This window comes from Pseudomonas sp. EA_105y_Pfl2_R69 (genome assembly GCF_963970915.1).
GTDB lineage: Bacteria > Pseudomonadota > Gammaproteobacteria > Pseudomonadales > Pseudomonadaceae > Aquipseudomonas.
The window spans coordinates 1-220,164 of sequence record NZ_CAXAOO010000009.1 but is presented as its reverse complement, the minus strand read 5'-3'; the positions used below and the strand labels follow the sequence as shown (position 1 = coordinate 220,164).

The window sequence follows — 220,164 nt, the reverse complement described above, 5'->3', positions numbered from 1 at the left end:
GCAGCGAACCTGCCCTGCGCGACGCCTGTGCAACCAGGTCGATCAACGCCGCCGAGGCGGTTTCAGGCCGCCTTTATCGTCACGCACGGGAACAGGTTGCAGCGTCGGCCGGTCAAGCAGGCCGAGCGCAACCAGCAGGTCATGCAAGACACTTTGCAACTTGGCGATCATGGGACACCCTCCTGCCAAGGACTACGATAAAGCGCATGTGCGCCTGATCTGAGCCTAGCTCAATCTGCAAGAAATGCCGCCCAGGCAGGCATCCTATTTGAGCCTTGCAACGCTGCCCGCAGGCGGCTCAATACTCCTTGTCGGCCTGTTCGGCCTTGCGCCTGTAAGGGAAAACGTCGATCACCTTGCCGGCACGGATCGCCTCCTGCAGGCTTCTCCAGTAGTCGGCGTCATACAGTTCGCCATGCAACTGGCTGAACAGCTTGCGCTGCTTTATATCGGCGAACAGGAAGGGCGGAAACTCTTCGGGGAACACATCCAGCGGAGCCACCGAATACCAGGGTTCGCAAGCCATTTCGTCCTCGGGATAACGCGGCGGCGGAATACGCCGGAAATTGGCCTCGGTGAGAAAGCAGATCTCGTCGTAGTCGTAGAACACCACCCGACCGTGGCGGGTCACGCCGAAGTTCTTCAGCAGCATATCGCCGGGGAAGATATTCGCCGCCGCCAGCTGCTTGATTGCCAGGCCGTAATCGTCCAGCGCCTCACGCACCTGAGCCTCGCTGGCGCTTTCGACATACATGTTCAGCGGGGTCATGCGTCGCTCGGTCCAGCAGTGGCGCACCAGCACCGTATCGCCCTCCACCACCACGGTGGAGGGTGCCACCTCCAGCAGCTCGGCCAGACACTCGGGCTCGAACTTGGACAAGGGAAAGCGAAAATCGGCGAACTCCTGGGTATCGGCCATGCGCCCGACCCGGTCAACGGTTTTCACCAGGCGGTACTTCTCGATCACCGTGCCGCGGTCGACGTTTTTCGACGGCGAGAAGCGGTCCTTGATGATCTTGAACACGGTATTGAAACCCGGCAGGGTGAACACGCTCATCACCATGCCGCGCACCCCGGGGGCCATGATGAACTTGTCGTCGGTGGTGGCCAGGTGGTTGATCAGGGCGCGGTAGAACTCCGACTTGCCATGTTTGTAGAAGCCGATCGAGGTGTACAGCTCGGCGATATGCTTGCCCGGCAGAATGCGCTTGAGAAAGCTGACGAACTCCGCCGGATAGCCGACCCGCACCATGAAATAGGAGCGGGTGAAGGAGAAGATGATCGACACCTCAGCCTCGTCGGTGATCAGCGCATCGATCTGGATACCCTGGCCTTCGCGGTGCAGCAGTGGAATCACCAGCGGCCATTGCTCGTCGCGAGTGTAGATGCGCCCGACCAGATAGGCCCCCTTGTTGCGATACAGCCGCGAGGCGAACAGCTCGATACGCAGCTCCGGGTCCTTGCATACCCAGTCCGGCAGGCTGGCGTGCAGCTGTTTGAGCAAACGCCGCAGATCGCGCTCCAGGTCCTCATAGCCCACCTCGAAGCTGAAATCCTCGAACACCTGACGCAGGGCCTGCTCCATATTGCCCAGGGGCTCGTAGACCCGGGTCTGTGGAGCTCGCACGTTACCGCGCAGGGATGGCCGCGTGGTGTGGATAAACATGCAACCGTCATTGATCTGGTCATGGCTGAACAGGCTGCAGAAGATCGAGTTGAACCAGGTTTCCGCCAGTTCGTCGTCGTAGCGCGGGTCGATCAGGGCGATATAGGCCGACTTGACCAGGGGCCACTGCACCACATCCAGCAGCACCTCGACGGTATAGGCCTGGCGCAGGCCTGCGCTGACCGCGCCGACGCACTCTTCATAGAGGGCGATACGGGCCGCCGAGGCCTGCTGGATCTCCTGCCACTGCGCCTGCTCGAAACGCACCCGCGCACCATTGGTGATCTGGCGGAACTGCTCACGATAATCGTCAAAACCATCGAGGATAAGCTGGGCGATAGCACCAGCGGGCCATTGCTGCGGCATGAACGAACCTCTGCGCGAAGAAAGACGGAGCACCCAGCGAGCTTAGCCAGTGGCGGCGGCAAGTAAAAGCCGGTAAAGACCGTAACGGGCCTTATCTGCGGCGAAATATTGGCCAACCGCTTTTTGAAAGCGTTATTCGAATTGCCTTGATGCCCCGGCCAGGCAACACTGCGCGGCCTTCTCAATCGCTATGGAGTCTGTCGTGCGCCTTGCCGACCTGCTGCGTCTGCTCTTGCTGGCTGCCATCTGGGGCGCAAGCTTTCTGTTTATGCGCATTGTCGCGCCGGTGCTTGGCAGCATGCCGACGGCCTTCTTCCGCGCCAGCTTCGGCATGCTCGGCCTGCTCGCGATTTTGCTGCTGATGCGGGTCAGCTGGGATTTTCGCGGCAAGCTCAAACAGTGCCTGGTGCTGGGCGTGATCAATGCCGGCCTGCCCTCGGCCATGTACTGCATGGCCGCCCTGGTGCTGCCGGCGGGCTACTCGTCGATTCTGAACGCCACGACCCCGATGATGGGAGTGCTGATCGGCATGCTGTTCTTCGCCGAGGCGCTGACCCTGAGCAAGGCCGCCGGCGTGGCCATCGGTCTGTTTGGTGTGGCAGTACTGACCCGCACCGGGCCGGTCGAATTTGACCTGGAGCTGCTGCTGGGTGCGGCAGCCTGCCTGGTGGCGACCACCTGCTATGGCTTTGCCGGCTTCCTCACCCGCCGCTGGATCGGCCAACAGGGCGGTCTGGACAACCGCCTGACCGCCTTCGCCAGCCTCTGTGGTGCCAGCCTGTTCCTGCTGCCCTTGTTCGCCGGCGCGCTGACCCTGCAGCCACCGGCCAGTTGGGGCGGCCTGGATGTGTGGCTGTCCCTGGCGAGCCTGGGGCTTATCTGCACCGCCTTCGCCTATGTCCTGTATTTCCGTCTGCTCAGCGATATCGGCCCGATCAAGGCCTCGACCACCACCTTTCTGATCCCACCCTTTGGCGTGCTCTGGGGCTGGTTGCTGCTCGACGAACCGCTGTCCTGGGCCTACCTGTATGGCGGCGTATTGATCATGATCGCGCTGTGGCTGGTGGTGCGGCCCACAGCGACCCCAGCGACAATTAAAACCAGTTGAACCTACAGGTTCGGCACAGGCTTCTGTAGCCCGGATGAAATCCGGGAAACGCCTTTGGCCGCACAAGCTTTCCCCGGATTACATCCGGGCTACGGACTGCGTGCCCCAACACATGCTGAGCCGCGGTGCGCACAGCGCACCCTACGAAAAAGCCGCCCGAAGGCGGCTCGTTCACAGACGCTGCGTGACGCTTACTGCTGCAGTTCCTGCTCGGTAAACATATCGCTGAACAGCATGCTCGACAGGTAGCGCTCGCCGGAATCCGGCAGGATCACCACGATGGTCTTGCCCTGCATGCCCGGCTCGACGGCGATACGCAGGGCCGCGGCCATGGCCGCACCGCAGGAAATACCGCAGAGAATCCCTTCCTCGCGCATCAGGCGCTGGGCGACGGCCTTGGCGTCCTCGTCGGTCACCAGCTCGACCCGATCGACCATGGCCAGATCCAGATTACTCGGTACAAAGCCTGCGCCAATGCCCTGAATCTTGTGCGGGCTGGGCTTGACCTCGTCGCCGGCCAGGGTCTGGCTGATCACCGGCGAGCCCAGTGGCTCGACCGCCACCGAGAGAATCGGCTTGCCCTGGGTCTGCTTGATATAACGTGACACCCCAGTGATGGTGCCGCCGGTACCGACGCCCGCCACCAGTACATCGACTGCACCGTCGGTATCGTTCCAGATTTCCGGGCCGGTGGTCTTTTCATGGATCGCCGGGTTGGCCGGGTTATCGAACTGCTGCGGCATAAAGTAGGTGTTGCTGTCGGAGGCGGCGATTTCCGCAGCTTTCTCGATAGCGCCCTTCATGCCCTTGGCCGGTTCGGTCAGCACCAGCTCGGCACCCAGGGCCTTGAGCACCTTGCGCCGCTCCAGGCTCATGGAAGCCGGCATGGTCAGCAGCAACTTGTAGCCACGGGCCGCGGCGACGAAAGCCAGGCCGATACCGGTGTTGCCCGAGGTCGGTTCGACTATGGTCATGCCGGGCTTGAGCACGCCGCGCTCTTCCGCATCCCAGACCATGCTCGCGCCAATACGGCACTTCACCGAATAAGCCGGGTTGCGCCCTTCGATCTTGGCCAGAATAGTGACGCCTTTGGGGCCCAGGCGGTTGATCATCACCAGCGGCGTATTACCAATGGATTGCGCGTTATCTGCATAGATGCGGCTCATGGCGGTGTCCTTATGCAAAGTGGCCGAATAGGCTGCCAAGCCTAAGACTGATGTGCCTGGCCGTCCAGTCCGCTTGTTGCATTGTCGGAACCCCTCCCCTCCATACGAGTCTGTCTCTTATGAAGAAACGCTACAGCATTCCTCAATGGGTACTTCTGGGCATAGCCATCGCCCTGGTGGCGCTGCATTTCGCCCTGCCTGTGCTGGTGCGCGACTACCTGAACGACAAGCTCGCCAGGATGGGCGACTACCGCGGGCATATCGCCGATATCGATCTGGCCTGGTGGCGCGGTGCCTACAAGATCAACGACCTGCGCATCGTCAAGGTCGACGGCAAGGTGCCGCTGCCCTTTGTCGAAGCGCCGCTCGTCGACCTTTCCGTCAGTTGGAAAGCACTCTGGAATGAGCGCGCGGTGGTGGCCGAGGTAGTGTTCGAGGAGCCGGTGGTCAACTTCGTCGACGGTACAAACCCGCAGAGTTCGCAAACCGGCCAGGGCACCAACTGGCGCGAGCAGCTGACCAGGCTGCTGCCCATCACCCTCAATGAAGTGCGGGTGGTCGAGGGGGTGGTACATTTTCACAACCTGACCTCCACGCCCCCAGTGGATCTGCGAGCCACTCAGGTCAATGCCAGCATTTACAACCTGACCAATGTCAGCGACGAACAGGGTGAGCGCGTCGCCCGCTTCGAAGGCATCGCCCGGTTGCTCGACCATGCGCCGCTGGAAAGCAGTGCGAATTTCGACCCGTTTCAGGATTTCCAGGAATTCGAGCTGAAGCTGCGCGCCACCGATATCGACCTGACCCGGTTCAACGATTTTTCCGCGGCCTATGGCAAGTTCGATTTCAAGACCGGCAGCGGCGACCTGGTTATAGAGGCGAGCGCCGATGACGGCCAGCTCAGCGGCTATATCAAACCCCTGCTGCGCAATGTGGAGGTGTTCGACTGGCAGCAGGATATGGCCAATCAGGACAAGGGCCTGTTGCGCGGCCTCTGGGAAGCCCTGGTTAGTGGCGGTGAAACCCTGCTGAAGAATCAGCGCAAGGATCAGTTCGCCACCCGCGTGGAACTCAGCGGCAACGTGCGCCAGCAGGATGTCAGTGCGGTTCAGGCGTTCCTCGCCATCCTGCGCAATGCTTTTGTCGAAGCCTTCACCACCCAGTTCGAAAATCCGCCCAGCCGGCGCGAACCGGTCAAGGAGTGACGGACCATTCAGTGACTGAATGAGCCGTCTACGTTCACAGTGGCCCGGCTCGCGCGTTATAGTCGAACTTTTCAAATACTGAACCCGCGGGTATGGCCCTGCGCGTTACCGTTCGAGGATTTACCGATGAAGTTCGAAGGCACCCAGTCGTACGTCGCCACCGACGACCTCAAGCTCGCGGTCAATGCCGCCATCACTCTGGAGCGTCCGTTGCTGGTCAAGGGCGAGCCGGGCACCGGTAAGACCATGCTCGCCGAGCAGCTGGCCGAATCCTTTGGCGCGCGCCTGATCACCTGGCATATCAAGTCCACCACCAAGGCCCACCAGGGTCTCTACGAGTACGACGCGGTCAGCCGCCTGCGCGATTCGCAGCTGGATTCGGACAAGGTTCACGACGTGCGCAACTACATCAAGAAGGGCAAGCTGTGGGAAGCCTTCGAATCGGACGAGCGGGTAATCCTGCTGATCGACGAGATCGACAAGGCCGATATCGAGTTCCCCAACGACCTGCTGCAAGAACTCGACAAGATGGAGTTCTACGTTTACGAGACCGACGAAACCATCAAGGCGAAAAAGCGCCCGATCATCATCATCACCTCGAACAACGAAAAAGAACTGCCGGACGCCTTCCTGCGCCGCTGCTTCTTCCACTACATCGCCTTCCCGGATCGCAGCACCCTGCAGAAGATCGTCGATGTGCACTACCCCAACATCAAGAAGGACCTGGTCGCCGAGGCGCTGGACGTGTTCTTCGACGTGCGCAAGGTGCCGGGCCTGAAGAAGAAGCCGTCCACCAGCGAGCTGGTCGACTGGCTCAAGCTGCTGATGGCCGACAATATCGGCGAAGCCGTGCTGCGCGAACGCGACCCGACCAAGGCCATCCCGCCGCTGGCCGGTGCCCTGGTGAAGAACGAGCAGGATGTGCAGCTGCTCGAACGCCTGGCGTTTATGAGCCGCCGCGCCAGCCGCTAAGGCTGCACAGATCTCGACCTGTAGGAGCCAGCTTGCTGGCGATCAATGGCATCCGTAGCGCGCCGGATCGCCAGCGAGCTGACTCCTACACAGAGCGCCCCGACCGGGGAATGATTCTGCAAGTGAGGATGCAGCCATGCTGCTTAACCTGTTCAACGAAATGCGCGCAGCCAAGGTGCCGGTGTCGGTACGCGAGCTGCTCGACCTGATCAACGCGTTGAAACACAACGTGGTGTTCGCCGACATGGACGAGTTCTATTTCCTCGCCCGGGCCATCCTGGTCAAGGACGAGCGGCATTTCGACAAGTTCGACCGCGCGTTCGGGGCCTATTTCAAGGGCCTGGAAAACCTTAACCAGCATATCGAGGCGCTGATCCCCGATGAGTGGCTGCGCAAGGAATTCGAGCGCTCGCTGACCGATGAGGAACGCGCCAAGATCGAATCCCTCGGCGGCCTCGACAAGCTGATCGAAGAGTTCAAGAAACGCCTGGAAGAACAGAAAGAACGCCACGAGGGCGGCAACAAGTGGATCGGCACTGGTGGCACCAGCCCGTTCGGTTCCGGCGGTTTTAACCCGGAAGGCATCCGCGTCGGTGACGCCGGCAAGCGTCAGGGCAAGGCGGTCAAGGTCTGGGACCAGCGCGAGTACAAAAACCTCGACGACCAGGTCGAACTGGGCACGCGCAATATCAAGGTGGCCCTGCGCCGCCTGCGCAAATTCGCCCGCCAGGGTGCCCAGGACGAACTGGACCTGGGCGGCACCATCGACCACACCGCCAAGGACGGCGGCCTGCTGAATATCCAGATGCGCCCGGAACGCCGCAACGCGGTCAAGCTACTGATTCTGTTCGACATCGGCGGCTCGATGGACGCCCACGTCAAGGTCTGCGAAGAGCTGTTCAGCGCCTGCAAGACCGAGTTCAAGCATATGGAGTATTTCTACTTCCATAACTGCGTGTACGAGTCAGTGTGGAAGAACAACCTGCGCCGCACCTCCGAGCGCTTCTCCACCCAGGACCTGCTGCACAAATACGGTGCGGACTACAAGGTGGTGTTCGTCGGCGATGCGGCCATGGCACCCTACGAAATCACCCAGGCCGGCGGCAGCGTCGAGCACTGGAACGAGGAGCCGGGTTACGTCTGGATCAAGCGCTTTATGGAGAAGTACAAGAAGCTTATCTGGATCAACCCCTACCCCAAGGACAGCTGGGGCTACACCGCCTCGACCAATATCATGCGCGAACTGCTGGAAGACCAGATGTACCCGCTGACCCTGCAGGGCCTGGAAGATGGGATGAAGTTTCTCTCCAAGTAAAAACAACGGGCCCAGCAGGGCCCGTTGTTCTTTTTGCCATGTAGCCGTTAGCTGTTGCACACAGTTTTTGCCGCCGCCCTGACTTGCGGATGACGCTGCAAAAAGGTCAAGAGGCTGTCGGGCAGATAGGTATGGGGCTACTACGGGGCCAACATCTTCTATTTTATTGGCCTGCAGTACATCTCGGCGGTGCTGGAACGCTTGATTCTGTTTATCTACCCGAGCATGACCGTGCTGATCGGCGTTCAGTTTATGGGTAAGCGTCTGGAGAAGCGCCAGGTTGCGGCGCTGCTGCTGTCCTACGCGGGCATCGGACTGGCGTTCGCCCACGACCTACAGGTGGCGGAGGACCTGCATACGGTGCTGATCGGTGCCGCCTTTATCTTCGGCTCGGCGTTGTCCTACGCCCTGTACAGCTCGGGGGCCGAAGTCGCGATTCACCGGCTGGGCACCATCCGCTTTGCCGCCCTGGCGATTATCGTATCCACCTTCGCCACGCAAGTGCACTTCCTCGCCACGCAACCGTTTTCCGCACTGCAGCAGCCCGTGGCGGTGTATGCATACGGTGCGGCGATGGCGATTTTCTCCACGCTGCTGCCGATATTCTGGCAATCCGCTGCGCCTGATCGGTTCGGCGCGTCCCGTGCTGATTGGCACGCTGGGGCCGGTCCTGACGATTGTCTTCGCCTGGATGCTGCTGTCTGAGCCGGTGTCATTCGCCCAGTTTGCAGGGGCCGGATTGGTTTTGGCGGGGGTGTTGCTGGTTTCGCGACGCAAAAGCTCGCCCGTTCAGCCGGGGCCTGCCGCTGCGCCACGCGCTCAAGATGCCAAACCGGCATAGGCAATGGCTAGCAGGCCGACGCTACGCCTAATCAGGGCAGCGTTGATTCGCGCACACAAGCAAACGCCCCGAACCGCTCGGGGCGTTTGTTGTGAGCCGGCCTCAAGTCCAAGCCTTGTCACAGGCTCCGGCTGCAGGCCTTGTCGTTTCGGCCACGACTCTGCGGAGGAGGTATCGAACTAGCCCTGCACCAACGCCTTGGCCGCCAGCTCGCCGGTCTCCACCGCGCCATTGAGGAAGCCCCAGTACTCCTGCGAGCAGTGTTCACCGCAGAAGTGGATGCGGTTGCCGGCATCCTTCTGCCACTGCGCGCCCCAGAAGCGGGTGTAGTCGCCCAGGGCCGGCGCGCTGTAACTGCCCTGGCTCCAGGGATTGGCCGACCATTTGGACACCAACGCTTTGCCTTGATAGGCCGCCGTGGTACCCGGAAAGACCGGCTCGATCTGCGTCAGCAGCTTGTTCACATCCTTGGCCGCGGCCTGAGCGAACGGCTGGCTGGTGCTTAGCGCCAGCCCCTGCTGCCCGCCCAGATAGTCGCACAGCACGCTGCCGGTGGTGGGTTTGCCCACCTGGGTGTCCCACACGGTGACGAAGCCGCTGGCACCGGAATAGCTCACCCCGTTCATCTGTACCGGGTGACCGTCCACATAGCGTAACGCCCCCCAGGGACGCGAGCCGCACTGGATATGCAGCTTGCCATTGCTGCCCATGCGCAGCTCGTTGATCGCCAACTGCTTGGCCGGGGAGAAAGTCGCCCGCACCTGAGGTGACAGCTCCACCTCACGCAGCTTGCTAAAGGGCAAGGCCAGCACCAGTTGATCGCAGATGTCGCTGGAGCCATCGCTGAAGGTGCAGACATACGGCCCCATGGCGCTGCCGGAAATGGCGGTCAACGCCTTGCCGGTGACCACGCTGCCCGCGGGCAACTGGCTGGCCATGCCGTAGGCCACCGCATCGTTGCCGCCGGCTATGTGGTAACGCTCGTCGGTACCGGCCAGGGGAAATGGCTGGTTGATCGAGTTAAAGCCCATCAGATAGACCATATTGAGACAGCCCTGCTGCTCCGGCGGCAGGCCGTACTCGGAGATCAGGTTGGCCTGCATCAACTGACCGAAGTGGCTGTTGGCACCGATGCCGGTCTGGTTCAGCCAGTCGATCGCGCCGATCTGGTCGAGGCGCACGTGCTCGGCGTTATGACTGTTGTGCATCGGCTGCCAGGGCGCGGCCTGCTGGGTACGCTTGAACAGGTCATAGACTTCGCGCCAGTCATCGCCCAGTTGCTCCTCGCGGTAGAACTGGTTGTTCAGGTAGTACAGCTCCTCGCCGCCGGGCAAGGCACCACTGTTGACATCTTCCAGACTCAGGCCCAGCTGATGCACCAGATTGCGCAGCGCGCTGTGCTCGGTGGATACAAGCTCACCACCGCGCTCCACGGCCATACCCTGATCGAAGAAACCGCGGGTGGTGAAGGCGCGGCCGCCGATGCGCGTGCTCGCCTCATAGACAGTGCTGGGATAACCATACTGCTGCAATCGATGGGCGCAGCGCAGGCCGGCCAGACCGGCACCGATGACGATAACCCGCCCTGGATTGCTGCCCTGTCCGCCCATCGCGGCCAGCGCCGGGCCCATAGCGCCGAGCAGGCTGGCACCGGCCACACCGGCGCCCAGGGTTTTGAGGAAATCACGCCGCTGCTGACGTTGCAGCTGCGCCAGGCGGGTCTGCTCGCGCTGGATGTCGAGCAGCTCGTCGACCGGGATGCCGGTGCGCTCGGATTGCTGATGCGCCCATTGCAAACGGCGGAACAGGCGGGCTAAAGGGGAATTGCTACGACTGGACTTGCGACTCATGAGGTACCTCTACTGGTTGAACCACGATGAATACGAACCGCACCCCTTACGGGTGCGGCTACTGCCGCAGATAAAAATCAGAAAGTCTTGCTTACACCGAGCACCAGGTTGGCACCGCAGACGTCGTCGAAGCCGTTGTAGCTGGCGCACTCCTCGTCCGACAGGTCGGAGTCGACATAGGCCAGCGACCAGTCGAGGCTGAGCAGGGTCTTGCTCAGAGTCAGCTGCCACTCGTTGTAGCTGTCGCTGGCACTACCGTCATCGTCGAAGAAGGTGTCGTCCTTGAAGTCGACCCAGCCATAACGCAGGTCCAGGCCGACATCCATCGGCAGGCTGGTCTCGTAGCCGACGAAGCTGTACAGGTAGCTCTGGTCGCCGCCCAGGTCGTCGGAGTAGTAGCCGCCGACATAGCCGCCATAGGCAGAGAGTTTGGCGTAGCTCTCGCTGTAGTTCAGCCCCCCTTCCTTCGGATACTCGTACTCGTAGTAGGTGACATCCAGGACGATGTCATCGCTGGCCTGCCAGTAGTAGCCAAGGTAATAGTCGATCTCCTGGCGGGTCTTGCTGCCGAAGCCGAAATCGACGCTGGAGCTCCATACCCCGGCGTACAGACCGCTGGAGTGGGACAGGGTCGCGGATCCCTGGATAGCGGGGTCGTTCTGAGTTTGCGACATACCCCGCGAGTGGTAGTCGCTATAGGCACCAATGTTCAGATCCAGGCTGAAATCGTCGTTCAGGGTGATGGCCTGGGAGGCCGACCAGGGTGCCAGCAGCATGCCGGCCATGCAGAGTTTCAGTGCGTGTTTCATGGTTGCTCCATAGTTTTTTTCGATTGTTATAGGCTGGCGCTCGCCGAAAAATGCAAAATCACGCCCGCGTTTTTCTCTGATGCCTGAGCAAAGAGAAACCCATGCAGAATTGCGCTCACCGCCCTGCCCATGGCCTTTTCCGGCATGCACGGGCCCTCGAGCGGCAACGCAATCGACTGATTGGTTGGCCCGTACCGCGACCTTGTTTGGTTAAAGCGCCGGCACCCCGTTCAGGACGCCGGCGCGCGACCTACTTGATGTACCAGCCCCAGGCTTGGGCGCTGTCGTAACGGGTGATCTGCTTCACCTCGCGGTAGCTGTCGAAGCCCCACTGGCCCAGTTCGCGGCCGATGCCGCTCTGCTTGTAGCCACCCCAGGGTGCCTCGCTGAACGTCGGTTGCGAGCAATTGATCCACACGATGCCGGCGCGCAGCCTGCGGGCCACCCGTTCGGCACGGGCGAGGTCCTGCGACATCACCGCCGCGGCCAGGCCGTAGACCGAGTCATTGGCCAGGCACAGCGCCTCCTCCTCGCTGTCGAAGGCGCGCAGGCAGACCACCGGACCGAAGATCTCCTCGCACCACAGCGCGCTGTCCACCGGCACCTCGGCGAAGATCGCTGGGGTAAGGAAATAGCCCTTGTCCAGATCAGCCGGCACCTCGCCGCCGTAGGCCAGGCGCGCACCACTCTGCTGCCCGTCGGCGATGGCGCTGAGCACCTTGTCGCGCTGCCCGGCGCTGACCAGCGGGCCGAGCAGCACGCCCTCGTCCAGGCCGTGGCCGATGCGGATCTTGCGGGTCTGCTCGACCAGGCGTTCGAGTAGCACCGGGTACAGGGCACGCTCGACCAGCACCCGCGAGGTGGCGGAACACACCTGGCCCTGGTTCCAGAAGATGCCGAACATGATCCACTCCACCGCCGCCTCCAGATCGCTGTCGGCGAAGACGATAAAGGGCGACTTGCCGCCCAGCTCCAGGCTGAGGTTTTTGATCTCCCGCGAAGCCGCCTGCATGATCCGCCGCCCGGTCGGCACGCTGCCGGTAAAGGCCAGCTTGTCCACCAGCGGGTGCTCGGCCAGCGGCGCGCCGGCGTCCGCGCCGAGGCCTGTGACCAGATTGAACACCCCAGCCGGCAGCCCCACCGCATGCACGATGGCCGCCAGTTCCAGCGCCGTCAGCGGGGTCAGCTCGGAAGGTTTCAGCACGATGCAGCAACCGGCAGCTAGGGCCGGAGCGACCTTCCAGGCAGCCATCAGCAGCGGGAAGTTCCACGGGATGATGGCACCCACCACCCCCACCGGCTCGCGTTCCACCCAGCAGCTAAAATGCGGGTCGGACACCTCGATGTTCTGCTGCGGCACAACATCGGCGGCTTCGGCCAGGCCCGCGTAGTAGTCGAAGCAACCGGCGGCATCGGCAATATCCCACTGCGCCTCGGGTAGTGGCTTGCCGTTGTCGCGCACCTCCAGCTCGGCGAGCTGCGGCAGGCGCTGGCGAATCCCGGCGGCGATGGCGCGCAGCAAGGTTGCCCGCTCGGCACCGGACAGCCGCGGCCAGGGGCCCTCGTCGAAGGCCCGGCGCGCGGCCTGCACCGCCAGCTCGATATCCTCGGCGCTGGCCGCCGGCACCTGGGCCAGCACGCTCTCGTCACTCGGATCAAAACTGGCGAAGCTCTGCTGGCGAACCGGGAGTCGCCATTGTCCATCGATATACAGGTGCTGATAGATATCCATCTGCGCAGGTTCCACTGAATAGGTTGAGAGTTAACCGGCCGGTTGCGCGGAGATGCGCACGTGCTGCAGATGGCTGAACGCGGCGACGCACGCGCCCTGCTCCACCTGCACGCCGGGGCCGAACACCACACAGGGCTCGACGCGGACATCCACGCCCAGCTCGGTGTCGGCGCTGAAATACACGGTGTCGGCGGCGGCCAGGGTTACCCCTGCATGCATGGCCTGCTGGCGGCGGCGACGCTGAAAGATCTGCTCCGCGGCATGCAGCTGCTCGCGGTCGTTAACCCCGAGGATTTCCTCCTCGGCCACTTCCACGGCGACCACCGGCAAGCCGGCAGCATTGGCCAGCTCGACCGCATCGGTGAGGTAGAACTCGCCCTGGGCATTGCTCTTGCCGATGCGCTCCAGCAACCACAGGCAGTGATCGGCGCGAAAGCCCATTACCCCGCCGTTGCACAGGTTGATCGCCAGCTCCTGCGGGCTGGCGTCTTTGGCCTCGCGGATCGCCAGCAGGTGCCCGTCCTCCACCAGCAAGCGACCATAGGGTCCCGGCTGCGCGCTGGTGAAACCGGCCACGGCCACCGCAGCACCGTCGATCAGCGCCTGACGCAGGCGCTCAAGAGTCTGCGCAGTGATCAGCGGCGAGTCGCCGAACAGCACCAGCACGCAGCCCTGCTCATGCCCGAGCAGGTCCGGACGCGCGGCCAGCACGGCATGGGCGGTGCCCAGACGCTGCTGCTGGATAAACTGCCGGGCAGTCGGTGCCGTCTTCCGCACGTACTCGGCCACGACTGGCGTATCCGGGCCGACCACCACGGCCAGCTGCTCGATACCCGCCGCCTCGGTGACGGCCAGCACATGGCCAAGCAGCGGGCGATTGCCCACCTGGTGCATCACCTTGGGCAGGCTGGAACGCATCCGCGTGCCCTGACCGGCGGCGAGAATCACCGCCAGGGTGGGAAACAAAGCGTGTTCGCTCATGTTCGGCTGTCCTCAGGCGCGGTAGAACTGATCGTCGGCGTAGGGGTACCACCACGACTGGATCTGTGGCTGGTGGTCGATGATCACCATCTTCGAGCGGCGGAACGCATCCAGGCCCTGGCGGCCCAGCTCGCGGCCCATGCCGGACATCTTCCAACCGCCGAAGGGCAGCGCGTCGTTGTCGATCAGCGGATTGTTGACCCAGACCATGCCGGCCTCCAGGCGGTCGGCGGCCTCCATGGCCTCGGCCAGATCCGTGGAAAACAGCGAAGCACCGAGGCCGAATGGCGAGTCATTGGCCAGGCGCACGGCCTCGTCGAAGTCGGCGACGCGGCAGATCGCCGCCACCGGGCCGAAGCACTCCTCGTGGAAGATCTTCATGCTGGCGTTGACCCCGGTGAGGATGGTTGGCTCATAGAACCAGCCACAGTCCTGCGCCAGCGGAATACGCCCGCCGCACACCACAGTCGCGCCCTTCTCGACCGCATCCTCGACCAGGCGCATGACCTTGTCGCGGGCGGCCTGGCTGACCAGCGGACCGATCTCGCTGTGCTCCAGGCCATGGCCGATGCGTAGCTGGCGAGTCTTTGCGGCGAAACGGGCGACGAACTCGTCGTGCACCTCATCCACCACGAAGAAGCGCTCGGCCGAGGTGCATATCTGCCCGCTGAGGTGGAAGGCCGCGGTCACCGCGCCGGCGACGGCGACTTCCAGCGGCGCATGCTTGCTGATGATCATCGGGTCGCTGCCGCCGGCCTCGATCACCGCCGGTTTCATCCGTTCGGCGCAGGCCACCGCCACCGCCTTGCCGGCGGCGACGCTGCCGGTGAAAGCCACCGCGTGTGTGCGCTCGGACTGCACCAGCAGCTGCGCGGTCTGCGCGTCGCCCGGCACGCAGGACACCAGCCCGGCCGGCAGGGCGCGGAAGTGCTGCATAAATTTGAGGGTGCACAGGCTGGTGCTTTCCGCCGGTTTGATGATGCAGGCGTTACCGGCGGCGAGCGACGCTGCCACGGTCCAGCACATCAGCAGGATCGGGAAGTTGAACGGCATGATATGCACGCTGACGCCGTAGGGCTCGTAGCGCACATGCTGGAAGGACCCGATCTGCGTGGTGCCGGCGACCTTGCCGGCCTCGTCGCGAGCCATCTCGGCGTAGTAGCGGAAGATCGGCGCGCAGTTGGCCAGCTCACCCATAGCCTCGGGAAACGGCTTGCCCATCTCCAGGGTCATCAGCCGCGCGGCTTCACGGTTGCACTCCACATCGCTCTCGATGGCATTGGCCAGGCGGTGTAGCAGCGCCGCCCGGCTCTTGGCATCGACCTGCCGCCAGAGCTGCTGGGCCGCATTGGCCGCGTCGACGGCGGCCTGCACATCGGCCGCATCGCCGAGGCCAATGCGGCCGACCTGCTGCAGGGTCGCCGGGTCGAAGATGTCGCGTAGGCGCTGAGTGGCCGGTGTCTGGTAGTCGGGGCTGATAAAACGCAGCGGCTTGTCGCAGGTGAAGGTGCTCATGGCTTTTCCTTGGGCAGTCGAGGGTGGCCTGCGCGCAGCGCGGCGATGGTGCTGGCCGGCAGAGCGTCGCGCCAGGGCGCGAGCTGCTGATCGAGAAAATCGCGTAGCGGCTGCAGCGCGGGATGATCGAGGGCCTGACAAAACAGGCCGAGGGTGCGTGGCAAATGGTCGAGGTAACCGAGCTTGCCGTCGCGCTGGGCCAGGCGCACGAAGATGCCGAGCACCTTGGCATGACGCTGGGCGGCCAGCACCGCGTAGTCGGCCATAAAACGTTCGGCGTCCAGTTGCGGCCGTTGCGCCAGGTAGCGCTGCAGCAGACTGGCGCGCAGCGCGGCCGGCACATCGCGGCGGGCGTCTTCCAGCAGCGACATCAGGTCATAGGCCGCCGCGCCCTGCAGGGCATCCTGGAAGTCCAGCAGGCCGCAGGCGGCAACACCTTCGCGGCCTTCCAGCAGCATCAGGTTGTCGACATGGAAGTCGCGCAGCACCACGGCCTCGCGGCGCTCGGCCACCGCCGCGCAAAGCCCGCCGAACAGCAGCAGATAGTCCTCACGCAACGCCATGGCTCGCTCGCCGCCGACCAGCAGCGGCGCGTACCAGTCGATAAACAGGCCGAACTCCGCCGCCAGCCGCTCGCCGTCGTAACCCGGCAACGTTACGCCATGGCTGACCGGTGCCCGGTGCAGCTGCACCAGGCAATCCACTGCCAGTTCGTACAGCGGCTGCTCGGCCTGCCCGGCCGCCAGCAAACGGGTGTAGGTGGCGCGACCGAAGTCCTCGACCAGCGCCAGCCCCGCCGCCGCATCGGCCGCCAGCACCCGCGGTGCCGACAGGCCCAGCCAGCGCAGCAGCTCGGCCACGTGCAGGTAAGGGCCGAGCGGCTCGCTGGCCGGTGGTGAATCCATCAGCAGCAGGCCGGCACCATCCAGGCGGAAGTAGCGGCGCGCCGAGGCGTCCGCCGGCAACGCCAGCACTGGCGTGGCGGCGTGGCCGTGCTGGGCGAGAAAGACGGTGCGCTGGGCGGCGCGCGCGTCGCCGGTTGCGGCTTGAGTAGACAGGGCTTGGTTCATGTCATCACCGGATCATGTAGACCTTTTTCACCGTCTCATGGACGGTGCACACGCCTTTCCAGTCCTTGGGGAAGAAGGCGGCGGTGTCCGGGGTGACCTCGATCACCTCGCCCGACTCGTGCACGTAGGTGCAGCGGCCTTCGAGGAAGTGGCAGAACTCGTCGCTGGTCACGTGGCAGAACCACTTGCCCGGCGTGCAGTGCCAGATGCCGCATTCCGACTGGCCTTCCGGGCCCTTGTGCAACACCACACCACTGATGTGCGACTGGCCTTCAAGCATGGTCGGGATCACGCCCCAGTCCTTCAGTTCGGTAACGCTCAGGGGGCGGTGGATAACGGGGGTTTTCATGGTCGAACTCTCACTTAGCAGTAGGGCCGCACCTGCACAGGTGCGGCGCAGCAGACCGGCCTAGGCCAGCATATAAAGGTTGCGCAAGGTCTCGATGACCTCGCATTCGCCGGTCCAACCGGCGGGGAATAACACCAGGGTCTCGGCACCGACCTCGATCACCTCGCCGTTGTCGCGGCGATAGATGGCCTGGCCAGCGACGAAGTGGCACAGCTCGTCACGCGGGATCGACAAGCGCCAGGTGCCGGGGGTGCACACCCACAGGCCGCACTCGGGGCTGTTGTTCGGCCCCTTGAACAGCAGGCGGCCGCTGGAGCGCGATTGCCCTTTGAGCGCATCGGCTTGCACGCCCCAGTCCACCAGGTCGTTGTAGTCGCAGGCACCCGTGATATGCGGCGCGCTGGAGTCGAGTCGGACCTCAGCCATTGTTGAGTACTCCATCGAGGATCTTGGCCGCGTCTTCCGGGCCCTTGTGTGAGGTCATGTAGGCGCTGGTGCGCTTGAGGCGCGCGGCCATGTCGGCGTCGCTGACACACAGCGCCAGCTTCTCGGCCAGCTCCGCGTGCTGCCAGTTGCTGCGGTGCATGCGGAAGCCATGGCCGCTCTCCTCGGCACGCATGGCGTTGTCGTGGCCGTCCCAGACGTAGGGCATGACGATGGCTGGTTTGCCGAAGTACAGGCACTCGGTGAAGCTGTTGTTGCCGCCGTGGTGGATAACCGCGTCGACCTGGGCGATCACCGAGGGCTGCGGATACCAGTTGGAGACGATGACGTTGTCCGGCAGCTCGGGGTACTCCTCCAGGTGCTCGCCGACGTTGAACAGCGCGCGGTACGGCAGCTGGCCGATGCTGTCGATCAGGCGCTTAAGCAGCCCCACGTCACCACTGCCCAGGCTGCCGAAGCTGACATAGAGCAGCGGCTTGTCGTTATTGGCGCGGAACTCGGGGATCTGGTAGGCCTTGTCCTGGCGCACGCAACCCTGCAGGTAGTGGAAACGCCGGGCCGGCAGCGGATAGCGGCGCTCGAACTTGACCGGGTCCGGGTACAGCAGCAGGTTCATCCAGGGCGACTCCTCGAAGAAGGTGCCCAGCGGATACGGCCGCTCGCCACACTCGGCGAGGAACTGGTTGAAGTCGGCGTGGATCGGCGCAATCACTTCCTCGAACTTGGCGCGGAAACGCGCATGCCCGGCCTTGTCGTCGATGCTCATGCCCGACAGGTACGGCGGGATATCCGGATCTTCCACCTCGTTCTCCGAGCAGGAGATGATCCGCACCCAGGGCTTGCCGTACTGCTTGATGGCCGGAAAGAGGATGACGTTGTCGACGCAGATCAGGTCCGGCTTGATCCTGTCGAGGATCGCCGGCAGCTCTTTCTGCGCCCACTTGCTGGTCTCGACTATGGCTGCCCAGCACTCGCTGACGTAGTTGTCGAGCTGGTCGATCGGCTCCTTGCCGAAGTTGGGAATGTGGCCGTTGATGAAGTCGCTCCAGTAGCGCGCCATCTCCTCGGCCGGCATCGGCTCGGACATGTTCACTGGGTGCTCTTCGAAGCCATAGGCGGCATACACCCCGGTCATCCCCGGGTCGGTGAGAAACACCGCCTTGTGCCCCAGCGCCTCGCAGGCCTGGGCGATGCCAACGGAATTGAGCGCCGGGCCGTAGGCGGCCTCAGGGAAGAAGGCGATGACTTTGCGTTCACTCATGGTCTGGACTCCCGATGTTGTTGTTCTGATTCAGCAAGCCAGCACGCGCGCGTGCTGGGCATTCCAGCCCAGACGGATCGGCATGCCGCTGGTGAAGCTGGTGAATTCGTGCTGCGAGGACGGCACCCGCACGATCAGCGGCTTGCTGGAGACCGACGTGTGCACGTGCAGGTTGGTATCCAGGCCGTGGTAGGCGACCTCGACCACCCGGCCGTCGACCTCGTTGTCGCAGCGTGGCGACTCGCCGCCGAGCACCTGAAGGCGCTCCGGGCGCAGGGCCAGGGCGACGTTGCCGCTAATGATTTGTGCGGTCGGCTCGATCTTCAGCAAGCGCCCGCCGGCATCGACCTGGTCGCCGCCGATGCGCTGGCCTTCGATCAGGTTGCTGACGCCGATAAAGTCGGCGACGAAGCGGTTGCTCGGGTTCTCATAGATGTCGTTGGGGCTGCCGCACTGGCTGACTTCGCCGTCCTTGAGCACGGCCATGCGGTCGGCCATGACCAGCGCCTCTTCCTGGTCGTGGGTGACCACGATGAAGGTGATGCCGCTCTCGTGCTGCAGGCGCTTGAGCTCCAGCTGCATCTTGCCGCGCAGCTTCTTGTCCAGCGCGCCCAGCGGCTCGTCCAGCAGCAGCACCCGCGGGCGCTTGATCAGCGCCCGGGCCAGGGCCACGCGCTGGCGCTGGCCGCCGGACAGCTGATCCGGCCGGCGACGGGCGAAGTCGCGTAGCTGAGCGGTCTCCAGCATGGCGTCGACGCGCTGGGCGATCTCGTCCTTGGGCCGGCGCTCCATCTCCAGGCCGTAGGCGATGTTGTCCCGTACGTTCATATTGGGAAACAGCGCATAGGACTGGAACATCAGGTTGAGCGGGCGCTGGTTGGCCGGCATCGGCGAGATGTCGCGGCCATCCAGGTAGATGCTGCCGGAAGTGGGCGTCTCGAACCCGGCGAGCATGCGCAGCAAGGTGCTCTTGCCGCAGCCTGAGGGACCGAGCAAGGCAAAGAATTCGTTCTCGCGGATACTCAGTGACACGTCTTTGACGGCCATGCCCTGACCGTAGGACTTGCTGATCTTGTCCAGGACCAGCACCGGGGCGTTGTTAGTCTTCATGTTTGCTGTGCACCTTGTTGAGCCGCTGGGAAGCGAACAGCGCGGTGAAGCTGACCAGCATCACCAGGGTCGCCAACGCGTTGATTTCGGGGGTGACGCCGAAGCGGATCATCGAGTAGACCTGCATCGGCAAGGTGGTCGAAGCGCTGCCCGAACCTGAGTTGAAGAAGGCGATGATGAATTCGTCCACCGACAGGGTGAACGCCAGCAACCCTCCGGCCAGCACGCCGGGGAAGATGCTCGGCAACAGCACCCGGCGCAGGGTGGTCGGCCAGCTGGCACCGAGGTCGATGGAGGCCTCGAGGATCGAGTAGTCGAAGTGTTTGAGGCGGGTACGCACCACCGCGCAGACGAAGGCGATGTTGAACACCACGTGGCTCAAGATGATCGAGTGCAGGCCCAGGCTCATCTTCAGCAGGTTGAAGAAGCTCAACAGGGCGATGGCCAGGACGATGTCCGGAATGATCATCGGTGCCATCAGCAGGGTGTCGGCCAGATTGCCTGTCTTCGCCGCATTGCCGCTGGCGTGGCTGCGCATCTCCACCCCGAGCGCCAGCAGGGTGCCGAGCACGCAGGCCAGGCTGGTGGAGATCAAAGCGACGATCAGGGTATTGAGCGCCGCATGCTGGATCGCCTGGTTGGCGAAGAGCGCACCGTACCATTTGAGCGACGCGCCGCCCCAGGCAGTGGGCAGGCCGCTGGCGTTGAACGACAGCAGGATCAACACCAGGATCGGTACATAAAGGAAGGCATACACCAGCCACAGGTGGCTGCCCAGCAGCAGACCAGATGCATTACGCATGGCGAGCCCCCTGGGCGCGGCGTGCCAGCATGGCCTGGATAAACAGCAACAGCAGCATGATGGCGATCAGGAAGAAGCTCAGCGCCGAGCCGAACGGCCAGTCGCGGGCGGTGAGGAACTGCGAATAGATCAGATTGCCGACCATCAGCACCTGCTTGCCACCGAGTAGGTCGGCGGTGATGAAGTTGCCGATGCTGAGGACGAAGACGAACACTGCGCCGGCGGCGACGCCGGGCACGCTGAGCGGCAGGATGATGCGGCGGAAGGTGGTCCAGCCGGATGCGCCGAGGTCGCTGGAGGCTTCCCACAGCTCGCCGTTGATCCGCGACAGCGAGGCGAAGATCGCCAGGATAACGAAGGGGATGTAGTTGTAGACCAGCCCCAGGATCACCGCCGACTCGGTGTAGAGAATGTTCAGCAGATCGCCGTACAGGCCCATGGGTTCGAGCACACCGGCGATCAAGCCCTTGCGGTTGAGCAGGACGATCCAGGCATAGGTGCGGATCAGGTAGTTGCTCCAGAACGGCAGCATCACCAGGAACAGGTACACTGCCTGGCGCTGGCGCGGCGCGCGGGCAATGGCGTAGGCCGCCGGGTAACCTATCAGCACCGCATACAGGGTGGCTAAGCCGGCGATCTTCGCCGAGCGCAGGAGAATCTCCAGGTACAGCGGGTCGAGCGCACGCTGATAGTTGTCCCAGGTGAAGACGTAGTCGATGCCTCCGTAGGCACCGCGTTCGAGAAAGCTGTAGACCAGTATCAGCAGGCACGGCAGTAGTAGAAACAGGGCCAGCCAGCCCAGTGCGGGCAGCAACAACCAGGCCGACAGCCGCCTGTCAGCGTGCAAAACACTCATGCGTAGTTCCCCCAACCCCAGCGTGCGGGGCGGTATCGAGCGTGGATCGGGAAAGGGAGCGGCGGGCACCGCTCCATTGGTAGAGCCGTAGAACCGGTTGCGGATCTCGCGAGCTAGAGCCAGACAAGGAAAAAGTGGCCGAGGGAGCGGAGTTTGCGAACTGTAAATGAGCAGTACTCATTTCACTCGCCCTCCGGGTCGCGCTAAAGCGCGTTAGCCGCAAGCGGCTTTCCGAGGCCAGTTTTAACGCGGTATGGCCGACGCGCAGCAGATCCGTGCTTACTGGGCGGCCATGATCTCGGTCACGGCGCGGGTATAGGCCTTCTGCGTGGTGCCGCCGACATCACGTAGCAGCTCCTGCTTGACCAGCTCCGCCGGTGGCGTGTTGAGGTTCGGATACTGGCTCAGCAGCTCCTTGCCCAGCCCGTCCATGGCCGCCTGGTTGGGCACCTTGTAGAGGATGTTCTCGGCAACCCAGGCGTGGTTTTCCTTGGCCAGCATAAAGTTGACGAACTGGTAGGCCGCATCGAGGTTCTGCGAGTTCTTCAGCACCACCATGGTGTCGACCCACAGGTCGGAGCCTTCCTTGGGCACCATAAACTTGATGTCCGCGTTGGCCTGGGTGCCGTAGTTGCACCAGCCGTCCCAGGCGTGGGCCATCAGCGTCTCGCCGGAGGCAAGCTTGGAGTAGAAGGTGGTGTCGTCGAAAGAGAGGATGCGCTTCTTGGTCTCGATCAGCTGATCACGCACCAACTTGATGTGCTCCGGCTGGGCCTCGTTGACCGTCCAACCGTTGGCCAGGAAGCCGGCACCAAGCAGCCAGCGGTCGGTGGCCAGCAGGGTGACCTTGCCCTTGAGCGCATCGCTTGGCTTGAGCAGGTCATTCCAGCTCTGCGGCACCTGGCTGAGTTTGTCCGCACGGTAGCAGATGCCAGTGGTACCCCAGGTGTAGGGCACGGAGTAGTGGTTGCCGGCGTCGTACGCCAGGACCTGAGCCTCGGGATAGAGGTTCTGCAGGTTGGGCACCTTGGCCGCATCGATATCAGCCAGTAGCCCCTGCTGGTGCAGGACTTCGGCGAAGGGTGAGGAGACGAACAGCACGTCATAGCCTGCGCCACCGGACGCCATGACCTTGCCCATGATTTCTTCGTTGGTGGCATGCAGCGACTTGTCAGCCTCGATGCCGGTGGCTTGCTGGAACTTCTCCAGGGCATCCGGGGCCATGTAGCCGTCCCAGATGGAGATCACCATGTCCTTGGCACTGGCCAATGGCGCGGCCATGGCAGCGGACAGGGAAAGACTTGCGCACAACAGGGTTGTAGTTTTTTTCATGAGGCACACCTAGCGAACGATTGATTGTTGTTGTTTCGAAGGCAGATGAAGCGGTACTGCATGTCTTTTTTTTCGAATAAATACCACATGAAACACCAAGTCAACAATTTTCTGTTTCTTGTTGGGGGTTCGCCGCTGTGGCATAAGGGGATTCACGCGCTACAACAGCCCAACTAGAGAGCAACCGGATTGAGCACTACCCGCGAAAAGAAGCCCCGCACCAACCACCTGGAACTGGCCCGACGGATCATCGAGCACGCCCAGGAAAACGACATGGAAGCCGGTGACGCCCTCTCCGAACAGCAACTGGCGCGCACCTTCCAGGTATCGCGCACATTGATCCGCGCCGGTCTCAACGTATTACTCGAACAGCAACTGGCCGATCACCAGGCCGGTCGTGGCTATTACCTGCGTGCCGCCCCGGCCAACCAGGCACTCAGCCCGGCACTGCCGCAGGCTGCCGAAGAGGAAATGGCCGCCGCGGTGCTGCGCGACCGCATGGCCGGCCGCCTGGGTAGCAGCATCAACGCCAGCGAGATCATGCGTCGCTACGACATTGGCCGACCGGCCGCACAGAAGGTGCTGAGCCAACTGAGCGAAGACCAGGTGCTCGAGCGCGGCCCCGGCCAGTCCTGGCTGTTCCGCCCGCTACTGAACAACCTCAGCGCCCTCGAAGACAGCCTGCGCTACCGCATGCTGCTGGAGCCAGAAGCCCTGCTTTCGCCAGGCTTCGAAGCCGACCGCCAGCGCCTGTCACTACTGCGTAGCGGCACCCAGAGCCTGCTCAACCAGCCCATCGAAGCCTTCAATGTCGAGCAGTTCCGCGAGCTGGACATCGGCTTCCATGAACTGATCGCACAAAGCTGTGGCAACCGTTTTATCTGCGACGCCCTGCTCCATCACCAGCGCCTCAGACGCCTGCCCAACCTGCTGCCGATGGTCAGCGTGCACCGCCTGCAGGAAGCAATGCGCGAGCACCTGCGAATCATCGAAGCGATCGAGCGCGGCCAGATGGAAATTGCCGCCGACCTGATGCGCCTGCACCTGCGCCTCTCTGCTGCGCAGCGCCCGCAGACCGCCAACCGCGGTATTCCCCGGGCCTGAATCCAGCCCTAGTACTAATTTGTTCAAAAAAACAGTGTATTTTTTTACCAAAAAATACATGATCTAAAAACACCAGCCAGGCCGGGGCCACCCCCTGGTCACGGAAACGACCCGCCATGCCCAAAGAAAAACTGATCGCCCTGTTTCCCGAAGCCAGCTTCGGTGCCGCGCTGAACTGCATCGGCATCGCCCAGGCGCTACGCGAGCAGGGTGCACGCCCGGTATTTATCTGCCACGAGCACTTTCAGGGCCTGTTCGCCGAATACGGTTTCGCCGAGTACCCGATCCTGGTCGGCAGTGCGCTCTCCGCCGAGGAACACCAGCATTACTGGGAGCGCTTTATCGAGCGCAGCATCCCCTACTTCGACCAGACGCCGCTGGAGCAGATCGACAGCTACGTGGTGCCGGCCTGGGAAGCCATCATCGATACCGCCATCGAGGCGGAAAAACCGCTGCAGCAGCTGCTGGCCCGACTCAAGCCGAATGCCATCGTGCTGGACAACGTGGTGATGTTCCCCGCTATCGCCAAGGCAGGCTGCCCCTGGGTGCGGGTCATTTCCTGCGCCGAGACCGAGCTGCCCGACGCCGCCGTGCCGCCCTATCTGTCCGGTGCCAGCGCCAGCGCTCCGACGGCCTGCGAACACTACTGGCAGCGCTATGCGCAGGCCGTCGCCCCGGCCCACGAGCGCTTTTCCCGCTTCCTGGAAAGTTGCGGGCACAAGCCCTGCGCCCCCGGCCTGTTCCTCGAAGAGTCGCCCTGGCTCAACCTGCTGCTGTCGCCCACGCCGGTGCGCTACGCGCGCCAGCACCCCCTCGACCCGGCGCGCTTCGTCTACCTGGATGGCTGCGTGCGCCGCGAGGCCCCCTACGTGGCACCGCAATTTCCGCGCAACAATGCCGCGCCACTGGTCTACCTCAGCTTCGGCAGCCTCGGTGCCGCCGACGTCGGCATGATGAAGCGTCTAATCGAGGTCGCCGCGACCTTGCCCTACCGCTTCCTGATCAACGTCGGTGCCTACCGCGAGCAGTACGACAGCGTGCCGGACAACGTCTACCTGGACAGCTGGTTCCCGCAGCCGGCGGTGCTGCGCGAATGCCAGCTGTTTATCCATCACGGTGGCAACAACAGCTTCTGCGAGGCCCTGTATTTCGGCCTACCGTCGCTGATCATCCCCTACTGCTGGGACGGCCACGACAATGCCCGACGTGCCGAGGAAGTCGGTGTCGGCCGCTACCTGCCGCGCTTTGAAGACCCGCTCGCGGCGCTACCCGCGGCCATCGCCCAACTGCTCGGCGACAGCGCCATGCAGCAGCACCTGCAGCAGGCCAGTGAGCAGATGCAGGCCTCGCGCGGCACCGAGATGGCCGCCCGGGCGATTCTCCAGCTACCCAGCCCCTAACCAACCAGCCACTAGCGAGCCACCCCATGAGCGATCGCGCCCTGCACAGCCTTGAGCAAGCCACTCCCCTGCCTTACTGGCTGGACGCCGCGGGCCCCGCCCCCGGTTTCAACCGCCTGGTGGGTGAACGGCACTGCGAGCTGGCGGTAGTCGGCGGCGGTTTCTGCGGGCTATGGACGGCCTTGCTGGCGCGCCAGCGTCATCCTCAGGCGCGCATCGTGCTGGTCGAGGCGCAGGCCTGTGGTGGCGCGGCCAGCGGGCGCAACGGCGGTTTCTGCGCACCAAGCATTTCCCATGGTGTATCCAACGCCCTGAAACGCTGGCCCGCCGAGGCCGAAACGCTGATACGCCTGGGCCAACAGAACCTCGACGAGCTGGAGCAGGACGTGCACCGCCTGGGCCTGGCCGTGGAGTTCCAGCGCCAGGGCAAGCTGAGCGTGGCCAGCAGCCCCTGGCAGGTGGCCGGACTGCGCAGCCTGGAGGAGAAATACCGGCGCTTCGGCATCGCCTGCGAATACCTGGAAGGCAGCGCGCTGAAGGAACGCCTCGACTCGCCGCTGTACAGCGCCGGCCTGTTCGAAGCCAACTACGCCCTGCTCAATCCGGTCAAGATGGTCCGGGAACTGCGCCGCGCCTGCCTGCAGCAGGGTATCGAGATCTACGAGCACAGCCCGGTGCGGGCCCTGCTGCAGCACCCCGGACACCTGCTGCTGCAAACCGACTACGGCAGCATCCAGGCCGAGCGGGTGGCGCTGGCCACCAACGTGTTTACCGATCTATTGCCGCGGCACAAATCCGCGGTCATCCCGATCTACGACTACGCGCTGACCACCGAGCCGCTGAGCGACGAGCAGCTGCGCAGCATCGCCTGGCGCGGCCACTACGGCATCGCCGACTCCGGCAACCAGTTTCATTACCTGCGCAAGACCGCCGACCAACGCATCCTATGGGGCGGCTACGATGCCGTGTACCCCTTCGCCAGTCGTCTGGACGAAGGCCTGACCCAGCGCCCACAGACCTTCGTGCGCCTCGCCGAGCAGTTCCAGCAGACCTTTCCGCAGCTCGCCGACGTGCATTTCAGCCACGCCTGGGGCGGCATTATTGACTCCTCCGCGCGCACCACGATGTTCACCGGTAGCCATGCCGGCGGGCGCATCGCCTATGCCCTGGGTTTCACCGGCCAGGGTGTGTCCGCCAGCCGCTTCGCCGCCGCCACAGTGCTCGACCTGCTCGACGGCCTGCACACTGAACGCACTGCGCTGCGCATGCTCAACCGCAGGCCGGTGCCCTTCCCGCCCGAGCCGCTGCGCTACGCCAGCATCAGCCTGGCGCAACGCGGCCTGGCCGAGGAAGACCGCAGCGGTCGGCGCAACCTGCTGCTGAAGACCCTGGACGCCTTCGGCGTCGGCTTCGACTCCTGATCAACAACAAGGAAAACCCTTATGCCGAGCACAACGCCCAAGCACGTTATCGACTTTGCCAGCAGCGCGGCCCAGGCCCTGCAGAGCGAAATCAACGATCCCGCCCTAGTCGATGCGCCCTATCAGAGCAGCACCTGGCGACACTTCAGCCATGCCGGCAAGGGCCTCAGCGCCGGCATCTGGGAAGCAGGCCCGCACAAGGAGCGCTGCAGCTGCGACTACGACGAGCTGTGCCATATCCTCGAAGGTGAAGTACGCCTGACCGACAGCGCGGGCAACAGCCAGACCTTCGGCCCGGGCAGCTCCTTCGTGGTTGCCGCCGGGTTTGAAGGTACCTGGGAAAACCTCAGCCCGGTGCGCAAGGTCTACCTGATCAGCGGAGTGCCCGCCCAGTAGGGCGCGGCGCACGGAAGATTCAGACAGGGCCTAACGCCAGTGGCGCTGCTCGTGGGTAATGACCTTGTGCTTGCGGCCAAAACCCAGGGTCCAGCTGACACCGAGCCCAAACAGCTCCAGCAGCCAGGCCAGCAGCAGCGCACAGGCGATGCCCCAGGCTATCGCTTCGGGGGCCAGCAGCACCTGGTAGCGGTAGGCGGTGAAGGTTTCCTCGACCAGTTCCGGGTCCGCCGCGCTGGCCAGGTGCCAGACCTGGCCATACCAGGGACCCTGCATGGCCAGGGCTTCGCGCTCGAGAAAGGTCGAACGCTCGACCAGGGTGGCGACGCTTTGCGCATCGCTGCGCATCACCGGATCGCTACTGGCCTGGTAATGCCCCACCAGCGCCGCCAGATCGCCCTTGAAAAAGCGCCTCGCGGTCTCCTGAAAGCCTTTCAGGCCCTGCTGCGACTCCAGGCGATGGGCCTCGACCCGCTTGCCGTAGTCATCGATAAAACCCGGCACCTGCACCCCGACCAGCAAGCCCAGGGCAAACAGGGCCAACCGCAGATAGCTTCTAAACATCCCGTTCTCCACTTGCCATACCTTGGGCTATGCACTCGCCACCGCGCCACAAACGCCACTCGCCAGGCTGGTAGAGCGTCCAGCGCTCGTTATCGGTCAGCGCTTCGGTGGCCAGCACCGTCACCACGTCATTGGGCGTGGTTTCCGCCTGGAAATCCACCTGCATATCGGCATCTTTCAGGTGCGCCGGGCCAAACGGCGCGCGCCGGGTGATATGCGCCAGCTTGCTGGAGCAGAAGCTGAACAGCCAGTCGCCATCGCTGAGCAGGCAATTGAATACGCCCTGCTGCCGGTAGGCTGCGCAGGCGGCGACCAGGGTCGGCAGCAGCGCCTCGATCGCCGCCGGTTCGGCAAAGGCCTGGCGCAGGCGATTGAGCAGGTCGCAGAAGGCCGCCTCGCTGTCGGTGTCGCCGACCGGCCGATAGAAACCCGGGACCGGCGCAAAGTCGGCGAGCTGACCGTTATGGGCGAAACACCAGTTGCGCCCCCACAGCTCGCGGACGAAGGGATGGGTATTGGCCAGACAGACGCGGCCGACATTGGCCTGGCGAATATGGCCGATCACTACCTCGCTCTTGATCGGGTAACGCTGCACCAGCTGCGCCACTTCCGACTCGCTGCTGGCCCGCGGGTCCTGGAACAGGCGCAGGCCGCGCCCCTCATAAAAGCCGATGCCCCAGCCATCGCGATGGGGCCCGGTGCGGCCACCGCGCTGCATCAGGCCGGTAAAGCTGAAGACGATATCGGTGGGCACATTGGCGCTCATGCCAAGCAGTTCACACATGACGCAGCGCCTGGCACAACTGCTGCGCTTCACTGGCCAGACGCGCCTCGATACGTTTGCGCGCCAACGGCAAAAAACGCGTCAGGGCCCGCCACAGCAACGGCATGACATCGCCACTACGCCGTGGAATCAGGTGCAGATGCAGGTGTGCTACATGCTGATTGGAGGTAGGACCGTCATTGACCAGGAAATTGATGCCCTGCTCGCCATAACCGGCCGCGCGCAAGGCGGCGGCAATACGCTGCGCCAACGGCAGCAACTGCTCACAGGCCGCAGTGGAGAGGTCTTTGAGCAAGGGCGCGTGTTCATGACTGACGATCAGGATATGGGCCGGGCGCAGGGGAAAGATATCCAGCAGGACGAGGAAATGCGCGTCCTCATAGATACGCTGTGCAGGTAGCTGGTTGCCGGCAATTGCACAAAATACACAGTCCATAAGCCCTCCTTGTAGGCGAAGGGCCATGCTGAACGGCCGCGCAGCCGGGTGCAAGGTTTACAACATGATGCGCACCTCAGTCAGAGACGCGGCTCCAACCGGCCGCCGTGGTCGCGCCGGTTGTCGTAGGGTTCGGCAGGATAATCGTCCTGCTCCAGCATCTCGCGCAAGGTCGGTTCATTCTCACTGCCTGCGGCCTCGCCCGCCCGGTCTTTCCACCAGCGCACCACAGGCCAGCGGATCGCCACGAACAGCAGATAAAGTGCCAGGGCAAGCAGGCTGTACATGGCCAGGTCGGCCACCGCCCGCCAGACGTTGTTGCCGACATCCAGCAGCAGGTCCATGGCGCTGATCGCCACAGCCGGGGCGAACTGTTCCTTGGCCGGATCGACAATGGTCGGGCTGAACAGCAACACGGTCATCAGCACCTGCAACGGTTCGCGCAGGTAGCGCCACATCCAGCCGGTCAGGCGAAACCACACCAACAGGCAGCCGAATGCCGCGATCAGGTAGGCACCCCAGGCAAGTAAATAGTCGTTTTCGCTCATAGCGCGGTGGTTCTCTAGACATGACGGGCCAAACAGGCCTGGAAAAGCGCTCGGGCTGCATTTTTCATGCGGCCGGCTGACAAACTGGCGCTTATGATAACGGCTTTTGCCTGCTGCGGCGTCCCCGCCGTCAGCCGTCCGCCTCTGGAGTTGCCCTATGTCGCATGCCCCCATCGCTCGCGCCGAGAACACCGACGACCCCTATCGCTGGCTGGAAAATCGCGACAGCGACGAGGTGCTCGGCTACCTCAAGGCGGAAAACGCCTACCTGGAAAACCAGCTGCGCGAGCAACGTCAATTGCGCGAAACGCTGTTTGAGGAAATCAAAGGCCGGATCCGCGAGACCGACCTGAGCCTGCCCTCGCCCTGGGGACCCTACCTGTACTACCAGCGCACCACCGCCGGCGACGAGTACCCGCGGCATTACCGCTGCCTGCGCCCGACCGATGGCTCGCTCCAGGTCGATGAGGCCAGCGAACACCTGCTGCTGGACCCCAATGCCCTGGCCGACGGCGGCTTTATTGCCCTCGGCGCGTTCAGCATCAGCCCCGACCACCAGCGCCTGGCCTACAGCCTGGACACCAGCGGCGAAGAAACCTACCAGCTGTTCGTCAAGGAGCTGAACGACGACAGCCTCAGCGAGCTGCCCTTCACCGACTGCGACGGCAGCATGACCTGGGCCAACGACAGCCAGACCCTGTTCTTCGGCGAACTGGACGAGACCCATCGCCCGCACAAGCTCTACCGCCATCGCCTCGGCAGCGCGAGCGCCGAGCTGGTGTTCCATGAGGCCGACGGGCGCTTCTTTCTCAGTTGCTACCGCAGCAGTTCCGAACGCCAGCTGGTGCTGCTGCTCGGCAGCAAGACCACCAGCGAAGCCTGGGTGCTGGATGCCGCCACACCACAAGCCGATTTCAGCTGCGTGGCCCCGCGCGAGGAAGGCCACGAGTACGACCTCGACCATGGCAAGCTGGGCGACGACTGGGCCTGGCTGATCCGCAGCAACCAGAGCGGGATCAACTTCGCCCTGTACCAGGCCTGCGAGCAGTCGCCCCAGCGCGAACACTGGCAGCAACTGCGCGGCCATGATCCCCAGGTCATGCTCGAAGGCATCAGCCTGAACCAGGATGCACTGGTGCTCAGCCTGCGCGAGGGCGGTCTGCCGATCCTCGAAGTGCAGCCCCAGGGCCAGCCGGCCTATCGTGTGCAGTTGCCGGATGCGGCTTACAGCCTCTATGTACAGGACACCCTGGAGTTCGCCAGCCCGGTGATCCGCCTGCGTTACGAGGCGCTCAACCGCCCCGCGCAGATCCGCCACCTGCAACTGGGCACCGGCGAACAGCAGGTGCTCAAGGAAACCCCGGTGCTGGGCCCATTCGACGCCGACGATTATGTCAGCCAACGCCTGTGGGCCACCGCCAAGGACGGCAGCCAGGTGCCGATCAGCCTGGTGGCCAAGCGCGAGGTGCTCAGCGGCGCAACACCCGCCCCGCTCTATCTGTACGGCTACGGGGCCTACGGCGAAAGCCTCGATCCCTGGTTTTCCCATGCCCGCCTGTCCCTGCTGGAGCGCGGTTTCGTCTTCGCCATCGCCCATGTGCGCGGCGGCGGCGAACTGGGCGAAGCCTGGTACCGCGCCGGCAAACTGGAACACAAGCACAACAGCTTCGACGACTTTATTGCCTGCGCCGAACAACTGATCGACAGCGGCTACACCAGCAGCGATCGGCTGTGCATCAGCGGTGGCAGTGCCGGCGGCCTGCTGATCGGCGCTGTGCTCAACCAGCGCCCGGAGCTGTTCGCCGCCGCCGTCGCCGAAGTGCCCTTCGTCGATGTGCTCAACACCATGCAGAACCCCGACCTGCCGCTGACCGTGACCGAATACGACGAATGGGGCGATCCCCACGAGCCCGAGGTGTTCGAGCGGATCAAAAGCTATGCGCCCTACGAGAACGTCAGCGCCCAGGCCTACCCGGCGATCCTCGCCGTGGCCGGCTATAACGACAGCCGGGTGCAGTATTGGGAGGCGGCCAAATGGGTGGCCCGGCTGCGTGCGCGCAAGAGCGACAGCAACCTGCTGCTGCTGAAAACCGAGCTGGATGCCGGCCATGGTGGCATGAGCGGCCGCTACCAGGCGTTCAAGGACGTGGCCATGGAGTACGCCTTCGTTCTCAAGGTGCTGAAACTGGACTGAAACACCCAAAGGATTTGCTCATGCACACGCTTCTCTACCGCTGGCTATTGCTAGTCGGGGTCGGCCATGTCGCGCTCGGTCTGCTGCTGGCTTTCATCGCCCATGCCGAATTGCTGCAGCCCTACTTCGACTACCTGCTTACCAGCGTGTCGACGGCACTGCCGGCAGCGCAATTCCAAACCCTGCTGAAAAGCATGGTGCAGTTGTTCGGCCCCACCGTGGCCAGTTGGGGCGCGCTCTTCACCCTGCTGATCGTGCTTTATCGCCAGCACGGGCATAGCTGGATCAAATACGGCCTGTACGCCGCGCTGCTGATCTGGTGCGTGCTCGATAGCCTGATTTCCGCCGGCCATGGCATGGCAATCCACGTTTACCTGAATGCCAGCTCCGCTCTGGCGATTGCCGTGCCGCTGTTCTTCCTGCGCCCCCAACGCGCTGCACCCTCGCCCAGCGCGCCGCTGCGTTATATGCCCACGTCACGTCAGACCATACTGGTTACCGGAGGCTCCGGTTTTATCGGCCGCCCCCTGGTCAAAGCCCTGAGCCAGGCCGGCCACCGCGTGCTGCTGCTGACCCGCTCCATTGAAAGCGCCGCACGCGGGTTGGATGGGCGCGTTACCCTGCTCACCAGCCTCGACCAGGTCGGCGACGACGAGATCATCGACTGCATCGTCAATCTTGCCGGCGAACCCCTGGCCGCAGGTCGCTGGAACACCGCCCGCAAAGCGGCATTCAGCGCCAGCCGGGAGCGCATGACCGAACAACTGCTGCAGTTGGCGCAACGCCTGCAGCATAAGCCCAAGACCCTGCTGAACGGCTCGGCGGTCGGCTACTACGGCCACCATCAGGATGCCTATCTGGATGAACGATCCTCCGCCCATGAGGGCTTCTCCCACCAGCTGTGCAAGCGCTGGGAGGATCGGGCACTGGAGCTGGAAAACCTGGGCGTGCGCGTATGCCTGCTGCGCATCGGTATCGTGTTCGGTCGGAACGGTGGTCCGTTGCAAACGCTGCGCCTGCCGTTCGACTTCGGCATCGCAACGCAACTTGGCGACGGGCGGCAATGGATACCCTGGATACACCTGGACGACGTGCTCGACAGTTGCGCCTTCCTGATGGGCCGCCCCGATATCCGCGGCGCGGTGAATCTTTGCGCACCCGAGCCCGTCACCCAAGCCGAACTCGCCCTGCAGTTGCGACGGCGTATTCGCCAAGCGCTGTTCAGAGTGCGCGTACCGGCCGCAGTGCTGCGCCTGCTGGTGGGTGAAATGGCCGACGAAGTGCTGCTCAACGGCCAGCGGACGGTCCCGGCAAAACTGCTCGAGAACGGCTATGTCTTTCAGCATGCAGATCTGTCCGGCACGCTCGACGATCTGTTCGCACACCCGCATTGATGACCAAGGGTTGGCAGTTTTCGCACGCTGCAGTTGGCAAGCTCTTGCCGCCCCGTTAACGTCGCTAGCTGCGCGTCACCTTCCTCTGAGCCAACGATTGAAAACCATGTCCGACGGTAGCTCCTCCCTAATCAATGAAATTCACGACATGCTGCTCGATTGCGGCCTGTTCATAAGTTTGCAGGCAAGCGATTTACTGTGCGCTGCGGGCTATTTCAGCATCAGCCGCTATGAGCAGAACGAAGTGATTTGCAACGAGGGTGATGCTGGTACCTTTATGTGCATCATTCATTTCGGCGCGGTATCGGTGCTGAAAACCAACTCCAGCGGTGACGCCGTGGAAATCGCCAAACTGCGCAAAGGCCGGGCATTCGGGGAAATGGCCGTACTCGACGGCGAGCAACGCTCAGCCAGTTGCGTGGCCATCAGCGAATGCACCTTGCTGATTCTGGCCAAGGACTCGCTGGAAAAAATGCTTAAGGACTCACCCAAGGCAGCCGCTCAAGTGATCCGCGCCATCGCCGTGGCCATGTCCAAACGTCTGCGCATGGCCGACGGGCAATTGGTCGAGCAGCAGCTTTAGCGGGCTGTCGAAAAAACACCTGCTGGGCGCTTAGTCGTAGCTGCGAATGTTCGGCTTCTGCTGATTGCGTTGGCGCTGCTGTTCGAGCAGCGGTAACTCGCCATCTGGCGGAGCCAGGGAACCTCCAGGTGGCTTGACCTTGTAACCCGTACCATCGTTGAGCAGAGGTAGGCTACGCGGTGCCGGAGTCGGCATATGGCGCGACTGCGGCTGGGTGAAGGGCTGTGGCGTGGCGGTGCCGGGCGAGCCAGCAGGCCGTTCCCGCGGAGTCGACACGGAATAGTCCCGCGCCTGAAGCGCCGCATCGCACAGGAACGTCAGGCACAGCAGTAGCATGCTGATCAGGCGCATCATCCACCTCTGTTTAGCGAGACTCTTGGGCATTGGGCTGCGCGCACCGCCGATAAGTGCCCGCCTGGCTGTTTTCGCCGACCACCGGCAGGGCTACACTGTCGGCATCAGCATACCGCCACGAGACAAGCCATGAGCAGCGACAAATCCCCCTCGCCCACCGCCAAGCTTGACCGCATCCTCGCCGAGGCCCAGCGCGGCCGTGAAGAAGGCTATCGCGACAAGGCCCTGAAGATGTATCCGCATGTCTGCGGCCGCTGCGCCCGGGAGTTTTCCGGCAAGCGTCTGAGCGAACTGACCGTGCACCACCGCGACCACAACCACGACAACAACCCTCAGGATGGCTCCAACTGGGAGCTGCTGTGCCTGTTCTGTCACGACAACGAACACGCGCGCTATACCGACCAGCAGTATTTCAGCGAAGGCTCCACTTCCAGCCAGCAAGGGCCGAAGGTAACCCACAAGGCCTTTGCCGACCTGGCCGCCCTGTTGAAAAGCAAAGAGTAGGCCAGTGGTGTCGCCAGGGTGCGCCGCACGTACCCAGAACGCCTGACCTTCGCTGGCGCGCACGGCGCACCCTACACCCCGGGCTGTAAATCACTTTATCCGATAGCCCTGGCCACAACGCCGCCAGGCCTTATACTGCGGCCCCTTTATCTGAAGGCCCCAGTTCGTGGCGAACAAAAGATACAGCTGCATCGGCCTGTTCAACCCCAAATCCCCGGAAAACGTCGGCGCGGTGATGCGCGCGGCGGGCTGCTATGGGGCGGCTTCGGTGTTCTATACCGGTAAACGCTACGAGCGCGCCCGCGACTTCGTCACCGACACCCAGCGCATCTATATGGATATTCCGCTGATCGGCGTTGAAGACCTGCAGAAAATCATCCCCCTGGGCTGCACCCCGGTCGCCGTGGAACTGGTCGAGGGCGCGCGCTCGCTGCCGGAATATACCCACCCGGATCGCGCCCTGTATATCTTCGGCCCGGAAGACGGCTCGCTGAATCCGGAGATCCGCGCCTGGTGCGAGGACGTGATCTATATCCCCACCCAGGGCTGCATGAACCTGGCGGCCACGGTCAACGTGGTGCTCTACGACCGCATGGCCAAGGGTAATAACACCAAGTCCGGGCCCAAGTTCAAATAAGCCTTCGGGACGGCATCCCCGAAATACAGCACCGCGCTGGGGGTGGCGACGGTTCCGTGGGTGCGCCGTGCGCACCGGGGTTAAACGCCGATCTTCCAGCCCCGCGGCCGATCAAACTGCTGTCGCTGGACGGCGGGGATATGTCGCGAGGAACCACAAAGGCCGCGGTGCGCGCAGCGCAGCCTACATCCCCGACTTAAGCCGGCTAAAGGCCCGGGTCAGGGCGCGGTTGAAGGCCTTGGCATTGTCGTTCTTGGTATAGAGGCCGGCGCGCACCTCCTGTGGCGGATAGGTGCCGGGATCGTTGAGGATGGCCGGATCGACGCTGGCATTGGCCGCCGGCACCGCATTGGCGTAGTAGGTGCTGTTGGTGATGGCAGCGATGATCTCGGGCTGCATCAGATGGTCCATCAGTGCGTGGGCCGCCTGCGGGTTGGGCGCGTCCCTGGGGATGACCATGGCATCGAACCAGAGCAGGGTGCCCTCCTTGGGAATGCGGTAGTGCAGGCTGTATGCCTTGCCCGCCTCGGCGGCCTGGGCCGCGGCGATCGACACGTTGCCGTTCCAGGACATCGCCAGGCAGGTGTCGCCATTGGCCAGGTCGTTGATATTGCGGTCGTTGTCGAAGTAGCGAATAAACGGGCGCACCTTGGCCAGGTGCGCCTCGACCAGCTTCAGGTCATCCAGGCTCTGTTTGTTGATATCCAGCCCCAGGTAGCGGAAAGCCGCGGCGAACACCTCGTTGGGGTCGTTGAGGTAACTCACCCCGCAATCGGCGAAGCGCGACACCACCTGGGGATCGAGCAGCATCGCCCAGCTGTCGGTCGGCGCATCCGCCATGCGCGCCTCGATGGCCTGCTGCTGGTAGCCGATACCGGTGGTCCCCCAGACATAGACACCGGCATAGCGGTTGCCCGGATCGAAGGTGGCCATATGGCCGACGAACTCGGCATCCAGCCCGGCAAACTGCGTCAGCCGGGTTTTATCCAGCGGCTGCAGGGCCCCGCTGGCAATGGCCCGGCTGAGATGCTGGCCGGCGGTCAGCACCAGATCGTAGCCGCTGCCCCCGGTCAGCAGCTTGGTTTCGACGGTTTCCAGCGAGTCGAAGTGATCGACCACCACGCGCACACCGCTCTGCTCCTCGAAGCGGCTGAGGGTATCGGGAGCCATATATTCGCTCCAGATATACAGGTTGACCCGGGGTTTATCGGTGTCGGCCTCGGCGGCCAGGCTGGCGAGCCCAAGGCCCATGGCGACAAGCAGAGGATGCACGGTCATGGCGAATCTCCTTAGGCGCGTGGCGCGGCGTATTGCGGCATGGTGATGCAGGCGACGTTGCCGCCGCCGAGGAGGATTTCCCGCGAGTTTTCGATGCCGATAATGCGCTGCCTGGGGAACAGCTCGGCCAGGGTGGCCTGGGCCACGCGGTCATTGGGGTCGTCGAACAGCGGCACGACTATGGCCGAGTTGCCGGCGTAGTAATTGATATAGGAGGCGCAGATCTGCGTGCCGGCCTGGCGCAGGTGGGTGGCGTCGTTCTGGTCTAGGCCCTCGGCTTCTTCGGCCGTCCACTCCAGCACCCGCGGTTGCGGCAGCTTGTGCACTTCCAGCGCGCGGCCACGGGCGTCACGGCTGCTGCGCAGGATGTCATAGGCCTCCTGGTAGATTTCCCACTGTGGGTCCGAGCGGTCGTCGGTCCACTGCTGCACCACCACGCCGGGACGCACGAAACAGGCCAGATCGTCGATATGGCCGTCGGTTTCGTCGAACTTGCACCCACGCGGCAGCCAGATCACCTGCTCGGCACCCAGGTAATCGCTGAGCCGGCGGGTCATCTCGTCCTTGCCCAAGTGGGCGTTGCGGTTGCGGTTGAGCAGGCATTGCTCGGTGGTCAGTAAGGTGCGCTGACCATCGCTCTGGATACCGCCCATCTCGGCGATAAAGGGCGCGCGGTAGCGATCGAAACCTTCGATTTCGAGGATCTTCTGCGCAATCTGGTCGTCCTTGTCCCAGGGATAGTAGAGACCGCCATCGAGGCCGCCATAGGCGTTGAACTCGAAGTCCACGCCGCGCACCTCGCCGCTGTCGTCATTGACCAGGAAGGCCGGGCCGCTGTCGCGGAACCAGGTGTCGTTGCAGGTCATTTCCACCACCCGCACCTGGGCCGGCAGTTGACGCCGGGCAGTGGCGTACTGGCTGGCCGAGGCACACACGGTGACCGGTTCGCTGCTGGCGATGGCCGTGACGATATCGACCCAGACCTTCTGCGCCGGCTTGGCACCATTGCGCCAGACGTCCGTGCGCTCCGGCCAGCCGAGCCAGCAGCCGGCCTTGGCCTCGAACTCGCCGGGCAGGCGAAAGCCGTCGGTCTTGGGGGTGGAAGTCAGGGAACGCGCCATGGGTACACCTCGTTTATGCGGGGGAGATGTGCGCACAGTACGTGGCGTTTACGCCGGCCCGCCAACGAGGTTTTTTACGGAATCAATGAATTGAATTCACTAATCAACCAAGTGATCACTCAACCAATCTAAGAAGTCCAACACCGCGGGTTTGTCCAGACGCAGCCGTTCGCAGACCAGGGCGTACTGCCCTAGGGACGCCACGCTGGCGCTGAAGGGCCGCACCAGGCGGCCGGCGGCGAGGTCCGCGGCGGCGGTCAGGTTGTCGCCCATGGCCACCCCCTGGCCTTGCGCCGCCGCCTCCAGAGTCAGGCCCGCATGGCCCAGATAGAGGTGGCGCGCCGGCTGGATATCGCCGGCATGGCTGGTCAGCCAGGCGGTCCAGGTCTTGCCGTCCTGGTCATCGTGCAGCAGGCAGTGACGGGCCAGATCCCGGGGATGCTTGAGCCCGCCCAGGTTGAACAGCCTGGGGCTGCACACCGGGAAGAACTGCAGGGTCGGCAGCGGCCGCACGAAATAGGCGCTGGCGTCCTCGGGGCCGGTGCCGTAGGTAATCGCCAGGTCGATCTCCGGGCCCGGCACGCAGGCTTCCAGCGGCTGCTCGTACAGGTGCAGGGTGATCTGCGGGTGGCGCGCGCTGAAGTCGGCCAGGCGGCTAACCAGCCATTTCTGCGCCAGTTCGGCGGTAACCGCGACCCGCACCACGGCCTGCGAGCCAGGGTCGCGCAGCTCGTCGCAGGCATCGAGGATCAACTCGAAAGCTTGCTGCACACGCTGTAACAGGCGCTGCGCCGCCGGCGTGGGGCTGACCTGACGCCCTTCACGGACGAACAAGGGCGTGCCCATCTGCTCTTCCAGCTGGCGAATCTGGTGGCTGACGGCGCTGTCGGTGACGCACAGCTCGGCGGCCGCGCGGCCAAAATGGGCGTGGCGGGCGGCGCACTCGAAGGTGCGCAACGCGGTCAGGGAGGGTAGTCGGCGCATGCGGGCATCCTGATTCGGGCAACTGCGCGCATGCTTACCGAGGGCCGGGTTTAACGCAACAGCTTGCTGTCCAACACCTTGGACGGGCCGCCCATGACGTTCTCGCTGATTTCGATAAAGTCCTGGGTGCTGGCCTTATCCAGGCGCATCAGGCCGCGGGTCACGTCGTCCAGCGAACGTGGCTGGGTGCTGCCCTTGGTCTTCTGGCGAAGCTCGCGATCGAGCTCCTGCAACAGCAATACCGCCCGGGCAGTAACCGGACCGCTGGCATGGGCGGTGCGCAGGCTCTTGACCGGTTTGCTCCACTTGAGCAGATGCTCGCGCACCTTCTGGTAACGGTCCTCGCTCAGACCGCCGGCACGCCGCACCAGTTCGATCGCGTAGTACTCGGCCAGCCCTTCGGTGATCCAGTCGCTGCGCTCGCGTGCCTGGATGCGGCCGAACACGTGAACCAGTTCATGCACCAGGGAGCTGGTGCCGTTTTCGCTGACCAGCGGCCGGGCGCTGTGCATGTAGTAGGAGTTGGTGGCCGACAGCCCGCCGCGCCACATGGGCTCGCCGGCACCGACTATCAGCAGCTTGCCTGGATCGCGGGGAAACACCGCCTGGGCCTCGGGCCAGACGAAAGTCAGCAGGGTGAGGATATCCATACGGCGCATGCCCTCGCCGACCGGCGCGGCGATGGTCACCTCGGTATCCCCCAGCCTGGCCCGACGGGTGCCTATCTTGCCGGCAATGATCCAGCCGGTCGGACGGTCGAACTTGCGCTGCGGGTTGTCGATGCGGAACTGATGGGTACCGATGCGCGGCCAGCCGGTTTCCACGCTTTTCCAGCCCTTGGGCAAGTCGAACTTCAGGCGCGCCACCAGCTCGGTATTGCTCTGCTGGCGCAACTGCACGGCCGGCACCAGATCGTCGCCGCGCAACAGCGCCCAATCCTCGGTCATGCGCGCGTCATAGCGACCGGCACTGCGCTCATGGTTGATACGCACCCGGTAGGTCAGCCTGGCCTTGCCCTTGGCGGGTTGCCAAACCCCGCGTTGCGGGCTTTCCTGGGTCCACTGGCCGTCGCCGGCGAAGTCCGTGTAGAGGTTCTCGTCGCCCAGGTTGAAGTCCAGACTCAGCACCCGCTCGCCCTGCCCCAGGCTCAGGCTGACTTCGGCCTGGTCAGTGTCCGGTAAGAACTTGACGCGATAATCCAGATCGACTTTCTGCGCGGCCCACAGCGGGGCACTCAGGCAGAGCAGGACTGCAGGTAACAGGGCGGAGTAAATCGACATGCGCAACGCTCCAGAATGGGACGGATCAATCCATAGACCTCAGGGCCCCTTGTCGTTTCATCCTGGCGGAGAATAAAACGGCAACAGCCCAACCGGCCGCTGAAAAACGTTGGCGAGGCAGCCAGCGCAAGGCAAAAACAGGCGAAAAAGCGGAGTGTACGAGTTGTACATGAGCATTTTGAGCCTGTTTTTAACGCCGCGATGGCAACGCAGGTAGTTTTTCAACGGCCGGTTAACCGGCACGAAAAATCAGGTGCTCTTCCCAGTCATCTTCGGCCACGCCGTTCTCGCTGAGCATGCGCCCGGCCTGGGAAATGCGCTGAGTATGCACCTGTTGCGGATCGCCGCAGACCAGATGATGCCAGAGCAGCAGGTCCTTGCCCTCGCTGACCAGACGATAGGCGCAGGTCGGCGGCAGCCACTGGAACTGATCGGCCTGGGCCGGGGTGAGCTGGATACAGTCGGGGACGGACTGCCGGCGGTTGGCGTAGTCGCTGCAGCGGCAGGTGTCCATATCCAGCAGCTTGCAGGCGATGCGGGTGTAATAGACGCTGCCGTCGTCCTCGTCCTCGAGCTTTTGCAGGCAGCACAGGCCGCAACCGTCGCACAGCGACTCCCACTCGTCCTGATCGAGCTGGGCGAGGGTCTTGCGTTTCCAGAAGGGTTCGACTTTGGCGGCCATGGCGAGGGTACGGTGACTGGCGAAAAGGCCGGCAGTCTAGCGGCTAGGCCAGCAACGGCCAAGGGCGGCGAGCCGAATGGTCAATTAATAACCACGGGCAAAATCCACCTGGCCGCGCAACTCGCCACCACTGCGCCAGCGGGTCAGATTGTCGAGAAACAACTGCACCAGCAAACGCGGCTCGCTGGGGGCAGAGCTGTGCCCGGTCAGCAGCAGACGCGGCGCGCTCCAGAAGCCATGATCGGCGGGCAACGGTTCCTGGCGGCAGACATCGATCACCGCGCCGGCCAGGCGATCCTGCTCCAGCGCCGTGATCAAGTCGGCATCGACCACCGCGACGCCGCGCCCGGCATTGATAAACAGTGCGCTGGGCTTGCAGCAGGCAAACAGCGCCGCGTCATAGATATCGCGGGTGGCCGGGGTATCTGGCAGCAGGTTGATCAGGTAATCCGCCTCCCCTGCCAGCCGCGGCAAGGCATCGAGCCCGACTACTTGGTTAAACGGCGGCTGTGACCGAGCACTGCTGGCCACCCCCAGCAGCTCGAGGCCGAAAGGCGCGAGAAACTGCGCCAGGCTCAGGCCGATATCGCCCGTGCCGACGATCAGCGCCGTGCGCCCGGCCAGGCTGTGCGGCAGGCGCTGTTCCCAGCGCCGCTCGACCTGGGCGGCCAGGCGGGCGAACAGTTGTCGCTCATGGGCGAGCAGATGGCACAGCACATACTCGGCCATTACCTGGCCGAAGACGCCCACCGCGCGGCACAGTTGATAGTCCCTGGGCAGATCGGCGGCCAGCAGCGGCGTGATACCGGCCCAGGTCGACTGCAGCCAGCGCGGCTTGTGGCCCTGGCGCAGCAAGCCGGCGAGCAGATCCGGCTGGCCCAGCCAGAGCGGGCAACTGGCGGCCTGCTCAAGCAATTCGTCCGGCTGGGCACTGGCCACCAGGTCGAACTCGGGAGCCTGCTGACGCAGCAACTCGGCATAGCGGGCGTGATCGTTATCGGCAATCAGCAGGCGCATGGGCCCTCCACAGAACGGTGCATGCGCCTACATGGGATCGTTGCGACGCAGCAACTCGTCCGGCAGGTGCTCGATATATTCGTCTTCCGGTGGCGGCATCTGCAGGTGGTAACCCTGCTCATCGAGATTGGCCAACACCTTGTGGATGTCTTCCTGGGCCAGGGTGCGCTGCGGCGTCAGCACCATCTCGAACGCCAGGGCCGGCGGACCGAAGGCGGCCAGCAGGCTTTCCGGCACGCGCTGGAGGGCGTCGCTGCGCAGCACATAGAGGTACATGCCGCTTCTACGCGGGCTCTTGTAGATCGAACAGATGCGTTTCACGCCGACTCTCCACTTGCGGCCAGGCAATCGAGCAGCGCCTGGCCCATCAATTCACGCCGCCAGCCCCGCAGGGAATCCGGCAGCTGGTAAGGCCCCTTGGGGTAACCCGTCTTCAGCAGGGCCTCGAGGGTTTTCTTGCGCAGCATCAACTCGGGGGCGATGTTCAAGCGCTCGCCCTCGCGCTGGCCAATGGCGCGCAGCTTCTTCAGTAGCGACGACGCCTCGAGCGGCAGAGGCTCGGCCAGGGCCGGTGGCCAATCCGCCGACGGGATGGTCGCCGCCTGCCTGATCATCTGCAGAATCAGCTCGCCATCCTGGCGTACGGTTTTCGGGTGCATGTCCTCGATCCGCGCCAGGGCCACCAGGTTGTCCGGCTGGGTGCGGGCCAGGGGCCACAGCGAATGCTCGCGAATGATCCGGTTGCGCGGCTGGTTGCGCGCCCGCGCCTCGCGCTCGCGCCAGGCGCACAGGACCTTGAGCACCGCCAGCTGTTGCGGCGACAGCTTCCACGCCAGCTTGGCTTCGCGGTAGGCCAGCTCGGGGTCGAGCTCACGGCCCTGGTTGGCCACCAGCTCGGCACCGTCCTCCAGGACCCAGCGGTATTTATCCGCGCCCAGTTGCGCCTGCAACTGCAGGTAGACCTCGGCCAGGTGCAGCACATCTTCCGCCGCGTAACTGACCTGGGTTTCGGACAGCGGCCGCTGCAACCAGTCGGAGCGGGTTTCGCCCTTGGGCAGTTCGATATTCAGCACCGCCTGCACCAGTCGCGAATAACCCATGGAGAAGCCGAGGTTGAGGTAACCGGCGGCCAGTTGGGTGTCGAACAGCGGGGCCGGCAGGCTGCCGGTCAGGCGCAGAAAGACTTCCAGGTCCTCGCTGCAGGCATGCAGCACCTTGACCACCGCCTGGTCCTGTAGCAGGTTGGCGAACGGCGTCCAGTCATCGATCGACAGTGGATCGATCAGATAAGCCCGCTCGCCCTCGCTGACCTGCAACAGGCCGGCAATCGGATAAAAGGTGTCGACCCGCATAAATTCGGTATCGACCGCCACAAAGGGCAAGCTGCGCCAGCTGGCGCAGTGTTGAGCCAGGCTGGCGTTGTCGGTGATCCAGTGAATATCGATAGTCACGCGGCGCTCCCCCTCAAGAATGCCGCGCAGTATATATCGCCAGCGACCTCGCTACCCGAATGGCGTCATACCCAGGCCGCCTGATCGACCGCCAGCAGCTCGCGCAGCCGCACGACCAGCTCGGCGGAGCTGCGCTGCATGGGCGCGCGCAACTCGTCGTCGATCAGCCCTTGCAACGCCAGCAGGCTCTTTACCGGTGCCGGATTGGCTTCGGCGAACGACAGCTGAATCAATGGCAGCAGGCGCTGGAAGATTGCCTGCGCGGCCGCGATATCGCCGACCGCGATGCATTCGGCCAGGCGCACGAACTGCTGCGGCTGGTTGTGCGCCGAGGCCGCTATCGCCCCACTGCCGCCCAGGCACAGGGTGCTGAACAGTTGCGCGTCCTCGCCGGCGAGTACGTCGAGCACGCCGTCGGCAAGCAACGCCTGGGTGGTTTCGGGATTGCCGCCGCAGTCCTTGATCGCCACCACCCTTGGGTGCCGGGCGATCTCGCGCAGGGTCGCCAAGTCGATACGCGAGCCGGTGCGGTACGGAATGTCGTAGAGGATCAGCGGCACTTCGGCGGCGTCGGCGATGGCGTCGAACCAGGCCAGCAAGCCCGCCTGGGACGGCCGGATATAGTAAGGCGCAGGCACCAGCAAACCGGCCACGGGCCGGCGCTGCACTTCGTGCTGCATGCTCAGCACATCGTCCAGGTTGCAGCCGGCCAGGCCCATCACCAGTTGGCGGCCGGGCACCACCTCGAGCAACGCATCGAGCACCGCGAGCTGCTCGGCCTTGCTCAGCGCCGCCGCTTCGCCGGTCGAGCCACAGACCACCAACCCGGCCACCCCGGCGTCGAGCAGATGCGCGGCGAGGCGACGTAAGGCGACAAAATCGATGCTGCCGGCATCGAACGGCGTGACCAGCGGAACCCAGATTCCAGAAAACACAGACATGGCAAATCTCCTTGAGGTGACCGTAAATGTCGCCGTCAAAAAGGCTGCTGGGAACTGTTCTGCTGGAAAGGTTTCGACCTTCGCGCCCGCTGTATCCCGTCAACCCATCTGACGGGACAGCGCGCCCCGGTCAAATGAGCGACTGTTTCTTCGATTTACCCGCGGCGAACGCCTGCGCCTGGACGCGAAGTTCCAGGGCGTAAGCAGAAGCGTTGACGATGGCGGGCATGAAAAACTCGGTGCAAGCGAACAAGGCCTCGATACTGCGAAAGCGCAGCCGTGTTTGTCAACTACAGCTGCGCAAATCCCTGCATTCCTGGCACTGGTTACCTGCACCTGCTAAAAAGCCCGCACGAATAAAAAATGGCTTCGAACCGGAGCCTGCACTTTCAGGGAACCAAGGACATGAAGAAACTGCTCGGCCTGCTGCTGGCCCTGGTCGCCGCCGTGGCCATCTACCTCGCCGTCACCCCCAGCCCCATCGACCCGCTGGCCTGGGATGCGCCGCAAGCGCCGCTGATGACCGGTGTGCTGGAGCCCAACGACACTCTGATGAAGGCCGAACTGCTCGGCCGTGGCCAGGTGCATGGCCCGGAAGACACCGCCGTGGACAGCCAGGGCCGGGTCTACGCCGGCCTGCATGACGGACGCATCGTGCGCATTGGTTCCGATGGCAAGGTCGAGACCTTCGTCGACACCCAAGGCCGGCCGCTGGGCATGGATTTCGCGGCCGACGGCGCGCTGATCGTCGCCGATGCCTACAGGGGCCTGCTGCGCATCGCCCCCCAAGGCAAGATCGAGGTGCTGACGACCGAGGCCGAAGGTGTGCCGTTCAAGTTCACCGACGATCTGGATATCGCCCGCGACGGCACCATCTATTTCAGCGATGCCTCCTCACGCTTCGAACAACCGGACTACCTGCTCGACCTGCTCGAAGCCCGCCCCCATGGCCGCCTGCTCAGCTACGACCCGGCGACCAAACAAACCAAGGTACTGCTCAAGGACCTGTATTTCGCCAACGGCGTGGCGCTGTCGGCGGCCGAGGACTTCGTGCTGGTCAACGAAACCTACCGCTACCGCATCACCCGCTACTGGCTGAGCGGCGAGAAAGCCGGCACGCACGATGTGTTTATCGACAACCTGCCGGGCCTGCCGGACAACCTGCAGGGCGACGGCAACGGCACCTTCTGGGTCGCCCTGCCGACCCCGCGCAAGGCCGACGCCGACCTGCTGCACCGCTCCCCCTGGGCGAAGGCGCAGCTGGCCAAGCTGCCACGGGCGTTCTGGCCCAAGGCGGAGCGCTACGGCTTCGCCATCGCTCTCAATGAGCAAGGCCAGATCACCCAGAGCCTGCACGACAGCAGCGGCGAGCATCTGCGCATGATCACCTCGGTCAAGCCGGTGGGCGATTACCTGTATTTCGGCACTCTGGATAACGACCGTATCGGCAAGCTGAAGATTCGCTAACGGCAGCCGAGTCCGCATGCATTGAGGCTTTGGTGGCTAAGTAGGGTGGATCGGGGCGCGTAGCTGACGCTTCCCCCATCCACCCACTGCGATGGTGGATGAAAAAAGCGTCATCCACCCTACGAGGTCGCAGCCCTACTGCTCGCCAAGCAGATCCACCGCGCGCACATGCTCGGCTCCCCATAGCCGGGCGATCTGTACGGCGCGGCCCAGCGGCAGCGGCTGGTTTTCGAAATCCACCACCACACAGAAATCGGCATGCCGCGGGCGCGCGGGCAGTTGGCTGAAGCGGCCGTCGCTAAGCAGCCACAAGCCGATCTGCTTGCCCGGTGCGGATTTGCGTACCTTGGCCAGGGTCTGCTCGGCCAACTGCACCGCGCTGACCGCCGGTGAACCGCCGCCACCGCCTATCGAGGCTATCCAGGTGTCGTTGTAGGGCACGGCCTTTTGCGGGGATTGCAGCAGCCGCGCCTGGTTGCCGGCGAAGGCGATCACCGCCAGCTCGCCGCGCTGCCGGTAGATCTGCTCGGTCCAGCGCAGCAGCAGGCCCTTGGCCAATGCCAGGTTGCTGCGCTTGAGCATGGAGCCGGAGCAGTCGAGCAACAGACAATGCAGCAGACCGCTCTCGCTCGCTTGTCGATAGAAGCTCAGATGCTCTGCCAGCAGCGGCGCGGCCTTCTTGTTCAGCAAGGTGCGCGGCCAGTGAATGCGTTGGCTCTCTGCCGTGCCCGTCGTCCGCACTCGTCCCGCCCGCTCCCCCTTCCCCGCCAGCGGCCCGCTCGCAGGCCGTTGGCTCAGGGCTTTTTTAGCGGCAGCGGCCTCGCCCCGGCGAGGATCTTGGTCGGCACGGCCTGCGGCGGCATCTCGCCCCAAGCGCTGCCGCCATCGGACGGAGGCTGATCATTTGCGGCAGCGCCGCCCGAATTATCCTGGGCGGATGACTGCGGCGCATCTGGCGGATTCTTGCGTCTATGCGCCAGCACCAGCTCGGCCACCGCCTCGACATCCGCCGCGCCTATCTCATCGCGCTGTTGCCAGGCGGCGTGGGCGCAGGCGGCGCGCAGCAACACCAGATCGGCGCGCACCCCTTCCACCCCGGCGGCGTAGCACAGCGCGCTGACCTGACGGTGCAGCGCATCGCTGAATTCCAGGCGTGCGACCGTCGCCCGCGCCTGCTCCAGACGCTCGCTCAATCGCTGCTGCTCGTCGCGTTGCGCCTCGACAAAGCCCAGCGGGTCGCGGTCGAACTGCAGGCGACTGCGGACGATGCGCTCGCGGGTGGTGGCGTCGATCTGCGGGTCGAGGCGCACGAACAGGCCGAAGCGATCCAGCAGCTGCGGGCGCAACTCGCCCTCCTCCGGGTTCATGGTGCCGACCAGGGTGATGCGCGCGTCGTGCTGATGGGAAATGCCGTCGCGTTCGATGCGATTGATCCCGCTGGCACATACGTCGAGCAGCAGGTCGACCAGCCCATCGGCGAGCAGGTTGACCTCGTCGACATAGAGCACGCCGCCATCGGCGCGGGCCAGCAGGCCGGGCTTGAACTGCACACTGCCCTCCTGCAAGGCGGCCTGGATATCCAGCGAGCCGACCAGTTGCTCCTCGCTGCTACCCAGCGGCAGATTGATGAAACGCCCACTCGGCAACAGATCGGCCAAGGCGCGCGCGCTGGTGGATTTGGCGGTGCCGCGCGGGCCCTCGATCAGCACCCCGCCGATCTGCGGGTCGATGGCCGCGAGCAGCAGCGCCAGTTGCAACTGCGGCTGGCCATGCACGGCGGAGAACGGGAAATGCGGGCGATTGCTGGTGGTCATCGGCTTATTCCAAGTGCTGTTCGGCGGCCAGAAGGTGCTGTTCGATCTGCTCGCGGTAGTCGCCCGGTGACTGCCACAGGCCGCGCTGGATCGCTTCGAGCAGACGCTCGCTGATTTCCAGCAAGGCGTCGGGGTTGTGTTGCTGGAGAAACTCGCGGGTCGCCGGGTCGCCCAGGTAGGCATCGGTGACGCTGGCGTACTGATCGTCGCGCACTACGCCGGTGGTGGCGTCGAAGGCGAACAGATAATCCACGGTCGCGGCCATCTCGAACGCGCCCTTGTAGCCGTGGCGTTTGACCCCGTCGATCCATTTGGGATTGCTCACCCGCGCGCGCATCACCCGGCTGATTTCCTCGGCCAGGGAACGGATGCGCGGTGCCTGCGGGTTGCTGTGATCACCGAACAGCAGGCTCGGCTGCTGGCCGCTGTAGTGCCGCACTGCGGCGCTCATGCCGCCCTGAAACTGGTAATAGTCGTCGGAGTCGAGCAGGTCGTGTTCGCGGTTGTCCTGGTTCTGCACCACGGCCTGGATCTGCGTCAGGCGCTGGGCGAAGGTATCGCGGCGGTCCTCGCCGTAGACCTTCTGCCCGTACGCGTAGCCGCCCCAGTTGAGGTAGGCGCGGGCCAGGTCGCTGTCGTCCTGCCAGTCGCGCGAATCGATCAGGCCCTGCAGGCCGGCACCATAGGCACCCGGTTTGGCACCGAACACGCGAAAACCGGCCTGCTGCCGCGCGCTCTGCGCGTCCAGGCCCTGGGCCTGCAGCTCGGCGCTTTCGCGCAGGATGCGCGCGCGGATCGGGTTGACCTCTTCCGGCTCGTCCAGCTCGGCGACCCGCTGCACCGCGGCATCGAACATCTGCATGACATTGGCGAAGGCATCGCGAAAGAAACCCGAGACGCGCAGGGTCACGTCGACCCGCGGGCGGTCCAGGCGCTTGGCCGGCAGCACCTCGAAATCACTGACCCTGTGGCTGCCGTCGGCCCACTTCGGCCGCACGCCGAGCAGGGCGAAGGCCTGGGCGATATCGTCGCCGCCGGTGCGCATGGTCGCCGTGCCCCACACCGACAGGCCGATGCTGCGCGGGTAGTCGCCGTTGTCCTGAACGAAACGTTCGACCAGCAGCGCCGCGGATTTCTGCCCCAGAGCCCAGGCGGTCGGCGTGGGGATCATCCGCGTGTCCACCGAGAAGAAGTTGCGCCCGGTCGGCAGCACGTCCGGTCGCCCGCGCGACGGCGCGCCACTCGGCCCCGGCGGCACGAAACGCCCGGCCAGGCCGCGACACAGCTGGTACAGCTCCTGCTCGCCACAGGCGATCAGGCGTGGTCGCAGATCACCCTCGACCCGTTGCAGCACCCGGCGCGTGCGCGGCCAGTCGGCATCCGCCATGCCCTGCTCCAGCAGCTGCAAGGCCAGCAGTTCGAGTCGCTCGCGGCAGTCGCCGAGGGTGCGCCAGGGCCTTTCACTTACCGCCGCCAGCGCTGCGGGTCGCGCGCCCTGCCAGGGCAGCGCCCAATCGGCGTCCAGCGGATCGAAGCTGGCATCCGCCAGCAGATCCTGCGCCAGCGCGCGCACCAGGCTGGCATTGCTGCCCAGACCGTCGCCGACGCCATGACGGGCCAGGGCCAGCAGGGTGTCGCGTTGCAGGCGCCCCTGCGGCGACCGGCCGAACACATGCAGACCGTCGCGGATCTGGCTTTCCTTGAGTTCACAGAGGTAGCTGTCGGTGCGGTTAAGCAGCAGTTGCTCCTGCTCCTCGTCGGCGGGCGCTTCCAGGCCCAGGTCGGCGTGCAGGTTGTGCTGCACGATCAACGCGAGTATCTGCTTGCGCAACAAGGCGGCGCGGCGCGGGTCGAGGCTTAGCGCCTCGTAGAATTCGTCGACCAGGCGTTCCAGATCGCGGGTTGGCCCGTAGCTTTCGGCGCGGGTCAGCGGCGGCATCAGGTGGTCGATGATCACCGCCTGGGCGCGGCGCTTGGCCTGGGTGCCCTCGCCCGGGTCGTTGACGATAAAGGGATACAGATGGGGCATGGGGCCGAAGATCAGCTCCGGCCAGCACTGCTCGCTGAGCGCCACGCTCTTGCCCGGCAGCCATTCCAGGTTGCCGTGCTTGCCGACGTGAACGATGGCGTCGCTGGCCCAGCTCTGGCGCAACCACAGGTAGAAGGCCAGGTAGAAATGCGGCGGCACCAGGTCCGGGTCGTGGTAGTTGGCCTTCTGGTCAAGCTGGTAGCCGCGCGCCGGCTGGATACCGACAAACACCTGGCCCAAGCGCACGCCGGCGATCATAAAACGGCCCTGGCGCAGCATCGGGTCCTGCTCAGGAGCGCCCCAACGTTCGCTGATGGCCTCGCGGTTGGCCTGGGGCAGCGTGGCGAAAAATGCCAGGTAGTCGGCCAACGCCAGGCTCTGCCGCGCCGGGCGTAGCGCCCATTGTTCGGGGTCGTTGGTCACGCCCTCCTTGAGCAGACGCATCAGCGCATCGCCATCGGCGGGAATGTCGTCGACGCCGTAGCCCTGCTGATGCAGGCGGCGGAGAATCTCGATCACCGAGGCCGGGGTATCCAGACCGACGCCATTGCCCAGGCGGCCCTCGCGGGTCGGATAGTTGGCCAGCACCAGGGCCAGACGCTTGTCCGGATTGGCCAGACTGCGCAGCCGGCACCAACGCCGCGCCAGTTGGCTGACGAAGGCGATACGGTCGGCCAACGCCTGGTACTGCACCACATCGCTCTGGGTCAGTTCGCAGCGCTGGCCGAGGCCCTTGAAGCTGATCGCCCGGCTGATAATGCGCCCGTCCACTTCCGGCAGCGCCACATGCATGGCCATATCCCGCGGTTGCAGGCCCTGGGGATCGGCGCGCCAGCTCTGCTCGTTACCGCCGGAGAGGATCAGTTGCAGCACCGGAATATCGCCGGCCAGAGCGTGATCGCCGGGATCGTCCATCGCCGACTGGGAAAACGCCGTGGTGTTGAGAATCAGCGCGACTTCATGCTCAGCACACAGCTCGCGCAGGGTCTGCAGACACAAGCCGTCCTTCAGCGAGAGCAGCGCGACGGGCAACGGATTCAGGCCCTCGGCCAGTAACCCCGTACACAGCTCGGCGAACACCTGGGTGTTGCCCGCCTGCAGATGCGCCCGATAGAACAGCACCAGCACGCAGGGCGCGCCTGCTACCCACTGCTCGCGCCAGCTGTCGGCCGAGGCATCGGCCTGCTGCGGATGGAACACCGCTACCGGCGGCAAGGGCCGCGGTGGCCGCGCGGGCATGGGCAGGTCGAAGAAGCGCGCACCGATAAAGCGGTACAACTCGCCGGCATTGGCCGCGCCGCCCTCGCGCAGGTAGCGCCAAAGCGTATGGCAGCAGTCCGCTTCCACCGTACTCTGGCCGATCAGGTTGGGATCCTCCTGCATGTCGCCGGAGAACATCGCCAGGGCGATACCCTTGCGCCGACACAGCGCCACCACCTGCTCGGTGCCGTAGGGCCAGTAACTTTCACCGCCCAGGTGGTCGATGACTACGACTTTGGCGTGTTGCAGCACCTGATCCAGATACAGGTCGATGGACGCGTTCTGCCGCAAGTGCAGCAGGTTGGTCAGCCGTACCGAGGGGTAGGCGACCGCTTCGCAGCCGGGCTGCGCCTGCGGGTAGGCGGCGGCCAGCAACGCCAGGGTGGTGTCGGCGGCGCTGAGGATGACGATATCCGCCGGGTCCTGCTCGACCACGGTGATGGTCGCCCCGCTTTCGTCGATATACCCACCGGGCAGCGCCGACAACATGTGCATGGGTCAGGCCTCGATCGCGGCGGCTTGCAGGGCGCGGGTCAGCACCTCGGCATCCAGCTCCTGACCGATCAACACCAGGTGAGTGCTCGGCGTTTCCTCGGCCTGCCAGCGGCGGTCGAAGTAGCTGTCGAAACGCTGGCCAACGCCATGCACCACCAGGCGCATCGGCTTGTCCGCCAGGGCGACGAAGCCCTTGATGCGGAAGATTCTGTGCTGTTCGACCAGCTCTTGCAGGCAGGCCAGCAGGCGCTCTCGATCGACCCGAGGCAGCTTGACCACCACCGACTCGAACTGGTCATGGTCGTGATCGTGTTCCTCATCGTCGCCATGGTCATGATGGCTTTCGCGCAGGTGGATGCTCTCTTCCGAGGCATGGGACAGACCGAGGATCAGATCGAGATCGAGGCGGCCACGGTCGCTGGCCAGTACCTTGACCTGGGCCGGCAACTCCTCGCGTACCAGGGCGATAACCTGCTCGACAGCTGCCGGCTCGACCAGATCGGTCTTGCTCAGCACCACCAGGTCGGCGGCCAACAGCTGGTCTTCGAACAGCTCGTGCAGCGGCGATTCGTGGTCCAGATTGGGATCGGCGCGGCGCTGGTCGTCGACCGCCTGGGGGTTGGCGGCGAACAGACCGGCGGCTGTAGCAGGCACGTCGACCAGGGTCACCACCGCATCGACGGTGCAGGCATTCTTGATTTCCGGCCAGTTGAAGGCCTGCACCAGCGGCTTGGGCAGCGCCAGGCCGGAGGTTTCGATAAGGATATGGTCGAGCTCGCCGCGGCGCTCGATCAGCTCGCGCATCACCGGATAGAACTCCTCCTGCACGGTGCAGCACAGGCAACCGTTGGACAGCTCATAGAGCTGGCCGGCCGCCTCCTGGCCGTCCTCGTCGCAGCCGATGCCGCAACCGCGGAGGATTTCGCCGTCGATGCCCAGCTCGCCGAACTCGTTGACGATCACCGCGATACGCCGGCCGTTGGCGTTCTCGAGAATATGCCGCAGCAGCGTGGTCTTACCGCTTCCGAGAAAGCCGGTGACGATAGTGACGGGGATTTTGGCCAACATGGGACTGCTCCAATTGATATGAAATGAGCCGCGCGTAGAGGGTGTTTACAAACGTAGCGAGCGATGGTCAGGCAAGGCGAAATCAGCCGAAAAAGCGGAGTGTACGAGTTGTACATGAGCATTTTGAGGCTGAGTTCAACGCCGCATGACCGAGCGTAGTAGTTTGTAAACATCCTCTTATTCGAGCGGCGGAATGCGTGCGACAAACTTGCCTTTGATGCCGGCCGGCCAGGTACGAAACGGCACCTGACCGGTGTCCGACTGCTGATACTTGCGGCTGTAATCGAGCAGCGCCTCGGCCGCCTCGCGCTCGGGCTGAAAGTCGCCGAGCACATAGGCGATCTTGCCGGGCGCTTGCAGCACGGCGGTGCAGTGCCGCTGGCAGGCCATCAGGCAGCGCGTGCGCTTGATCGTCAGGGGCGGCGCGCCGGCGGCCAATTGCGCCTGCAACAGCCCCTCGACCTCGGCGGCGAACAATTCGCCCTTGCGCGTGGCGCTGGGCATGTCGGCATCCTGGCCGCAGGTTTCGCAGAGCAGCAGCGTGGTGGTCATGGTTGCTCCTGAAATTTGAAGTCTTGAGGTTGCGCGCCCTGAGATTGCGGGGTTTGCGGGCGGCAGGCCCAGGGCAGTACGAAGCGCTGCTCCTGGTGCTCGCCGAGCATCGCCTGGACTTGGTAGACCTGCTGCAGGTTCTTTGGCGTCAGCACCTGGCGGGTGGTGCCGCACTCGACCACCCGGCCCTGGTCGAGCAGCAGGATGCGGTCGCAGAAGCGGCTGGCCAGCGTCAGGTCATGCAGCACTACCAGCGCCGCCTTGCCCTGGGCGCATTGCTCGCGCAGCAGTTGCATCACGTTCAATTGGTGGAAGGGATCGAGCGCCGCCACCGGTTCGTCCGCCAGCAACAGCGGGCTGCCGACCGCCAGGGCGCGGGCCAGCCGCGCGCGGGCGCGCTCGCCGCCGGACAGCTGATCGAAACGCCGCTGCGCCAGTTCGCCCAGACGCATCTGCGCCAGGGCCTGATCGATAGCCGCCTGGTCGTCGCTGCGCAGGCGCTGCGTAAGGCCCCAGTTGCCGCGGTGCGGCAGGCGGCCGAGGGCGACATAGTCGCGCAGGTGCAGCGGCCAACTGCTCTGGTCGCCCTGACCCAGGTACGCGCAGCGCAGGGCGCGCTCGCGCGGCGACAGGCTGCTCAGCAGCTCGCCATCCAGGCGAATCTCGCCCTGATACGGCAGCAAGTGAGCCAGGGCCTTGAGCAAGCTGCTCTTGCCGGCACCGTTGGGCCCGATCAGGCCGAGCAGTTCGCCGGCGCGCAGGTCCAGCGAGACCCGCTCGACCAGACGGCGGCCGTCGATTTCGACGCAGACTTCATTCAGGCTCAGCATGGCGATGCCAGTCGCTGGCGCAGCACCAGCAGCAGAAAGAACGGCGCGCCGATCATCGCCGTGACCACGCCGAGCATCAGCTCCTGCTCGCCGCTGACCAGGCGCAGCAGGATATCCGCCGCCAGCAGCAACACCGCGCCGCCGAGGGCGCTGCTCAGCAGCAGGCGCGAGGGATGGTAGGCGACCCACTTGCGCAGCAGGTGCGGCACCACCAGGCCGATAAAGCCGATAGCCCCGGTCACCGCGACGCTGGCACCGACGCACAAGGCGGTGCCGACGATGATCTGCACGCGCAGGCGCGGCAGGTTGACGCCGAGGCTGCTGGCCTCGTCTTCGCCGAGGGTCAGGGCATCGAGTTGCGGGCCGCAGGCGAACAGCAACAACAGGCCGGCGGCGATAAACGGCAGGCACAGGCGGATATCGGCGAAGCTGCGGTCGCTCAGCGAGCCCATCAGCCACAGCACGATGTCCTGCACGTCGGTGGGATTGGGTGCCAGGTTGATCGCCAGCGAGGTCAGCGCCGCGGCCAGCGACGACAGCGCAACGCCGCAGAGAATCAGGGTCAGGTTGCTCGCGCTGCGCCGGGCGATGGCATAGAGCACCAGGGTGGTCAGGGCCGCGCAGCCCATCGCCGACAGCGGCACCAGCCAGGCGCTCAACCCGCTCAGGCCGTAATACAGGCAGAGCACCGCGCCCAGGCTGGCGCTGGAGCTGACCCCGAGCAATCCCGGTTCGGCCAGCGGGTTGCGCAGCAAGCCTTGCAGCGCCGCGCCAGCCGCGCCGAGCGACATGCCGACAAGGATCGCCAGCAACACCCGCGGCAAACGGATCTCGTTGACGATGACCTGCTGCTGCACCCGCACATCGGCCAGGTCCGCACCGGTCGCCGCCGAGGACAGCAGCGCGCGGCCGATATCGCCGAGGGCCAGCGGCACCGAACCGATGCTTAGCGACAGCAGCAACAGCGTTAGCAAGGCCAGCATCAGCAGCAGATTGAGCAGGCTCGGGGCAATCCGACTCATGGCTGCGCCTCGCTAGCAGGCTGTTGAAAAACTACCTGCATTGCCGATGCGTCGTTAAAAACAGGCTCGGAATGCTCATTTACAACCCGTAAACTCCGCTTCCTCGCCTGTTTTTGCCTAGCCTCGGCTGCCTCGCCTACGTTTTTCAACGGCCTGCTGGCCAGGCTCAGGGCATCCAGCTGCGCGGCCAGCTCTTCGGCGGCGTGGATCAACTGCCAGTCGCTGCAGCCCCAACGGTTACCGCTGATGCTCAGCACCGGACGCGTGGCCATCAGCTGTTGCAGGCGCTGATGGCGTGAATAGGCGGATTTAGCGTAGCCGTTGTCGATCAGCATATCGGCGCTGACGAAGACGTCCGGCGGGCTGTCGACCAGGTCTTCGAGGGCATAGCGGCTCCAGCCGGAACGGCCGAGGCTGGCCAGGTGATTGCGCAAGCCCACCGCCTGGAACACCGTATCGACATAGGTATTGGCCCCGGCGCTGCCGCCGTTGGCGCGCAGATAAAGCGCGCTGAGCGGCCGCGGGCGCTGCTGCAAACGCGCCAGGCGGGCCTGCACATCGGCAACCAGTTCGTTGCCGGCGGCCTCACGGCCGATCTGCCCGGCGACCCAATTGGTGCTGTCGAATATCTGCGGCCAGGTGGTCGGGTAAGGCACCACCAGCGTCTTGATGCCGTGACGCTTGAGCAATTCGGCCTGGTTATGCGCCTGCCAGCGCCGCGAGGCGAGGACGATATCCGGGTGCAGGGCGATGATTTCTTCCGCCGTGGCGTCGTTGGCTGGAAACTCCCGGGCCTGTTCGGCCATCGAGGAAATCCGCGGGTCCTGGCTCTTGCGCGACACCGAGAGCAGCTGCGCGGGCGCGGCCAGGCTCAACGCCAGCATATCGGCGCAGAGATTGGTCGAGACCACGGTCGGCAAGGCCGCGGCCCCGGCCCCGGCCAGCGGGGCACACAGCAGCAACAGCAGCGGCAGGACGCGCACGCGGGGCATCAAAAATCGATGCCGGCCTGGGCTTTGACGCCGGCGTTGTAGGCGTGTTTGACGTCGCGAATTTCGCTGACCGTATCGGCCAGTTCGATCAGCTCGGGCTTGGCCGCACGGCCGGTGACGATCACGCTCTGGCCGGCCGGCCGGGCGCGGATCGTCTCGATCACCATGTCCGCATCCAGGTAGTTGTACTTGAGCATGTAGGTCAGCTCATCGAGCAGCACCAGGTTCAGACTGGGGTCCGCGAGCATGCGTGCGGCATGCACCCAGGCCTCGTCCGCGGCGGCCTTGTCGGCGTCCCAGTTCTGCGTGTCCCAGGTAAAACCGGTGGCCATGGCGTGGTAGGCGACCTGCGCGGCGTTCTGCCGCAGATAGGTGACCTCGCCGGAGGCCTGGGTGCCCTTGATAAATTGCACCACGCCGACCTGATGGCCATAGCCCAGGGCGCGATACAGGGTGCCGAAGGCCGAGGTGGTCTTGCCTTTGCCGTTGCCGGTGATCAGCACGACTATGCCGCGCTCTTCCTGGGCTCTTTCGATCCCGGCATCGACCACGGCTTTCTTGCGCTGCATGCGCTCGGCATGGCGCTGTTTTTTCTCATCATCGATCATGGGTCGCACTCCGCAGCCGCATAAAAACCATCGCGCAGGGCGACGGATCGAGCGCAACCGCGGGGAGCTGGCGCGATGCACAGGCATCGAACCCTTGATGACGACTACTGAGGGAAGACCGCCCGAAACGCGGGCATGCAACAGCACCGGCAACCACCCACACCCCGGGGTACGCACCTTGTTTCGATCAGGCCGGTCTTCTGGCTCACCTTCATCCGAAGTCCGCGCCTTCCCGGGCGGTTGGCCCAGTGGCGTGTGGCGGCTTCGTCAGGTTCTACAGCAGCGGGGGCTGCGCCGGAATACTCAAGGGATTACTCCCAGAGGTCACCGGACTTCCCGTTTCAGCCCGTAGCGCGATTGCGCACGGGGCACCTGTTCGTTGGCCGGCAGGGTAGCGCAGTCGGCACCTTCCGGCAATTCGCCGCGGTTGACGGACTTCGCGCATCATGGTCAGCTAGCGGGCTGTTTCAGGTGTCTCGCGTCATGGCGCGAGGTGAAACGGGAAGCCGGTGGGTTCGATCCGCAAGGTCGAGCGAGTCCGGCGCTGCCCCCGCAACGGTAAGCGTACGCAAGGTCGTCATCGCCACTGTGTCCTAGGACATGGGAAGGCCGACCTCCACTGTCCAACCGACAGTCGTCGCAAGCCCGGAGACCGGCCTGAAACCTGTTTGGCAACCCGCGGTGGGCGGGGCGCGCCGAAATCGGGTTCGTTCCGCTGTCCGCGCTCGCCCGCTTTTGTGCTGCTTCCCTTCCTCGCGTGGCCGTTTTTCGACTCCCAGGAAGGTTCAAACATGTCCACCAGCACGCTGTCCGCCAGCCCCGCGCTTGCCCTGCCCCTGTCCCAACGCCTGATCCTCGCCATCGGCAGCTGCCTGCTCGGTGCCGCGCTGATCTTCTGCGCCGGCTTCGCGCCGATGGAAGTCCTGCATAACGCTGCCCACGACGCCCGCCACAGCGCCGCTTTCCCCTGCCACTGAGGATTCGACAATGATCAAGCGAATCGCTCAAACCGCAGGTTTTGCGGGGCTGCTGGCCGCGCTACTGCTGACCCTGATGCAGAGCCTATGGGTCACACCGTTGATTCTCGAGGCGGAAACCTATGAAAGCGCCGAGCCGGTAGCCGAACACAGCCATGCCGCCAATGCGGCCCATGATCATCATCATGACGCGGACGCCTGGGCACCCCAGGATGGCGCACAGCGCACCCTGTTCACCGGACTGAGCAATCTGGTGGTGGCGGTAGGCTTCGCCCTGATGCTCGCCGGCCTCTACAGCCTGCGCGCGCCGGGCCGTACCTGGCAGGGACTGCTCTGGGGCCTGGCAGGTTTTGCCACCTTCAGCCTGGCACCGGCTATCGGCCTGCCGCCGGAACTGCCGGGCACCGCCGCAGCCGAGCTGACGTTGCGCCAATACTGGTGGGTCGGCACGGCCGCCAGCACCGCCGCAGGTCTGGCCCTGCTGGCGTTCGGCGGGCAGTGGTGGCTGCGCGTCCTCGGCCTGCTGTTGCTGCCCCTGCCCTACCTGGTCGGTGCACCGCAGCCCGAAGTGCATGAAAGCCTGGTCCCGACAGCCCTGAGCCAGCACTTTATCTTTACCTCGCTGCTGGTCAATGCGCTGTTCTGGGCCGCTCTCGGCCTGATCAGCGCCTGGCTGTTCAGCCGTGGGCAACAGGCGAGCTGAACAGGCCGGTGAGCGCTTTCTGTAGCACGGATGCAATACGGGAAGATGTAAAGCCCCGCACATCACCGCCGGATTTCATCCGGGCTACGGGGTTCAGCGCACGGTAACCGACGCAGGCCATACAGGCTTGCGTCGACCTTGCCGCGGTTGTCGACTATGGCGATTTCGCCGCCCAGTTCACGCAGGCGCGTGTTGATATCGCTGGCGTACAACTGCTTGAGCCACAGCCGATAAGCCATGCCCTGCCCCGCATCCAAATAACGGTGCAGTTCGGCCAGGCCGAACGTCCAATGGCCCGGCTCACAGCTGAAGCCTTGGGCGCGCAGTTGTTCCAGCACCTGCGCATCGCCGCGCAGCACCGCTTGGCAACAATCGAGAAACCTCTGCAACAGATCGCTCATGGACCTTTACTTGATCTTCTCGGCGATCCAGATGGTATGCCGGGTGCCTTTGTTGCCGTGGGCGTAGACCTGCACTTCCTCGACCTTGAAACCGGCCTTGCGCACCTTGTCGGAGAACTGCCGGTCGGCGCTGGCCGACCATACCGCGAGCACGCCTTTGGGCCGTAGCGCCTGGTGGCAATGCTGCAACCCCTGCGCCGAATACAGCCAGCTATTGCGCTTCTGGGTCAGCCCCTCGGGGCCGTTGTCGACATCCAGCATAATCGCGTCGTAGCGCTGCCCGGCGTTCTTCAGGCAGTTGGCCACATCGTCCTGAATTACCCGGGTACGCGGGTCGAGCAGCGGATAACCGGCCTTCGCGCCCAGCGGGCCGCGATTCCACTCCACCACCCCGGGCACCAGTTCGGCGACCTCGACCTCGGCGGTCTTGCCGAGGTTCTGCAAGGCCGCCGCCAGGGTGAAACCCATGCCCAGACCGCCGATCAGCACCCGTGAATCCGGCCGCCCGGCGACCTTCTTGCAGGGAATCGCCGCCAGGGCGTCTTCCGAGCCGTGCATGCGGGTGTTCATCAACTGACCGCCATCGCCGCCGGCGATCTTGATCACAAAATCCTCGCCATATTCGAACAGGCAAAGCGCTCCCGAACCATCGGGAATCGGGGCGGTGTCGAGCAATACAAAGCGCTTCATGGCGGTCTCGTCGGGCAGTGGAGGCGATCGGGTAGCGCACGATACAGCAGTCGCGCCTCAGCCCCCAGTCAGCATATGCCCGACGATACCGAGCATGAAGCCCAGCAACGCACCGAGCGACGGTGCCCAATGCTTGTTCAGCTTGGCCTGCGGGGCGATATCCTGGAACACCGAATAGAGAATGCCGCCAGCGGCGAACAGCATCACCGCGGCAACCACTTGTGGCGAATCATCCAACCATAAATAACCGGATACGCCCGCGAGCGGTCCAAGCAATGCCGCTGCCGCGAACAGCATCAGGAGACGTTTGCGGCTGTAGCTGCTGGCGCGATGTATCTCGCGGTAGGCATTGAAGCCCTCCGGCAGGTTCTGCAGCGCCATCAGAATGGCCAACAACATCGCGCCCTTGCCGCCATGGGCAAACGCCGCGCCCAGGGCCAGGGACTCGGGAATAAAGTCGCTCAACATCGCGGCCATCTGGCTGGCGGCGGTTCTGCTCCGAGCCAGAAGGATATCCAGCCCCATAAAGGCCACGCCGCCAGCACAGAACCACAGAGCGGCCGCCGTCGGCTCGAAGCGCACGATCGCTTGCGGCACCAGCACCAGTGCCACGGCGGCCAACAGCGCACCTCCACCGAAAGCGACCACCCCGTGGCGCAGCTCATTCTCCAACCAGCGCGGACGGATACGTTCGACGCTGGCAAAAGCCGCGCCGAGGGGCATGGCCATACCGGCCAACAGGGTATACGCCACCACCATCCATAGAGAATCCACGGTCACCTCACCTGCCAGTCGGGGGCTATCAATATCCCCCATTGCGCCGCCAACTCAAGCGCAGGTTCCATCGATGCAGATTGATAACGACATCGAGTGCCAAGCCATGGCAACTTCGGGCCAATGCCGATTATGCTCTGAGCCTTGCAAACCTAGGCGGGTCAAGGCAAGCACCGCCCACGTAGAACCTTTTTCAAAGGACGCACGCCATGCCCCTCGCCCAACTGATCACCGCCGCGCAGCTACAGCAACGCTTGCAGCGGCCCGACCTGCTGATTCTCGATTGCCGCTTCGCCCTCGATGACCCGGCCTATGGCCAGCGCAGCTACGGCGAAGGGCATATCCCCGGCGCGCAGTTCGCCGATCTGGAACGCGACCTCTCCGGCCCCATCCATAAGGGTGTAACCGGCCGCCATCCCCTGCCGGATGCCGCGCAACTGCTGCAGCGCCTGCGCGACTGGGGCCTCAATGAAACTAGCGAGGTGGTGCTGTACGACGACGGCCCCGGTGCCTTTGCTGCCCGCGCCTGGTGGCTGCTGGCCTGGCTGGGCAAGCGCGAAGGCGTGTACCTGCTCGACGGCGGCTTGAAGGCCTGGCGCGAAGCCGGTGGTGAGCTGAGCCAGGAGCTGACAACACCGGCACCCGGCGATTTTGCCGGCAAGTCCGACGCCAGCTTACTGATCGATGCGCACCAGCTGCTGCAAGGTTTACCCGACCCGCGCTTGACCCTGCTCGACGCCCGCGCCCTGCCTCGGTTCAAGGGCGAGGTGGAACCCCTCGACCCGGTCGCCGGGCATATTCCCGGAGCCCAGTGCGCGGTGTTTACCGACAACCTGGACAGCGACGGCTATTTCCTCGGCAGCGCGAAACTGCGCCAGCGCTTTGCCGCGCAACTGGGCGAGCGCCCGGCCAGTGGCCTGGTGGCCTACTGCGGTTCGGGCGTGACCGCCTGCCACAACCTGTTCGCCCTGTGCCTGGCCGGCTATCCCCTGGCGACGCTGTATGCCGGCTCCTGGAGCGAATGGATCACCGACCCCGACCGCCCGGTGGCCACCGGCGACTGAAGCCAGGCCGGGGGGCTAAGCACCAATTGGAATATCGGTCATAACCGAAAGCTGAAAACAATTTAAAAACAGCCCTTTACAGCGCAAAGGTCGCACTAAACTTCAACACAAGCGGCTAACCCCGCTTCCGGTGGGGCCTTTATCAAAACAAGCAGACGCTGCCAGCGCCCCGGCCCCATCGGCGACCTGTCGCGAGGGCTATATGGGAATTGCCGCCTGCGAGTTCAGTCAGTACGTCATTCGGCCCACCTTGATCTACCTGGGCCGCCACTCCGCCACCGCCGAAGCCCTGCTCCTGGGAGCCGCCGCCAGCCAATCCGGGCTGGGCGCGGGACTCGATGACAAGCACGGCCACGGCCTCTACCGCATCGCCGCCCTGCGCCACCAGCAGCTCTGGGACCAGCACCTGGCCCGCGACCCGGACCTGGCCAGCAAGATCAGGGGGCTGGCCAGCCAGCATGCCTTTCTCGCCGCCCCGCACCTGGAACTGACCGTCAACCTGCGCTATGCCACGGCAATTGCCTGGATGCTGATCGAGACGGACGCCTGCGAGCTGCCCGCCGCCGACGATCTGCTCGGCATGGCCCAGATCTGGCAACGGGTATTCAGACCCCAGGGCCGGCCGCGGGACTTTATCGCCGCCTGGCAGCGCTATATCGGCCGCGTCAGCCAGGTGGCCTGAGGTCGAGGCAACGAGCATTATTGTCCGACAATTTCACTGCATTTAGCAGAAAATGGCCGCACTTTAAAGGCTTTTAACCGCTCTATCCCGGGAACTCAAAGGCTTGGCAAGGGTCATGGAAGGTTGCTAGTTTCCGCCCCCCGCTAAACCCTAGGAGTCCTCCGTGACCAGAAGAGTCGTCAAGACCTGCCTGTCCCTTGCCCTTGCCTCTGCCGCCAGCCATGGCCTTGCCAGTGGTTTTGCCATCAACGAACAAAGCGTCAGCAGCATGGGCACCGCCTTCGCCGGCCGCTCCTCCTCGGCCGATGACGCCAGCACCGTATTCGGCAACCCGGCCGGCATGGCGCGCATCAAGCGCGAACAGATCAGCGGCGGCATTGCCCTGATCCACGCGAAAACCGATATCGACAACGCCAGCGGCTCCACCCCTGGCAGCAATGACGGCGACATGGTGCCGTTTATCGGCGCGCCCATGGGTTATTACGTCAAACCGCTGGACGACAACTGGAGCTTCGGCCTGGGTCTGTATGTGCCGTTTGGCCTGGTGACCGATTACGAACGCAACTTCCAGGGCCGCTATCACGGCGACCGCAGTGAAGTGCGGGTGATTACCCTGCAGCCGACCCTGAGCTATCGCGTCAACGAGCACCTGTCGATCGGCTTCGGCCCGACCCTCAACCGCATCGACGGCGAGTTGACCTCGGCCGTCAACAACCCGATTCCCGGCGCGGGTGACGGCAAGGTCGAAATCAAGGGCGATGACACGGCGCTGGGCTACAACCTCGGCGTGCTGTTTGAAATCACCCCACAGACGCGTTTCGGCCTGACCTACCACTCCAAGGTGGATTACCGCCTCAAGGGCGACACCACAGTGTCCGGCCCGGGCTTCGTGTTCGGTTCATCGGCCGGCAGCTACGACGCTTCGCTGGAGCTGACCACCCCGGAATCGGTGGATTTGTCCGTGACCCACGAGTTGAATGCCGACTGGACCCTGTACGCCGGCAGCACCTGGACCCGCTGGAGCCGCCTGGAAGAAATCCGCGCCGACAACAAAGGCGTAGGGGGCTTGCTGGGCGGGGCCCTGACCAGCATCAGCGAGCCGCAGAACTGGCACGACACCTGGGCCCACGCCGTGGGTGCGGCCTATAAACTGAACCGCCAATGGACCCTGCGTGCGGGCCTTGCCGTGGACCAGTCGCCAACCAATAACGCCGACCGTTCGCCACGCATCCCCAGCGGCGACCGCACCATCCTCAGCCTGGGCGCGGCCTGGAGCCCGAATGAGGACATGACCGTCGATCTGGCCTATTCCTATCTGATGGAAGACGACGCCGATATCGAGAGGGACGACTACCGCTCAACCTACAAAAACACCGCCCATGGTCTGGGCACACAAGTGACGTACCGCTTCTAATTCGGCACGAACTTTGGGGTACACTCGCGCAGCGATGACAATTATAAAAATGCCGCGTGAGACGACCATGACTGCACTCTGTACTGCCCTGCCGGAGCGGCTCTGCCTACTGCTGGTGGATGACCACAGGATCTTTCTCGATGGCCTCAGCCTGGCCCTCGCCCCTCTTTGCGCCGACCTGCAGATCCATACTGCCGAAACCGCTGCCGCCGCCGAAGCCTGCCTGCAGCACGCCGATTTCGACCTGATCCTGCTGGACCTGCGCCTGCCCGACATGCCCGGCCTGGAGCTGCTGCAACGCTGGCAACAACAGGGCCGCATGACCCCGGTGGCGATTCTCAGCGCCAGCGACTCCAACCTGGATGCCCAGGCCGCACTGGCCGCCGGAGCACTGGGTTTTATCCCGAAAAGCGCCAACAGCAACGAGCTGCGTCAGGCCGTGACCCGCGTGCTGCTGGGCGAAACCCTGCCCGCTCCCGCCGGGGCCGAAAAGGCCCAGCTGACGCCGCGGCAGATGGAAATTCTGCGGTTACTGGCCGACGGCCTGCCGAACAAGTCGATCGGCCGGCAACTGGGGGTGGCCGAGGACACGGTCAAGACCCATCTCAAGACCCTGTTTCAGGAACTCGACGTGCACACCCGCACCGCCTGCGTCAGTGCGGCGCGTCAGCGCGGCTGGCTATAGGGTCCGTTGCGGTTTCGCCGCGAGCCGCCTGGCGCGCCGGCAGCAGCACCGCCAGGGCCTGACGCAGGCGGGCCGGCAGCACGGGTTTGCCCAGCAGGGTGATATGCGCCGGCAGGCAGCGCTCCTGCAACTGACTGCTGATATCGGCGGTGATCAACAACGCCGGCAGCATCAGCCCCGCCTCTTCACGCAGACGCTCGATGGCGGACAGGCCATCCGCCTTCGCCGCCAGGCGGAAATCGCTGATCAATAGCTGCGGCTGGGCCTCGTCCAGGCACAGCAGGGCGGCCTCGAGGTCGGCGCAGGCCCAGACCTCGCAGCCCCAGCGCCGCAATAACCCGGCCAGCGCTTCGCGCCCGGCACCGTCGTCCTCCAGCAGCAGTATCCGCCCGCTCGGGGCCGCCACCGCCACCTGCGTTGCCAGCCGCTCGCCCGCCTCGGCGCGCGGCAGTTGCAGCACGAAGCGCGCGCCTTGCCCGGGGCTGGAATGCAGCCGCAGCGGGTGCTCGAGCAGCTCGGCCAGCTGTTTGACGATGGCCAGCCCCAGGCCCAGGCCGCGCTCGGCATTGCGCCCGGGGTTATCCAGCTGCTGAAACTCCTCGAACACCCTATCCTGCTGTTCCGCGCTCAGGCCGCGGCCATCGTCGCCCACCTCGAGCAGCACTTCGTCCCGCTCGGCCCGTGCGCGCAGCCAGACCTGGCCTGCCTGGGCGTGGCGTAGGGCGTTGGCCAGCAGGTTGCGCAACACCCGCTCCAGCAGCAGCGGATCGCTGCGCACCCAGAGTTCCTCGCACTGCAGTTGCAGGGTAACGCCCTGGGCTTGGGCCTCGGCCCGGCTCTCCTCGCTCAGCCGGGCCAGCAGCGGTGCCAGGGCGACTACCTCGAGCTTGACCTGCACACCACCTGGCAGGGTCATGCGGCTGTAGTCGAACAACGACTGCAGCAGGCGACTGAGCTGCTCCACCGAGGTTGCCAGGCGACTGCTGATGCGCTGCGTGCCGGCCTCCTGGCTCTGCTCCAGCAGGTGCTGGGCATACAGGCCCATGGCATTCAGCGGCTGACGCAGGTCGTGGCTGGCGGCAGCAAGCAGACGCAGCTTGCGTGCATCGTCGGCCTCGGCACGCTGGCGGGCCAGGTCGAGCAGGCGCAGGTTGAGCCAGGCACCACGCTGGCCATGCTCCTGCAGGTAGGCACCGATACTGCCGATCAGGTTGGCGCAGACCAGAAACAGGCCCTGATAGGCCAACTCCGAGCCGGCCTCGGTCAGCAGCAGGCCCAGGCCAAGAAACAGCGCGCAGATGCCCCAGGCCGCGGCGCTGACGGCCCGAAACGACACCCCCAGCAGCACATAGCCGAACATCAGCACGAGGAACAGGCCGTCGTAAGGCATGGCCACGCCCAGCCCCCAGCAGACATAGATGATCGCCACCACACAGGCCCCGTTGAGCCCGTAGGCGGCGACATAGGCCAGCAGGCTGAGGTGCGGGTCGCTCTGGGCACGCCGACAGTAAAAGAAGCTCAGCGTCACCCCGAGCATCGCCAGCAGACGCAGGGGCACGCTGGTCAGGCCCACCGCCAGGGGCAGGAACAGCAGATCGAGGATGCAGTAGATCAGCTGAAAGATCAGCGCGGTGCTGACGATCAGCAGCAGGCGGCGGCGAATGCGCTGCACTCTATGGCCAACGAAGCCCTCTTCCAGCTCCGGCACGAAGCATAGACGGCTGTAGCCGCGGCGCTGCTGCGCCAGCAGCAGACGCTCTTCCTGCTCCGGGGTCATGCCCATGGGGCTCCGGGATTACAAACCCGAGGTCTCGCTGTCCTGCTGTTTGCCGGCAATGGCGTCATAGGTTTCCACCCGGTGCTGGTCTTCGGCGCTGAATAGTCGCTGGCGCAAACGCTGCTGCTCGCGCTGCCGATCCGCCGGGCTCAGGCCATTGCCCTGCAGGCTGGCCAGTTCCTCTTGGTACTGGCCATAGCGTTGTTGCCAGGCCCGCTCGTTGCGCTGCTCGGTGAGCAAGCGCTCGACCGTAGGTGGATCATAGGTCAAGGCGAGGAACTGGCGCACCTGCTCCTCGCTCGCGCCCTCTTGCCACAGCTGCTCGCTGCGCGCCTGTTGCGCCTGCGCCTGGCTGTGGCGCTCCTCGCTGGCACGCATGGCCGCCGGCAGCTGCTCGCGCAGGCGCAACTGGGCCTGGGCCTTGCCTTCGTCGCCAAGATCGTCGCGGGTGAGCAGCGCCAGGTTATCCAGGGTGTAGCGGGCATAGGCTTCTTCGGCACCGAACAGGGCCTCCACCGCGGCCGTGGAAAAATGCCCACGGCGCAGCTCGGCCAGCTTGTCGAATGCCTGCTGCAGGGCGGCCAGCTGCGACTGCGGTTGCGCCTGCTGGGCAGCGCTCAGCGGCTGTTCGAGCAGCGCCAGACTGGCGCGTTTGTAATCCATATAGTCGCCCAGCAGGCCGATAAACTGCCCCAGGGCCGGCTCCGCCAGGCGTTGGCCAGCATCGGCCAGCATGGCTTCGACGGCCGCATCCAGCCCGGCGCTGTCGGCGGCGCTGAGGAAGTAATCGAAATAGTCGCGCACCCCGAGGTTCAGGCGCAGATTACCGGCACTGTCGCTGGCCAGTTCGCCGTCCACATCGGTGCCCTGCAATCCGGGCAGTTGTGCGGCGATGGGCACAAGCGCAGCGGCCGGCGCGGCGGATGCCAGCAAGGGGCTGGGCAGGCTGTCGGCACTGGCTGCGGGGGTGGGCTGGGGCACGGCAAGTTGGGCCACCGGGGCAGGCTCCGGCCATTGCCAGTAGAGGGTCAGGCCGCCGACACAGAGTGCGGCGACCAACAGTAAAAGGATATGACGCGAGGGAAAGGGCATGGCAGCTCCAAGGCGGGCCGCACAAGGCGGCCCGCAACAACAGGTCAGACGCCTTTGTTCTTCAAGCGGTTGGCATGCTGGCGATACAGCGAGACCGGCTCGGTCCAGCCGCGGATGCCGAACAGGTGGTTGATCGCATCGACGTGGTTCATGTTGTAGCTGTCACCCAGCACCTGGCCCAGGTAGGTGGAGCAGACGCCGACCAGGCCGTCGTTCTTCTCGCTGCCGAACGCCAGGCCGGTGATGGCCAGGAACGGATCGACCGCATCGAAGATGTTGGTGTAGGAGGTGTTACCGGTCCAGGAGAAGTAGCGGATATTGTGCCCACGCACGTTATGCACTTCGGTGGACTTGGCGCAGTAGCTGCTGTTGTTCACGCCCCAGGGGTGGCGGCTGTTAAGCGCGGCGGTGCCGGCGGTGGTCAGGGTTTTCAGCGCGTCGATGCCGCTCTGCGGGTTGCTGCTGCCGGACAGCAGATTGATCACCGCGCCCAGGGCGTTGGCCAGAGCATTGGCACCGCCTTCGATGGCGCTGTTGGGTGGAATCGCGCCGCGCAATACGTCGGCCACCTTGGAGCCCTTGTTGACGCCGTTGATCGAGGTCACCGATGCCACCAGATCGGGCCGCAAAGAAGCCGCGACCCGCGAGGTCGGCGAGCCCTGGCTGTGACCGATCAGGTTGACCTTGCCGCCGTTGGCACCGGCCCAGGGCACGATCTGCTGGGCCAGCGCGGCACCGCGCTGCTCGCTGTCGTTGAGCGCCGAAACGCTGGCGACATAAACCTTGGCCCCATCGCGCTCGAGGTTCCAGGGAATGGTATGGAAGTAGTTGATCAGACCGCCGATGGTGTCGAAGCCGGTCACCCCGTGCACCAGCACGATGGGGTATTTGGTCTGGGTGTAGCCGGCCTGGGCTTCGACCGCGCCGAGCAGGGCGCAGGCGGCGAGAGCAGTTGAAATAACGCGACGCATGGGTGCCTCCTTGTTTTTCTTGTGGGCACGCCGGGTAACTGCGTCCGGCGTAGCAACACTCTAAGGAGGTGTACGGGGCCCAACCATCGCCCAGATGGGTGAGTCAGGGTTGCGCAGCGATGGCCTGCTCGAGCGCGGCAATCAGCTTGGGATCGTCCGGCAGGGTGCTGCTGGGGAAACTGGCGATCACCCTGCCCTGGGCATCGACCACATACTTGCTGAAGTTCCAGCGCGGGGCCTGGCTCTGCGCGGCCAGTTCCTTGAACAACGGGATGGCCTGCTCGCCGCTCACCGGCTGGGTTTCAGTCATGCTGAAGGTCACACCGTAATTGACATAACAGACCTTGGCGGTCTCCTCGCTGCTGTCGGCTTCCTGGCGGAAGTCATCCGAGGGCACGCCCAGCACCTCCAGGCCCTGCCCCTTGTAGCGCTGATACAGCGCCTCCAGGCCTTTGAACTGCGGGGTAAAGCCGCAGAAGCTGGCGGTATTGACCACCAGCAGCGGCTTGCCGGCAAACCGGCCGCAGAGGTCGATCCGCTCCTGGCTGCGCAGCTTCGGCAGCTCGCCTTGCAGCAGCGCCGGGCAGTCGGCCGCCAGAGCAGACGCGGACAAGGCCAGGAGCATGGTGCTCAGAACAAGGGAACGCAGCATGGCAGACGCCTCGAGAGTTGAAGAGATTCAGGCTACTCGCCGGACAGGCAGGCGGCAATTTTCGCCTGGTAACAAAATTCTATGGCCTGACCGCACAGCTGCCGGCTCAGCACACCCCCATGCCCAGCTGCAAAAAGGCCAGTCCACTCTGTCGCCAGGCCCACCACAGCAGCCCCAGGCCCAGCAGGCCGGCCAGCGCCGCCAGGGCGCTCAGGTAATGCTTGCGCATCATACCGCCACCTCCTGAATGCGCAGGCGAGCCACCGGCTGTTCGCGCACCGGCCAGTTCAGCGCCGCCGCCAGCAGGCTGAGGACAACGGCGATCTGCCAGACCAGGTCATAGCTGCCGGTGCGGTCGAACAGGTAACCGCCCAGCCAGCCACCGAGAAAGGCCCCGAGCTGGTGGAACAGAAACACGATGCCGCCGAGCATCGACAGGTTGCGCACCCCGAACATCGTCGCCACCGTGCCATTGGTCAGGGGCACGGTGGACAGCCACAGCAGGCCCATGGCGATGCCGAAGGCATAGGCGCTCCACACCGTCAGCGGCGTCAGGATAAACGCCACGATCACCACCGCCCGGGCCAGGTACAGGGCGCTGAGCAGGCGCGGTTTGGACATCCGCCCACCCAGCCAGCCGGCGCTATAGGTGCCGAAGATATTGAACAGACCGACCAGGGCCAGCACCGTGGTGCCCACCAGCGCCGGCAGATGCTGATCGACCAGATAGGCCGGCAAATGCACACCGATAAAGACCACCTGAAAACCGCAGACGAAAAAGCCCAGGGCCAGCAGCCAGAAGCCCGAATGGCTGCAGGCCTCGCGCAAGGCCTCTGCGAGGGTCTGCTCGTGGCCGGTCAGCGGTAGCGGTGTGTCCTTGAGCATTGCCGCCAGCGGTATGATCAGCGCCACCAGCAGGCCCAGGGCCATCAGCGCCGCCGACCAGCCGAGCCAGCCGATCAGCCCCAGGGTACCGGGGAGCATGGCGAACTGGCCGAAGGAGCCGGCCGCGGCGGCGATGCCCATGGCCATGCTGCGTTTTTCCATCGGCACGGCGCGGCCCACCGCACCGAGAATCACCGAAAACGAGGTGCCGGACAGGCCGATGCCGATCAGCACCCCAGCGCTTAGCGACAGACTCACAGGCGAGTCGGCCAGGCCCATGCAGCCCAGACCAATGGCATACAGCACGCCGCCGACAATCACCGTACGTTTGGCACCGTAGCGGTCGGCCAGGGCCCCGGTAAAGGGCTGGGTCAGGCCCCAGATCAGGTTCTGCAGGGCGATGGCGAAGGCAAACACCTCGCGCCCCCAACCGAACTCGGCGCTCATGGGCGGCAGAAACAGGCCAAAGCCGTGACGAATACCCAGCGACAGCGCCAATACCAGGGATGCGCCCAGCAATAGCCAGCCACTGGTGCGCCATACAGAAGTCATACGTGGTCCTCAACGGGTAGCGACCCGCTTAACGAAAAATCGGCAATAGGGCGCAGGTATATACCGCTACCCGCCAAGGTAACAGCTACAGCTGTCCGGCAATGCAGCACTACAGATTGCACCCTGAGTCGGGCATATCGGCAAGCCGACCATCGGCTAACAGGCCGTTGAAAAACCACCGGCTAATCGAACAGCAGCGGCGCGGCACTGGCGCGCTGGGCCAAGAACTGCAGCAATTGCTCGCGGTAATGGGCGTACACCTCAGGCGGCAGCCAGCGCTGGTAGATCGCCATCGAGCTGTCAGGCTCAGCGGAAACTTCACGTACAGCCTGGTCGAGTCGCCTGGCCATCCGCGCGCCCCACTGCGTGCGTGCGCAATAGATGCCCACGGTCACCAGTTCAGCGTTTTCCCGCAACGGCACGCTGATCAGCGCATCACTGAGGCTGAAATGGCGCATCACCTCGGTGTAGATGACGGGGTAATCGAAGACATAATCCAGGCGCTGATGGCTGACCATCAGCAGCAGGTTTTCCCCCGCCAGGCTGCCGCCCAGTTCGGGGATGCGCCCTTCGGCATGGGCCTGGCGCAGGCGCTCGCGAATTGGCGCAGGATAGACCCGGCTCCTGGCCAGGGCACCGCGCAGGTAGGGGTTGCCGAACAACCAGTCGAGGCTGACCTGGCCGTCCTCGATCAACAGTTGATCCAGGGTCTGCGCACGCACCAGTACATGGATCGGCGTGCTCGCCACATAGGGCACGAAGTAACCCACCCGGTCGCGCTCGGGACTTTGCAACTGGCCGCTGCTGCACATCTCGCCCTGCTCGCCCATACGCTGTTCGACGCGGGTCATGGGCAATACTTCGTAGTGCATCTGCAACTCGGCCAGGCGCGCGGCCAGCAGCTGCATGGCCTCGAACAGCACGCCATCGACCACTTCGCCATCGCGCACATTGAAGGCACCGGGAATCGGCACTATGCCCCAGACCAGCTCCTCGGCCTGCGCCGCGCCCGCCCCGGGCAAGCCGCAGAGCAACGTCGCCACCACCAGCGAGTAGAACGACCTGCACACCATAAACATCCCTGCTCCGCCTGGCTGTCCCTACACGCTAGGCGATAGCTCGGGGCCGTGCCGAGAAAATCCGCGCGCAGACAACCGCGCCGGCCCCCTGCTCAACAGGCCAAGGCCACCAGCACCGCGCATTCCGCTAGTTCCAGCAACGCCCCGGCGGTATCGCCGGTGGTACCGCCCAGGCGCTTGAGCATCAGGCTGCGCAGCCCGAGGAAAACCATCCCGGCCACCAGCAAGGCAAGCAACGCCGGCCAGCCGAACAGCAGCATGAGCCCGGCGTTGGCGGCCAGCACCCAGGGCAGCTGCCGGCGCGGCAGATGTTCGGCCAGGGCCTGGCCCAGACCAGCGGCACGCACATAGGCGGTGGTGAGAAACAACAGCGGCAGCAGACAGCGCGCCAGCCAGGGCACCACTACCAGCAACAACCCGGAGTCGTTCTCCAGCAGGACCACCAGGGCGACGAACTTGAGCAGCAACAGCAGCACCAGCACCACCACCGCAATCGGCCCGCTGCGCGGGTCTTTCATGATGGCCAGGGTGCGCTCTTTATCGCCAAAGCCGCCCACCCAGGCATCGGCGCTGTCGGCCAGACCATCCAGATGCAGGCCGCCGCTGATGCCCACCCAAAGGGTCAGCAACAGCGCCGCTTGCAGCAGCACGGCGCTATCGCCCAGCAGTTGCTGTGCCGCGAGCAACAACAGGCCAATCAGCAGGCCCACCAGCGGGTAGCACAGCAGCGAGCGGCCGACCTGCTCAGGCGTCGGCATACCCGCCAGGGTTACCGGCAGGCGGGTGAGAAATTGCAGGGCGATCCACCAGGCAGTCATGCCAGTTCCCTGAGTTCGCCCTGTTGATCCAGGCACAGTTGAAAGCGTTCGGCATGCCCTACCGCCACCTGCAACAGATCGTTGCGCGGCAAGCCACGGGCGCGCGCCAGCAACAGGCGGATCACCCCGCCATGGGTCACCAGCAGCAAGCGCTCGCCGGCATGACGCGCCTGCAAGCGCTGCAATGCGCCCATTATCCGCGCCTCGAAGGCCAGCAGCGGCTCGCCTTCGGGCGGAGTGAAGCCGTAGGGCTCGCGCCAGAAACGCCCCAGCTCTGCGGCGCTGGTCTGCATCAGCTCGGCGGTGTTACGCCCTTCCCAGACGCCGAAATGCAGCTCCTGTAGATCAGGCTCCAGGCTGAGCGGCACGCCCTGCTGCGCGGCCAGCTCTTCGGCGAAGCGGGCGCAGCGCTGCAAGGGTGAGCTGATCAGCCGATCCCAGGGGCCGGCCTCGGCCATCGCCGCGCGCAGCTGCGCCCAACCGGTTTCGGTCAGGGCATCGTCGAGGCTGCCGCGTAGGCCGCCACCCAGTTCGGTTTCGCCGTGGCGCAGCAGTTCCAGATAGACCGTCATGCCGGGCGCTCGGCCACCGCCGCCTCGGCAAAGGTGGCCATGTCGTTGTGCAGTCTGCAGGCCAGTTGCAGCAACGGCACGGCCAGGGCCGCACCACTGCCCTCGCCCAGGCGCAGGCCCAGGTCGAGCAAGGGCTCGGCTTGCAGCGCCTCGAGCACACGTTGATGGCCGGGCTCGGCACCGCGGTGGGCAAACAGCAGCCAGTCGCGGCAGGCCGGATTCAGACGCACCGCCAATAGCGCGGCAACGCTGCAGATAAAGCCGTCCACCAACGCGGTGATGCCCTGCTGCGCGCAAGCCAGATAGGCACCGCTCAGCGCGGCAATTTCGAAGCCGCCGAGGCGTTGCAGCATGTCTATGGGTTCGCTGATCGCCGGACGATGCAATTCCAGAGCAGCCTCGATCACCTCGGCCTTATGGGCTACGCCCGCGCTGTTCAGGCCGGTGCCCGGGCCGACCAATTCCTGCGCCGGACACTCCAGCAACAGGCAGGCCATGGCCGTGGCGGCGGTGGTGTTGCCGATGCCCATCTCGCCGCCGATAAACAGCTGGCTGCCGGCTTCACGAGCGCGCTGCACGCTGGCCTGGCCGGCGTCCAGGGCTAGCAGTAACTGCGCGGCGGTCATCGCCGGGCCCTGGGCGAAGTTCGCCGTGCCCGCGCCGATATGCAGATGACGCACGCCGCGTAGCGGCTCCAGCGGCAGCGCAGTGCCCAGATCGATGACCTCAAGCGTCGCGCCCAGCTGCTTGGCCAGTACGCTGATGGCCGCGCCGCCAGCGACGAAGTTGTGCAGCATCTGCCCGGTGACGGCCTGGGGAAAGGCCGATACGCCTTCGGCAACCACGCCATGGTCACCGGCAAAAATGCTGATCCACAGCTGCTGGACCTGCGGCCGCGGGCTGCCCTGCATGGCCGCCAGCTCAATCGCCAGCCGCTCCAACTGGCCGAGCGAACCGGCCGGCTTGGTCAGTTCGAGCTGGCGCGCCTGGGCCTTGTTGCGCGCCACCAGATCCAGCGGCTGACAGGCCCGTTGCCACCATTGCTCACTCATAACGCCTCTCCTTTGAGCACCATCGGCAAACCCGCCACGCTAAACACCACACGTTCACAGCGTTCGGCCAGGGCCTGGTGCAGCCAGCCCGCCTCGTCGACATAACGGCGGGTCAGCTCGCCCAGCGGCACCACGCCCAGTCCGGTTTCATTGCTGACCAGAATAATCCTCCCCGGCAAACCGCTCAGGCAGTCCAGCAGCGCATCGCGCTCGGCACTTAGCCGCGCCGGATCATCCAGCATCAGCAGATTGGTCAGCCATAGGGTTAGGCAATCGATCAGCAGGCACTTGTCCACCGCAGCCTGCTCACGCAGCACCCGGGCCAGCGCTAGCGGTTCCTCCACCAGGCCCCAATGCGCAGGTCGGCGTTCGCGGTGATGTTGAATACGCTCATTCATCTCACCATCCAGCGGCTGGCTGGTGGCGATATAAGTCACCGCCAGGCCGGATTCGGCGGCCAGGCGCTCGGCCAGACGGCTCTTGCCGGAACGGGCACCGCCGAGAATCAGTTCATACATGGTTCACCTTGTCTCTCCGTAGGGTGGATGTCGCTTTTTACATCCACCATCACGCCGCAAATGGTGGATCGATAAGGCGTGATCCACCCTACTGGCCACATAACGTTCGCAGCTTTGCAGTATCCAGATGCGCCTCGACCAGATCGGCCAGACGCTCGATATCGCGCTCGCGCAAGGCCTGGTAATCCACCTGCTGCACCTCGCGCAGGCCGGCCCAGCGCAGCAAGGCGCTGCAGGCCTCTGGGGTTTCAAACAGACCATGCAGATAGGTGCCGAGCACCTGGCCATCGGCGCTCAGCGCCCCATCACGGCGGCCGTCATCCAATTGCACCGCCGCCGCATCCAGGGCCGCGCCGCTGCTGACTCCGGCATGAATCTCGTAACCGCTGACCGGGGCATTTTCCAGGCACAGCTGGCCGCGCACATTGCGCAGCTGTTTCTCCGGTGCAAGCAGGGTACTGAAATCCAGCAGCCCCAGCCCCGGGCTCGACCCCGCCGCACCTTCCAGGCCATGGGGATCGTCGATCTGCGTGCCGAGCATCTGCAAGCCGCCGCAGATGCCCAGCAGCTTGCCGCCATAACGCAGGTGCTTGGCGATGCTCTCCGGCCAGCCCTGCTGACGGAGGAAGGCCAGGTCGGCGCGCACGCTTTTCGAGCCGGGCAGGATGATCAGATCGGCGGGCGGTATGGCCTGGCCGGGGCCGACGAACGTCAGCTCGACCTGGGGATGCAGGCGCAGCGGATCGAAATCGGTGTGGTTGCTGATCCGTGGCAGCACCGGCACCACCACCTTGAGGGTTTCGCTGGCTTTGGCGGTCTGGCGCACATCGATCGCGTCTTCGGCCTCCAGGTGGAAATCCATCAGGTAGGGCAATACCCCGAGCACCGGCTTGCCGGTGCGCTGCTCCAGCCAGTCCAGCCCAGGTTGCAGCAGGGCGATATCACCGCGAAAGCGGTTGATCACAAACCCCTGCACCCGCGCCTGCTCACTCTCGGAAAGCAACGCCAGAGTGCCGACCAGATGGGCGAACACGCCGCCCTTGTCGATATCGGCAATCAGTATCACCGGGCAGTCCACCGCCTCGGCAAATCCCATATTGGCGATATCACCAGCGCGCAGGTTGATCTCCGCCGGCGAACCCGCGCCCTCCACCATCACCACCGGATAGGCGGCGCTCAAGCGCTGGTGCGACTGCAACACCGCCTGCAGCGCCACCTTCTTGTAATCGTGATAGGCCACGGCATCCATGCAACTCAGCGCGCGGCCGTGGATGATCACCTGGGCACCAGTGTCGCTATTGGGTTTGAGCAGCACCGGGTTCATATCGGTGTGCGGCGGTAAGCCGGCGGCCTGAGCCTGCACCGCCTGGGCCCGGCCGATTTCGCCGCCATCGGCGGTTACCGCGCTGTTGAGCGCCATATTCTGCGGTTTGAACGGCACCACGCTAACGCCCTGGCGCTTGAGCCAGCGACATAGCGCGGTCACCAGGGTGCTTTTGCCGGCATCCGAGGTGGTGCCCTGCACCATCAATGTAGTCATCGCGATTCCTTGGCAAAGCGTTCCAGGGCCTGCTGCAAACGCTGCCAACCGGCTTCGTCCGCCGGCAGGCCGAAGCGCAGGCTTAACGGGCTGGCAAACAGCCGAGTGAGGATGCCCTGAGCGGCGAGAAACTCATGCAGCTCGTGTGCCTGCGGCGTGCAGCAGAACTGGAACAGCGCGCAGCCGCCGGTCGGCGTCAGGCCCCCGGCCGCGAGCACGGTCGCCAGACGCTCGCCATCGGCCAGCAGGCGCTCACGCTGCAAGCGCTGGCCAGCCTGGTCCTGCAGCAGCGCGCTGGCCACCACCCGGCTCGGCCCGCTGACGGTCCAGGGTCCAAGCAGCTCGGCCAGCGGCTCCAGCAAGATCGGCTGGGCCAGGACAAAGCCCAGACGGATACCGGCCAGGCCGAAGAACTTGCCGAACGAGCGCAGCACGATCAGCCCCGGCCGCTCGCTAAAGGCCGCCAGGCTGTACGCCGGGGTGCAGTCGATAAAGGCTTCGTCCACCACCAGCCAGCCGCCACGTTCGGCCAGGCGGGCATGCCAGCTCAGCAGCTGCTCGGGCTCAAAACGCCGCCCCGTGGGGTTGTTCGGGTTGACCAGGAGCAGCACATCGAGACGTTCCAGGGCGCGGTTGACCCCCGCCTCGCTGAGTTCCAGCAGGCGGTGGCCTTCGCGCTGCCAGGCCGCAGCGTGCTCGGCATAGGCCGGCGAGAGGATGCCGACCCGGGCATTGCGCAGCAGGCGCGGCAAGGTCTGGATCGCCGCCTGGGAGCCGGCCACCGGCAACAGGTTGGCCACCCCGTAGTAATCGCGGGCGGCGACCTCCAGGCCGTCGTGCTGCTCGGGCAGACGCGTCCAGGCGCTGGCGGCAATCGCCGGCAGCGGCCAACCGTAGGGCGCGATGCCGGTGGACAGGTCCAGCCAATCCGCCAGGGCAATGCCGTGACGCAGAGAAGCCGCGCGCAGACGCCCACCATGTTCAAGCATAGAAAAAATCACGCATAAAAAGCCCCCCAGAGCAGTAACAGCGCCAGCCACAGCAGTACGCCGCCATTGACCAGGTTGAGCGCCCGTTCGATATCGCGCGCCTTGGGCTGCGGACCCGCGCCCAGTTCGGGCCGCTGATGCAGCTCGCCGTGATACTCCGCCGCGCCGCCCAGGCTGACCCCCAGCGCCCCCGCGCCTGCGGCCATCACCGGGCCGGCATTGGGGCTGTCCCACAAGGGTGCCTGGCTACGCCAGCAGCGCAGCGCCAGGGCGGTCTTGCCGAGCAGTGCATAGGTCAGGGCCACTAAACGCGCCGGAATGTAATTGAGCCCATCGTCGATCTTCGCCGCGGCCCAGCCGAAACGCTCGAAGCGCGCGTTGCGATAGCCCCACATGGCATCCAGGGTATTGCTCAGGCGATACAGCACCACCCCCGGCGCACCGGCGACGACAAACCAGAACAATGCGGCGAACACCGCATCACTGCCATTTTCCAGCACCGACTCGCTGCCGGCGCGGGCCACCCCCGTGGCGTCCAGCTGCGCGGTGTTGCGGCTGACCATATAACCGACCCGCTCACGTGCCAGACGCAAATCGCCCAGACGCAGCGCCTGGGCCACCGGCAGGGCATGCTCGCCCAGGCTACGCAGCCCGAGGGCCGCATAGAGCGCGAGAATCTCCACCGCCCAACCCAGCCCGCTGATCTGGCTCAGCAGCCAGGTCAGCAGGGTCAGCGGCAACACCGCCAGGCACCAGACCGTCACCCCATGGCTACGCCAACCGCGTCCGCCCGGATTGAAGCGTTGTTCGAGTCGCCCGGCCAGACGCCCGAAGGCCACCAGCGGATGCCAACCCCTGGACTCGCCAAACAGCGCATCCAGGGCGACCCCGGCGCAGGTGCTGAGAACCAGGCTCATGCTGTGCCCCACTGGTTCTCGAACAGCAATTCGCTGAGCGGCCGTGGCGTGGCCCAGCCCTCCTGCACCAGCATCGGCGCATCATAGAAGGCCTCTACCGGCCCCAGACAGAGCACCGCCAGCGGCTTGCTGCCGACCGGCATGCCGAGCAGAGCCGCCAGGGCCTGGGGTTCGAACAACGACACCCAGCCCATGCCCAGCCCTTCGGCGCGGGCGGCCAGCCAGAGGTTCTGGATCGCACAGGCCAGTGACGCCAGGTCCATTTCCGGCAAGGTACGGCGGCCAAACACATGGGCCTCGCGGCCGTCCATCAGGGCCACCACCAGCAGCTCGGCGCAGTCGCGGATGCCCTCGACCTTGAGCCGCATAAATTCATCGCTGCGCTCGCCCAGCGCTTCGGCGGTGCGCCCCCGCTCCTCCTCCACCAGGCCGTGAATCGCCTCGCGCAAGGCCGGGCGGGTGATGCGAATAAACCGCCAGGGTTGCATCAGGCCGACGCTGGGGGCCTGGTGCGCAGCTTCCAGCAGGCGCGCCAGTACCTCGGGAGCCACCTCGCCGCCGCTGAAATGGCGCATATCGCGGCGTTCGGCGATGGCGCGGTAGACCGCGGCACGCTCCTCGGGACTAAAGGCCTGCTGGTTCATCAAGGCTCACCGGGTAGAAACAGCGCAGCCGCCGCGCTCGGCGCGGACGGCAGATAGAAATGGATATAGGACGCCGTTAGCCGGCCGATACGGTAGACCGCTTCGGCCGTGCGTCTGTAGTTAGGGCACTCGCCCCGGGCGATGGGCTCAAGGACGCTGCTCAGGGCCGAGTGGTGGAAAGTATGGCCGCGCAGGCTGCCTTCAGGCAATTCGGCTTGTTGCAGGGCCAGTGCCACCAGGCGCGGTTGCAGGGTCGCCTGGCCCGGGAGCAGACCGAGCATGACGGCGCTGCGCCCCTGTTGATCGGTCAGTTGCTCGAGCAGGTAGAGCATGCCGCCGCACTCGGCATGGATCGGCTTACCGGCCTGGTGGTGAGCGCGAATCGCCTGCGCCATGGCCTGGTTGGCGGCCAGTTGCGTCAGGTGCAATTCGGGGTAACCGCCGGGCAGATAGAGACTGTCCACCTCGGGCAGCTGGCTGTCGCTCAAGGGCGAGAAGAACTGCAATTCGGCCCCCAACTCGCACAGCAGATCCAGGTTGGCCTGGTAGAGAAAGGCGAAGGCGCTGTCGCGGGCCACGCCGATACGCACGCCGGCCAACAAGCGCGCGGGCCTTGCCTGCTCGGGGGCGGCAAAGCTGACTGGCGGCGGCAGGCTGGTATCGGCACTGGCGGCCAGGGCATCGGCGGCGGCATCCAGGCGGGCATCCAGGTCGGCGAGTTCGCCAGCCTGGACCAGACCCAGGTGGCGGCTCGGCAACTGCACCTCGGCGCTGCGCGGCAACGCGCCGTACCAGCGAATCGAGGCCGGCAAGGCATCGCGCAGGATCTCGCCATGCCGTGTGCTGCCGACCCGGTTGCCGAGCACCCCGGAAAACGGCAGGTCCGCCTGGAAGGTCGCCAGGCCATGGGCCAGCGCGCCAAAGGTCTGGGCCATGGCCTGGCCGTCGATCACTGCCATGATCGGCACGCCAAAGCGCCGCGCCAGATCGGCCGCCGACGGCGTGCCATCGAACAGGCCCATCACCCCCTCGATCAGAATCAGGTCGGCCTCCCCCGCCGCCTGCCAGAGCAGGCGCCGGCTCTCCGCCTCGCCGACCATCCACAGGTCGAGCTGATACACCGGCGCGCCGCAGGCCTGGGCGAGCACCATAGGGTCGAGAAAATCCGGTCCGCACTTGAACACCCGTACGCGCTTGCCCTGACGTGCATGCAGCCGCGCCAGGGCTGCGGTGACCGTGGTTTTGCCTTGGCCGGACGCCGGTGCGGCGATCAGCAATGCCGGGCAGTGGCGCAGGCCAGGTACAGGCTCGCTCACCGCCGGGCCTCGTGACGCGACGCTAGCCCCGCGGCGCGAACGCCGGTATAGAGCAGCGCCGCCAGGCCGACATAGAGCGCCAGGCTGGCCAGGTAACGCGGGTAGTAAACGCCGATACGCTCGGCCAGCAGCGCCAGGCTCGGCTCCGGGTAACGCCCGGAGAAATACAGAAAACCGCCGCCGGAAAACAGGTAGCAAACCAGGGCGGCGATCATCACCGTCGCCATCAGCAGTGCCAGGCTGCTCAGATTATCGCGCTGCCAACCGGCATACAGCCGCCCGCCCAGCCACAGCGAGCCGTAGGCCGGCAGCAGCATCCAGTAAGCCGGCGACAGGCACCAGTCGCTGATGCCCGACCACTGCACCGCCGCGAAGTCGAGCAGCGAGGCCTCGATAAACAGCGCCGGAAATACCCAGCGCGGTCGCAGCAATACGCCGGCAAGAAAGAACACCGCCCAGGACGCGCTGGGCAGATTGACCGTCGCGAAATGTTGACCACGGGTCATGGCCATCAGCAGCGCCAGGGTCAGACCAATCGCCAACTGAGCGCGGGGGGAAAGCTTGAGCATCGGGATTTCCTCTCGGCTCGATCAAAGCGCCTGGTAGCGCACAGTGAAATAAACCGCCTGGCCGGGCTGGTTGAAGCCCTCGGCGGTCTGGTAATCGGCATCCAGCAGGTTGGCCACCCGCGTTTGCAGACGCCACTCACGGTTCAGGCGGTATTCGCCGCGCAGGTCGAGGGTGGCGAAGCCGGCCAGTTCGCGCTGGTTCTCCAGGTCGTCGTAGGTGGAGTTCTGCGCATGCAGACTGGCACCGACGCTGAAGGCACCGATGGCACGGTCAATATCCAGGTTGAACAGCTGGCTCGGCCGCCGATTGAGCTCCTTGCCGTAATAGGGAATGCCGGTGCGACTGGCGCGCTGCGAGCGATTTTCCGCGTCCATCAGCGTGTAGTTGGCGTTCCATTGCCAACCAAGCAGTTCGCTGCCGATCAGCAATTCGAGGCCGCGAATACGCGCCTGGTCGACGCCCTGGGCCTGGCTGATGCCGTTGACCCGCACCGTGGCGATCAGGTTATCGATCTCGGTGCGGTAGGCGTTCACCGCCCAATGGCCCCAGGCGTGCTTCCCGGCAAGGCCGAGTTCCAGGCTCTGCGACTCCTCGGCTTGCAAGTCCGGGTTACCGAAGCCGGGGTAATACAGCTGGTTGAAGGTCGGTGCCTTGAATGCTGTGCCGTAGCTGGCAGTCAGCCGTAGCGCCTCGTTCAGGGCATAGCCCCAGGCGATATTGCCGGTGTCGTGGCGGCCGAACTGCTCGTTGTCGTCACGGCGCAGGGACAGTTGCCAGTCATGGCGTTCGTACTCGCCGAGGTACTGGGCGAATGCGCCCTTGTTGTCACGATTTTCCATGGCATAGGCGACAGTACCGTTGACCTCATCCCGCTGATAATCGCCCCCCAGGGTCAGGCTGTGGCCGTCGGCCAGGCGCAGATCGTTCTGCCAGCTCAGGCTGTCGCGGCGACTGTCGAAACGCGAGTTGAAGTCGCCGTCCTGATAATGGTCGGCCTTGTCTTCGCCGCGCCCGGCCTGCAGTGTGACAAGCCAGGGCTCCAGCGGGGCAAAACGCGCCCGCCCGCCGACCACGCTCTGCACCCCATCGGAGTTGGCGGAAAAGCCAGAGGTGCGCATGCTGTTGACCTGGTCGTAGTCGCTGTGGGACTTGCTGCGCAGCAGATTGCCATCCAGCTCCAGGCCGTTGTCGAAGCGATAGCCGCCGCTCAGCGTCCCGGATAGGCTGCGAAAGCCGTCGGCATCGTTTTCATAACCGCTGGCACCGACCTGCTTGACGTTGATGCCGTCAGTATCCAGGCCGCTGAGGCCGAGGCTGTACCAGCCCTGCTGACCGCCTCCGGTCACTCCGGCGCTGCCGCTGTAACTGTCATGGGTGCCGTAGCCGGCGGAGAAGAACGGCTTGGCCCCCTCGCCGTCGCCCTTGCGGGTGAAGATCTGAATCACCCCGCCGATGGCTTCCGAGCCATACAGGCTGGAGCGCGGCCCGCGCACCACCTCGACCCGCTCGATCAGCTCCAGAGGCAGGTCCTGCAGGGCCGCGCCGCCGGAAGACACCGAACCGACCCGCAGGCCGTCGATCAGCACCAGCACATGGTTGGAATTGCTGCCGCGCATATACAGCGCAGTGTTCTTGCCTGGGCCGCCATTGTTGGACAAGGACACCCCCGGCACTTTCTTCAGCAGCTCGGGCAGGGACGCCGCCTGGCTCTGCTCGATCTGGGCGCGGTCGAATACCGTGACCGCCGCCAGACTCTCCTGGACGGTTTGCGCGGTACGGGTGGCGGTCACCAGTTGATCTTGCAACTCGGTGGGACTGGCGGCATGGGCCAGGGGAAAACAACCCATGGCGCACAGCAGCGCCATCGGCTTCAACAGGGTCTTACTCATCGCGTCGTATGCTCCGTCGCACTCACCCGGGCGACCAAGGCTGGGAAAGGCATACGGAGAACGAAGACGCACAAGCGCCGCAGAGGCGACAGCCCATACGCCAGACAACGCCCTCCGCGATGCCATGGACTGCAGCAGGCCGGTCTCCGGGCTTACGAGCGGCGAACTGAGGGTTCAGATCGCGACCAGACGCACCTTCCCATGCGAGGAGCCTGTCGGGCTTGACCGTTCGTAGCGAGGGAAAGTCCGGTTCGAGTCAGTTTTGTTGATCTTTCGAGGCGAATAGCTAGCTATTTAACGAGAAAGAGCGGCAAAAATGGCCGAATCCGAATTTTCCGCAGCAGAACAGTGTTAAGTCCGACAGGCTCCTAGAGCACAGTGGCTGAAAAGCGCTGGTTTGACTCGTCTACCGTTGCGGGGGCAGCGTCGGAATTGCTGGCGTGAAGCGCAGCGCACCGACTTCCCTGTTTCACCCCTGGCACGCCGAGGCCTGTTCACGAACGCGTAGCGGATCGTGGGCAGGCCCTCTGCGTGGGGGCACCTGTTGCAAGCCGCGCAGGGTAGAGACCCGTGGCGTGGACGTCAACGGATAAGGACCGCGTCCGGCCAAACCGGGTCTAAGCTTTCAGCTCTTGCCCGTACAGGAGAACCCCCATGAAATACTCAGGCAGCTGCCACTGCGGCCAGGTGGCCTTCGAGGTGGAAGGCCAGCTCGACGCGGCGCTGGCATGCAATTGCTCGATCTGTCAGCGCAAGGGCGCGCTGCTGTGGTTCGTCCCCCACGATCGACTGACGCTGCTCACACCGCAAAGCCAGATGGCCACCTACTGCTTCAACAAGCATGTGATTCAGCACCATTTCTGCCCGACCTGCGGCATCCATCCCTTCGGCGAAGGCCGCGACCCAGAAGGCAAGCGCGTGGCGGCGATCAATATCCGTTGCCTGGAAGGCATCGACCTGGATGCCGTGCCCGTCAGTCACTTCGATGGACGAGCGCTCTAGGCCATAAGAAGGAGGAAGGCTGCCCAATCGCCCCGCGCTTGAATGCAGCGGGCCTAACGCCGCAGGGGCTTGCACGGTATAGCCGTCAGCGCTTGCGGCACAGACTCAGGCCGTCGCCCAGCGGCAGCAGCGACAGGTCGATGCGCGGATCATCGTGCAGCACCAGGTTGAGCGCCTGGATCGCCCGGGTGTCGGCGCTCTCGGGGTTGACCTCAAGTACGCGCCCGCTCCACAGGGTGTTGTCGAACAGGATCAGGCCTCCCGGTCGCAGCAGCCCCAGGGCCTGCTCGAAATAGGCCGGGTAGTTGGCCTTGTCGGCATCGATAAAGATCAGGTCGACCTGCCCCGCCAGGCCCTCGCCTTCCAGCGCGGCCAGGGTTTCCAGGGCCGGGGCCAGGCGCTGTTCGATACGTTCGGCCAGGCCGGCCTCACGCCAGTAGCGCTCGGCGGTGGCGTTGTAGTCGCCGGGGATATCGCAGCAGATCAACCGACCATCCTCAGCCATGGCCTGGGCCATGCAGAGGGCGCTGTAACCGGTAAAGGTGCCGACCTCGACAATCAGCCGCGCGCCAGTCAACTGCACCAGCAAGGCCATAAACTGACCCTGTTCAGGAGCAATCTGCCAACGCGCCATACTCAACTGCGCGGTTTCCTCGCGCAGGCGCTTGAGCAGTGGTGTTTCACGCAGGGACACATCCAGCAGATATTGATACAGGGCGGAATCGAGATTGAGTGTCTGGTTGGTCATGCCAACTCCCTCTGCAAATGACCGCTGTCAGGGGTTGCGTGCCAGTTCACCGCTGAACACGCGCTTGGCATCCAGGTAGGTGCGCTGCCAGTAACTATTGCTCAGGCTGTCCAGGCGCACGGTTCCGCCGCTGGAGGGCGCGTGAACGAAGCGGCCGTCGCCGACATAAATGCCGGCATGGCTGACCTGGCGACCGCCATTGGTGGCGAAGAACAGCAGGTCGCCGCTTTGCAGGCGGTCGCGACTGACAACCGGGGCGCGCATGCCGATCAGCTCGCGGGTCGAACGCGGCAGGCTGATACCGGCGGCATCACGGTAGACGTAACCGATCAGACCGCTGCAATCGAAGCCGCCCGCCGGGCTATTGCCACCATAGCGGTAAGGGGTGCCGACCAGGCCCAGGGCGCGGAACAGCACATCCTCGGCTCCGCCCTGCTGGCTGCCGTGGGGGACATGAATCTGCGCTTGCACTGCCGGGGTAGGCGCACGTGCCGCACAGGCGCTGAGCAGCAGGGCGAGGGCAAACAGGGCGAGACGGGCGATAACGGTCATGGACGAACGATCCTGAGCCGGGATGCGCCCTACTCTGCCGGCTTGCACACCCTAGTGCAAGCTTTAGCTTTACTCGGCAGGTCGTTGAAAACTATCGACATGAGCCCTGGCGAAGGCTGCCGAGCACTTTCGGCAGCCCAGAACCGGCTCAGGGGTGGCGCGCGACCGACTCACTCGGGGCCAAAGCCAGGGCCCGCTTGGCCTCGAGAAAGGTGCGGTTCCAGTAGCGATCTTCCAGGCTGTCGACCCGCACGCCGCCGCTGCGACTGCTGCTGGAGTGGATAAACTGGTTATCCCCCATATAGATACCGGCATGGCTGACCCGGCCACGGCCGTTGGTGCTGAAGAACAGCAGGTCGCCCGGCTCCAGCTCTTCGCGCTCGACCAGCGGCGCATCGATATTGATCATTTCGCGGGTCGAACGCGGCAATTGCATGCCCAGCTCTTCCTTGAACAGGTAGCCGATAAAGCCGCTGCAATCGAAACCCGACTTCACCGTGCTGCCGCCGTAACGATAGCGGGTACCCACCAGGGTCAAGCCATGGGTCAGGATGCTGTCGGCCAACTGGGGCAGTTCGTAGGGTTTGTCGGCGGCGAAGTCCGCAAGTTCATCCTGCTCATCGGCAATGGCGGTCGCAGGCTTGGCGGAATGGGTCTGCTGCTGGGAAACCGCGTTGGCTGCAGGCGGTTGTGGCGTATGGTTGGCACAGGCGGCCAGAACCAGGGTCAGTGCGAGAGGCACGAGGGGTGCGAGGCGTTTGAGCATGGGCACGACCGTGTCGATAAATTCTATAAGGGCGCGACTATGCCTTCTATGGCATCGATTTGCAAATTCTATGGCTCTAAATGTGACTCAGCAGTTTCGGCAAAACATCTAACGCCCGCCCTGCCAGATGGACCTCCACCAGGGCGCTCAAGTCAGTGCGACTCGGGTTGATTTCGACGCTCAGACCACCAGCCTGACGGGTGCGCAGCACGGGTTCGACGATATAGGGAAAGCTGGCGCTGGTACCGACGCTGAGCACCACCTCGAAGCCCTGGCGCAACTCGGCGTAAAGGCGGGCGATGGCCGGCTCCGGTAGCATTTCCTCGAACAGCGCCACCGGCGGGCGCAGAACCCCGCCACACTGCCGGCACCTGGGCGGTAGCGGCCGGTTCAGGTGTTCGGCCAGTTCGGGGTCGACAGCCCCGCAGGACTGGCAATACAGCGGGGCCAGCTCGCCATGGATCTCGATCACCCGTTCCATCGGACTGCCGGCGGCGCGGTGATAGCCATCGATATTCTGGGTCAGCAGCCAGCAGCCGGGCTTTCTGCGCTGCAGTTCGGCGATGGCATGGTGCCCGGCGTTGGCCTGGGCACCCAGGCAGGCCTTGCCCAGTTCGGCCAGGTATTTCCAGCACAATGCCGGATCGCGCTGCAGCATGGGCCCGGACAGCGCCGCCTCGATGGGCAGGCCTTCGGCGGTATGGCCGTTGTACAGGCCGCCCAGGCCGCGGTAGGTGGGCAGGCCGGAATCAGCTGAAAGCCCGGCACCTGTGATAATCAGGATGCGCTCGGCCGCTGCGATGGCCTGGGCGACACGGGCAATGACCTCGTCCATCTCAAGCGCTCCCACGTAGGGTGGACGACGCTCTTGTCGTCCACCGGCACATCAACAGGTGGATGGAGAAAGCGCCATCCACCCTACCTGTTCAATGATTGACCGTATAGGCCAGCATCATCGACAGCTGGCACAGCGGCCGGCCGCTCTGCGCCTGCCACTGATTGAACGCGGCCTGTACCGCGGCGCGGTCTCGCTGACTGGTGGGCGGTTTGTCGATTATCTGCTGCGCCTTGAGCGCGGCGACCAGGTCGTCGCTGGGGACAAAGGTGTCCTTGCCGACCATGCGCAGAAAACGCGGCGCGGACAGACCGCCGAGCTGGCTGCCGTGCTTGGCCAGGTACTTCCACAGGCCGACGATATCGCTCACCGGCCAGTCGGCGATCAGCGCGCCGAAGCTGCCCTTTTCCTGGCGCACATCGAGGACAAATTGGGCATTGCGCGGCACGCTCTTGAGCTTGCCCAGATGGCGGATGATGCGCGCGTCCTGCATCAGGTTTTCCAGACGCTCGCCGCCCATCAGCACGACCTTTTCCGGATCGAAGCCGAAGAACACCTCTTCAAAAGCCGGCCACTTGGCATCCACCAGGCTGTGTTTAAGCCCGGCGCGGAAGATCCGCAGGCTGAGCACCGACAGGTAACGGTCGTCGCTGATCGCACGCAACTCCTCGGCGCTGAGCGGCTGCGGCAGGCGCGCCTCCAGCTCGGCGGCCGAGCCGAAACGGTTCAGGCAGTACTCGTTAAGCCATTTGTAGTCGCGCATCGCCCCTCGCCTGTGCTTGTCTCTTGCAGCTTGCCGGTGCCCTTACAAATTCATCACATCGACAAAGCGCGGGGTGGCGCTGTCGTCGATCTTCAGGCTCTTGAAGTCGAACAGGTTGCGGTCGGCCAGTTGCGATGGCACCACGTTCTGCAGCGCGCGGAACATGATTTCGGTGCGCCCCGGCGACTTGCGCTCCCACTCCTGCAGCATCTCCTTGACCACCTGGCGCTGCAGGTTTTCCTGCGAGCCGCAGAGGTTGCACGGAATGATCGGGAATTCCTTGAGCTGGCTGTAGGCCTCGATATCGTTCTCGCTGCAGTAGGCCAGCGGGCGAATCACCACGTTGCGCCCATCGTCGGCGCGCAGCTTGGGCGGCATGGCCTTGAGGGTGCCGCCGTAGAACATATTGAGGAAGAAGGTTTCCAGAATGTCATCGCGGTGGTGACCCAACGCCATCTTGGTCGCCCCGATCTCGTCGGCGAAGGTGTACAGGGTGCCGCGACGCAGGCGCGAGCACAGCGAGCAGGTGGTCTTGCCCTCCGGGATCTTTTCCTTGACCACCGAATAGGTGTCCTTCTCGACGATGTGGTACGGCACGCCGATGGATTCCAGGTAGGCCGGCAGCACATGCTCGGGGAAGCCCGGCTGCTTCTGGTCCATGTTCACCGCGACTATCTCGAACTTGATCGGCGCGACCTTCTGCAGGTGCAGCAGCACGTCGAGCATGGTGTAGCTGTCCTTGCCGCCGGACAGGCAGACCATGACCTTGTCGCCATCCTCGATCATATTGAAGTCGGCAATGGCTTCACCGGCCTGGCGACGCAGGCGTTTTTGCAGTTTGTTCTGGTTGACCGAGAGGGTGCCCATGATGCGCTGGAATCCGGAAGCTTACGAAAGTGCGGCATTTTACGCAGAAAGCACGGTGCGCCCTACCCCGCAGTTGTTGAAATGCTAGGCTCGGCCGATGAACGATGATCTCGACCCCAGCCTCGACCTCTGCGAACACGTCCACCAACTGCTGCTGGCCGCCCCGGCCGGCCTGGGCGAGTACCAGCTGATCCAGCAGTTGAAAGAGCGCCACTGCAGCCATATCCCCCACCTGCCGCTGACCGACAAGCTGGTGCTGTTTCGCACGCACTTTCTGCTGTTCAACGCCCTCTACCGCCTGCGCGACCGGCTATGGGCCGAGCGCACCGGCTTTGTGCGCATCGATCCGCTGCATATCCAGTTGCTGCCCTATCAACCCGGGCGCGTCGAACTCGCCGAGCATGACCCCTTGCGCGACTACTACCTGGATCTCGAGCAACTGCGCGAGACCGACGAGCGCGACGTGGAGAAGCTCCTGGCTAGTTTCTGGACCCGCATGCAGGGCGGCGAGGAAAAACGCGCGGCGCTGGAGCTGTTCGAACTGGACGACGCCCCGCAAGCGCTCAGCCTCGCCATTATCAAGCGCCGCTATCGCCAGTTGGTCAGCCAGCACCACCCCGACCGTGGCGGCAGCACCGCCCGCCTGCAATCGATCAACAAGGCCATGGAAATCCTGGAACGCTATTACGGGAAGCTTTGAGAGTCCGATTTGCTCTAAGCAGCCCCTCCTCCCGCGCCGATCGCTGCCTATACTGCGACATACGGTCGCATAGGTTCGGCCGCGTACCCGGTGGCGCTGCACACGCGCGCCGGGCACCGCGCTGGGGGGCGACCGGATAATAAGAGGAGGTGTCTGGCATGATCCATCACGTTTGGGGGCTCTTCACCCATCCCGATCAGGAATGGCAGGAAATCCGTGGCGAAGAAGAAACCATCAGCCACATGTATCTCACCCATGTATTGATTCTCGCGGCGATTCCCGCGATCTCGGCCTATATCGGCACTACCCAGGTTGGCTGGTCAATTGGTGACCGAGCACCGGTGATGCTGACCGAAGCAAGCGCACTGCAGATGACCATCATGACCTACCTGGCGATGCTCGCCGGGATTGCGGTGATGGGGGCCTTTATCCACTGGATGGCACGTACCTACGACGCCAGCCCCAACCTGACCCAGTGCGTGGTGTTCGCCGCCTACACCGCCACCCCGCTGTTTATCGGCGGACTGGCAGCACTCTATCCGCACCTGTGGCTGGCAATGGTGGTGGGCACGGCAGCCATCTGTTACACCGTGTATCTGCTGTATGTCGGCATACCGACCTTTATGGGCATACCCGATGACGAAGGCTTTATGTTCTCCAGTTCGGTACTGGCGGTAGGCCTGGTAGTGCTGGTGGCGATGATTGCCGCCTCGGTGATCCTCTGGGGCTTCGGGGTTGGCCCGATCTACACCAGTTAGCGCTGTGTGAGGCAACAGACGAAACCACCGCCAGGTGGTTTCGTCGTTTCAGGGCTGTGCTCGACCCGCACCTTGGGCATAATCGCCTGCCCGCCCCTGACAACCGCCGTCCATGCCCGAACAACTGCTCAGCCACGTCGAACGCTGCTACCTGCAGGCCGAAGCCTTTTTCAAGCAACCCTTTGCCCGCGCCGAAGTGAGCTTCAAGCTACGTGGTCAGAAGGCCGGCGTCGCCCATCTGACGGAGAACAAGCTGCGCTTCAACCCGCAGCTGTACCGGGAAAACCGCGAAGACTTCCTCAGGCAGACGGTACCCCATGAGGTCGCTCACCTAATCGCCCATCAGCTGTTTGGCCTGAAGATCCAGCCCCATGGCGAGGAATGGCAGCTGATCATGCGCGGCGTCTACGAGCTGCCACCCAATCGCTGCCACAGCTATGCCGTGCAACGCCGGGCGGTCAGCCGCTATATCTACAGCTGCAGCTGTCCCCAGGGCGAATTCCCCTTCTCGGCGCAGCGCCATGCCATGGTGGCCAAAGGTCGCCGCTATTACTGCCGGCGCTGCAAGGTGACCCTGAGCTATACCGGCGAGCAGCGCGTCGAATAAGGCCCAGGCATCGGCGCTTGAGTGCGAAGAACCCTGACCTCGTAGGGTGCGCCGCGCGCACCAGCTTCAGCAGCAGACTCTTGGTGCGCACAGCGCACCCTAGCGTAGAGGCCTAGCGCAACGGGCCAGGTTGTAGGCATAAATTGAGCCCACCTGACGCAGCGCCGCCTTACAGGACGTAGAACAACACCGCGACAAAGTGCATCAGACTGCCGGCCATGACAAACAGGTGCCAGATGCCATGCCAGTGGCGGAAGCGGCTGTCGTAGGCGAAGAAGATGATTCCCACCGTATAGAGCACACCGCCCCCCGCCAACCAGGTAAACCCGGCGGAGCCCAGCGCCGCGAGCAGGGGTTTGACCGCCACCAGCACGATCCAGCCCATCAGCGCATAGATCACGATGGACAACACCCGCGCCTCGGAGCGCGGCTTGATCTCCTGCAGCATACCGACCAGCGCCAGCCCCCAGACCACACCGAATAGCGACCAGCCCCAGGGGCCGTAGAGGGTAATCAGGCAGAACGGCGTATAGCTGCCGGCGATCAGCAGGTAGATCGACAGATGGTCGAGCTTGCGCATCACCACCTTCGTCCGGCCCTGCAGGCTGTGGTACAGGGTCGAGATGCTGTAAAGCAGCACCAGGGTCATACCGTAGATGGCCACGCTGACGATCTTGCGCGGCTCGCCGTCCAGGCTCGCCAATACCAGCAACCAGACCGCCCCGACACAGGCCAGAACGGCCCCGATCAGATGGGTCCAGGCATTGAATCTTTCACCCTGATACATAGTTTCCGTTCCTCAGGCGGCCATACCGGCGCGAATGCTGCAGGCTTATGACTGAAAACGCAGCTTATTGCGAGTCGTAAACGCAGCGCCTCGGGCAGAGAAAAGCCCCGGGCGTGCAGCAAAGCATGCAACAGTACGGCGCTGGAGACTCTCATAGTCCTGGATGCCTTGCCCAATCGAGTATCTACCCCCTGGTTGCCCCAAACCGCAAGGAGCCGTCGATGATCGAACCCATACTGCTCAGCACCGCCCGGATTTCCACCTTCAACCAGCAGTGCCTGCGCACCAACGCCAGCGGCTTCTTCTTCGAACGCGACAAGCGACTGTTTCTGGTTACCAGCCGCCACGTAATGCTGGATGCCGACAGCGAGCATTTCCCCGACCGGATCGAGATCGAGCTGCATACCGACGCCAGCAACATGGCGCAGTCCACCGGCTTCTCGATCCCCCTGTACCGCGATGGCCAGAGCCTCTGGCACCAGGGCAACGACGCCACCGGCGAGATCGATGTGGCGGTGATCGAACTGCACCGTGCGGCCCTGCCGGACAGCATGGTCTACCGCGCCTTCACCCCCGAACACCTGCTGCAGCCCGATGATCGGGTCGAGGTGGGCAGCTCCCTGCTGGTGGTCGGCTTCCCCCTGGGCTTTCACGACCAGCTGCACCATATGCCCGTGGTGCGCCAGGCGGTGATTGCCTCCTCGTTCGGCCTGCGCTTTCAGGGCGAGGGTTATTTCCTCAGCGACGCCCGCACCCACCGCGGCACCAGCGGTGCCCCCGTGGTCATGCGGGTAGCGGCCGCACGCGCGGAACGACTCGGCGACCTGCCCTGGCTGCTGCTGGGCGTGCATTCTGCGCGGCTGGATGTCGGCAGCCGCGACCTCGAGCTGGATGAAGCCCTGGGCCTGAACTGCACCTGGTATGCCGATATCCTGCTGACACTGACCGAGCGCTAAAGCCACGCCTGCCCGCTAAGGGTCGCAGTGGCGGTACAGAACCCCTGCATAAAGTGCGTTTTGCAGGGGCTGATCAGTAGACCAGGCCGCCCCTCGCCTGCTCCGCGCATTCCACTGCGCACCCCATTACAGATGTTTACAGCTGTAAAGAATCTCGCATTACAGGGACGTTACGACGCAGCGCCATAGATTCACTCTACTTTTAATAAAAACAATAAAAATCAGCATGTTAGACCTATAAAAAGCATTGGCACGCAAGCTGCTCAAGGGTTATCGAGAGAGGAGAAACAGTCCTCTCGGCACATAACAATGAGCGCCGGCCACACCTGATCTCACCAGCAGGCTGTGTCGGCAATAGCCTGGAGCACTGCCATGCATGACTCTCCCAGCCCCGACACCGGCTTCACGCGCCGGCGCTTTATGTCCCTTTCCGGCCAGTCCCTGCTCGCCCTTGGCGTCACAGCCGTGGCCGCGCAGCTGATCCCGGTCACCCTGCTCGCCGACGAGGCCTTGCCCGCCCTGCCCCAGGGTCTGCTGCGCATGGGCCGCGACATCTACCCCCATGACCGCCTGAATGACCTGCACTACGCCAAGCCACTGGCCGAACTGGTGGCCAAGCAACCCGAGCTGATCGCCGACGGCCTGCGCGAACTGCAGGCCAGCGCCGAGCGGCGTCACGGCCAGCCCTTCGAAGACCTCAGCACGGAAATCGACCGGGTCGCCCTGCTGCGAGCGATCGAAACCGGGCCGTTCTTTCGCGCCGTGCGCAACGCCCTGATGTTCGGCCTCTACGACAACCCGGCGCTGTTTCCACTGTTTGGCTACGAAGGCTCCTCGGTGGAGAAAGGCGGCTACCTGGCGCGCGGTTACAACGACCTCGACTGGCTCTGAGCCACACCTCAGCAATCGCAGCTCATCCAATTCCAACAATGAGGGGAACACCCCATGGCAGCGAAATTTTCACAAGACGACGGCGACGTCGTGGTCATCATCGGCTCCGGTGCCGGCGGCGGCACCCTGGCCCACGCCCTGGCCAAGCAGGGCATCCGTAGCGTGGTGCTGGAAGCCGGCAAACGCTTCGAAATGGCCGACATCGAGAACGATGAATGGGCCATGTTCAACAAGATTTCCTGGCTCGACAAACGTATCGCCACCGGTGGCTGGGATATAGCGCAGAACCACCCCAACCTGCCGGCCTGGATCGTCAAGGCAGTTGGCGGCAGTACCGTGCACTGGGCCGGCGTGGCCCTGCGCTTTCGCGACTTCGAGTTCCGCATGCGCACGGAAAATGGCGAGATCAAGGGTGCCAACCTGCTCGACTGGCCGCTCAGCTACGAGGAGCTGGAACCCTGGTACGTCAAGGCCGAGCGGCACATGGGCGTGACCGGTCCCACCACCGGTATGCCGTACCACCAGTGGCACAACTCGTTCAAGGTGCTGGCCGAAGGTGCCAAACGGGTCGGCTACAAGGAAATCCAGTCCGGCCCCATGGCGATCAACACCCAGGCCTACGATGGCCGGCCGGGTTGCATGCAGATCGGTTTCTGCATGCAGGGCTGCCGCATCGGCGCCAAGTGGTCGACCCTCTACACCGACATCCCGCGCGCCGAGGCCACTGGCAACTGCGAGGTACGCCCGCAGTCCATGGTCCTGCGCATCGAGCACGATGCGCGCGGCAAGGTAAACGCGGTGGTCTACGCCGATGCCCAGGGCCGCCAGCAGCGGCAGAAGGCGCGCGTGGTATGCGTGGCCGGCAACTCCATCGAGTCGCCACGGCTGTTGCTCAACTCCGAGTCGTCGACCTTCAAGGACGGTCTGGCCAACTCCTCCGGCCAGGTCGGGCGCAACTACATGACCCACACCACCGCCGGCATCTACGCCACCCTGCCCAAGCCGGTGCATATGTACCGCGGCACCACCTGCGCCGGGGTGATCTCCGACGAGTCGTACAACGACCCCGCCCGCGGCTTTATCGGCGGCTATCGCCTGGAGGTGCTGTCGCTCGGCCTGCCGTTTATGTCCGCCTTCCTCGACCCGACGCCACAGGGTTGGGGTCGCGGTTTCGCCTCGAAGATGGAGCGCTACGACCACATGTCCGGGGTCTGGCTGTGTGGCGAAGACCTGCCCATGGAGGGCAACCGCATCACCCTGCACGCCAGCGAGAAGGACCAGTACGGCCTGCCGGTGCCGGTGGTGAACAAGGACGACCATGCCTTCGACATCGCCATGCGCGAGCACGGCGTCGAGCAGACCCGCAAGTGCTACGAGGCGGTCGGTGCCAGCGAGGTGATCCGCCTGCCGTCCTACCCGGCCAGCCACAACATGGGCACCAACCGCATGAGCGCCAAGGCCGCCGACGGGGTGGTCAACAAGTGGGGGCAGAGCCACGACATCCCCAACCTGTTCGTCTCCGATGGCAGCCAGTTCACCACCAGCGGCGGCCAGAACCCGACCCTGACCATCGTCGCCCTGGCCCTGCGCCAGGCCGAGTACATCGGCACGCAGCTCAGCCAGCGTGCCCTCTGATAGCAGCAATGGAGCCCAGCACATGACCGTACCAAGCAACGCGCAGCGCCTCTGGATGTTCGAGCAGATGCTCGTCAGCCGCTACCTGGAGGAGTCCATCGAGCGCATCTACATGGAAGGCAAGACCCCGGTATTCAACATGGCCAACGGGCCGATCCCTGGCGAAATGCACCTGTCCAACGGCCAGGAACCCTGCGCCGTTGGCATCTGCGCACATCTGAACGCCGAGGATATCGTCACCGCCACCCATCGCCCGCACCACATTGCCGTGGCCAAGGGCGTGCACCTCAATGAGATGGTTGCCGAAATCTTCGGCAAGAAGACCGGCCTGTCCGGCGGACGCGGCGGCCATATGCACCTGTTCGATCCCCGGGTGAATTTCTCCTGCTCGGGGATCATCGCCGAAGGCATGGGCCCGGCCGTGGGCGCGGCGCTGTCGCGCCAGCTGCAGGACAAGCCCGGCGTGGCGGTGGCCTTCATCGGTGAGGGCGCGGCCAACCAGGGCGCCTTCCACGAGACGCTGAACCTCGCCGCCCTGTGGAAACTGCCGGTGGTATTCGTCATCGAGGACAACGCCTGGGGCATCTCGGTGGCCAAACAGGCTTCCACCGCGATCGAGCGCAACTACCTGCGCGCGGCGGCCTACGGCATGCCCGGGGTGTTCGTCCCCGGCAACGACACCGACGCCATCTTCGCCGCTGCGTCTGCTGCCATCGAGCGCGCCCGCGCCGGTGGCGGGCCGAGCCTGATCGAGATCGAAACCTCGCGCCTGGCCGGCCACTTCATGGGCGATGGCGAGCAGTACCGCCCCGCCGGCGAGAAGGAAGCACTGCAGGCCAAGGATCCGATCCCCGCCTACCGCCAACGCCTGCTCGAACTGGGCGTGCTGGACGAGCACGCCGCCGAGGAGATCGCCGCGCGCGCCCGCGACCGGGTCGACGAGGCCGTGCTGTTCGCCCGCGAAAGCCCCTACCCGGCCCCCGAAGAGGCGCTGGAAAAGGTATTCGTTTGAACGTCGTACCCGCACGCCCATACCAACAGACAGAAAGGATGTGCTTATGAATCAGCAAGCCAGCATGACCGCCGCGGTATGGCATGGACGCCGCGACATCCGCCTGGAACAGGTCGCCCTTCCCGGCACGCCGCCACCCGGTTGGGTGCAGATCAGGGTGCACTGGTGCGGCATCTGCGGCTCCGACCTGCACGAGTACCTGGCCGGGCCGGTGTTTATCCCGATGGACAGCCCGCACCCGCTTACCGGGCTGCAGGGGCAATGCATCCTCGGCCATGAGTTCAGCGGCGAGATCGTCGCCCTGGGCGAAGGCGTCAGCGACTTTGCCTGCGGCGAGCGGGTAGCGGCCGATGCCTGCCAGCACTGCGGCCAGTGCCTGTTCTGCCGGCAGGGCCAGTACAACCTGTGCGAGAACCTGGCGTTTACCGGGCTGATGAACAACGGCGCCTTCGCCGAGTTGGTCAATGTGCCGGCCAACCTGCTGTACCGCCTGCCCGAGGGATTCCCCAGCGAAGCCGGCGCGTTGATCGAGCCGCTGGCCGTGGGCATGCATGCGGTGAAGAAGGCCGGCAGCCTGCTCGACCAGACCGTGGTGGTGGTCGGTGCCGGCACCATCGGCCTGTGCACCATCATGTGCGCCAAGGCCGCGGGAGCCACGCGCATCATCGCTCTGGAGATGTCCGCCGCACGCAAGGCCAAGGCCCTGGAAGTCGGTGCCAGCCACGTTATCGATCCCAGCGAGTGCGACGCCGTCGCCGCCGTACGCGAACTCAGCGAAGGCTACGGTGCCAGCGCTTCCTTCGAGTGCATCGGCCACAAAGCCACGGCCAAGCTGGCCATCGACGTGATTCGCAAGGCCGGTCGCTGCGTGATGGTCGGCATTTTCGAGGAACCCAGCGAGTTCAATTTCTTCGAGATCGTCGCTACCGAGAAACAGGTCATCGGCTCGCTCGCCTATGCCGGCGAGTTCGCCGACGTGATCGCCCTGATCGCCGACGGCCGCATCGACGTCACGCCCTTGATCACCGGGCGGATCGGCCTGCAGCAGATCATCGAGCAGGGCTTCGAAGAGCTGGTGAACAACAAGGATCACAACGTCAAGATCATCGTCAGCCCCAGCGCGCTGTCGATCTAACCGGCCAAGAAATCCAGGAGACAACCATGACCACAGCAGTCAAGCAACGCAAACTCACCGTCGCCCGCGCCATGGCCGAGGCGGTGGCCCAGGAAATGCGCCTCGATCCCCGCGTGTTCGTGATGGGCGAGGATATCGGCCCGCTCGGTGGGGTATTCGGCAACACCCGCGGCCTGCATGAAGAGTTCGGCGGTGCGCGGGTACGCGACACACCGATCTCCGAGACCGCCTTTATCGGCGCGGCGGTGGGCGCGGCCTCCGATGGCATGCGCCCGATCGTCGAGCTGATGTTCGTCGACTTCTTCGGCGTGTGCATGGACGCCATCTACAACCTGATGGCGAAGAACACCTACTTCTCCGGCGGCAAGGTCAGGGTGCCGATGGTGCTGATGGCCTCCACCGGTGCCGGCTATTCCGATGCCGGCCAGCACTCGCAGTGCCTGTACGCCACCTTCGCCCACCTGCCGGGGATGAAGGTAGTGGTGCCGAGTAACGCCTATGACGCCAAGGGCCTGATGACCGCGGCGATCCGCGACGACAACCCGGTGATCTTCCTGTTCCACAAGGCCCTGCAGGGCATGGGTTGGCTGGGCACCGAGAAAGGCGCAACGGTGGCCGTGCCGGAGGAGCCCTACTGCCTGGAGATCGGCAAGGCCAAGACCGTGCGCGAAGGCACCGATGTGTCCATCGTCAGCCTCGGCGTCGGTGTGCACCACGCCCTGCGCGCGGCCCAGCAGCTGGAACAGGACGGCGTCAGCGCCGAGGTCATCGACCTGCGCAGCCTGGTACCACTGGACCGCGCCCACGTGATCGCCTCGGTACGCAAGACCGGTCGGCTGATCGTGGTCGACGAGGACTATCACAGCTTCGGCGTCAGCGGCGAGATCATCGCCAGCGTGGTCGAGCACGACCTCGGCATGCTCAAGGCACGCCCGCAGCGGGTGGCCTTCCCGGATATCCCGATTCCCTTCACCCCGGTCATGGAGCAATGGGCCCTACCCAATGCCGAGAAGATTGTGGCCGCTTACCAACAGATGCACGAGGAACAAAACCGATGAGTACTCCCATCCTGATTGCAGACGACCTCTGGGAAGGCGACGCCGAAGCGGTGATCACCGCCTGGCTGGTCGGCGACGGTGCCGAGGTCGGCCAGGGCGACCTGGTCGCCGAGATCATGTCCGAGAAGGCTCAGTTCGAGATCGAGGCCCCCTGCGCCGGGGTGCTGAAGATCCTCGAGGAAGAAGATGCGGTGATCGCCAAGGGCGCGACCATCGGCCTGGTGGAGTAGCCCATGACTGCCATGACACAAACAGCGGATTGCCTGCCGGGCACGACTAGAGTGCCGCTCAAGGGCATGCGCAAGATGATCGCGGCGAAGATGCACGAGAGCCTGCACAGCGCCGCCCAGCTCACCCACCACGCCGAGTGCGAACTGACCGCGCTGCAGGCGCGTCGTGCCCGTTTGAAGGCCGCCGGCAGTGCGGTGTCGTTGCAGGATCTGTTGCTGCACCAGATCGTCCAGACCCTGGGCGCACACCCGAGCCTCAACGCCACCCTGCAGGACAACCAGATCACCCGCTATCAGGCCGTGCACCTGGGCCTGGCCATCCCGCTGCCCGGCGACCTGCTGGTGGCACCGGCGCTGTTCGACGCCGAACGCCTGGATGCCGAGCAACTGGCCGAGGCACGCCGCGCCTTGGTCGACAAGGCCCAGGCCGGCAAGCTGTCGGTCCGGGAGCTGACCGGTGCGACCATCACGGTATCCAACCTGGGCCTGTCGCGGGTACGCTTCTTCACCCCTATCCTCAATGTGCCGCAGGTGGCGATCATCGGCATCGGCGGTAGCCAGCGGCGCTTGCAGCGCGAGGCCGATGGCACGCTGGTGGAACGGGACTTTATCGGATTGTCGCTGACCTTCGATCACCGTGCGGTGAACGGCGCACCGGCGGCGGACTTTCTCGATGACCTGTGCCGGCGACTGGAGCACGAAGAGGTGACATGACAAGCATACAGCGACTGCCGGTCGAAGCCGGCCTGGATGCGGAACGGCAGTTGCTGGACCAGGTGCATGCCGGCACCCTCGACTGCGGCCTGCTGTTCTGGCGGCCGCTGGATGCGGCGCTGGTGATGCCGCGCCGGCTCAATCGCCTGGACGGCTTCGCAGCCGCCCAGGCGACCTGCGTAGCGCAGGGCTGGCCGGTGGCTCTGCGCGACACCGGCGGCGAGCCGGTGCCGCAATCGGCGGCGGTGCTCAACGTGGCCCTGGCCTACGCCGTACCGGCGCGCGACGACGAACAGAAACGCATCGAAACCGCCTACCTGCGCCTGTGCGAACCGCTGCGCGCCTGGCTGCGCGGTCTGGGCCTGGACCCCGGGCTGGGCGAAGTGGACGGCGCCTTCTGCGACGGTCGCTACAACGTCACCCTGGAGCAACGCAAACTGGCCGGCACCGCGCAACGCTGGCGGCGGCGGCCGAGCGACGGCCGTCATGTGTGCCTGGCCCACGCTGCCGTGCTGCTGGAGAACCAGCGCCAGTCGATGGTCGAGGTGGTCAATAGCTTCTATGCCGGTTGCGCACTGCCGAGCCGTTGCCGGGTCGCCAGCCATGTGGCGCTGGACGAGTTGCTCGAGGATGTCTGGTCGGCTACCGATGGCCTGGCGGACTGCTACCGGGAATCGCTGCAGGCGGCGGGATTGACGCTTTCCACGTAGGGTGCGCGGGGCCGCCTAGGCTGTGCGCACCACTGCCATCCGTTCTGGTGCGCACAGCGCACCCTACAGAACTCTCCCGCTACCCCACCATTGAGGACGTGCCCTGAGGCTCGCTCACTCCCATGCCTTCGGCGGCACGATGTTGTAGACCTTCATCCAGCGGTAGATGGTCGGCCGCGACAGCGACAGCTCGCGCGCCGCGGCGCTGACATTCCAGCGGTGCCGACGCAGGGTTGCCTCCAGCTGCGCAGCTGGATCGGCGCTCAGGGTGCGGGCCTGCTCGGTCGGCGCAGGCAGGCGTGGCCCCGGGCTGGGCAGGCACTGCTCGGGCAGGTCGTCGACGGTGATTTCGTCGCCCTCACAGGTGGCCAGGGCGTACTGCAGCGCGTTGCGCAGTTCGCGGATATTGCCCGGCCAGGCATAACCCAGCAGCGCACTCATGGCATCGCCGCGCAGGCGCGGCCGACGCTGGCGCTGCTCGCTCAACTCGATGAACAGCCGCTCGATCAGGTAACCCCTGTCGGCCCGCTCACGCAGCGCCGGCAGCTTCAGGGTGGCACCGTTGAGGCGGTAGTAGAGATCCTCGCGAAACTGACCGGCCTCGATCATCTGGCGAATGTCGCGGTGGCTGGCGGCGATCACCCGGATGTCCACCTTGATCGGCTTGTCCGCGCCCAGCGGCATCACTTCCTGTTCGGCCAGCACGCGCAGCAGACGGGTCTGCAGGTGCAGCGGCATGTCGCCGATCTCGTCGAGAAACAGGGTGCCGCCATCGGCCTGCTGGATCAGCCCGCGCATGCCCTTGCCGCGCGCGCCGGTGAAGCTGCCCGGCTGGTAGCCGAACAGCTCGCTCTCGATCAGCGACTCGGGCATGGCCGCGCAATTGATCGCGACGAAGGCTGCCGTGCTGCGATTGCCGCTTTCGTGCAGGGCACGGGCCAGGCGTTCCTTGCCGGTACCGGTCTCGCCATTGAGCAGGACGTTGAGGGGTTCGCTGCACAGGCGCTTGGCGCGGGCCAGCATCTTGCGCATCAGGGGGTCGTCGTCGGCCAGCTCGTCCAGGGCGCAGCGTGGCAGTTCGCGGCTGCTGGCCAGCGCTTGCACAGGTGCGCGACGCGGCTCCATCAGGGCGGCGAAATACAGCGCATTCTGCCGATGGGTGCGGAAGGCGCGCACATGGTCGGCGCTGGCATAGGGGATATTGAAAACATCCTCCAGCTCGCAATCGAACAGCTGCTGCACGCCGACCTTGGGTGCCAGCGCCGAGGGCCGCAGTGGCAGCTCCAGGGCGCACTCGGCGAGCAGTTGCCGGCCGGCGGTGTTGGCCGCCAGCAGGCTGCCATCCTCGGCCATCGCCAGCAGGTAATGACGGTTGATCAGGACGAACTCGCGCGAGCTGTCCAGGCAGAGGATGTGGCTGTCGCGGTAGCGCCTGAGGAAGTAGGCATCCTCGATCATCCGCGCGTACTGCTTGACCAGTTGCAGGGCAAAGGTCTGCGAGTCTTTCGAGGGCGGCGACTGCAGGGCGGAGATGTCCAGCACGGCGAGCAGCTGGCCCTGGGGGTTGAAGATCGGCACCGCGGTGCAGGTGAGGCTGACATGGTGGGCGCTGAAGTGGTCATGGTGGTGACAGGTCAGGGCCTGCTGCTCCTTGATGCAGGTGCCCACCGCGCAGGTGCCGGCATGATCCTCGCTCCAGTCGGCCCCAAGATAGAGACCGGTCTTGCGGTGCGAGGCCTTGTCGTCCGGGTCGCCGAGAAACTGCACAGTGATCCCGCGGTTGTCGGTGAGCAGCACCACATAGCCCAGCTCGGCGATATGCCGGTACAGCTGTTCGACGCCGGCGCGGGCCACGTTGATCAGTTCGTCGGCCTGGTCCTGGTGATCGAGCAGCACCTGGCGCGGGACGAAACGCGGCGGAGCCGGCTTGGCCGGATCCAGGCCGTAGTCCTGGATGCAGCGTTGCCAAGAGCGCGCAATCAGCGGGTCGAAGCCTTGCCCCAGCGGGGCCAGCGCCGGGTCGGCGGCATGGGACAGGACAGTGTCGATATGCACACTGCTGGGCGGGATGATGCGCATGCAACCTCCTCGAACGCGCGACGCACCATGCTCAGGCAGCACGCGCCGGGGTCCGCTGTGACGATCTTGTTTTTGTTGCGTCCCGCCCGCTCGATGGCAAGCCGGGCGCATCCGTCTAAGGACCAGAGTCTACTCCCCAGCGCCGACCCTGCGAAGCCTGTAATGCCTGTAACGACGGGCATTACAGCTGTAAGCGGCGTGACAGTCGGCGGCCTTGCGCAGGTTGTCACAAGCCGATTCGACATCTGAAAAAAGCCATTGAAAATCAATCGACTGCAGCCATAGCCAGGCACCGCAACGGGGTTGGCATGGGTCCTGCCATCCAGTCAATGAGCCCGGCAACGGGCCCCCATAACAACAAGACGAGGATGCAGCATGCCCGCCATTACCCCGATGCCTTTTACCGATACCACCCGCAACCCCGAGCGCCAGCCCTGGCCATTGCTTTGCCGCCCCGGCTTGCCACTACGCCAGCAAACGCCGCGACGACCACTCCGCCGCTGACCCCTGCCCGCTTCTCCCCCCTTCAGTCGACCGACATTGCAGGCGCGCAAGCCTGCGGCGGACGACCGCTTGCCCATCCTGTACCAGGAGTATCGCCATGACTTTCCAAGCAGCAACCCAGCTGTTGCGCCGTTTCCTCCTCACTCTCGCCGCTGCCGCGCTGTCGCCATTGGCGCTGGCCGGTGGACTTCCCGGCATGCAGGGCCTGCAGCACATCGGCATCACCGCCCCCAGCCTGCGTCAGGCGACGGATTTCTTCGTCGAGGTGCTCGGCTGCGAAGCCTACTTCACCTTCGGCGAGTTCAAGTTCGCCGACGACTGGATGGAGCGCCACCTCAACGTGCATCCGCGCGCCGTGATCAAGGACTTCCAGATGGTCCGCTGCGGCAACGGCACCAACCTGGAAATCTTCGAGTACAGCGCGCCGGATCAGAACCGCCGGTTGCCGCGCAACAGCGACATCGGCGGCCACCACCTGGCGTTCTACGTGGACGACATGGACGCGGCGGTCGCCTACCTGAAGTCGAAGCAGGTGCGGGTGCTCGATACGCCCAGCACCTTCAGCGAAGGCCCGGCAGCCGGCCTGTCCTGGGTGTACTTCCTGGCCCCCTGGGGTTTGCAGCTGGAACTGGTGAGCTTCCCGCGCGGCATGCAGTACGAGCAGGGGCTGGATCGACTGCTGTGGGACCCACGCCATCCGCAGCAATAGCCCGGTCAGCGCAACTGCTGGCCAGATCTGCACCACTCAATTCCAACAAGAAAACGAGGAAGCAAGATGTTGCCAAATACGCCAATGCCGCTGCACGCCAGTGCCCGGCAAGTCGATGCGAAGGTCTGGATAGCGCTCTGGGGCCTGCTGCTGTTGGGCACGCTGCTGTCCTGGGGCCGGCCCGCGCAAGCCCTGGACCTGGATGCCGGCGACTACGTGCCCGCGGCTGCCGACACCACCCTGGGCCTGCTCTACCTGCAGTACGCGGAGCGCGACCATCTCTATCGGGACGGCGACAAGCAGGCCGGCTCAGCCGGGCTGGATTCGCAGATCGGCATCCTGCGCCTGGTGCACTACACCGACCTGGGCGGCTACCGCATCGCACCGCAGATTCTGCTGCCATTCGGCCGCCTCGACGGGCGTCACGATGGCGGCGCACTGGGCGACAGCAGCGGCATGGCCGATCCGATCCTGGCGATGCCGATCTGGCTGCTCAACCAGCCGGAGAAACGCCGCTTCTTCGGCATTACGCCCTATCTGTTCCTCCCGCTTGGCAGCTACGACCACGACCGGGCGCTGAACCTCGGCGAGAATCGCTGGAAGTTCAATTTGCAGGCAGGCTATGTCACCGGACTCGGCGACAAGCTGGCGCTGGATCTGGCGGCCGATGTGACCTTCTACGGGCGCAACCACAGCTACGGCGCACACAAGTGGACCCATCGGCAGAAGCCCAGCTACCAGTACCAGGGTTTTCTGCGCTATCCGCTACGCGACAACCTCGACCTGCGTGTCGGCCTGTCGCACCAGAGCGGCGGTGAGAACCGCATGGAACAGAGCTGGCTGGACGACAGCCAGCGCAGCAGCAAGTGGTCGGCGGGCTTCGCCTGGTTCTTCCTGCCCGGCACCCAGCTGGCGGCCACTGTCGGCCGGGATATCGCAGTGGAACACGGCTTTCGCGAGGACAGCCGGCTGAATATCCGCCTGCTTCAGGTGTTCTGAAGGGCGCGCTATCGGCGGCCGGTGCGAGATTTATGCGGAGCCTCGCCCGGCCGCCCCCGCTTACGCCACGACCTTGTTGGCCTTTAGCTCGGCGATTCGTTCGGCCGAGTAGCCCAGTTCGCGCAGCACCTGCTCGGTGTGCGCGCCCAGTGCCGCGCCGATATGCCGGGGCGCGGGCAAACCGGCGGAAAACTTGATCGGGCAGGCGATCTGCCGCTGCGGAGCCTGGCCAGCCCGTGGCACCTCGACAACCAGCGCGCGCGCCTTGAGCTGCGGGTGCTCTACCGCCTCGGCCATACTCAGCATGGGTTCCACGCAGGCATCCAGCCCAGCGAAGACCCGGCTCCACTCGGCGAAGTCGTGCTTTTCGATCTCGATTTCGATCTCGCGCTTGAGCGCGCGCTGCTCCTCGGGCTTGGGCGACAGGCCGCGGGCCGCCAGCTCCGGGCGGCCGATGGCGGCGCAGAACTGCTGCATAAATTGCGGTTCCAGGCTGCCGACCGACAGCCAGCGGCCGTCGCGAGTACGGTAGTAGTCGTAGAAGCTGCCGCCATTGAGGGCCTGGTTCTCCATATCGGGCTCCACCCCGGCGGCCAGGTAGCCGGCCCCAGCCATGCCGTGCAGGCTGAAGGCGCAGTCGGTCATGCTGATATCCACCTTCTGGCCCTGCCCCGTCGCCTGACGCTGGATCACCGCCGCCAGCAGGCCGATCACCCCATGCAGCGAACCGCCGGCAATATCCGCGGCCTGAATGCCCAGTGGCAGCGGCCCGCTGTCGCGCCGCCCGGTGTAGCTGGCGATGCCGGCCAGGGCCAGGTAGTTGATGTCGTGACCGGCGCGGTCCTTGTAGGGGCCGCTCTGGCCGTAGCCGGTGATCGACACGTAGATCAGCTTCGGATTGATCGCCTTGAGCGCGTCATAGCCAACGCCGAGTTTGTCCATCACCCCGGGGCGGAACTGCTCCAGGACGATGTCATGCTCTAGTACAAGCTGCTTGACCATGGCCACCGCCTCGGCCTGTTTCAGGTCCAGGGCGATACAGCGCTTGTTGCGGTTGAGGTAGGCGTGGCTGGCCGACACGCCGCCGTCATGGGGCGGCAGCACGCGCACCAGGTCCATGCGGCTGGGCGACTCGACCCGCAATACCTGCGCGCCCATATCGGCCAGCAGCAGGGAGGCGAACGGCCCAGGCAACAGGGTGGAGAAATCCAGCACTTTCAGTGACGACAGCGGGCCAGACATAACAGCTCCTTGGGATCTAAATCGGTATTTGGAAAGCCGCATCGACACCTACAAAAGCAAACGCTTTATTGCCAATGCAGCGGCTGCCTGGCATCCAGTGCGCTTAGCTGATCGGCAAAACGCGCTTCCAGTACGTTGCGGCGGATCTTCATGGTTGGGGTCATGCAGCCGTTGTCCACGGTCCAGGCCTCGCGCACCAGCAAAAAATGACTAAGCCGCTCGTGGGGCTGCAACTGGGCATTGAGCTGCTGCAAGGTCTGCAGCAACTCGGCCGTCACCTGTTCGCGGGCCTGTTCGCGGGCCGCCGGCGACAGTTCGATCAGCGCCAGCGGCTGATCCAGGTTGCTGCCCATCAGGCACACCTGCTCGACCCAGAGGTTCTTGGCGATCTCGCCTTCGATGGGTGCCGGGGCGATGTACTTGCCCTTGCTGGTCTTGAAGATGTCCTTCACCCGCCCGGTGATTTTCAGGTAACCGGCCGCATCCACCTCGCCCTTGTCGCCGGTATGCAGCCAGCCATCGCTGATGGTTTCGGCGGTCTTTTCCGGGTCCAGGTAGTAGCCCAGCATCAGGCTCGGGCAGCGCAGCAGAATCTCGCCATTGCCGGCGATACGCAGCTCGTTGCCCGGCATCGGCCGGCCCACCGTGCCGAAACGCACTTGCCCCGGCCGGTTGAAACAGCCATAGGCCAGGTGCTCGGTCATGCCGTAGCCCTCGCAGAGGGTGATGCCGATGCTCTGGTACCAATCCAGCAGCGCCCGCGGAATCGCCGCCGCACCGCTGACCAGGATACGCGCGCGATCCAGACCCAGGCCTTTGCGGATCTTACGCGCCACCAGGCCGCCGATCAGCGGAATGCGTAGCAGGCGCGCCAGCTTGGCCTGCGGCAGCTTCTCCAGCACACCCTGCTGAAAGCGTGTCCACAGCCGCGGCACGGAGAAGAACACGGTCGGCCGTACATGGCGCAGGTCGCTGGCAAAGGTTTCCAGGGATTCGACAAAGGCCACCCGGCCGCCGCTGTACAGAGCGTTCATCTCCACCAGAAAACGCTCGGCGGCATGCGACAGCGGCAAATAGGAGAAGAACTGATCCTGCTCGGTGATCTGCAGCTCCTTGACCGAACGCCCACCGGCAACCGCAAAGGCCCGCGCCGAGAGCATCACGCCCTTGGGCTGGCCGGTGGTGCCGGAGGTATAGAGGATGCTCAGCAACTCATCGGCAGGCTGCGCATGCGCCGCCGCCAGGGGTTGATGGGCCGCCAGCAAGGTCTGCCAGTCGTGCGCGGCTGACAGGGTTGGATAGGGCATGGCGATGCGCAGCACCTCGGAGGGAATGCCGGCGGCGAATTTTTCCGGTTCATCCAGCTTGCCGAGAAAGATCGCCTTGCACTGCGCATGGCGCAGCACGTAGTCGATGCTCTCCGCCGATTGCAGCGGATACAGCGGCACGCTGACCAGGCCGGCGAGCATGATCGCCAGATCCGCGATGATCCATTCGGCGCAGTTCTTCGCCAGCAGCGCGACCCGATCACCCGGCGCACAACCCAGGGCGTGCAAGGCCGTGGCCATGCGCCGTGCCTGCTCGTCTACCTGCGCCCAGGTGAAGTCATGCCACTGACCGCCGACCGGCTGGCTAAGCCAGACCGCATCGGGACGTTTCTCGACCCAGAGCGCCAGACGCTCCAGGGGCAGTTGATCGGTCATCGCAATCCCTCGTTCTTTTTATTTTCCAGCCATGAACGTTAGCGCTTGAACAACAACCTCGTACTCGCTCGGATAACGCCTGGTCCATTGGACATTGCACTTTGTAGGAGCCAGCTTGCTGGCGATCCGATCATCGAGAAAGCATCGCCAGCAAGCTGGCTCCTACAGTATTAAAACCTTGGTGCTCAGAGCTTCATGCCGCGGCTGATGATCTCTTTCATGATTTCCGAGGTACCGGCGAAGATCCGCTGGATGCGCGCGTTCGCGTACATCTTGCAGATCGGGTACTCCCACATATAGCCCCAGCCGCCGTGCAACTGCACACCTTCGTCGACCACCTTACACAGCAGTTCGGTGGTGAACAGCTTGGCCTCGGCGGCGACTTCCGGGCTGAGCTTCTTCTCGTTGTGATCCATCACGCAGCGGTCGACGAAGACCTGGGCCACGTCGATCTGGGTGCGCATCTCCGCCAGCTTGAAACGGGTGTTCTGGAAGTGCGAGATTGGCCGGTCGAAGGCCTTGCGCTCGCGCACATAATCGATGGTCACCTGCAGTGCCGCCTCGGCACCGGCCACCGCCCCGCAGGCGTTGGTCAGGCGCTCCTGGGCGAGCATGTTCATCAAATAGAAGAAGCCGCCCTTGGCGTCGCCCAGCAGGTTGGCCTTGGGCACCTTGACGTTATTGAAGAACAGTTCGGCGGTGTCCTGGCTCTTCATGCCGAGCTTTTCCAGGTTCTTGCCGCGCTCGAAACCTTGCATGCCGCGCTCGACCAGGAACAGACCCATGGCGTGCTTGTTGGCCGGATCGGTCTTGGCCGCAACTATCACCACATCGGCCAACAGACCGTTGGAGATAAACACCTTGGAGCCGTTGAGCACGTAGTGGTCGCCCTGCTCCACGGCGCTGGTGCGCATGCCGGCCAGGTCGGAACCGGCGCTAGGTTCGGTCATCGCCACCGCCAGAATCAGCTCGCCGCTGATGATGCCCGGCATAAAGCGCGCCTTCTGCTCGGCATTGCCGTACTCGGCGATATAGGGGCCACACAGCGCCGAGTGCAGCGGGATCATAAAGCCCGGCTCGTTAATCTTCGCCAGCTCCTCGCACATGATCTGCTCGTAGCGGAAGTCCTTGAGCCCGGCACCGCCATATTCCTCATCCGCCCATGGCAGCAGAAAGCCCATGTCGCCGGCCTTCTTCCACACCTCGCGGCTGACCACCCCGGCCGCTTCCCACTCATCCTGATGCGGCACCACTTCCTTCTTCAGAAAGGCGGCGAAGGCGTCGCGGAACATATTGTGTTCGGTGTCGAAAATCGTGCGCTGCATGCGGCTGTGCTCCCTGAGCTGAAGTCGTGCCGCAGGTTAGGCCCCGCGCCCCTGCCACCTCAATGACCCATGCGCTCAGCCTGGATTGACCCAATCGCTCGACCGGCTTGTCCTCGGTGCAATGAGCTGCCTACCATCGGCGTACTTTCAAGGAGCCGTCATGCGCGAACGCACCATCGCCAGTCACTTTGTCCGCGCCGCCTTGCGCGGTGCCGAACGCCAGGGCCACGACTGCACGCCGCTGCTTCGCCAACTGGGGATTCAACCCGCCCTGCTCGACGAGCCGCGTGCGCGCATCGCCCCCGAACAGTTCGCCCGCCTGCTGCAATTGCTGTGGGAAAGCCTGGACGACGAGTACCTGGGCTTTGGCCGCCTGCGCAGCAAACGCGGCACCTTCGCCATGATGTGTTACGCCATCATCCACTGCCGTTCCCTGGAAAAGGCCCTGGGCCGCGGCGCGCTGTTCTACAGCCTGTTCCCCGATGCCCCGACCATCAGCATCGAGCGCGAAGGCGACTGGGCGCGGCTGACGGTGGACGACTCGACCCTGTGGGACCCGGATCATTTTCTGGTGGAAAGCCTGCTGGTGATCTGGCACCGCCTCGGCAGCTGGCTAATCGGTCAGCGCATCCGCCTGGAGGAAGCTACCTTCACCTACCCCCAGCCCGCCCATGCCGGCGAATACGAACTGCTGTTCCCCTGCACCCGACGCTTCTCGGCCGGGCGCACCAGCCTGCTGTTCCACGCCCGGTATCTGGCCATGCCGCTGCTGCAGGACGAGCGCACCCTCAAGCAGTTCCTCCAACACTCCCCCGCCGACCTGCTGGCCCGCCCGGATGGCGGCGACAGCCTGATCAGCCAGATCCGCCGCCTGCTCGGCCGCGACTGCAGCAACTGGCCGGACCTGGATGCCGTCGCCCAGCAGCTGCATATGAGCCCGCAAACCCTGCGCCGCCATTTGCGCGAGGAAGGGTCGAGTTTTCAGGAGTTGAAAGACCATCTGCGCCGCGACCTGGCCATCTACCACCTGGGCCGCGATGACCTGGCGATTCAGGATATTGCCGAACAACTGGGGTTCTCGGAGCCTTCGGCGTTTCATCGAGCGTTTAAGAAGTGGACGGGGTTAACCCCAGGGGCTTATCGGGCGCAGGAGGGGTGAGGTTGTCGAACCTATGGATGGCGCGCATACATAACTACTTCAGACCATCCCTAGCACGCCTGTAGCGGAGCCAGATTTGCCACAGTACCTACACCGCGCGAACCAAATCCATAACGGTTTGTAACCCAGACGAATAACTTTTCATCCGGCCAGCCCCTACGCCAACCCTGGCCTGCCAGTTCGTAGGATGGGTCGGGCCGCGCAGGTTGAACAACGCGATACCCATCAAATCGCCGTGGTGAAAACGCTTCGCAGTTTTCCACCCTACAAATGGCCACCGGCCGTTGCTTCTGGTTCAACCACACAAAACGTGCAGACGACGCTAAACGCCCCTTCAGGAGGGTGAACAGAATCGTTGTGTAGAGGGCTGAGCCGCATGGATGCGGCGAAAGGCGTAAAGGGCCAGGGATGGCCCTTTACGCCGCCCCTCGGAGCAATGATGGCGTGAACGAAACGAAGTAACAGCCGAAGGCTGGTCACCCTGCAGCAAGCAGGGCCGGATGTCGGGGCAAGCGTTTTTGGTTACTTTTTCCGCGACTGAAAAAAGCGACTCGCCCGTGAGGGGCGAAACCAAGACTCAAACTCACCACGTTAATAAACTTGTCCACACAGCGAAGGGTTAAAGACCTCACTCACTGGCAATCAACCGCTCGATGGTCGCGCGCAGTTCGGGATGCTCCGGCACCTGGATGGAGAACTCATCGCGCAGCAGCTCAAGCACCGCATCGACATCCCGCAGCTGTACGCGCTCGCTGGGTTCGCCCAGGCGATGGATGGCGAAACTGCCGTTGTTCAAGGTCTTGCGCAGGCGATGGCCGGTGCGGGCCGCCACCAGTTGGCCGAGAAATGGCGAGTCCGGGTGGGTGGACACGTACCAGCTGCCGACCGTGTAATCGATCTCCGCCACCGCCTGCAGATCGAACAGGTACATCGCCCGCCAGCTCCCGGTTACCAGGGCGCGCAAGGTGTAGGTGCCATCGGCCAGGCTGAGTCGGTAAGGCTCATGCGGGGTGGTTTGCTGCGCTTCGCTGTCCAGCAGCAGCGGGCCGGTCGGCACCATGCCGCCGAAGCCCACATCGGCGATATAGCGCACCCCCTCGATAGTCACCAGCACCAGCATATGCGTGCGCGCAGTCTGGGCGTCCTCCGGCCCGCCCATCACCACTCGCCCGGTCAGCCCGCGCGCCTCGAAGCCCAGGGCCTGCAGCAACAGCAGAAACAGCTGATTGAGTTCGAAGCAATAACCGCCGCGCCCCTGGCGCAGCAGCTTGTCCTGCACCCTGGGCGGGTCGACGTGCACCGGGGCGTGGAGCATGGTCGACAGGGTTTCGAAGGGGAATTCGGCGCTGTGCCGCAACTGCAACTCGCCCAGGGTTGCCAGGGTCGGCGGCGGTGCCGACGAGTAGCCCAGGCGTTTGAGGTACGTATCCAGATCCAGCATGAACGGCTCGTTCATCGAGGTTTCTCCTTTTCTACCTGCCGAACTTTTTACCAGAACAGCTGCTGGGATGGACGAATAAACCCACAGAAAAAAAACGGGAGCCCAAACGGGCTCCCGTACTCATTCTCAGAGAAATGCCGGCACAGACCTGAGTCCGTGCCCGCTACAACCTCACCTGCACTGCCGAAGCAGCGCAGCCGGCAGTGTGGCAAAAAAGCCCTGGGCGCTTCGTGTCGCTTTGTTGTGTCCTTGCAAAGAAATGTAAAGCGCAAGCCGACTGGCCGCCGCCGGCGCGGCACGGCAGAATGGCGCGATGAACAGAACCTACCTGCCCGCCTGCTGCGCGCCCCTGGACGCGGCCTGGCCCCTGCCGCACCCCTTGCCTGGGGTACAACTGATCAGCACCCGCTTCGAGCCGAGCAAACTGGATGCAGCCGACTTCAACCACTGCAGCATTGCCCCGGTACCCGGCGTGGCCAAGCGCCAGGCGGAATACCTGGCCGGACGGCTGTGCGCCCGTGAAGCCCTGCAGCGGCTGACCGGCACGGCCAGTGTGCCGGCCAGCGGGGCCGACCGTGCGCCGCAGTGGCCAAGCGGTATTGCCGGCTCGATCAGCCATGGCGGCGGCTGGGCCGGAGCCATAGTCGGCCACAGCCGCGCCTGGCGCGGCCTGGGCCTGGACGTGGAAAAACTGCTGCCCGCCGCCCGCGCCGAACGCCTGGCCGCGGAAATTCTCACCCCAGCCGAGCTGAAACGCCTCGACACCCTGCCCGCCGCGCAACGGGCGCAACGCATCAGCCTGACCTTCTCGCTCAAGGAAAGCCTGTTCAAGGCGCTCTACCCGCAGGTGCTGCGCCACTTCTACTTCCAGGATGCCGAACTGCTGGACTGCACTACCGAGCACAAGGCACGCCTGCGTCTGCTGATCGACCTGCATGCCGACTGGCCCGCCGGCAGCGAAGTGCAGGGTCAGTTCGCCGAGTTCGACGGCTATCTGCTCAGCCTGGTCAGTATCGCCGCCTGATCTGTGGCCCTGCGCTGCCCAATGGACAGGGCAAATCCGTTAAACTCCGGCCATTGCCGCCTGGAGTACCACATGCGTGACTCACTGAATCAAGGCCTGATCGAATTTCTCAAGGCCTCGCCCACCCCCTTTCACGCCACCCGCAGCCTGGCCAAGCGCCTCGAGGCCGCAGGCTTTCAGCCGCTGGACGAACGGGCCAGCTGGCATACCGAAGCCGGTGGCCGCTATTACGTGACCCGCAACGACTCCTCGATCATCGCCTTCAAACTGGGCAAGCGTTCGCCCGTGGAAGGCGGTATCCGCCTGGTCGGTGCGCACACCGACAGCCCCTGCCTGCGGGTCAAGCCACAGCCGGAGCTGCAGCGCCAGGGCTTCTTCCAGCTGGCGGTGGAGGTCTATGGCGGTGCCCTGCTCGCCCCCTGGTTCGACCGCGACCTGTCCCTGGCCGGCCGGGTGACCTACCGTCGCGACGGCAAGGTGGAAAGCCAGCTGATCGACTTCCAGGACCCCATCGCCACCATTCCCAACCTGGCCATTCACCTCAACCGCGAGGCCAACCAGGGCTGGGCGATCAACCCGCAGACCGAACTGCCACCGATCCTGGCCCAGCTGGCCGATCCGGAGGCGGCGGATTTCCGCGCCCTGCTCACCGAGCAACTGGCCCGCGAGCACGACTTCAGCGCCGATGCCGTGCTCGACTATGAACTGAGCTTCTACGACACCCAGAACGCCGCCGTGATCGGTATCAATCGCGACTTTATCGCCGGCGCGCGCCTGGACAACCTGCTGTCCTGCTACGCCGGCCTACAGGCCCTGCTCGCCGCTCCGGACGAAGAAAGCTGCGTGCTGGTGTGCAGCGACCATGAGGAAGTGGGTTCTTGCTCGGCCTGTGGTGCCGACGGCCCGATGCTCGAGCAGGTACTGCGCCGGGTACTACCCGAAGGCGACGACTTCGTGCGCAGCATTCAGCGCTCGCTGCTGGTTTCGGCCGACAACGCCCATGGCGTGCACCCCAACTACCCGGACAAACACGACGAAAACCACGGCCCCAAGCTCAACGCCGGCCCGGTGATCAAGATCAACAGTAACCAGCGCTACGCCACCAACAGCGAAACCGCCGGTTTCTTCCGTCATCTATGCCTGGAAAACGAAGTGCCGGTGCAGAGCTTCGTCACCCGCAGCGACATGGGTTGCGGCTCCACCATCGGCCCGATCACCGCCAGCCAGCTGGGCGTGCGCACCGTGGATATCGGCCTGCCGACCTTCGCCATGCACTCGATCCGCGAACTGGCCGGCAGCCATGACCTGGCCCATCTGGTCAAGGTACTGACGGCGTTCTACGCCAGCGCCGATTTGCCCTGACTGACGACCCGTAGGGCGGACATGCCGAAGGCTTGTCCGCCATCTGCTCGCCGGCGGTGGACAACGCTTCGCATGTCCACCCTACAAAAGCGTGACTCGTAGCCCATCAGGGCACCTGCTGATGCCCTGATGGGTATCGCTGCGCTCAACGCCATCCTACGAATAGTGCTTGAAGTACCGCCCTACTCCGGCACCTCGACGCTCACATGCAGGGCGTCGTGGCGCCAGAACTCCAGATCGCAATCGATCAGGCGGCCATGCTGGTCGCGGTTGACCCGCACGATACGCAGCGCCGGGCTGCCCACCGCCACCTTGAGCGCCGCCGCGGCTTCGCTGTGCAGGGCAGTGGGCACCATATCGAAACGCACCCGGCCGTAATGAATGGCATATTCGCTGGCGTACAGCTCGGTCAGCGAGCGGGTCAGGTCGAAATCCAGAATACCGGCAAAGTAATTCGGATTGAGGTAGTGCTCGACATAGAGCACCAGGCGCCCGTCGATGCGCCGCGCGCGGCGAATCTGGTAGACGCTCGACAGCGCCGGCAAGGCCAGGATCTGGCAGATCTCGGCGCTGGCCGGAATCAACCGCGCGCTCAGCACCTCGGTAGCCGGCACCCGCCCCTGCTCGCCGACCATGGCATGGAAATGGCTGCGCACCAGCGGGTTGTAGGCCACCCGCGGCGGCGAGACGAACCAGCCACGGCGCTCCTCACGGTAGATCAAGCCCTGCGCCTCGAGTTGGCCGAGGGCCTCGCGCAAGGTGATGCGGGTGGTATCGAACACCTCGCTGAGCTTGCGCTCGGCCGGTAACTGGCTGCCGGAAGGCAGCAAGCCATGCTCGATCTGTTCCTCCAATGCCCGGCATATGGCAGTGACTGCCCGCGGCGCTTCATCGCGCATCAAGACCTCCCGAATTGGACTAGTCCAGCCCCATTCCAGGGCATAAAACGGCTTATGCAGCCGAGACAACTCTGTTGCAAGTTTAAGCAGTCTAGATGACCGCGCCGTTACAGTTTTCTGGCAAGGCCGACATAAACCCGGCAATTCGGCGTGCGCAGGCGAGTAATCACCTGCTTACTGATGGTCTACGCTTGTCATTCGCCAGTCTGGCGAAGGGTTTGCAGATCGGCAAATAGCCAACTTACATAAAACTGTCATTTAACTGGCCTAAATTGGCCTGGGTCTTGCTGATCTAGACCAGAACTTTTCACCGCACGCACTTTGATCGCAAAGGAGTTTCCAATGAAACAACTGCTGCTGGCCTCACTGATGGGCTCGGCCATTGCCCTGGCCACCTCGGCCATGGCTGCTGAAACGGACTTGCAAGCACTGGAACAAGCCGCGCGCGCCGAAGGCGCGGTGAACAGTGTGGGCATGCCGGACAGCTGGGCCAACTGGAAGGACACCTGGGTCGACCTGAACAAGCTGTATGGCTTGAAGCATATGGACACCGACATGAGCTCGGCCCAGGAGATCGCCAAGTTCGCCGCCGAGAAGGACAACGCCACCGCCGATATCGGCGACGTTGGCGCGGCCTTCGGCCCCATCGCCGTACAACAGGGCGTGACCCAGCCGTACAAGCCGAGCACCTGGGAACAGATTCCGACCTGGGCCAAAGACAGCGACGGCCACTGGATGCTGGCCTACACCGGCTCGATCGCCTTTATCGTCAACAAGCAGCTGGTCAAGGACATTCCGCGCTCTTGGGCCGACCTCAAGACCGGCACCTATAAAGTCTCCGCCGGCGATGTCAGCACCGCCGCGCAGGCGGTCAACGGCGTACTGGCCGCCGCCATCGCCATGGGCGGCGATGAAAGCAACGTCAAACCGGCCCTGGAGTTCTACGGCGAACTGGCCAAGCAGGGCCGCCTGTCGCTGGCCAATCCGACCATCCAGACCCTGGAAAAAGGCGAAGTGGAAGTTGGCGTGGTCTGGGACTTCAACGGCCTGAGCTATCGCGACCAGATCGACACCGAGCGTTTCGAGGTGCTGATCCCGTTCGACGGTTCGGTGATCTCCGGCTACAGCACCATCATCAACAAGTGGGCGAAAAACCCCAACGCCGCCAAGCTGGCGCGTGAATACATCCTGAGCGACGCCGGCCAGATCAACCTGGCCAAGGGTAACGCCCGGCCGATCCGCGCCGAGCACCTGACCCTGCCAGCCGAGGTGCAATCCAAGCTGCTGCCCCAGGAGCAGTACGCCAAAGTGCAGCCGATCAAGGATGCCGCCGCCTGGGAGAACACCTCCAAGGCCCTGCCGCGCCTGTGGCAGGAACACGTGATCATCAATATGAACTGAGCACCTAAGACGCTCCTGGTAGGAGCCAGCTTGCTGGCGATCCGCGCTGCGAAAGCATCGCCAGCAAGCTGGCTCCTACAGGATTACTCCGCACGTAACGAGAGAAGTAGATGAAGCACAACGTCATCCTCGTGGTTCTGGATGGCTTGAGCTATCAGGTGGCTCAGCATGCGCTGGGGCATCTGCAGGCTTACTGCCAGGCTGGACGCGCCGCGCTGTACAAACTCGACTGTGAACTCCCGGCCCTGTCACGCCCACTCTATGAAGCGATTCTGACCGGTGTCGCCCCCATCGACAGCGGCATCGTCCATAACGATGTAGTGCGCCTGTCGACCCAGCGCAGCATCTTCCACTACGCCCGCGACGCCGGGCTGATTACCGCCGCCGCGGCCTATCACTGGGTCAGCGAGCTGTATAACCGCGCCCCCTTCCAGGCCGCGCGCGACCGTCACACCGCGGACGCCAACCTGCCGATCCAGTATGGCCATTTCTATTACGCCGACCATTACCCGGATTCGCACCTGTTCGCCGATGCCGACAGCCTGCGCTTGCGCCATGCGCCCAACCTGCTGCTGGTGCACCCGATGAATATCGACGACGCCGGCCACAAACACGGCCTCGACAGCGCGCAGTACCGCAACAGCGCGCGCCGGGCCGATGTGCTGCTGGCCGACTATATCCAGCCCTGGCTGGATGCCGGCTACCAGATTCTGGTCACCGCCGACCACGGCATGAACAACGACCGCAGCCACAACGGCCTGCTGGCCGAAGAGCGCGAAGTGCCGCTGATCGTCCTCGGCAGTGCCTTCAGCCTCGACCCCAACGCCCAGCCCCGGCAGCTGGAGTTGTGCGGCACGGTCTGCGAGCTGCTCGGCATCCCCCACGACAAACCCTTCTGCCGGGAGCTTCTGCAGTGATCAAAGCCCTACGTGGCAAGTGGCTGGCGGTGCTGTGCCTGCTGCCCTTCGCCCTGTTCTTTATCGCCTTTCAGGTCGCGCCGCTGCTCTGGGTCGCCAGTAACAGCCTGAATGCCAGCGATGGCTGGGGGCTGGGCAACTTCAGGGAAGCCTTCGCCTCACCCTTCTACCGCCAGGCGATCCGCCACAGCCTGGAGGTGAGCTTCTGGTCGAGCCTGATCGGCATCAGCATCGCCATTCTCGGCAGCTATTCGCTGCGCCAGGTCGATAGCCGCCTGCGCGACTTCGTCATGGCCTTCTCCAATATGACCAGCAACTTCTCCGGGGTGCCGCTGGCGTTCGCCTTTATCATCCTGCTCGGTTTCAACGGCGCGCTGACCATCCTGCTCAAGCAGGCGGGGATCATCGAAGACTTCAACCTCTACTCCAAGACCGGCCTGATCGTGCTCTACAGCTACTTCCAGATTCCCCTGGGCGTGCTGCTGCTCTACCCGGCCTTCGATGCGCTGCGCGAGGACTGGCGCGAATCCGCCGAACTGCTCGGCGCGAGCAACTGGCAGTTCTGGCGGCATATCGGCCTGCCGGTACTGACCCCGGCGCTGCTCGGCACCTTCGTCATCCTCCTGGCCAACGCCCTGGGGGCCTACGCCACCGTGTATGCGCTGACCACCGGCAACTTCAATATCCTGCCGATCCGGATCGCCGCCATGGTCTCCGGCGATATCTTCCTCGACCCCAACATGGCCAGCGCCCTGGCGATGATCCTGGTCGGCCTGATGACCTTGATCACCCTCGTCCATCAATGGCTGCTGCGCCGGAGCTACCATGTCGCCCGCTGAAAAACGCTCGCCGCTGTTCCACCAGCTGGTGGTCTATCTGCTGTTTCTGATCCTGCTGCTGCCGCTGCTGGGTACCCTGCTCTACTCGCTGTCGACCAGCTGGTCGGCGACCATCCTGCCCAGCGGCCTGACCTTCAAGTGGTACCTGGCGCTGTGGAGCGACGCGCGCTTTCTCGCCGCCTTCGGCCGTTCGCTGCTGGTGTGCTTTGCCGCCCTGGTGCTGGCGCTGGTGCTGATCCTGCCGCTGTTGTTCGTGGTCAACTACCACTTCCCCAGGCTCGACGCGCTGATGAACGTGCTGATCCTGCTGCCATTCGCAATTCCCCCGGTGGTGTCCTCGGTGGGCCTGATGCAGCTGTTCGCCGGTGGCCCGCTGGCGATCCTCGGCACGCCCTGGATCCTCATCGGCACCTACTTCACCATCGCCCTGCCCTTTATGTACCGGGCGATCAGCAACAACCTGCAGGCGATCAACCTGCGCGACCTGATGGACGCCGCCCACCTGCTGGGGGCCAGCACCTGGCGCGCGGCCTTTATGGTGGTGCTGCCCAACCTGCGCAAGGGCCTGATGGTCTCGGTGTTCCTCTCCTTCAGCTTCCTGTTCGGCGAATTCGTCTTCGCCAACCTGCTGGTGGGCAGCCGCTACGAGACCCTGCAGGTGTACCTGTACAACATGCGCAACGACAGCGGCCACTTCACCAGCGCCCTGGTGATTTCCTATTTCATGTTCGTACTGCTGATGACCTGGGCGGCCAACCGCCTGAATAAGGATAAATCCTGATGGTTACTACCTGTAGGAGCCAGCTTGCTGGCGATCCGCGTCGATCGGGACGCGATCCGGCAGCAGCCGTGGCAAGCTTAATTAAGGATCTGCAATGAGTTATCTGTCCATCCAGAATCTGCACAAGAGTTACGGCTCAACCGCGATTTTCAGCGATATCAACTGCGAAATCGGCAAGGGCGAATTCATCACCCTGCTCGGCCCTTCCGGCTGCGGCAAGTCCACCCTGCTGCGCTGTATCGCCGGCCTGACCGGGGTCAATGGCGGGCAAATCCTCCTCGACGGCCAGGACCTGATACCGGTGCCCCCGCAGAAGCGCGGCATCGGCATGGTGTTCCAGAGCTATGCGCTGTTCCCCAATATGACCGTGCAGCAGAACGTCGCCTTCGGCCTGCGTATGCTCAAGGTCAAGGGCAGCGAAGCCGAGCGGCGGGTCAAGCAGGCCCTGGAAATGGTCGAACTCAACGACTTTGCCGGCCGCTACCCGCAGCAACTGTCCGGTGGTCAGTGCCAGCGCGTAGCTTTGGCCCGCTCGCTGGTCACCCGCCCGCGCCTGCTGCTGCTCGACGAGCCGTTGTCGGCCCTGGATGCGCGGATTCGCAAACACCTGCGCGAACAGATCCGCGCCATCCAGCGCGAGCTGGGCCTGACCACCATCTTCGTCACCCACGACCAGGAAGAAGCCCTGGTCTTGAGCGACCGCATCGTGCTGATGAACGCAGGTAAAATCGTCCAGAGCGGCGATGCCGAGACCCTCTACACCGCCCCGGCCGATGCCTTCGCTGCCGGCTTTATCGGCAACTACAACCTGCTCGATGCGGCGACCGCCAGCCATCTGCTCGGCCGGCCGATCGGCAGCCGCGTGGCGATCCGCCCGGAAGCCATCCAGATAGGTGCGCAAGGTGGCATTCAGGCGCAGATCCGCAGCCACAGCCTGCTCGGCAACGTCATCCGTTACCGCGTCGAGGCCCGTGGCGTCGAACTGCTGGTCGATGTGCTGAATCGTTCGGCCAGCGATATGCACGCCAGCGGCCAGCACATCAACCTGAACATCGAAGACAACGCAATCTGTGAGGTGGCCTGATGGCCCTGGCAATTTTCGACCTGGACGAAACCCTGATCGGCGGCGACTGCGCCAGCCTGTGGAGCCAGGAAATGGTCAAGCTCGGCTGGGCCGATGGCGACCGCTTTATCGCCCATGAGCAGGAGCTGATGCGCCAGTACGCCGCCGGCAGCCTGGCCATGGAAGACTATATGGCCTTTACCCTCTCGCCCCTGGTCGGGCGCACCGCCGAGGAAGTCGCCCATGTGGTCGAGCCCTTTGTCGAGGACGTGATCGAACCGATCTTCTACAGCGAGGCCACCCGCTGCCTGGCCAACCACCGCGCCGCCGGCGACCGCATCCTGGTGATTTCCGCCTCGGCGCACTTTCTGGTCAGCGCCATCGCCGGCCGCCTGAATGTCGAAGAGGTCCTGGCCATCGACCTGGAACAGCAGCATGGCCACTACAGCGGCCGCACCCAGGGCGTACTGACCTACCGCGAAGGCAAGGTCAGCCGCCTGCACACCTGGCTGCAAGCGCACGGCGAAACCCTCAAGGGAGCCTACTTCTACTCCGACTCGCGCAACGACCTGCCGCTGCTGCAGCTGGTCGACAAGCCCCACGTGGTCAACCCCGATCCGACCCTGCTGCAGCACGCCCAGCAAGCCGGCTGGCCGATCCTCAACTGGCGCTGATGGCCATCTGCTGAATGAAAAAGACCCACGCCTGTGGGTCTTTTGCTAAGCGCTCGGGTAAAGTACCAGCGCGATGCTGATCCGATTGTCTCGCCCACGTGGACGCCCATGAACTTTTACCGTGACCCGCCAGCTGCAACGGCCAAAGCGCTACTGGCCGCTGCCGGGCTGCCAACAACCGACCTTGAAACCGAACACTTCGCGCACTTTATCGCCGTAGGGTCGACGCACGCGCCCGCAGCGCTGATCGGTTTGCAGCCTTATGGCGACGTGGCCCTGCTGCGCTCACTGGTGGTCAGCCCCGCAGCTCGCGGTACGGGGTATGGCAACGCACTGGTGGCCGAGATCGAAGCCTATGCGCAGCAGCTGGGCGTGCGTGAGCTGTACCTGCTGACTAACACGGCCGATGCCTTCTTCAGCCGCCGAGGTTACCGCAGCCTCGACAGGGCCTGCGTGCCTGATGCGATTGGCCAGACAGCCGAATTCTCCAGCCTCTGCCCCGCCACTGCAGTCTGTATGCACAAGCGTATCGAGGCGCGCTGATGGGCTGCAGCTCGCCCCTGACCGCCTACCAACAAGCCATCGACCGCGACGGTTTCAAGTCCGATCCCGCGCAGTGGCAAGCCGCCCAGGCCTTGCACGATTGCCATCAGGCCCTGCATCAGGCCACAGCCGCGCAGCCCATCGGCGGGGTGTATCTGTGGGGGCCGGTGGGGCGCGGCAAGACCTGGCTGATGGACAGCTTTTACAAGGGATTGAAGGTTGCGGCGCGGCGTCAGCACTTTCACCACTTTATGCGCTGGGTGCATATGCGCCTGTTTCAGCTCACCGGTACACCTGACCCGCTGCAGGCCCTGGCCGTGGAGCTGAGCGAGGAAGTCCGGGTGCTGTGTTTCGACGAGCTGTTTGTCAGCGATATCGGCGATGCGATCATTCTCGGCCGCCTGTTCCAGGTTATGTTCGAACAGGGTGTGGTACTGGTCGCCACCTCCAATCAGCCGCCCGAACTGCTGTACGCCGAAGGCTTCAACCGCGAGCGTTTTCTGCCTGCGGTGGACGCACTGCAACAGCATATGCAGGTGGTGAGCATCGATGGCGAGCAAGACCATCGCCTGCACCCAGGCACCGCCCATACCCGTTACTGGGTCGCCACACCTGGGCTGCCCAGCGTGCTCAGCCGGGCCTTCAGCCAGTTGGCCGCAGGCAAGCCCAGCAGCGATCAGCCCCTTACTCTGGGCAACCGCAGCGTGCAGACCCTGCGCCACTGTGAGGGCGTGCTCTGGTGCCGCTTTGCCGACCTGTGCGAGCAGCCTCTGGCCGCGCAGGATTTTATCGCCCTGTGCGACCGTTTCAGCGCCATCCTGCTCAGCGAGGTGCCGAACCTGAGCAGCCCACAGCGAACGGCGAAGATCGCCCGCGGCACCGAAGATGGCGTCGAGCGGGTGCAAGCCGGTGACCGCCAGCTGCCGGCGCTATCGGTAAAGGATGACAGCGTGCGGCGCTTTATCGCCCTGGTGGATGAGTGCTACGACCGCAAGGTGCCGCTGTACCTCGAAGCCCAGGTGCCGCTCGCCGAACTCTATACCGAGGGTTACCTGAGCTTCGCCTTTCGCCGCACCCTGAGTCGCCTACAGGAAATGCAGTTGCAGCGCTTCGGCTCTTAACGCACGGATTTTCAGGCTTGCATGGCCCAGCCATGCACACTCATCGCCGCCTGGCGCAGGGCTTCCGAAGGGTTGGATGCGAATGGCAGATCAGCCCGGTCCGCCGCCGACTACTACCAGGTCATAGCCGCTCAGGGGGTGTTCCTAGGGTTTAGCGAACCAGGGCCGCACTGGCCGCCGGGCGTTGGCGCAGCAAGTGGAAAGCGCCAAAGGCCGCCACGGCGAACAGGCTATTCAGCAACACCATAGGCCACGCCGTGCCATCCGCCAGCAGGCTGAGCAAGACGCCGCTGCAGGTGGCCCCGGCCATCTGCGCGAAGCCCATAAAGCCTGCGGCCAGGCCAGCGCGGTGGGCATTAGGAATAACCGCGCCAGCCACCGAAGCCGGCAGCAACATGCCCCCGCCCAGGGTGATCAGCACCTGCGGCAATGACAGGCCGAGCAGCGACAAGCCAAACAGCAGATAGATCGCCAACGTCGCCAACGCTCCGCTCACCACCAGTGCCACACCTATACCGACGATCTTCTCCGGGCCCATCTGCAAGATGCGTCGCTGGGTGAACAACGCGCCGGCGATCAGCGCCGAAACAATTGCCGCGAAGGTGATGCCGTATTGCGCCGGGCTTAGGCCGAGCAAACCGATATACACGGAGGAAGAGCCGGCAATCACCGCGAACATCGCGCCATAGGTGCAGGCCAGCGTCAGGGCCAGCGCGCGAAACGAGGCAGCGCGCAGCAGATCTGCATAGTTACCGGCCAAGCGATTCAGCTGCCCGGCTTGCGGATCCAGTTGTCGATTGCTTTCACGGTACAGGCCCAGCACTGCAGCAACGATGGCAACGCCGATCAGCAGCGCCAAGGCAATCGGCGCGCGCCAGCCGCCATACAGCATCAATACACCGCCCAGCATCGGCGACAGGACGATGGCGCAAAGCATGCCAATCACCGTCAGCGCCAATGCTGGCCCAGCCTGCGCTTGCCACACGTCACGCACGATGGCCCGCGCCAGCACCAGCGCAGCGCAAGCGCCCAAGCCTTGCAGCACACGGGCGGCGATAAACTCGCCCATGCTGCTGGTCAGCAGCATCCACAAGGTGGCGAGCAGATAGACCAACAGCCCGGCGATCAGCACCGGACGCCGGCCGATACGATCCGACAATGGGCCGAGCAGCAACTGGCCCAGACCAAAGGCGGCAACGAAAGCCGATAAAGCCAACAGGCTGCTGCCGGGGCGAGCCGTCATGACCAGCTCGATAGCGCCCAGGCTGGGGATGATCAGCTGGGTGGAAATCTCTCCAAGGGCGGTCAGGGCCACCAGAATCAGTAGCAGGCTGCGCGACGGCAAGGGGTAGCAGTGCATGGGCGTGGGTCCTGTGATCATGGCTGGCGTGGCTCGCCAAGCACTAACATTTCAACCATAATATAAACAATCAAATTACGCTTGTAATTTTAAACCCATCGTTAACAGAGGCACGCCCCATGAGCACTCCATCACGCGAAGAAAAACTGGCTGAATGGCTCGCCGCCGAACAATCCATGCGCGCCAGCCTAGGCTCACCCGGCAGCATGAGCCTGGCGCAGGTCAGCGAACTGTTGCCGCAGGAGTTCTTTGACGGCATCGGCCGCGGTGAACTGCCCTCGCCGCCCATCGGCCACCTGATGGATTTTGTGCCACTGCAATGGTCATCCGGGCACTTCGTGTTTCAGGGCACACCCGATGCGCGCCATTACAACCCGCTGGGCAGCGTGCACGGCGGCTATGCGGCCACCCTGCTCGACTCCTGCATGGGCTGCGCCATCCACACCCAGCTGCAGCGCGGCCAGGGTTACACCACCACTGATCTGCGCATCAGCTATATCCGTGCGCTCAGCACCAAGGTCGGACCGATCCGCGCCGAAGGCCGTATTGTGCACATTGGCCGCACCACAGCGCTGGCTGAAGGGCGCATCTACGATGTCGACGACCGCCTGTACGCCGTCGGCTCAACCACCTGCCTGATTCTCAGCATGCCAGGGGCATCGTCTGCACCTGGCACTGAAACACCGGGACGAAGCGAGTAAGATGGCAGGTAACATCTGAAACCAGCGGCCAGGTACTCCATGCGTTATTCCGAAGACCATAAAGCCCAGACACACCAGCGTATTATCGAAGAAGCCGCGCGCCTGTTCCGCCGTGATGGCGTCGGCGCAACTGGCCTGCAGCCCTTGATGAAGACCCTGGGCCTGACCCATGGCGGCTTCTACGCCCACTTCAAATCGAAAGATGAGCTGGTGGAAACCGCCCTGCGCCACAGCGCTGAAAAGCTGACGGCGGTCACCAACGAGATGGCCAACAGCGATAAACCGCTGACCCGCCTGATCAGCGGCTACCTGTCGTCCTCCCACCGCGCCAACCCGGGCGATGGCTGTCCGCTGCCGACCATGTCCGCCGAGCTGGGCCAGCGCGGCGCGCCCAGCCCGGTGACCGATGAACTGATACGCGACCGCCTGCATGCCATCGAGGCCGGCCTGCACGGCGAGCATGCCGATCAGCAGAGCGTGCTGATTCTCAGCGCCATGGTCGGTGCCCTGCTGCTGTCACGCAGCGTCAGCGACCCGGAACTGTCGGACCGCTTGCTGAAAACCACCCGCCGCCTGCTGATCGAACAGAACACCGGGGCAACCCCAGCCACGGTCTGACACCCGTTCAGGTCGCTCACAGCAAAAGCCCCGACTGTTTCCAGTCGGGGTTTTTTGTTACTCCAGGCTTTATTTGTAGCGGGCGGCTGCACTGCTGTGGGAAAGGTTCGGCCCCAACTTGGCCCGAGCGCTGACCAGCTCGGCCCAGTCGGCGGCGTCCGGCAATGAAGGGATGGTCACCAGTTCACCCTGATCGAAACCGGCCAGGGCGGCATCGACCATCTCGCCGACCTCCATGACCATGCTCGGCGGCAGCGCCGACTCGTCCATGCCGCTGCGCTCCCAGATCTCGGTGCGAGTGATGCCGGGCAATACCGCCTGCACCTGTACCCCGAGCTTGCCAATTTCACCCTGCAGGGTCTGACTGAGGCTGAGCACATAGGCCTTGGTCGCGCTGTAGACGGCATTGAACATCTCCGGGGCCAAGGCCACCACCGAGGCGATATTGATAACTGCCCCGCGCCCGGCGGCGGTGAAGTTGGCGGCGGCTGCGGTGGACAGGTGAGTCAGCGCAACGACATTGAGCAGGATCATCCGATCCGCGGTGTCGAGATCGGCCTCGGCCAGTTGACCGTTCATGGCCATGCCGGCGTTATTGACCAACAAGCTGATGGCCTTGTCAGTGCGCAGGCGCTGGGTGACGGCGTGCAGATCGGCCTTGTCGGTCAAATCGGCCTTGAGCACCTCGACATTCACCCCATGCACCTGGTTCAAGCGCCCGGCTAGAGCCTCAAGACGCGGCAGGTCGCGGGCCACCAGCAATAGGTCATAGCCGCGGCGCGCCAGGCGTTCGGCGTAGGTGGCACCAATGCCTGAAGAAGCACCGGTGATCAGGGCGATACCTTTGTCGTTTGGCGTGCTCATGGGGTGTCTCCTGGAGTTTGGCTGGGCTGATGCTGACTGCAAGCATGATGCACCCAATTAGATTACGACCACAATATAAAATATATATGTCACTCATAATTTAATTTATCGAAACCGCAGACCCATCCGGCGGATAAAGCGTCAGACACAAAAAAGGCGGACAACCCATAAAGGTTGTCCGCCTTTTTGCAACGCAGCGCTTTTCGCCTATTAGCTACGAATCAGGTGATCGAAGGCGCTCAGCGACGCCTTGGCCCCCTCGCCCACGGCGATCACGATCTGCTTGTACGGCACGGTGGTGACGTCGCCGGCGGCGAAGATACCCGGCACATTGGTGCCGCCCTTGGCATCGACGATGATCTCGCCTCGGGGCGACAACTCGATCACGCCCTTGAGCCAGTCGCTGTTGGGCAGCAGGCCAATCTGCACGAAGATGCCTTCCAGCTCGATGCTGCGCAGCTCCTCGGTGTTGCGGTCCTGGTAGACCAGGGCATTGACCTTCTGCCCATCGCCTTTGACCTCGGTGGTCAGCGCGCTCTTGATAATGGTCACATTGGCCAGGCTGGCCAGTTTCTTCTGCAGCACCGCATCGGCGCGCAACTGGCTGTCGAACTCGATCAGGGTGACCTGGGCGACGATGCCGGCCAGGTCGATGGCCGCTTCCACGCCGGAGTTGCCGCCGCCGATCACCGCCACCCGCTTGCCCTTGAACAGCGGGCCGTCGCAATGCGGGCAGTAGGCCACGCCCTTGCCGCGGTACTCCTGCTCGCCGGGTACATTCATCTCCCTCCAGCGCGCGCCGGTGGCCAGGATCAGGGTCTTGGCTTTGAGCGAAGCGCCACTGTCGAAGCGCACCTCATGCAGGCCACCTTCACCCTGAGCAGGAATCAGCGCCGTGGCGCGTTGCAGGTTCATGATGTCGACTTCGTACTGCTTGACGTGCTCTTCCAGGGCGCGGACCAGCTTCGGCCCTTCGGTTTCCTGCACCGAGATAAAGTTCTCGATGGCCATGGTATCCAGCACCTGGCCGCCGAAACGTTCGGCGGCGACGCCGGTGCGAATGCCTTTACGCGCGGCATAGATGGCCGCCGCCGCACCGGCCGGGCCGCCGCCGACCACCAGCACATCGAAGGCGGCCTTGGCCTTGAGTTTCTCGGCATCGCGGCTGGCGGCACCGGTGTCGATCTTGGCGAGGATTTCCTTCACTTCCATACGGCCGGAGGCGAACACCTCACCATTCAGGTAGATGCTCGGCACGGCCATGATCTGACGGCGCTCGACCTCTTCCTGGAACAGCGCGCCGTCGATGGAGACGTTGCGAATATTCGGGTTGAGCACGGCCATCAGGTTCAGCGCCTGAACCACGTCCGGGCAGTTCTGGCAGGACAGCGAGAAATAGGTCTCGAACTCGAACTTGCCTTCAACAGCCTGAATCTGCGCGATGGTTTCGGCATCCAGCTTGGACGGGTGACCACCTACCTGCAGCAGCGCCAGTACCAGCGAGGTGAACTCGTGGCCCATGGGGATACCGGCGAAGGTCAGGCCGATGTCCGCACCTGGGCGGTTGAGCGAGAACGACGGACGGCGAGCGTCGCTGCCATCGGTCTTCAGGGTGATCTTGTCGGTCAGACCGACGATGCTCTGGAGCAGTTCGAGCAGCTCCTGGGATTTCGCGCTGTCATCGAGGGACGCGACGATCTCGAACGGCAGGGTGACCTTTTCCAGGTAGGCCTTCAACTGGGTTTGCAGGTTTGCGTCCAACATGGCGGAGAGTCCTCAATGACAAAAATTCGGGGCAATAAAAAATTGTCAGGAACAATTTTTAACGTCGCGTAGCGACGGCCTGCAGGGTGCCGCCATGGAATGGCAGGCAATAAAATGCCCGGGCGGATCGCGCCCAGGCATCGGGCACCACTAGGGTCGGGTCTCGACCCTGACAGCGCTAAGTACTCCCCTCCCCGAGCCTGAGCCCAGGGAAGGTGTAGGCAGATTTAGATCTTGCCAACCAGGTCCAGGGAAGGAGCCAGAGTCTTCTCGCCTTCTTTCCACTTGGCTGGGCACACTTCACCCGGGTGAGCGGCGGTGTACTGGGCTGCTTGCAGCTTGCGCAGGGTTTCCGATACGTCACGGGCGATTTCGTTGGAGTGGATTTCCACGGTCTTGATCACGCCTTCCGGGTTGATCAGGAAGGTGCCGCGCAGGGCCAGGCCTTCTTCTTCGATGTGCACGCCGAAAGCACGGGTCAGGGCGTGGGTCGGATCACCTACCAGCGGGAACTGAGCCTTGCCAACAGCAGGCGAAGTTTCGTGCCAGACCTTGTGCGAGAAGTGGGTGTCGGTGGTGACGATGTACACCTCGGTGCCGGCATCGCGGAAGGCGGCGTAGTTGTTGGCGGCGTCTTCGATTTCGGTCGGGCAGTTGAAGGTGAAGGCAGCCGGCATAAAGATCAGCACCGACCACTGGCCCTTCAGGGACTCCTCGGTCACTTCGATAAACTTACCGTTGTGAAACGCATTGGCCTTGAACGGTTGAACCTGGGTGTTGATAAGGGACATCGTGGATTCCTTGTGAGGGTTGAAAAAGCTACAGGGCGCATCTTAGCCACTTCGGCGCAGAAAGCTTATTGATTGCCGCCATGGTTTCGATTGATTAAGCCAATCGACACCCCGGTTCATACCAGGGTCGGGTCTATCACCAGTACCAGCTTGCCATTGACTCTATTACTCGCCAGCTCGGCAAAGGCCGCTTCGGCCTCTTCGACCGGGAAACTGCCCTGCAGGTTCGGTTTGAGCCGTCCTTCGCCGAACAGCGGCCAGACGAACTGCTGCAGGTCGTGCAGCAGCGCGGCCTTGAACTGCTCGTCGCGGCTGCGCAGGGTCGAGCCGATCAGCTGGATGCGCTTGCCCAGCAGCAAGGCAAAGTCCAGTTCGGCCTTGCGCCCGCCCATCAGGCCGATATTGATCCAGCGCCCGTCCTGAGCCAGCAGCCCCAGATTGAGCGCCGCGTAATTGCCGCCGACCGGATCGAGAATCACATCGAAAGGCGCGAAGTCGCCCAGGGCCTGCAGCTGCTCATCGCCGCGCAGCACGCCACCTTGAGCCCCCAAGGCTTCGCAGTAGGCCAGGCGCTCCGGGGCACCGACACTGACCCAGCACGGGCTGCCAAAGGCCCGGCACAACTGGATAGCCGCCGAACCGACGCCACTGGCACCGGCATGCAGCAGCACCTTCTCGCCGGGCCTGAGGCCGGCCAGCTGAAACAGATTGAGCCAGGCGGTAGCGAACACCTCCGGCAACGCCGCCGCTTCATGCAACGTCACGCCCTGCGGCACCGGCAGGGCATGGCGAGCGTCGACCACTACCTCCTCGGCCATGCCACCACCGGCCAGCAGCGCGCAGACCCGATCGCCCACCTGCCAGTCGCAACCGGCCCCCACTTCGCTGACGATACCGGCACATTCCAGGCCCAGCACCGGGCTGACCCCGGGCGGCGGCGGATAGAGCCCGGCACGCTGCAACAAGTCGGCACGATTGAGTCCGGCGGCGGCCACGCGAATGCGAATTTCCCCAATATCACAGGCCGGTGCGGGCTGCTGCGCCCATACCACACGGCCTTCAACGCCTTGCAATGCCTTCACGCTGCCTCCATAGTGCTATTAACCCCTGCCTGGCGCTGAGCGCTGGGCTTTTGCATTGCGCCGATGGAACTGGGCGCCCTTATTGACGGCCTAAAATGCGTTATCAACTGCCCAAACGTCGAATCAGCATGAAGCGATCCCTGCTTAGCGTCACCCTTGCCTTCTCGGTTGCGCTGAGCGCCTTGCCGCTGGCGGCGAAAACCACCAGCGCCGATCCCTGGGAATACCTGCAGCCGGACCGCGAGCAGGTGATTGCCAGCCTCAACGTGGTCGAGTTGCTCAAGCGCCACCATTACAACAAGCCACCGCTGAACGACGAACGCTCGGTAAAGATCTATCAGGGCTACCTGAAGATGCTCGACCCTTCGCGCAGCTACTTCACCGCAGGCGACATTGCCGAGTTCGATCAGTGGAGCACCAACTTCGACGACCTGCTCAAAAGCGGCAACCTGGAGCCCGGCTTCATTATCTACAAACGCCACCTGCAACGTCTGCAGAGTCGCCTGCAGTTTGCCTTGAACATGCTCGAGCAGGGCGTAGACGAGATCGACTTCGGGGTCGATGAAAACCTGCTGATCGACCGTGAAAATGCCCCCTGGGCCAAGGATCTCGATGCCCTCGACGACCTCTGGCGCAAACGCGTCAAGGATGAAGTGCTGCGCCTGAAGATCGCCGGCAAGGAACCCAAGGCCATTCAGGAACTGTTGGTCAAGCGCTACAAGAACCAATTGACCCGCCTGCAGCAAACCCGTGGCGAAGACGTGTTCCAGACCTATATCAACGCCTTCGCCATGTCCTACGACCCGCACACCACCTACCTCTCCCCGGACAACGCGGAGAACTTCGACATCAATATGAGCCTGTCGCTGGAAGGTATCGGTGCCGTGCTGCAGAGCGATAACGAACACGTCAAGGTGGTGCGCCTGGTTCCGGCCGGCCCGGCCGAGAAGAGCAAGCAGATCGCCCCGGCGGACAAGATCGTCGGCGTGGCCCAGGGCGACAAGGAAATGGTCGACGTGATCGGCTGGCGCCTGGACGAAGTGGTCAAGCTGATCCGCGGGCCTAAAGGTTCCAAGGTACGCCTGGAGGTCATCCCCGCCAGCAATGCGCCGAATGACCAGACCAGCAAGGTGGTGGCCATCGTTCGCGAGGCGGTCAAACTGGAAGAGCAGGCGGCGAAGAAGTCCGTACTCAAGCTCAAGCACGAAGGCCGCGACTACAAGCTCGGCGTCATCGAGATTCCGGCCTTCTATCTGGACTTCAAGGCCTTCCGTGCCGGCGACCCGGACTACAAGAGCACCACCCGCGACGTCAAACGCCTGCTCACCGAGCTGGAAAAGGACAAGGTCGACGGTGTGGTCATCGACCTGCGCAACAACGGCGGCGGCTCGCTGCAGGAAGCCACCGAACTGACCGGCCTGTTTATCGACCAGGGCCCCACCGTGCTGGTGCGCAATAGCGACGGTCGCGTCGATGTGCTGGCCGACGAGAACACCGGCATCTACTACGAAGGCCCGCTGGCCGTGCTGGTCAATCGCCTGTCGGCCTCGGCTTCGGAAATTTTCGCCGGAGCCATGCAGGACTATCACCGCGCCCTGATTCTCGGCGGCCAGACCTTCGGCAAGGGCACGGTACAGACCATCCAGCCGCTTAACCATGGCGAACTGAAGCTGACCCTGGCCAAGTTCTACCGGGTCTCTGGGCAGAGCACCCAGCACCAGGGGGTGATTCCGGACATCCAGTACCCGGACATGATGGACACCAAGGAAATCGGCGAAAGTGCCCTGCCCGAGGCCCTGCCATGGGACAGCATCAAGCCGGCGATCAAACCCGAACTGGATCCGATCAAGCCGCTCCTGGCCGAGCTGCAGGCCCGCTATGAAAACCGTACGACCAAGAATGCCGACTTCACCTTCGCTCGCCAGCGCCTGCAGCTGTCGCAGAAGCTGATGGAAGAAACCACCGTCAGCCTCAACGAGAGCAAACGGCGCGCCCAGCACAGCGACATCGAGGGTCAGCAACTGGCCATCGAGAACGGCCTGCGCAAGGCCAAAGGCGAAGCCCTGCTGAGCAAGCTCAAGGTAGAAGACGAGGATGCATTGCCGGTCGAAGACAAGAAAACCAAACCGGAAGACGATGCCTACCTCGCCGAAACCGGGCGTATCCTCCTCGATTACCTGGGGCTCGACACCCGCTTGGCCAAGCACTAAACAGCGAGCGTCATCAAAGGGTCATCAAACTGTCGTGAAATGCGAGGACCGGTAGCCATACCCGTCCTCGTTTTTTATGCCTACAGAGACCCGCCATGATCGTCACCGAGCAGTTGAGCGCGCTGGACACCCTCCTCGCCAATGGCGACCTGCATAGCCTGTTTCAACCTATTTTCTCGCTCTCCGAGCGGCGCATCCTCGGCTACGAAGCCCTTAGTCGAGGCCCGTCCAATGGTGCCCTGCACTCGCCTATCAACCTGTTTGCCGTGGCCCGCCATGCCGGCCGCCTGAGCGAGCTGGAACTGTTGTGCCGCAAGAACGCCTGCCAGCGTTTCAGCCAGCAGAAACTCGAGGGCAAACTGTTTCTCAACGTCTCCCCCGACTCCCTGCTGGCACCCCGACACCAGCCGGGGCGCACCCTGCAACTGCTGCAGTCGTTGGGTATTCCGCCGAGCCAGGTGGTGATCGAACTGACCGAGCAATCGCCGACCGAGGACTTCGCGCTGCTCGACACCGCCCTGCACCACTATCGCGCCATGGGCTTTTCCATCGCCCTGGACGACCTTGGTGCCGGCTACTCGAGCCTGCGCCTGTGGTCGGAGCTGCGCCCCGACTATGTGAAGATCGACCGCCACTTTATCGACGGCATCCACCTGGATGCGGTCAAACGCGAGTTCGTCGGTTCGATCCTGAAAATGGCCAAGGCCTCCCGCGCCCAAGTGATAGCCGAAGGCATCGAACTCCCCGAAGAGCTTGCAGTATTGGCGGAAATGGGCGTCGACCTGCTCCAGGGTTACCTGCTCTGTCGCCCACAGGAGCAGCCGCCGCGGGACGCCGCCAACCTACTGCCCAGCGCAACCACCAGCAGTCCGCTGTGCGAGGACGTCAGCGACCTGCGCGGCCTCCTCAGCCCGCAACGCGCAGTAGCCCTGAGCACCCCCACCAGCGAAGTGCTGGAAATGTTCCGCGCCCAGGCCAACCTGAACTCGCTAGCGGTACTCGACGACGCTCAACAGCCCGCCGGCATCGTGCATCGCCACTCGCTAGCCGAAGCCTTGCTCAAGCCCTTCGCCAACGAACTGTTCGCCCGCAAGCCCATTAGCCGCCTGATGAGTGATGACTACCTCGCGGTGGAGTCCAGCCAGTCGCTGCAGCAGGTCAGCCGCCTGCTCACCAGCCGCGCCCGCCAACGTATCGAAGAAGACTTCATCATCACCCTGGACGGCCGCTATCAGGGCCTGGGCCGAGTGATCGACGTACTCAAGCTGATCACCGAACTGAAGATCCAGCAGGCCCGCTACGCCAACCCGCTGACCCTGCTGCCAGGCAATGTACCGATCCAGCAGTGCCTGACCCGCCTGTTGCAGCAGAGCCGCGAAGCCGTTATCTGCTACGTGGATATCGACAACTTCAAGCCGTTCAACGATATCTACGGCTACGCCAAGGGCGATGAAGTGCTGCTCAGCCTGGCGCAGTGCCTGAATGAGCGGGTCGACCCGACTCGGGACTTTGTCGGCCATATTGGCGGCGATGACTTTCTCCTGGTGCTCGGTTCCCAGGACTGGCGCGCACGGCTCAATCGCCTGCTGGAAGATTTCCAGAGCCAGTGCCGCCGTTTCTACCGTGAAGAAGACCTGCACGCGGGCTGCTTTGTCGCCAAGGATCGTAGCGGCAAACGCCAGGAGTACGCCCTACTGTCCTTGTCGCTGGGTGTGGTGCATGTGCACCCAGAGCACTGCGCCCAGCTCGATGCCAGCCAGCTCGCGGGGCTGGCCTCGGAAGCCAAGCGCCATGCCAAGGCGGTACCGGGCTACAGCCTGCATATCATCGATACCCAGGCCCTCTCGGCCGCCTGAGCTTGCGCTACAGACCGCTGAGCTGGCTGGCCCGGGCGGCAAACCGCGCAGCAAGCTCGGCATCGGCCGCCAGCCCCGGTGCGCCGTCGCGGTACAGGGTCGCCAGCCGCTGAGCCGCCACCGGGTGCCCGGCCTGCGCACCCAGGGTCCACCAGATAACGGCCTGCGGCGCATCCGGCGCATGCCGGGCATCGCCAGCCAGGCTCAGGGCCCCGAGCTGATAGGCCGCCTTGCCATCGCCGGCATTGGCCGCCAAACCGAGCAAACGCCGCCCCTCGTCGCGCGCCCCCAGGCCCTGGCCGCGAAACAGCAGAATATGCCCATAGAAGCTCTGCGCCTGGCTATCCCCCAGGTTGGCCATACGGGAGAACTGCCCTTCCATCCAGCGCCAGGCACGCGGCTGCTTGACCAGCCACGCCCAGTGGAACAGACGGCGCGCCAGCAGGTAGCCGATGCGCGCACGTAGCGCGCCAAACATCAGGCGTCTTCCGGGTAGCTGAACTCGAACACCCGGGCCACTTCGGCGGCATGCCAGGACGCCGCAGCGATGCCATCGGAGGCTCCGCTGAAACGCCCCAGACGCGAGACACACTCGAAGAACCCGGTGCGCGGCAGACGGCTGGCCCCCTGACTGATCACCAAGGCACTGCGCAGCGGCCGCTCGGCTCGCGCGTCCATGGCAGCCAGATGCTCCAGCGCTGCCGCCAGGGTCTGCATCGCCGGGCTGGGCAGCGCCAGCCGCTCGATCAGCGCCCTGTAGGTCAGCAAATGCCGTTGCCGCTGGGCCTCCTCAAGCTCGGCGAGCAGGGCTTGCCAGTGTTGTCGACTGATGCTCACGCTCAAGGCTGTAACTCCCAACCATCCACACCCAGATGCCAGGCCAGGGCACGCTGAATAGCGGCATCCGGCTGACGCTCGCCACTTTCGATCATGGCCAGATAATGCGGGCTGATCCCCACATTACGTGCCAACTGCTCGGCGCTCAGGCCTTTGGCCTCACGCAGGGCCGCCAGCTGACTCAAGGGCGGCCGCCCCTCGGGCCCCGCCTGTTCGACAGCGGGGGCTGTGCGCCCGGCCGCCTGCAATAACGCCTGATACTGCGCCCAGGGCAACACCGCATATTCCGGCTCGCCGTCGCGCTCAATCACCTGCACATTCATCTTTCCATCTCCATGCCAAGCGCTGGGACGCCAATTACCCGCAACAACAGCGACAGAACACCCAGCCACTCTCTTAGCCACTCCAGTTCAGGTCCGCATCTTAACAGCCCGCCGCGGCAAAACGCGTGTTCTATACTGCCCCAGCGACACCCTGTGCATACTGAGGGCCGTGCTGTGCGTAGCTTGATATTTATAGTATTGACCAGTTGCAGCGCATGGAGCAGCGCCGAGGAGATACGCTGGGGATTCGCCAGCGCCGATGGCATGCCCTATGTCGAGGTGGTCGAGCAGCAACTGCACGACGGCTTTATCTATAACCTCGGCCTGCAGGCCAGCCAGCAGCTCGGTTACCAGGCGCGCTTCGTGGAGACGCCCAACAAGCGCATCGAGACGTTCATGCAGCGCGGCCGCATCCACGTGATCTGCAACAGCAACCCGCAATGGATGGCCGACCCACGGCGCTATCATTGGTCGCCGCCGCTCTATGAAGAAGAGGATGTGCTGCTGCAACATAGCCAGCGAGCCCCCATCGCCAGCCTGGACGACCTGCTTGGCAAGGTCATCGGCACCCAGCTTGGTTATGTCTATAGCGTTCCCCTGATGGCCGCATTCGCCAACCAGCAGATCACCCGCCAGAATCTGCGTGACCTCGGCAGCGGCCTGAACCTGCTGCGCAAACAGCGCCTGGATGCCATTATCGAGATGCGCCGCCCCGCCAGCTTTCAACTGGCCAGACAACCGGATGCGCCACTGCAGATCAGCCCCTGGGTCATTGAGCGCTACCAGATGCACTGCACCTACAGCCCCAAGTTGCCGGTCAGCCCCGAACAACTGGACCGGGTCCTGCAGACCCTGCGCGATCAGGGGGTGATCAGCCGGCTGTTGGGCGATACCTGAACAAAACGGCCCGCTAACTATCCAGCCCCTGCTGCGGCTCATCCGCCACCGGCAAACGCTCGATCTTGCGCAGCGTCTCGGGGGACTGGGCCATTCGCCAGGCCTGAAACGCCGCAAGCTCGTCGCGCCAGGTGCGCAGCACCCAGGCCAGCACCGCCAGGTCATCGACAAAGCCGATCGCCGGCAACCAGTCCGGCAGCGCATCCATGGGGGTAACGAAGTACAGCAAGGCCGCCACAACCGCCAGTAACGCTTGCCGGCTGACGGCGCGATACTCGCCCCGCCACCAGGCCAGGCACAGGCCCTGCAAGAGTTCGAGATCATCGCGCAAGGCCGCCAGAGAGGCCCCGGCCTTTTCCCGCTTGCGCGCCACCGACAACAGCAGCCCGGGCAAACGTCCTGCGCCGAGGAAACGTTGTGCCAAAAGCAGGTAACGCGCGAATCTTTTCGGTGCTTTCATCACCCTATCCCTTCAATCCCGCATGCTTACTGGGCTGGCTTGGGTTATCCACTAAAGCTGTGGATAACCTTGTGAACAGATTATCCATAACCCCGGCAAACGCCCAGCCCATGCGGCCTCGCCACAGATCGGGCATTTTTTATCCAGCGGCATAAAAACCATATAAATCAATAAGTTAAAAATAACAAATGGTTTCTATGGACATCTTGCCGCAGCCCCTGACAAAGATTATGAAAAATGTGCATAACCGTAACAGCCGCATCTCGATCACGCCCTTTCAAGACCCGCCTGTCATAGCTGACAGCGCTTTGCCAAGGGCAGAAACAACAACGCCCCGTCGAGACGGGGCGTTGTGTGCAGCAGAGGCGTGTTACTCCTCGCTGGGAGCTTCGGCTTCGGCGTTAGCGTCCTTGATGGCGATCAGTTCCAGATCGAACACCAGCACCGAATTGGCCGGGATGGCCGGCGTCGGGCTCTGCTCGCCATAGGCCAGCTCGCTCGGGATATACAGCTTGACCTTCTCGCCGACGTGCATCAGCTGCAGGCCTTCAACCCAACCCGGAATCACGCCACCGACCGGCAGGTCGATGGGGCTGCCACGCTCGATCGAGCTGTCGAATACGCTGCCGTCGGTCAATTTGCCTTCGTAGTGAACAGTCACCACATCGGTGGCTTTCGGCTGGGCACCTTCGGCCTTCTTGATCACTTCGTACTGCAGGCCGGATTCAGTGGTGACCACGCCTTCACGCTTGCCGTTGTCATCGAGGAATTTCTTGCCGGCCTTGGCCGATTCTTCGTTGAGGGCAGTCATGCGCTCTTCGGCACGCTTCTGCAGGAAAGCGAAGGCTTCGATCAGTTCTTCATCTTTCAGGCGCTGTTCCTTCTTGCCGATGGCGTCTTCGATGCCCTGGGCCACGGCATTCGAGTCGAGATCATCCATGCCTTCCTGAGCCAGGCTCTTGCCCATGTTCAGGCCAATGCCGTAGGAGGCTTTTTGCGCCGGGGTTTCCAGGGAGACTTCACTGGTTTGCGAATCACAACCCGCGAGAACCAACCCTACCAGGGCGACCGCCGCCGCTAAACGATGCTGTTTCATGCTTGTTCCTTGTCCGGTGCGCCCTAGGGCTTAATGGTGTGAAAGCGCGAGCTTAGCAGGCTGCCGCAATCACTGGCTACCGTGTTAGGAGGCAGAAAACGCGTATAAGTTCAGATGTTTAGCGTATTTAAGCGGATGCTTGAGAGGGCGTTGCGAAGTGTCACTGGGGAGATGAAGCGAGGAGAAAAATGGCGCAGCGGACGGGACTCGAACCCGCGACCCCCGGCGTGACAGGCCGGTATTCTAACCGACTGAACTACCGCTGCGCGTAACTTCAAAAAGCGAGTTGGTGGGTGATGACGGGATCGAACCGCCGACCCTCTGCTTGTAAGGCAGATGCTCTCCCAGCTGAGCTAATCACCCTTCACTCTCGAAGTGGGGCGCATTCTAGACAGCCATCCCCACCTTGGCAAGCCCTGATTTAAATATTTTTTATCGACATAGCAAAGGCTTAGCGCAGGGTTGGCCTAAACCGCCAAGGGGAGAATAATGCGCCCCCGAATGCAACCCGCAAGCCGCGCAGCGGTCGCAACAGTCTGCGCCCCCTGGATCTGGACTGGAACCAGGCACTGACGGCTTACGCTGCCTGCCACTGCCGGCAGGCCTGTTAATGGAGAGTCACCCCCTTATGTGGTTTCGCAACCTGCTGGTTTATCGCCTTACCCAGGACATCCCGTTCGACGCCGATGCGCTCGAAACGGCCCTCTCAGCCAAACCGGCCCGCTCGTGCGCCAGCCAGGAGCTCAGCACCTATGGCTTTATCGCCCCCTTCGGCAAGGGCGACGACGCGCCCCTGGTGCATGTCAGCGGTGACTTCCTGCTAATTGCCGCGCGCAAGGAAGAACGCATCCTGCCGGGCAGCGTGGTACGCGATGCGCTGAAGGACAAGGTCGACGAGATCGAAGCCGAGCAGATGCGCAAGGTCTACAAGAAGGAGCGCGACCAGCTCAAGGACGAGATCGTGCAGACCTTCCTGCCTCGCGCCTTTATTCGCAAATCCGCCACCTTTGCCGCCATCGCCCCCAAGCAGGGCCTGATCCTGGTCGACTCGGCCAGTGCCAAGCGCGCCGAAGACCTGCTGTCGACCCTGCGCGAGGCCATCGGCTCGCTGCCGGTACGCCCGCTGACCGTGAAGATCGCCCCCGGCGCGACCATGACCGACTGGGTCAAGACCCAGCAGGCAGCCGCCGACTTCCATGTACTGGACGAATGCGAACTGCGCGACACCCATGAGGATGGCGGCGTGGTGCGCTGCAAGCGCCAGGACCTGACCAGCGACGAAATCCAGCTGCACATGACCTCCGGCAAGCAGGTCACCCTGCTGTCCCTGGCCTGGCAGGACAAGCTGTCCTTCATGCTCGACGACAAGCTGGTGGTCAAGCGCCTGCGCTTCGAAGACCTGCTGCAGGATCAGGCCGAACAGGATGGCGGCGACGACGCCCTGGGCCAGCAGGACGCCAGCTTTACCCTGATGATGCTGACCCTGGTGGACTTCCTCCCGGCGCTGTTCGAAGCCCTGGGCGGCGAAGAGATGCCCCAGGGAATTTGACCGATCAATAAGCGGAGCAAGCGCAGAGAGACAGACCACTGATCCTCTGCTGCTTGCCCTCCCCCTGCCAATGTGCAAAATACTGCACAGCGTGAGGACGACCTCACCACTCAGCGAGTGATCACTACGGGACGGCCTCTATCTGTAATTGGAGGTTTGTATGTCCTGGTTCATTCTGCTGCTGGCCGGCCTGTTTGAAGTCGGCTGGGCTGTCGGCCTGAAGTACACCGACGGTTTTACCCGCCCCCTGCCTACCCTGCTCACCGTTGCGGCGATCATCGCCAGCCTGGCACTGCTCGGCCTGGCCATGAAGGAACTGCCACTGGGCACCGCCTATGCGATCTGGACCGGCGTCGGTGCCATCGGTACGGTGATCGCCGGCATCATTCTGTTTGGCGAGGCCCTGAGCCTGCTGCGCATCGCCAGCGTGGCGCTGATTATCTGCGGGCTGGTCGGACTCAAGCTGAGTCACTAGCGTGCCGTCTCGCAATAATCCATTTTCAAGCAACGGCGACTGACCAATGTAGGCTGCGCCGTGCGCACCGCTGGCAAGCGGGTGCGCTGGTGCGCGCGGCCTAGGCGGCCCCACGCTCCCTACGAGCCGGCGTCATCGAACGAGTGCAATAACAAGCCCCTCCTACGGATTGAGGCTTCGGCTCCTTGCTTTAGCGCCGCTCCCCGCGCAGCGCCTCCACCCGGGCCTGCAACAGCTCACGCTTGACCGCCTCGGCCGCCACCGGGGTACCGGCCACCAAGGCGATGCGCGACCACAGGCGCTTGAACAGGCCCTTGCCCGGCGCACGACTGAAGAAACTGCCCCACAGGCCCTGCAGGGCCATGGGAATCACCGGCACCGGGTTTTCCGCGATGATCCGCTCGATGCCGTTCTTGAACTCGTTGAGCTCACCATCGCCGGTCAGCTTGCCTTCCGGGAAGATGCACACCACCTCGCCGTTACGCAGGTATTCGGCGATTTTCTTGAACGCCGCGTCGTAGATCAGCAGGTCTTCGTTGCGCCCGGCAATCGGCACCGTGCCGGCGGTGCGGAAGATAAAGTTGAGCACCGGCAGGTTGTAGATCTTGTAGTACATGACAAAGCGCACCGGCCGGCGCACCGCCCCGCCGATCAGCAGCGCATCGACAAAGGACACGTGGTTGCACACCAGCACCGCCGCACCCTCGTCGGGAATCGCCTCTAGCCCCTTGTGCTCGACCCGATACATCGAGTGGCTGAGCAGCCAGATCAGAAAACGCATGCTGAATTCGGGGACGATCTTGAAGATGTAGCTGTTGACCGCGATGTTCATCAGCGAGATGACCAGAAACAGCTGCGGAATCGACAGCTCGGCCACGGTCAGAAACAGGATCGAGACAATCGCAGACATCACCATAAACAGGGCGTTGAGGATGTTGTTGGCTGCGATCACCCGCGCCCGCTCATGCTCCACGGTGCGCGACTGGATCAGCGCGTACAGTGGCACGATATAGAAACCGCCGAACAGACCGATGCCCAGGATCGAACCGAGAATCCACCAGGCCTGGCCGTAGCTCAGCACCGCCTGCCAGTCGTGGGCCAGTTCGGCCTGGGGGAAGCCGCCGGAATGCCACCACAGCAGCATGCCGAACAGGGTCAGGCCGATGGAGCCGAATGGCACCAGGCCAATTTCCACCTTGTGCCCGCTCATGCGCTCGCAGAGCATCGAACCCAGGCCGATGCCCAGTGAGAACACCGTGAGAATCAGGGTCACCACGCTCTCGTCGCCGTACAGCCATTCCTTGGCATAGGCCGGAATCTGCGTCAGATACACCGCACCGAGAAACCAGAACCAGGAATTGCCGATCAGCGAGCGCGACACCGCCGGGCGCTGGCCCAGACCGAGCTTCATGATCAGCCAGGACTGACGCAGGATATTCCAGTCCAGCCGGAGCTCGGGCATCGCCGCATGGGCGCTGGGAATGGCGCGGCTGGCCAGATAGCCGAGCACCGCCACGATCACCACCGACGCCGCGACGATGCTGGCGTAACCCGAACTGGCCATGATGACGCCAGCGCCTATGGTGCCGGCGAGAATGGCCAGGAAGGTGCCCATTTCCACCAGAGCATTGCCGCCGACCAGTTCTTCCTCGCGTAGATGCTGGGGCAGGATCGAGTACTTAACCGGGCCGAACAGCGCCGACTGGGTACCCATGGCGAACAGCACCGCCAGCATCAGCGGCAGGCTGCCCAGCAGCACCCCGGTCGCGCCCAGCAGCATGATGACGATCTCGGCCAGCTTGATCCTGCGGATCAGCGCGTCCTTGGGAAACTTCTCGCCGAACTGGCCGCCCAGGGCGGAAAACAGGAAAAACGGCAGAATAAACAGCAGCGCACAAAGATTGACCAACAGACTCTTGTCGGCATCGGCGCTGATCTTGAAGAGAATCGCCAGAATCAGCGACTGCTTGAAGATATTGTCGTTGAAAGCACCCAGCAGCTGGGTGAGGAAAAATGGCAGGAAGCGCTTCTTACCCAGCAACGCGAATTGGGATTGTTCGGTCATCGTCCGTGTACCTGTATGCAGTGGCCAAGCGGGTCGTCCAGCATTTGACTGCAAGAGCCCCCCGTAAAGCCACAACAAAGCCGTCTTTTTACTGCAAAGCCGGCGGCATATCGCAGTTAAAGCGGCAACTGACCGAACCACCAGCGCAGCAGGAAGAACACCAGCAAGCCGCCACCGATGGTGGCCAGCAGGTGTCGACTGAGCGCGGCGATGGCGATACACGCCAACCCTGCCAGCAGGTAGGCATTGTCCAGACTCAGGTCCCACTGCTGGCCATCGGGCAGCAACATGCCCGGCACCACGATGGCCGTGAGCACCGCGGTGGGCACATAGTGCAGGCCCTGGCGCACCAGGGGCGGAAAGCGCAGATCGGGAAAGGCAAACAGGCTGTAGCGGATCACAAAGGTGATAAGCGCCATGCCGAGAATCAGCAGCCAGGTGCTCATCGCACGCCCTCCTCGACCGTCGCAGGCGACTCGCGCCGTTCCAGCGCCACACCGATGGCGATCCCGCTCAAGGCCGCGGCCATCAGCCCCAGCTTGTACGGCCAGGCATGACAGAGCAGCGCCACCGCCGCGGCCACCAGGGCGGCGGCGATCTGCGGCTGATTGCGCAGCGCCGGCACGACGATGCCGATAAAGGTCGCCAGCATGGCGAAATCCAGACCCCAACCCGCCAGGTTGGGCACGCTGTGGCCGAACAGCGCCCCCACCAGCGAGCTGGATATCCAGGACAGGTACAGCGCCAGAGCAACCCCGGCGTGGTACCACTGGCCATGCTCGGTCATACCGCGGGACAGGTAGCGGCGCTGCACCACAGCAAAGGTTTCGTCGGTCAGGCCGAAGGCCAGGGGCACCCGCCAACCTTGCGACAGCTGCCCGACATAGGGCTGCAGGGCCGCGCTGTAGAGTACGTGGCGCAGATTGACGACCAGTGTGGTGAGCAGGATCACCACCATGCCGCTGCCCAGGCTCAGCAGGCTGATGGCGATAAACTGCGCCGAACCGGCATACACCAGCAGCGACATGCCCAGCGCCTGCCACAGACTCAGACCCGCCAGGCTGGCCAGTGCACCGTAGATCAGTCCGAAAGGCAGGATGCCGACTATCATCGGGACCGAGTCCCGGCAGCCATATAAAAAGTTACGCGAACGGCTCATGGCAAATCCTCCAGACCGCCAAGCCTGCCCGATGCCGCGTGCCCCGTCTTGAACAATCTTGCGCAATACCCCGCGGCACTCGCAGCAAACCCTATGCCGTCACGCTGCAGCCCCGGCGGTATTCGCCGGGAGCGACCCCATAGGCCTGCTTGAACTGCCGGCTCAGGTGGCTCTGGTCGGCGTAGCCCAGCTGCAGGGCCACGTTCAGGGGTGTGCAGCCGCTTTTCAGCAGGCCCCGCGCCTGCTCCAGACGCCGCTGCTTGAGCCAGGCATGGGGCGGCAGGCCGGTGGCGCGACGAAATACCCGGGCGAAATGGAAAGGCGACAGATTGACCGCCTGGGCCAGAGCCTCCAGGGAAGGCGGCGTGGCGAGCTGGCTGGCGAGCAAGTCCTTGGCCCGGGCCACGGCCAGGGGTTCGCGGCCCGGCGCGAGGCCTGTCGGTATGCGCCCATGACGTTGAAACAGCAGCGCAATCGCCTCGCGCCAAGCGGTCTGCTGCTGCAGCGCTGAGGCATTGCTGCCCAGCAAGCGGTGCAGCTCGGCGAACAGCCGGTGCAGCTGCGGGTCATGCAGAACGCTGCTGGCGAACGACGGTGCACCCTGCTGACTCAATTCCAGCTCAGCCAAGACGCCACCGACCTGGGTGTTGTCGGGGTAGAAGGCACGGTACTGCCAGCCCTGCTCATGGGCCTTGGAGCAGGAATGCAGTTCGTCCGGATTGATCAATATCATGCTGCCGGTCGGGGCCAGATGCTCGCTGCCACGGTGCTGGAAGCGGTGGGCCCCCTGCTCGATGACGGCGAAGACGAAGCCTTCGTGCACATGGGGAGAAAACCGCTGCTCAATATAATGGGCATGCAGCAATTCCACGCCGTCCAACTCGCGCGATTGCCAGAAGCGTGTCTGCTCGATGCCCGCCTGCCCCATCATTCAACCGCTGAAGCGCGCCTCCAGCTGCTGCTTGAGCGCCGGCCAGTCATGGTCGGTGATGCTGTACAGCACGCTGTCGTCCAGACGCCCGTCGGCCAGGCGACGGTGATTGCGCAGCTGCCCTTCGCGCACGGCCCCGAGCTTTTCGATGGCGCGTTGCGAGCGCAGGTTGCTGGCCGCCGTTTTCAGTTGCACGCGCACCAGCCCCCAGTGCTCGAAGGCATGCTTGAGCATCAGGTATTTCACCGTGGTATTCAGGCCGGTGCCGTGCTGGCCGCGGTCGAGCCAGGTCCAGCCGATCTCGGCGGCGGGCAGCGTGCTCATGAAATCGCCGAAGCGGGTGGTGCCCACCAGCTGTTCGCCCAGGCGAATGACAAAGGGCAAGGCCTTGCCTTCGCGCTGTTCGAGCAGGCCCTGACGATACCAGTCGAGACGCAGGGTGCCGTTCATATGGATCAGCTCCTGGCGATTGGCTTCGGCCAGGCTGATCAGGGCGGGGATATCGGCATCGACCATGGGTTCGATGCGCAACGCGCCACGTTGCAGGGTGATCAATTGCGGCTTGAACATAGGGTCCCTCCTCGGACAGAGTCGCAGGCCCGCCACGCTAACAGGGCTGACCGGCGTGCACAATCCACAACAGTTTTATCCAAAGTCCCTACTCCAAGCATTTGCGACCTTGGTCGCGCCTGACGGCATGGCGGTTTGCTGCGACACTGTGGACATTCGCAGGCAGTATCGCCTGCTCAGCAGTGGCTCGCCCTGCTAAGACCCGCCACGCCTCATTTAGTTTGCCAGTGGAGTAAGCATGACCCTGTCCAGCGGGCTCATCGCCGCGGTTGCGCTGATTTACATGGCCGTCCTCTTCGCCATCGCCTTCTATGGCGACCGCCGCGCCACGCCCATGCCGCCCAAGGTGCGCGCCTGGGTCTACTCGCTGTCCCTGGCGGTGTACTGCACCAGCTGGACCTTCTTCGGCGCGGTCGGCCAGGCCGCCGAGCAGCTCTGGTCGTTTCTGCCGATCTATCTCGGCCCGATCATCATCCTGGTGTTCGCGCCCTGGGTGCTGCAGAAGATGGTGATGATCAGCAAGCAGGAAAACATCACCTCGATTGCCGACTTTATCGCCGCCCGCTACGGCAAGTCCCAGTCCCTGGCGGTGGTGGTGGCGCTGATCTGCCTGGTCGGCGTGTTGCCCTATATCGCCCTGCAGCTCAAGGGCATCGTGCTCGGGGTCAACCTGCTGATCGGCGCAGGCGCAGGGGCCACCGGCACCAGCGCCCAGGACACCGCCCTGATCGTCTCCCTGGTGCTGGCACTGTTCACAATATTGTTCGGCACGCGCAACCTCGATGTCACCGAGCACCACCGCGGCATGGTTCTGGCGATTGCCTTCGAGTCCCTGGTCAAGCTGCTGGCCTTCCTCGCCGTCGGCGCGTTCGTCACCTTCGGCCTGTACAACGGTTTCGCCGACCTGTTCAGCCAGGCTCAGCTCAGCCCGGCGCTGGATGATTTCTGGGCGGAAACGGTGAACTGGCCGGCGATGATGATGCAGACCGGCCTGGCGATGATCGCCATCATCTGCCTGCCGCGACAGTTCCACGTCACCGTGGTGGAGAATATCGAACCCAAGGACCTGCGCCTGGCGCGCTGGGTATTCCCCGCCTACCTGGTGCTGGCGGCGCTGTTCGTGGTGCCCATCGCCCTGGCCGGGCAGATGCTGCTGCCGGCGGGAGTCACCCCGGATTCCTTCGTGATCAGCCTGCCCCTGGCCGAAGCCCATCCGGCCCTGGCCCTGCTGGCCTTTATCGGCGGCGCATCGGCGGCCACCGGCATGGTCATCGTCGCCTCGGTGGCGCTCTCGACCATGATCTCCAACGACATGCTGCTGCCCTGGCTGTTGCGCCGGAAAAACACCGAGCGGCCCTACGAGGCCTTCCGCCACTGGATGCTCAGCGCCCGCCGGGTGAGCATCGTGGCGATCCTGCTGCTGGCCTATGTGTGCTATCGCCTGCTCGGCTCCAACGCCAGCCTGGCGACCATCGGCCAGGTGTCCTTCGCCGCCATCGGCCAATTGGCCCCGGCCATGTTCGGTGCACTGGTGTGGAAGCAGGCCAACCGTCAGGGCGTGTTTGCCGGGCTGATCTTCGGCGCGCTGATCTGGTTCTACACCCTGGTGCTGCCGCTGGTGGCCCGCGGCCTGGGCTGGCCCCTGGAGAATTTCCCCGGTTTGCAGGGCCTGCTGTACGCCCCCCTGGGATTTCAGGTCGACGCCCTGACCCGCGGCGTGGTGCTGTCGCTGGCGGGCAATTTCCTGCTGTTTGCCTGGGTCTCGTATTTTTCCCGCACCCGGGTCGCCGAGCACTGGCAGGCCGGGCGCTTTATCGGCCACGACCTGGGCACCAAACCGAGCAACCGCAGCATGCTGGCGGTGCAGGTCGGCGACCTGCTGACGCTGGCCAACCGTTTCGTCGGCGAAGACCGTGCACGCCAGAGCTTTATGCGTTTCGCCTTCCGCCAGGGCAAGGCCTTCGACCCCAACCAGGCCGCCAACAGTGACTGGATCGCCCACACCGAGCGCCTGCTCGCCGGCGTGCTGGGAGCCTCCAGCACCCGGGCGGTGGTCAAGGCCGCCATCGAAGGCCGCGAGATGCAGGTCGAGGATGTGGTGCGCATCGTCGACGAAGCCTCGGAAGTGCTGCAGTTCAACCGCGCCCTGCTGCAAGGGGCGATCGAGAACATCACCCAGGGCATCAGCGTGGTCGACCAGTCGCTGCGCCTGGTGGCCTGGAACCACCGCTATATCGAGCTATTCAACTACCCCGAAGGCCAGGTCTACGTCGGCCGGCCGGTGGCCGAGCTGATCCGCTTCAACGCCGAACGCGGCCTGCTCGGCCCTGGCGACATCGAGGAACACGTCAACAAGCGCCTGTACTGGATGCGCCAGGGTACCGCACACACCTCCGAACGCCTGTTCCCCAACGGCCGGGTGATCGAGCTGATCGGCAACCCCATGCCCGGCGGCGGTTTCGTCATGAGTTTTACCGACATCACCGAGTTCCGCGAGGCCGAACGCGCCCTCAAGGAAGCCAACGAAGGCCTGGAACAGCGGGTCGCCGCCCGCACCCATGAGCTGTCACAACTGAATCAGGCGCTGACCGAGGCCAAGGGTGTGGCCGAGGCCGCCAACCAGTCGAAAACCCGCTTTCTCGCCGCCGTCAGCCACGACCTGATGCAGCCCCTGAATGCCGCCCGGCTGTTCTCCGCCGCCCTCTCCCACCAGGAGGAGGCCCTGCCGCGCGAGGCCCGGGAACTGGTACGCCATCTGGACAGCTCGCTGCGTTCGGCGGAAGACCTGATCAGCGATCTGCTGGATATCTCGCGCCTGGAAAACGGCCGCATCACCCCGGATCGCAACGCCTTCGTGCTGAATAACCTGTTCGATATCCTGGGGGCCGAGTTCAAGGTGCTGGCGGTCGAACAGGGCGTGGATTTCCGCCTGCGCGGCAGCCGCCTGCGGGTCGACAGCGACATCAAGCTGCTGCGCCGGGTGCTGCAGAATTTCCTCACCAACGCCTTCCGTTACGCCAAGGGCCGCGTACTCCTCGGCGTGCGCCGCCAGGGCCAGCACCTGCGCCTGGAAGTCTGGGACCGCGGGCCGGGCATACCGGAAGACAAGCGCAAGGTGATATTCGAGGAGTTCAAACGCCTGGACAGCCACCAGACCCGCGCCGAGAAGGGCCTGGGCCTGGGCCTGGCGATTGCCGACGGCTTCTGCCGGGTGCTCGAACACAAACTCGAAGTGCGCTCCTGGCCGGGCAAGGGCAGCGTGTTCAGCGTTACCGTCCCCGTGGCCCTGAGCCCTGTGCCCAAGGCATTGGTGCCGGCGCAGGAAATCAACGGCCAGGCCCTGAGCGGAGCCCAGGTGCTGTGCATCGACAACGAGGACAGCATCCTCACCGGCATGCACAGCCTGCTGTCGCGCTGGGGCTGTCAGGTATGGACGGCGCGCAACCGCCTGGAGTGCGAACACCTGCTCAGCGAGGATGTGCGCCCGCAACTGGCCCTGGTGGATTACCACCTGGACGAAGGCGAAACCGGCACCGAGCTGATGGCCTGGCTGCGCACCCGTCTGGGCGAACCGGTGCCCGGCGTGGTGATCAGTGCCGACGGCCGCCCCGAGCTGATCGCCCAGGTGCACGCCGCCGGCCTCGACTTCCTGGCCAAGCCGGTCAAGCCGGCCGCCCTGCGCGCCCTGCTCAGCCGCCATCTGACCTTGCGCTAGGTCGCATGGGCAACCGGATGCCTGGTGCGCGCGACGCACCCTATGGGCGACAACCCGACACCGTGGGCGGGGTTTTAGCCGCGACTGCCAGTGGCCGCGACACTTCGCCCCTGACCTGGCGCAATGCGCCGCGAGCGCCCACTGGCTAGACTGCCAACAACCCGCCCCGCCCAAGGATGTGCCATGCCCGAAGCCCTCGACACCCTGCTGAATTTTGCCAGCGCCCTGGCCGCCGGCCTGCTGATCGGCACCGAGCGCGGCTGGCAGGGACGCAATATCGAGGACAGTCGCCTGGTCGCCGGCATTCGCACCTTTGCCCTGAGCAGTCTGCTCGGGGCCTTTGCCATGCTGCTCAGTGAAGAGTTCGGGGGCGTGACCTGGGCGGTGATCTTTATCGGTTTTGCCGCTCTGGTGGTGGCCTCCTACTTCGGCGAGTTGCGCCGCACCGGGGATATGGGCCTGACCAGCGAGGTGGCGCTGCTGATCACCTTCCTGCTCGGCAGCCTGGCCATGGCCGGCCATGCCCCGCTGGCCGCCGCCGGGGCCGTGGCGGTGGCTCTGCTGCTGAGTCTCAAGCGCGTGCTCCACGGAGCCCTGCTGCGGCTTAGCGAAGACGAGCTGTCGGGCACCCTCAAGCTGCTGTTTATCTCCCTGGTGCTGCTGCCGGCCCTGCCCAATCAGGGCTACGGTCCCTGGCAGGCCTTCAACCCCTACATCATCTGGTGGATGGTGGTGCTGATCGCCGCCATCGGCTTCGCCGCCTATGTGGCGATTCGCCTGGTCGGCACCCGCCATGGTCTGCTGATCACTGCCCTGCTCGGCGGCATCGTCTCCTCCACCGCCATGACCGTCACCCTGGCCCGTCTGGGCCGGGGCAGCAACCTGCAAGCCATCCTCGCCTGCGGCCTACTGGCCACCTCGGCACTGATGTTTCCCCGGGTCTTGCTGGAGGCCGGCCTGGTCAATCGCGCGCTGCTGCCGGCGCTGTTCTGGCCATTGAGCGCGGCCACCCTGATCTACGCCGGGGGTGCCCTGCTGTATTACCGCCGCACCGGTAGCGAGAGCGGAGAAAGCCCCGACGCGCCGCTGAAAAACCCCTTCGAACTGGGCCCCGCGCTGCGCTTCGCCGCGTTGCTGGCGTTGATCCTGCTGCTGATCGAAGCGGCGCAGCGCGGGCTGGGAGATGCCGGCGTGTACCTGGTGGCGCTGGTCTCCGGGCTGGCCGATGTGGATGCCATCACCCTGTCCCTGGCGCGCAGTTCGCACACCGAGCTGGACAACCAGGTGGCCGTACGGGGGATCCTCCTCGCGGCCCTGAGCAACAGCCTGGTCAAGGCCTGTCTGGTGGCCCTGATCGGCGGCCGCCAACTGGCTCTGCTGACCCTGCCGGTGATGGCCGCCGGGCTGCTGGCCGGGGCCCTGGTACTACTGCTGAGCTGAGGAGGGTTGTAGAAAACCCTGCAGCAACTGGTGCACCCGCTCGCTCAGCTCGCGATTGGCCGCCTCGGGCAGGCCCCGGGCCAGTTCGGCATTGACCACCTGCTCCACCAGCGGGCGCAGTTGCAGCAACTGCAGATTCAGGCGCTCCAGCTCCTCGGCATGGGGCAGCTCACGCTGCAGCAGCGGGTTGACCAGCTGCTTGGCGATCATCTGCACGATGCCGGTCGCCACCTGCTGCACATGGCCACGGATTGTCGTCAGCTCGTCGAGCAGGGCCGGCAGGGGAATGCCCGCGCGGTACAACTCGACCCCGGCGGCGAACAGCCTGGGGCTGGGCACCCGCAGGTGGTCGCCGGCAAATTCCAGCAGGCCCAGGGCCTGGGCCTGCTCTATCAGCCGATCATCCAGCTGATCGCCGAACAGCGCCTGCAATTCGCCGAACTGCAGGACACCGGCCTGCTCCGGCCCCTCGGCACCGCGAATGGCCTGTTCCAGGCCCAGCACATGGGCCAGATCACGGCCCTGGGCCCAGGCTTCGAACAGCTCGCGGATGCTGGCGATGCTGTAGCCGCGCTCGAGCAACTGGCCGACCAGCTGCAGCCGCGCCAGGTGCTCGCCACTGTAAATGCCCAACCGCCCGCGGCGCTCGGGGGGCGGTAGCAGGCCCTGATCCTGGTAGGCGCGCACATTGCGCACCGTGGTCTGCGCCGCTCGGGCCAGTTCATCGACCCGGTACTCGGCGGCAACGGCACTCGCCAGGGGCGCGGCGCTGCCCAACAGGCGCTGGAGAAAAGCGGAGGTTGTATTCATGGTCGCGATCATAGCCGCCTCCCGGCAATGGCAACAACCGCCCCAACCAAGGGCTGGACTTTACCTGCCAGGGCCCCGGCCAGACTCCGTCGAAATGGCGCAGAAGGCCGTTCCAGAGCCCGTCGAACCGCTCCGGTAACAGGGTAACAAGCCCCGCGGCATCGCGTCCGGATGGCTAGCCAGAAGCATCTGCCAGGCACAACAATGACCGTGACATCAAACGATGTAACAGTCAGCCGTGACAGTCTGGAGAAACAAGATGCCTGCCAGCCCCACCCCGCTCAGCGAGCACGATCTCGAACAGTTCCGCAGCGTACAGCGCCTGGCCTACCAGTGCGCGCAATGCATCGCCGGCGAACTCAAGCCCGGCACCAGCGAGAAGCAGACCGCCGCCCTGATGAAGACCTGGCTGCAGGATCACGGCGTGCGCGACTGGTTCCATCAGCCATTCGCCTGGTTCGGCCCGCGCACCGCATTCAAGGGTTTCGACGGCCTGCGTCACCTGGGCGGTTTCAACCTGGCCTTCTACCCGGGCAAGACCGTGCTGGAGGAAGGCATGCCCTATATCCTCGATTGCGCGCCGACCCTGGGGGCCTACACCGCCGATATCGGCTACTCCGGGGCCCTGGGTCAGAACCTGCTGCTCGATCGCCTGATGGACGACCTGATGGCGCACCGTCAGCTGATCGTCGAGCTGGTCAAACAGCGCCGGCCCCTGGCCGAAGTCAGCCAGGCGGTGGACCGCCTGTGCGCCGAGCAAGGCACCCTGCCGCGGCACAAGGCCTACCCCTTCGAGGTGCTGGCCCATCGCGTGGAAAAGCTCGGCGCGCGCGACAGCGGCCTGTCCATCGCCCGCTTCGGCCTGCGCAATATCCTTACCCTGAGCCGCAACTCCCTGCTCACCGGCCGCCGCGAAGGCTGGTCGCCGCTGTGGTCGAGCAATAGCCGCTCCGACCATGCACCCACGCCAGGCCTGTGGGCGGTGGAGCCGCACCTGGGCTGGCGCGGCGTGGGGGCCAAGTTCGAGGAACTGCTGGTGGTCACAGAAAGTGACGCCTATTGGCTCGACGACGACCTGCCCCACGTGCGGCGCTGGCAGCAGCGCGGCCTCGGCAGCGCGCAGGTGGCAGCATGAACGCGCCATTGCTGCTGCACAGCGGCCTGCAGGCGCAGCGCCTGCGGGTGCAGGGCGACGGCGTCGAGCTGGCGGTATACCGCTGGGGGCAGACCACGGGGCCGACCCTGCTGCTGGTCCACGGTTACCCGGACAACCATGAGATCTGGCTGCCGCTGGTGCGCGAGCTGGCCGCCGATTACCAGATCGTCGCCTACGACGTGCGCGGCTTCGGTGCCTCGCAGATTCCACGCAAGCGCCTGGACTATCACCTGGAGAAGCTGGCGAACGACCTGGAGGCGGTGATCGAGGCCGTGAGCCCCGACCAGCCGGTACATCTGGTGGCCCATGACTGGGGCTCGATCCAGGCCTGGGAAGCGGTGACCGAACCGCGCCTCCAACCGCTGCTGGCCTCCTACACCAGTATTTCCGGGCCCTGCCTGGACCATGTCGGCCACTGGATGCGCGACAAGCTCAAGCAGAAAAGCCCGCGCGCCTGGGCCCAGGTCGCCGGGCAGCTACTGAGTTCCTGGTATGTCGCCCTGTTCCACCTCCCGCTGCTGCCCGAGCTGACCTGGCGTCTGGGCCTGGACCGTGCCTGGCCGCAACTGCTGCGCAAGGTCGAAGGCCTGCGCAACGTGCCCGTCAGCAGCAGCCAGCGCGCCGATGGCGTACACGGGGTCAAGCTGTACCGCGCCAACTTTATCCGCAGCCTGTTCAGGCCACGCCAGCGCCATACCCAGGTGCCGGTGCAGCTGATCGTGCCGACCCGCGACCGCTTCGTGCGCCCGCAACTGTTCGAGCAGTTGGCGCTGTGGGCCCCAAAACTGTGGCGACGCGAGGTCAATGCCGGGCATTGGCAACTGCTGGCCGAACCGCAACAACTGGCCGCCTGGCTGCGCGAATTTACTCAGCACCTGGCTGGTGCCCAGGCCAGCCGCGCCCTGCAGCAGGCCAGGGTCAGGGCCCACGCCGGCCCCTTCGCCGGCAAGCTGGTGCTGGTCACCGGTGCCGGCTCCGGCATCGGCCGCGCCACCCTGCTCGAGTTCGCCGCCCAGGGGGCCAGCGTGCTGGCCGCCGATATCAACCTGGCCGCCGCCGAACGCAGCGCCGAACTGGCCCGGGCCCTGGGCAGCGAAGCCTTCGTCTATCAGCTGGACGTGGGCGACAGCACGGCCATGGCCGCCTTTGCCGACTGGGTCGCCGCCGAGTTCGGCAGCCCGGATATCGTCATCAACAACGCCGGCATCGGCATGGCCGGCAGCATGCTCGACACCAGCAACGCCGACTGGGAGCGCCTGCTGCGCATCAATCTGTGGAGCGTGATCGACGGCAGCCGCCTGTTCGCCCAGCAGATGATCAAGGCCGGTAAACGCGGGCATATCGTCAACACCGCCTCGGCGGCGGCCTTCGTGCCCTCGCGCAACTACCCAGCCTACGCCACCAGCAAGGCGGCGGTGCTGATGCTCAGCGAATGCCTGCGCGCGGAAATGGCCAGCCACGGCATCGGCGTCACCGCCCTCTGCCCAGGGCTGGTCAACACCGGGATCATCCAGGCCACCCGTTTCAATGGCCTGAGCAGCGAGGCCGAAGCCAAGCAACAGGCCAAGACCCAGCGCCTCTATAGCCGCCGCAACCTCAGCGCCGAAACCGTCGCGGCAAAACTGATCCGCGGCGTGCAACGCAATCAGGCGGTGGTCGCCGTCGGGGCCGAGGCGCACCTGAGCATCGCCCAATGGCGCTTCGCCCCCTGGCTGTCGCGCCTGCTGGCACGCCTGAACCTGGCCGCTTGATAAGGAAGATAAACATGAACGAACAGCATCGCCTGGAACAGCGCAAAGTACGTTTCGACTTCGCAGACACCCCGCTGCATTGGGTGCCGAACGAGCCGGAAGCCTCGCATATCATGAACAGCCTGCACCTGATCCTGCCGGCCGGCGAGTTCTGGTTCTGCCGGGTCTACAACAAGGCCCTGGCGCTGGTCACGGACCCGCAGTTGCGCGAGGACGTGCAGGGCTTCGTCAAGCAGGAGGCGCAGCACGCCCGCGCCCACGACAGCGCGCTGACGCCCTACCTGCTGCGCCACGGCATCGACCCGACGCCCTTTACCAAGCGGATTCACTGGTTGTTCGACCGGGCGCTGTGCGACTTCCCCCTGGGCGACAACGCCATCAGCCGCGCCCTGCAACCCTGGTGGCTGCGCCAGCGGGTCGGCCTGATCGCCGCGGTGGAGCACTTCACCTGCGTGCTGGGCGACTGGATCATCACCACCCGTGGCCTGGATAACGCCGACCCGGTGATGCTCGACCTGCTGCGCTGGCACGGGGCCGAGGAAGTCGAGCACCGCAGCGTGGCCCATGACCTGCACGTGCATATCGGCGGCAGCCTGCTGATGCGCTGGGTCTATATGCTGATTGCCACACCGGCACTGATCTTCCTGTTCAGCACGGCGATGAAGACCATGATGCGCCAGGACCCGGTCACCCGTTACCGCCCCGGTTTCCTCAACCTCTGGTATCACCTGGGGCAACGCGGCCTGATGCCACGTATGGGCCATGTCGGTCGCTCGGTACTGCGCTACTTCAACCCCGGTTACCACCCACGTAGCGAAGGCGATATCCGCGTGGCATTGGATTACCTGGCCAGTTCGCCGGCGGCGCAACGCGCCGCCGCGGAAAAGGCCCAGGTCAGCGCCTGACAGATGCGGCCTACTCGGCCGCCTCTTCGTCCAACACCATCACCCCGGCCGCCCGTTCGAGCAACTCGGCGGGCAGGCTCTTGCTGGCGCGAGCGCCGAGCAGCTTGAGGTTCTCCACCCGGCTAACGATATTGCCGCGGCCGTCACAGAGCTTGTTGCGCGCCCCGGCATAGGCCTTGTCCAGTTGCTGCAGGCGCGTGCCCACCTCGTCCAGGTCCTGGATAAAGGCGACGAACTTGTCGTACAGCGCCCCGGCGCGTTCGGCAATCTCGCGGGCATTCTGGCTCTGCCGCTCCTGCCGCCACAGGCTGTCGATCACCCGCAGGGTGGCCAGCAGGGTGGTGGGGCTGACGATGACGATATGCTGATCGAAGGCCTCCTGAAACAGCCCGGGGTCGGCCTGCAACGCCGCAGCGAAGGCCGCCTCGATCGGCACGAACAGCAGCACGAAATCCAGACTGTGCAGCCCCTCCAGGCGCTGGTAGTCCTTCAGCGACAAGCCCTTCAGATGGCTGCGCAGCGACAGCACATGCTGCTTCAACGCCTGCTGTCGGCTGGCGTCGTCTTCGGCGGCAATAAACTGCTGGTAGGCAGTCAGGCTGACCTTGGCGTCGACCACCACCTGCTTGTCGCCGGGCAGCTGGATCAATACATCGGGCTGGAAGCGCTCGCCGTCGGCGCTCTTCAGGCTGACCTGGGTCTGGTACTCGCGGCCCTTCTCCAGGCCGGCATGCTCCAACACCCGTTCGAGCACCAGTTCGCCCCAGTTGCCCTGGGTCTTCTGGCCCTTGAGGGCACGGGTCAGGTTGGTCGCTTCATCGCCCAGACGCTGGTTGAGCTGCTGCAGGCGCTCCAGCTCCTTGCCCAGGGAAAAACGCTCGCGGGCCTCCTGCTGGTAGCTTTCCTCGACGCGTTTCTCGAAGGACTGAATGCGCTCCTTGAGCGGGTCGAGCAACTGGCCGAGCTGCTGCTGGCTGGTCTCGGTAAAACGCTGCTCGCGCTCATCGAAGATCTTCCCGGCCAGCTCGGCGAACTGCGCGCGCAGTTCATCGCGCGAACCCTGCAGGTCACTCAGGCGCTGCTGATGGCTGTCCTGTTGCTCCTTGAGTTCGGCGGCCAGGGCGGCGCGTTGGGCATCCAGGCGGCGGATTTCGCCTTCCTGCTGTTCACGCTGGCTGTACCAGGCCTGGGCGGCCTCGCGGGCGATCTGCCGCTCATGCTGGAGCAACTCGGTTTCGCGGCGCAGCGCGGCCAGTTCGGCCTGCTGATCGGCCTTGATCTCGCTGATCTCGGCGACTTCTTCGCGGCAATCATCCAGTTGCGCGGCCAGCCCGGCCTGGGCCAGTTGCGCATGGCTCAGACGTTCCTGCAGCAAGCCGAATTCCAGCTGCTGACTGGCCAGCCGGCGCTGCAGCGACCAAGCGATATAAAGAAGAGGAACAGCCGCCGCGGCAAAGCCGAGCAGCGCCGGTGCCAGCGCGGTGGACAGATCGATTGGCATAAGCAGCTCCGCAAAAAAGTACTGGCAGTATAACCAGTACGCCTGGGGCTTGCTGCCTTGCGTCAGAGCTGTTTAAGCAGCTTCCTGGCCTCGGCCGAGCCCTGGCCGGCCGCCAGTTCAAGCCAGTGGCGGGCCTGTTGCGGTTCGCTGCTGCGCGGCCGGCTGAGCAATTCGCCCAGCTCGAGCTGGGCGCGCATGTCGCCGGCGCGCGCGGCCTGGCGCAGCAACTCCAGGCCGATGCGGCGGTCGCGCGGGTTGCCGCAGTCGCGGCAGAGCAATTGCCCCAGACGACTCTGGGCCTGCACCACACCCTGCATGGCAGGCTGCTTGAGCAAACCGCCGGCAAAGCGCTTGACGCTGGTGGCGTGGCCCAGGCGCGGGCTGTCGAGCAGCCAGAGGGCGACACGCATCGGCAGGCGAGCGGCGGTGGAAGAATGTTCCGCGGATAAACGAGGCAGTGCGCGAGGCATAAGAAGCAGCGGTAGCGGGAAAGGCGCGCCACTCTACTCCTTTTTTCGCCAAGGTAAAGCCTTGCCGGACGCTGTTTCAGGCATCCCTGCGGCGATGCCCCAAAGGGCCTGACCAACCTGCCCTGACGCCATTGGCCAGCCGCCGGCCCGACGCTGCAAGGAAGCCGCCAGGCAGGCCGCCAACTGCCTGGCGGCCATTCAGATGGAGCCCGAGTGCCGGCTCGGGTTAATCCACAGAAGCTGTGGATAACTTCGTGGATAACATGGGCGCAAGCGCCCTCATCGCCTATGCCACGGGGCCCGAAGTCAAACTGGCGATTTTTTCACCAGTAAAAAAAGTTCATATTTTTCATTGACTTAAAAAAGTAACACGAAGAATCAAGGGTTTACGTCGATCACGAAATGTACATTGACAAGACGCCTCGCAAATGTGCACAAGTCTGCGCCGCCGTGCCTGCGCGCGCCCTTTTTCGGGGCAACAACAGCCGTAAAGGCCCGACCTAGGCAGGCAAAGGCAGTTGTCCGTCACGCAGGAAAATGGCCTGGCGAAACACCCGCGGCTTATCCGGCACCTGGGCACTCTTGAAGGCGACATAGTCGGCCGTGGTTTCGCACAACCAGCTCAGCAGGTTGCGCGGCCGCTTCTCCGCCAGCGCCTGGGGCACGAACAGAGCCACATTGTTGCCACCCAGCGGGCAGCGGGCGGAGCGGTACTCGAACGCCTCGACCCCGGCCTCGCGCATGGCCGCCCCCAGCGCCTGGGTGCTCTGGTAGGCAGCGGCATGGCACAGCTCGGCCTGGAATGTGGCGAAGGGCGGGTGCTGCAACTGGATGCCGCACTCGACCTGATAACGCGCCTCGAAGGTGCAGTGCTCGGAAAGGATGCGCCCACTGGGCGGCGGCGTGGCCATGCCCTGCCACAGCAGAAAGCGGTAGTAGGCCGCCTCGGCCATCGCCGTGTCGATGCGTAGCGCACCATAGAACAGGCTGGGCTCGTGCAACGTGCCGAAGCGCGAGCCCCAGCGCAGGGGGGGATAGCGAAACGGGGTTTTCAGCAGGTAATGCAGGGGTTCGGCCTGCTGCGGCAATGGCGGCTTGCTGCCTTCCAGCAACTCCTCCAGCAATGCCTGCTCGGCCAGGCTGTCCACCAGTTGCATGGTGGCGACCTGGGCCTGGCTCTCCACCAGGCGTACCAGACGCCCACGCAACGCTTTGATCTGCTCCGGGCCGTTACAGGCTTGCCAGATATCCATGGCGACCGTGTTCCTTATGCTTATTGTTATTCGGCACCAGGCCGGGTTGCAGCGCGGGCTCAGCCCTTACCGCGAATGGCATCGAGGTATTCGACCACCCGCACCAGGCCCTGTACCTGCATCATCAGCAGCAGCGGCACAGCCTGCAGATGATGGTTGTGGGTGCGCAGGAAGTGCTGCATGTCCGCCAGGTTGCCGCCAAACAGGGCGAACAGGGCGCGATAGGCGCGAATCAGCAGCAGCGCCAGCTCGCCAGTCTTGCTCTGCACCCGTAGGCCGCTGTCGGTCCAGCGCGATATCGCCGTGCGGTGCACGCCAACGATATCGGCGAGCTCTTGCTGGGTCAGGCCCAACTGCTCGCGGGTATTGAGCAATGCCTTGGCCAGTACAGCGTCGGCGTCGGCCACCGGTCGAATCAATGCGCTCATCACCGCCTCCAATGTTCGTTTGCATCAAAAATAGCACTTAATGCTGTAAATACACAGCAGAAAAAACACCCCGATTGGCAGCCCCAGGTCCATGGGTTAAGGTCTGCTGCAGAGATAGTCCTCCTCACCCTGGATCCGTGCCCATGATCAGCCGGCGTACCTGGCTGCGACTTATCATTTTGCTCAGCCTGCTGGCCCTCGCGCTCGGCAGTTACACCTACCTCAGCTGGACCCGCCTGCTCGAAAACCAGCAGATCGAGGAGCTGGACTGGCAAGGCCTGTCCCTCGATCTGGACGGCATCGCCCTGGCCCGCCTCGATGTGCGCCAGCGCCAGGCCGGGGGCAGCCTGCGGCTGCAGGTCGAGCAGCTGCGGCTGCGCTGGGCGCAACTGCGCCTGAGCCTGCCCTTCTGGCAACAGGTACAGATCGCCAGCCTCGAGCTGAGCCTGCCGCCATCCGCCGCCACTACGGCCCCCAGCGGTCCCGAGCCCAGCGTGCAACTGGAGCAGCTGGGCGCGGCGCTCGCCCTGCTACCGGGCAACCTGGATATCCAACGCTTCGCCATCGACCTGCCCTGCGCCGCGCAGCGCTGCAGCCTGCTCGGCGACTTGCAGCTGAGCAGGCCGAATACCGCCGCGGCAGGCGAACAGAGCCTGGCCTTACAGCTCAACCTGCAGCACCAACAGCACCGGCTGAACTGGACCGCCCAGTGGCAGGGCAATAATGACGCCGTGACGCTGCAGCTGGCCCTGGCGGTCGACCAGTCGCCACAGCTGAGCCTGCACAGCCGCCTATGGACCAGCGCCGAGGGGCAGGCATGGCAGGGCCAGCTGGCCAGCGAATCACTGAGCCAGGCCGCCGTGCTGCAAAGCTGGCTGCAGCAATGGTTGCCCCTCGCCCAACGGGACGGGCTGCAAGCCCCGACGGCGGCCAAGCTGCTGGCCGACTGGCAGCTGCAGCTCGGCCCCGGGCCGCTACGCCTGAGTCAGCTGCTGCAGGCCAGCGGGCAGATCAGCGCCAGCGCCAACCTGCCCGAGCCCTGGCCGCTGCCCGGTATCGGCCTGCTTCAGGGTCAGTTCAACCTGGCCGCCCGCGCCCTCGACGGGCAGTGGTTCGCCGACAGCCTGGGGGCCGACCTGCAGCTCGCCCAGATCAGCAGCGAAGCGCTGCAGAGCCTGCCGGCCAACCTGCGCCCCGAGTCCCTGCACCTGCGGATAGAGCCCGCGGAAGATTTCTCGGCGCTCGCCGCCAACCTGCTCGAACGCGCCCTGCCCCTGAGCTTCAGCCTGAGTAGCCAGGGCAGCAGCAGCCTCGACCTGCAGGGCCGCCTGGCCCTGGCCAACGCCGCGCCCTGGGCACTGCAACTGGCGGACGCCAGCCTGACCTTGAACAGTCCCGGCCTGACACTTGGCGACTGGGTCATCAGCGACCTGCGCAGCAAACTGGCGCTAAGCGGCTATCTGGACGAGCAACAGCTCACCCTCGCCCTGGGCCAGGGCTCGCAGCTCAGCCTGGGGCAGCTGCAGGGTGCCGAGCTGCGCATACAGCAGCTCAAGGCCAGCAGCGACGCCCTGCACCTGAGCGCCCGTCACCAGACCGGCGCACTGCTGAACTGGCAACTGCAGGGGCCGACCCGCCTCAGCCTGCAGCAGCTGCACCAGGCCCAGCTCAAGCCCCAGGGCTGGCAATGGCAGGGCCAGCTGGCGGCGAGCGAGGCGCAGATCAAACTGGACGGCAAACTCGGCAACGACGCCGACCTGCAGCTCAGCCTGCAGGCGCAGCACAGCAGCGCCGCCGGCCTGACCCTGCAGGCACAACTGGCCGAGCTGTTTCTGCGCAGCGGCAACCCGCTGCAGCAGAGTTTCAGCGCCTGGCCGGCGCTGCTCAGCCTGAACGCTGGCCGCCTCAACGCCAAGGCCAGCCTGCACCTGGCCGCCAATGCCAGCGCCCCCAGCGGCACGCTGGAACTCAGCGGCAAAGGCCTGGCCGGCATCTATGACCGCACCGAGCTGAGCGGCCTGGACAGCCGCCTGCAGCTGCAACTGGACCCGCGCCAGGTCCAGGTCGAGCTCCAGGAGCTGCAGCTGCAGCAGGCCAACCCCGGCATTCCCCTCGGCCCGCTGCAGTTCAGCGCCAGCTACCAGGCCCCCCTGGCCACGCTCGACAAGGGCCGGTTGCAGGTGCGCCAGGCTCGGGGTGAACTGGTGGGCGGCAGCGTGCAGCTCGACCCCGGGCAGTGGAACCTGGCCGAGGGCGATTTATTGTTGCCCCTGAGGGTCCAGGGCCTGGAACTTGAGCAGCTTTTTATTCTCTACCCGACAGAGGGCTTGGCCGGTAGCGGCACCCTCGATGGCCTGTTGCCCCTGCGCATCGGCAGCGCCGGGGCGACCATCGAACAAGGGCAGCTGGCCGCCCGCCAGCCCGGCGGCCAGCTGCAGTTCCACTCCGAGCGGATTCGCGCCCTGGGCCGCAGCAACCCGGCCATGCAACTGGTGACCCAATCGCTGGAGGATTTCCGTTATGCGACCCTGAGCAGCCAGGTCAATTATGATCAGCACGGCAAGTTGCAGCTGGATATCCGCCTGGAAGGGCAGAACCCGGCCATCGAGAAAGGTCGTCCGATCCACTTCAACATCAGCCTGGAAGAGGACATCCCCACCCTGCTGGCCAGCCTGCAACTGACCGACAAGGTGAACGAGATCATCAAGCAGCGCGTCCAGCAGCGTATGCTGGAGCGCCAGACGGCCCCGCAAGAGCCATAGAGCATGCACCCTGCGCCATGCAGAGGCCGCAGGCCCTCACCAAGGAGAAGCGCCATGCGCTTACGCAGTTATTTCACCGCCCTGCTACTGGGGTTGCTCAGCACGGCCTGCACCCCCACGGTACAGCTGGCCATGCCCAACGAGCCGATCAATATCAACCTCAACGTGAAGATCGAGCACGAAATCTATATCAAGGTGGATAAAGCCCTGGACAGCATGTTCAGCGAATCCAGCGGACTTTTCTGAGGAGCCAGACCATGACCCTGTTCAAACGTTTTGCCGGCCTGTTGCTGCTGCTCAGCCTGAGCCTGCCCGCCGCCGCCCTGAACCTCAACGAGGCCATGTCCGCCCTGGGCGATGCCAAGGCCAGCGGCCAGCTCGGGGAAATGCCCAATGGCTACCTCGGCGTGGTCAAGAACGACGACCAAGCCGCAGAGATCGCTCGCCTGATCAACCAGGCGCGGCGCAGCGAATACCAGAAACTGGCGGCGCAGAACGGCATCAAGCTCAGCGATGTGGAAGCCATAGCCGGGCAGAAGGCCCTGGACAAGACCCCACCAGGGCAATACATCCAGGTCAAGGGCCAGTGGCTGCGCAAGTAGCCGCGACAGTAACCACCAGGCCCCGCCGGCATCTGCCGGCGGGGCCTTTTTCTTGGTTATGCGCCGTCACGCGCCGTATGCGATTGCCCCCTCTTCCCGCCGAGAGGGCCTGGGTCGGGCCGCATGCAGATGCGGGTAATCGAGGCCGGCATGGTCGTTGGCCTGGCCCCTTGCCCTAACACGCGCCTACAGCCTGTGCGTAACAGCTTGCGGGCAAGCCCGCTGCGACAAAAGCACCGGGCGCGGGTAACCGGCATGGCTTCTTCTAGCTGCACCCCCACCTGGCGACTCTGCTCGCTGGCCTCGCACAGCGCCTGCTGCGCCGCCACCTGAGCGCCCAGCAACTCGCGCAGGGTGCTGGCCAACTGCCGATCGTTACAGAAAATTCGCGCCTGCTGCCTGGAATCATTCATGCGAGCCAAGTCCCTTGGAAAAGGAGTGCTTTTTATACTGGCAAATGGCCGCATCAGTTGATTCAGGTCAAGCAAGCCGGCGACCCGGGGAAAAGGCCAGGCAATCGGCCGGAAAACCCGCCCGGACAGCCCCGCGGCTTGCCAGCGATAAGCGTGGCGCTGCCGTGACTCTACCCGTGACGCCATTGCGTCCGAGCAAAACCCGGGGTCAAAGCAGGTTCCAGCTGTAGTTGAAGATCAGGCGGTTTTCGTCGATATCGCTGCGGTAGTTGGAGCGCGCGGTGACGTTGCGCAAGCGCACGCCGAGGCTCTTCAGCGGGCCGCTCTGCACCGTGTAGCCGATGTCCAGATCGCGCTCGAAGTCCTTGCCCTCGTAGCGTGGGCCGCCACGGTTGGTGGCCTGGGCGTCGACGTTGTCGCCCCGGATATAACGCACCCCGGCGACCAGACCCGGCGCGCCCATGGCGCTGAAGTCGTAGTCGTAACGCAACTGCCAGGAGCGCTCGTCGGCCGAGGCGAACTCGAAGGTCGGCACCTCATTGCCCAGCGGACTGACGTTGGCGAATACCCGCGGGAAGGCGTTGTCGCCGAATATCGCCTGGTAGCCGAGATAGAAGGTGTGGCCGCCATGCCTGGCCGACAGCAGGGAAAACAAGGCCTGGTTGTCGATTGGGCCGATCAGCTGTTGGCCGTCCTCGCTGGAGTCGTAAAAACCCAGATTGGCACCCAGCACCCAGTCGCCCAGCGGTTCGCTGTGCTTGAGGCTGAGGAAACGCTGGTTGTAGATGTCCTGCAGCTGCGCATACCAGGCCCCGACCGAGGTGCGGCTGGCGTTGAAGGCATAGTCGGCACCGCCATAGTTGAAGCGCTCGCTGCTGCCGGCGCGTTGCGGCAGGTGGCCGAGCATCGCCAGCATCCTGTCGTCACCGGCCTCGTTGCGCAGGCTGGTGGAGCGCAGCTGGCCGGCCTGCAGGGTCAGCCCGTCGATTTCCTGGGAAAGGAGACTGGCCCCCTGGAAGGTCGGCGGCAGCAGGCGGATATCGGAGAAGGTCAGCACCGGCAGGTTGGGCTGCAGTTCGCCGATCTTCAGCTCGGTCTTCGACAGCCTGACCTTCAGCGCCGCGCCCAGGCGACTGTAATCATCGGCGGCCTTGCCGCTTTCCCGGGTCGGCAGCAGACCGCTGTTGACCCGATCCGCGCTGCTGTCGAGCTTGAGCCCCAGCTGGCCGATGGCATCGACACCGAAACCGACGGTGCCCGGGGTGTAGCCGGACTTGAGGTTGAGGATAAAGCCCTGGGCCCACTCCTCGGCCTTGGACTGTTTATTGGGCCCGACGATATCGGAGAAGTCGCGGCTGAAGTAGTAGTTACGCGCCTGCAACGTCGCGCTGCTGTCTTCGATAAAACCGCCCGCCTGCACCAGGGCTGGCAGGCTCAGGGCAAAGACAGCGGACAGCAGGACGGGCTTCACATTCGGATAGTGAGTCATGGTTTAGCTCTTTGTTGTTATTGAAAGTGGGCTGTTGCGCCACCCTTGCCAGGGACCAACCCGGCAACGCAAGTGGGTGGTGTGACTGTCGCCGCGCCGCCTTCGGGTCAGGCGCGGCGGCAATGCTCAGGGGCAGGAGGTGGCTAACTGACCGCCTCCTCCTCAGCCAGATTGGCGCTATGCAGCGGCGCTGTGACGGGCGCTTGGTTGCGCCGAACGCCAAGCAGCAAATGGGCGGCGAGGCCGAACACCAGTCCCCAGAAAGCCGCCGACAGGCCCAGGAAGGACATGCCCGAAGCAGTGACCAGAAAGGTGATAAGCGCCGCTTCACGGTCATCCGGCTGGGCCATGGCCCCCGCCAGCGCACCGGCAATCGCGCCGAACAGCGCCAGCCCGGCCAGGGCGGCGATCAGCTCCCTGGGGAAGGCGCTGAACAGCGACACCAGGGTCGCGCCGAACAGCCCCAGCAGCAGGTAGGCCAGGCCGCCGACTACCCCGGCGACATAGCGCAGGGCTGGGTCTTCATGGGCCTCGCGACCGGTGCAGATGGCCGCGGTAATCGCGGCCAGGTTGAGGCCGTGACAGGCGAAGGGAGCCAGCAACAGCGAACCCAGGGCGCTGCTGGTGATGATCGGGCTGGCTGGGGTCTGGTAACCGGCATTGCGCAGCACCGCCATGCCCGGTACGAACTGCCCGGTGAGGGCCACCATCACCAGCGGCAAGGCGATATTCAGGCTGGCCGACAGGCTGAATTCGGGGCTGATCCACACCGGCGTGGCCAGGCCGATCACCAAAGCGTCCTGACGCAGCTCGCCGGTGGCAAAAGCGATGCTGCAACCGACCAGCAGCACCGCCAGCACCGCATAGCGTGGCGACAGGCGCTTGGCCAACAGGTAGCTGGCGAACATCGCCAGCACCAGCCACGGCTTGCTTTGCAGCGAGACGAATAGACCGGTACCGAAGCTGAAGAGGATGCCGCCCAGCATGCCGGCGGCAATCGCCGCGGGCAGCTTGCCGATAAGCCGGTCGAAGGTGCCGCTGATACCGACCAGGAAGATGATCAGGCTGGCAACCATATAGGCACCGACCGCCTCGTTCAGGCTGATCTGCGGCAGCAGCGAAACCAGCAGCGCCGAGCCCGGTGCCGACCAGGCGATGATGATCGGCACGCGGTAACGCAGGCTGAGGACGATACCCAGCACCGCGCTGCCGATGGAAATCGCCCAGACCCAGGACGACAGCACGGCATGCGACATACCCGCGCTCTCGGCCGCCTGGAAGATGATCACCAGGGGCCCGGCATAGGAAATCACCGTGGCGATAAAACCGGCCACCACGGCGGACAGGGAAAAATCGTTGATCAAGGCTTTCATAGGGCCTCGCAAGGTATGGATGGCGCTCCTCGGGGAGCGCTCTCGTTGTGCGGTGAACCGAGGTACAAGGCGACCCTCACCCCAGCCCTCTCCCGGAGGGAGAGGGAGCCAAAGCGAACCGCGGCGTGGTCAGGCCCCCTGCAGCGCGCGCGGACGCTTGCTGCGCTGTTCGGCCTGGGCGGCAGGAGCTTTCCGCAGCTGGAAGTCGAACTGCAGTTCGGCGAAGCGGCTGCCTTGCACGCCCCGGTCACGGGCGGCTGCGGCGTCCTCGACGAACCGGATGTCGCCGACCAGGCCATCGCGGGTGGCGTAGGCGAAGTCGTCCCACAGGTACTGCTCGCCGGCCAGGTTGATCTGGGTGGTCAGGTGGCGATGGCCGGGGGCGGAGATAAAGAAGTGGATATGCGCCGGACGCTGGCCGTGGCGGCCGAGCAGGTCCAGGCATTCCTGGGTCGGGCCGTCCGGGGCGCAGCCGTAGCCGTTGGGCACGATGCTGCGGGCGCGGTAGCGGCCCTCACTGTCGGTGACGATGCGCCGACGCAGGTTGTAGTCCGACTGGCTCTTGTCGAAATAGGAGTAGTTGCCCTGGGTGTTGGCATGCCACAGGTCGACCACCGCGCCGGCTACCGGCTGGCCCTGGGTGTCGCGCACCACGCCTTCGAGGAACATCACGGTGGCGCTGTCCAGCTCGCTGCCGTCGTCCATCCGCGCTTCGCCTTCGGCCAGCGGCGCGCCGGCGACATACAGTGGGCCTTCGATGGTGCGCGGGGTGCCGCCGCTCAGGCCTGCCTGGGCATCCTTGGCGTCCTGCAGCAGGTCGAGGAAGTGCTCCAGGCCCAGGCCCGGCACCAGCAGGCCGGCCTCGTTGCGCCCGCCCAGGCGGTTGAGGTAGTCCACCGCGTGCCAGAATTCGTCGTCGCTGATTTCCAGGTCCTCAATGATCCGGGCGGCGTCGTTGATAAGGCGCAGCATGATCTGCTTGACCCGCGGGCTGCCCTGGTCGTTGTTGAGGCCCGCGGCTTCGTTGAACAGGTTCTGGATTTCGGCGGTGTGGCTAACTTTAACGGTCATGGGGAGTTACCTCGATTTGTTGTAGGAGCAATCAACGGTCGTCTTCACGGATCGACGAGGGGTGCCGGCAGACGCCGTCGATCTCGATATCCATGTAGGGAAACAGCGGCAGCTGCAGCAGGGTGTCGTGCAGCGCCTCGACGCTGTCCAGGTCGAACAGGCTGTAGTTGGCGTAGTGCCCGGCAATGCGCCACAGGTGACGCCACTTGCCCTCGCCCATCAGACGCTGGGCCAGTTCCTTCTCGTCCGCCTTGAGCTGGGCGGCCTTGGCCGGGTCCATATCCAGCGGCAGTTTTACGGTCATCTTTACGTGGAACAGCATGAGGGTTTCCTCTCAGGTCACTTGCGGGCGAAGAACGCCAGGCGCTCTTCGTCCAGGCTCAGGCCGAGGCCCGGGGTACGCGGCACGTGCAGCTGGAAGTCGCGGTACTGCGGTGCCTCCTGAACGATTTCTTCGGTCAACAGCAGCGGGCCGAACAGCTCGGTGCCCCAGGTCAGCTTGTTCAAGGTGAGGAAGGTATGGGCCGAGGCCAGGGTGCCGATCGAGCCTTCGAGCATGGTCCCGCCGTACAGGGCGATACCGGCGCTTTCTGCGATCGCCGCAGTACGCAGCACGGCACGCGGGCCACCGTTCTTGGCGATCTTCAGGGCGAACACCGATGCAGCACCGTCGGCGGCCAGGCTGAAGGCGTCCTCCACGCTTTCGATGGATTCATCGGCCATGATCGGCGCAGGGCTGCGCTGATTGAGGCGCACCTGCCCTGCCCGGTTGATCCGCGCAATCGGCTGTTCGATCAGGTCGATACCGTTGTCGCCGAGCACCTGGCAGGCACGCAGGGCCTGGGATTCGTCCCAGGCCTGGTTGACGTCAACGCGCACGCTGGCGCTGTCGCCCAGGGCGCGCTTGATCGCGATGACGTGCTTGAGGTCCTGGCTGACCTCGCCCGCGCCGATCTTCAGCTTGAAGATGCGGTGACGGCGAATGCCCAGCATGTCCTCGGCCTCGGCGATGTCCTTGGCGGTATCGCCACTGGCCAGGGTCCAGGCCACTTCCAGGCTGTCGCGCACCCGTCCGCCGAGCAGCTCGCTGACCGGCAGGCCGAGGCGCTTGCCCTGGGCATCGAGCAGCGCGCTTTCCAGGCCGGACTTGGCGAAGGTGTTGCCCTTGGCGGCCTTGTCCAGACGCTGCATGGCGGCATTGATATTGGCCGCGTCCTGACCGATCAGCAGCGGCGCGAGGTGGCTGTCGATGTTCTGCTTGATGCTCTCCGGACTCTCGTTGCCGTAGGCCAGGCCACCGATGGTGGTGGCTTCGCCAAGGCCTTCGATGCCGTCCGCGCAACGCAGGCGGATGACTACCAGGGTCTGCTGCTGCAGGGTGTGCATCGCCAGCCTGTGCGGGCGGATGGTCGGCAGGTCGACGATGATCGCCGACACGCTTTCGATCAGGGTTTGGCTCATTTCAATCTTCCAGTCAGTCCCCCTCGCCCACCTGTGGGAGAGGGGTCGGGGGTGAGGGCTAAAGGCTCAGGCCTTGGCACCGCTCAGCAGCATGGCTGAGCTCTGCCGGCGCTTGGCGCTGATGGCGAACACCGTCATGGCGATGGCGGCGATGGCACCGGGTACGGCGAAGGCCAGGAAGTTCAGTTGCAGCGGCAGGTTGATGCCCATCAGCGCGCCGCCCAGCAGCGGGCCGACGATGGCACCGTTGCGGCCGATGCCCGAGGCCCAGCCCAGGCCCGTGGAGCGGATCGACAGGCCGTAGAACTGCGCAGCCCCGGCGTACAACAGAATCTGTGTGCCGATGGTGGTGGCACCCGCGACGAAGATCAGCAGGTACAGCAGCGGCGTCGGGCTCTTGAAGCCCAGCAGGCTGATCGACGCGGCGGCGGCAACGAAGAAGGCCACCATCACCTTGCTCAGGTTAAAGCGGTCGCCCAGCCAGCCGCCGAGAATGGCACCGGCCATGCCGCCGAAGTTCAGCGCCAGCAGGAACGACAGGCTCGAACCCAGGCTGTAGCCGGCGTTGGCCATCAGCTTCGGCAGCCAGGAACTCAGCGCGTAGACCATCAGCAGGCAGCAGAAGAACGCCAGCCACAGGCACAGGGTGCGCAACGCGCGGCCGTCGCGGAACAGCTCGAACACCGCCACGCCCTTGCCTTTGCTATCGCTCATATGCAGTTGGTCGGCCGCGTCGATGTGCAGGTCCGGCTGGATCTTCTGCAGCACCGCGCGGGCCTGCTCGTGACGGCCCTGGCGCAGCAGAAAGCCCACCGATTCCGGCAGTTTCCACAGAATCAGCGGCAACAGCAGCAGCGGCACGGCGGCGGCGAAGAACATCGCCTCCCAGCCGAAGCGCGGCAGCATATAGATGCCGACACCAGCGGCGAGCATGCCGCCTACCGAGTAGCCGCTGAACATGATGGCCACCAGGGTGCTGCGCAGGCGCTTGGGCGCGTACTCGTTCATCAGCGCCACGGCGTTGGGCATCAGGCCGCCGCAGCCGAGACCGGCGAGAAAACGGCAGATGCCGAACTCGGTGGGGTTGCTGGCGAAGCCGTTGATGATGGTCGCGCTGCTGAACAGGGCGAAGCAGATGGCGATGCCCTTCTTGCGCCCGATCCTGTCGGCCAGGGTGCCGAAGGCCAGCGCGCCGAACATCATGCCGAACAGCGCATAGCTGCCCAGAGCGCCGGCCTGCAGTGGGGTCAGCCCCCACTCCTGCATGATCGATGGCAGTACCACGCCGTAGATAAACAGGTCGTAGCCGTCGAAGATCAGCAGCAAGGCGCAGAGCGCCATGACCATCCAGTGGAAGCGCGAGAAGCGCGCGTTATCGATGATCTGGTGAACGTCTATCTGTCGCATGGCATCGGTTCTCTCTTTTGTTTTTGTTGTGAAAAGCTCGTGTGGTGCTTTTGTAGGAGCCAGCTTGCTGGCGATGCTCTTGATGGATCGCGAGCAAGCTCGCTCCTACGCAACCGGGCTGCCTAGCCCAGATCACCACCGCCCACCGGCAGGGTCACGCCGGTGATATAGGCGGCGTCATCCGAGGCCAGGAACAGAATCGCGCCGACCTGCTCGTCGATGCTGCCGTAGCGTTTCATCAGGCTGCTGCTCAGGGTCTGTGTGACTATCTGCTGGTACCAGGCCTGCTCCTGCTCGCTCTGCTCCGCGCTATTGCGCGGGATACGCCGTGGCGGCGCTTCGGTGCCGCCCGGGGCGGTGGCGTTGACGCGGATGCCGCGTTCGGCGGTCTCGAAGGCCAGGCAGGCGGTCAGGGCGTTGACCCCGCCCTTGGCCGCGCCATAGGGCACGCGGTTGACCCCACGGGTGGCAATGGAGGAAACGTTGACGATGGCCCCGCTGCCCTGCGCGAGCATCTGCGGCAGCGCGGCATGGCAGCACCACAGGGTGGGGAACAGCGAACGGCGCACTTCGGCCTCGATCTCATCGGCCTGGTAGTGTTCGAAGGGCTTGGCCCAGATGGTGCCGCCGACGTTGTTGATCAGGATATCGAGGCGGCCGAAACGCTCGAGCGCGGCGGCCATGACCCGCTGGCATTCGGCAAACTGCTCAAGATCGGCAGTCAGACACAGCACGCCTTTATGCTCGGCCAGCTCGAAAACCAGCTCGGAGCGATCCACCGCCACCACGAGCGCACCCTCCTCCAGCAGCCGCTCGGCGACCCGCCGGCCGATGCCCTGGGCGGCACCGGTAACCACGGCAACTTTCTCTTGAAAACGCATCTTCATAGTCCCGACCTCAATCAATGCTTGCGGCGCGCCTGCAACCTGTAGGAGCGGGCTTGCCCGCGATGCCTGCAACACCGTCGCGGCCAAGTCCGCTCCCACAAGGGCGAAGCTTCAGGCGCTGGCGGCAAACTTCTCGTAATAGAAATTCGCAGGCGCGATGCCCTGTTCGCGGATATAGCCGCTGACCGCCTCGACCATCGGCGGCGGGCCGCACAGGTAGACGTCCACGTCGCCGTCATTGAGGTGCTTGGGCGCGATGTGCTGGGTGACGTAACCCTTGTGCGGATAGCTGCTATCGGGGTTGGCCACGCAGGCGCTGTAGGTGAAATTGGCGATGCGCGCGGCCAGGGCCTCGAGCCGCTCCATCTCGACCAGATCGAAGTCGTTGGTCACCCCGTAGATCAGGTGCAAGGGGTGCTCGCTGCCCTGCTCGGCGATCTTCTCGAGCATCGCGGTGAAGGGTGCCAGGCCCGTACCGCCGGCCAGCAGCAACAGCGGCCGCTTGATTTCGCGCAGGTAGAAACTGCCCAAGGGACCGGCCAGGCTCATGCTGTCGCCGGCCTTGGCCAGGTTGGTGAGGAAGCTGCTCATCAGTCCGCCCGGCACGTTGCGGATCAGGAAGCTGACTTCGCCGTCCTTCTGCAGGCTGCTGAACGAATAGGCGCGGCTCTGCTCGCTGCCCGGCACCCGGAGGTTGACGTACTGGCCCGGCAGGAACGCCAGCTTGCTCAGTGCCTCACCCTTGATCGACAAGGCGATGGTGCTGTCGGACAGTTGGCGCACCGCGCTGATCGCCGCCTCGAAGCTGGCCTGCTCGGTCTTGCACACCTGCGAGGAGGCCGGCACGCGCACCACGCAGTCGCTCTCGGCGCGCATCTGGCAGGTCAGCACATAGCCCTGCTCGGCTTCATCCTCGCTCAGGGCGTCTTCAACGTATTCCTCGCCGAGGTCGTACCGACCGGCTTCGGCGAAGCACTTGCAGGCACCGCAGGCACCGTCGCGGCAATCCAGGGGAATATTGATGCCCTGGCGATAGGCCGCATCGGCCACGGTTTCGCCGAGGTTGGCGTCAATGAAACGGGTAACCCCGTCTTCGAAATTAAGGGCGATCTTGTGGCTCATGGCACACCTCGCTATACGGTTTTCGGCGTGCAGAGGCCCGAGACGGGAGGCAACGCCCCCGCCGGCAGCCCAGCAGCGGATTTAAATGTGGTAAACGTCGATGACCTGCCGCACGTAGTCGTTCTTCAGGACCACCTTCTTGGCCTTGATCAGCGGGTCCGGCCCGCTGGTGTCGAGGCTGTAGAAGCTGGTGCCGTAGAAGTGGTCGACGACCTTGTAGCGAAAGCTCATGGTGTGCCAGTTGAAGCGCAGCTGGCACAGGCCATCGGCCTGCTCGAGCAGCTCGATGTTGCTGATGTTGTGCGAGGTGCGCGTGTCCGGGATGGTCGCGCTGGAGCGCTCGGTGCGGATGCGGAACACCCGGTCCTCCAGACCGCTGCGGTTGCCGTACCAGATCAGCGAGATTTCGGTCTGCGGGTTTTCCACCAGCTGATCGCGGTCGTCCCAGGCCGGCATCCAGAAGGTCGCGTCGCTGGCATACAGCTCCAACCACTCGTCCCACTGCTTGTCGTCGAGGTAACGCGCCTCACGGTAGAGAAAGTCACGCGCGGCTTGGTAAGTCAGGCTCATTTACGCGCCCTCCACGTGAATCAGTTGATCCTGCTGCTCTTGCAGCGCCTTGATCATCTGCTGCTGCCAGTAGTGGTGCTGCAGCACGAACAGGCCTTCGTCTTCGGTACGCCCGCCGCTCATCAGCGGATGCAGGTCGATCTCCCTGGCCGACTCGTCGGCCCCCTCGACCCAGTGCTGGGCGCCGCGGGACATGTCGTTCCACTCCATGGCGCGGCCGGCGAAGCCCTGCTGGCAGGCGCGAAACTCTTCCAGGTCGTCCGGGGTGGCCATGCCGCTGACATTGAAGAAGTCTTCGTACTGACGGATGCGCCGGGCGCGGGCCTCGGCGCACTCGCCCTTGGGCGCGATGCAGTAGATGGTCACTTCGGTCTTGTCCACCGACAGCGGCCGGGCGATACGCAGCTGCGAGCCGAACTGGTCCATCAGGTACAGGTTCGGGTACAGGCAGAGGTTGCGCGAGTTGCCGATCATCCAGTCGGCGCGGGCTTCGCCAAACTCGGCAGCGAGGCGCTCGCGCTCGGCGAACAGCGGCCGGTCCTCGGGGTTATCCCAGCGGGTCCAGAGCAGCAGATGACCGTTGTCGAAGGAGTAGAAACCACCGCCCTTCTTGCCCCAGCCGCCGGCGCTCATGGCGCGGATATCGTCGCCGGCGTCTTTCAGCTTGCGCTGCTGCTGGGTGGCGGCGTAGTTCCAGTGCACGGCGGTGACGTGATAGCCATCGGCACCGTTCTCCGCCTGCAGCTTCCAGTTGCCTTCGTAGACATAGGTGCTGGAGCCGCGCAGCACTTCCAGGCCGTCGGCGGACTGGTCGACGATCATGTCGATGATGGTCTTCGACTCGCCGAGGAAATCTGCCAGCGGCGCGACGTCTTCACGCAGGCTGCCGAACAGGAAGCCGCGGTAGGATTCGAAGCGCGCGACCTTTTTCAGGTCGTGGGAGCCGTCACAATCGAAGCTCTGCGGATAGCCGGCTTCCTTGGGGTCCTTGACCTTGAGCAGCTTGCCGCTGTTGTTGAAGGTCCAGCCATGGAACGGACAGGTGTAGGTGGCCTTGTTGCCGCTCTTGAAGCGGCAGAGCATGGCACCGCGGTGGCTGCAGGCGTTGATAAAGGCATTCAGCACCCCGTCCTTGTTGCGCGCGATAAAGATCGGCTGACGCCCCATGTGGGTGGTGTAGTAATCGTTGTTCTCGGGGATCTGGCTTTCATGGGCCAGGTACAACCAGTTGCCCTCGAAGATGTGCTCCATCTCCAGGTCGAACAGGCGCGGGTCGGTGAACATCTCGCGCTTGCAGCGGAAAATGCCCTTGTCTTGGTCTTCTTGCAGCAGGCCGTTCAGGTAATCGAGTCGCAGGGTCATCGCCATGGCTCCGTTTTTATTGTTTCAACGGAATCAAGGCTACGGCTGAAAACTGTCGGACAATATCCAGTTTGTACGCGACCTCTATCCGTTTTCTGCAGGGTGCGACCAAGGTCGTAGAGGCCAGAGACAACGGGGCCTGCGCGGCGCACCATCGACCGTAGGGTGCGCCGTGCGCACCGAAAACGCGGGAAAAATCAGACTTCGCGGCGACGCAGGGTATCGGAGGGCAATTCGCCGAAAGCGTTCTTGTAGCTCTCCGAGAAGCGCCCCAGGTGCAGGAAGCCATAGTCCAGCGCCACCTCGGTGATATTGCGCACCCGCGCACTGGGGTCGCTGAGGCGGGCATGCACCTTCTCCAGCTTTTTCTGGCGGATAAAGTGCTTGGGCGTGGAGCCCACATGCTTGTCGAACATGCCGTAGAGCGAACGTGGGCTGATCCGCGCCAACTCGGCCAGCTGTTCCAGGCTGATGTCCTGCTTCAGGTTGTCCTCGATAAACTGCAGGATGCGCTCGAACGACGCGGAGTGTTCGCCCTGGGGCAGGCGACTGACGTTATTGGCCACCTGGGCCAGCAGCTTGGTGGCGATGATGCGGGTGAACTGCTCGGTTATCTGGGGCAGCGGCTGCGCGCTTTCCGCCTCTTCGCAGACCAGTGCCAGGAGGTTGCCGAAGCCCTCGATATGCTCGAGATAGTGCCGCGGGGTAAAGCGCACGCCCTCGCTCGGCACGTTCCAGTGATTGTCGCTGCAGACCTTGGCGATGGTGGTGGCGGGCAGTTTGACGATGAACTTCTCGCAGTCGTCCGAATAGGTCAGGTCGACCTGATCGTCGGGATTGATCAGCAGCAGTTCGCCAGGAGTGAAGTAGTGTTCCTGGTTGCCCCTGCCCTTCCACAGACAATGACCGCTGAGCAACACCTGCAGGTGATAGATGGTCTCCAGGGCCGGCGAGGTAACCCGGACGCTGCCGCCATAGCTGAGCCGGCACAGGTCCAGATTGCCGAAGGTGCGGTGGCTCAGGCTGGCCTGGGCACTGCCGTGCTGCGGCAGACGGATGCAATGCGAACCCACATGCTGGTTCACATAATCGGACACCTCGTACGGACTCGCATCGGCGAAGATCCGACTCTTGTCGTTCAACAGACGAAACACCATCACGCAGGCACTCTTATAGTTGTAATCGCACCGAAAAATCCCTGGTAGAGCGCATCCATATCTTTTCAGTAATACACCAGGGCCATGCAAACGGCAGCGACACGCGATCAATGGTAGCTCACGGCTGACCGGCCATGCGCCAGGGCCTCGGCCGAGTAGAGCAAAGGGGCTAGCCTCACATACTGCGGGCAGGGCCAGCCATTCGCCGCGCGATAATCGAACACTTAATTGCTCGCTCAGACGTGTAGAAATCGTGCAACCGGCGCGAACTTGCGCGGCAGCCGACTTTGCCGCGCAACGGGCTTGAGTACCGGCGCACAACAAAACGCCGCCGCTGGCGAGGCGGCGGCGTCGAGTGCTATCGCGCTCAGGGATCGCCCCGAGCAATCAGGACGTCAGAAAGCCCAGCAGCGCCGCGCTAAAGGCCTCGCCGGCCTCGACATTGGACAGGTGCGCGGCATGCAACTCGAGCAGCTGCGCGCCGGCGATCTGCTGCTGCAGAAAGCGCCCGTGCTCGGGGGTGGTGACCGCATCGGCCGTGCCGCAGACGATCAGCGTCGGCAGCTTGATGGCAGCCAGTTGCTCGCGGAAATCGGCATCGCGCACCGCCGCGCAGTTGCCGGCGTAGCCCTGGGCCGAGGTGGCGGCCAGCATCGCGGTAATACGGTTGGCCTCGGCCGGCTCGGCCGCGGCGAATTCGGGGGTGAACCAGCGCGCAATGGAGGCATCGCGCAGGTCGCTCATGGCCTGCTGGCCGCCTTGTAGCACCATGTCGATGCGGCTGTTCCACACTTCGTCATTGGCAATCTTGGCCGCAGTGTTGCACAGCACCAGCTTGTCCAGACGCTCGCCGGCATGGATGCCCAGCCACTGGCCGATCAGGCCGCCCATGGACAGGCCACAGAAATGCACCCGGGCGATATCCAGGTGATCGAGCAGGGCCAGCACGTCGCGGCCCAGTTGCTCGATACTGTAGAAGCCCGCACTGACCTGCGACTGACCGTGACCGCGGGTGTCGTAACGCAGCACGCGGAAATGCTCGGTAAAAGCCGGCATCTGGGTGTCCCACATGCCCAGGTCGGTGCCCAGGGAATTGCTCAGCAACAACACCGGCGCGTCAGCCGGGCCTTCGAGTTGGTAATTCAGGTCGCCATCGGCGAGGTGGACAACAGGCACGGCAAAACTCCTACAAATTAGATGGAACTCGATGTGCGCCCGAGGGGCATGACCGCTGGCGATCAAAACGACTGCTACGAGCTCCGGTATGCAATGGTGCCGGCAGGCTTGGGCCGACACAACGAGGTTAGCCTTGGTGCGCATAGCCTAGGCGGCCCCGCGTCACCCTACGGATTAGGGTGCGCCGCAGGGGCTCAGACCCGCTCGATGGCCAGGGCCAGGCCCTGACCGACGCCCACGCACATGGTCGCCAGGCCGCGCTTGCCACCGCTCTTCTCCAGCTGGTGCAGGGCGGTGAGGACCAGGCGCGCGCCGCTCATGCCCAGCGGGTGGCCGAGGGCGATGGCACCGCCATTGGGGTTGACCTGGGACGCGTCGTCGGCCAGACCGAGGTCGCGGGTCACCGCCAGTCCTTGCGCGGCAAAGGCTTCGTTGAGTTCGATCACGTCGAAATCGCCGACCGCCAAACCCAGGCGCTCGCAGAGTTTGCGCACCGCCGGCACCGGGCCGTAGCCCATGATCCGCGGGGCTACCCCGGCGCTGGCCATACCCAGCACCCGCGCGCGCGGCGTCAGGCCGTGTTTGCGCACCGCCTCGGCGGAAGCCAGGATCAGCGCCGCGGCACCGTCGTTGACCCCCGAGGCGTTGCCTGCGGTGACGGTCTTGCCTTCGCCATTGACCGGCTTGAGTTTGCTCAGGGCTTCCAGGCTGGTGTCCGGGCGCAGGTGCTCATCCTGGTCGATGATGGTCTCGCCCTTTCTGCCCTTGATCACCACCGGGACGATTTCCTCGGCGAAGAAACCGGCGGCCTGGGCGGCGGCCGCGCGCTGCTGGCTACGCACCGCGAAGGCGTCCTGGTCGGCGCGGCTGATCATGAACTCGTCGGCGACGTTATCGGCGGTCTGCGGCATGGCATCCACACCGTATTCGGCCTTCATCAATGGGTTGATAAAGCGCCAGCCGATGGTGGTGTCCTCGATCTTCTGGCCGCGCCCGTAGGCGCTGTCGGCCTTGCCCATGACATAGGGCGCACGCGACATCGACTCGACGCCACCGGCAATCGCCAGCTCCATCTCGCCGCTGGCGATGGCGCGAAAGGCGCTGCCGACCGCATCCATGCCCGAGGCGCAGAGGCGATTCAGCGTCACCCCCGGCACGCTGTCCGGCAGCCCGGCCAGCAGCAAGGCCATGCGCGCGACGTTGCGGTTGTCCTCGCCGGCCTGGTTGGCGCAGCCCATGAATACCTCATCGACCTGGCTCAGATCGAGTTGCGGATTACGCTCGATCAGCGCCTTGAGCGGCACCGCCGCCAGGTCGTCGGCGCGCACCGCGGCCAGACCGCCGCCGAAGCGGCCGATGGGCGTGCGCACAGCGTCGCAAATAAACACCTCGCGGCTCATTCCTCACCTCCGGCCTGGCCGTGGGCGGCCGCGGTGCGGGCTTCCAGGGCGCGCAGGGCCGCGAGCTCGACTTCGGTCGGCTCGGCGGTGACGCTCAGGCTATCGGCAAAGCGGATCTGCCAGCCGGTGGCCTCGATCACCTGTTCGCGGGTCACGCCCGGGTGCAGCGCGGTGACGACGAACTCGCGAGTTCCCTCCTCCGGCTCCATGATGCACAGGTCGGTGATGATGCCCACCGGCCCCGCGCCAGGCAGGCCCAACTGCTTGCGATGATCGCCGCCCTCGCCATGGCCGACCGAGGTGATAAAGGCCAGCTTGTCGACGAAGGTACGATGCGACTGTTTGAGGATAATCAGCACCTGCTTGGCTGAGCCTGCGATCTCCGGCGCGCCGCCGGCACCGGGCAGGCGGACTTTCGGCTGGTGGTAATCGCCGATCACCGTGGTGTTGATATTGCCGTACTTGTCGACCTGGGCCGCGCCGAGGAAGCCGACGTCGATGCGCCCGCCCTGCAGCCAGTAGCGGAAGATCTCGCCGGTCGGCACCACGGTATCGGCGGTTTCGGCCAGCTCGCCGTCACCGATGGACAGCGGCAGCACGCTAGGTTTGGCACCGATCGGGCCGGACTCGTAGATCAGCACCACGTCCGGCGAGGAGGTCAGGCGCGCCAGGTTGGCGGCCTTGGACGGCAGGCCGATGCCGACGAAGCACACCGCGCCGTTCTGCAGGCGGCGGGCGGCGGCCACGGTCATCATTTCATTGGTGCTGTAGGCGCTCATTGCTTGGCCTCCGCGAGTTTGGCTTGAAACGCGGCGAAATCGGCGGTGCCGCGGATGTATTCGTCGATCCAGGCGCTGAAGATTTCGCGGTCGCGGGCAATCGGATCCCAGGCCTGGTAGAAGCGGTTGTCGCGCTCGGAGTAGCCGAGGGCATAGGACGGATGGGCACCGCCCGGCACGTGGCAGACCGCGGTCAGTGCCCAGCTCGGCAATACGCAGGCGTTCATCGGTGCATCGAGGTCGTCGACGATTTCTTCCACGGTGACGATGCAGCGCTTGGCCGCCAGGGCCGCCTCCTTCTGCACACCGAGGATGCCCCAGAGCAGCACGTTGCCCTTGCGGTCGGCCTTCTGCGCGTGGATCACGGTAACGTCCGGACGCACGCTCGGCACCGCCGCCAGCTTCTCGCCGGTGAACGGACAATCGATGAACTTGATTCGTGGGTTGACCTTGACCAGGTCCGAACCCTGATAGCCGCGCAGCACGGCGAATGGCAGGCCCGAGGCACCGGCGACGTAGGCGTTGGCCATGGCCGCGTGGCTGTGCTCCTCGATTTCCAGCGGCTGCGGCCAGCCCTTCTCCACCGCATCGCGCAGGCGATGGAGGGAACCGACGCCGGGGTTGCCACCCCATGAAAACACCAGCCTCTTCGCGCAGCCGGCACCGATCAGCAGGTCGTAGACCAGGTCGGGGGTCATGCGGATCAGGGTCAGCTCACGCTTGTTCTGGCGGATAACCTCGTGGGATGCCGCCGTCGGGATCAGGTGGGTAAAGCCTTCGAGGGCGATGCTGTCGCCATCGTTGACGAAGCGCTGTATGGCTTCGGCGAGGGAAATGATTTCGGCCATCGGTGCTGCTCTCACTGGTTGGACAGTGCCACCGCTTGCAGGTGGCGAGTGAGTCAACAGTAGGCCGAGGGACAGCGGCAAACAATCCGATAATCGTCTTACTGTTCGATTATCGAACCATTAATAGCATTAGCCTCCACGCCAGGCAGCCGCTGCAATCAGGCCTTCTCTGCCCCGCAGGCAGCGGTTTAGAGCGGTTTGAACAGCTGGCTGCTCAGCTCGCGGCTGGCATTGAGCATGATCGGCAGAAAGCGCTGCACCAGCTCGCTGGCGGGCACGCGCCCGGCGTGGGTGCTGACGTTCATCGCGGCCAGCACATGGCCCGCTGAGTCATATACCGGCACGGCCAGCGAACGCAGGCCTTGCTCCAGCTCCTGATCGACCAGGCACCAGCCCTGCTCACGCACCTGCTGCAGGCACTCCCAGAGCGCATCCGGGGTATGCAGGGTGCGGCTGGTCTTGGCCTGCAGGTCGGCGTGATTGAGGTAGTCGTGCAGGCTGTCGTCGTCCAGCGCGGCGAGCAGAACCCGCCCCATGGAGGTGCAGTAAGCCGGCAGGCGACTGCCAACGCTCAAGTCCACCGAGATCAGCCGCTGCGGAATCGCCGAGCGGGCGATATACAGCACCTGCTCGCCTTCCAAGGTGGCCAGGTTGCAGGCCTCGTGCAGCTGCTCGCTGATGCGGTCCAGATAGGGCTGCGCCGAAACCGCCAAAGGCGTCGAAGACAGATAGGCATGGCCGAGGGTCAGCACCTTGGGCAACAGCGAATAGGTGCGCCCGTCGGTGGTCGCGTAGCCCAGCTGCATCAGGGTATACAGGCAACGGCGCACGGCGGCGCGGGGGATCTCGGTGCGGTGGCTGATCTGCGCGATGGTCAGGTGGCGCTTGCGCTCCTGAAAGGCATTGATCACCGCCAGGCCCCGGGCCAGGGAGGACATAAAGTTGGGATCGCCCGTGAACTCCTCGATACGCTTGGCCGGCGACACATAGGGCGGCGGTGCCAGGGTGGACAGCGGCGGACGATTTTCGCTCATGGAGCCTCCAGGGCAAGGGGACAGCGCCAGGCGATTATCGAACTGGTGCGCGATAATCGCAAACGCTGTTAACTCCTGGCACTGGCTCTGGCTCGGACGTGACTGCGAACGGATGGAGGCCCGCTATGCCCTATCTATTCCTGCTTTCCAGATCCGCCCGCATTCTGCAATTTCTGAGTTCGATGCTCCCCTGAGGGTGTGGGCAGTAGTCTCTGAGTCGTGTTTCCTTGCCCACTACTACGATTTCTTGCCGCCGTTGCTGCCTAGCCACAGGCTCTGTCGTCACCTGCGTCGCTGGCATGATGTTCGTGGTGTTTTTAGGGCTGTAGTTGTTGTCGTTGAATGAGGTCTGTATACGCTTTGCCGCTAACGCTGCTTGCTGCTCGGACCATTCAATATCAGCTTGGCTAGGTGGTGGCTGAACAACCTGCGGGGCAGACTCGAAAGGCGCTGGGGGCTCTTGGATGGGTCGCAGGGGTTCGCTGTAGGTTTTGGCTGGCTGCTCACTGAATACCGGTTGACCGCCAACACGGATGCCATGTTTAAGCTGGTTAACGTCGATGATGATTGGCTTGGCGAATAGCGCAATTATTCCCCATGTTATCGCAGAGCCAACGCCCATAATTATAACCATGCGCCATGGGGACTCCTTCTTTTTGTTGCGCATATAGTCCGGCGCATCATCCCAGTCTGATTTCATAACTGCTTCCTTGCTGTTAGCCCAAAGACCAGAAAATAAACCCGCCTCTTTTGCGCTTTAAAAACTACAAACCTATAGTATCGTAAAGATATAAGCAGCAACCAAACTACAAGCAATATTAATCAACCAGCTCCCAACATACACACGCCATCGCCCAGACTCCTTCCTCTGCACCGCCTCCATTCGCTTGTAATCTTTATCCACAAGACATATAAACGAAGACCTCCTCAACGATATATTCATCAACACAAGGTCAGTCACACTCTTAAACACCACACTCAAAATAGCGAGAACAGTTAAGCTATTTGCAAAATACTTTAAATATTCATCATACCCATCATTACCGCCTATCACTTGATTACTTATATAGCACCAAACCAGAATAACAACTGCATATATCACCCTAGTGCCTTGCTTTAATATTTCATCGTAATGCTCATTAAAAAACTCACGTTTCGCACTAGGTTTCTCCACCAATGACTCGGCATGGCTATTGATTATATTTGCTATATCAGCAGCCCAGCTTGTATCTGTATGGCTAACGCTATAACGACAAACACCGCTATGCGTCCAATTGAAAAATGATGAATGCCCTCTTTCGCTTTCAGTTGACAATACTATTTCAATCTCTTGCTTTTCTGCAGTCAAACTACTATTAAATTTCAGCAGATACGTAAAAGAAATAATAACCTGCACAGGATGCGTAACTGCTATTGGATAATAATTTTCGAAATCACTGGGATTGTGATGTGTTACTGATGTGCCGTTTGCATACAAAGTCGTTATAGATAAATTTATCAAAGACCCTTGATTTTGCAGTGACACCCGCTGATTAATAAGATGGTAAAAATTAGCTATATGCTTCTGATCTACGTTAAAAAATCCAGAAACAGATCCTTTTACTTCTTTCGGCTTACCTAAAAGACTCGCAATAAAAGAGCCAAATTCGCTTGGTGCGCACGGTAGAACAACTTTATAGTCATCAATTTTTGGGTCAACAATTCCATCACTCATTATTACACTCCCTCTTACCTTACCAATTTACGAGCATACCAGCGCAAAGTCACTTCCGTTGTTATCGCTATCCCGCGTTTAGATTGGGCAAGTTTGAATTTGCTTTATCGTACTCAGGGCTTGTCTGGCCTACTTCCGGCGCAGTGTTACCACTTGCAAGCCACAAGGCGTACTGCGGGTACATTTTTACCAACACAGCAATCTCGTCCGTTCCCATTCGGATGGCACCCTTGCTTATGTTTTTCCATCGCTGGTGATTCGTGCCCCCCAGCAGGCTCAATGCTTTGGGTCCAGCCATACGAATCAATAGAATAGCCCTATCCTTTATATCTTCCATATACGAAATTTAAATCGAGGCTCTATTTACTCCCACGCATCGCGAGAGTAACTTTTGCCTCGGAGTAAATATTGCCTCGGTATGATAGCCACTTAATGACACGAATAGTGACGGAACGAGCATGGAACTGGAAGAGCTGGAACCTTCAAAGCTGATCGGCCCGCAACAGGACGTTGAGCCGTCGAGTCCCGGGCGGATCGCAACGGCCTTACCTACGGCACCGCGCGTGCCTGGGCCATGAAAGGCGTAGTGACTACGGTAAAGCTCGGCAAACGCCGCATACCACCTTGGCTATGACCATGCGCTATGCGCACCTTGCACCCGATCACCTGCAGGATGCCGTCAAATTCGGCCCAGCTAGCGACCATCAGCGCTTTCTCAGCATCATCACACCTCAGCCATAGCCGATGACCTGTGCTTTCCTATGCGGCGTGCATTGTTTAGCATGCATACAACGTATATAAGTTGTAGATACGAATTTACTTAGAGGTGTCGCACCATGGCCAAAGAAGCCGTTTTCAATTTGAAGCTGGAACCCGAGCTACGCGAAGGATTTATGGCAGCCGCAAAAGCCGCACACCTGCCGGCCTCTCAAGTGATGCGTGACCTTATGCGCAATTTCATCCGCCAGCAGCAACAGGCCAAAGAGCATGATGAGTTCGTGCAACGCAAGGTTGCTGTAGCCAGGGCATCGGTCGAAGCTGGCCGTGGTCGATCGAATGATGATGTAGAAGCAGAATTCGCCGCTCGCCGTGCCAAGGCTCAAGGCAACTAATGAAGGTTATTTGGACACCCGAGGCTCTGCAGGATCGTCTGGATATCTGGGAATACATCGCGGCCGATAACCCTGTCGCTGCCGTGCACATGGATGAACTATTCAGCGCGGCTGCGTCCACCCTTGCTGACTTTCCGCAAAGAGGGCGACTGGGAACGGTTGCCGGCACCCGCGAGCTGATACCTCACGAGAACTACCGCCTGATCTATCAGACCGAGAGTGACGCGGTCTGGATTCTTGCCCTGGTGCACGTCGCCAGAATGTGGCCTCCGCTCCAAAGCTAACCCCACCCCCGCTTTCGACACTTCTTCGACACTTGCCCAGCCTGAAACGCAAAAGCCCCCGAAACTTATAGAGTTTCGAGGGCTTCGGTACTGCGATATGGCGGGAAGATAGGGATTTGAACCCTAGGTGCTATCGCTAACACAACGGATTTCGAATCCGTCCCGTTCGGCCACTCCGGCATCTTCCCGTGGCGGCGCGCATGATAGCAGCTGAATGGCTTTTGGCGAACCCCCGTTTTGAAATTTTTCACATGCTTTCAGATGCTTGCGCTCAAAAGCCGTAATCAGGGGTGAAAGCTGGATGTCGGCAGCCTGAGCCAGCGCCCACAAAAAGGGGCACCGCAGTGCCCCTCGTGTCGCTGTGACAGCGCTTTGAAGCTGGTTTAGACGGTCAAGCGGGTCAGGGCTTCGCGGTATTTGTCGGCGGTCTTCTGCGCGACCTCGGCGGGCACTGTCGGGGCCGGGGACTGCTTGTCCCAGCCGGTGGATTCCAGCCAGTCGCGCACGAACTGCTTGTCAAAGCTCGGCGGGTTCTGCCCTTCGACGTAGCTGTCGGCTGGCCAGAAGCGGCTGGAGTCGGGGGTCAGCACTTCGTCCATCAGGGTCAGGGTGCCGTCTTCGTCCAGGCCAAATTCGAACTTGGTGTCGGCGATGATGATGCCGCGGGTGGCGGCATACTCGACGGCGGCGCTGTACAAGGCGATAGCGGTGTCGCGAACCTTGGCGGCCAGCTCAGCACCGATGATGGCTTCGCACTGCTCGAAGCTGATGTTCTCGTCATGGTCGCCGACGGCGGCCTTGGTCGAGGGGGTGAAGATCGGTTGGGCCAGCTTGGAGGCTTCTTTCAGGCCGGCCGGCAGGGCGATGCCGCAGACGGTGCCGCTCTTCTGGTATTCCTTCCAGCCGGAACCGACGATATAGCCGCGCACGATGGCTTCCACGGCCACCGGCTTGAGGCGTTTGGCGACGACTGCGCGGCCCTCGACCAGGGGCAGTTCGGCGGCCGGCACCACGTCTTCGACTCTGTCCCCGGTAAAGTGGTTGGGCACCAGGCCGGCCAGCTTGTCGAACCAGAAATTGGAGATGGCGGTGAGGATCTTGCCCTTCTCCGGAATCGGCTCGTTGAGGATCACGTCGAAGGCCGAAAGACGGTCGGTGGCGACCATCAGCATGCGCTTGTCATCGATTTCGTAGAGGTCGCGAACTTTGCCCGAGTAGATCTTTTTCAGGCTGAGGGTCGAGGCTGTGGTCATATCGAGGTTTCCGCCTATAGCGTGAAAGTCGCGTAGCGATGCCATCCTTGTGCCCTTCCCCCCGGGGAGAAGGTGGCACGTAGCGCCGGGTAAGGGCAGCGGACGCACCGCGACGGCTTTTATGAGTCTGGCTGCCATTGCTGGCGGGCCGGTTGGTAAACGAAACAGGCGAAACCCACTGGGTTTCGCCTATCGGTATTACGGGTACGGCACCAACCTGGGGCTAGCCGAGGTTGTCCTGGATCAGGGTCAGCACGCGGCGCGCGACATCAGCCGGTGCCACGGTGTCGATGTCCTTGTCCACGGTCACCTGCACGCTGTCGCCAACGGCGGTCAGGCGCACCTGATAGCGCTCGGCGCGGGCGTCGATTTCTTCCTTGCTCGGCGCGCTGCCGAACACCTTGCCGAAGAAACCCGGCTCCTGGTCCGGCTTCTGCGCACCCTCGGCCAGGTTGACGTAATACACACCCAGGCTGCGGTTGATATCGTCGATGCGGATATCGGCCATTTCCAGGGAGCGACCGACGCCCGACCAGGCGCGGTCGAAGTCGGCACCCAGGCTCAGCAGCGGGTTGCCGTTGCCGTCTTCGGTCAGGCTGACACGGCTCGGCGCATCGAAGTCGCGGGCGGCCAACAGGGACACCGAACCGCCCTGCTCGGCGCTACGCGCCAGGGCCACCAGCATTTCGTCGAGCAGCGCGGCATCCAGGCTGGGGTTGCTGCTGCGGTTGGTAAAGGCGACATCGGCCGTGCTGCTGGCTGGGCGCTCGGCGCTGACCACAAAGATTTCGCTGGTATTGCGCTGCACGCCTGGCTCGATGCGCACCCGCACGCGGGTTTCGGCATCCGGCGCGACGCCGGAAACACGGCTGCTCAGGCGACGCGCCATGGACGCGGACAGGGCGTCGAAACGCTGCCAGGTGGTGCTGAACTCGCCGGTCTGCGGGCGCTCTTCGCTGATCTGGAAACCGTTATCGGCAAAGAACTGACGCGCCACCGGCCAGACTTCGGCCGGCACCCGCTGGGCGACAACCCAGCGCGATTCGCCGCTTTTCTGCAGGCTGAACTCGCTGGCATCGGCCTGTACGGCCAGGGGCTGAGGCCGCGGCACTTCGAACTCGCCAACCGCGGTGCTGCTGGCAACCTGTTGCGGTACGGGCAGCAAGGGGTCGAGGCGCTTGGCTTCGACATTGGCTGGCAGTTGCATCGGTGCCGTCTGGCGGGCTTCGAGGTAGTCGCTACCGCGATCGCGGAAATAGCCGTTTTCGCCATAGATCCAGCCACAACCGCTGGCACTGGCAATGACCAGGGCCAGTGCTGAAAGTCCGGTGAGTCGCTTCATGCGTAGTAATTCCTCAATTAAACCAATACGCCGGACTGGCGCAGGGCCTGACGCAGCGGTTCATGACAACGCGGGCTGAGCCAGGTCAGCGGCAGACGGATACCGTCCGGCATCAAACCCATTTCGTGCAGAGCCCATTTCACCGGAATCGGGTTGGATTCAATAAACAGCGCCTTGTGCAGGGGCATCAGGCGGTCGTTGATGGCACGGGCAATCGCCGCTTCGCCACGCATGGCCGCGGCGCACAGATCGCTCATGGCGCGCGGGGCGACGTTGGCGGTTACCGAGATATTGCCCTTGCCGCCCATCAGCATCAGCTCGACGGCGGTGGCGTCATCGCCGGAATAGACCAGGAAGTCCTTGCTCACCCGGTCCAGCACTTCCTGGCCGCGCTGCAGGTCGCCGGTGGCTTCCTTGATACCGATGATGTTGTCGATCTTCGACAGACGCTCGACGGTCTCCGGCAGCATGTCGCACACGGTGCGACCCGGCACGTTGTAGAGAATCTGCGGGATGGCCACCGACTCGGCGATATGACGGAAGTGCAGGTACAGGCCTTCCTGGGTCGGCTTGTTGTAGTAGGGGGTGACCAGCAGGCAGGCGTCGGCACCGACGTCCTTGGCGGCCTGGGTCCACTCGACGGCTTCGCGGGTGCAATTGGCACCCGTGCCGGCGATCACCGGGATACGGCCGTTGACCTGATCGACGACGCGCCGGATGACTTCCAGATGCTCCGTAGCAAAATCCAGCGTGGGGGATTCACCCGTGGTACCGACCGCGACGATGGCGTTGGTGCCCTCTTGCAGGTGGAAATCCACCAGTTTGCTCAGGCTGTCCCAATCAAGACCACCTTGCGCATCCATGGGCGTAACCAGTGCCACCATACTGCCCGCAATCATGCAACCGCTCCTGCCGGAAAAAGAGAGCCGTAATGGTACTGGTGCCACCTGCCTTGCACAAGCGAAGTACTGCGGCCCGGCACAAGCAATCTTTATTGGCAAAGCGTCGCCTGCGGTGCCCGCGAGCATTCCCCTGAGCAGCGCTTTTCGCTACCCTTCAGCCTTTATTCGGCGCTGCTTGTAAAAGCCGACCGCCCATCGTTTTAGGAAGGCTGCATGTCCACCCCCCCAGTTCGCGAACAATTCCTCCTGATCAGCGCCCTCGGCCCCAACGCCATGGAGCTGACCAACGTGCTCTGCCGTACCAGTCATGAAAATCGCTGCGCCGTAGTCAGCACCCGCTTGAGCCGCCATGGCGAGTTCAGCGCCCTGGTACTGCAGATCTCCGGCAGCTGGGATGCCCTGGCACGTCTGGAGGCCAGCCTGCCTGCCCTGGCCAAGAAGCATAGTTTCTCGGTCAACGTGATCCGCAGCGCCGCCTCCGAAAGCCGCCCACAGGCCCTGCCCTATGTGGCCTACGTCAGTTCGGCCTACCGCCCGGACATCCTCAACGAACTGTGCCAGTTCTTTATCGACCACCACGTCGAGCTGGAAAACCTGACCTGTGACACCTACCAGGCTCCGCAGACCGGCGGCACCATGCTCAACGCCACCCTGACCGTGACACTGCCAGCCGGCACCCAGATCAGCTGGCTGCGCGACCAGTTCCTCGATTTTGCCGATGCCTTGAACCTGGATGCCCTGATCGAACCCTGGCGCCCACAGACCCCTTGAGGATTGCCTTATGGCCGTAGCACTCGACACCCCGGTTGCCGATTTCCAGGCCCAGGCCACCAGTGGCCAACAGGTGCACTTGTCTGCACTGCAGGGCCAGCAAGTGGTGATCTACTTCTACCCCAAGGACAGCACGCCGGGCTGCACCACCGAGGGCCAGGGCTTTCGCGACCTGTACCCGGCCTTTCAGGCGGCCAACACCCTGGTATTCGGCGTGTCCCGCGACGGCCTCAAATCCCACGAGAACTTCAAGTGCAAACAGGCGTTTCCGTTTGAGCTGATCTCGGACAAGGACGAGGCGCTGTGCCAACTGTTCGACGTGATCAAGCTGAAGAAGCTCTACGGCAAGGAGTATCTGGGGGTGGACCGCAGCACCTTCCTGATCGATAAAGCAGGCGTACTGCGCCAAGAATGGCGTGGCGTCAAAGTACCGGGCCACGTCGATGCCGTGCTGGCCGCCGCCCAGGCCCTGAACAAGGCCTGAGGCTTCACGCAATAAAAAGCCGGTCGACTGACCGGCTTTTTTGTTCCTGCTGTGACCTACACCGGCACCACCTGCTCGCTTCGCGGCCAGGCATCGATCACCGCCTTGAACAGGGTGGCCAGCGGGATGGCGAAGAACACCCCCCAGAAGCCCCACAGGCCGCCGAACAGCAGCACCGCGCAGATAATCGCCACCGGGTGCAGGTTGACCGCCTCGGAGAACAGCAGCGGCACCAACACGTTGCCATCCAGCGCCTGGATGACCCCGTAGACCACCATCAGGTAAACGAACTGGTCACTGAAGCCCCACTGGAACAAGCCGATCAGCGCCACCGGCACCGTCACCACCACCGCGCCGATATAAGGCACCACCACCGACAGGCCGACCAGCAGCGCCAGCAGCGCGGCGTAGTTGAGCCCCAGGAAGGCGAAGGCAATATAGGTGACCACGCCACAGATGATGATCTCGATCACCTTGCCGCGGATATAGTTGGCGATCTGCTTGTTCATCTCCTGCGCCACCTGGCTGATCAGGGTGCGCTCGCGGGGCAGATAGCCACGGAACCACTCGCCGATCAGCTGACGATCCTTGAGGAAAAAGAACACCAGAATCGGCACCAGCACCAGGTAGATCATGATGCTGACCAGCATCGGCAGACTGGAGAGCGAGAAGGACACCGCCCACTGGCCGAACTTGCCCACCTCGCCGCGCACCGACTCGATCAGCTGCAGCACCTGAGCGTCGGTAATCAAGGTCGGGTAGCGCTCCGGCAGCAACAGGAACAGCGACTGCCATTCGCCGAGCATGCGCGGCAGCTCGTTGAACAGGGTGCTCAGCTGTTGCCACAGCAGCGGCATCAGCACCAACAGAAACAGCCCGAGCATGCTCATAAACAAGGTGAACACCAGCCACACCGCGGCCACCTGGGGCAGGCGCAAACGCTCGAAGGCATTGACCAGCCCCTGCATGAGAAATGCCAGAACCAGCCCGGTGAGCACCGGGGCCAGCATACCGCCGAGGGTCAATACCGCGGCGAAACCAAGAATCAGCAACACCGCCAATACCACTGCCTGCTCATCCGAGAAGTAGCGATGTAGCCAATCGCGTAACACCTTAACCATCAACATTCCTTAAATACGCAGCAAATGGAGCATCCGCAGGCAGTCAGGCCTTACGCAGCCAGTAGCGATAAACGCCATTGTCGACTTCTTCGCGCAGCAGACTATGCCCTGCCAGGGTGGCGAAGGCACGGAAATCACGCTGCGAGCCCGCATCGGTGGCTTCCACCTTGAGCACCGCGCCACTGGCCAGGCGGTTCAGCTCCAGCTTGGCCTTGAGCAGCGGCAGTGGGCAGCTCAAGCCACGGGCGTCCAACTGCGCATCGCAGTCCTCGGCCGGCCATTCAATATCGGTCATGTTCTACTCCTAGAAGAGGTTAAGGATACCCAAGCCCGCACAGGCCTGGCCAGCGGAGCAACCGGGCAGCTACAGTAGCGACTTTGTTCGACACGAGCTTTGTGCATGAATCTTCTGCGCCCTACCCTGCTGATGCTCACCTGCCTACTGGCCACACCCGGCATGGCCAGCGACCTGCCATCGCTGGGCGACGCCAGTTCTTCCATGGTTTCCCCCCAGCAGGAACACCAGCTCGGCCGGGCCTGGTTGAGCCTGGTGCGCGGCCAGGTCAGCCAGTTGTCCGACCCGCAGCTCAAGGACTTCGTCGAAACCAGCGTGTACCGCCTCAGCGAAACCAGCCAGCTGCAGGACCGTCGCCTCGAATTCGTGCTGCTCAATAGCCCGCAGATCAACGCCTTCGCCGCCCCCGGTGGCATTATCGGGGTCAATGGCGGCCTGTTCCTGTATGCCCAGACCGAAGCCGAATACGCCTCGGTCATGGCCCACGAACTGGCCCACCTGTCGCAGCGCCACTTTGCCCGCGGCCTGGAAGCCCAGCAGCGCATGCAGATCCCGGTCATGGCCGGCATGCTCGCCGGCATAGTCGCGGCCGCAGCAGGCGCAGGCGACCTGGGCATCGCCGCCATCGCCTCGACCCAGGCGGCCGCCATGCAGGAGCAACGGCGCTTCTCCCGGCAGAACGAACAGGAAGCCGATCGCATCGGCCTGGTCAACCTGGAAAAAGCCGGCTTCGATCCGCGCGCCATGCCGAGCATGTTCGAGCGCCTGATGCGCCAGTACCGCTACGACCGCAAGCCGCCGGAATTCCTCCTGACCCACCCGGTCTCCGAATCGCGCATCGCCGACACCCGCAACCGCGCCGAACAGTACACCGCCAAGGGCACTACCGACAGCGTGCGCTACCAGCTGATGCGCGCCCGCGTGCAGCTGACCTATGAGGATACCCCCGGCCTGGCCGCCAAGCGCTTTCGCAATATGCTCGATGAAAACCCCGAGCTGGAGGCCGCGCGCTACGGCCTGGCCATCGCCCAGATCAAGGGCGGCCAGCACCAGCAGGCCCGGGAGACCCTGCAGCCGCTGCTGACCAAGGCCCAGAACGACGTGGTCTACAACCTGGCCCAGATCGAGCTGGACATGGCCTCCAACCGCCTTGGCGAAGCGCAGAGCCGCATCGAGCGCTTGCAGACCCTGTACCCGAGCAACTATCCGCTGAAACAGGCGCGCATCGACCTGCTGATGAAGCAGGGCCGCACCCAGGATGCCGAACGCGACCTCGACCTGCTGCTGAAGAGCCGTAGCAAGGACCCCGACGTGTGGTACCAGGTCGCCGAAGTGCGCGGCCTCAGCGGCAACACCATCGGCCTGCACCAGGCCCGCGCCGAGTTCTTCGCCCTGGTAGGCGACTACAACCAGGCCATCGAACAGCTGGACTTCGCCAAACGCCGTGCCGTCAACAACTTCCAGCTGGCCTCGCGGATCGACGCCCGCCAGCGCGAGCTGATGGAGGACAAGCGGATAATCGAACAGATGCTGCGCTAGAGCCGAAACCCAGGAATACCACTCAACCCAGGCAACCCGGATAAGCCCTAGAGCAATCCGGGAGGGCCGCAGGATGGCTGATAACCCATCGGCCAGTTAATGCGGTCCGGGCTACGCCCTAGGAACGCAAAAGCCAGGCATATGCCTGGCTTTTTTATCTCGCTCGCTTATGCATTGCCGCTGAGCTTGAGCCGCGCAGCCTGGGTAAAGTCGAGCATGCGCTTGAGCGGCTTGATCGCCTTGGGGATCAGGGCCGGGTCGACGAAGATCTCGTTACTGCCTTCGCGCAGGCACTCAAGGGTGCGCTGCAGGGTGTTCATCGCCATCCAGGGGCAATGGGCGCAGCTGCGGCAGGCCGCGCCGTTACCGGCGGTGGGGGCCTCGATGAATTCTTTGTCCGGGCACAGCTGCTGCATCTTGTAGAAGATGCCGCGGTCGGTGGCGACGATAAAGGTCTTGTTCGGCAGGCGCTGAGCGGCAGCGATCAGCTGGCTGGTGGAGCCCACGGCATCCGCCAGTTCGATCACGGCCGTCGGCGACTCCGGATGGACCAGCACTGCAGCATCCGGGTACAGCGCCTTCATATCCTCCAACTGCTTGGCCTTGAACTCCTCATGGACGATGCAGGCACCGTCCCACAGCAGCATGTCGGCCCCGGTCTTGTTCTGGATATAGCGACCCAGGTGCTGATCCGGTGCCCAGATAATGCTTTCGCCGTTGTCCATCAGGTGTTCGACGATTTCCACCGCGCAGCTGGAGGTCACCACCCAGTCGGCCCGCGCCTTTACCGCTGCCGAGGTATTGGCGTAGACCACCACGGTACGTTGCGGGTGCTGGTCGCAGAACGCCGCGAACTCTTCCACCGGGCAGCCCAGATCCAGCGAACAGGTGGCTTCCAGCGTCGGCATCAGCACGCGCTTTTCCGGGTTGAGGATCTTCGCCGTCTCGCCCATAAACTTGACGCCTGCCACCAGCACGGTCTGCGCCGGATGGGCATTGCCAAAACGGGCCATTTCCAGGGAGTCGGAGACGCAACCGCCGGTTTCTTCGGCCAGGGCCTGCAGCACCGGGTCGCAGTAGTAATGCGCCACCAGCACGGCGTTCTGCTTGTTCAGCTCGGCGGCAATCTCGGCCCGGTAAAAAGCTTCCTGCTCCGGCGTCAGCGGCTTGGGCTGCTTGGCGTCGAGGTGGGCTTGAACCAGAAGGCGTTCGGAAATCTGCGTCATGTCATCAGGCCCTGTGAAGGTCTATCAGCGCGGAACTCAAGTATACCCGCCAGCCGGACGTACGCGCAGAGCCGGCGGGAATATGGGGTCCAGGCAAGTGATCGGGATAAAAACTACAGATAAAAAAAAACCTGAAAATTCCTTTAATCGGAACTTTCAGGCTTTCTCGACCTTCCGTAGAAGGGAATATGGTGGGTCGTGTGGGATTCGAACCTACGACCAATTGGTTAAAAGCCAACTGCTCTACCAACTGAGCTAACGACCCGACGCGAGGCGCATGATACTGATTTAATTCAGTAATTCAACACTTTGCGAAAGTTTTTTTAGAAATAACGCGTCGGATCATCCAACCCGGCCGCCGCAAACCCCGCCGCACGCAGGCGGCAGCTGTCGCACTTGCCGCACGCGCGACCCTGGTCATCGGCCTGATAGCAGGACACCGTCAGCGCGTAATCGACGCCATGGCGCATACCGGCCTGAACGATTTCAGCCTTGCTCATATTCTGCAACGGGGCCTGGATGCGAAAGCCCTGCCCCTCCACGCCGGCCTTGGTGGCCAGATTGGCCATGCGCTCGAAGGCCTCGATAAACTCCGGACGGCAATCCGGGTAGCCGGAGTAATCCACGGCATTGACCCCGATAAAGATATCTCGCGCCCCCAGCACCTCGGCCCAGCCCAACGCCAGGGAGAGAAACACGGTATTGCGCGCCGGCACATAGGTCACCGGTATGCCTTCGGTGGCTGTCTCCGGCACCTCGATGCTGCTGTCGGTCAACGCCGAGCCACCGATGCCATTGAGGTTGAGGCCGATCACCTTGTGCTCGACCACGCCCAGATGCCGGGCCACCTGCTCGGCGGCCTGCAATTCGGCGCGATGGCGCTGGCCGTAGTCGAAGCTCATGCTGTAGCAGCTGTAACCCTCAGCCTTGGCCAGGGCCACCACGGTGGCCGAATCGAGGCCGCCGGAGAGAAGAATCAGTGCTTTCTTGTCGCTCATATCAGTGCCCCGGCTCGTCATTCCAGAGAATCTTGTGCAACTGCATCTGCAGGCGCACGGGCAGGTTGTCCGCCACTATCCAGTCCGCCAGAGAGCGTGCATCCAGCTCGTGATGACTGGGCGACATCAGCACCTCGCCGGCACGCTTGTCCAGTTGATACTGAATCAGCTTGGTCACCGCCCAGTCGTAGTCCTCACGGGAGCAGATGACGAACTTGACCTGATCGTTGGGCGTCAGCAGTTCGATATTCTCATAGCGATTGCGCGCCACTTCGGCCGAGCCCGGGGTTTTCAGATCCAGCACCTTGCTCACCCGCGGATCGACCGCCGACACATCCAGGGCACCGCTGGTCTCCAGGGACACCTCGTAACCGGCATCGCACAGACGCTTGAGCAGGGGAATACAGTTGGGCTGAGCCAGGGGCTCGCCACCGGTCACGCAGATATAACGCGGCTTGTAGCCGGCAATCTGCTCGACAATGGCGTCCAGCGACTGGATCTCGCCGCCGCTGAAGGCGTAGGCGGTGTCGCAATACTGGCAACGCAGGGGGCAGCCGGTCAGGCGAACGAACACGGTCGGCAAGCCGGCGGTGCGCGTTTCGCCCTGTAGCGAATAGAAAATTTCGGTAATGCGCAGGGTTTCTTGCATATCAGCCACGGGCGTGACGGCTAAACAGGCCATCCGCCTCCGTTGCGGGAAAAGGGCCGCGAATTGTATACGAAAAAACTGCCTGGAGCAGTTTTTAACGTCGCACAGCGACGGCCCGAAGGGTGGCCGCCAGGGATGGCAGGCCACAAAAAACTGCCCGGAGCAGTTTTTAACGTCGCGCAGCGACGGCCCGAAGGGTGGCCGCCAGGGATGGCAGGCATAAAAAACCCGCGCAAGGCGCGGGTTTGTCGATGCGGAGCTCAGCCTTTACGGCAGACGCTGCAAGTCACGCTGGGCCAGCTGCGCCGCCGAACTGCCCGGGTACTGCGCGATCACCTGCTGCAGAATGCCCTTGGCCTTGTCGGTGTTGCCCAGACGCTGCTCGACATCGGCGAGCTTGAACAGCGAGTCCGGCACCTTGGCGTGGCTCGGGTACGTCTGGCTGACCCTGGCAAAAGCCTGGCCGGCGGCCTGTAAATTGCCCTGGGCCAGATTCACCTCGCCCAACCAGTACTGGGCATTGCCCGCGTACTGGCTATCTGGATACTTGCGCAAAAAGGCGCTGAACGCCTGATTGGCCTTGTCGAAGTCCTTGACCTTGATCAGATCGAAGGCGGCCTCATAGAACAGCTTTTCCTTCGCCGGATCGGCCGGCTCGCTGCTGGCCGAAGCTTGCTGACCCGCTGGCGGGGTCGGCGTACCACTGGCATCGATAGCACCAGCGGCTGAAGAATTCTGATTGCTCGCGGCACCCGTTGCACCGCCACGCAAACGCCCATCAAGATCCTGGTAACGCTCCAGACTCTCCTGTTTCAGGCGCTGGATTTCATTCTGCTGTTCTTCAAGCAGGCCGCGCAGCTGCGCGATCTCCTGTTGCATCTGCTGCAACTGGTTGAACAGCATGCCCTGCGCCGAAACAGGGGCCGCAGCCCCTGCATCGGCGTAGGTGCCGGACGTGCCATAACCAGCTGGGGGATAACTGCTGCTGCCGTAACCGGCACTGTTATCCACCACGGGAATCTCAGCCAAGGCCGCGAACGGCAGGCTAAGCGCTAAAACGGTCATGACACGGCGGCAAATACGCATCTCGAATTACTTACGCAGTTCGACGCGGCGGTTCTGAGCCCAGGAGGACTCGTCGTTGCCAGTAGCGATTGCGCGCTCTTCACCGTAGGAAACCAGTTCCAGCTGAGCCGGGGAAACACCCTGCAGCACCAGGTAGCGCTGTACGGCCTTGGCGCGACGCTCGCCCAGAGCCATGTTGTACTCACGGGTACCGCGCTCGTCAGCGTGGCCTTCCAGAACGACGCGAGCGCCATTGCCTTGCAGGTCTTTGGCGTGAACGTCCAGAGCGCGCATGGCTTCCGGCTTCAGGTCGGAGCTGTCGTATTCGAAGTAGAAGGTGGTGATAGCGCGCAGAGCAGCTTCTTCGCTCAGGCTGCCATCAACAGCGCCAGTGTTGGCACCGTAACCAGCGTTAGGATCGGTAGCGCCTTCGCCAGCAGCGTCGCCGCCTTTGGAGGAACAACCTACAGCCACTGCGAGAGCCAGACCCAGTGCAGCGAACTTACCAAATTTCAGCATTTCCATCATGTAACTCCTAATGAACCCCAGTGTGTTAAGCAGTTTGTCGCAGTAAAACGGTGTAGCGCCGCATCAGTTCAGGAAGGGGGACCAGGAAGGCTCTCGAACTTCGCCTTGAGCGGTAGGAAGAGGGAGCCTCACGCGACCATTGGTGGACGCTAACATCAAGACTCCCCTACCCTGCTGGCGGGTGGCGTAGATTACCATGGTGCCATTAGGCGCAACAGTGGGCGACTCATCCAGACTGGTGTCTGAAAGAATACGCAAATTGCCGCGCTGCAGGTCCATCGCAGCCACCTTGAACACGGTGTAACCATCCTGGCGATGAATCATCACCAGGGTCTTTTCATCGGCGGACAGCTTGGGGTTGGCGTTGTAGTTGCCGACAAAGGTCACCCGCTCGGCCGCACCGCTGTTGATATTGGTTTTGTAGATCTGTGGCTTGCCGGAGCGATCCGAGGTGAAGTAGATGGTCTGCCCATCCTTGCCCCAGAACGGCTCGGTATCGATCGAACCCTGATTGGTTACCCGGCGCAACTGGCGGCTGCCCATCTCCATTACATAAATTTCCGGATTGCCGTCCTTGGACAGCACGAAAGCCAGGCGATTGCCGTCCGGCGACCAGGCCGGTGCCCCATTCAGCCCCTCGAAATTGGTGACCTGCTCGCGGCGACCGGTATCGATATGCTGGACGAAGATGCGCGGACGCTTCTGCTCGAAGGATACATAGGCGATACGCCGACCATCGGGGGCAAAGGACGGCGACAGGATTGGCTCACGCGATTGCAACAGGGTCACCGCACGGGCACCGTCATAGTCGGAGCGCTGCAGGGTGTAGCGGGTGTTATTGACCGAAAAGCGCTCGGCCGTCACATACAGCAGACGGGTGGAGAACGCGCCCTTGACCCCGGTCAGCTTCTCGAACGACTGATCGGCGATATGGTGGGCCATGTCGCGCAGTTGATCGACCGCACCGCCCACGCTACCGGCCAGCACCTGCTGCTGGGTGGCCACGTTGAACAGGGCGAACTGGATCTGCAGACGACCGGCGTTCGGCACGATATTGCCCACCATCACATACTGGGCCCCCAGGGCCTGCCAGTCGCGGTAGATGACTTCGCTGGCCTGGGTCGGCAGGCTGATCATGTTCTGCCGCGGGATGGGTTCGAACACGCCGGAATTGCGCAGGTCCTTGCCGATGATATCGGCCATGTCCTCGGGCAGTAGGTTGCCACCCTGCCAACCGAACGGCACCACGGCGATGGGTGTCGCACGATCGGTACCACTGCTGATCACCAAGGGATCAGCCGCCTGCACGGTGCCGACCATCAGGGCCAGACCAAGCAGAACGAGACGCATCAGGGTATTCACAGACCTAAATCCTCCGGTTTGAAGACAGCGCGACGCTGCCGGTAGAGCCGATCAAAAGTGGCACGATCCAGCTGTTGCATTTCCGCGATGCGCCCAACATTGCGCACCGCCTGTACCGCCGAGCTATCGAATGGGCCATCGCCGCTGGAGCGGGTCACGCTGGCATTGATAATGGTGCCATCGGGCAGCATCTCGATCAGTACTTCTACGCTCATGCCATTACGTGCAGATGGCGGACGTCGCCACTGCTCGCTGACCAGTTTTACGATCAGATCATCCAGACTGCCCGCCACCTGATCGCCATGGGTTTCGGCCAGCGCCTGCTGGCGGCCCACATCTTCAGACAGCAATTCGGCCAGGGCCGCGGCCTTCTTGTCCTCTGTGGCTTTGCGCTGGGCGGCCTCGGCAGCCTTTTTCTTGGTGTCATCGGCGGCTTTTTTCTTCGCGGCCTCTGCCGCCGCCTTCTTCTTGGCCTCTTCGGCGGCCTTTTTCTTGGCATCCTCAGCGGCTTTCTTCTTCGCCGCCTCATCCGCCGCCTTTTTCTTGGCAATATCGGCCAACTTCTTCTGCTCGGCAGCCTTGGCCGCCGTATCCGCTTTCTTCGCCGCTTCGGCCTTTCGAGCCTCTTCGGCCTTCTTTTGTTCCGCAGCCTTGGCCGCTACCTGCTGCTTTTCCTGCTCGGCCTTCTTCTGCTCGAGCTGCTCGGTCTCGTAGAGCGGCGCAGTGGTTTTCTTGGTTTCGCCGGCAATTTTCTGATTGGTCTGGGTGGTCGCCTGGCTCTGCGACTGCAGCTTGTACAGGGTTGCCTGCACCACCGGCCTGGCCGGCGGCAAATCCGGAGCAAAGGCGAAGCTGACGAACAGCATGGCGAACATGATGACGTGCAGGCCCACGGCCCAGACCACAGGCCAGAACAGGCTTTCCGAAGGCGAAGGCTCGCGCTGGTAATGCATCAGGGGGCCTCGGTAATCAGCCCGACGTTACCCACGTCGGCCTGCTGCAGGCCACCCATGGCCGCCATCACCGTACCGTAATCGACCGCCTTGTCGCCGCGCACGAACACCTGCACCTGCTTACCCGTGGCACGACTCTGGTTGATGATCGCGGTGACGGCCCGGGTCATTTCCTCCAGGGTCATGGCCTGGTCCTGCACCGTGTCGACATCGACCTCGGTGCCCATATTCCAGAAATAGGACTTATCGGCCTTGATCGAGATGGTCAGCACCTGGGCGTTATTGTCCTGCGGCAAGACCTCACTGCTAACTTGCGGCAGATCGACCTTGACCCCCTGATTGAGCATCGGCGCGGTCACCATAAAGATCACCAGCAGCACCAACATCACATCGATGTAAGGCACCACGTTCATCTCGGCGACGGGCTTGCGTCTGTTGCGAATTCTGGCCATGGCTTAAAACCTTTCGTAAAGAGTGCCCAAGGCTTAGTCGTCGCTGGTGTGCACTTTGCGGTGCAGGATCGCCTGGAACTCGTCGGCGAAGGTGTAGTAACGGCCGATCAGCATCTCGCCGCGGGCAGCAAAACGGTTGTAGGCGATAACCGCCGGAATCGCGGCGAACAGGCCGATGGCGGTGGCGATCAGCGCTTCGGCGATACCCGGTGCCACGGTAGCCAGGGTCGCTTGCTGCACCTGGGCCAGGCCGCGGAAGGAGTTCATGATCCCCCATACGGTACCGAACAGGCCGATATAAGGGCTGGTGGAGCCGACGGTGGCGAGGAACGGCAGGCTCTGCTCGAGTTTTTCCTCTTCACGCGAGATGGCCACGCGCATGGCCCGGGCCACGGCGTCCATCACCGCATCCGGATCGACGCCAACCTGCTGACGCAGGCGGGAGAACTCCTTGAAGCCGGCGCGAAAAATCTGCTCCAGACCGGAATCGGGGTCCGGGTTACTACCAGCCTGACGGTACAGCTTGGACAGGTCGATACCCGACCAGAAGCGTTCTTCAAAGTTATCCAGGGCACGCTTGGCCGCGCGCAGCAGCGAGGTGCGCTGGAAAATCATGACCCAGGATGTGACCGATGCGGCCACCAGCGTCAGCATCACCAGTTGTACCACCAGGCTGGCGTTGCTGATCAGACTCCACATCGACATGTGGTCAACGGCGTTGGCTTCCACGCTTACTCTCCTGCTCTAGATGTACCCGCGCCGCCCTGCTCGGCAAAGGCCGCACGCAGAGCCGGGGGAATGGCCCGGGGTTTCAAATTGTCGGCGCTCACACAGGCCACCAGAAACTGCCCTTCACAGAGCAGCACATCGTCTTGCACTCGCCTGACCTGTTGACGAAAACGCAGGCTGGCGCGGTTCAACTCCACCACTTCGGCAGTTACCAGCAACTCGTCGTCCAGACGCGCCGGGGCGTGATAGCGCGCCTCGGCCGAATGCACGACGAATAACAGGCCCTCACCTGCCAGCGCCGACTGGAGAAAACCCAGATCGCGCAGGCGCTCGGTGCGAGCCCGTTCCATAAACTTGAGGTAATTGACGTAGTAGACGATGCCGCCGGCATCGGTGTCTTCGTAGTAAACCCGACAACGATGGGCGAAAGACTGAACTCCGTTTTCTGCGCGCATACTCTAGTGCTAGCTCCCGTTCTTGCCAATCGCTTGTAGCAAGTATTTTTTTCTATTCATCGCCGCTCGCAAATAGATCGGCACTTGGCAATTCGCCCATGCGTTTGGGCACATTCAGGCCGAAATGCAGGTAGGCGTGACGGGTCACCACCCGCCCACGCGGGGTGCGCATGATATAGCCCTGCTGAATCAGGTAAGGCTCCAGCACATCCTCGATGGTATGGCGCTCTTCGCTGATCGCCGCCGCCAGGCTGTCGACCCCGACGGGCCCGCCATCGAACTTCTCGATCATGGTCAACAGCAGACGCCGATCCTGGTGATCGAAACCACGCTCGTCGACATCCAGCAGGTTCAGCGCCAGATCGGCAATCTGCCGGGTGATATCGCCCTGGCCGCGCACTTCGGCGAAATCGCGCACCCGGCGCAGCAGGCGGTTGGCGATACGCGGCGTGCCGCGGGCGCGGCGGGCAATCTCGAATGCGCCCTGGGGCTCGATGGGCAAACCGAGAATACCGGCCGAGCGCATAACGATGGTCGCCAGGTCTTCGGTGTTATAGAACTCCAGACGCTGAACGATGCCGAAGCGGTCGCGCAACGGGTTGGTCAGCATGCCGGCGCGCGTGGTGGCACCCACCAGGGTAAAGGGCGGCAGGTCGAGCTTGATCGAGCGGGCGGCCGGCCCCTCGCCGATCATGATATCCAGCTGGAAATCCTCCATGGCCGGATACAGCACCTCTTCGACAATCGGCGAAAGGCGGTGGATCTCGTCGATAAACAGCACATCGCCGGGCTCGAGATTGGTCAACAGCGCCGCCAGGTCACCCGGCCGTTCGAGCACCGGACCCGAGGTGCTCTTGATCGAGACGTTCATTTCCTGGGCGATGATATTGGCCAGGGTGGTCTTGCCCAGGCCGGGCGGGCCGAAGATCAGGGTGTGGTCCAGCGCCTCGCTACGCCCGCGAGCGGCCTGAATAAACAGCTCCATCTGCTCGCGCACGCTGGGCTGGCCGATATAGTCGGCCAGTTTCAACGGGCGAATGGCGCGATCGACCTGTTCGTCGCGGTCGCGCGGGGTGGCGGTAATCAGGCGATCGGCTTCTAGCACTACAGCATTCCCTTAAGGGCACGACGAATCATATCTTCACTGCTCAAGCCCTCTTCCTTGATGGCCGAGACGGCACGACTGGCTTCCTGGGGCTTGTAGCCAAGCGAAATAAGTGCGCTGACCGCATCATTCTCCGCGCTTGAGACTGCGCCAGCGGCCCGAGGTTCCACCACCAGGGCGCTCATGCCCGGCACGGTTTCCCAGGCCTTGAAGCGGTCCTTCAGCTCAACCAGCAAACGCTCGGCGGTTTTCTTGCCGACGCCGGGTATCTTCACCAGCACCGAGGAGTCCTGCGCCTGCACGCAACGCACCAGTTCATCGACCTCAAGCCCGGACATCAGCGCCAGCGCCAGCTTCGGGCCGACGCCATTGAGGCGGATCAGCTCGCGAAACAGCTCGCGCTCGCGCTTCTCGAAAAAGCCATAGAGCAGGTGCGCATCCTCACGCACCACCAGATGGGTGTGCAAGGTCAAGGGTTCACCCAGCGAGGGCAAACGGTACAAGGTCGTCATGGGCACTTCCAGCTCATAACCCAAACCATTTATGTCAAGAATCACATGGGGCGGATGTTTTTCCGCCAGGGTGCCGCGCAAACGTCCGATCACCGCTGCTTTCCTTAAAAATTACGTTACAAACGAAGGCGACCGGCGCGCCGCTTGGCACCGACCAGGCCATGGGGGATCAGACTCTGCCGGTGATGGGCATGGCACAGGGCGATGGCCAGGGCATCGGAGGCGTCGATCTGCGGTTTCTGCACCAGCTTGAGCAGGTGCATGACCATCAGTTGCACCTGCTCCTTGTCCGCCCCGCCGCTGCCGGCAATCGCCTGCTTGACCTGGGTCGCGGTGTATTCGGCGATATCCAGACCCGCCTCGATCCCCGCGACTATGGCCACGCCGCGAGCCTGGCCGAGCTTGAGCGCCGAATCCGGATTGCGCGCCATAAACACCTGCTCGATGCCCATGGTCACCGGCCCATAGGTTTCGATCACCTCGCGCACACCGCGAAACACGATCTGCAAGCGCTCAGGCATGGAACCGCTGCCGGTACGGATGCAGCCGGAGGCGACATATTCGCAACTGCGGCCCGTGTCGCGCACCACGCCGTAGCCGGTGATGCGCGAGCCCGGGTCGATACCGAGTATCAGCGTCATGCCTCTGTTCCACCCCGAGTGGCGACCCACTGACGGTCGCCACACTGTCTATTTATCCAGTTGGCGAGTATAGGGCCAGCCCACGGCCCCGTCACCCAGGCAGACGCTATAAAAAATGACCGCGGGTTATTTTCAACGTCGCGTAGCGACGGCCCGCAGGGTAGCCGCCATGGCTGGCCAGCTATAAAAAAGCCGGCAGCACCTGGACACCCCCCTGCGCTTCCGGCTCGCCTATTGCGCCAGGACTCAGCCAAGCTGCTCCATGATCTCGTCGGGGATTTCGGCGTTGTGGTAGACGTTCTGCACATCGTCGAGGTCTTCGAGCATGTCGATCAGCTTGATCACCTTCTGCGCGGTTTCCAGATCGGCAACCGGCGCACTGATCGAGGGAATCATGGCGATATCGGCCTCATCGGCCTTGAAACCGGCGGCACTGAGCGCCTCGTTGACCCCATGGAAATCGCTAAAGCTGGTGGCCACCAGTGCCGAACCGTCCTCGCCCATCTCCACATCGTCGGCACCGGCTTCCAGCGCCGCCTCCATCAGGGCGTCTTCATCAACCCCCACGGCGAAGCTGAGCTGCCCCTTGCGCTCGAACATATAAGCCACCGAGCCATCGGTGCCCAGGTTGCCGCCGCACTTGGTAAAGGCATGGCGCACTTCGGCGGCGGTGCGGTTACGGTTGTCGGTCATGGCCTCGACGAAGATCGCCACGCCGCTCGGCGCGTAACCTTCATAGGTCAGCTCGATCATGTTGTCGGCTTCGTCGTTACCGGCACCTCGTGCAATGGCACGATCGATGACATCACGCGACATATTGGCCGTCAGCGCCTTGTCGACCGCCAGGCGCAGGCGCGGATTGTCCGCCGGAAGCGGCCCGCCATGCTTGGCGGCAACGGTCAGCTCACGAATCAGCTTGGTGAAAATCTTGCCGCGCTTGGCGTCCTGACGCCCTTTGCGGTGCTTGATATTGGCCCACTTGGAATGACCAGCCATAACTCACTCCGTCATTAACGTGAAAGTCGCGCAGCGACGCTTTCCTTATCCCCTTCTCCCTCCGGGAGGCGGCTCCCGCTCCCGGCGGAATTGCCGCATTCACCACATCCCTGTGGATTAAGGTGGCGCGAAGCGCCGGATGAGGGAAGCGGGCATACCCGTTAATTTATTCAGGTTTTCATCACACCCATAACCAAGAAGCCTGGAAAACCAGGCTTCTTTTGACGCTTTATTCCGCTTTCGGCTGCTCGCGCAGGCGAATATGCAATTCACGCAGCGACTTGTTATCCACCTCACCCGGAGCCTGGGTCATGACGCAGGCCGCGCTCTGGGTTTTCGGGAAGGCGATCACTTCGCGGATCGACTGCGCGCCGGTCATCAGCATCACCAGGCGATCCAGACCGAAGGCCAGGCCGCCATGGGGCGGCGCGCCGAACTTCAGGGCGTCGAGGAGGAAGCCGAACTTCTCCTGCTGCTCTTCTTCGCTGATGCCCAGGACGCGGAACACGGTCTGCTGCATGGCCTTGTCGTGGATACGGATCGAACCGCCACCCAGCTCGGTGCCGTTGAGTACCATGTCGTAGGCGCGCGACAGCGCGTCGACCGGGTTGGCCGCAAGCTCCTCTGGGCTGCAGCTCGGCGCGGTGAAGGGGTGGTGCATGGCGGTCAGGCTGCCGTCGTCGTTCTCTTCGAACATCGGGAAGTCGACCACCCACAGCGGTGCCCACTCGCAGGTCAGCAGATCGAGGTCATGACCGAGCTTGATCCGCAGCGCGCCCAGGGCCTCGCTGACGATCTTGGCCTTGTCGGCCCCGAAGAACACGATGTCACCATCGACCGCACCGACGCGATCGAGGATCACGTTGATATTGTCCAGCGGGATGTTCTTGACGATCGGCGACTGCAGGCCTTCGACGCCGGCGGCGCGCTCGTTGACCTTGATATAGGCCAGGCCCTTGGCACCGTAGATGCCGACGAACTTGGTGTAGTCGTCGATCTGCTTGCGCGGCATGCTCGCCCCGCCCGGTACGCGCAGCGCGGTCACGCGGCACTTGGGGTCGTTGGCCGGGCCGGCGAACACCTTGAAGTCGACGTCCTTGAGCTGGTCGGCGACATCCACCAGTTCCAGCGGGTTGCGCAGGTCCGGTTTGTCCGAGCCGAAACGACGCATGGCTTCGGCCAGGCTCATATGCGGCAGCTCGCCGAACTCGACGTCCAGCACTTCCTTGAACAGCTGACGGACCATTTTCTCGGTGATGGCCATGATGTCGGCCTCATCCATGAAACTGGTTTCGATGTCGATCTGGGTGAACTCCGGCTGACGGTCGGCACGCAGGTCTTCGTCGCGGAAGCACTTGGCGATCTGGTAGTAGCGGTCGAAGCCGGCCACCATCAGCAGCTGTTTGAACAGCTGCGGCGACTGCGGCAGGGCGAAGAAGCTGCCGGCGTGGGTGCGGCTCGGCACCAGATAGTCACGCGCGCCCTCAGGGGTGGCACGGGTGAGGATCGGCGTTTCCACATCGAGGAAGCCGTTGTCGTCCAGGTAGCGACGGATGCTGCTGGTGATGCTCGAACGCAGCTTCAGCTTGGCCGCCATTTCCGGGCGGCGCAGGTCGATAAAGCGGTAGCGCAGGCGGGTTTCTTCGCCCACGTCGGTGTATTCGTTGAGCGGGAACGGCGGAGTTTCCGCTTCGTTCAGCACTTCCAGCTCATAGCCCAGCACTTCGATAGCGCCGGAGGCCATGTTGGCGTTGCCGGCACCGGCCGGACGCAGACGCACCTTGCCGGTGATCTTCACCACATATTCGCTGCGCACCTTGTCGGCAGTGGCAAAAGTCTCGGCGCGATCCGGGTCAAATACCACCTGGGCCAGACCTTCACGGTCACGAATGTCGAGGAAAATCACCCCGCCATGGTCACGGCGGCGATGTACCCAGCCGCAAAGGGTGACTTCCTGGCCGTCCAGGCTCTCGTTCAGTTGGCCGCAATAATGGCTGCGCATCATGATGGTGGTCGCTTCTCTTGAGTCTTGAATTCGTTGGGTCGCACTGATCGCGACGCTCATGGCCGGACTGACAGGCCGTTAACCGCAGCGGCTGACGCACGCGCCATATGCTGCAATGCGCTGTCTATGCCGAGGCAAAAGGTCCGAAGCGGACGCCCCACCCCCGCAGAACGCGGCAAAGCGCGGGATTATATATGGTTAAGCCGCCACTTGCAGCCGCCAGGCCACGCGCTTTTGCCAAGCCTCTCTATACTCACACAGGCACCTGCCCGGCCAAGGCCGCACTGGAGAGGGTCATGTCCACCCCGAACCTCGGCGAAATACCCGATGACCTGCTGGCGGACTTCCGCCTGGAGAGCGCCGAACAATTCCAGCGCTGCGAACAGCTGCTGATCGAACTCGAGCATGCCCCAAACGATGTCGAACGCCTGCGCGAGCTGTTTCGCCTGGTGCACACCCTCAAGGGCAACCTGGGGTATATCGGCCTGGCCGAGCTGATGCCGGTACCCCAGGCACTGGAAGAGGTTCTGACCCGCCTGCGCGAATCGCGCCTGCAATTCGACAGCCTGCTGGGCGACATCCTTCTGCTCAGCCTGGATCACCTCAAAGCACTGATCCAGCACGCCCTGGGCGGTCCCGTCGCCCAGCTGAGCCCGCAGCAGAGCCAAGCCCTGGGCCAGGCGCTGAGCGCCCTGGCCGCCGCCCCGACAGCCCAGCAGACCCGTTTGCGCAGCGCCCTGCTGCAGCAACTGGACCCCAGTTCACGCCCACCCGAGTCGCGCCAGGCGGCGCAACCCAGCGCCAGCGAACTGCTCCAGCGCCACGCCATCGAGCCAGACCCCGACCTGCTGTTCTTTATCGAGTTGATGCAGGCCAGCGAACGCCGCTCGCACTACTGGCAAGGCCGCGGCATACGCCAGCTGGACCTGGCCCTGGCGATCAATCGACTCGGCGGCAACCTGGAACAACCGGCCCAACTGGCCGCCGCGATCTGCCTGCACGATATCGGCATGGCCTTCCTGCCCCTGGAGCTGCTGCATAAAGAGGCACACCTCAACCGCGAAGAACGCCGCCAGATGCAATCGCACCCGCGCCTGGCCCACGAGCTGCTCAAGCACATGCCGAAATGGCGCGCGGCGGCAGAGATTACCCTGCAGCATCAGGAACACGCCGACGGCAACGGCTACCCCAAAGGCCTGAGCGAACTCGAAACCTGCCCTGGCGCACTGATCCTCAGCATCGTCGACACCTTCGACGCCCGCACCCACGAGCGCGCCCACCAGGCCCTGAACAAGCGCCCGTTGCTGCGCGCCATTCTGGAAATCAACAACCTTGCCGGTCGCCAGTTCAGCAGCCACTGGGTGGCGCTGTTCAACCAGACCCTGCAGCAACATCCGGAGCTGGCCCACCGCTAAGGGAGGTACTGACGCACCATCACGCCCTGCGACAATCAGCCTCCGACCCATTGCCCGCGCCCCCCGCATCGCACTACTCTCCCCCGGCAGCAGGCCGCCAGGCAGCGGCCCCATCGCCAATCCGTACGAATAAAGGGAATTAGCATGCAAGCACTGGCAGGCAAGGTCGCCGTCATCACAGGCGCGGGCTCGGGCATAGGCCGGGCACTGGCACAACTGCTCGCCGAGGAGGGTTGCGACCTGGCCCTGGCCGATATCAACGAGGCAAATCTGCAGAGCATCGCCAACGAACTGGGCCGGCACGGCCGCCAAATCAGCTGCCACACCCTCGACGTGGCCGACCGCGAGGCCGTATTCGCCTTTGCCGATGACGTATTGAGCCAGCACGGCAGCGCCTACCTGATCATCAACAACGCCGGTGTCGCCGTCTCGCAACGTATCGCTGAGCTGAGCTACGGCGATTTCGAGTGGATCATGGGGATCAACTTCTGGGGCGTGGTGCACGGCACCAAGGCCTTCCTACCGCACCTGCTGCAGAACGACGCCGGGCATATCGTCAATATCTCGAGCATCTTCGGCATTATCAGCATGCCCAGCCAGGGGGCCTACAACGCCAGCAAGTTTGCCGTGCGCGGCTTTACCGAAGCCCTGCGTCAGGAACTCTGCTGCAGCAAGGTGGTGGCCTGCTGCGTACACCCCGGGGGCATCAAGACCAATATCGCCCGGGCGGCGCGCTTTTATCAGGGCATCAACGGCCAACGCGATGCCGAGCGCGCCGCCGCCGACTTCGACAAGCTCGCCCGCACCACCCCGGAGCAGGCTGCCAGAGTCATAGTCGACGGCATCAAGGCCAAGCGTCCACGCATCTTGATAGGCAATGACGCACGGCTGCTCGACTGGATACAGCGCCTACTCCCGACCAGCTACCCCAAGCTGCTGGCCAAGCTGCTGCAGAAAAACTGAAGCCCACCCCAGCGATAGCCTTCAACCATCGGCCCCATTGAGGCATATCAGGATAACGCCCAGGGCAGCCATGTTAGGCTCTGCGCATTGTTGCGGGGAGCACAGCCCCGAGTCACCAGAGAGGAAAAATGGTATGGAAATCAATATCGGAATCGCCGAACAGGACCGCGCCGCCATCGCCGAAGGCCTGTCGCGCCTGCTGGCCGACACCTACACCCTTTACCTGAAGACCCATAATTTTCACTGGAACGTCACCGGCCCGATGTTCAACACCCTGCATCTGATGTTCGAGGGGCAGTACACCGAGCTGTCGCTGGCCGTCGATCAGATTGCCGAGCGCATCCGCGCCCTGGGCTTTCCGGCACCGGGCACCTATGCCGCCTACGCACGCCTGTCCTCTATCAAGGAAGAGGAAGGCGTACCCAGTGCCACCGACATGATCAAGCAACTGGTTCAGGGCCAGGAAGCCGTCACCCGCACCGCCCGCGGCATCTTCCCCCTGCTGGAAAAAGTCAGCGACGAACCCACCGCTGACCTGCTCACCCAGCGCATGCAAGTGCACGAAAAAACCGCCTGGATGCTGCGCAGCCTGCTCGACGCATAGGCATATCATGCAAAGGCCCGATTCATCGGGCCTTTTGCTAGGCGCACAGGCCATACCTGTTCTATCCTTTGAGCAATTGTAATTTGCCACAGTGACGTGCATGAACAATCCCACTCCAGCCCCCGGCATTCTTGACCTGTACCCCGAGGAAACCCGCGAAGCCGCGGCGCTCCTGAAAAAAGCGGTACCGCTGATGATGCGCCACGATATTCCACCGAACCCGGTGCATTACGCCCTCTGGTACACCTACTGCAAAGGCCTGGAACCGGAGCTCAATCGCCGCCTGGATAAAACCGTCAGCGACTTCGACTGCTTCCCCCCCGAAACAGCCGCCAAGCTCTTTCGCGACTACATCATCCACGACGAACTGGAAATGGCCCGGGCCGGGCAGCAACAGGTGATCGAACTGGTCGACGATATCGAAGGCAACGTATCGCGCAGCATTCTCGGTAGCCGCAACTATCAATCCAGCCTGGAACATGGCCTGGCAGCACTGCAAGAACCGATAATCGACGACCTGCCCAGCGTCCTCAACGAACTGCAGCAAAGCACCCAGCTGATGCAGGACCAGCAGGATAAATTCCTCTACCGCCTGCGTGCCGCCCAGGACGAGATCCAAAACCTGCGCAACCAACTGGAACGCGCCCATATCGCGGCAACCCTCGACAGCCTGACCCAGGTCTTCAACCGCAGCGCCTTCAGCAAACTGCTGGAACAGGCTTTGCGCAACGACCATCAAGGGGTAGCCCTGGTGATGCTGGATATCGACCACTTCAAGCAATTCAACGACCAGTACGGCCACCCCCTGGGCGACCGCGTGCTCCAGCATGTTGGCCAATTGCTGCGCGACCTGCTGCCACCTCGCGCCACGGCCGCCCGCTACGGCGGCGAAGAATTCTGCGTGATCCTACGCGACTGCTTCGACCCCGAAAGCGCCCACGCCATTGCCGAGCAGCTACGCCTGAAGATTCAGGCCCTGCGCATCAAGGTCCGGCGCACCGATGAAGTGCTCGACAGCATTACCGCCTCCTTCGGTTTTGCCCTGGCCGCCCCCGGAGACACGTTCGAAAGCCTGCTCACCCGCGCCGACGACGCGCTTTACCAGGCCAAGCGCAATGGCCGCAACCGGGTAAACCCGGACCAGGGCAAAGCCGCCCTCAGCGCCTGATTGAGAAGCCCCTCTCTTTGCTGTTAAATACGCCCCGTGTCGCTGACTCGAATTGACGAGCCGGCGCATAGGCCGACCTCATGTGCGCGCAATATCCTTCCTTTATTAATCACAGCGCACGTGCAGCCAGCTCTTCCTTCGTGACCCCTGTTCAATAAGTGAGCTCACCCAACATGCTGAAAATTGTCCACCTGATTACGGGCTTCGTTGCCCTCCTCCTGTCGCTTACCCCCAGCCTCGGCGATAACACCCTGACGCTCGTGCAGCAACCCAGCGCCCTGTGCCTCGCCCTCTTTGGCCTGCTCAACCTGATCCTGGCACCACAACTGCCCATCTGGCACGCTGGCGCACGCCACCAACTGCAAAATCTGGTATCCGCCCTGCTGGTTCTCGGCACCCTGCTGCAAGCCCTGATTCTCCTCGCCCCCCTGGAACTGATTGCCAACCAGCCAGCCAGCCTCTTCAGTCTGCTTATCATCGCCCTGGCGGTCGCCGTACACCTGGCCACCAACCTGCGCATGCAGACCCGCAGCCATAGCACTCCCAGCCAGGATATGGGCGACCGTGAAACCGGCACCGTCAAGTGGTTCAACACCTCCAAAGGCTTCGGTTTTATTTCCCGCGACTCGGGCGACGATATCTTTGTGCACTTTCGCGCCATTCGCGGCGAAGGCCACCGCGTATTGGTCGAAGGCCAGCGGGTCGAATTCGCCGTTATGCAGCGTGACAAGGGCCTGCAAGCCGAAGATGTAATTGCAGCATTGCCCGCACGCCGCTAACTGCTGCGATAACACCAGCCGCCTATTGCGCAACTCATTGCACACTAGCGTTAGTTAAATCACGGACGAACAGGCTTTGACTTGCAGTCATAACCTGGTAACTCCAAAAAAACGCCGCTTACCCCATTAGGGATAAGCGGCGTTTTGTTTAACCCAATGCATGCTTCTATATTGTTGCGGGCAACTCGAGCCCCTTAATAATGCGGTGGCGGCGACTCATCCTCACTCAAGCCAAACTGCGTATTAGCTTCCTCCTGCCGCTTGGCCAGGGCCGCAATCTGCAACTGCAAGCGCTCCAACACCCGCTGCTGCGCCACCAACACGTCATTCAAGGCCTGGATAGTGTCATCCTGAAAGGCCAGGCGACTCTCCAGCTCATTGATTCGCTCCTCCAGATCCACGCGCTCAACCCTCGGCAAAACAAAAATCATCGGTCAATACCAGACGCAAACGCGCTTTTACAGCCGCGACCTGCTCCTCGCTGTAAGGCTGCGCAGCATGTTTGCCCCATACGGGTGCAGGCCATGCGGCATCGTCACGACGCCGCACAATCACATGCATATGCAGCTGGCTGACCATATTGCCCAGGGTCGCCACATTCATCTTGTCGGCGGCGAAGGTATCCTTGAGCAGCTCGGCCAGGCCTGTAGTCTCCTGCCACAGCGCCAGTTGATCGCCAGCTTCGAGCTGGAACAACTCGCTGACATCTTCCCGCCGCGGCACCAGGATAAACCACGGGTACTGCCGGTCATTCATCAGCAACAACCGGCACAGCGGGAAGTCTCCCACCAGCAGCGTGTCCTGCTGCAACCTCGAATCCAGAACGAACATGTCAGAATCTCCTGCGCCAATCATTACCCAAGCCTAGCAAGTAAGGCCGCGGCCCAACCTATAAGCGCCTGCCAAGCAGGATACCCATATGCCGCAGCAGATTCACCCGGCCAGGACAGCAGAACACAACGCACCGCGCAGCGGCACACCGGCCCGCCAGCCCCAGCGGACCGCACCATTTTGTTCCCTTCAGTAATCGCGCCCCCACCAACGACGTTACCGCGGCCGCCAGAACAGGCGAATCAGGATAAAGAAATCACTCGCCAACAGCGCCCGCAATAATAAAAAAGACCAATAAACCCCTAATAAAACAGTAAAAAACCCTAAAAAATAATAAAAAAACCAGACCAGCCACCAAATCCACACACGAAAACAGCCACCGCTTAAGCGGGCGAAGCACCTGAATGGGTTTTAGGCGCACTTCTTGCTTGGCCTCCCCAGCCCTTGCACCACGAGGCCACGGCCACCAAGAGCTGCCCGATGCAAACCGGCTAATGAGTTCAAGTTGGCGACCAACAGCAGATGCCCGCGCTGGAATCTACAGATTTGCGACGTTTCCCTTCATAATTTGCGACATGGTCATGAAGAATTCGTAACGAATAGATTGCAACTATCGCCAACTCGGGCGGCATGCTATAAGTTACCGCCGACACAAAAAGAAAGAGCTGCCCATACAACAACGATATGGCTGGCGCAACTTTTCTAAACCAAAGGAGCAATCACGATGCAAGTGATGAAGTGGAGCGTAATCGCCCTGGCAGTAGCCGCGGGTACTTCCCAAATGGCAGTGGCATCCAGCCAATCCGAATCCAACGGCTTTATTGAAGACAGCAGCTTCAACATCTTCAACCGCGCCCTGTACATGAACCGTGATTTCAAGAATGGTGCAGATAGCAGCACCGATGGCTACAACACCAAAGAAAAAGGCTATATCGAAGAAGCTGGTCTGGGTATCCGCCTGCTGTTCGAATCCGGCTTCACCCAAGGCACCGTAGGTGTTGGCTTCGACGCCCACTCCCTGAGCAGCATCAAGATCGACAGCGGTCGCGGCCGTTACGGTACCGGCCAGTTCGACCAAACCGGCGATGAGCGCGGCGATGACACCCAGACCGAAGTAGGCGGTGCCATCAAGTTCCGTATCTCCGACACCGTCCTGAAGCACGGTAATCAGTTTGTTGGCAGCCCGGTGTTCTCCACCGACGACAGCCGCATCCTGCCAGAAGTTGCCACCGGTACCTATCTGGTAAGTAATGAAATCGAAGGTCTCGAACTGAGCGCCGGCCGTTTCACCGCTCTGAGCAGCCAGAAATCGACCGACCGCGACACCTTCGAGCTGACCGAAGCCAATATCGTTGGTGCCAGCTATAGCTTCACCGACAACTTCAGCGGCGCTATCCACGCCTCCGATGTCGAAGATCACTTCAAGAAGCAGTACATCAACCTGAACTACAACCTGCCACTGGCAGAAGATCAGGCACTGAACTTCGACCTCAATGCCTACAGAACCAAAGACGACGGTAACAATCCTGACGAAATCGATAACAAGATCTGGAGCCTGGCAGCTGCCTACTCCCTGGGCGCTCACACCTTCACCCTGGCCCATCAGCGCTCCAGCGGCGACACTGCCTATGCCTACGGCGTCGACGGTAACGGCACCATCTGGCTGGCCAACTCGGTACAGATCTCCGACTTCGACCGCGAAGACGAGCGCTCCTGGCAGGCTCGCTATGACCTGAACATGGCCGAGTATGGCGTTCCGGGCCTGAGCTTCATGACCCGCTATGTCTACGGTGACAACATCGACGCCGGTGTATCCGAGGAAGGCAAGGAACACGAGTTCAACTTCGAAACCAAGTATGTGATCCAGGAAGGTGCCGCCAAGGACCTGTCGTTCCGTGTTCGCAGCTCCATTTACCGCGCCAACAGCGTCATGAATGACGTCGAGGGCTACAGTGCGGACCTGAACGATCTCCGCCTGATCGTCGAGTACCCGCTGAGCGTCCTGTAATCCAGGTCACTCGGTTAGCTGCATAAAAAAGCCCGGCTAATGCCGGGCTTTTTTTGCCTTGAAATTGCGCCCCCGGGATTACAGCGGCAACGCGTAGGTCCCCGTCACATGGGCCACCAGTTCCTCTTCATTGCCCGCCGAATACAACGACACCTCACACACCGCCTGACGCCGGCTTAACCGCAGAATTCGCGCCTCGGCCAGCAGGTCCACCGGTTTCGGCTTGACCAGGAAGTTGATATTCAGGTTCGAGGTCACCGCCATCTCCACCCTGCCCAGCCGCCCCAGCACCACCGCATACATGGCCGCATCGGCCAGGGCCATGATGGTCGGCCCCGACAGCGTGCCGCCCGGACGGACCAGCTTACTGTGGAAGGGCACTCGCGCCAGCACACCCGCTTCATCCAGCCGGTCGATACACAGGCTGATATCTTCCGCCATGGGCAAACCCGCCCGAATCAGCGCTTGAACCTGTTCCGCCGTCAAAGTCGACACATTTCCCTCCTTATTGCTGGCAATTTGAGCCGCCTGGCTTATCGTCGAACTTGCGCACCTACAATTTTAGGCCGAACGAGTGTTTGATAGACCATAGGATGTGGTAACACCCCATCAATCGCAGCACTGAACTGCCAGCCATCCTACGAGCTGCATCCTGTACGCATCTGTACAGGCACCGTACAATGCCGGCCATTGAAATCCTCTTGCAACCGACAGAACAGCCAAATATGCGTACCAGCCAGTTCCTGCTCTCGACCCTGAAAGAAACCCCCTCCGACGCCGTGGTGGTCAGCCATCAGCTGATGCTGCGCGCCGGGATGATCCGCAAACTGGCTTCCGGCCTCTATACCTGGCTGCCCATGGGCCTGCGCGTGCTGCGCAAGGTGGAGAAGGTGGTGCGCGAGGAAATGAATGCCGCCGGTGCCCTCGAGGTACTGATGCCGGGCATCCAGCCGGCCGAACTGTGGCAGGAATCCGGGCGCTGGGAGCAGTATGGCCCCGAGCTGCTGCGCATGAAGGATCGCCACGGCCGCGACTTCTGCGCCGGCCCGACCCACGAGGAAGTGATCACCGATCTGGCACGCAATGAGCTGAACAGCTACAAGCAGCTGCCGATCAACCTGTATCAGATCCAGACCAAGTTCCGCGACGAGATCCGCCCGCGTTTCGGCCTGATGCGCGGCCGCGAGTTCATCATGAAGGACGCCTACTCCTTCCACGTCGACCAGGCGTCGCTGCAGCAAACCTATGACCGCATGCACCAGGCCTACTGCAACGTCTTCACCCGCCTGGGCCTGAACTTCCGCCCCGTGCAGGCCGATACCGGCTCCATCGGCGGCACCGGCTCCCATGAGTTCCACGTGCTGGCCGAGTCCGGCGAAGACGATATCGCCTTCAGCGACAGCTCCGACTACGCCGCCAATATCGAGAAGGCCGAAGCCGTGCCGCGCGAAAGCGGCCGTGGCGCGGCAACTGAAAGCATGCGCCTGGTCGACACCCCGAACACCAAGACCATCGACGCCCTGGTAACCGGCTTTGGCCTGGCCATCGAGAAGACCATCAAGACCCTGATGGTGCACGGTGCTGAAGAAGGTACCCTGATTGCCCTGATCGTACGCGGCGACCACGAGCTGAACGAAATCAAGGCGGCCAACCTGGCGCAGGTCGCCAGCCCGCTGCAGATGGCCAGCGAAGCCGAAATCCGCGCCGCCGTAGGTGCCGGTCCCGGCTCCCTGGGCCCGGTCAACTTGCCGATCCCGTGCATCGTCGACCGCTCGGTGGCCCTGATGAGCGATTTCGCCTCCGGTGCCAATATCGAGGACAAGCACTACTTCGGCGTCAACTGGGAGCGCGACCTGCCCCTGCCCGAAGTTGCCGACCTGCGCAATGTCCTGGCCGGCGACCCCAGCCCGGACGGCAAAGGCACCCTGGAGATCAAGCGCGGCATCGAAGTCGGGCATATCTTCCAGCTGGGCACCAAGTACAGCGAAGCGCTGAACTGCCAGGTGCTCGGCGAAAACGGCAAGCCGGTGATCCTCACCATGGGCTGCTACGGTATCGGCGTTTCCCGTGTGGTGGCGGCCGCCATCGAGCAGAACAACGACGAGCGCGGCATTCTCTGGAACGACGCCCTGGCCCCCTTCCAGATCGCCCTGGTGCCGCTGCGCTATGAAACCGACGCCGTGCGCGAAGCCACCGACAAGCTGTATGCCGAGCTGACCGCGGCCGGCTATGAAGTGCTGCTCGATGACCGTGACAAGAAGACCAGCCCGGGGATCAAGTTCGCCGACATGGAGCTTATCGGCATTCCGCACCGCATCGTCGTCAGCGACCGCGGCCTGGCCGAAGGCAATCTGGAATACAAGAGCCGCCAGGACACCGAAGCCCAGGCCGTGCCCGTGGCCGATATCCTCAACTATATCCAGACCCGCGTCAGTCACTGATCTCAGCCCTTTCAGCAAGAGCCATCATGTTCAAGCGAAGCACCTTCAACCTTATAGGCGGCGCATCATGCGCCGCCTTGCTGCTCAGCGGCTGCGCCAACCAGTTGCCCCAGCGCAGCGAACACGAGGAACGCATCGAGCGCAAACTGCTCGAGCACAGCCTGCAGATCGAAGTCGGCGAACCTCGTGTGCTGGAGCTGCCGCAACGCCGGGTGCGCGTGCATGAACAGAAATCCTTCGAGGTCACCGCCTTCGAGGTCACCCGCCGCTATGACCGCTACACCCCCTACCAGCCCTGGCGCGAGCTGTATGAGATACCGCTCGGCGCACTGGCGGTAGTCGGCGGCATCGGGGCCAATGTGCTCAATGTGGTCCTGCTTGGCAGCCTGCCGGACTCCGCCACCAAAGACTGGATCAGCTATGGCTTTGCCGGGCTCAATCCGGCCATGAACGTCGAGTCCAACGGCCGCTCCCAGCAGAACCTCGCCAGCCTCGAAGAGCGTCGCCAGGATGCGCGCACGGAATACTCCAGCCTGCCTTGGGTCGAACGCCCGGTACGGGTCAAAGCCGGCGAACAAACGTTCGAGATGCTGACCGACCGCAACGGCATCCTGCGCCTCAACCTGCTCGACAGTCCCTTTGCCGAACAGGATGCCACCCGCATCAGCACCTTGCTGCTGAGCGTGGAGGACGACCAGGGCAGCGCCCGCGCCGATGCCTCGCTGATGGTCAGCCGCACCCTGCGCGGCAAGCTGCAGGAAGCCCACGACCTGATTTACGACGACCTGGAAGACGACGATGTCGCGCAATGGGTACACCGGGTCAAGCGCCTGTCCGAACTGGGCCTGGAAGAGGAAGCCAGCGAGCTGGAGCAGAGCCTGATCGAGCTGACGCGCAACGACCCCGAACTGCAGCAGCTGTTCCTCAAGGCCCTGACCCAGGATGCCGGACGCCTGGTGGCCGCCCCAGGTAACGACTGAAGCGCCCATGGCCACCCGCCTGCTGATAGCGCTGCTGAGCCTGCTGCTGTGCATCGGCGCGCACGCCCAGATGCGTCAGGCCGCCGAACCCGAGCTGCGTGAGCTGCTGCAGCGCACCGTGGCCCAGGCCGACAGCTTTCAGGACCGCTTCGACGCCGAGGTCTGGCTGCTGGATATGTCCACCCGGCTCAAGCGCTTTATCCCCGACGACCGGGAACGTCTGAATCTGCTCAGGCTGGTGCACCTGGAAGCGAGCAAGGCCGGCTTGCGCCCCGATCTGGTGATTGCCCTGATTCACGCCGAAAGCCATTTCAATCGCTTCGCCATTTCCTCGGTCGGAGCCCAGGGCATGATGCAGGTGATGCCCTTCTGGAAAGCCGAACTGGGCCGGCCCCAGGACAATCTCACCGACAACGCCACCAACCTGCGCTATGGCTGCACCATCCTCAGCTTTTATCTGCGCAAGGAAAACGGCGACTTGAACCGCGCCCTGGCACGCTATAACGGCAGCCTGGGCAAGCTCAGCTACTCCAGCAAAGTAGTCGGTTTCTGGCACGACTTCTGGTACGTCAAGCCCTGACCTCAGCGGCGCACCAGGAAGCCGGCAATGCCCTGCAGCGGCTGCTCGTAGAGTTCCAGGGTGGCGACCTCGGCCTGCTCCGGCCCCAGCCGCAGCCAGGCCGCCAACTCGCGCACAGCCTCCTCCTCGCCCTCGAACAAGACCTCGACGCGGCCATCGTCCAGGTTGCGCACCCAGCCGGCAAGATCCAGACGCTCGGCCTGTTCGGCAGTGGCCTGGCGAAAGTACACGCCCTGTACCCGACCACTGACATAGGCATGCATACACAACTGCGCCATCGTCTACTCCTCGGCCTTGAGGGCCAGCAGGCGGGCGTTCAACCCCGCCGCGCTCTGCTCGCCGAGCAGGCGCTCACGCATACGGCCCTGGCTATCGACGATATAGGTCACCGGCAACACCTCGTTGCGGGGCAACTCATAACGCGGGGCCGGGTCCTGTTCCAGCACGGTGAATTCGATCCCCAGCGCCTGCACGGCACGGTTCAGCGCCTCGCCCTGCAGACCATCGAAGTTGACCCCCAGCACCGTCACCGCCTGCGCCTCGTGCTGGCGCGCCAGGGCATTCAGTTCGGGAATCTCGCTGCGGCAGGGCCCGCACCACTCGGCCCAGTAATTAATCACTAACCACTGGCCATCCAGGCGCTCAGCCGCTACCTTTCGTCCATGCTGATCGACGCCCACATCCTCGGTGCAAGCCACCAGAATCAGCGCCATGCCTATGCCTGCAACAGCACGAATGACCGTCTGGAACCGCATATCCATGCATTCGCTCCCGCTTACCCAAGGTTGATATGACAATAGATGCCTTGCGTCTGGAAGTGCCAGACATCGTCGAAGAAAGTCCGGTCTCGCTCGCCGAGCTCAACGAACTGCTGGCCCAGACCCGCACGGAGAGGCAGGCCGTCGCATTGCAGCAGGTACTCAGCCTGTTGCTGCGCTGCAACCGCAGCGCCATGACCTTACTTGAAAGGCAGCGCGCACTGCAAAGCTTCAGCGATGAATACCGCCACCATGCCAAGGCCTGCCAGGCCGACACCACGCCGCCGACGCTGTTTGTGCACCTGTGCAGCGAGCTGGCCATGGGTTTCAAGCGTCTGCTGCTGCAGATCCTCCAGGGTCGCCAACCCTCGCAGGCGCATCTGGCCTGGTGCCTGTACATGGCGCAGCACTTTCTCGGCCAATGCCAGCTGCGCCATTACCAGCTGTACCAGGAGCCGCCCCCGGCACTATGGCGCGACAGCCACCTGCTGTACTGGATTGGCGAACAGCAGAACTGCCTGGATGAACCCATAGCGGCGGCCTTTCAGCCCGCCCCGGCGAGCACCCTGCGCGGCCTCTACCAGCAGATGCTGTTGCTGGCCCTGAGCAACCCGTTTCACCTGGCCGAAGGCGAATGCCTGACTCTGTTTGCCGCCCTTTCGCCCCTGGCAGGACTGGCGCGCCTGCTGCCATGGGATGACGAGGACGGGGCCGAAGGTCCCGCCATCGACCTGACCGAGTCTTACCCCTGCCTGGGCCCGGAACAGGTCATCGACGGCGACCACGACACGCTGCGCCGCTTCGAGCTGGGCGCGCTGCTGGTGGCCCTGTATGAGCCGGCCCCACTGCAAAGCCAGCACGAACGAGCCGTGCTCGAACGTGTGCAGCAGCACTGGCTGGGCCGCCAGCAACGGCGTCACCCGCGCGCCGAGCAGGCCAGCGAGTGCCGACTGGTGGTCGGCCTGGTCGGCATTCACGCGCAATTGCTGGAACAACGCCCGCAGCATGCGACCGTGCAGATGCTCGATACCAGCCCCGGCGGCGCACGCCTGCTCTGCGACCAGGAGCAGGCGGCGCAGCTCGCCGTCGGCCAACTGGTATTGCTGCTGACCGCCAGCGATACCCCGACCCTGGCGCTGGTGCGCTGGCGTCACCTCAATAGCCAGGGCCTGCATCTGGGCCTGCGCTATCTGAAGGGGCTGCCCCGACCGGCCTGGCTACGCCGCGCGCCGAGCGCACAGACCCACCCTGGCATCCTGCAGAGCACCCCGGCCCCCGGCAATGGCTGGCATCACGGCCTCTGGCTGCCCAACGGGCAATTCGTCGAAGGGGAAAATGTCTGGCTGCAGTTGGCCAGCGCCAATAACCAGCGCGCCCTGCCGCTGCCCACGATCAACCTGAGCACCAGTGCAGTGACCCGTTACCCGCTGCAGTTGGCATAAACAACGGAAACTGCGAGAGCGGTCACGCTCAACCTCGGCCGAGCGCACAGTTTGACCGGCAAAGCCACGCTTATAATTCTTCGGACTCGTGCTTGATACGATCTGTTATTAGCCTGGAAACGCAACCATGACCCAAGCCCACGACAAGCTGATTGGCCCGGTACCTTCACAGATCGTCAACCTGGCCCGCTTGCAGGTCACGCCTTACGAAGGCCGCGTCGCCGAGTTCAACGTCGCCGCCTGGCTGCAATTGCCCGGCCTGGCCAACCTGCCGGTTTCCCTGCTGATCAGCTACCTCGATGGCACCAACCGCCGCGAGGTGATGATCGATCATGGCAAGGTCAGTCAGCACAACAAGATCCTCCTCTCCGGCGTCGCCCGCCTGCCGGTGAAACAGAAGATCGAAGACATGCAGGTACGCCTGCGCTCGGCAGTCACCACGCAAAGCCTGGCGGTCGAGGAGCTCTTCGTCCAGGCCGTCGAGTTGCCGCAAGCCAGCACCCGCCAGGCCACGGCCTGAAGCGACCCCTGCTCTGCCCCAGACCCCGCGCATCGACGCGGGGTTTTACATTCAGCCTGACACCCCGACGACCTGGGTTGCGTCCTGCGCCGGAGAACAGACCTCGGCCTGCGCCTGCTCGGCGCTATCGCGCGGGGGTACCAGCGACTGCGGCCAACTCGAAAAACGCAAGCCGGTAATCCGGTTAAGCCGCTCCAGCGCCTCTTGCGGGTCGCGCAGATACAGATGAATCACCTTGCCTTTGCTGGCTGTCATAACGCCCTTCGCACTCCGTCAATCCCTGCCATGCTGGCAATCTGATTGCAATCCACGGAGTGATTGCCAGAAGCGTGCCAGCCTCCCTTACCCGCGTTTAGCGCGCCCCCTCTCACTGCGCGCCACAACAGCCCCGATAGCGCGCCGCAAACTGACGTTTTTTGTCACCTACTCGACCGGCTCCACATCGGGATGCAGCCACTGCGCGAGGCTCTCGCCAAACAGCGCCAGTTGCTCCTCATGGAGTTTTTCCAGCCCGCTGCGCAATGCCGGATACCAGGGCTCGTCGAGCTGCTCGGGCAACTGTGCCAGGCGCGGCAGCGGCCAAGGGCTGCGGCTGAGCAACTGGGCCAGGGTGTAATGGCCGAGATCGCGGCTCAGCACCCAGGTACCCGCTCCGGTCGAGGCAATCAGTTGCTGCTGCTCGAGAAACTCCAGAACCTCTTCCCACTCGTACTCGGCCAGCATCCAGCCCTGACGCTGCACATCGCGCAGACGTACCTTGAAGCCCGACTGCTGACGCTCATGGAACACCCGCAAGACCCCCAGTACGACCAGCAGGCGCGGCACCGCGCGTTTGCGCCACTGGTGCGAAAACCCCAGGTTACACACCACCTCGGCCCCGAACAGCACGATCAGCCAGGACAGATAGATCCACAGCAGAAACAGCGGCACGGTGGCAAACGCCCCGTAGATCAGCTGATAGCCCGGAAAAAGCCGCACATAGAGACCAAACAGCATCTTCGCCACCTCGAACAGGACCGCGGCGAACAGACCGCCCTGCAAGGCATGGCGAATCGGTACCCGGGCATTGGGTACCGTGGCATAGAGCAAGGTGAAGGCCGCCACACTGAACAGCAGAGGCATGAACTTCAGCAGGGTTTGCACCCCCAGCAGCGCATCGGGCCCGGAAATCAGCGAGAGCGAAGCGATATAGGTGCTGATGGCGAAGCCGCCACCGAGCAGGATCGGCCCCATGCTGAGGATCGCCCAATACAGCAGAAAGCTCGACACGCCGCGGCGCGGCTGGCGTACGCGCCAGATGGTGTTGAAGGCCTTTTCGATGGTCACCAGCATCCAGAAGGCCGTCGCCGCCAGAATCACCACCCCGATCCAGGTCAGCTGACGGGCCTGGGTGGTGAAGTCGCGCAGGTATTGCTGCAGGGTCTCCCCGGCCGAAGGCACGAAGTTGCGGAAGATAAAACTCTGGATCTGCTCGCCGGTATCCTGAAAGGCCGGAATGGCCGAAAGCATGGAGAAGGTCACGGTCATCATCGGCACCACGGCGAACAGCGTGGTGTAGGTCAAGGCCGCGGCATTGTTGGCACCGCGGTCGGCCAGAAAGCGCTGCAGGAGAAAACGCCAGAACTCCAACAGGTTGTTAACGCGCTGACGCATGCCCTCTCCTTAGCCATTTGCACCGCGACAACCCACTTCAGACACAGGCGCGGCTGTCGTTAGCGGTTAGAATAGCCGCCATCCACGGCAACAAGCGACCCGAATATGACCGACCTCAGGCTCTACCATAATCCACGCTGCTCTAAATCCCGGGCGGCCCTGCAGCTGCTCGAAGAACGCGGCCTGACGCCTACCATAGTGCGCTACCTGGACACGCCACCCGATGTCGGCCAGCTGCAGGCCTTGCTGCGCCAGCTCGGCATCGCCCCGCGCCAGCTGCTGCGTAGCGGCGAAGAAGCCTACCAGCAGCTCGGCCTGGCCAATCCGGCGCTGACCGATGCGCAGCTGATCGAGGCGATGAGCAAGCACCCGAAACTGATCGAACGGCCGATTCTGGTCGCCGGCGACAAGGCCGTGATCGGCCGGCCGCCGGAAAAAATCCTCGAGCTGCTACCGTGAGCGCCCCTTATATCCTGGTGCTGTATTACAGCCGCCACGGTGCCACCGCCGAAATGGCCCGACAGATTGCCCGCGGCGTGGAGATGGCCGGCCTGGAAGCGCGCCTGCGCACGGTCCCGGCCGTCTCCAGCGAGTGCGAAGCGGTCGCGCCGCAGATTCCGGCAGAAGGCGCGCCGTACGCCAGCCTCGACGAACTGAAGAACTGCGCCGGTCTGGCCCTGGGCAGCCCGACCCGCTTCGGCAACATGGCCGCGCCGCTCAAGTATTTTCTCGACGGCAGCAGCAGCCTCTGGCTGACCGGCGGCCTGGTCGGCAAGCCGGCCGGCGTGTTCACCTCCACCGCCAGCCTGCATGGCGGCCAGGAAACCACCCTGCTGTCGATGATGCTGCCACTGCTGCACCACGGCATGCTGATTACCGGCCTGCCCTATAGCGAAACCGCGCTACTGGAGACCCGCGGCGGCGGCACGCCTTACGGGGCCAGCCACCACGCCGGGGCCGATGGCAAGCGCGCGCTGGACGAGCACGAAATAGTCCTGTGCCGCGCCCTGGGCCAACGCCTGGCGCACACCGCAGAAAAACTGGAGAGCCGCCGTGGCTAAAACCCCCAAGCCCCTGCCATCGCTGGAATGGCTCAAGCCGCGCCTGGCCATCAGCCGCACCGCCAGCCTGCTCAGCTTCCTGGCCCTGACCCTGCTGCTGGTGGTGTGGAATCTGCAGTTCGCCGAAATACCCGGCACGCTGCTCTGGGTGATCCTGGCTTTTCAGCTGGCCCCCTTGCTGTTGCTGGCTCCCGGGATACTCCTGGGCAACGCCCGCGCTCACGCCTGGGTCTGCTTTGTGGTCAACCTGTACTTTATCCAGGGCGTACTGGCCGCCTTCGACCCCTCCAAGGCACTGTATGGCTGGCTGCTGACGCTGCTCAGCTTCAGCCTGTTCTGCGCCGCCCTGATGTTCACCCGCTGGCGCTTCCAGTACGACCGCAAGTTGGCCGGCGAAGCCTGATGCGCCTGCTGTTGCTGCCGGGCCTGAACGGCAGCCATCGCCTGTTCGCGCCCTTGCTGCCCTTTCTCTCTGAGTGGCAGGTGACAACCCTGGAGCTGCCGCAACAGGGTCCACAGGACTTCGACAGCCTGGCGACGGAGCTGGCAGGGCAACTGGGCGACAGCCCTTTCGTCCTGCTCGGCGAGTCCTTTCCGGCTCCCTGGCCTATCGCCTGGCCCTGCGCCATCCCCGGGGGCTGCGCGGCGTGATCTTCGCGGCGTCGTTCCTGCGCTGCCCGCACCCGCTGCTGCCCTGGGCACGCTACCTGCCGCTGCCCGGCAGCCTGCTGAACAGTGCCGCGCTGTTGAACTTGTTGTGTGTTGGCCCAGGAGCCAGCCCCGCGCTGCTCGAACTGCTACGCGCGGAAATCCGCCAGCTCCCGCATGACCTGCTGCGCGCGCGCCTGCGCAGCCTGAGCGAGCTACAGGAACCGACCCGGCCGCTGGAACTGCCGACCCTGCACCTGTTGCCACGCCAGGATCGCCTGGTCAGCCGCAGCGCCCTAGCCCTGCACAAGCACTGCAGGGACCTGCAGGAGGTGGAACTGGATGGCCCGCACTTTCTCCTGCAGAGCCAGCCGGCAGCATGCGCCCGAGCGATAAGCGCCTTTATGTTCAGCCTGGAGCAGCAACGGCACACGCCAGAAGTGGATACAACGCACTGACGGCACAACGCCTCAGGGCACGTGATCCTGAGTACATCCCGATGATCAGGATGAACCCAGTTACCAGCCCAGGGTTTCTTTCAAAAAGGGAATGGTCAGCTTGCGCTGGGCCTGCAGCGAAGCCTGATCCAGGCGCTCGAGCAACTCGAACAGCGCACTCATGCTGCGCTCGCCGCGGGTCAGGATAAAGCGCCCGACTTCATCGCTCAGGTGCAGGCCGCGGCGCGAAGCGCGTAACTGCAGGGCACGCAGCTTGTCCTCGTCGGACAACGACTGCAATTGAAACACCAGCGCCAGGGTCAGGCGCGATTGCAGGTCGGCCAGGCGCACCGGCAGCTCCCGCGGCGAGGCATTGGCCGCCAGCAGCAGCCGCCGACCACTGTCACGCAGGCGGTTGAACAGATGAAACAGCGCCTCCTCCCAGTCCGCACGCCCGGCCACCGCATCCAGATTGTCCAGACAGACCAGCTCGCACTGCTCCAGGTTATCCAGCAGCGCCGGACCGTACTCGACAACCTCGGCCAGCGGCAGATAAACCGCCGGCTCGCCACGCTGCTCGAAACGCAGGCAGGCCGCCTGCAACAGGTGACTGCAGCCCACACCCGCGCCGCCCCAGAGATAGATCAGACTTTCCGTCCACCCCGCATCCGCTTCGCACAGACGCTCGACATAACCAAGCGCCGCAGCGTTGGCTCCGGGGTAGTAGTTGGCGAAGGTGGCGTCATCGCGTAGACGCACACCTAATGGCAGTTGGATGGGTGTCATACAGGCTGGGCGGTCCATCGGAACCGCTGGGGGCTCTCCGTAAAGTTCACAAAGTTTATAGCCTTCTTAGCGCTAAGTCATTGATGGATAACGCGAGTCCTTACTGGACGCGCGCTCCCTGCCGCCCGGCCTCGAGCCTTGCCGGCCAACGCTGGAGCTATGCCCGACACTTTTCGCCGCCCAAACTAGACAGCCGCTGGCCCGATCAGTAGCTTCTAGCGGCAACGGTGCTGCGATCCAGCACCCGGTCTTGCCTTATGTCGCTTTGCGCCCTCCCCGTGTCGCGTTTACCGTTCGTGTTTGCAGGCAATTCAAAAGCTTAGCGTGTGACAGGGAAGGTTATCAGACACCTTAAGGTGTTTTATGCGACAGCAATGTCGCCTAATTATTAGTTAGGCAAATCACATGAGCTGCATACTTCGATTCTGGGGCAGGGAGTTCAACCCCAAAGAAGCAATTAAGAGTGTCCCTATTGTTGCGGACAAAATCTGGATCCTTGGCGAGCGGCGTTTTCCTGAAAGTCAGACAATGCTGAAATTGCACAATAGCTCTGGCGTAAACTTTCTCGTTAGCAGCGCAGATTTTTCAGAAACCCAAACCCAGATAGAAAATGCCGTTAATTTTCTATCTATACACCACTCGTGGCTGGAGAGCTTATCATCAAGTCGAGGTTTAGAAGGTGCAGTCATAGACTTTGGTGCAGAAATAACAAGCTCATTTTCTCAAAGTTACAGCTTTCCACCTGCTTTACTGCAAGCACTAGGAAAATCTAATATAACGCTCGGTCTCTCAGTTTATCCGTGTAACGACGAAGACTCCGAGAAAGCCTAACAAGTGTATATGGACTCTCCCCACAAGTAGTGGGCAAAGCTTTTCTTTTGCACCTGTCGTCAGCGCGGTTGCATTCGTATATCCGGCCTGTTGTGGGCTTTACCGCCCTGGCCATTCTGTAG

The 220,164-nt window shown here is 63.7% G+C and carries 224 protein-coding genes, 4 tRNA genes, 3 pseudogenes and 3 riboswitches; of the genes and pseudogenes, 88 read left to right on the top strand and 143 right to left on the bottom strand.

The window, feature by feature from the left end; genetic code table 11:
- Positions 1 to 42: 42 nt before the first annotated feature.
- Together AACY13_RS21470 and aceK are read right to left on the bottom strand one after the other, a co-directional pair.
- Positions 43 to 171: a PA1414 family protein gene (locus AACY13_RS21470; RefSeq protein ID WP_339463609.1), complete on the bottom strand. Its 129-nt coding sequence runs from the start codon at positions 169 to 171 to the stop codon at positions 43 to 45.
- Between the two features lie 127 nt (positions 172 to 298).
- Positions 299 to 2,032 (bottom strand): bifunctional isocitrate dehydrogenase kinase/phosphatase, encoded by a 1,734-nt coding sequence (aceK, locus tag AACY13_RS21465; RefSeq protein WP_339463608.1) that lies wholly within the window; start codon positions 2,030 to 2,032, stop codon positions 299 to 301.
- A 202-nt stretch (positions 2,033 to 2,234) separates the two neighbouring features.
- Between aceK and AACY13_RS21460 the strand changes: the two genes are divergently transcribed.
- Positions 2,235 to 3,140, top strand: a complete 906-nt coding sequence (locus AACY13_RS21460; RefSeq protein ID WP_339463607.1) for a DMT family transporter — start codon at positions 2,235 to 2,237, stop codon at positions 3,138 to 3,140.
- A gap of 191 nt (positions 3,141 to 3,331) precedes the next feature.
- On the opposite strand, the gene cysK is transcribed toward AACY13_RS21460, so the two are convergent.
- Entirely contained in the window at positions 3,332 to 4,306 is a 975-nt protein-coding gene (gene cysK / locus AACY13_RS21455) for a cysteine synthase A (RefSeq protein ID WP_339463606.1), read from the bottom strand.
- Positions 4,307 to 4,425: 119 nt separating this feature from the next.
- On the opposite strand from cysK, the gene AACY13_RS21450 reads away from it, so the two are divergent.
- The 5 genes from AACY13_RS21450 to AACY13_RS22745 all read left to right on the top strand — a co-directional run bounded on the left by AACY13_RS21450 (position 4,426) and on the right by AACY13_RS22745 (position 8,639).
- Positions 4,426 to 5,511, top strand: coding sequence for a DUF748 domain-containing protein (locus AACY13_RS21450; protein ID WP_339463605.1), 1,086 nt, complete (start codon positions 4,426 to 4,428; stop codon positions 5,509 to 5,511).
- A 126-nt stretch (positions 5,512 to 5,637) separates the two neighbouring features.
- Complete coding sequence (locus tag AACY13_RS21445) at positions 5,638 to 6,483, top strand: AAA family ATPase (RefSeq protein ID WP_339463604.1); 846 nt, start codon at positions 5,638 to 5,640, stop codon at positions 6,481 to 6,483.
- A 136-nt stretch (positions 6,484 to 6,619) separates the two neighbouring features.
- Positions 6,620 to 7,798 carry a vWA domain-containing protein gene (locus AACY13_RS21440; RefSeq protein WP_339463603.1) on the top strand — a complete coding sequence of 393 codons (1,179 nt, stop codon included), beginning with the start codon at positions 6,620 to 6,622 and terminating at the stop codon, positions 7,796 to 7,798.
- Between the two features lie 225 nt (positions 7,799 to 8,023).
- Positions 8,024 to 8,503, top strand: a complete 480-nt coding sequence (locus AACY13_RS21435; protein WP_445262602.1) for a hypothetical protein — start codon at positions 8,024 to 8,026, stop codon at positions 8,501 to 8,503.
- The gene (locus tag AACY13_RS22745) at positions 8,442 to 8,639 is read left to right on the top strand and encodes an EamA family transporter (RefSeq protein WP_445262601.1); all 198 of its coding nucleotides are present in this window, start codon (positions 8,442 to 8,444) and stop codon (positions 8,637 to 8,639) included. The genes AACY13_RS21435 and AACY13_RS22745 overlap by 62 nt, the downstream gene beginning before the upstream one ends.
- Before the next feature lie 179 nt (positions 8,640 to 8,818).
- On the opposite strand, the gene AACY13_RS21430 is transcribed toward AACY13_RS22745, so the two are convergent.
- The 13 genes from AACY13_RS21430 to AACY13_RS21370 all read right to left on the bottom strand — a co-directional run bounded on the left by AACY13_RS21430 (position 8,819) and on the right by AACY13_RS21370 (position 22,750).
- Entirely contained in the window at positions 8,819 to 10,489 is a 1,671-nt protein-coding gene (locus AACY13_RS21430; protein ID WP_339463602.1) for a flavin monoamine oxidase family protein, read from the bottom strand.
- Between the two features lie 77 nt (positions 10,490 to 10,566).
- Positions 10,567 to 11,298: a TorF family putative porin gene (locus tag AACY13_RS21425; protein WP_339463601.1), complete on the bottom strand. Its 732-nt coding sequence runs from the start codon at positions 11,296 to 11,298 to the stop codon at positions 10,567 to 10,569.
- A gap of 250 nt (positions 11,299 to 11,548) precedes the next feature.
- On the bottom strand, positions 11,549 to 13,030 hold the full coding sequence (locus AACY13_RS21420; RefSeq protein WP_339463600.1) for an aldehyde dehydrogenase family protein: 1,482 nt from the start codon (positions 13,028 to 13,030) through the stop codon (positions 11,549 to 11,551).
- 30 nt (positions 13,031 to 13,060) lie between these two features.
- A complete protein-coding gene (locus AACY13_RS21415; protein WP_339463599.1) occupies positions 13,061 to 14,011 on the bottom strand; it encodes an NTP transferase domain-containing protein in 951 nt (316 codons plus the stop codon).
- 12 nt (positions 14,012 to 14,023) lie between these two features.
- The gene (locus AACY13_RS21410) at positions 14,024 to 15,526 is read right to left on the bottom strand and encodes an aldehyde dehydrogenase family protein (RefSeq protein WP_339463598.1); all 1,503 of its coding nucleotides are present in this window, start codon (positions 15,524 to 15,526) and stop codon (positions 14,024 to 14,026) included.
- Positions 15,523 to 16,596: an aminoglycoside phosphotransferase family protein gene (locus AACY13_RS21405; RefSeq protein WP_339463597.1), complete on the bottom strand. Its 1,074-nt coding sequence runs from the start codon at positions 16,594 to 16,596 to the stop codon at positions 15,523 to 15,525. The genes AACY13_RS21410 and AACY13_RS21405 overlap by 4 nt, the downstream gene beginning before the upstream one ends.
- A 4-nt stretch (positions 16,597 to 16,600) precedes the next feature.
- Positions 16,601 to 16,945: a cupin domain-containing protein gene (locus tag AACY13_RS21400; protein WP_339463596.1), complete on the bottom strand. Its 345-nt coding sequence runs from the start codon at positions 16,943 to 16,945 to the stop codon at positions 16,601 to 16,603.
- 60 nt (positions 16,946 to 17,005) lie between these two features.
- Positions 17,006 to 17,371 (bottom strand): cupin domain-containing protein, encoded by a 366-nt coding sequence (locus AACY13_RS21395; protein WP_339463595.1) that lies wholly within the window; start codon positions 17,369 to 17,371, stop codon positions 17,006 to 17,008.
- A complete protein-coding gene (locus AACY13_RS21390) occupies positions 17,364 to 18,650 on the bottom strand; it encodes a glycosyltransferase (protein ID WP_339463594.1) in 1,287 nt (428 codons plus the stop codon). The genes AACY13_RS21395 and AACY13_RS21390 overlap by 8 nt, the downstream gene beginning before the upstream one ends.
- Before the next feature lie 30 nt (positions 18,651 to 18,680).
- On the bottom strand, positions 18,681 to 19,760 hold the full coding sequence (locus AACY13_RS21385; protein WP_339463593.1) for an ABC transporter ATP-binding protein: 1,080 nt from the start codon (positions 19,758 to 19,760) through the stop codon (positions 18,681 to 18,683).
- Positions 19,750 to 20,562 carry an ABC transporter permease gene (locus AACY13_RS21380; RefSeq protein ID WP_339463592.1) on the bottom strand — a complete coding sequence of 271 codons (813 nt, stop codon included), beginning with the start codon at positions 20,560 to 20,562 and terminating at the stop codon, positions 19,750 to 19,752. Before AACY13_RS21380 ends, AACY13_RS21385 begins: the two co-directional genes overlap by 11 nt.
- Positions 20,555 to 21,418, bottom strand: a complete 864-nt coding sequence (locus AACY13_RS21375; protein ID WP_339463591.1) for an ABC transporter permease — start codon at positions 21,416 to 21,418, stop codon at positions 20,555 to 20,557. The genes AACY13_RS21380 and AACY13_RS21375 overlap by 8 nt, the downstream gene beginning before the upstream one ends.
- 279 nt (positions 21,419 to 21,697) lie before the next feature.
- Entirely contained in the window at positions 21,698 to 22,750 is a 1,053-nt protein-coding gene (locus AACY13_RS21370) for a polyamine ABC transporter substrate-binding protein (protein WP_339463590.1), read from the bottom strand.
- 189 nt (positions 22,751 to 22,939) lie between these two features.
- On the opposite strand from AACY13_RS21370, the gene AACY13_RS21365 reads away from it, so the two are divergent.
- The 4 genes from AACY13_RS21365 to AACY13_RS21350 all read left to right on the top strand — a co-directional run bounded on the left by AACY13_RS21365 (position 22,940) and on the right by AACY13_RS21350 (position 27,071).
- On the top strand, positions 22,940 to 23,854 hold the full coding sequence (locus AACY13_RS21365) for a GntR family transcriptional regulator (protein WP_339463589.1): 915 nt from the start codon (positions 22,940 to 22,942) through the stop codon (positions 23,852 to 23,854).
- Between the two features lie 116 nt (positions 23,855 to 23,970).
- A complete protein-coding gene (locus AACY13_RS21360; RefSeq protein WP_339463588.1) occupies positions 23,971 to 25,254 on the top strand; it encodes a glycosyltransferase in 1,284 nt (427 codons plus the stop codon).
- Between the two features lie 26 nt (positions 25,255 to 25,280).
- Positions 25,281 to 26,675 carry an NAD(P)/FAD-dependent oxidoreductase gene (locus AACY13_RS21355; protein ID WP_339463587.1) on the top strand — a complete coding sequence of 465 codons (1,395 nt, stop codon included), beginning with the start codon at positions 25,281 to 25,283 and terminating at the stop codon, positions 26,673 to 26,675.
- Positions 26,676 to 26,696: 21 nt separating this feature from the next.
- Positions 26,697 to 27,071, top strand: a complete 375-nt coding sequence (locus AACY13_RS21350) for a cupin domain-containing protein (protein ID WP_339463586.1) — start codon at positions 26,697 to 26,699, stop codon at positions 27,069 to 27,071.
- A gap of 30 nt (positions 27,072 to 27,101) precedes the next feature.
- Here the strand turns inward: AACY13_RS21350 and AACY13_RS21345 are convergent, their stop codons facing one another.
- From AACY13_RS21345 to AACY13_RS21330, 4 genes are all read right to left on the bottom strand, one after another.
- A complete protein-coding gene (locus tag AACY13_RS21345) occupies positions 27,102 to 27,635 on the bottom strand; it encodes a DUF2937 family protein (protein WP_339463585.1) in 534 nt (177 codons plus the stop codon).
- Positions 27,628 to 28,419, bottom strand: a complete 792-nt coding sequence (locus AACY13_RS21340) for a class II glutamine amidotransferase (protein WP_339463584.1) — start codon at positions 28,417 to 28,419, stop codon at positions 27,628 to 27,630. The genes AACY13_RS21345 and AACY13_RS21340 overlap by 8 nt, the downstream gene beginning before the upstream one ends.
- Positions 28,412 to 28,855, bottom strand: a complete 444-nt coding sequence (locus tag AACY13_RS21335) for an HIT family protein (protein WP_339463583.1) — start codon at positions 28,853 to 28,855, stop codon at positions 28,412 to 28,414. Before AACY13_RS21335 ends, AACY13_RS21340 begins: the two co-directional genes overlap by 8 nt.
- 80 nt (positions 28,856 to 28,935) lie before the next feature.
- Positions 28,936 to 29,403, bottom strand: coding sequence for an MFS transporter (locus AACY13_RS21330; protein WP_339463582.1), 468 nt, complete (start codon positions 29,401 to 29,403; stop codon positions 28,936 to 28,938).
- Between the two features lie 157 nt (positions 29,404 to 29,560).
- Here AACY13_RS21330 and AACY13_RS21325 point away from each other — a divergent pair, with 157 nt between their 5' ends.
- The 3 genes from AACY13_RS21325 to AACY13_RS21315 all read left to right on the top strand — a co-directional run bounded on the left by AACY13_RS21325 (position 29,561) and on the right by AACY13_RS21315 (position 33,574).
- The gene (locus tag AACY13_RS21325) at positions 29,561 to 31,597 is read left to right on the top strand and encodes a S9 family peptidase (protein WP_339463581.1); all 2,037 of its coding nucleotides are present in this window, start codon (positions 29,561 to 29,563) and stop codon (positions 31,595 to 31,597) included.
- 20 nt (positions 31,598 to 31,617) lie between these two features.
- Positions 31,618 to 32,991: a TIGR01777 family oxidoreductase gene (locus tag AACY13_RS21320; RefSeq protein WP_339463580.1), complete on the top strand. Its 1,374-nt coding sequence runs from the start codon at positions 31,618 to 31,620 to the stop codon at positions 32,989 to 32,991.
- 106 nt (positions 32,992 to 33,097) lie between these two features.
- Complete coding sequence (locus AACY13_RS21315) at positions 33,098 to 33,574, top strand: cyclic nucleotide-binding domain-containing protein (RefSeq protein WP_339463625.1); 477 nt, start codon at positions 33,098 to 33,100, stop codon at positions 33,572 to 33,574.
- 30 nt (positions 33,575 to 33,604) lie between these two features.
- Here AACY13_RS21315 and AACY13_RS21310 read toward each other — a convergent pair whose 3' ends face one another.
- Positions 33,605 to 33,925 (bottom strand): hypothetical protein, encoded by a 321-nt coding sequence (locus AACY13_RS21310; RefSeq protein ID WP_339463579.1) that lies wholly within the window; start codon positions 33,923 to 33,925, stop codon positions 33,605 to 33,607.
- A gap of 132 nt (positions 33,926 to 34,057) precedes the next feature.
- Between AACY13_RS21310 and AACY13_RS21305 the strand changes: the two genes are divergently transcribed.
- Both AACY13_RS21305 and AACY13_RS21300 read left to right on the top strand, forming a co-directional pair.
- Positions 34,058 to 34,432, top strand: coding sequence for a YajD family HNH nuclease (locus AACY13_RS21305; protein ID WP_339463578.1), 375 nt, complete (start codon positions 34,058 to 34,060; stop codon positions 34,430 to 34,432).
- Positions 34,433 to 34,598: 166 nt separating this feature from the next.
- Entirely contained in the window at positions 34,599 to 35,069 is a 471-nt protein-coding gene (locus AACY13_RS21300) for an RNA methyltransferase (RefSeq protein WP_339463577.1), read from the top strand.
- 183 nt (positions 35,070 to 35,252) lie between these two features.
- Here the strand turns inward: AACY13_RS21300 and AACY13_RS21295 are convergent, their stop codons facing one another.
- From AACY13_RS21295 to dapA (AACY13_RS21255), 9 genes are all read right to left on the bottom strand, one after another.
- Positions 35,253 to 36,347 carry an extracellular solute-binding protein gene (locus AACY13_RS21295; RefSeq protein ID WP_339463576.1) on the bottom strand — a complete coding sequence of 365 codons (1,095 nt, stop codon included), beginning with the start codon at positions 36,345 to 36,347 and terminating at the stop codon, positions 35,253 to 35,255.
- A gap of 11 nt (positions 36,348 to 36,358) precedes the next feature.
- Entirely contained in the window at positions 36,359 to 37,468 is a 1,110-nt protein-coding gene (gene aguA / locus AACY13_RS21290) for an agmatine deiminase (protein ID WP_339463575.1), read from the bottom strand.
- 99 nt (positions 37,469 to 37,567) lie between these two features.
- Entirely contained in the window at positions 37,568 to 38,452 is an 885-nt protein-coding gene (locus tag AACY13_RS21285; RefSeq protein ID WP_339463574.1) for a LysR substrate-binding domain-containing protein, read from the bottom strand.
- 50 nt (positions 38,453 to 38,502) lie between these two features.
- Positions 38,503 to 39,732 (bottom strand): hypothetical protein, encoded by a 1,230-nt coding sequence (locus AACY13_RS21280; RefSeq protein WP_339463573.1) that lies wholly within the window; start codon positions 39,730 to 39,732, stop codon positions 38,503 to 38,505.
- Positions 39,733 to 39,964: 232 nt separating this feature from the next.
- The gene (locus tag AACY13_RS21275) at positions 39,965 to 40,414 is read right to left on the bottom strand and encodes a YcgN family cysteine cluster protein (RefSeq protein ID WP_339463572.1); all 450 of its coding nucleotides are present in this window, start codon (positions 40,412 to 40,414) and stop codon (positions 39,965 to 39,967) included.
- An 84-nt stretch (positions 40,415 to 40,498) separates the two neighbouring features.
- Positions 40,499 to 41,431: a D-2-hydroxyacid dehydrogenase gene (locus AACY13_RS21270; RefSeq protein ID WP_339463571.1), complete on the bottom strand. Its 933-nt coding sequence runs from the start codon at positions 41,429 to 41,431 to the stop codon at positions 40,499 to 40,501.
- A 27-nt stretch (positions 41,432 to 41,458) separates the two neighbouring features.
- Positions 41,459 to 41,752, bottom strand: coding sequence for a YcgL domain-containing protein (locus AACY13_RS21265; protein ID WP_339463570.1), 294 nt, complete (start codon positions 41,750 to 41,752; stop codon positions 41,459 to 41,461).
- Complete coding sequence (gene rnd / locus AACY13_RS21260; RefSeq protein ID WP_339463569.1) at positions 41,749 to 42,882, bottom strand: ribonuclease D; 1,134 nt, start codon at positions 42,880 to 42,882, stop codon at positions 41,749 to 41,751. Before rnd ends, AACY13_RS21265 begins: the two co-directional genes overlap by 4 nt.
- 65 nt (positions 42,883 to 42,947) lie before the next feature.
- Positions 42,948 to 43,823, bottom strand: coding sequence for a 4-hydroxy-tetrahydrodipicolinate synthase (gene dapA, locus AACY13_RS21255; RefSeq protein WP_339463568.1), 876 nt, complete (start codon positions 43,821 to 43,823; stop codon positions 42,948 to 42,950).
- Between the two features lie 405 nt (positions 43,824 to 44,228).
- Here dapA (AACY13_RS21255) and AACY13_RS21250 point away from each other — a divergent pair, with 405 nt between their 5' ends.
- On the top strand, positions 44,229 to 45,290 hold the full coding sequence (locus AACY13_RS21250; RefSeq protein WP_339463624.1) for an SMP-30/gluconolactonase/LRE family protein: 1,062 nt from the start codon (positions 44,229 to 44,231) through the stop codon (positions 45,288 to 45,290).
- Between the two features lie 135 nt (positions 45,291 to 45,425).
- On the opposite strand, the gene AACY13_RS21245 is transcribed toward AACY13_RS21250, so the two are convergent.
- From AACY13_RS21245 to cobO, 9 genes are all read right to left on the bottom strand, one after another.
- Positions 45,426 to 45,980 (bottom strand): vWA domain-containing protein, encoded by a 555-nt coding sequence (locus AACY13_RS21245; protein ID WP_339463567.1) that lies wholly within the window; start codon positions 45,978 to 45,980, stop codon positions 45,426 to 45,428.
- A 104-nt stretch (positions 45,981 to 46,084) separates the two neighbouring features.
- Positions 46,085 to 47,104 (bottom strand): ATP-binding protein, encoded by a 1,020-nt coding sequence (locus AACY13_RS21240; protein WP_339463566.1) that lies wholly within the window; start codon positions 47,102 to 47,104, stop codon positions 46,085 to 46,087.
- Between the two features lie 4 nt (positions 47,105 to 47,108).
- The gene (gene cobN / locus AACY13_RS21235) at positions 47,109 to 50,888 is read right to left on the bottom strand and encodes a cobaltochelatase subunit CobN (RefSeq protein WP_339463565.1); all 3,780 of its coding nucleotides are present in this window, start codon (positions 50,886 to 50,888) and stop codon (positions 47,109 to 47,111) included.
- A 3-nt stretch (positions 50,889 to 50,891) separates the two neighbouring features.
- A complete protein-coding gene (gene cobW / locus AACY13_RS21230) occupies positions 50,892 to 51,956 on the bottom strand; it encodes a cobalamin biosynthesis protein CobW (protein WP_339463564.1) in 1,065 nt (354 codons plus the stop codon).
- Positions 51,957 to 52,133: 177 nt separating this feature from the next.
- The gene (locus AACY13_RS21225; protein WP_339463563.1) at positions 52,134 to 52,508 is read right to left on the bottom strand and encodes a DUF1636 domain-containing protein; all 375 of its coding nucleotides are present in this window, start codon (positions 52,506 to 52,508) and stop codon (positions 52,134 to 52,136) included.
- A complete protein-coding gene (locus AACY13_RS21220; RefSeq protein ID WP_339463562.1) occupies positions 52,505 to 53,338 on the bottom strand; it encodes an ABC transporter ATP-binding protein in 834 nt (277 codons plus the stop codon). The genes AACY13_RS21225 and AACY13_RS21220 overlap by 4 nt, the downstream gene beginning before the upstream one ends.
- Entirely contained in the window at positions 53,332 to 54,360 is a 1,029-nt protein-coding gene (locus AACY13_RS21215) for a FecCD family ABC transporter permease (RefSeq protein WP_339463561.1), read from the bottom strand. Before AACY13_RS21215 ends, AACY13_RS21220 begins: the two co-directional genes overlap by 7 nt.
- Positions 54,357 to 55,352: an ABC transporter substrate-binding protein gene (locus AACY13_RS21210; RefSeq protein WP_339463560.1), complete on the bottom strand. Its 996-nt coding sequence runs from the start codon at positions 55,350 to 55,352 to the stop codon at positions 54,357 to 54,359. The genes AACY13_RS21215 and AACY13_RS21210 overlap by 4 nt, the downstream gene beginning before the upstream one ends.
- Complete coding sequence (gene cobO / locus AACY13_RS21205; RefSeq protein WP_339463559.1) at positions 55,352 to 55,960, bottom strand: cob(I)yrinic acid a,c-diamide adenosyltransferase; 609 nt, start codon at positions 55,958 to 55,960, stop codon at positions 55,352 to 55,354. Before cobO ends, AACY13_RS21210 begins: the two co-directional genes overlap by 1 nt.
- A gap of 173 nt (positions 55,961 to 56,133) precedes the next feature.
- A riboswitch (cobalamin riboswitch) is annotated at positions 56,134 to 56,351 on the bottom strand.
- A gap of 61 nt (positions 56,352 to 56,412) precedes the next feature.
- A riboswitch (cobalamin riboswitch) is annotated at positions 56,413 to 56,635 on the top strand.
- Positions 56,636 to 56,751: 116 nt separating this feature from the next.
- On the opposite strand from cobO, the gene AACY13_RS21200 reads away from it, so the two are divergent.
- Positions 56,752 to 56,937 carry a CbtB domain-containing protein gene (locus AACY13_RS21200; protein ID WP_339463558.1) on the top strand — a complete coding sequence of 62 codons (186 nt, stop codon included), beginning with the start codon at positions 56,752 to 56,754 and terminating at the stop codon, positions 56,935 to 56,937.
- Between the two features lie 10 nt (positions 56,938 to 56,947).
- Positions 56,948 to 57,640: a CbtA family protein gene (locus AACY13_RS21195; RefSeq protein WP_339463557.1), complete on the top strand. Its 693-nt coding sequence runs from the start codon at positions 56,948 to 56,950 to the stop codon at positions 57,638 to 57,640.
- Between the two features lie 62 nt (positions 57,641 to 57,702).
- Here AACY13_RS21195 and AACY13_RS21190 read toward each other — a convergent pair whose 3' ends face one another.
- The 3 genes from AACY13_RS21190 to AACY13_RS21180 are packed head-to-tail and all read right to left on the bottom strand — an operon-like array spanning position 57,703 to position 59,505.
- Positions 57,703 to 58,041: a hypothetical protein gene (locus tag AACY13_RS21190; RefSeq protein ID WP_339463556.1), complete on the bottom strand. Its 339-nt coding sequence runs from the start codon at positions 58,039 to 58,041 to the stop codon at positions 57,703 to 57,705.
- Positions 58,042 to 58,047: 6 nt separating this feature from the next.
- Positions 58,048 to 58,731: a spermidine synthase gene (locus tag AACY13_RS21185; RefSeq protein WP_339463555.1), complete on the bottom strand. Its 684-nt coding sequence runs from the start codon at positions 58,729 to 58,731 to the stop codon at positions 58,048 to 58,050.
- Between the two features lie 57 nt (positions 58,732 to 58,788).
- Complete coding sequence (locus AACY13_RS21180; RefSeq protein WP_339463554.1) at positions 58,789 to 59,505, bottom strand: ZIP family metal transporter; 717 nt, start codon at positions 59,503 to 59,505, stop codon at positions 58,789 to 58,791.
- A gap of 209 nt (positions 59,506 to 59,714) precedes the next feature.
- On the opposite strand from AACY13_RS21180, the gene AACY13_RS21175 reads away from it, so the two are divergent.
- The 4 genes from AACY13_RS21175 to AACY13_RS21160 all read left to right on the top strand — a co-directional run bounded on the left by AACY13_RS21175 (position 59,715) and on the right by AACY13_RS21160 (position 63,350).
- On the top strand, positions 59,715 to 60,569 hold the full coding sequence (locus AACY13_RS21175; RefSeq protein ID WP_339463553.1) for a sulfurtransferase: 855 nt from the start codon (positions 59,715 to 59,717) through the stop codon (positions 60,567 to 60,569).
- Positions 60,570 to 60,771: 202 nt separating this feature from the next.
- The gene (locus tag AACY13_RS21170; protein WP_339463552.1) at positions 60,772 to 61,251 is read left to right on the top strand and encodes a hypothetical protein; all 480 of its coding nucleotides are present in this window, start codon (positions 60,772 to 60,774) and stop codon (positions 61,249 to 61,251) included.
- A 163-nt stretch (positions 61,252 to 61,414) separates the two neighbouring features.
- Positions 61,415 to 62,665, top strand: a complete 1,251-nt coding sequence (locus AACY13_RS21165; protein ID WP_339463551.1) for an OmpP1/FadL family transporter — start codon at positions 61,415 to 61,417, stop codon at positions 62,663 to 62,665.
- Between the two features lie 67 nt (positions 62,666 to 62,732).
- On the top strand, positions 62,733 to 63,350 hold the full coding sequence (locus tag AACY13_RS21160) for a response regulator transcription factor (RefSeq protein ID WP_339463550.1): 618 nt from the start codon (positions 62,733 to 62,735) through the stop codon (positions 63,348 to 63,350).
- Here the strand turns inward: AACY13_RS21160 and AACY13_RS21155 are convergent.
- From AACY13_RS21155 to btuB, 18 genes are all read right to left on the bottom strand, one after another.
- The gene (locus tag AACY13_RS21155) at positions 63,319 to 65,133 is read right to left on the bottom strand and encodes a hybrid sensor histidine kinase/response regulator (RefSeq protein ID WP_339463549.1); all 1,815 of its coding nucleotides are present in this window, start codon (positions 65,131 to 65,133) and stop codon (positions 63,319 to 63,321) included. The two genes, AACY13_RS21160 and AACY13_RS21155, sit on opposite strands and share 32 nt — an antisense overlap.
- A 12-nt stretch (positions 65,134 to 65,145) precedes the next feature.
- Complete coding sequence (locus AACY13_RS21150) at positions 65,146 to 66,219, bottom strand: lipase secretion chaperone (RefSeq protein WP_339463548.1); 1,074 nt, start codon at positions 66,217 to 66,219, stop codon at positions 65,146 to 65,148.
- A gap of 44 nt (positions 66,220 to 66,263) precedes the next feature.
- Positions 66,264 to 67,190, bottom strand: a complete 927-nt coding sequence (locus AACY13_RS21145) for an esterase/lipase family protein (protein ID WP_339463547.1) — start codon at positions 67,188 to 67,190, stop codon at positions 66,264 to 66,266.
- Positions 67,191 to 67,293: 103 nt separating this feature from the next.
- On the bottom strand, positions 67,294 to 67,842 hold the full coding sequence (locus AACY13_RS21140; RefSeq protein ID WP_339463546.1) for a glutathione peroxidase: 549 nt from the start codon (positions 67,840 to 67,842) through the stop codon (positions 67,294 to 67,296).
- A gap of 106 nt (positions 67,843 to 67,948) precedes the next feature.
- Positions 67,949 to 68,074, bottom strand: a complete 126-nt coding sequence (locus AACY13_RS21135) for a hypothetical protein (RefSeq protein WP_339463628.1) — start codon at positions 68,072 to 68,074, stop codon at positions 67,949 to 67,951.
- Positions 68,071 to 69,279, bottom strand: a complete 1,209-nt coding sequence (locus AACY13_RS21130) for an MFS transporter (RefSeq protein WP_339463545.1) — start codon at positions 69,277 to 69,279, stop codon at positions 68,071 to 68,073. The genes AACY13_RS21135 and AACY13_RS21130 overlap by 4 nt, the downstream gene beginning before the upstream one ends.
- Positions 69,280 to 69,461: 182 nt before the next feature.
- Entirely contained in the window at positions 69,462 to 70,358 is an 897-nt protein-coding gene (locus AACY13_RS21125) for a hypothetical protein (protein WP_339463544.1), read from the bottom strand.
- Between the two features lie 92 nt (positions 70,359 to 70,450).
- Positions 70,451 to 71,176, bottom strand: coding sequence for an adenosylcobinamide-GDP ribazoletransferase (locus AACY13_RS21120; protein ID WP_339463543.1), 726 nt, complete (start codon positions 71,174 to 71,176; stop codon positions 70,451 to 70,453).
- Positions 71,173 to 71,748, bottom strand: coding sequence for an alpha-ribazole phosphatase family protein (gene cobC / locus AACY13_RS21115; protein WP_339463542.1), 576 nt, complete (start codon positions 71,746 to 71,748; stop codon positions 71,173 to 71,175). Before cobC ends, AACY13_RS21120 begins: the two co-directional genes overlap by 4 nt.
- Positions 71,745 to 72,800, bottom strand: a complete 1,056-nt coding sequence (gene cobT, locus AACY13_RS21110; RefSeq protein WP_339463541.1) for a nicotinate-nucleotide--dimethylbenzimidazole phosphoribosyltransferase — start codon at positions 72,798 to 72,800, stop codon at positions 71,745 to 71,747. The genes cobC and cobT overlap by 4 nt, the downstream gene beginning before the upstream one ends.
- Positions 72,797 to 73,318, bottom strand: a complete 522-nt coding sequence (gene cobU, locus AACY13_RS21105; RefSeq protein WP_339463540.1) for a bifunctional adenosylcobinamide kinase/adenosylcobinamide-phosphate guanylyltransferase — start codon at positions 73,316 to 73,318, stop codon at positions 72,797 to 72,799. The genes cobT and cobU overlap by 4 nt, the downstream gene beginning before the upstream one ends.
- Before the next feature lie 88 nt (positions 73,319 to 73,406).
- A complete protein-coding gene (locus AACY13_RS21100; protein WP_339463539.1) occupies positions 73,407 to 74,858 on the bottom strand; it encodes a cobyric acid synthase in 1,452 nt (483 codons plus the stop codon).
- Positions 74,855 to 75,847, bottom strand: coding sequence for a threonine-phosphate decarboxylase CobD (gene cobD, locus AACY13_RS21095; protein WP_339463538.1), 993 nt, complete (start codon positions 75,845 to 75,847; stop codon positions 74,855 to 74,857). Before cobD ends, AACY13_RS21100 begins: the two co-directional genes overlap by 4 nt.
- 8 nt (positions 75,848 to 75,855) lie before the next feature.
- On the bottom strand, positions 75,856 to 76,764 hold the full coding sequence (gene cbiB / locus AACY13_RS21090) for an adenosylcobinamide-phosphate synthase CbiB (RefSeq protein ID WP_339463537.1): 909 nt from the start codon (positions 76,762 to 76,764) through the stop codon (positions 75,856 to 75,858).
- Entirely contained in the window at positions 76,761 to 77,408 is a 648-nt protein-coding gene (gene bluB / locus AACY13_RS21085) for a 5,6-dimethylbenzimidazole synthase (RefSeq protein WP_339463536.1), read from the bottom strand. Before bluB ends, cbiB begins: the two co-directional genes overlap by 4 nt.
- A complete protein-coding gene (locus tag AACY13_RS21080; protein ID WP_339463623.1) occupies positions 77,408 to 78,703 on the bottom strand; it encodes a cobyrinate a,c-diamide synthase in 1,296 nt (431 codons plus the stop codon). Before AACY13_RS21080 ends, bluB begins: the two co-directional genes overlap by 1 nt.
- 17 nt (positions 78,704 to 78,720) lie before the next feature.
- A complete protein-coding gene (locus AACY13_RS21075; RefSeq protein WP_339463535.1) occupies positions 78,721 to 79,293 on the bottom strand; it encodes a hypothetical protein in 573 nt (190 codons plus the stop codon).
- Between the two features lie 21 nt (positions 79,294 to 79,314).
- Positions 79,315 to 81,183, bottom strand: coding sequence for a TonB-dependent vitamin B12 receptor (gene btuB, locus AACY13_RS21070; RefSeq protein ID WP_339463534.1), 1,869 nt, complete (start codon positions 81,181 to 81,183; stop codon positions 79,315 to 79,317).
- A 120-nt stretch (positions 81,184 to 81,303) separates the two neighbouring features.
- Positions 81,304 to 81,692: riboswitch (cobalamin riboswitch) on the bottom strand.
- A 145-nt stretch (positions 81,693 to 81,837) separates the two neighbouring features.
- On the opposite strand from btuB, the gene AACY13_RS21065 reads away from it, so the two are divergent.
- A complete protein-coding gene (locus tag AACY13_RS21065) occupies positions 81,838 to 82,185 on the top strand; it encodes a GFA family protein (RefSeq protein WP_339463533.1) in 348 nt (115 codons plus the stop codon).
- 85 nt (positions 82,186 to 82,270) lie between these two features.
- Here AACY13_RS21065 and AACY13_RS21060 read toward each other — a convergent pair whose 3' ends face one another.
- The 6 genes from AACY13_RS21060 to ttcA all read right to left on the bottom strand — a co-directional run bounded on the left by AACY13_RS21060 (position 82,271) and on the right by ttcA (position 86,716).
- Positions 82,271 to 82,933 (bottom strand): O-methyltransferase, encoded by a 663-nt coding sequence (locus AACY13_RS21060; protein WP_339463532.1) that lies wholly within the window; start codon positions 82,931 to 82,933, stop codon positions 82,271 to 82,273.
- A gap of 27 nt (positions 82,934 to 82,960) precedes the next feature.
- Positions 82,961 to 83,485 (bottom strand): C40 family peptidase, encoded by a 525-nt coding sequence (locus AACY13_RS21055; RefSeq protein ID WP_339463531.1) that lies wholly within the window; start codon positions 83,483 to 83,485, stop codon positions 82,961 to 82,963.
- A 148-nt stretch (positions 83,486 to 83,633) separates the two neighbouring features.
- Entirely contained in the window at positions 83,634 to 84,251 is a 618-nt protein-coding gene (locus tag AACY13_RS21050; RefSeq protein ID WP_339463530.1) for a C40 family peptidase, read from the bottom strand.
- Between the two features lie 76 nt (positions 84,252 to 84,327).
- Positions 84,328 to 85,086, bottom strand: a complete 759-nt coding sequence (locus AACY13_RS21045) for an NAD-dependent deacylase (protein ID WP_339463529.1) — start codon at positions 85,084 to 85,086, stop codon at positions 84,328 to 84,330.
- Between the two features lie 91 nt (positions 85,087 to 85,177).
- A complete protein-coding gene (locus AACY13_RS21040; protein WP_339463528.1) occupies positions 85,178 to 85,849 on the bottom strand; it encodes a DNA-3-methyladenine glycosylase I in 672 nt (223 codons plus the stop codon).
- A 42-nt stretch (positions 85,850 to 85,891) separates the two neighbouring features.
- Positions 85,892 to 86,716 carry a tRNA 2-thiocytidine(32) synthetase TtcA gene (gene ttcA / locus AACY13_RS21035; protein ID WP_339463527.1) on the bottom strand — a complete coding sequence of 275 codons (825 nt, stop codon included), beginning with the start codon at positions 86,714 to 86,716 and terminating at the stop codon, positions 85,892 to 85,894.
- Between the two features lie 97 nt (positions 86,717 to 86,813).
- On the opposite strand from ttcA, the gene AACY13_RS21030 reads away from it, so the two are divergent.
- The 3 genes from AACY13_RS21030 (at position 86,814) to AACY13_RS21020 (ending at position 88,781) form a co-directional block, all read left to right on the top strand.
- Positions 86,814 to 87,416, top strand: coding sequence for a DNA-J related domain-containing protein (locus AACY13_RS21030; protein WP_339463526.1), 603 nt, complete (start codon positions 86,814 to 86,816; stop codon positions 87,414 to 87,416).
- 158 nt (positions 87,417 to 87,574) lie between these two features.
- Positions 87,575 to 88,174, top strand: coding sequence for a Yip1 family protein (locus AACY13_RS21025; protein ID WP_339463525.1), 600 nt, complete (start codon positions 87,575 to 87,577; stop codon positions 88,172 to 88,174).
- A 112-nt stretch (positions 88,175 to 88,286) separates the two neighbouring features.
- Positions 88,287 to 88,781, top strand: a complete 495-nt coding sequence (locus tag AACY13_RS21020) for a SprT family zinc-dependent metalloprotease (protein ID WP_339463524.1) — start codon at positions 88,287 to 88,289, stop codon at positions 88,779 to 88,781.
- A gap of 169 nt (positions 88,782 to 88,950) precedes the next feature.
- Here the strand turns inward: AACY13_RS21020 and trhA are convergent, their stop codons facing one another.
- A complete protein-coding gene (gene trhA / locus AACY13_RS21015; RefSeq protein WP_339463523.1) occupies positions 88,951 to 89,568 on the bottom strand; it encodes a PAQR family membrane homeostasis protein TrhA in 618 nt (205 codons plus the stop codon).
- A gap of 221 nt (positions 89,569 to 89,789) precedes the next feature.
- Here trhA and AACY13_RS21010 point away from each other — a divergent pair, with 221 nt between their 5' ends.
- The 9 genes from AACY13_RS21010 to AACY13_RS20970 all read left to right on the top strand — a co-directional run bounded on the left by AACY13_RS21010 (position 89,790) and on the right by AACY13_RS20970 (position 97,909).
- Positions 89,790 to 90,524 (top strand): S1 family peptidase, encoded by a 735-nt coding sequence (locus tag AACY13_RS21010; RefSeq protein WP_339463522.1) that lies wholly within the window; start codon positions 89,790 to 89,792, stop codon positions 90,522 to 90,524.
- Positions 90,525 to 90,896: 372 nt separating this feature from the next.
- A complete protein-coding gene (locus tag AACY13_RS21005; RefSeq protein ID WP_339463521.1) occupies positions 90,897 to 91,415 on the top strand; it encodes a transcriptional initiation protein Tat in 519 nt (172 codons plus the stop codon).
- Positions 91,416 to 91,469: 54 nt separating this feature from the next.
- Positions 91,470 to 93,050 carry a GMC family oxidoreductase gene (locus AACY13_RS21000; RefSeq protein WP_339463520.1) on the top strand — a complete coding sequence of 527 codons (1,581 nt, stop codon included), beginning with the start codon at positions 91,470 to 91,472 and terminating at the stop codon, positions 93,048 to 93,050.
- Between the two features lie 22 nt (positions 93,051 to 93,072).
- The gene (locus AACY13_RS20995) at positions 93,073 to 94,062 is read left to right on the top strand and encodes a thiamine pyrophosphate-dependent dehydrogenase E1 component subunit alpha (RefSeq protein ID WP_339463519.1); all 990 of its coding nucleotides are present in this window, start codon (positions 93,073 to 93,075) and stop codon (positions 94,060 to 94,062) included.
- Between the two features lie 64 nt (positions 94,063 to 94,126).
- Entirely contained in the window at positions 94,127 to 95,197 is a 1,071-nt protein-coding gene (locus AACY13_RS20990; RefSeq protein ID WP_339463622.1) for a 2,3-butanediol dehydrogenase, read from the top strand.
- A 26-nt stretch (positions 95,198 to 95,223) separates the two neighbouring features.
- Complete coding sequence (locus AACY13_RS20985) at positions 95,224 to 96,255, top strand: alpha-ketoacid dehydrogenase subunit beta (RefSeq protein WP_339463518.1); 1,032 nt, start codon at positions 95,224 to 95,226, stop codon at positions 96,253 to 96,255.
- The gene (locus tag AACY13_RS20980) at positions 96,252 to 96,485 is read left to right on the top strand and encodes a lipoyl domain-containing protein (protein ID WP_339463517.1); all 234 of its coding nucleotides are present in this window, start codon (positions 96,252 to 96,254) and stop codon (positions 96,483 to 96,485) included. Before AACY13_RS20985 ends, AACY13_RS20980 begins: the two co-directional genes overlap by 4 nt.
- Positions 96,486 to 96,497: 12 nt before the next feature.
- On the top strand, positions 96,498 to 97,199 hold the full coding sequence (locus tag AACY13_RS20975) for a 2-oxo acid dehydrogenase subunit E2 (protein ID WP_339463621.1): 702 nt from the start codon (positions 96,498 to 96,500) through the stop codon (positions 97,197 to 97,199).
- Positions 97,196 to 97,909, top strand: coding sequence for a lipoate--protein ligase family protein (locus AACY13_RS20970; protein WP_339463516.1), 714 nt, complete (start codon positions 97,196 to 97,198; stop codon positions 97,907 to 97,909). Before AACY13_RS20975 ends, AACY13_RS20970 begins: the two co-directional genes overlap by 4 nt.
- 114 nt (positions 97,910 to 98,023) lie before the next feature.
- Here AACY13_RS20970 and AACY13_RS20965 read toward each other — a convergent pair whose 3' ends face one another.
- Positions 98,024 to 99,988, bottom strand: coding sequence for a sigma-54-dependent Fis family transcriptional regulator (locus AACY13_RS20965; protein WP_339463515.1), 1,965 nt, complete (start codon positions 99,986 to 99,988; stop codon positions 98,024 to 98,026).
- 601 nt (positions 99,989 to 100,589) lie between these two features.
- Between AACY13_RS20965 and AACY13_RS20960 the strand changes: the two genes are divergently transcribed.
- Both AACY13_RS20960 and AACY13_RS20955 read left to right on the top strand, forming a co-directional pair.
- A complete protein-coding gene (locus tag AACY13_RS20960) occupies positions 100,590 to 101,201 on the top strand; it encodes a VOC family protein (protein ID WP_339463514.1) in 612 nt (203 codons plus the stop codon).
- Between the two features lie 66 nt (positions 101,202 to 101,267).
- Positions 101,268 to 102,200 carry a transporter gene (locus AACY13_RS20955; protein WP_339463513.1) on the top strand — a complete coding sequence of 311 codons (933 nt, stop codon included), beginning with the start codon at positions 101,268 to 101,270 and terminating at the stop codon, positions 102,198 to 102,200.
- A gap of 60 nt (positions 102,201 to 102,260) precedes the next feature.
- Here the strand turns inward: AACY13_RS20955 and AACY13_RS20950 are convergent, their stop codons facing one another.
- The 3 genes from AACY13_RS20950 to AACY13_RS20940 form a co-directional block, all read right to left on the bottom strand.
- The gene (locus AACY13_RS20950; RefSeq protein WP_339463512.1) at positions 102,261 to 103,442 is read right to left on the bottom strand and encodes a CaiB/BaiF CoA transferase family protein; all 1,182 of its coding nucleotides are present in this window, start codon (positions 103,440 to 103,442) and stop codon (positions 102,261 to 102,263) included.
- A 65-nt stretch (positions 103,443 to 103,507) separates the two neighbouring features.
- Entirely contained in the window at positions 103,508 to 105,145 is a 1,638-nt protein-coding gene (locus AACY13_RS20945) for an AMP-binding protein (protein ID WP_339463511.1), read from the bottom strand.
- A gap of 185 nt (positions 105,146 to 105,330) precedes the next feature.
- A complete protein-coding gene (locus AACY13_RS20940) occupies positions 105,331 to 106,470 on the bottom strand; it encodes an acyl-CoA dehydrogenase family protein (protein ID WP_339463510.1) in 1,140 nt (379 codons plus the stop codon).
- A gap of 160 nt (positions 106,471 to 106,630) precedes the next feature.
- Between AACY13_RS20940 and AACY13_RS20935 the strand changes: the two genes are divergently transcribed.
- A complete protein-coding gene (locus tag AACY13_RS20935; protein WP_339463509.1) occupies positions 106,631 to 107,629 on the top strand; it encodes an AraC family transcriptional regulator in 999 nt (332 codons plus the stop codon).
- 628 nt (positions 107,630 to 108,257) lie between these two features.
- On the opposite strand, the gene AACY13_RS20930 is transcribed toward AACY13_RS20935, so the two are convergent.
- Complete coding sequence (locus AACY13_RS20930; protein ID WP_339463508.1) at positions 108,258 to 109,085, bottom strand: arylamine N-acetyltransferase family protein; 828 nt, start codon at positions 109,083 to 109,085, stop codon at positions 108,258 to 108,260.
- A 298-nt stretch (positions 109,086 to 109,383) separates the two neighbouring features.
- On the opposite strand from AACY13_RS20930, the gene AACY13_RS20925 reads away from it, so the two are divergent.
- Positions 109,384 to 110,094, top strand: a complete 711-nt coding sequence (locus AACY13_RS20925) for a 4'-phosphopantetheinyl transferase family protein (RefSeq protein ID WP_339463507.1) — start codon at positions 109,384 to 109,386, stop codon at positions 110,092 to 110,094.
- 72 nt (positions 110,095 to 110,166) lie between these two features.
- Complete coding sequence (locus AACY13_RS20920) at positions 110,167 to 111,456, top strand: M18 family aminopeptidase (protein ID WP_339463506.1); 1,290 nt, start codon at positions 110,167 to 110,169, stop codon at positions 111,454 to 111,456.
- 182 nt (positions 111,457 to 111,638) lie between these two features.
- On the opposite strand, the gene AACY13_RS20915 is transcribed toward AACY13_RS20920, so the two are convergent.
- Positions 111,639 to 112,355, bottom strand: coding sequence for a UTRA domain-containing protein (locus AACY13_RS20915; RefSeq protein WP_339463505.1), 717 nt, complete (start codon positions 112,353 to 112,355; stop codon positions 111,639 to 111,641).
- Between the two features lie 342 nt (positions 112,356 to 112,697).
- On the opposite strand from AACY13_RS20915, the gene AACY13_RS20910 reads away from it, so the two are divergent.
- The 8 genes from AACY13_RS20910 (at position 112,698) to zapE (ending at position 119,694) form a co-directional block, all read left to right on the top strand.
- Positions 112,698 to 113,756 (top strand): ABC transporter substrate-binding protein, encoded by a 1,059-nt coding sequence (locus tag AACY13_RS20910; protein ID WP_339463504.1) that lies wholly within the window; start codon positions 112,698 to 112,700, stop codon positions 113,754 to 113,756.
- A 110-nt stretch (positions 113,757 to 113,866) separates the two neighbouring features.
- Positions 113,867 to 114,673 (top strand): alkaline phosphatase family protein, encoded by an 807-nt coding sequence (locus AACY13_RS20905; protein WP_339463503.1) that lies wholly within the window; start codon positions 113,867 to 113,869, stop codon positions 114,671 to 114,673.
- Positions 114,673 to 115,512 carry an ABC transporter permease gene (locus AACY13_RS20900; RefSeq protein WP_339463620.1) on the top strand — a complete coding sequence of 280 codons (840 nt, stop codon included), beginning with the start codon at positions 114,673 to 114,675 and terminating at the stop codon, positions 115,510 to 115,512. Before AACY13_RS20905 ends, AACY13_RS20900 begins: the two co-directional genes overlap by 1 nt.
- Positions 115,499 to 116,293: an ABC transporter permease gene (locus AACY13_RS20895; protein WP_339463502.1), complete on the top strand. Its 795-nt coding sequence runs from the start codon at positions 115,499 to 115,501 to the stop codon at positions 116,291 to 116,293. Before AACY13_RS20900 ends, AACY13_RS20895 begins: the two co-directional genes overlap by 14 nt.
- A 94-nt stretch (positions 116,294 to 116,387) precedes the next feature.
- Positions 116,388 to 117,377 carry an ABC transporter ATP-binding protein gene (locus AACY13_RS20890; protein WP_339463501.1) on the top strand — a complete coding sequence of 330 codons (990 nt, stop codon included), beginning with the start codon at positions 116,388 to 116,390 and terminating at the stop codon, positions 117,375 to 117,377.
- Entirely contained in the window at positions 117,377 to 118,030 is a 654-nt protein-coding gene (locus tag AACY13_RS20885) for an HAD family hydrolase (RefSeq protein ID WP_339463500.1), read from the top strand. The genes AACY13_RS20890 and AACY13_RS20885 overlap by 1 nt, the downstream gene beginning before the upstream one ends.
- A 108-nt stretch (positions 118,031 to 118,138) precedes the next feature.
- Complete coding sequence (arsN2, locus tag AACY13_RS20880) at positions 118,139 to 118,573, top strand: arsenic resistance N-acetyltransferase ArsN2 (protein ID WP_339463499.1); 435 nt, start codon at positions 118,139 to 118,141, stop codon at positions 118,571 to 118,573.
- Positions 118,573 to 119,694 carry a cell division protein ZapE gene (gene zapE / locus AACY13_RS20875; protein ID WP_339463498.1) on the top strand — a complete coding sequence of 374 codons (1,122 nt, stop codon included), beginning with the start codon at positions 118,573 to 118,575 and terminating at the stop codon, positions 119,692 to 119,694. Before arsN2 ends, zapE begins: the two co-directional genes overlap by 1 nt.
- 151 nt (positions 119,695 to 119,845) lie before the next feature.
- On the opposite strand, the gene AACY13_RS20870 is transcribed toward zapE, so the two are convergent.
- Entirely contained in the window at positions 119,846 to 121,054 is a 1,209-nt protein-coding gene (locus AACY13_RS20870) for an MFS transporter (protein ID WP_339463497.1), read from the bottom strand.
- 119 nt (positions 121,055 to 121,173) lie between these two features.
- On the opposite strand from AACY13_RS20870, the gene AACY13_RS20865 reads away from it, so the two are divergent.
- On the top strand, positions 121,174 to 121,755 hold the full coding sequence (locus AACY13_RS20865) for a PaaI family thioesterase (protein WP_339463496.1): 582 nt from the start codon (positions 121,174 to 121,176) through the stop codon (positions 121,753 to 121,755).
- Between the two features lie 39 nt (positions 121,756 to 121,794).
- Positions 121,795 to 122,373 (top strand): TetR/AcrR family transcriptional regulator, encoded by a 579-nt coding sequence (locus AACY13_RS20860; protein ID WP_339463495.1) that lies wholly within the window; start codon positions 121,795 to 121,797, stop codon positions 122,371 to 122,373.
- A 69-nt stretch (positions 122,374 to 122,442) separates the two neighbouring features.
- Here AACY13_RS20860 and AACY13_RS20855 read toward each other — a convergent pair whose 3' ends face one another.
- The 4 genes from AACY13_RS20855 to AACY13_RS20840 all read right to left on the bottom strand — a co-directional run bounded on the left by AACY13_RS20855 (position 122,443) and on the right by AACY13_RS20840 (position 126,874).
- Positions 122,443 to 123,237, bottom strand: coding sequence for an SDR family NAD(P)-dependent oxidoreductase (locus tag AACY13_RS20855; protein WP_339463494.1), 795 nt, complete (start codon positions 123,235 to 123,237; stop codon positions 122,443 to 122,445).
- A 210-nt stretch (positions 123,238 to 123,447) separates the two neighbouring features.
- Entirely contained in the window at positions 123,448 to 125,001 is a 1,554-nt protein-coding gene (gene ahpF, locus AACY13_RS20850) for an alkyl hydroperoxide reductase subunit F (protein ID WP_339463493.1), read from the bottom strand.
- Between the two features lie 227 nt (positions 125,002 to 125,228).
- Complete coding sequence (gene ahpC, locus AACY13_RS20845; protein WP_339463492.1) at positions 125,229 to 125,792, bottom strand: alkyl hydroperoxide reductase subunit C; 564 nt, start codon at positions 125,790 to 125,792, stop codon at positions 125,229 to 125,231.
- Between the two features lie 116 nt (positions 125,793 to 125,908).
- On the bottom strand, positions 125,909 to 126,874 hold the full coding sequence (locus AACY13_RS20840) for an NAD(P)H-quinone oxidoreductase (RefSeq protein WP_339463491.1): 966 nt from the start codon (positions 126,872 to 126,874) through the stop codon (positions 125,909 to 125,911).
- Positions 126,875 to 127,002: 128 nt separating this feature from the next.
- Between AACY13_RS20840 and AACY13_RS20835 the strand changes: the two genes are divergently transcribed.
- Positions 127,003 to 129,084 carry a carboxy terminal-processing peptidase gene (locus AACY13_RS20835; RefSeq protein ID WP_339463490.1) on the top strand — a complete coding sequence of 694 codons (2,082 nt, stop codon included), beginning with the start codon at positions 127,003 to 127,005 and terminating at the stop codon, positions 129,082 to 129,084.
- A 95-nt stretch (positions 129,085 to 129,179) separates the two neighbouring features.
- Complete coding sequence (locus tag AACY13_RS20830) at positions 129,180 to 130,940, top strand: bifunctional diguanylate cyclase/phosphodiesterase (protein ID WP_339463489.1); 1,761 nt, start codon at positions 129,180 to 129,182, stop codon at positions 130,938 to 130,940.
- A gap of 7 nt (positions 130,941 to 130,947) precedes the next feature.
- On the opposite strand, the gene AACY13_RS20825 is transcribed toward AACY13_RS20830, so the two are convergent.
- The 3 genes from AACY13_RS20825 to AACY13_RS20815 are packed head-to-tail and all read right to left on the bottom strand — an operon-like array spanning position 130,948 to position 132,100.
- Positions 130,948 to 131,418: a sel1 repeat family protein gene (locus AACY13_RS20825; protein ID WP_339463488.1), complete on the bottom strand. Its 471-nt coding sequence runs from the start codon at positions 131,416 to 131,418 to the stop codon at positions 130,948 to 130,950.
- Entirely contained in the window at positions 131,418 to 131,783 is a 366-nt protein-coding gene (locus tag AACY13_RS20820) for a hypothetical protein (RefSeq protein WP_339463487.1), read from the bottom strand. Before AACY13_RS20820 ends, AACY13_RS20825 begins: the two co-directional genes overlap by 1 nt.
- Entirely contained in the window at positions 131,780 to 132,100 is a 321-nt protein-coding gene (locus AACY13_RS20815; RefSeq protein ID WP_339463486.1) for a helix-turn-helix domain-containing protein, read from the bottom strand. The genes AACY13_RS20820 and AACY13_RS20815 overlap by 4 nt, the downstream gene beginning before the upstream one ends.
- Before the next feature lie 264 nt (positions 132,101 to 132,364).
- Between AACY13_RS20815 and AACY13_RS20810 the strand changes: the two genes are divergently transcribed.
- Positions 132,365 to 132,997, top strand: a complete 633-nt coding sequence (locus AACY13_RS20810; RefSeq protein WP_445262604.1) for a substrate-binding periplasmic protein — start codon at positions 132,365 to 132,367, stop codon at positions 132,995 to 132,997.
- A 13-nt stretch (positions 132,998 to 133,010) separates the two neighbouring features.
- Here AACY13_RS20810 and AACY13_RS20805 read toward each other — a convergent pair whose 3' ends face one another.
- The 4 genes from AACY13_RS20805 to AACY13_RS20790 all read right to left on the bottom strand — a co-directional run bounded on the left by AACY13_RS20805 (position 133,011) and on the right by AACY13_RS20790 (position 134,916).
- Positions 133,011 to 133,457, bottom strand: coding sequence for a YkvA family protein (locus AACY13_RS20805; protein WP_339463484.1), 447 nt, complete (start codon positions 133,455 to 133,457; stop codon positions 133,011 to 133,013).
- Between the two features lie 370 nt (positions 133,458 to 133,827).
- A complete protein-coding gene (locus tag AACY13_RS20800) occupies positions 133,828 to 134,553 on the bottom strand; it encodes an FKBP-type peptidyl-prolyl cis-trans isomerase (RefSeq protein WP_339463483.1) in 726 nt (241 codons plus the stop codon).
- 189 nt (positions 134,554 to 134,742) lie between these two features.
- Positions 134,743 to 134,819 (bottom strand) — tRNA-Asp (locus AACY13_RS20795).
- A 21-nt stretch (positions 134,820 to 134,840) separates the two neighbouring features.
- Positions 134,841 to 134,916, bottom strand: a tRNA-Val gene (locus tag AACY13_RS20790).
- 265 nt (positions 134,917 to 135,181) lie between these two features.
- On the opposite strand from AACY13_RS20790, the gene rdgC reads away from it, so the two are divergent.
- Together rdgC and sugE are read left to right on the top strand one after the other, a co-directional pair.
- Positions 135,182 to 136,102 carry a recombination-associated protein RdgC gene (gene rdgC, locus AACY13_RS20785; protein ID WP_339463482.1) on the top strand — a complete coding sequence of 307 codons (921 nt, stop codon included), beginning with the start codon at positions 135,182 to 135,184 and terminating at the stop codon, positions 136,100 to 136,102.
- Between the two features lie 160 nt (positions 136,103 to 136,262).
- Positions 136,263 to 136,577, top strand: a complete 315-nt coding sequence (gene sugE / locus AACY13_RS20780; protein ID WP_339463481.1) for a quaternary ammonium compound efflux SMR transporter SugE — start codon at positions 136,263 to 136,265, stop codon at positions 136,575 to 136,577.
- A 190-nt stretch (positions 136,578 to 136,767) separates the two neighbouring features.
- Here sugE and AACY13_RS20775 read toward each other — a convergent pair whose 3' ends face one another.
- The 5 genes from AACY13_RS20775 to AACY13_RS20755 form a co-directional block, all read right to left on the bottom strand.
- Positions 136,768 to 138,642, bottom strand: coding sequence for an MFS transporter (locus tag AACY13_RS20775; RefSeq protein ID WP_339463480.1), 1,875 nt, complete (start codon positions 138,640 to 138,642; stop codon positions 136,768 to 136,770).
- 116 nt (positions 138,643 to 138,758) lie between these two features.
- Positions 138,759 to 139,088: an AzlD domain-containing protein gene (locus AACY13_RS20770; protein WP_339463479.1), complete on the bottom strand. Its 330-nt coding sequence runs from the start codon at positions 139,086 to 139,088 to the stop codon at positions 138,759 to 138,761.
- The gene (locus AACY13_RS20765) at positions 139,085 to 139,801 is read right to left on the bottom strand and encodes an AzlC family ABC transporter permease (protein WP_339463478.1); all 717 of its coding nucleotides are present in this window, start codon (positions 139,799 to 139,801) and stop codon (positions 139,085 to 139,087) included. The genes AACY13_RS20770 and AACY13_RS20765 overlap by 4 nt, the downstream gene beginning before the upstream one ends.
- Positions 139,802 to 139,892: 91 nt before the next feature.
- Complete coding sequence (locus AACY13_RS20760) at positions 139,893 to 140,732, bottom strand: AraC family ligand binding domain-containing protein (protein WP_445262600.1); 840 nt, start codon at positions 140,730 to 140,732, stop codon at positions 139,893 to 139,895.
- Positions 140,733 to 141,302, bottom strand: coding sequence for a GNAT family N-acetyltransferase (locus tag AACY13_RS20755; protein ID WP_339463477.1), 570 nt, complete (start codon positions 141,300 to 141,302; stop codon positions 140,733 to 140,735). It abuts the gene before it with no gap.
- Between the two features lie 238 nt (positions 141,303 to 141,540).
- Between AACY13_RS20755 and AACY13_RS20750 the strand changes: the two genes are divergently transcribed.
- Entirely contained in the window at positions 141,541 to 145,017 is a 3,477-nt protein-coding gene (locus tag AACY13_RS20750; RefSeq protein WP_339463476.1) for a hybrid sensor histidine kinase/response regulator, read from the top strand.
- 183 nt (positions 145,018 to 145,200) lie between these two features.
- A complete protein-coding gene (locus AACY13_RS20745) occupies positions 145,201 to 146,457 on the top strand; it encodes an MgtC/SapB family protein (RefSeq protein ID WP_339463475.1) in 1,257 nt (418 codons plus the stop codon).
- On the opposite strand, the gene AACY13_RS20740 is transcribed toward AACY13_RS20745, so the two are convergent.
- Positions 146,443 to 147,267: a MerR family transcriptional regulator gene (locus tag AACY13_RS20740; RefSeq protein ID WP_339463474.1), complete on the bottom strand. Its 825-nt coding sequence runs from the start codon at positions 147,265 to 147,267 to the stop codon at positions 146,443 to 146,445. The two genes, AACY13_RS20745 and AACY13_RS20740, sit on opposite strands and share 15 nt — an antisense overlap.
- Positions 147,268 to 147,526: 259 nt before the next feature.
- On the opposite strand from AACY13_RS20740, the gene AACY13_RS20735 reads away from it, so the two are divergent.
- From AACY13_RS20735 to AACY13_RS20725, 3 genes are read left to right on the top strand one after another with little or no spacing between them, the layout of a single operon-like run.
- Positions 147,527 to 148,402 carry a M24 family metallopeptidase gene (locus AACY13_RS20735; RefSeq protein ID WP_339463473.1) on the top strand — a complete coding sequence of 292 codons (876 nt, stop codon included), beginning with the start codon at positions 147,527 to 147,529 and terminating at the stop codon, positions 148,400 to 148,402.
- Positions 148,399 to 150,174 (top strand): SDR family oxidoreductase, encoded by a 1,776-nt coding sequence (locus AACY13_RS20730; protein ID WP_339463472.1) that lies wholly within the window; start codon positions 148,399 to 148,401, stop codon positions 150,172 to 150,174. Before AACY13_RS20735 ends, AACY13_RS20730 begins: the two co-directional genes overlap by 4 nt.
- Positions 150,175 to 150,188: 14 nt before the next feature.
- Positions 150,189 to 151,079: a metal-dependent hydrolase gene (locus AACY13_RS20725; protein ID WP_339463471.1), complete on the top strand. Its 891-nt coding sequence runs from the start codon at positions 150,189 to 150,191 to the stop codon at positions 151,077 to 151,079.
- Between the two features lie 10 nt (positions 151,080 to 151,089).
- On the opposite strand, the gene rmuC is transcribed toward AACY13_RS20725, so the two are convergent.
- From rmuC to AACY13_RS20705, 4 genes are all read right to left on the bottom strand, one after another.
- On the bottom strand, positions 151,090 to 152,454 hold the full coding sequence (gene rmuC, locus AACY13_RS20720) for a DNA recombination protein RmuC (RefSeq protein ID WP_339463618.1): 1,365 nt from the start codon (positions 152,452 to 152,454) through the stop codon (positions 151,090 to 151,092).
- A gap of 188 nt (positions 152,455 to 152,642) precedes the next feature.
- Positions 152,643 to 152,990 (bottom strand): tetratricopeptide repeat protein, encoded by a 348-nt coding sequence (locus AACY13_RS20715; RefSeq protein WP_339463470.1) that lies wholly within the window; start codon positions 152,988 to 152,990, stop codon positions 152,643 to 152,645.
- A gap of 560 nt (positions 152,991 to 153,550) precedes the next feature.
- A complete protein-coding gene (locus AACY13_RS20710) occupies positions 153,551 to 154,303 on the bottom strand; it encodes an RES family NAD+ phosphorylase (RefSeq protein ID WP_339463469.1) in 753 nt (250 codons plus the stop codon).
- Between the two features lie 59 nt (positions 154,304 to 154,362).
- Positions 154,363 to 154,731, bottom strand: a complete 369-nt coding sequence (locus AACY13_RS20705; protein ID WP_339463468.1) for an MbcA/ParS/Xre antitoxin family protein — start codon at positions 154,729 to 154,731, stop codon at positions 154,363 to 154,365.
- Between the two features lie 143 nt (positions 154,732 to 154,874).
- On the opposite strand from AACY13_RS20705, the gene AACY13_RS20700 reads away from it, so the two are divergent.
- From AACY13_RS20700 to AACY13_RS20690, 3 genes are read left to right on the top strand one after another with little or no spacing between them, the layout of a single operon-like run.
- Entirely contained in the window at positions 154,875 to 157,493 is a 2,619-nt protein-coding gene (locus AACY13_RS20700) for a YdbH domain-containing protein (protein WP_339463467.1), read from the top strand.
- A gap of 54 nt (positions 157,494 to 157,547) precedes the next feature.
- Positions 157,548 to 157,739, top strand: a complete 192-nt coding sequence (locus tag AACY13_RS20695) for a YnbE family lipoprotein (RefSeq protein WP_339463466.1) — start codon at positions 157,548 to 157,550, stop codon at positions 157,737 to 157,739.
- 11 nt (positions 157,740 to 157,750) lie between these two features.
- On the top strand, positions 157,751 to 158,095 hold the full coding sequence (locus AACY13_RS20690; protein ID WP_339463465.1) for a YdbL family protein: 345 nt from the start codon (positions 157,751 to 157,753) through the stop codon (positions 158,093 to 158,095).
- Between the two features lie 621 nt (positions 158,096 to 158,716).
- Here the strand turns inward: AACY13_RS20690 and AACY13_RS20685 are convergent.
- The 18 genes from AACY13_RS20685 to AACY13_RS20600 all read right to left on the bottom strand — a co-directional run bounded on the left by AACY13_RS20685 (position 158,717) and on the right by AACY13_RS20600 (position 177,358).
- Entirely contained in the window at positions 158,717 to 159,997 is a 1,281-nt protein-coding gene (locus tag AACY13_RS20685; protein WP_339463464.1) for an OprD family porin, read from the bottom strand.
- Between the two features lie 143 nt (positions 159,998 to 160,140).
- On the bottom strand, positions 160,141 to 161,370 hold the full coding sequence (locus AACY13_RS20680) for a benzoate/H(+) symporter BenE family transporter (RefSeq protein WP_339463463.1): 1,230 nt from the start codon (positions 161,368 to 161,370) through the stop codon (positions 160,141 to 160,143).
- Positions 161,371 to 161,499: 129 nt separating this feature from the next.
- A complete protein-coding gene (catA, locus tag AACY13_RS20675) occupies positions 161,500 to 162,441 on the bottom strand; it encodes a catechol 1,2-dioxygenase (protein ID WP_339463462.1) in 942 nt (313 codons plus the stop codon).
- A gap of 31 nt (positions 162,442 to 162,472) precedes the next feature.
- Positions 162,473 to 162,763, bottom strand: coding sequence for a muconolactone Delta-isomerase (catC, locus tag AACY13_RS20670; protein WP_339463461.1), 291 nt, complete (start codon positions 162,761 to 162,763; stop codon positions 162,473 to 162,475).
- Between the two features lie 17 nt (positions 162,764 to 162,780).
- Positions 162,781 to 163,902, bottom strand: coding sequence for a muconate cycloisomerase family protein (locus AACY13_RS20665; protein ID WP_339463460.1), 1,122 nt, complete (start codon positions 163,900 to 163,902; stop codon positions 162,781 to 162,783).
- Positions 163,903 to 163,968: 66 nt separating this feature from the next.
- Positions 163,969 to 165,309 (bottom strand): MFS transporter, encoded by a 1,341-nt coding sequence (locus AACY13_RS20660; protein ID WP_339463459.1) that lies wholly within the window; start codon positions 165,307 to 165,309, stop codon positions 163,969 to 163,971.
- A gap of 122 nt (positions 165,310 to 165,431) precedes the next feature.
- Positions 165,432 to 166,196 carry a 1,6-dihydroxycyclohexa-2,4-diene-1-carboxylate dehydrogenase gene (locus tag AACY13_RS20655; RefSeq protein ID WP_339463458.1) on the bottom strand — a complete coding sequence of 255 codons (765 nt, stop codon included), beginning with the start codon at positions 166,194 to 166,196 and terminating at the stop codon, positions 165,432 to 165,434.
- Between the two features lie 111 nt (positions 166,197 to 166,307).
- Positions 166,308 to 167,318, bottom strand: coding sequence for a benzoate 1,2-dioxygenase electron transfer component BenC (gene benC, locus AACY13_RS20650; RefSeq protein WP_339463457.1), 1,011 nt, complete (start codon positions 167,316 to 167,318; stop codon positions 166,308 to 166,310).
- A gap of 81 nt (positions 167,319 to 167,399) precedes the next feature.
- Positions 167,400 to 167,888: a benzoate 1,2-dioxygenase small subunit gene (benB, locus tag AACY13_RS20645; RefSeq protein ID WP_339463456.1), complete on the bottom strand. Its 489-nt coding sequence runs from the start codon at positions 167,886 to 167,888 to the stop codon at positions 167,400 to 167,402.
- Positions 167,889 to 169,250 (bottom strand): benzoate 1,2-dioxygenase large subunit, encoded by a 1,362-nt coding sequence (gene benA, locus AACY13_RS20640; protein ID WP_339463455.1) that lies wholly within the window; start codon positions 169,248 to 169,250, stop codon positions 167,889 to 167,891. It lies immediately after the preceding gene.
- A gap of 197 nt (positions 169,251 to 169,447) precedes the next feature.
- Positions 169,448 to 170,404, bottom strand: a complete 957-nt coding sequence (locus AACY13_RS20635) for an AraC family transcriptional regulator (RefSeq protein ID WP_339463617.1) — start codon at positions 170,402 to 170,404, stop codon at positions 169,448 to 169,450.
- 390 nt (positions 170,405 to 170,794) lie between these two features.
- Entirely contained in the window at positions 170,795 to 171,583 is a 789-nt protein-coding gene (gene pcaD, locus AACY13_RS20630) for a 3-oxoadipate enol-lactonase (RefSeq protein ID WP_339463454.1), read from the bottom strand.
- A gap of 194 nt (positions 171,584 to 171,777) precedes the next feature.
- Positions 171,778 to 172,983 (bottom strand): 3-oxoadipyl-CoA thiolase, encoded by a 1,206-nt coding sequence (gene pcaF, locus AACY13_RS20625; RefSeq protein ID WP_339463453.1) that lies wholly within the window; start codon positions 172,981 to 172,983, stop codon positions 171,778 to 171,780.
- Positions 172,980 to 173,762 (bottom strand): CoA-transferase subunit beta, encoded by a 783-nt coding sequence (locus tag AACY13_RS20620; RefSeq protein WP_339463452.1) that lies wholly within the window; start codon positions 173,760 to 173,762, stop codon positions 172,980 to 172,982. Before AACY13_RS20620 ends, pcaF begins: the two co-directional genes overlap by 4 nt.
- Positions 173,759 to 174,610, bottom strand: coding sequence for a CoA transferase subunit A (locus AACY13_RS20615; protein WP_339463451.1), 852 nt, complete (start codon positions 174,608 to 174,610; stop codon positions 173,759 to 173,761). Before AACY13_RS20615 ends, AACY13_RS20620 begins: the two co-directional genes overlap by 4 nt.
- Before the next feature lie 188 nt (positions 174,611 to 174,798).
- Positions 174,799 to 175,644: an IclR family transcriptional regulator gene (locus tag AACY13_RS20610; protein ID WP_339463450.1), complete on the bottom strand. Its 846-nt coding sequence runs from the start codon at positions 175,642 to 175,644 to the stop codon at positions 174,799 to 174,801.
- A 130-nt stretch (positions 175,645 to 175,774) separates the two neighbouring features.
- Positions 175,775 to 176,344, bottom strand: a complete 570-nt coding sequence (locus AACY13_RS20605; RefSeq protein WP_339463449.1) for a hypothetical protein — start codon at positions 176,342 to 176,344, stop codon at positions 175,775 to 175,777.
- Positions 176,345 to 176,416: 72 nt separating this feature from the next.
- Positions 176,417 to 177,358 carry a hypothetical protein gene (locus AACY13_RS20600; protein ID WP_339463448.1) on the bottom strand — a complete coding sequence of 314 codons (942 nt, stop codon included), beginning with the start codon at positions 177,356 to 177,358 and terminating at the stop codon, positions 176,417 to 176,419.
- A gap of 458 nt (positions 177,359 to 177,816) precedes the next feature.
- Here AACY13_RS20600 and AACY13_RS20595 point away from each other — a divergent pair.
- The 4 genes and pseudogenes from AACY13_RS20595 (at position 177,817) to AACY13_RS20580 (ending at position 178,754) form a co-directional block, all read left to right on the top strand.
- Positions 177,817 to 177,992: pseudogene (locus tag AACY13_RS20595) on the top strand (DNA-binding protein).
- Positions 177,974 to 178,099: pseudogene (locus tag AACY13_RS20590) on the top strand (phage integrase); the annotation flags it as partial. The pseudogenes AACY13_RS20595 and AACY13_RS20590, both read left to right, overlap by 19 nt.
- Positions 178,100 to 178,194: 95 nt before the next feature.
- Positions 178,195 to 178,470: an antitoxin of toxin-antitoxin stability system gene (locus AACY13_RS20585; protein WP_339463447.1), complete on the top strand. Its 276-nt coding sequence runs from the start codon at positions 178,195 to 178,197 to the stop codon at positions 178,468 to 178,470.
- A complete protein-coding gene (locus tag AACY13_RS20580) occupies positions 178,470 to 178,754 on the top strand; it encodes a type II toxin-antitoxin system RelE/ParE family toxin (protein ID WP_325509153.1) in 285 nt (94 codons plus the stop codon). Before AACY13_RS20585 ends, AACY13_RS20580 begins: the two co-directional genes overlap by 1 nt.
- A 98-nt stretch (positions 178,755 to 178,852) precedes the next feature.
- Here the strand turns inward: AACY13_RS20580 and AACY13_RS20575 are convergent.
- The 4 genes from AACY13_RS20575 to dapA (AACY13_RS20560) all read right to left on the bottom strand — a co-directional run bounded on the left by AACY13_RS20575 (position 178,853) and on the right by dapA (AACY13_RS20560) (position 182,248).
- Positions 178,853 to 178,942 (bottom strand) — tRNA-Ser (locus AACY13_RS20575).
- 195 nt (positions 178,943 to 179,137) lie between these two features.
- The gene (locus AACY13_RS20570) at positions 179,138 to 180,007 is read right to left on the bottom strand and encodes a phosphoribosylaminoimidazolesuccinocarboxamide synthase (RefSeq protein WP_339463446.1); all 870 of its coding nucleotides are present in this window, start codon (positions 180,005 to 180,007) and stop codon (positions 179,138 to 179,140) included.
- Positions 180,008 to 180,230: 223 nt separating this feature from the next.
- Positions 180,231 to 181,349 (bottom strand): outer membrane protein assembly factor BamC, encoded by a 1,119-nt coding sequence (bamC, locus tag AACY13_RS20565; protein ID WP_339463445.1) that lies wholly within the window; start codon positions 181,347 to 181,349, stop codon positions 180,231 to 180,233.
- Between the two features lie 17 nt (positions 181,350 to 181,366).
- A complete protein-coding gene (dapA, locus tag AACY13_RS20560; protein ID WP_339463444.1) occupies positions 181,367 to 182,248 on the bottom strand; it encodes a 4-hydroxy-tetrahydrodipicolinate synthase in 882 nt (293 codons plus the stop codon).
- Positions 182,249 to 182,464: 216 nt separating this feature from the next.
- Here dapA (AACY13_RS20560) and AACY13_RS20555 point away from each other — a divergent pair, with 216 nt between their 5' ends.
- On the top strand, positions 182,465 to 183,022 hold the full coding sequence (locus tag AACY13_RS20555; RefSeq protein WP_339463443.1) for a glycine cleavage system protein R: 558 nt from the start codon (positions 182,465 to 182,467) through the stop codon (positions 183,020 to 183,022).
- 10 nt (positions 183,023 to 183,032) lie between these two features.
- Positions 183,033 to 183,506: a peroxiredoxin gene (locus AACY13_RS20550; RefSeq protein WP_339463442.1), complete on the top strand. Its 474-nt coding sequence runs from the start codon at positions 183,033 to 183,035 to the stop codon at positions 183,504 to 183,506.
- Positions 183,507 to 183,562: 56 nt separating this feature from the next.
- On the opposite strand, the gene AACY13_RS20545 is transcribed toward AACY13_RS20550, so the two are convergent.
- Positions 183,563 to 184,627: an AI-2E family transporter gene (locus AACY13_RS20545; RefSeq protein ID WP_339463441.1), complete on the bottom strand. Its 1,065-nt coding sequence runs from the start codon at positions 184,625 to 184,627 to the stop codon at positions 183,563 to 183,565.
- Between the two features lie 43 nt (positions 184,628 to 184,670).
- Entirely contained in the window at positions 184,671 to 184,922 is a 252-nt protein-coding gene (locus AACY13_RS20540) for a sulfurtransferase TusA family protein (protein ID WP_339463440.1), read from the bottom strand.
- A 105-nt stretch (positions 184,923 to 185,027) separates the two neighbouring features.
- Here AACY13_RS20540 and AACY13_RS20535 point away from each other — a divergent pair, with 105 nt between their 5' ends.
- Positions 185,028 to 186,461, top strand: a complete 1,434-nt coding sequence (locus AACY13_RS20535; protein WP_339463439.1) for a M48 family metalloprotease — start codon at positions 185,028 to 185,030, stop codon at positions 186,459 to 186,461.
- A 167-nt stretch (positions 186,462 to 186,628) separates the two neighbouring features.
- On the opposite strand, the gene nadA is transcribed toward AACY13_RS20535, so the two are convergent.
- From nadA to aspS, 16 genes are all read right to left on the bottom strand, one after another.
- Positions 186,629 to 187,687 (bottom strand): quinolinate synthase NadA, encoded by a 1,059-nt coding sequence (nadA, locus tag AACY13_RS20530; RefSeq protein ID WP_339463438.1) that lies wholly within the window; start codon positions 187,685 to 187,687, stop codon positions 186,629 to 186,631.
- A gap of 189 nt (positions 187,688 to 187,876) precedes the next feature.
- Positions 187,877 to 187,952: transfer RNA gene (locus tag AACY13_RS20525), tRNA-Lys, on the bottom strand.
- Between the two features lie 58 nt (positions 187,953 to 188,010).
- The gene (gene queC / locus AACY13_RS20520; protein ID WP_339463437.1) at positions 188,011 to 188,685 is read right to left on the bottom strand and encodes a 7-cyano-7-deazaguanine synthase QueC; all 675 of its coding nucleotides are present in this window, start codon (positions 188,683 to 188,685) and stop codon (positions 188,011 to 188,013) included.
- Position 188,686: 1 nt separating this feature from the next.
- Positions 188,687 to 189,334, bottom strand: a complete 648-nt coding sequence (gene queE, locus AACY13_RS20515) for a 7-carboxy-7-deazaguanine synthase QueE (RefSeq protein ID WP_339463436.1) — start codon at positions 189,332 to 189,334, stop codon at positions 188,687 to 188,689.
- Between the two features lie 267 nt (positions 189,335 to 189,601).
- Positions 189,602 to 190,420, bottom strand: coding sequence for a tol-pal system protein YbgF (ybgF, locus tag AACY13_RS20510; RefSeq protein WP_339463435.1), 819 nt, complete (start codon positions 190,418 to 190,420; stop codon positions 189,602 to 189,604).
- A 6-nt stretch (positions 190,421 to 190,426) separates the two neighbouring features.
- Positions 190,427 to 190,924, bottom strand: a complete 498-nt coding sequence (gene pal, locus AACY13_RS20505) for a peptidoglycan-associated lipoprotein Pal (protein ID WP_339463434.1) — start codon at positions 190,922 to 190,924, stop codon at positions 190,427 to 190,429.
- A gap of 66 nt (positions 190,925 to 190,990) precedes the next feature.
- Positions 190,991 to 192,289, bottom strand: coding sequence for a Tol-Pal system beta propeller repeat protein TolB (gene tolB / locus AACY13_RS20500; RefSeq protein ID WP_339463433.1), 1,299 nt, complete (start codon positions 192,287 to 192,289; stop codon positions 190,991 to 190,993).
- Entirely contained in the window at positions 192,286 to 193,242 is a 957-nt protein-coding gene (gene tolA / locus AACY13_RS20495; RefSeq protein ID WP_339463432.1) for a cell envelope integrity protein TolA, read from the bottom strand. The genes tolB and tolA overlap by 4 nt, the downstream gene beginning before the upstream one ends.
- Positions 193,242 to 193,694, bottom strand: coding sequence for a protein TolR (tolR, locus tag AACY13_RS20490; RefSeq protein WP_339463431.1), 453 nt, complete (start codon positions 193,692 to 193,694; stop codon positions 193,242 to 193,244). The genes tolA and tolR overlap by 1 nt, the downstream gene beginning before the upstream one ends.
- A 33-nt stretch (positions 193,695 to 193,727) precedes the next feature.
- The gene (tolQ, locus tag AACY13_RS20485; RefSeq protein ID WP_339463430.1) at positions 193,728 to 194,423 is read right to left on the bottom strand and encodes a protein TolQ; all 696 of its coding nucleotides are present in this window, start codon (positions 194,421 to 194,423) and stop codon (positions 193,728 to 193,730) included.
- Between the two features lie 2 nt (positions 194,424 to 194,425).
- Positions 194,426 to 194,878 (bottom strand): tol-pal system-associated acyl-CoA thioesterase, encoded by a 453-nt coding sequence (gene ybgC, locus AACY13_RS20480; RefSeq protein WP_339463429.1) that lies wholly within the window; start codon positions 194,876 to 194,878, stop codon positions 194,426 to 194,428.
- A 52-nt stretch (positions 194,879 to 194,930) separates the two neighbouring features.
- On the bottom strand, positions 194,931 to 195,983 hold the full coding sequence (ruvB, locus tag AACY13_RS20475) for a Holliday junction branch migration DNA helicase RuvB (protein WP_339463428.1): 1,053 nt from the start codon (positions 195,981 to 195,983) through the stop codon (positions 194,931 to 194,933).
- Positions 195,983 to 196,588, bottom strand: coding sequence for a Holliday junction branch migration protein RuvA (gene ruvA, locus AACY13_RS20470; RefSeq protein WP_339463427.1), 606 nt, complete (start codon positions 196,586 to 196,588; stop codon positions 195,983 to 195,985). The genes ruvB and ruvA overlap by 1 nt, the downstream gene beginning before the upstream one ends.
- A 23-nt stretch (positions 196,589 to 196,611) precedes the next feature.
- The gene (ruvC, locus tag AACY13_RS20465; RefSeq protein ID WP_339463426.1) at positions 196,612 to 197,136 is read right to left on the bottom strand and encodes a crossover junction endodeoxyribonuclease RuvC; all 525 of its coding nucleotides are present in this window, start codon (positions 197,134 to 197,136) and stop codon (positions 196,612 to 196,614) included.
- A gap of 246 nt (positions 197,137 to 197,382) precedes the next feature.
- Entirely contained in the window at positions 197,383 to 198,132 is a 750-nt protein-coding gene (locus AACY13_RS20460; protein ID WP_339463425.1) for a YebC/PmpR family DNA-binding transcriptional regulator, read from the bottom strand.
- A gap of 229 nt (positions 198,133 to 198,361) precedes the next feature.
- Complete coding sequence (gene aspS, locus AACY13_RS20455) at positions 198,362 to 200,137, bottom strand: aspartate--tRNA ligase (RefSeq protein ID WP_339463424.1); 1,776 nt, start codon at positions 200,135 to 200,137, stop codon at positions 198,362 to 198,364.
- A gap of 296 nt (positions 200,138 to 200,433) precedes the next feature.
- Between aspS and AACY13_RS20450 the strand changes: the two genes are divergently transcribed.
- From AACY13_RS20450 to AACY13_RS20425, 6 genes and pseudogenes are all read left to right on the top strand, one after another.
- Positions 200,434 to 201,552 (top strand): HD domain-containing phosphohydrolase, encoded by a 1,119-nt coding sequence (locus AACY13_RS20450; RefSeq protein ID WP_339463423.1) that lies wholly within the window; start codon positions 200,434 to 200,436, stop codon positions 201,550 to 201,552.
- A 144-nt stretch (positions 201,553 to 201,696) separates the two neighbouring features.
- Positions 201,697 to 202,515 carry an SDR family NAD(P)-dependent oxidoreductase gene (locus AACY13_RS20445; protein WP_339463422.1) on the top strand — a complete coding sequence of 273 codons (819 nt, stop codon included), beginning with the start codon at positions 201,697 to 201,699 and terminating at the stop codon, positions 202,513 to 202,515.
- 133 nt (positions 202,516 to 202,648) lie between these two features.
- On the top strand, positions 202,649 to 203,119 hold the full coding sequence (locus AACY13_RS20440) for a Dps family protein (RefSeq protein WP_339463421.1): 471 nt from the start codon (positions 202,649 to 202,651) through the stop codon (positions 203,117 to 203,119).
- A gap of 100 nt (positions 203,120 to 203,219) precedes the next feature.
- Positions 203,220 to 204,287: a GGDEF domain-containing protein gene (locus AACY13_RS20435; RefSeq protein ID WP_339463420.1), complete on the top strand. Its 1,068-nt coding sequence runs from the start codon at positions 203,220 to 203,222 to the stop codon at positions 204,285 to 204,287.
- Positions 204,288 to 204,460: 173 nt separating this feature from the next.
- Positions 204,461 to 204,781 (top strand): annotated as a pseudogene (locus AACY13_RS20430) (cold shock domain-containing protein membrane protein); the annotation flags it as partial.
- Positions 204,782 to 204,841: 60 nt separating this feature from the next.
- Positions 204,842 to 205,066 (top strand): cold-shock protein, encoded by a 225-nt coding sequence (locus tag AACY13_RS20425; RefSeq protein ID WP_169852850.1) that lies wholly within the window; start codon positions 204,842 to 204,844, stop codon positions 205,064 to 205,066.
- Between the two features lie 194 nt (positions 205,067 to 205,260).
- On the opposite strand, the gene AACY13_RS20420 is transcribed toward AACY13_RS20425, so the two are convergent.
- A complete protein-coding gene (locus AACY13_RS20420) occupies positions 205,261 to 205,467 on the bottom strand; it encodes a SlyX family protein (RefSeq protein ID WP_339463419.1) in 207 nt (68 codons plus the stop codon).
- A 4-nt stretch (positions 205,468 to 205,471) separates the two neighbouring features.
- Entirely contained in the window at positions 205,472 to 205,897 is a 426-nt protein-coding gene (locus AACY13_RS20415) for an HIT family protein (protein ID WP_339463418.1), read from the bottom strand.
- Between the two features lie 724 nt (positions 205,898 to 206,621).
- Here AACY13_RS20415 and AACY13_RS20410 point away from each other — a divergent pair.
- Positions 206,622 to 207,905, top strand: a complete 1,284-nt coding sequence (locus tag AACY13_RS20410; protein ID WP_339463417.1) for an OprD family porin — start codon at positions 206,622 to 206,624, stop codon at positions 207,903 to 207,905.
- 78 nt (positions 207,906 to 207,983) lie between these two features.
- On the opposite strand, the gene AACY13_RS20405 is transcribed toward AACY13_RS20410, so the two are convergent.
- Positions 207,984 to 208,391, bottom strand: coding sequence for a PaaI family thioesterase (locus AACY13_RS20405; protein ID WP_339463616.1), 408 nt, complete (start codon positions 208,389 to 208,391; stop codon positions 207,984 to 207,986).
- A gap of 239 nt (positions 208,392 to 208,630) precedes the next feature.
- On the opposite strand from AACY13_RS20405, the gene AACY13_RS20400 reads away from it, so the two are divergent.
- From AACY13_RS20400 to AACY13_RS20390, 3 genes are read left to right on the top strand one after another with little or no spacing between them, the layout of a single operon-like run.
- A complete protein-coding gene (locus tag AACY13_RS20400) occupies positions 208,631 to 210,346 on the top strand; it encodes a proline--tRNA ligase (RefSeq protein ID WP_339463416.1) in 1,716 nt (571 codons plus the stop codon).
- A 26-nt stretch (positions 210,347 to 210,372) separates the two neighbouring features.
- Positions 210,373 to 211,326, top strand: a complete 954-nt coding sequence (locus AACY13_RS20395) for a hypothetical protein (protein ID WP_339463415.1) — start codon at positions 210,373 to 210,375, stop codon at positions 211,324 to 211,326.
- A gap of 7 nt (positions 211,327 to 211,333) precedes the next feature.
- Positions 211,334 to 211,906 carry a lytic transglycosylase domain-containing protein gene (locus tag AACY13_RS20390; protein WP_339463414.1) on the top strand — a complete coding sequence of 191 codons (573 nt, stop codon included), beginning with the start codon at positions 211,334 to 211,336 and terminating at the stop codon, positions 211,904 to 211,906.
- 2 nt (positions 211,907 to 211,908) lie between these two features.
- On the opposite strand, the gene AACY13_RS20385 is transcribed toward AACY13_RS20390, so the two are convergent.
- Together AACY13_RS20385 and AACY13_RS20380 are read right to left on the bottom strand one after the other, a co-directional pair.
- Positions 211,909 to 212,184 carry an acylphosphatase gene (locus AACY13_RS20385; RefSeq protein WP_339463413.1) on the bottom strand — a complete coding sequence of 92 codons (276 nt, stop codon included), beginning with the start codon at positions 212,182 to 212,184 and terminating at the stop codon, positions 211,909 to 211,911.
- A 3-nt stretch (positions 212,185 to 212,187) separates the two neighbouring features.
- Entirely contained in the window at positions 212,188 to 212,661 is a 474-nt protein-coding gene (locus AACY13_RS20380; RefSeq protein ID WP_445262603.1) for a TlpA disulfide reductase family protein, read from the bottom strand.
- A 35-nt stretch (positions 212,662 to 212,696) separates the two neighbouring features.
- On the opposite strand from AACY13_RS20380, the gene AACY13_RS20375 reads away from it, so the two are divergent.
- Complete coding sequence (locus tag AACY13_RS20375; protein WP_339463412.1) at positions 212,697 to 214,106, top strand: PilZ domain-containing protein; 1,410 nt, start codon at positions 212,697 to 212,699, stop codon at positions 214,104 to 214,106.
- Between the two features lie 127 nt (positions 214,107 to 214,233).
- Entirely contained in the window at positions 214,234 to 214,626 is a 393-nt protein-coding gene (locus AACY13_RS20370; RefSeq protein WP_339463411.1) for a hypothetical protein, read from the top strand.
- A gap of 51 nt (positions 214,627 to 214,677) precedes the next feature.
- On the opposite strand, the gene AACY13_RS20365 is transcribed toward AACY13_RS20370, so the two are convergent.
- Together AACY13_RS20365 and AACY13_RS20360 are read right to left on the bottom strand one after the other, a co-directional pair.
- Positions 214,678 to 214,881, bottom strand: coding sequence for a hypothetical protein (locus AACY13_RS20365; protein WP_339463410.1), 204 nt, complete (start codon positions 214,879 to 214,881; stop codon positions 214,678 to 214,680).
- A gap of 168 nt (positions 214,882 to 215,049) precedes the next feature.
- Positions 215,050 to 216,279 carry a virulence factor BrkB family protein gene (locus tag AACY13_RS20360; protein WP_339463409.1) on the bottom strand — a complete coding sequence of 410 codons (1,230 nt, stop codon included), beginning with the start codon at positions 216,277 to 216,279 and terminating at the stop codon, positions 215,050 to 215,052.
- A gap of 105 nt (positions 216,280 to 216,384) precedes the next feature.
- On the opposite strand from AACY13_RS20360, the gene arsC reads away from it, so the two are divergent.
- From arsC to AACY13_RS20335, 5 genes are read left to right on the top strand one after another with little or no spacing between them, the layout of a single operon-like run.
- Positions 216,385 to 216,738, top strand: coding sequence for an arsenate reductase (glutaredoxin) (arsC, locus tag AACY13_RS20355; RefSeq protein ID WP_339463408.1), 354 nt, complete (start codon positions 216,385 to 216,387; stop codon positions 216,736 to 216,738).
- Positions 216,735 to 217,340 (top strand): NAD(P)H:quinone oxidoreductase, encoded by a 606-nt coding sequence (gene wrbA, locus AACY13_RS20350; RefSeq protein ID WP_339463407.1) that lies wholly within the window; start codon positions 216,735 to 216,737, stop codon positions 217,338 to 217,340. Before arsC ends, wrbA begins: the two co-directional genes overlap by 4 nt.
- On the top strand, positions 217,333 to 217,743 hold the full coding sequence (locus AACY13_RS20345; RefSeq protein ID WP_339463406.1) for a DUF2069 domain-containing protein: 411 nt from the start codon (positions 217,333 to 217,335) through the stop codon (positions 217,741 to 217,743). Before wrbA ends, AACY13_RS20345 begins: the two co-directional genes overlap by 8 nt.
- The gene (locus tag AACY13_RS20340) at positions 217,743 to 217,991 is read left to right on the top strand and encodes an alpha/beta fold hydrolase (RefSeq protein ID WP_339463405.1); all 249 of its coding nucleotides are present in this window, start codon (positions 217,743 to 217,745) and stop codon (positions 217,989 to 217,991) included. Before AACY13_RS20345 ends, AACY13_RS20340 begins: the two co-directional genes overlap by 1 nt.
- On the top strand, positions 217,988 to 218,446 hold the full coding sequence (locus AACY13_RS20335) for an alpha/beta fold hydrolase (protein WP_339463404.1): 459 nt from the start codon (positions 217,988 to 217,990) through the stop codon (positions 218,444 to 218,446). The genes AACY13_RS20340 and AACY13_RS20335 overlap by 4 nt, the downstream gene beginning before the upstream one ends.
- Positions 218,447 to 218,506: 60 nt before the next feature.
- Here the strand turns inward: AACY13_RS20335 and hda are convergent, their stop codons facing one another.
- Entirely contained in the window at positions 218,507 to 219,211 is a 705-nt protein-coding gene (hda, locus tag AACY13_RS20330; protein WP_339463403.1) for a DnaA regulatory inactivator Hda, read from the bottom strand.
- 405 nt (positions 219,212 to 219,616) lie between these two features.
- On the opposite strand from hda, the gene AACY13_RS20325 reads away from it, so the two are divergent.
- On the top strand, positions 219,617 to 220,042 hold the full coding sequence (locus AACY13_RS20325; protein ID WP_339463401.1) for a hypothetical protein: 426 nt from the start codon (positions 219,617 to 219,619) through the stop codon (positions 220,040 to 220,042).
- Positions 220,043 to 220,164: the final 122 nt, after the last annotated feature.

What these genes read in the sequence shown, in the direction of transcription:
- AACY13_RS21470 (WP_339463609.1), bottom strand. Translation starts at nt 171, where the DNA reads ATGATCGCCAAGTTGCAAAGTGTCTTGCATGACCTGCTGGTTGCGCTC.
- aceK (WP_339463608.1), bottom strand. Translation starts at nt 2,032, where the DNA reads ATGCCGCAGCAATGGCCCGCTGGTGCTATCGCCCAGCTTATCCTCGAT.
- cysK (WP_339463606.1), bottom strand. Translation starts at nt 4,306, where the DNA reads ATGAGCCGCATCTATGCAGATAACGCGCAATCCATTGGTAATACGCCG.
- AACY13_RS21450 (WP_339463605.1), top strand. Translation starts at nt 4,426, where the DNA reads ATGAAGAAACGCTACAGCATTCCTCAATGGGTACTTCTGGGCATAGCC.
- AACY13_RS21445 (WP_339463604.1), top strand. Translation starts at nt 5,638, where the DNA reads ATGAAGTTCGAAGGCACCCAGTCGTACGTCGCCACCGACGACCTCAAG.
- AACY13_RS21440 (WP_339463603.1), top strand. Translation starts at nt 6,620, where the DNA reads ATGCTGCTTAACCTGTTCAACGAAATGCGCGCAGCCAAGGTGCCGGTG.
- AACY13_RS21435 (WP_445262602.1), top strand. Translation starts at nt 8,024, where the DNA reads ATGACCGTGCTGATCGGCGTTCAGTTTATGGGTAAGCGTCTGGAGAAG.
- AACY13_RS21430 (WP_339463602.1), bottom strand. Translation starts at nt 10,489, where the DNA reads ATGAGTCGCAAGTCCAGTCGTAGCAATTCCCCTTTAGCCCGCCTGTTC.
- AACY13_RS21425 (WP_339463601.1), bottom strand. Translation starts at nt 11,298, where the DNA reads ATGAAACACGCACTGAAACTCTGCATGGCCGGCATGCTGCTGGCACCC.
- AACY13_RS21420 (WP_339463600.1), bottom strand. Translation starts at nt 13,030, where the DNA reads ATGGATATCTATCAGCACCTGTATATCGATGGACAATGGCGACTCCCG.
- AACY13_RS21415 (WP_339463599.1), bottom strand. Translation starts at nt 14,011, where the DNA reads ATGAGCGAACACGCTTTGTTTCCCACCCTGGCGGTGATTCTCGCCGCC.
- AACY13_RS21410 (WP_339463598.1), bottom strand. Translation starts at nt 15,526, where the DNA reads ATGAGCACCTTCACCTGCGACAAGCCGCTGCGTTTTATCAGCCCCGAC.
- AACY13_RS21405 (WP_339463597.1), bottom strand. Translation starts at nt 16,596, where the DNA reads ATGAACCAAGCCCTGTCTACTCAAGCCGCAACCGGCGACGCGCGCGCC.
- AACY13_RS21400 (WP_339463596.1), bottom strand. Translation starts at nt 16,945, where the DNA reads ATGAAAACCCCCGTTATCCACCGCCCCCTGAGCGTTACCGAACTGAAG.
- AACY13_RS21395 (WP_339463595.1), bottom strand. Translation starts at nt 17,371, where the DNA reads ATGGCTGAGGTCCGACTCGACTCCAGCGCGCCGCATATCACGGGTGCC.
- AACY13_RS21390 (WP_339463594.1), bottom strand. Translation starts at nt 18,650, where the DNA reads ATGAGTGAACGCAAAGTCATCGCCTTCTTCCCTGAGGCCGCCTACGGC.
- AACY13_RS21385 (WP_339463593.1), bottom strand. Translation starts at nt 19,760, where the DNA reads ATGAAGACTAACAACGCCCCGGTGCTGGTCCTGGACAAGATCAGCAAG.
- AACY13_RS21380 (WP_339463592.1), bottom strand. Translation starts at nt 20,562, where the DNA reads ATGCGTAATGCATCTGGTCTGCTGCTGGGCAGCCACCTGTGGCTGGTG.
- AACY13_RS21375 (WP_339463591.1), bottom strand. Translation starts at nt 21,418, where the DNA reads ATGAGTGTTTTGCACGCTGACAGGCGGCTGTCGGCCTGGTTGTTGCTG.
- AACY13_RS21370 (WP_339463590.1), bottom strand. Translation starts at nt 22,750, where the DNA reads ATGAAAAAAACTACAACCCTGTTGTGCGCAAGTCTTTCCCTGTCCGCT.
- AACY13_RS21360 (WP_339463588.1), top strand. Translation starts at nt 23,971, where the DNA reads ATGCCCAAAGAAAAACTGATCGCCCTGTTTCCCGAAGCCAGCTTCGGT.
- AACY13_RS21355 (WP_339463587.1), top strand. Translation starts at nt 25,281, where the DNA reads ATGAGCGATCGCGCCCTGCACAGCCTTGAGCAAGCCACTCCCCTGCCT.
- AACY13_RS21350 (WP_339463586.1), top strand. Translation starts at nt 26,697, where the DNA reads ATGCCGAGCACAACGCCCAAGCACGTTATCGACTTTGCCAGCAGCGCG.
- AACY13_RS21345 (WP_339463585.1), bottom strand. Translation starts at nt 27,635, where the DNA reads ATGTTTAGAAGCTATCTGCGGTTGGCCCTGTTTGCCCTGGGCTTGCTG.
- AACY13_RS21340 (WP_339463584.1), bottom strand. Translation starts at nt 28,419, where the DNA reads ATGTGTGAACTGCTTGGCATGAGCGCCAATGTGCCCACCGATATCGTC.
- AACY13_RS21335 (WP_339463583.1), bottom strand. Translation starts at nt 28,855, where the DNA reads ATGGACTGTGTATTTTGTGCAATTGCCGGCAACCAGCTACCTGCACAG.
- AACY13_RS21330 (WP_339463582.1), bottom strand. Translation starts at nt 29,403, where the DNA reads ATGAGCGAAAACGACTATTTACTTGCCTGGGGTGCCTACCTGATCGCG.
- AACY13_RS21325 (WP_339463581.1), top strand. Translation starts at nt 29,561, where the DNA reads ATGTCGCATGCCCCCATCGCTCGCGCCGAGAACACCGACGACCCCTAT.
- AACY13_RS21320 (WP_339463580.1), top strand. Translation starts at nt 31,618, where the DNA reads ATGCACACGCTTCTCTACCGCTGGCTATTGCTAGTCGGGGTCGGCCAT.
- AACY13_RS21315 (WP_339463625.1), top strand. Translation starts at nt 33,098, where the DNA reads ATGTCCGACGGTAGCTCCTCCCTAATCAATGAAATTCACGACATGCTG.
- AACY13_RS21310 (WP_339463579.1), bottom strand. Translation starts at nt 33,925, where the DNA reads ATGCGCCTGATCAGCATGCTACTGCTGTGCCTGACGTTCCTGTGCGAT.
- AACY13_RS21305 (WP_339463578.1), top strand. Translation starts at nt 34,058, where the DNA reads ATGAGCAGCGACAAATCCCCCTCGCCCACCGCCAAGCTTGACCGCATC.
- AACY13_RS21295 (WP_339463576.1), bottom strand. Translation starts at nt 36,347, where the DNA reads ATGACCGTGCATCCTCTGCTTGTCGCCATGGGCCTTGGGCTCGCCAGC.
- aguA (WP_339463575.1), bottom strand. Translation starts at nt 37,468, where the DNA reads ATGGCGCGTTCCCTGACTTCCACCCCCAAGACCGACGGCTTTCGCCTG.
- AACY13_RS21285 (WP_339463574.1), bottom strand. Translation starts at nt 38,452, where the DNA reads ATGCGCCGACTACCCTCCCTGACCGCGTTGCGCACCTTCGAGTGCGCC.
- AACY13_RS21280 (WP_339463573.1), bottom strand. Translation starts at nt 39,732, where the DNA reads ATGTCGATTTACTCCGCCCTGTTACCTGCAGTCCTGCTCTGCCTGAGT.
- AACY13_RS21275 (WP_339463572.1), bottom strand. Translation starts at nt 40,414, where the DNA reads ATGGCCGCCAAAGTCGAACCCTTCTGGAAACGCAAGACCCTCGCCCAG.
- AACY13_RS21270 (WP_339463571.1), bottom strand. Translation starts at nt 41,431, where the DNA reads ATGCGCCTGCTGATTGCCGATAACGATCACGCCCGCTATGCCGAGTTG.
- dapA (WP_339463568.1), bottom strand. Translation starts at nt 43,823, where the DNA reads ATGTCTGTGTTTTCTGGAATCTGGGTTCCGCTGGTCACGCCGTTCGAT.
- AACY13_RS21250 (WP_339463624.1), top strand. Translation starts at nt 44,229, where the DNA reads ATGAAGAAACTGCTCGGCCTGCTGCTGGCCCTGGTCGCCGCCGTGGCC.
- AACY13_RS21240 (WP_339463566.1), bottom strand. Translation starts at nt 47,104, where the DNA reads ATGACCACCAGCAATCGCCCGCATTTCCCGTTCTCCGCCGTGCATGGC.
- cobN (WP_339463565.1), bottom strand. Translation starts at nt 50,888, where the DNA reads ATGCACATGTTGTCGGCGCTGCCCGGTGGGTATATCGACGAAAGCGGG.
- cobW (WP_339463564.1), bottom strand. Translation starts at nt 51,956, where the DNA reads ATGTTGGCCAAAATCCCCGTCACTATCGTCACCGGCTTTCTCGGAAGC.
- AACY13_RS21225 (WP_339463563.1), bottom strand. Translation starts at nt 52,508, where the DNA reads ATGACCACCACGCTGCTGCTCTGCGAAACCTGCGGCCAGGATGCCGAC.
- AACY13_RS21220 (WP_339463562.1), bottom strand. Translation starts at nt 53,338, where the DNA reads ATGCTGAGCCTGAATGAAGTCTGCGTCGAAATCGACGGCCGCCGTCTG.
- AACY13_RS21215 (WP_339463561.1), bottom strand. Translation starts at nt 54,360, where the DNA reads ATGAGTCGGATTGCCCCGAGCCTGCTCAATCTGCTGCTGATGCTGGCC.
- AACY13_RS21210 (WP_339463560.1), bottom strand. Translation starts at nt 55,352, where the DNA reads ATGCCCCGCGTGCGCGTCCTGCCGCTGCTGTTGCTGCTGTGTGCCCCG.
- cobO (WP_339463559.1), bottom strand. Translation starts at nt 55,960, where the DNA reads ATGATCGATGATGAGAAAAAACAGCGCCATGCCGAGCGCATGCAGCGC.
- AACY13_RS21200 (WP_339463558.1), top strand. Translation starts at nt 56,752, where the DNA reads ATGTCCACCAGCACGCTGTCCGCCAGCCCCGCGCTTGCCCTGCCCCTG.
- AACY13_RS21195 (WP_339463557.1), top strand. Translation starts at nt 56,948, where the DNA reads ATGATCAAGCGAATCGCTCAAACCGCAGGTTTTGCGGGGCTGCTGGCC.
- AACY13_RS21190 (WP_339463556.1), bottom strand. Translation starts at nt 58,041, where the DNA reads ATGAGCGATCTGTTGCAGAGGTTTCTCGATTGTTGCCAAGCGGTGCTG.
- AACY13_RS21185 (WP_339463555.1), bottom strand. Translation starts at nt 58,731, where the DNA reads ATGAAGCGCTTTGTATTGCTCGACACCGCCCCGATTCCCGATGGTTCG.
- AACY13_RS21175 (WP_339463553.1), top strand. Translation starts at nt 59,715, where the DNA reads ATGCCCCTCGCCCAACTGATCACCGCCGCGCAGCTACAGCAACGCTTG.
- AACY13_RS21170 (WP_339463552.1), top strand. Translation starts at nt 60,772, where the DNA reads ATGGGAATTGCCGCCTGCGAGTTCAGTCAGTACGTCATTCGGCCCACC.
- AACY13_RS21160 (WP_339463550.1), top strand. Translation starts at nt 62,733, where the DNA reads ATGACTGCACTCTGTACTGCCCTGCCGGAGCGGCTCTGCCTACTGCTG.
- AACY13_RS21155 (WP_339463549.1), bottom strand. Translation starts at nt 65,133, where the DNA reads ATGGGCATGACCCCGGAGCAGGAAGAGCGTCTGCTGCTGGCGCAGCAG.
- AACY13_RS21150 (WP_339463548.1), bottom strand. Translation starts at nt 66,219, where the DNA reads ATGCCCTTTCCCTCGCGTCATATCCTTTTACTGTTGGTCGCCGCACTC.
- AACY13_RS21145 (WP_339463547.1), bottom strand. Translation starts at nt 67,190, where the DNA reads ATGCGTCGCGTTATTTCAACTGCTCTCGCCGCCTGCGCCCTGCTCGGC.
- AACY13_RS21140 (WP_339463546.1), bottom strand. Translation starts at nt 67,842, where the DNA reads ATGCTGCGTTCCCTTGTTCTGAGCACCATGCTCCTGGCCTTGTCCGCG.
- AACY13_RS21135 (WP_339463628.1), bottom strand. Translation starts at nt 68,074, where the DNA reads ATGATGCGCAAGCATTACCTGAGCGCCCTGGCGGCGCTGGCCGGCCTG.
- AACY13_RS21130 (WP_339463545.1), bottom strand. Translation starts at nt 69,279, where the DNA reads ATGACTTCTGTATGGCGCACCAGTGGCTGGCTATTGCTGGGCGCATCC.
- AACY13_RS21125 (WP_339463544.1), bottom strand. Translation starts at nt 70,358, where the DNA reads ATGTTTATGGTGTGCAGGTCGTTCTACTCGCTGGTGGTGGCGACGTTG.
- AACY13_RS21120 (WP_339463543.1), bottom strand. Translation starts at nt 71,176, where the DNA reads ATGACTGCCTGGTGGATCGCCCTGCAATTTCTCACCCGCCTGCCGGTA.
- cobC (WP_339463542.1), bottom strand. Translation starts at nt 71,748, where the DNA reads ATGACGGTCTATCTGGAACTGCTGCGCCACGGCGAAACCGAACTGGGT.
- cobT (WP_339463541.1), bottom strand. Translation starts at nt 72,800, where the DNA reads ATGAGTGAGCAATGGTGGCAACGGGCCTGTCAGCCGCTGGATCTGGTG.
- cobU (WP_339463540.1), bottom strand. Translation starts at nt 73,318, where the DNA reads ATGTATGAACTGATTCTCGGCGGTGCCCGTTCCGGCAAGAGCCGTCTG.
- AACY13_RS21100 (WP_339463539.1), bottom strand. Translation starts at nt 74,858, where the DNA reads ATGACTACATTGATGGTGCAGGGCACCACCTCGGATGCCGGCAAAAGC.
- cobD (WP_339463538.1), bottom strand. Translation starts at nt 75,847, where the DNA reads ATGCTTGAACATGGTGGGCGTCTGCGCGCGGCTTCTCTGCGTCACGGC.
- cbiB (WP_339463537.1), bottom strand. Translation starts at nt 76,764, where the DNA reads ATGAGCCTGGTTCTCAGCACCTGCGCCGGGGTCGCCCTGGATGCGCTG.
- bluB (WP_339463536.1), bottom strand. Translation starts at nt 77,408, where the DNA reads ATGAACCAGCAGGCCTTTAGTCCCGAGGAGCGTGCCGCGGTCTACCGC.
- AACY13_RS21075 (WP_339463535.1), bottom strand. Translation starts at nt 79,293, where the DNA reads ATGCTCAAGCTTTCCCCCCGCGCTCAGTTGGCGATTGGTCTGACCCTG.
- btuB (WP_339463534.1), bottom strand. Translation starts at nt 81,183, where the DNA reads ATGAGTAAGACCCTGTTGAAGCCGATGGCGCTGCTGTGCGCCATGGGT.
- AACY13_RS21065 (WP_339463533.1), top strand. Translation starts at nt 81,838, where the DNA reads ATGAAATACTCAGGCAGCTGCCACTGCGGCCAGGTGGCCTTCGAGGTG.
- AACY13_RS21060 (WP_339463532.1), bottom strand. Translation starts at nt 82,933, where the DNA reads ATGACCAACCAGACACTCAATCTCGATTCCGCCCTGTATCAATATCTG.
- AACY13_RS21055 (WP_339463531.1), bottom strand. Translation starts at nt 83,485, where the DNA reads ATGACCGTTATCGCCCGTCTCGCCCTGTTTGCCCTCGCCCTGCTGCTC.
- AACY13_RS21050 (WP_339463530.1), bottom strand. Translation starts at nt 84,251, where the DNA reads ATGCTCAAACGCCTCGCACCCCTCGTGCCTCTCGCACTGACCCTGGTT.
- AACY13_RS21045 (WP_339463529.1), bottom strand. Translation starts at nt 85,086, where the DNA reads ATGGACGAGGTCATTGCCCGTGTCGCCCAGGCCATCGCAGCGGCCGAG.
- AACY13_RS21040 (WP_339463528.1), bottom strand. Translation starts at nt 85,849, where the DNA reads ATGCGCGACTACAAATGGCTTAACGAGTACTGCCTGAACCGTTTCGGC.
- ttcA (WP_339463527.1), bottom strand. Translation starts at nt 86,716, where the DNA reads ATGGGCACCCTCTCGGTCAACCAGAACAAACTGCAAAAACGCCTGCGT.
- AACY13_RS21030 (WP_339463526.1), top strand. Translation starts at nt 86,814, where the DNA reads ATGAACGATGATCTCGACCCCAGCCTCGACCTCTGCGAACACGTCCAC.
- AACY13_RS21025 (WP_339463525.1), top strand. Translation starts at nt 87,575, where the DNA reads ATGATCCATCACGTTTGGGGGCTCTTCACCCATCCCGATCAGGAATGG.
- AACY13_RS21020 (WP_339463524.1), top strand. Translation starts at nt 88,287, where the DNA reads ATGCCCGAACAACTGCTCAGCCACGTCGAACGCTGCTACCTGCAGGCC.
- trhA (WP_339463523.1), bottom strand. Translation starts at nt 89,568, where the DNA reads ATGTATCAGGGTGAAAGATTCAATGCCTGGACCCATCTGATCGGGGCC.
- AACY13_RS21010 (WP_339463522.1), top strand. Translation starts at nt 89,790, where the DNA reads ATGATCGAACCCATACTGCTCAGCACCGCCCGGATTTCCACCTTCAAC.
- AACY13_RS21005 (WP_339463521.1), top strand. Translation starts at nt 90,897, where the DNA reads ATGCATGACTCTCCCAGCCCCGACACCGGCTTCACGCGCCGGCGCTTT.
- AACY13_RS21000 (WP_339463520.1), top strand. Translation starts at nt 91,470, where the DNA reads ATGGCAGCGAAATTTTCACAAGACGACGGCGACGTCGTGGTCATCATC.
- AACY13_RS20995 (WP_339463519.1), top strand. Translation starts at nt 93,073, where the DNA reads ATGACCGTACCAAGCAACGCGCAGCGCCTCTGGATGTTCGAGCAGATG.
- AACY13_RS20990 (WP_339463622.1), top strand. Translation starts at nt 94,127, where the DNA reads ATGACCGCCGCGGTATGGCATGGACGCCGCGACATCCGCCTGGAACAG.
- AACY13_RS20985 (WP_339463518.1), top strand. Translation starts at nt 95,224, where the DNA reads ATGACCACAGCAGTCAAGCAACGCAAACTCACCGTCGCCCGCGCCATG.
- AACY13_RS20980 (WP_339463517.1), top strand. Translation starts at nt 96,252, where the DNA reads ATGAGTACTCCCATCCTGATTGCAGACGACCTCTGGGAAGGCGACGCC.
- AACY13_RS20975 (WP_339463621.1), top strand. Translation starts at nt 96,498, where the DNA reads ATGACACAAACAGCGGATTGCCTGCCGGGCACGACTAGAGTGCCGCTC.
- AACY13_RS20970 (WP_339463516.1), top strand. Translation starts at nt 97,196, where the DNA reads ATGACAAGCATACAGCGACTGCCGGTCGAAGCCGGCCTGGATGCGGAA.
- AACY13_RS20965 (WP_339463515.1), bottom strand. Translation starts at nt 99,988, where the DNA reads ATGCGCATCATCCCGCCCAGCAGTGTGCATATCGACACTGTCCTGTCC.
- AACY13_RS20960 (WP_339463514.1), top strand. Translation starts at nt 100,590, where the DNA reads ATGACTTTCCAAGCAGCAACCCAGCTGTTGCGCCGTTTCCTCCTCACT.
- AACY13_RS20955 (WP_339463513.1), top strand. Translation starts at nt 101,268, where the DNA reads ATGTTGCCAAATACGCCAATGCCGCTGCACGCCAGTGCCCGGCAAGTC.
- AACY13_RS20950 (WP_339463512.1), bottom strand. Translation starts at nt 103,442, where the DNA reads ATGTCTGGCCCGCTGTCGTCACTGAAAGTGCTGGATTTCTCCACCCTG.
- AACY13_RS20945 (WP_339463511.1), bottom strand. Translation starts at nt 105,145, where the DNA reads ATGACCGATCAACTGCCCCTGGAGCGTCTGGCGCTCTGGGTCGAGAAA.
- AACY13_RS20940 (WP_339463510.1), bottom strand. Translation starts at nt 106,470, where the DNA reads ATGCAGCGCACGATTTTCGACACCGAACACAATATGTTCCGCGACGCC.
- AACY13_RS20935 (WP_339463509.1), top strand. Translation starts at nt 106,631, where the DNA reads ATGCGCGAACGCACCATCGCCAGTCACTTTGTCCGCGCCGCCTTGCGC.
- AACY13_RS20930 (WP_339463508.1), bottom strand. Translation starts at nt 109,085, where the DNA reads ATGAACGAGCCGTTCATGCTGGATCTGGATACGTACCTCAAACGCCTG.
- AACY13_RS20925 (WP_339463507.1), top strand. Translation starts at nt 109,384, where the DNA reads ATGAACAGAACCTACCTGCCCGCCTGCTGCGCGCCCCTGGACGCGGCC.
- AACY13_RS20920 (WP_339463506.1), top strand. Translation starts at nt 110,167, where the DNA reads ATGCGTGACTCACTGAATCAAGGCCTGATCGAATTTCTCAAGGCCTCG.
- AACY13_RS20915 (WP_339463505.1), bottom strand. Translation starts at nt 112,355, where the DNA reads ATGCGCGATGAAGCGCCGCGGGCAGTCACTGCCATATGCCGGGCATTG.
- AACY13_RS20910 (WP_339463504.1), top strand. Translation starts at nt 112,698, where the DNA reads ATGAAACAACTGCTGCTGGCCTCACTGATGGGCTCGGCCATTGCCCTG.
- AACY13_RS20905 (WP_339463503.1), top strand. Translation starts at nt 113,867, where the DNA reads ATGAAGCACAACGTCATCCTCGTGGTTCTGGATGGCTTGAGCTATCAG.
- AACY13_RS20895 (WP_339463502.1), top strand. Translation starts at nt 115,499, where the DNA reads ATGTCGCCCGCTGAAAAACGCTCGCCGCTGTTCCACCAGCTGGTGGTC.
- AACY13_RS20890 (WP_339463501.1), top strand. Translation starts at nt 116,388, where the DNA reads ATGAGTTATCTGTCCATCCAGAATCTGCACAAGAGTTACGGCTCAACC.
- AACY13_RS20885 (WP_339463500.1), top strand. Translation starts at nt 117,377, where the DNA reads ATGGCCCTGGCAATTTTCGACCTGGACGAAACCCTGATCGGCGGCGAC.
- arsN2 (WP_339463499.1), top strand. Translation starts at nt 118,139, where the DNA reads ATGAACTTTTACCGTGACCCGCCAGCTGCAACGGCCAAAGCGCTACTG.
- zapE (WP_339463498.1), top strand. Translation starts at nt 118,573, where the DNA reads ATGGGCTGCAGCTCGCCCCTGACCGCCTACCAACAAGCCATCGACCGC.
- AACY13_RS20870 (WP_339463497.1), bottom strand. Translation starts at nt 121,054, where the DNA reads ATGCACTGCTACCCCTTGCCGTCGCGCAGCCTGCTACTGATTCTGGTG.
- AACY13_RS20865 (WP_339463496.1), top strand. Translation starts at nt 121,174, where the DNA reads ATGAGCACTCCATCACGCGAAGAAAAACTGGCTGAATGGCTCGCCGCC.
- AACY13_RS20860 (WP_339463495.1), top strand. Translation starts at nt 121,795, where the DNA reads ATGCGTTATTCCGAAGACCATAAAGCCCAGACACACCAGCGTATTATC.
- AACY13_RS20855 (WP_339463494.1), bottom strand. Translation starts at nt 123,237, where the DNA reads ATGAGCACGCCAAACGACAAAGGTATCGCCCTGATCACCGGTGCTTCT.
- ahpF (WP_339463493.1), bottom strand. Translation starts at nt 125,001, where the DNA reads ATGTTGGACGCAAACCTGCAAACCCAGTTGAAGGCCTACCTGGAAAAG.
- ahpC (WP_339463492.1), bottom strand. Translation starts at nt 125,792, where the DNA reads ATGTCCCTTATCAACACCCAGGTTCAACCGTTCAAGGCCAATGCGTTT.
- AACY13_RS20835 (WP_339463490.1), top strand. Translation starts at nt 127,003, where the DNA reads ATGAAGCGATCCCTGCTTAGCGTCACCCTTGCCTTCTCGGTTGCGCTG.
- AACY13_RS20830 (WP_339463489.1), top strand. Translation starts at nt 129,180, where the DNA reads ATGATCGTCACCGAGCAGTTGAGCGCGCTGGACACCCTCCTCGCCAAT.
- AACY13_RS20825 (WP_339463488.1), bottom strand. Translation starts at nt 131,418, where the DNA reads ATGTTTGGCGCGCTACGTGCGCGCATCGGCTACCTGCTGGCGCGCCGT.
- AACY13_RS20815 (WP_339463486.1), bottom strand. Translation starts at nt 132,100, where the DNA reads ATGAATGTGCAGGTGATTGAGCGCGACGGCGAGCCGGAATATGCGGTG.
- AACY13_RS20810 (WP_445262604.1), top strand. Translation starts at nt 132,365, where the DNA reads ATGCCCTATGTCGAGGTGGTCGAGCAGCAACTGCACGACGGCTTTATC.
- AACY13_RS20805 (WP_339463484.1), bottom strand. Translation starts at nt 133,457, where the DNA reads ATGAAAGCACCGAAAAGATTCGCGCGTTACCTGCTTTTGGCACAACGT.
- AACY13_RS20800 (WP_339463483.1), bottom strand. Translation starts at nt 134,553, where the DNA reads ATGAAACAGCATCGTTTAGCGGCGGCGGTCGCCCTGGTAGGGTTGGTT.
- rdgC (WP_339463482.1), top strand. Translation starts at nt 135,182, where the DNA reads ATGTGGTTTCGCAACCTGCTGGTTTATCGCCTTACCCAGGACATCCCG.
- sugE (WP_339463481.1), top strand. Translation starts at nt 136,263, where the DNA reads ATGTCCTGGTTCATTCTGCTGCTGGCCGGCCTGTTTGAAGTCGGCTGG.
- AACY13_RS20775 (WP_339463480.1), bottom strand. Translation starts at nt 138,642, where the DNA reads ATGACCGAACAATCCCAATTCGCGTTGCTGGGTAAGAAGCGCTTCCTG.
- AACY13_RS20770 (WP_339463479.1), bottom strand. Translation starts at nt 139,088, where the DNA reads ATGAGCACCTGGCTGCTGATTCTCGGCATGGCGCTTATCACCTTTGTG.
- AACY13_RS20765 (WP_339463478.1), bottom strand. Translation starts at nt 139,801, where the DNA reads ATGAGCCGTTCGCGTAACTTTTTATATGGCTGCCGGGACTCGGTCCCG.
- AACY13_RS20760 (WP_445262600.1), bottom strand. Translation starts at nt 140,732, where the DNA reads ATGATGGGGCAGGCGGGCATCGAGCAGACACGCTTCTGGCAATCGCGC.
- AACY13_RS20755 (WP_339463477.1), bottom strand. Translation starts at nt 141,302, where the DNA reads ATGTTCAAGCCGCAATTGATCACCCTGCAACGTGGCGCGTTGCGCATC.
- AACY13_RS20750 (WP_339463476.1), top strand. Translation starts at nt 141,541, where the DNA reads ATGACCCTGTCCAGCGGGCTCATCGCCGCGGTTGCGCTGATTTACATG.
- AACY13_RS20745 (WP_339463475.1), top strand. Translation starts at nt 145,201, where the DNA reads ATGCCCGAAGCCCTCGACACCCTGCTGAATTTTGCCAGCGCCCTGGCC.
- AACY13_RS20740 (WP_339463474.1), bottom strand. Translation starts at nt 147,267, where the DNA reads ATGAATACAACCTCCGCTTTTCTCCAGCGCCTGTTGGGCAGCGCCGCG.
- AACY13_RS20735 (WP_339463473.1), top strand. Translation starts at nt 147,527, where the DNA reads ATGCCTGCCAGCCCCACCCCGCTCAGCGAGCACGATCTCGAACAGTTC.
- AACY13_RS20730 (WP_339463472.1), top strand. Translation starts at nt 148,399, where the DNA reads ATGAACGCGCCATTGCTGCTGCACAGCGGCCTGCAGGCGCAGCGCCTG.
- AACY13_RS20725 (WP_339463471.1), top strand. Translation starts at nt 150,189, where the DNA reads ATGAACGAACAGCATCGCCTGGAACAGCGCAAAGTACGTTTCGACTTC.
- AACY13_RS20715 (WP_339463470.1), bottom strand. Translation starts at nt 152,990, where the DNA reads ATGCGTGTCGCCCTCTGGCTGCTCGACAGCCCGCGCCTGGGCCACGCC.
- AACY13_RS20710 (WP_339463469.1), bottom strand. Translation starts at nt 154,303, where the DNA reads ATGGATATCTGGCAAGCCTGTAACGGCCCGGAGCAGATCAAAGCGTTG.
- AACY13_RS20705 (WP_339463468.1), bottom strand. Translation starts at nt 154,731, where the DNA reads ATGAGCGCATTGATTCGACCGGTGGCCGACGCCGACGCTGTACTGGCC.
- AACY13_RS20700 (WP_339463467.1), top strand. Translation starts at nt 154,875, where the DNA reads ATGATCAGCCGGCGTACCTGGCTGCGACTTATCATTTTGCTCAGCCTG.
- AACY13_RS20695 (WP_339463466.1), top strand. Translation starts at nt 157,548, where the DNA reads ATGCGCTTACGCAGTTATTTCACCGCCCTGCTACTGGGGTTGCTCAGC.
- AACY13_RS20690 (WP_339463465.1), top strand. Translation starts at nt 157,751, where the DNA reads ATGACCCTGTTCAAACGTTTTGCCGGCCTGTTGCTGCTGCTCAGCCTG.
- AACY13_RS20685 (WP_339463464.1), bottom strand. Translation starts at nt 159,997, where the DNA reads ATGACTCACTATCCGAATGTGAAGCCCGTCCTGCTGTCCGCTGTCTTT.
- AACY13_RS20680 (WP_339463463.1), bottom strand. Translation starts at nt 161,370, where the DNA reads ATGAAAGCCTTGATCAACGATTTTTCCCTGTCCGCCGTGGTGGCCGGT.
- catA (WP_339463462.1), bottom strand. Translation starts at nt 162,441, where the DNA reads ATGACCGTTAAAGTTAGCCACACCGCCGAAATCCAGAACCTGTTCAAC.
- catC (WP_339463461.1), bottom strand. Translation starts at nt 162,763, where the DNA reads ATGCTGTTCCACGTAAAGATGACCGTAAAACTGCCGCTGGATATGGAC.
- AACY13_RS20665 (WP_339463460.1), bottom strand. Translation starts at nt 163,902, where the DNA reads ATGAGCCAAACCCTGATCGAAAGCGTGTCGGCGATCATCGTCGACCTG.
- AACY13_RS20660 (WP_339463459.1), bottom strand. Translation starts at nt 165,309, where the DNA reads ATGCGACAGATAGACGTTCACCAGATCATCGATAACGCGCGCTTCTCG.
- AACY13_RS20655 (WP_339463458.1), bottom strand. Translation starts at nt 166,196, where the DNA reads ATGAAGATGCGTTTTCAAGAGAAAGTTGCCGTGGTTACCGGTGCCGCC.
- benC (WP_339463457.1), bottom strand. Translation starts at nt 167,318, where the DNA reads ATGAGCCACAAGATCGCCCTTAATTTCGAAGACGGGGTTACCCGTTTC.
- benB (WP_339463456.1), bottom strand. Translation starts at nt 167,888, where the DNA reads ATGAGCCTGACTTACCAAGCCGCGCGTGACTTTCTCTACCGTGAGGCG.
- benA (WP_339463455.1), bottom strand. Translation starts at nt 169,250, where the DNA reads ATGACCCTGCGACTCGATTACCTGAACGGCCTGCTGCAAGAAGACCAA.
- pcaF (WP_339463453.1), bottom strand. Translation starts at nt 172,983, where the DNA reads ATGAGCCGCGAGGTGTTTATTTGCGACGCTGTGCGCACGCCCATCGGC.
- AACY13_RS20620 (WP_339463452.1), bottom strand. Translation starts at nt 173,762, where the DNA reads ATGAGCGCCTACAGCACCAATGAAATGATGACCGTGGCCGCCGCCCGC.
- AACY13_RS20615 (WP_339463451.1), bottom strand. Translation starts at nt 174,610, where the DNA reads ATGGCCGAAATCATTTCCCTCGCCGAAGCCATACAGCGCTTCGTCAAC.
- AACY13_RS20610 (WP_339463450.1), bottom strand. Translation starts at nt 175,644, where the DNA reads ATGAGCGAAAATCGTCCGCCGCTGTCCACCCTGGCACCGCCGCCCTAT.
- AACY13_RS20605 (WP_339463449.1), bottom strand. Translation starts at nt 176,344, where the DNA reads ATGAAATCAGACTGGGATGATGCGCCGGACTATATGCGCAACAAAAAG.
- AACY13_RS20600 (WP_339463448.1), bottom strand. Translation starts at nt 177,358, where the DNA reads ATGAGTGATGGAATTGTTGACCCAAAAATTGATGACTATAAAGTTGTT.
- AACY13_RS20585 (WP_339463447.1), top strand. Translation starts at nt 178,195, where the DNA reads ATGGCCAAAGAAGCCGTTTTCAATTTGAAGCTGGAACCCGAGCTACGC.
- AACY13_RS20580 (WP_325509153.1), top strand. Translation starts at nt 178,470, where the DNA reads ATGAAGGTTATTTGGACACCCGAGGCTCTGCAGGATCGTCTGGATATC.
- AACY13_RS20570 (WP_339463446.1), bottom strand. Translation starts at nt 180,007, where the DNA reads ATGACCACAGCCTCGACCCTCAGCCTGAAAAAGATCTACTCGGGCAAA.
- bamC (WP_339463445.1), bottom strand. Translation starts at nt 181,349, where the DNA reads ATGAAGCGACTCACCGGACTTTCAGCACTGGCCCTGGTCATTGCCAGT.
- dapA (WP_339463444.1), bottom strand. Translation starts at nt 182,248, where the DNA reads ATGATTGCGGGCAGTATGGTGGCACTGGTTACGCCCATGGATGCGCAA.
- AACY13_RS20555 (WP_339463443.1), top strand. Translation starts at nt 182,465, where the DNA reads ATGTCCACCCCCCCAGTTCGCGAACAATTCCTCCTGATCAGCGCCCTC.
- AACY13_RS20550 (WP_339463442.1), top strand. Translation starts at nt 183,033, where the DNA reads ATGGCCGTAGCACTCGACACCCCGGTTGCCGATTTCCAGGCCCAGGCC.
- AACY13_RS20545 (WP_339463441.1), bottom strand. Translation starts at nt 184,627, where the DNA reads ATGGTTAAGGTGTTACGCGATTGGCTACATCGCTACTTCTCGGATGAG.
- AACY13_RS20540 (WP_339463440.1), bottom strand. Translation starts at nt 184,922, where the DNA reads ATGACCGATATTGAATGGCCGGCCGAGGACTGCGATGCGCAGTTGGAC.
- AACY13_RS20535 (WP_339463439.1), top strand. Translation starts at nt 185,028, where the DNA reads ATGAATCTTCTGCGCCCTACCCTGCTGATGCTCACCTGCCTACTGGCC.
- nadA (WP_339463438.1), bottom strand. Translation starts at nt 187,687, where the DNA reads ATGACGCAGATTTCCGAACGCCTTCTGGTTCAAGCCCACCTCGACGCC.
- queC (WP_339463437.1), bottom strand. Translation starts at nt 188,685, where the DNA reads ATGAGCGACAAGAAAGCACTGATTCTTCTCTCCGGCGGCCTCGATTCG.
- queE (WP_339463436.1), bottom strand. Translation starts at nt 189,334, where the DNA reads ATGCAAGAAACCCTGCGCATTACCGAAATTTTCTATTCGCTACAGGGC.
- ybgF (WP_339463435.1), bottom strand. Translation starts at nt 190,420, where the DNA reads ATGCGTATTTGCCGCCGTGTCATGACCGTTTTAGCGCTTAGCCTGCCG.
- pal (WP_339463434.1), bottom strand. Translation starts at nt 190,924, where the DNA reads ATGGAAATGCTGAAATTTGGTAAGTTCGCTGCACTGGGTCTGGCTCTC.
- tolA (WP_339463432.1), bottom strand. Translation starts at nt 193,242, where the DNA reads ATGCATTACCAGCGCGAGCCTTCGCCTTCGGAAAGCCTGTTCTGGCCT.
- tolR (WP_339463431.1), bottom strand. Translation starts at nt 193,694, where the DNA reads ATGGCCAGAATTCGCAACAGACGCAAGCCCGTCGCCGAGATGAACGTG.
- ybgC (WP_339463429.1), bottom strand. Translation starts at nt 194,878, where the DNA reads ATGCGCGCAGAAAACGGAGTTCAGTCTTTCGCCCATCGTTGTCGGGTT.
- ruvC (WP_339463426.1), bottom strand. Translation starts at nt 197,136, where the DNA reads ATGACGCTGATACTCGGTATCGACCCGGGCTCGCGCATCACCGGCTAC.
- AACY13_RS20460 (WP_339463425.1), bottom strand. Translation starts at nt 198,132, where the DNA reads ATGGCTGGTCATTCCAAGTGGGCCAATATCAAGCACCGCAAAGGGCGT.
- aspS (WP_339463424.1), bottom strand. Translation starts at nt 200,137, where the DNA reads ATGATGCGCAGCCATTATTGCGGCCAACTGAACGAGAGCCTGGACGGC.
- AACY13_RS20450 (WP_339463423.1), top strand. Translation starts at nt 200,434, where the DNA reads ATGTCCACCCCGAACCTCGGCGAAATACCCGATGACCTGCTGGCGGAC.
- AACY13_RS20445 (WP_339463422.1), top strand. Translation starts at nt 201,697, where the DNA reads ATGCAAGCACTGGCAGGCAAGGTCGCCGTCATCACAGGCGCGGGCTCG.
- AACY13_RS20440 (WP_339463421.1), top strand. Translation starts at nt 202,649, where the DNA reads ATGGAAATCAATATCGGAATCGCCGAACAGGACCGCGCCGCCATCGCC.
- AACY13_RS20435 (WP_339463420.1), top strand. Translation starts at nt 203,220, where the DNA reads ATGAACAATCCCACTCCAGCCCCCGGCATTCTTGACCTGTACCCCGAG.
- AACY13_RS20425 (WP_169852850.1), top strand. Translation starts at nt 204,842, where the DNA reads ATGGGCGACCGTGAAACCGGCACCGTCAAGTGGTTCAACACCTCCAAA.
- AACY13_RS20415 (WP_339463418.1), bottom strand. Translation starts at nt 205,897, where the DNA reads ATGTTCGTTCTGGATTCGAGGTTGCAGCAGGACACGCTGCTGGTGGGA.
- AACY13_RS20410 (WP_339463417.1), top strand. Translation starts at nt 206,622, where the DNA reads ATGCAAGTGATGAAGTGGAGCGTAATCGCCCTGGCAGTAGCCGCGGGT.
- AACY13_RS20400 (WP_339463416.1), top strand. Translation starts at nt 208,631, where the DNA reads ATGCGTACCAGCCAGTTCCTGCTCTCGACCCTGAAAGAAACCCCCTCC.
- AACY13_RS20395 (WP_339463415.1), top strand. Translation starts at nt 210,373, where the DNA reads ATGTTCAAGCGAAGCACCTTCAACCTTATAGGCGGCGCATCATGCGCC.
- AACY13_RS20390 (WP_339463414.1), top strand. Translation starts at nt 211,334, where the DNA reads ATGGCCACCCGCCTGCTGATAGCGCTGCTGAGCCTGCTGCTGTGCATC.
- AACY13_RS20385 (WP_339463413.1), bottom strand. Translation starts at nt 212,184, where the DNA reads ATGGCGCAGTTGTGTATGCATGCCTATGTCAGTGGTCGGGTACAGGGC.
- AACY13_RS20380 (WP_445262603.1), bottom strand. Translation starts at nt 212,661, where the DNA reads ATGCGGTTCCAGACGGTCATTCGTGCTGTTGCAGGCATAGGCATGGCG.
- AACY13_RS20375 (WP_339463412.1), top strand. Translation starts at nt 212,697, where the DNA reads ATGACAATAGATGCCTTGCGTCTGGAAGTGCCAGACATCGTCGAAGAA.
- AACY13_RS20370 (WP_339463411.1), top strand. Translation starts at nt 214,234, where the DNA reads ATGACCCAAGCCCACGACAAGCTGATTGGCCCGGTACCTTCACAGATC.
- AACY13_RS20365 (WP_339463410.1), bottom strand. Translation starts at nt 214,881, where the DNA reads ATGACAGCCAGCAAAGGCAAGGTGATTCATCTGTATCTGCGCGACCCG.
- AACY13_RS20360 (WP_339463409.1), bottom strand. Translation starts at nt 216,279, where the DNA reads ATGCGTCAGCGCGTTAACAACCTGTTGGAGTTCTGGCGTTTTCTCCTG.
- arsC (WP_339463408.1), top strand. Translation starts at nt 216,385, where the DNA reads ATGACCGACCTCAGGCTCTACCATAATCCACGCTGCTCTAAATCCCGG.
- AACY13_RS20340 (WP_339463405.1), top strand. Translation starts at nt 217,743, where the DNA reads ATGCGCCTGCTGTTGCTGCCGGGCCTGAACGGCAGCCATCGCCTGTTC.
- hda (WP_339463403.1), bottom strand. Translation starts at nt 219,211, where the DNA reads ATGACACCCATCCAACTGCCATTAGGTGTGCGTCTACGCGATGACGCC.
- AACY13_RS20325 (WP_339463401.1), top strand. Translation starts at nt 219,617, where the DNA reads ATGAGCTGCATACTTCGATTCTGGGGCAGGGAGTTCAACCCCAAAGAA.